The 227,105-nt window shown below is 68.1% G+C and carries 211 protein-coding genes, 1 tRNA gene, 1 other RNA gene, 1 pseudogene and 1 riboswitch (2 of these 215 running past the window's edge); of the genes and pseudogenes, 119 read left to right on the top strand and 95 right to left on the bottom strand.

What is annotated here, in order from left to right:
* From murB to QO015_RS20500, 16 genes are all read right to left on the bottom strand, one after another.
* Positions 1-245 carry the 5' portion of a UDP-N-acetylmuramate dehydrogenase gene (gene murB, locus QO015_RS20575; protein ID WP_266284325.1) on the bottom strand. 694 nt of this gene lie to the left of the window's left edge, so 245 of the gene's 939 nt are visible here — the first part of the coding sequence; the start codon lies at positions 243-245; its stop codon lies beyond the left edge, outside the window.
* A 2-nt stretch (positions 246-247) separates the two neighbouring features.
* Complete coding sequence (murC, locus tag QO015_RS20570) at positions 248-1,657, bottom strand: UDP-N-acetylmuramate--L-alanine ligase (RefSeq protein WP_370877476.1); 1,410 nt, start codon at positions 1,655-1,657, stop codon at positions 248-250.
* A gap of 2 nt (positions 1,658-1,659) precedes the next feature.
* Positions 1,660-2,772 (bottom strand): undecaprenyldiphospho-muramoylpentapeptide beta-N-acetylglucosaminyltransferase, encoded by a 1,113-nt coding sequence (gene murG, locus QO015_RS20565; RefSeq protein ID WP_266284003.1) that lies wholly within the window; start codon positions 2,770-2,772, stop codon positions 1,660-1,662.
* A gap of 4 nt (positions 2,773-2,776) precedes the next feature.
* Positions 2,777-3,943, bottom strand: a complete 1,167-nt coding sequence (gene ftsW / locus QO015_RS20560) for a putative lipid II flippase FtsW (protein WP_266284001.1) — start codon at positions 3,941-3,943, stop codon at positions 2,777-2,779.
* Positions 3,943-5,343 (bottom strand): UDP-N-acetylmuramoyl-L-alanine--D-glutamate ligase, encoded by a 1,401-nt coding sequence (gene murD, locus QO015_RS20555; RefSeq protein ID WP_266283999.1) that lies wholly within the window; start codon positions 5,341-5,343, stop codon positions 3,943-3,945. Before murD ends, ftsW begins: the two co-directional genes overlap by 1 nt.
* Positions 5,344-5,347: 4 nt before the next feature.
* The gene (mraY, locus tag QO015_RS20550) at positions 5,348-6,433 is read right to left on the bottom strand and encodes a phospho-N-acetylmuramoyl-pentapeptide-transferase (RefSeq protein ID WP_266283998.1); all 1,086 of its coding nucleotides are present in this window, start codon (positions 6,431-6,433) and stop codon (positions 5,348-5,350) included.
* A complete protein-coding gene (locus QO015_RS20545) occupies positions 6,433-7,896 on the bottom strand; it encodes a UDP-N-acetylmuramoylalanyl-D-glutamyl-2,6-diaminopimelate--D-alanyl-D-alanine ligase (RefSeq protein WP_266283996.1) in 1,464 nt (487 codons plus the stop codon). Before QO015_RS20545 ends, mraY begins: the two co-directional genes overlap by 1 nt.
* Positions 7,893-9,353, bottom strand: a complete 1,461-nt coding sequence (locus QO015_RS20540; protein ID WP_266284324.1) for a UDP-N-acetylmuramoyl-L-alanyl-D-glutamate--2,6-diaminopimelate ligase — start codon at positions 9,351-9,353, stop codon at positions 7,893-7,895. Before QO015_RS20540 ends, QO015_RS20545 begins: the two co-directional genes overlap by 4 nt.
* 71 nt (positions 9,354-9,424) lie before the next feature.
* Positions 9,425-11,158, bottom strand: coding sequence for a peptidoglycan D,D-transpeptidase FtsI family protein (locus QO015_RS20535; RefSeq protein ID WP_266283994.1), 1,734 nt, complete (start codon positions 11,156-11,158; stop codon positions 9,425-9,427).
* Positions 11,155-11,703, bottom strand: coding sequence for a cell division protein FtsL (ftsL, locus tag QO015_RS20530; protein WP_266283993.1), 549 nt, complete (start codon positions 11,701-11,703; stop codon positions 11,155-11,157). Before ftsL ends, QO015_RS20535 begins: the two co-directional genes overlap by 4 nt.
* On the bottom strand, positions 11,700-12,710 hold the full coding sequence (gene rsmH, locus QO015_RS20525; RefSeq protein WP_266283992.1) for a 16S rRNA (cytosine(1402)-N(4))-methyltransferase RsmH: 1,011 nt from the start codon (positions 12,708-12,710) through the stop codon (positions 11,700-11,702). The genes ftsL and rsmH overlap by 4 nt, the downstream gene beginning before the upstream one ends.
* On the bottom strand, positions 12,707-13,174 hold the full coding sequence (locus tag QO015_RS20520; protein WP_266283991.1) for a division/cell wall cluster transcriptional repressor MraZ: 468 nt from the start codon (positions 13,172-13,174) through the stop codon (positions 12,707-12,709). The genes rsmH and QO015_RS20520 overlap by 4 nt, the downstream gene beginning before the upstream one ends.
* 459 nt (positions 13,175-13,633) lie before the next feature.
* Positions 13,634-14,033, bottom strand: an RNA gene (gene rnpB, locus QO015_RS20515) — RNase P RNA component class A.
* A gap of 99 nt (positions 14,034-14,132) precedes the next feature.
* A complete protein-coding gene (locus QO015_RS20510) occupies positions 14,133-14,645 on the bottom strand; it encodes a lytic transglycosylase domain-containing protein (protein WP_266283990.1) in 513 nt (170 codons plus the stop codon).
* Between the two features lie 108 nt (positions 14,646-14,753).
* Complete coding sequence (locus QO015_RS20505) at positions 14,754-15,551, bottom strand: peptidoglycan recognition protein family protein (protein ID WP_266283989.1); 798 nt, start codon at positions 15,549-15,551, stop codon at positions 14,754-14,756.
* Complete coding sequence (locus QO015_RS20500; protein ID WP_266283987.1) at positions 15,548-16,252, bottom strand: J domain-containing protein; 705 nt, start codon at positions 16,250-16,252, stop codon at positions 15,548-15,550. Before QO015_RS20500 ends, QO015_RS20505 begins: the two co-directional genes overlap by 4 nt.
* A gap of 137 nt (positions 16,253-16,389) precedes the next feature.
* Between QO015_RS20500 and QO015_RS20495 the strand changes: the two genes are divergently transcribed.
* Positions 16,390-20,241, top strand: a complete 3,852-nt coding sequence (locus tag QO015_RS20495) for a hydantoinase B/oxoprolinase family protein (protein WP_266283985.1) — start codon at positions 16,390-16,392, stop codon at positions 20,239-20,241.
* 12 nt (positions 20,242-20,253) lie between these two features.
* On the opposite strand, the gene QO015_RS20490 is transcribed toward QO015_RS20495, so the two are convergent.
* Entirely contained in the window at positions 20,254-21,273 is a 1,020-nt protein-coding gene (locus QO015_RS20490; RefSeq protein WP_266283983.1) for a zinc-binding alcohol dehydrogenase family protein, read from the bottom strand.
* Positions 21,274-21,390: 117 nt separating this feature from the next.
* Here QO015_RS20490 and QO015_RS20485 point away from each other — a divergent pair, with 117 nt between their 5' ends.
* Positions 21,391-21,792 (top strand): winged helix-turn-helix transcriptional regulator, encoded by a 402-nt coding sequence (locus tag QO015_RS20485; protein WP_266283981.1) that lies wholly within the window; start codon positions 21,391-21,393, stop codon positions 21,790-21,792.
* Between the two features lie 4 nt (positions 21,793-21,796).
* Here the strand turns inward: QO015_RS20485 and QO015_RS20480 are convergent, their stop codons facing one another.
* Positions 21,797-22,498, bottom strand: a complete 702-nt coding sequence (locus tag QO015_RS20480) for a hemerythrin domain-containing protein (RefSeq protein WP_266283980.1) — start codon at positions 22,496-22,498, stop codon at positions 21,797-21,799.
* A 111-nt stretch (positions 22,499-22,609) separates the two neighbouring features.
* Positions 22,610-23,515, bottom strand: coding sequence for an extensin-like domain-containing protein (locus QO015_RS20475; RefSeq protein WP_266283978.1), 906 nt, complete (start codon positions 23,513-23,515; stop codon positions 22,610-22,612).
* 296 nt (positions 23,516-23,811) lie between these two features.
* On the opposite strand from QO015_RS20475, the gene QO015_RS20470 reads away from it, so the two are divergent.
* Both QO015_RS20470 and QO015_RS20465 read left to right on the top strand, forming a co-directional pair.
* On the top strand, positions 23,812-24,528 hold the full coding sequence (locus tag QO015_RS20470; protein WP_266283977.1) for a GntR family transcriptional regulator: 717 nt from the start codon (positions 23,812-23,814) through the stop codon (positions 24,526-24,528).
* A gap of 124 nt (positions 24,529-24,652) precedes the next feature.
* Positions 24,653-25,756: a BMP family ABC transporter substrate-binding protein gene (locus QO015_RS20465; protein ID WP_266283976.1), complete on the top strand. Its 1,104-nt coding sequence runs from the start codon at positions 24,653-24,655 to the stop codon at positions 25,754-25,756.
* A 39-nt stretch (positions 25,757-25,795) separates the two neighbouring features.
* Here QO015_RS20465 and QO015_RS20460 read toward each other — a convergent pair whose 3' ends face one another.
* The 3 genes from QO015_RS20460 to QO015_RS20450 all read right to left on the bottom strand — a co-directional run bounded on the left by QO015_RS20460 (position 25,796) and on the right by QO015_RS20450 (position 28,231).
* Entirely contained in the window at positions 25,796-26,770 is a 975-nt protein-coding gene (locus tag QO015_RS20460; RefSeq protein WP_266283974.1) for a DUF2336 domain-containing protein, read from the bottom strand.
* 418 nt (positions 26,771-27,188) lie between these two features.
* The gene (locus tag QO015_RS20455) at positions 27,189-27,509 is read right to left on the bottom strand and encodes an AzlD family protein (protein ID WP_266283972.1); all 321 of its coding nucleotides are present in this window, start codon (positions 27,507-27,509) and stop codon (positions 27,189-27,191) included.
* Complete coding sequence (locus QO015_RS20450; RefSeq protein WP_266283970.1) at positions 27,506-28,231, bottom strand: AzlC family ABC transporter permease; 726 nt, start codon at positions 28,229-28,231, stop codon at positions 27,506-27,508. The genes QO015_RS20455 and QO015_RS20450 overlap by 4 nt, the downstream gene beginning before the upstream one ends.
* A 167-nt stretch (positions 28,232-28,398) precedes the next feature.
* On the opposite strand from QO015_RS20450, the gene QO015_RS20445 reads away from it, so the two are divergent.
* Positions 28,399-29,403, top strand: a complete 1,005-nt coding sequence (locus QO015_RS20445) for a glycosyl transferase family 90 (RefSeq protein WP_266283968.1) — start codon at positions 28,399-28,401, stop codon at positions 29,401-29,403.
* A 3-nt stretch (positions 29,404-29,406) separates the two neighbouring features.
* Here the strand turns inward: QO015_RS20445 and metH are convergent.
* The 5 genes and pseudogenes from metH to QO015_RS20420 form a co-directional block, all read right to left on the bottom strand.
* A pseudogene (gene metH / locus QO015_RS20440) lies at positions 29,407-33,224 on the bottom strand (methionine synthase).
* 16 nt (positions 33,225-33,240) lie between these two features.
* Positions 33,241-34,155, bottom strand: coding sequence for a methylenetetrahydrofolate reductase [NAD(P)H] (metF, locus tag QO015_RS20435; RefSeq protein WP_370877475.1), 915 nt, complete (start codon positions 34,153-34,155; stop codon positions 33,241-33,243).
* Positions 34,155-35,162 carry an ArsR/SmtB family transcription factor gene (locus tag QO015_RS20430; protein WP_266284323.1) on the bottom strand — a complete coding sequence of 336 codons (1,008 nt, stop codon included), beginning with the start codon at positions 35,160-35,162 and terminating at the stop codon, positions 34,155-34,157. The genes metF and QO015_RS20430 overlap by 1 nt, the downstream gene beginning before the upstream one ends.
* 71 nt (positions 35,163-35,233) lie before the next feature.
* Entirely contained in the window at positions 35,234-35,962 is a 729-nt protein-coding gene (locus QO015_RS20425; RefSeq protein ID WP_266283966.1) for a B3/B4 domain-containing protein, read from the bottom strand.
* 119 nt (positions 35,963-36,081) lie between these two features.
* Positions 36,082-37,566, bottom strand: a complete 1,485-nt coding sequence (locus tag QO015_RS20420) for a catalase (protein WP_266283965.1) — start codon at positions 37,564-37,566, stop codon at positions 36,082-36,084.
* A 152-nt stretch (positions 37,567-37,718) separates the two neighbouring features.
* Here QO015_RS20420 and QO015_RS20415 point away from each other — a divergent pair, with 152 nt between their 5' ends.
* Positions 37,719-38,642, top strand: coding sequence for a hydrogen peroxide-inducible genes activator (locus tag QO015_RS20415; RefSeq protein WP_266283963.1), 924 nt, complete (start codon positions 37,719-37,721; stop codon positions 38,640-38,642).
* On the opposite strand, the gene QO015_RS20410 is transcribed toward QO015_RS20415, so the two are convergent.
* The gene (locus tag QO015_RS20410; protein WP_266283962.1) at positions 38,639-39,244 is read right to left on the bottom strand and encodes a TetR/AcrR family transcriptional regulator; all 606 of its coding nucleotides are present in this window, start codon (positions 39,242-39,244) and stop codon (positions 38,639-38,641) included. The two genes, QO015_RS20415 and QO015_RS20410, sit on opposite strands and share 4 nt — an antisense overlap.
* A 67-nt stretch (positions 39,245-39,311) precedes the next feature.
* On the opposite strand from QO015_RS20410, the gene QO015_RS20405 reads away from it, so the two are divergent.
* Positions 39,312-39,740 carry a VOC family protein gene (locus QO015_RS20405; protein ID WP_266283961.1) on the top strand — a complete coding sequence of 143 codons (429 nt, stop codon included), beginning with the start codon at positions 39,312-39,314 and terminating at the stop codon, positions 39,738-39,740.
* Here QO015_RS20405 and tam read toward each other — a convergent pair.
* A complete protein-coding gene (tam, locus tag QO015_RS20400; protein WP_266284322.1) occupies positions 39,737-40,513 on the bottom strand; it encodes a trans-aconitate 2-methyltransferase in 777 nt (258 codons plus the stop codon). The genes QO015_RS20405 and tam overlap by 4 nt on opposite strands.
* Before the next feature lie 131 nt (positions 40,514-40,644).
* Between tam and QO015_RS20395 the strand changes: the two genes are divergently transcribed.
* Positions 40,645-41,358 (top strand): hemerythrin domain-containing protein, encoded by a 714-nt coding sequence (locus tag QO015_RS20395; RefSeq protein WP_266283960.1) that lies wholly within the window; start codon positions 40,645-40,647, stop codon positions 41,356-41,358.
* A 492-nt stretch (positions 41,359-41,850) separates the two neighbouring features.
* Here the strand turns inward: QO015_RS20395 and ettA are convergent, their stop codons facing one another.
* The 3 genes from ettA to QO015_RS20380 all read right to left on the bottom strand — a co-directional run bounded on the left by ettA (position 41,851) and on the right by QO015_RS20380 (position 45,276).
* The gene (gene ettA, locus QO015_RS20390) at positions 41,851-43,503 is read right to left on the bottom strand and encodes an energy-dependent translational throttle protein EttA (RefSeq protein ID WP_266283959.1); all 1,653 of its coding nucleotides are present in this window, start codon (positions 43,501-43,503) and stop codon (positions 41,851-41,853) included.
* A gap of 121 nt (positions 43,504-43,624) precedes the next feature.
* Positions 43,625-44,839: an NAD(P)/FAD-dependent oxidoreductase gene (locus QO015_RS20385; protein ID WP_266283958.1), complete on the bottom strand. Its 1,215-nt coding sequence runs from the start codon at positions 44,837-44,839 to the stop codon at positions 43,625-43,627.
* Between the two features lie 71 nt (positions 44,840-44,910).
* On the bottom strand, positions 44,911-45,276 hold the full coding sequence (locus QO015_RS20380) for a winged helix-turn-helix transcriptional regulator (protein WP_266283957.1): 366 nt from the start codon (positions 45,274-45,276) through the stop codon (positions 44,911-44,913).
* 97 nt (positions 45,277-45,373) lie between these two features.
* Here QO015_RS20380 and QO015_RS20375 point away from each other — a divergent pair, with 97 nt between their 5' ends.
* Both QO015_RS20375 and QO015_RS20370 read left to right on the top strand, forming a co-directional pair.
* Positions 45,374-45,700 carry a nuclear transport factor 2 family protein gene (locus QO015_RS20375; RefSeq protein ID WP_266283956.1) on the top strand — a complete coding sequence of 109 codons (327 nt, stop codon included), beginning with the start codon at positions 45,374-45,376 and terminating at the stop codon, positions 45,698-45,700.
* Positions 45,697-46,479 carry an SDR family oxidoreductase gene (locus QO015_RS20370; RefSeq protein ID WP_266283955.1) on the top strand — a complete coding sequence of 261 codons (783 nt, stop codon included), beginning with the start codon at positions 45,697-45,699 and terminating at the stop codon, positions 46,477-46,479. The genes QO015_RS20375 and QO015_RS20370 overlap by 4 nt, the downstream gene beginning before the upstream one ends.
* Before the next feature lie 66 nt (positions 46,480-46,545).
* On the opposite strand, the gene QO015_RS20365 is transcribed toward QO015_RS20370, so the two are convergent.
* Positions 46,546-47,607, bottom strand: a complete 1,062-nt coding sequence (locus QO015_RS20365; protein ID WP_266284321.1) for a Gfo/Idh/MocA family protein — start codon at positions 47,605-47,607, stop codon at positions 46,546-46,548.
* Between the two features lie 241 nt (positions 47,608-47,848).
* On the opposite strand from QO015_RS20365, the gene QO015_RS20360 reads away from it, so the two are divergent.
* From QO015_RS20360 to QO015_RS20320, 9 genes are all read left to right on the top strand, one after another.
* Positions 47,849-48,697 carry a GntR family transcriptional regulator gene (locus QO015_RS20360; protein WP_266283954.1) on the top strand — a complete coding sequence of 283 codons (849 nt, stop codon included), beginning with the start codon at positions 47,849-47,851 and terminating at the stop codon, positions 48,695-48,697.
* A gap of 4 nt (positions 48,698-48,701) precedes the next feature.
* Positions 48,702-49,727: an SIS domain-containing protein gene (locus tag QO015_RS20355; RefSeq protein WP_266283953.1), complete on the top strand. Its 1,026-nt coding sequence runs from the start codon at positions 48,702-48,704 to the stop codon at positions 49,725-49,727.
* Positions 49,728-49,755: 28 nt separating this feature from the next.
* Positions 49,756-50,928, top strand: a complete 1,173-nt coding sequence (gene nagA / locus QO015_RS20350) for an N-acetylglucosamine-6-phosphate deacetylase (protein ID WP_266283952.1) — start codon at positions 49,756-49,758, stop codon at positions 50,926-50,928.
* Positions 50,925-51,839: an ROK family protein gene (locus tag QO015_RS20345; RefSeq protein WP_266283951.1), complete on the top strand. Its 915-nt coding sequence runs from the start codon at positions 50,925-50,927 to the stop codon at positions 51,837-51,839. Before nagA ends, QO015_RS20345 begins: the two co-directional genes overlap by 4 nt.
* On the top strand, positions 51,836-52,576 hold the full coding sequence (locus QO015_RS20340) for a copper homeostasis protein CutC (protein ID WP_266283950.1): 741 nt from the start codon (positions 51,836-51,838) through the stop codon (positions 52,574-52,576). The genes QO015_RS20345 and QO015_RS20340 overlap by 4 nt, the downstream gene beginning before the upstream one ends.
* Positions 52,577-52,692: 116 nt before the next feature.
* The gene (locus QO015_RS20335) at positions 52,693-53,859 is read left to right on the top strand and encodes an ABC transporter ATP-binding protein (RefSeq protein WP_266283949.1); all 1,167 of its coding nucleotides are present in this window, start codon (positions 52,693-52,695) and stop codon (positions 53,857-53,859) included.
* Positions 53,860-53,867: 8 nt separating this feature from the next.
* The gene (locus QO015_RS20330; RefSeq protein ID WP_266283948.1) at positions 53,868-54,554 is read left to right on the top strand and encodes a cysteine hydrolase family protein; all 687 of its coding nucleotides are present in this window, start codon (positions 53,868-53,870) and stop codon (positions 54,552-54,554) included.
* On the top strand, positions 54,551-55,183 hold the full coding sequence (locus tag QO015_RS20325) for a cysteine hydrolase family protein (protein WP_266283947.1): 633 nt from the start codon (positions 54,551-54,553) through the stop codon (positions 55,181-55,183). The genes QO015_RS20330 and QO015_RS20325 overlap by 4 nt, the downstream gene beginning before the upstream one ends.
* A gap of 108 nt (positions 55,184-55,291) precedes the next feature.
* Positions 55,292-56,704 (top strand): allophanate hydrolase, encoded by a 1,413-nt coding sequence (locus tag QO015_RS20320; protein ID WP_266283946.1) that lies wholly within the window; start codon positions 55,292-55,294, stop codon positions 56,702-56,704.
* Between the two features lie 30 nt (positions 56,705-56,734).
* Here the strand turns inward: QO015_RS20320 and QO015_RS20315 are convergent, their stop codons facing one another.
* The 4 genes from QO015_RS20315 to QO015_RS20300 form a co-directional block, all read right to left on the bottom strand.
* On the bottom strand, positions 56,735-58,198 hold the full coding sequence (locus QO015_RS20315; protein WP_266283945.1) for an EAL domain-containing protein: 1,464 nt from the start codon (positions 58,196-58,198) through the stop codon (positions 56,735-56,737).
* A 594-nt stretch (positions 58,199-58,792) separates the two neighbouring features.
* The gene (locus tag QO015_RS20310; protein ID WP_266284320.1) at positions 58,793-59,545 is read right to left on the bottom strand and encodes a carbohydrate ABC transporter permease; all 753 of its coding nucleotides are present in this window, start codon (positions 59,543-59,545) and stop codon (positions 58,793-58,795) included.
* A gap of 119 nt (positions 59,546-59,664) precedes the next feature.
* Entirely contained in the window at positions 59,665-60,561 is an 897-nt protein-coding gene (locus tag QO015_RS20305) for a carbohydrate ABC transporter permease (RefSeq protein ID WP_266283944.1), read from the bottom strand.
* Between the two features lie 163 nt (positions 60,562-60,724).
* Positions 60,725-62,005 carry an extracellular solute-binding protein gene (locus QO015_RS20300; RefSeq protein WP_266283943.1) on the bottom strand — a complete coding sequence of 427 codons (1,281 nt, stop codon included), beginning with the start codon at positions 62,003-62,005 and terminating at the stop codon, positions 60,725-60,727.
* Positions 62,006-62,434: 429 nt separating this feature from the next.
* Here QO015_RS20300 and QO015_RS20295 point away from each other — a divergent pair, with 429 nt between their 5' ends.
* The 4 genes from QO015_RS20295 to QO015_RS20280 all read left to right on the top strand — a co-directional run bounded on the left by QO015_RS20295 (position 62,435) and on the right by QO015_RS20280 (position 67,501).
* On the top strand, positions 62,435-63,889 hold the full coding sequence (locus QO015_RS20295; protein ID WP_266283942.1) for an NAD(P)-binding domain-containing protein: 1,455 nt from the start codon (positions 62,435-62,437) through the stop codon (positions 63,887-63,889).
* Positions 63,890-63,898: 9 nt separating this feature from the next.
* The gene (locus tag QO015_RS20290) at positions 63,899-64,942 is read left to right on the top strand and encodes a questin oxidase family protein (RefSeq protein ID WP_266283941.1); all 1,044 of its coding nucleotides are present in this window, start codon (positions 63,899-63,901) and stop codon (positions 64,940-64,942) included.
* Between the two features lie 11 nt (positions 64,943-64,953).
* On the top strand, positions 64,954-66,126 hold the full coding sequence (locus QO015_RS20285) for an amidohydrolase family protein (protein ID WP_266283940.1): 1,173 nt from the start codon (positions 64,954-64,956) through the stop codon (positions 66,124-66,126).
* Positions 66,127-66,298: 172 nt separating this feature from the next.
* A complete protein-coding gene (locus QO015_RS20280) occupies positions 66,299-67,501 on the top strand; it encodes an MFS transporter (RefSeq protein WP_266283939.1) in 1,203 nt (400 codons plus the stop codon).
* A 10-nt stretch (positions 67,502-67,511) separates the two neighbouring features.
* Here the strand turns inward: QO015_RS20280 and QO015_RS20275 are convergent, their stop codons facing one another.
* The 3 genes from QO015_RS20275 to QO015_RS20265 all read right to left on the bottom strand — a co-directional run bounded on the left by QO015_RS20275 (position 67,512) and on the right by QO015_RS20265 (position 70,636).
* The gene (locus tag QO015_RS20275) at positions 67,512-68,471 is read right to left on the bottom strand and encodes an NAD-dependent epimerase/dehydratase family protein (protein WP_266283938.1); all 960 of its coding nucleotides are present in this window, start codon (positions 68,469-68,471) and stop codon (positions 67,512-67,514) included.
* 68 nt (positions 68,472-68,539) lie between these two features.
* Complete coding sequence (locus QO015_RS20270; protein ID WP_266283936.1) at positions 68,540-69,799, bottom strand: chloride channel protein; 1,260 nt, start codon at positions 69,797-69,799, stop codon at positions 68,540-68,542.
* Between the two features lie 54 nt (positions 69,800-69,853).
* Positions 69,854-70,636, bottom strand: coding sequence for an SDR family NAD(P)-dependent oxidoreductase (locus QO015_RS20265; RefSeq protein ID WP_266283934.1), 783 nt, complete (start codon positions 70,634-70,636; stop codon positions 69,854-69,856).
* A gap of 149 nt (positions 70,637-70,785) precedes the next feature.
* On the opposite strand from QO015_RS20265, the gene QO015_RS20260 reads away from it, so the two are divergent.
* From QO015_RS20260 to QO015_RS20245, 4 genes are all read left to right on the top strand, one after another.
* Positions 70,786-71,631 carry a DeoR/GlpR family DNA-binding transcription regulator gene (locus QO015_RS20260; protein WP_266283932.1) on the top strand — a complete coding sequence of 282 codons (846 nt, stop codon included), beginning with the start codon at positions 70,786-70,788 and terminating at the stop codon, positions 71,629-71,631.
* 70 nt (positions 71,632-71,701) lie between these two features.
* Complete coding sequence (locus QO015_RS20255) at positions 71,702-72,502, top strand: BtpA/SgcQ family protein (RefSeq protein WP_266283930.1); 801 nt, start codon at positions 71,702-71,704, stop codon at positions 72,500-72,502.
* Positions 72,503-72,506: 4 nt separating this feature from the next.
* Positions 72,507-74,015 (top strand): FGGY-family carbohydrate kinase, encoded by a 1,509-nt coding sequence (locus QO015_RS20250; protein WP_266283928.1) that lies wholly within the window; start codon positions 72,507-72,509, stop codon positions 74,013-74,015.
* A 66-nt stretch (positions 74,016-74,081) separates the two neighbouring features.
* Positions 74,082-74,300: a hypothetical protein gene (locus QO015_RS20245; protein ID WP_266283927.1), complete on the top strand. Its 219-nt coding sequence runs from the start codon at positions 74,082-74,084 to the stop codon at positions 74,298-74,300.
* Between the two features lie 190 nt (positions 74,301-74,490).
* Here QO015_RS20245 and QO015_RS20240 read toward each other — a convergent pair whose 3' ends face one another.
* Entirely contained in the window at positions 74,491-74,709 is a 219-nt protein-coding gene (locus QO015_RS20240; protein WP_266283926.1) for a hypothetical protein, read from the bottom strand.
* Positions 74,710-74,787: 78 nt separating this feature from the next.
* Positions 74,788-75,015 (bottom strand): heavy-metal-associated domain-containing protein, encoded by a 228-nt coding sequence (locus QO015_RS20235; protein ID WP_266283924.1) that lies wholly within the window; start codon positions 75,013-75,015, stop codon positions 74,788-74,790.
* A gap of 141 nt (positions 75,016-75,156) precedes the next feature.
* On the opposite strand from QO015_RS20235, the gene QO015_RS20230 reads away from it, so the two are divergent.
* The 3 genes from QO015_RS20230 (at position 75,157) to QO015_RS20220 (ending at position 78,777) form a co-directional block, all read left to right on the top strand.
* On the top strand, positions 75,157-77,448 hold the full coding sequence (locus QO015_RS20230) for a heavy metal translocating P-type ATPase (RefSeq protein ID WP_266283922.1): 2,292 nt from the start codon (positions 75,157-75,159) through the stop codon (positions 77,446-77,448).
* Positions 77,445-77,891 (top strand): Cu(I)-responsive transcriptional regulator, encoded by a 447-nt coding sequence (gene cueR / locus QO015_RS20225; RefSeq protein ID WP_266283921.1) that lies wholly within the window; start codon positions 77,445-77,447, stop codon positions 77,889-77,891. The genes QO015_RS20230 and cueR overlap by 4 nt, the downstream gene beginning before the upstream one ends.
* Positions 77,892-77,958: 67 nt before the next feature.
* On the top strand, positions 77,959-78,777 hold the full coding sequence (locus QO015_RS20220; protein ID WP_266283919.1) for an inositol monophosphatase family protein: 819 nt from the start codon (positions 77,959-77,961) through the stop codon (positions 78,775-78,777).
* Here the strand turns inward: QO015_RS20220 and QO015_RS20215 are convergent.
* The 3 genes from QO015_RS20215 to QO015_RS20205 all read right to left on the bottom strand — a co-directional run bounded on the left by QO015_RS20215 (position 78,747) and on the right by QO015_RS20205 (position 81,951).
* The gene (locus QO015_RS20215) at positions 78,747-79,619 is read right to left on the bottom strand and encodes a glycerophosphodiester phosphodiesterase (protein ID WP_266283917.1); all 873 of its coding nucleotides are present in this window, start codon (positions 79,617-79,619) and stop codon (positions 78,747-78,749) included. The genes QO015_RS20220 and QO015_RS20215 overlap by 31 nt on opposite strands.
* Positions 79,620-79,808: 189 nt before the next feature.
* Positions 79,809-80,804, bottom strand: coding sequence for an inositol 2-dehydrogenase (gene iolG / locus QO015_RS20210; protein WP_266283916.1), 996 nt, complete (start codon positions 80,802-80,804; stop codon positions 79,809-79,811).
* 34 nt (positions 80,805-80,838) lie between these two features.
* A complete protein-coding gene (locus QO015_RS20205) occupies positions 80,839-81,951 on the bottom strand; it encodes a Gfo/Idh/MocA family protein (RefSeq protein WP_266283915.1) in 1,113 nt (370 codons plus the stop codon).
* 146 nt (positions 81,952-82,097) lie between these two features.
* On the opposite strand from QO015_RS20205, the gene QO015_RS20200 reads away from it, so the two are divergent.
* The 9 genes from QO015_RS20200 (at position 82,098) to QO015_RS20160 (ending at position 95,442) form a co-directional block, all read left to right on the top strand.
* Positions 82,098-82,940 (top strand): MurR/RpiR family transcriptional regulator, encoded by an 843-nt coding sequence (locus QO015_RS20200; protein WP_266284319.1) that lies wholly within the window; start codon positions 82,098-82,100, stop codon positions 82,938-82,940.
* Positions 82,941-83,041: 101 nt separating this feature from the next.
* Positions 83,042-84,994: a bifunctional 5-dehydro-2-deoxygluconokinase/5-dehydro-2-deoxyphosphogluconate aldolase gene (locus QO015_RS20195; RefSeq protein WP_266283913.1), complete on the top strand. Its 1,953-nt coding sequence runs from the start codon at positions 83,042-83,044 to the stop codon at positions 84,992-84,994.
* Positions 84,995-85,065: 71 nt separating this feature from the next.
* Positions 85,066-86,913, top strand: coding sequence for a 3D-(3,5/4)-trihydroxycyclohexane-1,2-dione acylhydrolase (decyclizing) (gene iolD / locus QO015_RS20190; RefSeq protein WP_266283912.1), 1,848 nt, complete (start codon positions 85,066-85,068; stop codon positions 86,911-86,913).
* A gap of 154 nt (positions 86,914-87,067) precedes the next feature.
* A complete protein-coding gene (iolE, locus tag QO015_RS20185; protein WP_266283911.1) occupies positions 87,068-87,955 on the top strand; it encodes a myo-inosose-2 dehydratase in 888 nt (295 codons plus the stop codon).
* A gap of 10 nt (positions 87,956-87,965) precedes the next feature.
* On the top strand, positions 87,966-88,769 hold the full coding sequence (gene iolB / locus QO015_RS20180) for a 5-deoxy-glucuronate isomerase (protein ID WP_266283909.1): 804 nt from the start codon (positions 87,966-87,968) through the stop codon (positions 88,767-88,769).
* 88 nt (positions 88,770-88,857) lie between these two features.
* Positions 88,858-90,438: a glycosyltransferase gene (locus tag QO015_RS20175; RefSeq protein WP_266283907.1), complete on the top strand. Its 1,581-nt coding sequence runs from the start codon at positions 88,858-88,860 to the stop codon at positions 90,436-90,438.
* Positions 90,435-92,651 (top strand): glycosyltransferase, encoded by a 2,217-nt coding sequence (locus tag QO015_RS20170; protein WP_266283906.1) that lies wholly within the window; start codon positions 90,435-90,437, stop codon positions 92,649-92,651. Before QO015_RS20175 ends, QO015_RS20170 begins: the two co-directional genes overlap by 4 nt.
* Before the next feature lie 164 nt (positions 92,652-92,815).
* Complete coding sequence (locus QO015_RS20165; protein ID WP_266283904.1) at positions 92,816-95,158, top strand: glycosyltransferase family protein; 2,343 nt, start codon at positions 92,816-92,818, stop codon at positions 95,156-95,158.
* On the top strand, positions 95,155-95,442 hold the full coding sequence (locus tag QO015_RS20160; protein WP_266283903.1) for a hypothetical protein: 288 nt from the start codon (positions 95,155-95,157) through the stop codon (positions 95,440-95,442). The genes QO015_RS20165 and QO015_RS20160 overlap by 4 nt, the downstream gene beginning before the upstream one ends.
* A gap of 23 nt (positions 95,443-95,465) precedes the next feature.
* Here the strand turns inward: QO015_RS20160 and QO015_RS20155 are convergent, their stop codons facing one another.
* Positions 95,466-96,302 carry a GntR family transcriptional regulator gene (locus QO015_RS20155; RefSeq protein WP_266283902.1) on the bottom strand — a complete coding sequence of 279 codons (837 nt, stop codon included), beginning with the start codon at positions 96,300-96,302 and terminating at the stop codon, positions 95,466-95,468.
* A gap of 176 nt (positions 96,303-96,478) precedes the next feature.
* Between QO015_RS20155 and QO015_RS20150 the strand changes: the two genes are divergently transcribed.
* From QO015_RS20150 to QO015_RS20125, 6 genes are all read left to right on the top strand, one after another.
* Positions 96,479-97,741 (top strand): ABC transporter substrate-binding protein, encoded by a 1,263-nt coding sequence (locus QO015_RS20150; RefSeq protein ID WP_266283901.1) that lies wholly within the window; start codon positions 96,479-96,481, stop codon positions 97,739-97,741.
* A 123-nt stretch (positions 97,742-97,864) separates the two neighbouring features.
* Positions 97,865-98,989: an ABC transporter ATP-binding protein gene (locus QO015_RS20145; RefSeq protein ID WP_266283899.1), complete on the top strand. Its 1,125-nt coding sequence runs from the start codon at positions 97,865-97,867 to the stop codon at positions 98,987-98,989.
* On the top strand, positions 98,986-99,882 hold the full coding sequence (locus QO015_RS20140) for a carbohydrate ABC transporter permease (RefSeq protein ID WP_266283898.1): 897 nt from the start codon (positions 98,986-98,988) through the stop codon (positions 99,880-99,882). The genes QO015_RS20145 and QO015_RS20140 overlap by 4 nt, the downstream gene beginning before the upstream one ends.
* Positions 99,879-100,763, top strand: coding sequence for a carbohydrate ABC transporter permease (locus QO015_RS20135; RefSeq protein ID WP_266283897.1), 885 nt, complete (start codon positions 99,879-99,881; stop codon positions 100,761-100,763). The genes QO015_RS20140 and QO015_RS20135 overlap by 4 nt, the downstream gene beginning before the upstream one ends.
* A gap of 29 nt (positions 100,764-100,792) precedes the next feature.
* Entirely contained in the window at positions 100,793-101,317 is a 525-nt protein-coding gene (locus QO015_RS20130) for a GNAT family N-acetyltransferase (protein ID WP_266283896.1), read from the top strand.
* Between the two features lie 57 nt (positions 101,318-101,374).
* Positions 101,375-101,450, top strand: a tRNA-Ile gene (locus QO015_RS20125).
* 4 nt (positions 101,451-101,454) lie between these two features.
* Here QO015_RS20125 and QO015_RS20120 read toward each other — a convergent pair.
* Positions 101,455-101,967: a cupin domain-containing protein gene (locus tag QO015_RS20120; RefSeq protein WP_266283894.1), complete on the bottom strand. Its 513-nt coding sequence runs from the start codon at positions 101,965-101,967 to the stop codon at positions 101,455-101,457.
* Between the two features lie 223 nt (positions 101,968-102,190).
* Here QO015_RS20120 and QO015_RS20115 point away from each other — a divergent pair, with 223 nt between their 5' ends.
* Positions 102,191-102,925: an SIMPL domain-containing protein gene (locus QO015_RS20115; protein WP_266283893.1), complete on the top strand. Its 735-nt coding sequence runs from the start codon at positions 102,191-102,193 to the stop codon at positions 102,923-102,925.
* A 34-nt stretch (positions 102,926-102,959) separates the two neighbouring features.
* Here QO015_RS20115 and QO015_RS20110 read toward each other — a convergent pair whose 3' ends face one another.
* Both QO015_RS20110 and carA read right to left on the bottom strand, forming a co-directional pair.
* The gene (locus tag QO015_RS20110) at positions 102,960-103,871 is read right to left on the bottom strand and encodes a diacylglycerol/lipid kinase family protein (protein WP_266283892.1); all 912 of its coding nucleotides are present in this window, start codon (positions 103,869-103,871) and stop codon (positions 102,960-102,962) included.
* A gap of 72 nt (positions 103,872-103,943) precedes the next feature.
* Positions 103,944-105,167 carry a glutamine-hydrolyzing carbamoyl-phosphate synthase small subunit gene (gene carA / locus QO015_RS20105; RefSeq protein WP_266283890.1) on the bottom strand — a complete coding sequence of 408 codons (1,224 nt, stop codon included), beginning with the start codon at positions 105,165-105,167 and terminating at the stop codon, positions 103,944-103,946.
* Between the two features lie 236 nt (positions 105,168-105,403).
* Between carA and QO015_RS20100 the strand changes: the two genes are divergently transcribed.
* From QO015_RS20100 to QO015_RS20075, 6 genes are all read left to right on the top strand, one after another.
* Entirely contained in the window at positions 105,404-105,856 is a 453-nt protein-coding gene (locus QO015_RS20100) for a GatB/YqeY domain-containing protein (RefSeq protein ID WP_266283889.1), read from the top strand.
* A 19-nt stretch (positions 105,857-105,875) separates the two neighbouring features.
* Complete coding sequence (locus QO015_RS20095) at positions 105,876-106,868, top strand: small ribosomal subunit Rsm22 family protein (RefSeq protein WP_266283888.1); 993 nt, start codon at positions 105,876-105,878, stop codon at positions 106,866-106,868.
* 69 nt (positions 106,869-106,937) lie between these two features.
* Positions 106,938-108,878 (top strand): DNA primase, encoded by a 1,941-nt coding sequence (gene dnaG, locus QO015_RS20090; RefSeq protein ID WP_266283886.1) that lies wholly within the window; start codon positions 106,938-106,940, stop codon positions 108,876-108,878.
* Positions 108,879-109,047: 169 nt separating this feature from the next.
* The gene (gene rpoD, locus QO015_RS20085) at positions 109,048-111,024 is read left to right on the top strand and encodes an RNA polymerase sigma factor RpoD (protein WP_266283885.1); all 1,977 of its coding nucleotides are present in this window, start codon (positions 109,048-109,050) and stop codon (positions 111,022-111,024) included.
* Between the two features lie 70 nt (positions 111,025-111,094).
* On the top strand, positions 111,095-111,292 hold the full coding sequence (locus QO015_RS20080) for a hypothetical protein (RefSeq protein ID WP_266283884.1): 198 nt from the start codon (positions 111,095-111,097) through the stop codon (positions 111,290-111,292).
* A gap of 67 nt (positions 111,293-111,359) precedes the next feature.
* On the top strand, positions 111,360-111,656 hold the full coding sequence (locus QO015_RS20075) for an HlyU family transcriptional regulator (protein WP_266283883.1): 297 nt from the start codon (positions 111,360-111,362) through the stop codon (positions 111,654-111,656).
* A gap of 64 nt (positions 111,657-111,720) precedes the next feature.
* Here QO015_RS20075 and QO015_RS20070 read toward each other — a convergent pair whose 3' ends face one another.
* Positions 111,721-113,949 carry a DUF6600 domain-containing protein gene (locus tag QO015_RS20070; RefSeq protein WP_307291026.1) on the bottom strand — a complete coding sequence of 743 codons (2,229 nt, stop codon included), beginning with the start codon at positions 113,947-113,949 and terminating at the stop codon, positions 111,721-111,723.
* A gap of 242 nt (positions 113,950-114,191) precedes the next feature.
* Here QO015_RS20070 and QO015_RS20065 point away from each other — a divergent pair, with 242 nt between their 5' ends.
* Positions 114,192-115,118 (top strand): alpha/beta fold hydrolase, encoded by a 927-nt coding sequence (locus tag QO015_RS20065; protein WP_266283859.1) that lies wholly within the window; start codon positions 114,192-114,194, stop codon positions 115,116-115,118.
* A gap of 26 nt (positions 115,119-115,144) precedes the next feature.
* Here QO015_RS20065 and ypfJ read toward each other — a convergent pair whose 3' ends face one another.
* Entirely contained in the window at positions 115,145-116,068 is a 924-nt protein-coding gene (ypfJ, locus tag QO015_RS20060; protein WP_266283858.1) for a KPN_02809 family neutral zinc metallopeptidase, read from the bottom strand.
* 226 nt (positions 116,069-116,294) lie between these two features.
* Between ypfJ and carB the strand changes: the two genes are divergently transcribed.
* The 3 genes from carB to aac(3) all read left to right on the top strand — a co-directional run bounded on the left by carB (position 116,295) and on the right by aac(3) (position 121,217).
* Positions 116,295-119,627 carry a carbamoyl-phosphate synthase large subunit gene (carB, locus tag QO015_RS20055; protein ID WP_266283857.1) on the top strand — a complete coding sequence of 1,111 codons (3,333 nt, stop codon included), beginning with the start codon at positions 116,295-116,297 and terminating at the stop codon, positions 119,625-119,627.
* 271 nt (positions 119,628-119,898) lie between these two features.
* Positions 119,899-120,372 carry a transcription elongation factor GreA gene (gene greA / locus QO015_RS20050; RefSeq protein WP_266283856.1) on the top strand — a complete coding sequence of 158 codons (474 nt, stop codon included), beginning with the start codon at positions 119,899-119,901 and terminating at the stop codon, positions 120,370-120,372.
* Between the two features lie 38 nt (positions 120,373-120,410).
* Positions 120,411-121,217, top strand: coding sequence for an aminoglycoside 3-N-acetyltransferase (gene aac(3) / locus QO015_RS20045; protein WP_266283855.1), 807 nt, complete (start codon positions 120,411-120,413; stop codon positions 121,215-121,217).
* Here aac(3) and QO015_RS20040 read toward each other — a convergent pair whose 3' ends face one another.
* The gene (locus QO015_RS20040; protein WP_266283854.1) at positions 121,218-121,682 is read right to left on the bottom strand and encodes an Lrp/AsnC family transcriptional regulator; all 465 of its coding nucleotides are present in this window, start codon (positions 121,680-121,682) and stop codon (positions 121,218-121,220) included.
* A gap of 204 nt (positions 121,683-121,886) precedes the next feature.
* Between QO015_RS20040 and trxB the strand changes: the two genes are divergently transcribed.
* Both trxB and QO015_RS20030 read left to right on the top strand, forming a co-directional pair.
* Positions 121,887-122,855: a thioredoxin-disulfide reductase gene (gene trxB, locus QO015_RS20035; RefSeq protein WP_266283853.1), complete on the top strand. Its 969-nt coding sequence runs from the start codon at positions 121,887-121,889 to the stop codon at positions 122,853-122,855.
* Between the two features lie 35 nt (positions 122,856-122,890).
* Positions 122,891-123,781: a LysR family transcriptional regulator gene (locus tag QO015_RS20030; RefSeq protein ID WP_266283852.1), complete on the top strand. Its 891-nt coding sequence runs from the start codon at positions 122,891-122,893 to the stop codon at positions 123,779-123,781.
* A 432-nt stretch (positions 123,782-124,213) separates the two neighbouring features.
* Here the strand turns inward: QO015_RS20030 and msrP are convergent, their stop codons facing one another.
* Positions 124,214-125,170: a protein-methionine-sulfoxide reductase catalytic subunit MsrP gene (gene msrP / locus QO015_RS20025; protein ID WP_266283851.1), complete on the bottom strand. Its 957-nt coding sequence runs from the start codon at positions 125,168-125,170 to the stop codon at positions 124,214-124,216.
* A gap of 166 nt (positions 125,171-125,336) precedes the next feature.
* On the opposite strand from msrP, the gene QO015_RS20020 reads away from it, so the two are divergent.
* The 3 genes from QO015_RS20020 (at position 125,337) to QO015_RS20010 (ending at position 128,542) form a co-directional block, all read left to right on the top strand.
* Positions 125,337-126,539, top strand: coding sequence for a pyridoxal phosphate-dependent aminotransferase (locus QO015_RS20020; RefSeq protein WP_266283850.1), 1,203 nt, complete (start codon positions 125,337-125,339; stop codon positions 126,537-126,539).
* Positions 126,540-126,631: 92 nt separating this feature from the next.
* Positions 126,632-127,072: a VOC family protein gene (locus tag QO015_RS20015; RefSeq protein ID WP_266283848.1), complete on the top strand. Its 441-nt coding sequence runs from the start codon at positions 126,632-126,634 to the stop codon at positions 127,070-127,072.
* Between the two features lie 9 nt (positions 127,073-127,081).
* On the top strand, positions 127,082-128,542 hold the full coding sequence (locus QO015_RS20010; RefSeq protein WP_266283846.1) for a phospholipase D-like domain-containing protein: 1,461 nt from the start codon (positions 127,082-127,084) through the stop codon (positions 128,540-128,542).
* A 7-nt stretch (positions 128,543-128,549) separates the two neighbouring features.
* Here QO015_RS20010 and QO015_RS20005 read toward each other — a convergent pair whose 3' ends face one another.
* A complete protein-coding gene (locus QO015_RS20005; protein WP_266283844.1) occupies positions 128,550-129,542 on the bottom strand; it encodes a magnesium transporter CorA family protein in 993 nt (330 codons plus the stop codon).
* A gap of 206 nt (positions 129,543-129,748) precedes the next feature.
* Here QO015_RS20005 and QO015_RS20000 point away from each other — a divergent pair, with 206 nt between their 5' ends.
* Both QO015_RS20000 and QO015_RS19995 read left to right on the top strand, forming a co-directional pair.
* The gene (locus tag QO015_RS20000; RefSeq protein WP_266283881.1) at positions 129,749-130,249 is read left to right on the top strand and encodes a DUF992 domain-containing protein; all 501 of its coding nucleotides are present in this window, start codon (positions 129,749-129,751) and stop codon (positions 130,247-130,249) included.
* A gap of 203 nt (positions 130,250-130,452) precedes the next feature.
* Positions 130,453-132,513, top strand: coding sequence for an elongation factor G (locus tag QO015_RS19995; protein ID WP_266283842.1), 2,061 nt, complete (start codon positions 130,453-130,455; stop codon positions 132,511-132,513).
* A 26-nt stretch (positions 132,514-132,539) separates the two neighbouring features.
* Here QO015_RS19995 and QO015_RS19990 read toward each other — a convergent pair whose 3' ends face one another.
* Positions 132,540-134,015: a DHA2 family efflux MFS transporter permease subunit gene (locus tag QO015_RS19990; protein WP_266283839.1), complete on the bottom strand. Its 1,476-nt coding sequence runs from the start codon at positions 134,013-134,015 to the stop codon at positions 132,540-132,542.
* Positions 134,016-134,140: 125 nt separating this feature from the next.
* Here QO015_RS19990 and QO015_RS19985 point away from each other — a divergent pair, with 125 nt between their 5' ends.
* The 5 genes from QO015_RS19985 (at position 134,141) to QO015_RS19965 (ending at position 139,217) form a co-directional block, all read left to right on the top strand.
* Complete coding sequence (locus QO015_RS19985) at positions 134,141-134,938, top strand: DUF1194 domain-containing protein (RefSeq protein WP_266283837.1); 798 nt, start codon at positions 134,141-134,143, stop codon at positions 134,936-134,938.
* 72 nt (positions 134,939-135,010) lie between these two features.
* Entirely contained in the window at positions 135,011-136,246 is a 1,236-nt protein-coding gene (locus QO015_RS19980) for a lytic murein transglycosylase (protein ID WP_266283835.1), read from the top strand.
* A gap of 264 nt (positions 136,247-136,510) precedes the next feature.
* Complete coding sequence (locus tag QO015_RS19975) at positions 136,511-136,993, top strand: YaiI/YqxD family protein (RefSeq protein WP_266283833.1); 483 nt, start codon at positions 136,511-136,513, stop codon at positions 136,991-136,993.
* 124 nt (positions 136,994-137,117) lie between these two features.
* On the top strand, positions 137,118-137,939 hold the full coding sequence (locus tag QO015_RS19970; RefSeq protein WP_266283831.1) for a lytic murein transglycosylase: 822 nt from the start codon (positions 137,118-137,120) through the stop codon (positions 137,937-137,939).
* Positions 137,940-137,960: 21 nt separating this feature from the next.
* Entirely contained in the window at positions 137,961-139,217 is a 1,257-nt protein-coding gene (locus tag QO015_RS19965; protein WP_266283829.1) for a BaiN/RdsA family NAD(P)/FAD-dependent oxidoreductase, read from the top strand.
* Here QO015_RS19965 and QO015_RS19960 read toward each other — a convergent pair.
* Positions 139,198-139,554 (bottom strand): winged helix-turn-helix domain-containing protein, encoded by a 357-nt coding sequence (locus tag QO015_RS19960; protein WP_266283827.1) that lies wholly within the window; start codon positions 139,552-139,554, stop codon positions 139,198-139,200. The genes QO015_RS19965 and QO015_RS19960 overlap by 20 nt on opposite strands.
* 207 nt (positions 139,555-139,761) lie before the next feature.
* Here QO015_RS19960 and QO015_RS19955 point away from each other — a divergent pair, with 207 nt between their 5' ends.
* Positions 139,762-140,115, top strand: coding sequence for a DMT family protein (locus tag QO015_RS19955; protein ID WP_266283825.1), 354 nt, complete (start codon positions 139,762-139,764; stop codon positions 140,113-140,115).
* A 15-nt stretch (positions 140,116-140,130) separates the two neighbouring features.
* Here QO015_RS19955 and QO015_RS19950 read toward each other — a convergent pair whose 3' ends face one another.
* Complete coding sequence (locus QO015_RS19950; protein ID WP_266283824.1) at positions 140,131-140,373, bottom strand: hypothetical protein; 243 nt, start codon at positions 140,371-140,373, stop codon at positions 140,131-140,133.
* 188 nt (positions 140,374-140,561) lie between these two features.
* Positions 140,562-141,188, bottom strand: coding sequence for a glutathione S-transferase family protein (locus QO015_RS19945; protein ID WP_307291015.1), 627 nt, complete (start codon positions 141,186-141,188; stop codon positions 140,562-140,564).
* Between the two features lie 135 nt (positions 141,189-141,323).
* Between QO015_RS19945 and modA the strand changes: the two genes are divergently transcribed.
* From modA to modC, 3 genes are read left to right on the top strand one after another with little or no spacing between them, the layout of a single operon-like run.
* Positions 141,324-142,118: a molybdate ABC transporter substrate-binding protein gene (gene modA, locus QO015_RS19940; RefSeq protein ID WP_266283822.1), complete on the top strand. Its 795-nt coding sequence runs from the start codon at positions 141,324-141,326 to the stop codon at positions 142,116-142,118.
* 31 nt (positions 142,119-142,149) lie between these two features.
* The gene (gene modB / locus QO015_RS19935) at positions 142,150-142,845 is read left to right on the top strand and encodes a molybdate ABC transporter permease subunit (RefSeq protein ID WP_266283821.1); all 696 of its coding nucleotides are present in this window, start codon (positions 142,150-142,152) and stop codon (positions 142,843-142,845) included.
* Complete coding sequence (gene modC / locus QO015_RS19930; protein ID WP_266283820.1) at positions 142,842-143,897, top strand: molybdenum ABC transporter ATP-binding protein; 1,056 nt, start codon at positions 142,842-142,844, stop codon at positions 143,895-143,897. Before modB ends, modC begins: the two co-directional genes overlap by 4 nt.
* A gap of 2 nt (positions 143,898-143,899) precedes the next feature.
* On the opposite strand, the gene QO015_RS19925 is transcribed toward modC, so the two are convergent.
* Both QO015_RS19925 and QO015_RS19920 read right to left on the bottom strand, forming a co-directional pair.
* Positions 143,900-144,322: a septal ring lytic transglycosylase RlpA family protein gene (locus QO015_RS19925; RefSeq protein WP_266283818.1), complete on the bottom strand. Its 423-nt coding sequence runs from the start codon at positions 144,320-144,322 to the stop codon at positions 143,900-143,902.
* A 179-nt stretch (positions 144,323-144,501) separates the two neighbouring features.
* Entirely contained in the window at positions 144,502-145,293 is a 792-nt protein-coding gene (locus QO015_RS19920) for a DUF72 domain-containing protein (RefSeq protein WP_266283816.1), read from the bottom strand.
* A gap of 172 nt (positions 145,294-145,465) precedes the next feature.
* Here QO015_RS19920 and QO015_RS19915 point away from each other — a divergent pair, with 172 nt between their 5' ends.
* Entirely contained in the window at positions 145,466-145,717 is a 252-nt protein-coding gene (locus QO015_RS19915; protein WP_266283815.1) for a YgaP-like transmembrane domain, read from the top strand.
* A gap of 55 nt (positions 145,718-145,772) precedes the next feature.
* On the opposite strand, the gene QO015_RS19910 is transcribed toward QO015_RS19915, so the two are convergent.
* The 3 genes from QO015_RS19910 to QO015_RS19900 all read right to left on the bottom strand — a co-directional run bounded on the left by QO015_RS19910 (position 145,773) and on the right by QO015_RS19900 (position 146,848).
* A complete protein-coding gene (locus tag QO015_RS19910; protein WP_266283814.1) occupies positions 145,773-146,027 on the bottom strand; it encodes a GlsB/YeaQ/YmgE family stress response membrane protein in 255 nt (84 codons plus the stop codon).
* A 98-nt stretch (positions 146,028-146,125) separates the two neighbouring features.
* A complete protein-coding gene (gene arfB, locus QO015_RS19905; RefSeq protein ID WP_266283812.1) occupies positions 146,126-146,545 on the bottom strand; it encodes an alternative ribosome rescue aminoacyl-tRNA hydrolase ArfB in 420 nt (139 codons plus the stop codon).
* A 42-nt stretch (positions 146,546-146,587) separates the two neighbouring features.
* Positions 146,588-146,848, bottom strand: a complete 261-nt coding sequence (locus QO015_RS19900) for a hypothetical protein (RefSeq protein WP_307291009.1) — start codon at positions 146,846-146,848, stop codon at positions 146,588-146,590.
* A 143-nt stretch (positions 146,849-146,991) separates the two neighbouring features.
* On the opposite strand from QO015_RS19900, the gene QO015_RS19895 reads away from it, so the two are divergent.
* On the top strand, positions 146,992-147,819 hold the full coding sequence (locus tag QO015_RS19895) for an SDR family NAD(P)-dependent oxidoreductase (RefSeq protein WP_266283810.1): 828 nt from the start codon (positions 146,992-146,994) through the stop codon (positions 147,817-147,819).
* Positions 147,820-147,836: 17 nt separating this feature from the next.
* Positions 147,837-148,328: a GNAT family N-acetyltransferase gene (locus QO015_RS19890; protein ID WP_266283809.1), complete on the top strand. Its 492-nt coding sequence runs from the start codon at positions 147,837-147,839 to the stop codon at positions 148,326-148,328.
* A 3-nt stretch (positions 148,329-148,331) separates the two neighbouring features.
* Here QO015_RS19890 and QO015_RS19885 read toward each other — a convergent pair whose 3' ends face one another.
* Positions 148,332-148,895, bottom strand: coding sequence for an AAA family ATPase (locus QO015_RS19885; protein ID WP_266283808.1), 564 nt, complete (start codon positions 148,893-148,895; stop codon positions 148,332-148,334).
* A 190-nt stretch (positions 148,896-149,085) separates the two neighbouring features.
* Here QO015_RS19885 and QO015_RS19880 point away from each other — a divergent pair, with 190 nt between their 5' ends.
* The 3 genes from QO015_RS19880 (at position 149,086) to QO015_RS19870 (ending at position 152,353) form a co-directional block, all read left to right on the top strand.
* The gene (locus QO015_RS19880; protein ID WP_266283806.1) at positions 149,086-149,808 is read left to right on the top strand and encodes a phytochelatin synthase family protein; all 723 of its coding nucleotides are present in this window, start codon (positions 149,086-149,088) and stop codon (positions 149,806-149,808) included.
* Positions 149,809-149,837: 29 nt separating this feature from the next.
* Positions 149,838-150,953: an alpha/beta hydrolase gene (locus tag QO015_RS19875; protein ID WP_266283804.1), complete on the top strand. Its 1,116-nt coding sequence runs from the start codon at positions 149,838-149,840 to the stop codon at positions 150,951-150,953.
* Between the two features lie 188 nt (positions 150,954-151,141).
* Positions 151,142-152,353, top strand: coding sequence for an alpha/beta hydrolase family protein (locus tag QO015_RS19870; RefSeq protein ID WP_266283803.1), 1,212 nt, complete (start codon positions 151,142-151,144; stop codon positions 152,351-152,353).
* A 28-nt stretch (positions 152,354-152,381) separates the two neighbouring features.
* Here QO015_RS19870 and uvrB read toward each other — a convergent pair whose 3' ends face one another.
* Positions 152,382-155,237: an excinuclease ABC subunit UvrB gene (gene uvrB, locus QO015_RS19865; protein WP_266283801.1), complete on the bottom strand. Its 2,856-nt coding sequence runs from the start codon at positions 155,235-155,237 to the stop codon at positions 152,382-152,384.
* A gap of 192 nt (positions 155,238-155,429) precedes the next feature.
* On the opposite strand from uvrB, the gene parA reads away from it, so the two are divergent.
* The 5 genes from parA to QO015_RS19840 all read left to right on the top strand — a co-directional run bounded on the left by parA (position 155,430) and on the right by QO015_RS19840 (position 159,670).
* On the top strand, positions 155,430-156,089 hold the full coding sequence (gene parA / locus QO015_RS19860) for a ParA family partition ATPase (protein ID WP_266283799.1): 660 nt from the start codon (positions 155,430-155,432) through the stop codon (positions 156,087-156,089).
* Positions 156,086-156,304 carry a SlyX family protein gene (locus QO015_RS19855; RefSeq protein ID WP_266283797.1) on the top strand — a complete coding sequence of 73 codons (219 nt, stop codon included), beginning with the start codon at positions 156,086-156,088 and terminating at the stop codon, positions 156,302-156,304. The genes parA and QO015_RS19855 overlap by 4 nt, the downstream gene beginning before the upstream one ends.
* Positions 156,305-156,312: 8 nt before the next feature.
* Positions 156,313-157,977, top strand: a complete 1,665-nt coding sequence (locus QO015_RS19850) for an FAD-dependent oxidoreductase (protein WP_266283796.1) — start codon at positions 156,313-156,315, stop codon at positions 157,975-157,977.
* Positions 157,974-158,279: a UBP-type zinc finger domain-containing protein gene (locus tag QO015_RS19845; protein ID WP_266283794.1), complete on the top strand. Its 306-nt coding sequence runs from the start codon at positions 157,974-157,976 to the stop codon at positions 158,277-158,279. Before QO015_RS19850 ends, QO015_RS19845 begins: the two co-directional genes overlap by 4 nt.
* 173 nt (positions 158,280-158,452) lie before the next feature.
* On the top strand, positions 158,453-159,670 hold the full coding sequence (locus QO015_RS19840; RefSeq protein WP_266283793.1) for a glycosyltransferase family 4 protein: 1,218 nt from the start codon (positions 158,453-158,455) through the stop codon (positions 159,668-159,670).
* 34 nt (positions 159,671-159,704) lie between these two features.
* Here the strand turns inward: QO015_RS19840 and minE are convergent, their stop codons facing one another.
* The 6 genes from minE to QO015_RS19810 all read right to left on the bottom strand — a co-directional run bounded on the left by minE (position 159,705) and on the right by QO015_RS19810 (position 164,299).
* Complete coding sequence (gene minE, locus QO015_RS19835) at positions 159,705-159,968, bottom strand: cell division topological specificity factor MinE (protein WP_266283791.1); 264 nt, start codon at positions 159,966-159,968, stop codon at positions 159,705-159,707.
* Positions 159,965-160,783, bottom strand: coding sequence for a septum site-determining protein MinD (gene minD, locus QO015_RS19830; RefSeq protein WP_266283789.1), 819 nt, complete (start codon positions 160,781-160,783; stop codon positions 159,965-159,967). Before minD ends, minE begins: the two co-directional genes overlap by 4 nt.
* A 24-nt stretch (positions 160,784-160,807) precedes the next feature.
* On the bottom strand, positions 160,808-161,515 hold the full coding sequence (gene minC / locus QO015_RS19825; RefSeq protein ID WP_266283788.1) for a septum site-determining protein MinC: 708 nt from the start codon (positions 161,513-161,515) through the stop codon (positions 160,808-160,810).
* Between the two features lie 242 nt (positions 161,516-161,757).
* Complete coding sequence (locus QO015_RS19820) at positions 161,758-162,288, bottom strand: GNAT family N-acetyltransferase (RefSeq protein WP_307291001.1); 531 nt, start codon at positions 162,286-162,288, stop codon at positions 161,758-161,760.
* A gap of 22 nt (positions 162,289-162,310) precedes the next feature.
* On the bottom strand, positions 162,311-163,348 hold the full coding sequence (locus QO015_RS19815) for an LLM class flavin-dependent oxidoreductase (RefSeq protein WP_266283786.1): 1,038 nt from the start codon (positions 163,346-163,348) through the stop codon (positions 162,311-162,313).
* Positions 163,349-163,447: 99 nt separating this feature from the next.
* Positions 163,448-164,299 carry an SH3 domain-containing protein gene (locus tag QO015_RS19810; RefSeq protein ID WP_266283785.1) on the bottom strand — a complete coding sequence of 284 codons (852 nt, stop codon included), beginning with the start codon at positions 164,297-164,299 and terminating at the stop codon, positions 163,448-163,450.
* A 173-nt stretch (positions 164,300-164,472) separates the two neighbouring features.
* On the opposite strand from QO015_RS19810, the gene lepB reads away from it, so the two are divergent.
* Both lepB and QO015_RS19800 read left to right on the top strand, forming a co-directional pair.
* The gene (gene lepB / locus QO015_RS19805; protein WP_266283784.1) at positions 164,473-165,264 is read left to right on the top strand and encodes a signal peptidase I; all 792 of its coding nucleotides are present in this window, start codon (positions 164,473-164,475) and stop codon (positions 165,262-165,264) included.
* A gap of 115 nt (positions 165,265-165,379) precedes the next feature.
* Positions 165,380-166,549: an MFS transporter gene (locus tag QO015_RS19800; RefSeq protein ID WP_266283783.1), complete on the top strand. Its 1,170-nt coding sequence runs from the start codon at positions 165,380-165,382 to the stop codon at positions 166,547-166,549.
* A gap of 64 nt (positions 166,550-166,613) precedes the next feature.
* On the opposite strand, the gene QO015_RS19795 is transcribed toward QO015_RS19800, so the two are convergent.
* Both QO015_RS19795 and QO015_RS19790 read right to left on the bottom strand, forming a co-directional pair.
* A complete protein-coding gene (locus QO015_RS19795) occupies positions 166,614-166,757 on the bottom strand; it encodes a hypothetical protein (RefSeq protein ID WP_266283782.1) in 144 nt (47 codons plus the stop codon).
* Positions 166,758-166,915: 158 nt separating this feature from the next.
* Entirely contained in the window at positions 166,916-167,830 is a 915-nt protein-coding gene (locus QO015_RS19790) for a dienelactone hydrolase family protein (protein ID WP_266283781.1), read from the bottom strand.
* Positions 167,831-168,405: 575 nt separating this feature from the next.
* Here QO015_RS19790 and QO015_RS19785 point away from each other — a divergent pair.
* The 7 genes from QO015_RS19785 to QO015_RS19755 all read left to right on the top strand — a co-directional run bounded on the left by QO015_RS19785 (position 168,406) and on the right by QO015_RS19755 (position 173,448).
* Positions 168,406-168,618 carry a cold-shock protein gene (locus tag QO015_RS19785; RefSeq protein WP_266283780.1) on the top strand — a complete coding sequence of 71 codons (213 nt, stop codon included), beginning with the start codon at positions 168,406-168,408 and terminating at the stop codon, positions 168,616-168,618.
* A gap of 344 nt (positions 168,619-168,962) precedes the next feature.
* On the top strand, positions 168,963-169,466 hold the full coding sequence (locus tag QO015_RS19780; protein WP_266283778.1) for a type III secretion system chaperone family protein: 504 nt from the start codon (positions 168,963-168,965) through the stop codon (positions 169,464-169,466).
* Between the two features lie 68 nt (positions 169,467-169,534).
* Positions 169,535-170,512, top strand: a complete 978-nt coding sequence (gene pip / locus QO015_RS19775; protein ID WP_266283776.1) for a prolyl aminopeptidase — start codon at positions 169,535-169,537, stop codon at positions 170,510-170,512.
* A 50-nt stretch (positions 170,513-170,562) separates the two neighbouring features.
* Positions 170,563-171,387 (top strand): pyrroline-5-carboxylate reductase, encoded by an 825-nt coding sequence (gene proC / locus QO015_RS19770; protein WP_266283774.1) that lies wholly within the window; start codon positions 170,563-170,565, stop codon positions 171,385-171,387.
* A gap of 60 nt (positions 171,388-171,447) precedes the next feature.
* Positions 171,448-172,128, top strand: coding sequence for a TetR/AcrR family transcriptional regulator (locus QO015_RS19765; RefSeq protein WP_266283773.1), 681 nt, complete (start codon positions 171,448-171,450; stop codon positions 172,126-172,128).
* Positions 172,129-172,180: 52 nt separating this feature from the next.
* Entirely contained in the window at positions 172,181-172,534 is a 354-nt protein-coding gene (locus QO015_RS19760) for a tRNA-binding protein (protein ID WP_266283772.1), read from the top strand.
* 83 nt (positions 172,535-172,617) lie between these two features.
* Positions 172,618-173,448 (top strand): VOC family protein, encoded by an 831-nt coding sequence (locus QO015_RS19755; RefSeq protein ID WP_266283771.1) that lies wholly within the window; start codon positions 172,618-172,620, stop codon positions 173,446-173,448.
* Between the two features lie 60 nt (positions 173,449-173,508).
* Here QO015_RS19755 and QO015_RS19750 read toward each other — a convergent pair whose 3' ends face one another.
* From QO015_RS19750 to QO015_RS19740, 3 genes are all read right to left on the bottom strand, one after another.
* Positions 173,509-174,846: an ATP-binding protein gene (locus tag QO015_RS19750; RefSeq protein WP_370877474.1), complete on the bottom strand. Its 1,338-nt coding sequence runs from the start codon at positions 174,844-174,846 to the stop codon at positions 173,509-173,511.
* A 206-nt stretch (positions 174,847-175,052) separates the two neighbouring features.
* Positions 175,053-175,772, bottom strand: coding sequence for a response regulator (locus QO015_RS19745; RefSeq protein WP_266283770.1), 720 nt, complete (start codon positions 175,770-175,772; stop codon positions 175,053-175,055).
* Between the two features lie 18 nt (positions 175,773-175,790).
* The gene (locus tag QO015_RS19740) at positions 175,791-176,339 is read right to left on the bottom strand and encodes a MarR family winged helix-turn-helix transcriptional regulator (RefSeq protein ID WP_266283768.1); all 549 of its coding nucleotides are present in this window, start codon (positions 176,337-176,339) and stop codon (positions 175,791-175,793) included.
* Between the two features lie 270 nt (positions 176,340-176,609).
* Between QO015_RS19740 and QO015_RS19735 the strand changes: the two genes are divergently transcribed.
* Together QO015_RS19735 and QO015_RS19730 are read left to right on the top strand one after the other, a co-directional pair.
* Positions 176,610-177,509, top strand: a complete 900-nt coding sequence (locus tag QO015_RS19735) for a branched-chain amino acid aminotransferase (protein WP_266283767.1) — start codon at positions 176,610-176,612, stop codon at positions 177,507-177,509.
* Between the two features lie 180 nt (positions 177,510-177,689).
* Entirely contained in the window at positions 177,690-178,898 is a 1,209-nt protein-coding gene (locus tag QO015_RS19730) for a cell wall hydrolase (protein WP_266283765.1), read from the top strand.
* Positions 178,899-178,913: 15 nt separating this feature from the next.
* On the opposite strand, the gene acuI is transcribed toward QO015_RS19730, so the two are convergent.
* Entirely contained in the window at positions 178,914-179,903 is a 990-nt protein-coding gene (gene acuI, locus QO015_RS19725) for an acrylyl-CoA reductase (NADPH) (RefSeq protein WP_266283763.1), read from the bottom strand.
* A gap of 216 nt (positions 179,904-180,119) precedes the next feature.
* Between acuI and QO015_RS19720 the strand changes: the two genes are divergently transcribed.
* On the top strand, positions 180,120-181,040 hold the full coding sequence (locus QO015_RS19720; protein ID WP_266283879.1) for a glycine--tRNA ligase subunit alpha: 921 nt from the start codon (positions 180,120-180,122) through the stop codon (positions 181,038-181,040).
* A 73-nt stretch (positions 181,041-181,113) separates the two neighbouring features.
* Positions 181,114-183,210 (top strand): glycine--tRNA ligase subunit beta, encoded by a 2,097-nt coding sequence (gene glyS, locus QO015_RS19715; protein WP_266283761.1) that lies wholly within the window; start codon positions 181,114-181,116, stop codon positions 183,208-183,210.
* Between the two features lie 245 nt (positions 183,211-183,455).
* Here glyS and QO015_RS19710 read toward each other — a convergent pair whose 3' ends face one another.
* The 4 genes from QO015_RS19710 to QO015_RS19695 form a co-directional block, all read right to left on the bottom strand.
* On the bottom strand, positions 183,456-183,638 hold the full coding sequence (locus QO015_RS19710; protein ID WP_266283759.1) for a hypothetical protein: 183 nt from the start codon (positions 183,636-183,638) through the stop codon (positions 183,456-183,458).
* 92 nt (positions 183,639-183,730) lie between these two features.
* Positions 183,731-184,600 (bottom strand): S49 family peptidase, encoded by an 870-nt coding sequence (locus QO015_RS19705; RefSeq protein ID WP_266283878.1) that lies wholly within the window; start codon positions 184,598-184,600, stop codon positions 183,731-183,733.
* 38 nt (positions 184,601-184,638) lie between these two features.
* Positions 184,639-185,439 (bottom strand): tRNA1(Val) (adenine(37)-N6)-methyltransferase, encoded by an 801-nt coding sequence (locus tag QO015_RS19700; protein ID WP_266283758.1) that lies wholly within the window; start codon positions 185,437-185,439, stop codon positions 184,639-184,641.
* The gene (locus tag QO015_RS19695) at positions 185,436-185,675 is read right to left on the bottom strand and encodes a putative signal transducing protein (protein ID WP_266283757.1); all 240 of its coding nucleotides are present in this window, start codon (positions 185,673-185,675) and stop codon (positions 185,436-185,438) included. The genes QO015_RS19700 and QO015_RS19695 overlap by 4 nt, the downstream gene beginning before the upstream one ends.
* Positions 185,676-185,869: 194 nt before the next feature.
* Here QO015_RS19695 and QO015_RS19690 point away from each other — a divergent pair, with 194 nt between their 5' ends.
* From QO015_RS19690 to moaB, 4 genes are all read left to right on the top strand, one after another.
* Positions 185,870-186,889 (top strand): polyprenyl synthetase family protein, encoded by a 1,020-nt coding sequence (locus QO015_RS19690; RefSeq protein ID WP_266283756.1) that lies wholly within the window; start codon positions 185,870-185,872, stop codon positions 186,887-186,889.
* Between the two features lie 96 nt (positions 186,890-186,985).
* Positions 186,986-188,941, top strand: coding sequence for a tetratricopeptide repeat protein (locus tag QO015_RS19685; protein ID WP_266283755.1), 1,956 nt, complete (start codon positions 186,986-186,988; stop codon positions 188,939-188,941).
* 14 nt (positions 188,942-188,955) lie between these two features.
* Positions 188,956-189,864 carry a 4-(cytidine 5'-diphospho)-2-C-methyl-D-erythritol kinase gene (locus tag QO015_RS19680; RefSeq protein ID WP_266283754.1) on the top strand — a complete coding sequence of 303 codons (909 nt, stop codon included), beginning with the start codon at positions 188,956-188,958 and terminating at the stop codon, positions 189,862-189,864.
* A gap of 111 nt (positions 189,865-189,975) precedes the next feature.
* A complete protein-coding gene (gene moaB, locus QO015_RS19675) occupies positions 189,976-190,530 on the top strand; it encodes a molybdenum cofactor biosynthesis protein B (protein ID WP_266283752.1) in 555 nt (184 codons plus the stop codon).
* A 30-nt stretch (positions 190,531-190,560) separates the two neighbouring features.
* Here moaB and QO015_RS19670 read toward each other — a convergent pair whose 3' ends face one another.
* Complete coding sequence (locus QO015_RS19670) at positions 190,561-191,958, bottom strand: FAD-binding oxidoreductase (protein ID WP_266283750.1); 1,398 nt, start codon at positions 191,956-191,958, stop codon at positions 190,561-190,563.
* Between the two features lie 114 nt (positions 191,959-192,072).
* Positions 192,073-192,753: a glycosyltransferase gene (locus QO015_RS19665; protein ID WP_266283748.1), complete on the bottom strand. Its 681-nt coding sequence runs from the start codon at positions 192,751-192,753 to the stop codon at positions 192,073-192,075.
* 111 nt (positions 192,754-192,864) lie between these two features.
* Here QO015_RS19665 and QO015_RS19660 point away from each other — a divergent pair, with 111 nt between their 5' ends.
* The 3 genes from QO015_RS19660 (at position 192,865) to rnhB (ending at position 195,600) form a co-directional block, all read left to right on the top strand.
* On the top strand, positions 192,865-193,995 hold the full coding sequence (locus QO015_RS19660) for a PA0069 family radical SAM protein (protein WP_266283746.1): 1,131 nt from the start codon (positions 192,865-192,867) through the stop codon (positions 193,993-193,995).
* An 86-nt stretch (positions 193,996-194,081) separates the two neighbouring features.
* Entirely contained in the window at positions 194,082-194,828 is a 747-nt protein-coding gene (locus QO015_RS19655) for an NYN domain-containing protein (protein ID WP_266283744.1), read from the top strand.
* Positions 194,829-194,889: 61 nt separating this feature from the next.
* Positions 194,890-195,600 (top strand): ribonuclease HII, encoded by a 711-nt coding sequence (gene rnhB, locus QO015_RS19650; protein ID WP_266283742.1) that lies wholly within the window; start codon positions 194,890-194,892, stop codon positions 195,598-195,600.
* A 78-nt stretch (positions 195,601-195,678) separates the two neighbouring features.
* On the opposite strand, the gene QO015_RS19645 is transcribed toward rnhB, so the two are convergent.
* From QO015_RS19645 to QO015_RS19625, 5 genes are all read right to left on the bottom strand, one after another.
* Positions 195,679-196,164: a F0F1 ATP synthase subunit B family protein gene (locus QO015_RS19645; protein WP_266283740.1), complete on the bottom strand. Its 486-nt coding sequence runs from the start codon at positions 196,162-196,164 to the stop codon at positions 195,679-195,681.
* Between the two features lie 13 nt (positions 196,165-196,177).
* Positions 196,178-196,837: a F0F1 ATP synthase subunit B gene (locus QO015_RS19640; protein WP_266283738.1), complete on the bottom strand. Its 660-nt coding sequence runs from the start codon at positions 196,835-196,837 to the stop codon at positions 196,178-196,180.
* A gap of 93 nt (positions 196,838-196,930) precedes the next feature.
* A complete protein-coding gene (locus tag QO015_RS19635; protein ID WP_073051441.1) occupies positions 196,931-197,158 on the bottom strand; it encodes a F0F1 ATP synthase subunit C in 228 nt (75 codons plus the stop codon).
* Positions 197,159-197,217: 59 nt separating this feature from the next.
* A complete protein-coding gene (locus tag QO015_RS19630; protein WP_266283735.1) occupies positions 197,218-197,970 on the bottom strand; it encodes a F0F1 ATP synthase subunit A in 753 nt (250 codons plus the stop codon).
* A gap of 57 nt (positions 197,971-198,027) precedes the next feature.
* Positions 198,028-198,426 (bottom strand): AtpZ/AtpI family protein, encoded by a 399-nt coding sequence (locus tag QO015_RS19625; RefSeq protein ID WP_266283734.1) that lies wholly within the window; start codon positions 198,424-198,426, stop codon positions 198,028-198,030.
* Positions 198,427-198,684: 258 nt separating this feature from the next.
* On the opposite strand from QO015_RS19625, the gene QO015_RS19620 reads away from it, so the two are divergent.
* The 4 genes from QO015_RS19620 to QO015_RS19605 all read left to right on the top strand — a co-directional run bounded on the left by QO015_RS19620 (position 198,685) and on the right by QO015_RS19605 (position 205,202).
* Positions 198,685-199,197: a DUF721 domain-containing protein gene (locus QO015_RS19620; protein WP_266283732.1), complete on the top strand. Its 513-nt coding sequence runs from the start codon at positions 198,685-198,687 to the stop codon at positions 199,195-199,197.
* Positions 199,198-199,302: 105 nt separating this feature from the next.
* Positions 199,303-199,941, top strand: a complete 639-nt coding sequence (locus QO015_RS19615) for a DsbA family protein (protein WP_266283731.1) — start codon at positions 199,303-199,305, stop codon at positions 199,939-199,941.
* Between the two features lie 66 nt (positions 199,942-200,007).
* Entirely contained in the window at positions 200,008-203,469 is a 3,462-nt protein-coding gene (smc, locus tag QO015_RS19610) for a chromosome segregation protein SMC (protein WP_266283730.1), read from the top strand.
* A gap of 131 nt (positions 203,470-203,600) precedes the next feature.
* Complete coding sequence (locus QO015_RS19605) at positions 203,601-205,202, top strand: ATP-binding cassette domain-containing protein (protein ID WP_266283729.1); 1,602 nt, start codon at positions 203,601-203,603, stop codon at positions 205,200-205,202.
* A 236-nt stretch (positions 205,203-205,438) separates the two neighbouring features.
* Here the strand turns inward: QO015_RS19605 and QO015_RS19600 are convergent, their stop codons facing one another.
* The gene (locus tag QO015_RS19600) at positions 205,439-206,920 is read right to left on the bottom strand and encodes a pyruvate kinase (protein WP_266283727.1); all 1,482 of its coding nucleotides are present in this window, start codon (positions 206,918-206,920) and stop codon (positions 205,439-205,441) included.
* A gap of 119 nt (positions 206,921-207,039) precedes the next feature.
* On the opposite strand from QO015_RS19600, the gene mutY reads away from it, so the two are divergent.
* The 4 genes from mutY to QO015_RS19580 all read left to right on the top strand — a co-directional run bounded on the left by mutY (position 207,040) and on the right by QO015_RS19580 (position 210,166).
* Entirely contained in the window at positions 207,040-208,125 is a 1,086-nt protein-coding gene (gene mutY, locus QO015_RS19595; protein WP_266283726.1) for an A/G-specific adenine glycosylase, read from the top strand.
* Positions 208,126-208,193: 68 nt separating this feature from the next.
* A complete protein-coding gene (locus QO015_RS19590) occupies positions 208,194-208,811 on the top strand; it encodes an HAD family hydrolase (protein ID WP_266283725.1) in 618 nt (205 codons plus the stop codon).
* A gap of 12 nt (positions 208,812-208,823) precedes the next feature.
* The gene (locus QO015_RS19585) at positions 208,824-209,354 is read left to right on the top strand and encodes a DUF1993 family protein (protein WP_266283724.1); all 531 of its coding nucleotides are present in this window, start codon (positions 208,824-208,826) and stop codon (positions 209,352-209,354) included.
* Positions 209,351-210,166: an endo alpha-1,4 polygalactosaminidase gene (locus tag QO015_RS19580; protein ID WP_266283723.1), complete on the top strand. Its 816-nt coding sequence runs from the start codon at positions 209,351-209,353 to the stop codon at positions 210,164-210,166. Before QO015_RS19585 ends, QO015_RS19580 begins: the two co-directional genes overlap by 4 nt.
* 17 nt (positions 210,167-210,183) lie before the next feature.
* Here the strand turns inward: QO015_RS19580 and QO015_RS19575 are convergent, their stop codons facing one another.
* Entirely contained in the window at positions 210,184-211,308 is a 1,125-nt protein-coding gene (locus QO015_RS19575) for a site-specific DNA-methyltransferase (protein WP_266283722.1), read from the bottom strand.
* Positions 211,309-211,466: 158 nt separating this feature from the next.
* Here QO015_RS19575 and QO015_RS19570 point away from each other — a divergent pair, with 158 nt between their 5' ends.
* The 3 genes from QO015_RS19570 to QO015_RS19560 are packed head-to-tail and all read left to right on the top strand — an operon-like array spanning position 211,467 to position 214,148.
* Positions 211,467-212,963, top strand: coding sequence for a VWA domain-containing protein (locus QO015_RS19570; RefSeq protein ID WP_266283721.1), 1,497 nt, complete (start codon positions 211,467-211,469; stop codon positions 212,961-212,963).
* A gap of 56 nt (positions 212,964-213,019) precedes the next feature.
* On the top strand, positions 213,020-213,700 hold the full coding sequence (locus QO015_RS19565; RefSeq protein WP_266283720.1) for an HAD family hydrolase: 681 nt from the start codon (positions 213,020-213,022) through the stop codon (positions 213,698-213,700).
* 13 nt (positions 213,701-213,713) lie between these two features.
* Positions 213,714-214,148, top strand: a complete 435-nt coding sequence (locus QO015_RS19560; RefSeq protein WP_266283719.1) for a DUF1284 domain-containing protein — start codon at positions 213,714-213,716, stop codon at positions 214,146-214,148.
* Between the two features lie 3 nt (positions 214,149-214,151).
* Here the strand turns inward: QO015_RS19560 and gcvPB are convergent, their stop codons facing one another.
* The 5 genes from gcvPB to QO015_RS19535 all read right to left on the bottom strand — a co-directional run bounded on the left by gcvPB (position 214,152) and on the right by QO015_RS19535 (position 219,942).
* Positions 214,152-215,723 carry an aminomethyl-transferring glycine dehydrogenase subunit GcvPB gene (gene gcvPB, locus QO015_RS19555; RefSeq protein ID WP_266283717.1) on the bottom strand — a complete coding sequence of 524 codons (1,572 nt, stop codon included), beginning with the start codon at positions 215,721-215,723 and terminating at the stop codon, positions 214,152-214,154.
* Positions 215,724-215,778: 55 nt separating this feature from the next.
* Complete coding sequence (gene gcvPA / locus QO015_RS19550) at positions 215,779-217,119, bottom strand: aminomethyl-transferring glycine dehydrogenase subunit GcvPA (protein ID WP_266283716.1); 1,341 nt, start codon at positions 217,117-217,119, stop codon at positions 215,779-215,781.
* A 43-nt stretch (positions 217,120-217,162) separates the two neighbouring features.
* Positions 217,163-217,534 carry a glycine cleavage system protein GcvH gene (gene gcvH, locus QO015_RS19545; RefSeq protein ID WP_266283714.1) on the bottom strand — a complete coding sequence of 124 codons (372 nt, stop codon included), beginning with the start codon at positions 217,532-217,534 and terminating at the stop codon, positions 217,163-217,165.
* Positions 217,535-217,610: 76 nt separating this feature from the next.
* The gene (gene gcvT / locus QO015_RS19540) at positions 217,611-218,786 is read right to left on the bottom strand and encodes a glycine cleavage system aminomethyltransferase GcvT (RefSeq protein WP_266283712.1); all 1,176 of its coding nucleotides are present in this window, start codon (positions 218,784-218,786) and stop codon (positions 217,611-217,613) included.
* Between the two features lie 168 nt (positions 218,787-218,954).
* A riboswitch (glycine riboswitch) is annotated at positions 218,955-219,051 on the bottom strand.
* Between the two features lie 150 nt (positions 219,052-219,201).
* The gene (locus tag QO015_RS19535; RefSeq protein WP_266283710.1) at positions 219,202-219,942 is read right to left on the bottom strand and encodes a hypothetical protein; all 741 of its coding nucleotides are present in this window, start codon (positions 219,940-219,942) and stop codon (positions 219,202-219,204) included.
* 200 nt (positions 219,943-220,142) lie between these two features.
* Here QO015_RS19535 and thrC point away from each other — a divergent pair, with 200 nt between their 5' ends.
* From thrC to ispH, 5 genes are all read left to right on the top strand, one after another.
* Positions 220,143-221,555 carry a threonine synthase gene (gene thrC, locus QO015_RS19530; protein ID WP_266283877.1) on the top strand — a complete coding sequence of 471 codons (1,413 nt, stop codon included), beginning with the start codon at positions 220,143-220,145 and terminating at the stop codon, positions 221,553-221,555.
* 37 nt (positions 221,556-221,592) lie between these two features.
* Complete coding sequence (locus QO015_RS19525; protein ID WP_266283708.1) at positions 221,593-222,867, top strand: M16 family metallopeptidase; 1,275 nt, start codon at positions 221,593-221,595, stop codon at positions 222,865-222,867.
* Between the two features lie 8 nt (positions 222,868-222,875).
* Positions 222,876-223,463, top strand: coding sequence for a GNAT family N-acetyltransferase (locus QO015_RS19520; RefSeq protein ID WP_266283706.1), 588 nt, complete (start codon positions 222,876-222,878; stop codon positions 223,461-223,463).
* Positions 223,464-223,545: 82 nt separating this feature from the next.
* Positions 223,546-226,434 carry an EAL domain-containing protein gene (locus QO015_RS19515; protein WP_266283704.1) on the top strand — a complete coding sequence of 963 codons (2,889 nt, stop codon included), beginning with the start codon at positions 223,546-223,548 and terminating at the stop codon, positions 226,432-226,434.
* A 108-nt stretch (positions 226,435-226,542) separates the two neighbouring features.
* Positions 226,543-227,105, top strand: partial view of a 4-hydroxy-3-methylbut-2-enyl diphosphate reductase gene (ispH, locus tag QO015_RS19510; RefSeq protein WP_266283703.1) — the 5' portion only. Its footprint extends 406 nt past the window's final position; only the first 563 of its 969 coding nucleotides appear in the window; its start codon is at positions 226,543-226,545; the stop codon falls past the right edge of the window.

Below are 227,105 nucleotides of genomic sequence, written 5' to 3'. Positions count from 1 at the left end.
CTGAGGCGGATCACGACGCCGGGAATCCCGCCGTCGCGCACGAGGAGGTTCGATCCGACGCCGACGACCATCACCGGGATCTCGGAGGGCAGACGCTCGAGAAAGAGCGCGAGATCATCTTTGTCGGCCGGCTGGAACAGGACCTGTGCCGGGCCCCCGACGCGAAACCAGGTGATCGGCGCGAGCTCGAACTGCTTCGTAACCCGCCCCCGGATGCCTTCGAGGCTGAGGTCGAGGGATCCCATCGTCACGTCGATCCGCCGATCTTCTCGAGCTCGCCCGGCAGCGCATAGGCCCAGTTGGTGATCGAGCCGGCGCCGAGGCAGACGACATAGTCGCCGCTCTTCGCGAGGCTCGCGACGAGCGGCGCGAGACCTTCCGGCCCGTCGATCGCCCGCACGTCGCGATGGCCGCGCACCTTGAGGCCGTCCACCAGATGATCGCGGTCGGCCCCCTCGATCGGCGCCTCGCCCGCGGCATAGACGGGCGCGACGATGACGGTGTCGGCATCGTTGAAGCAGGTGCAGAAGCCGTCGAAGAGATCGTGCAGGCGGCTGTAGCGATGCGGCTGGACCACGGCGATGACGTGCGAGCGATGCGCCGCCGCGCGCGCCGCCTTGAGGACGGCGGCGATCTCGACCGGATGGTGGCCATAGTCGTCGAAGATCTCGACGCCCTTCCAGCTGCCGGTATGGGTGAAACGCCGCTTCACCCCGCCAAAGCCGGCGAGACCCTTGCGGATCGCCTCGTCGGAGATGCCGAGCTGGTGGGCGATCGCGATGGCTCCGGTCGCGTTCTGGACATTGTGTTCGCCGGGCATCGGCAGTGCGAGCCCGACGATGTCGCTGACGGCTCCGCTCGCGCGGTCGCGGATCGAGACGTTGAATCGCGACATCGAGCCTTCGGTGCGAAGATCGCTGTAGCGGACATCGGCCTGGGTGTTGACGCCATAGGTGATGATGCGGCGATCCTCGATACGCCCGATCAGCTTCTGAACCTCGGGATGATCGAGGCACATCACGGCAAAGCCGTAGAACGGGATGTTCTCGATGAACTGCTTGAAGGCGTCGCGCACCTTCTCGAACGATCCGTAGTGGTCGAGGTGCTCCGGGTCGATATTGGTGACCAGCGCGACATCCGCCGGCAGCTTGACGAAGCTGCCGTCGCTCTCGTCGGCCTCGACCACCACCCAGTCGCTCGCGCCGATGCGCGCATTGGTGCCATAGGCGTTGATGATGCCGCCATTGATCACGGTCGGATCGAAGCCACCGGCGTCGAGCAGCGCCGCGACCATCGAGGTCGTGGTCGTCTTGCCATGGGTGCCGGCTATGGCGATGGCGCTCTTGAGGCGCATCAGCTCGGCCAGCATCTCGGCCCGGCGCACGACCGGCAGCAGCCGCTCGCGGGCGGCCTTCAGCTCGGGATTGGCAGCCTTGATCGCCGAGGAGACGACGACCACGCGCGCATCGCCGAGATTGGCGGCGTCATGGCCGATCGCGATGGTGACGCCCTTGGAGCGGAGGCGCTGCACATTGGCGTTCTCGGCCGCGTCGGAGCCCTGAACCCGGTAGCCGAGATTGACCAGCACCTCGGCGATGCCGCTCATGCCGATGCCGCCGATGCCGACGAAATGAACCGGCCCGATATCCGTGGGCATTCTCACGATGGGGATTTCCCTCTTCTGCGGCCCGCGATCTCCTCGACGAGATCGGCGAGGCGTTCGACGGCGTCGGGGCGGCCGACCGAGCGGGCGGCGCGGGCGGCCTCGACGAGGCGCTCCGGCGCGTCGAGAAAGGCGGCGATATCGCCCGCGAGGCGCTCCGCCGTCAACTCCGCCTGCGGCACGATCCAGCCGCCGCCCGCCTTGGCGAGCACGGAGGCGTTGACGCTCTGGTCCTGGTCGATGGCATGCGGCAGCGGCACCATGATGCCCGGCCGGCCGATGACCGAGAGTTCGCTCACCGTCGAAGCGCCGGAACGGCAGAGCACGAGCTGGCTCGCGGCGATGCGGGCCGGCAGGTCGCGGAAGAAGGGCGCGAGTTCGGCGACGACGCCGAGGCGGGCATAGGATGCCTGCACGCGCTCGAGATCCTCCGGCCGGCACTGCTGAACGATCGAGAGGCGCGCGCGCTTCTCGGCGCCGAGCGCCTCCAGCGCGGGCGGCATGACATCGGAGAAGTAGCGCGCGCCCTGGCTGCCGCCGAACACGACCAGCCTCAGAAGCGCTCCCGGAACTGGCGGGTCATAGGGAACGCGGCTCGCATCGATCACGGCCTGCCGCACGGGATTGCCCGTCTGCACGACCCGCGTCCTGAGGCCCTCGGCATGACCGACGCTGGCAAACGAGGTCGCGAGCGCGGTCACGCGCGGCGCCAGCAGCCGGTTGGCGCGACCCAGCACGGCATTGGCGTCATGCACGATCGTCGGCACGCCGAGATGCGCGGCTGCGAGCATCGGTGGCACGGTCGGATAGCCGCCGAAGCCGACGGCGACATCCGGGCGGATGCGGCGGATGACGCCCTTGGCCTGACGGTAGCCGCCATAGAGGCTCCAGGCGGCGGACAGCATCACCAGCGGCGATTTCACCGAAGGCGTCGCCGAGCGGATGATATGCGTCTCCGCCGCCGGAAAATTCTGGCCATAGGCCTCGACGCGATGGTCGGTGGCGAGGTGGATGGTCCACCCCCGGGCCACCAGGACATGGGCGAGCGCCTCGGCCGGGAAAAGATGGCCGCCGGTTCCGCCGGCCGAGAGGAGAACCGTGCCGGCCACGATCTCAGGCCGTCCCGACCTTGGCCTCGCCGCCATGATAGCGGCCGAAGCCGGCGGTGAGGCGGATCGGCTCGAAGCGGCGGCGCGTGAGCGCCAGGACGAGGCCCATCTGGAAGGCCAGCGCCAGCATCGACGAGCCGCCATAGGAGATGAAGGGCAGCGTCATGCCCTTGGCGGGCATCAGGTTGAGATTGACCGACATGTTGATCACGGACTGCACCCCGAACATCACGAGAAGCCCCGCCGCGCCGAGGCGGATGAAGGGATCCTCGTTCTTCATCGAATGGCTGAGGCCGCGCACGACGATAAAGGCGAAGATGAGCATCAGGCCGATGCAGAAGAGGACGCCGTATTCCTCGGCGGCAACGGCGAAGATGAAGTCGGTATGGCTGTCCGGCAGGATCTTCTTGGCGATGCCCTCGCCCGGACCGCGGCCGAAGAGACCGCCGCCGAGGATCGACTGAAGCGCGGTGTCGACCTGGAACGTATCGCCGGTGGCCGGATCGAGGAAGCGGTTGATGCGGCCGGCGAAGTGCGGAAACACCGTATAGGCGGCCACGACGCCGCCGGCACCGAGGCCGGCGAGCGCGGCGATCCAGTACCAGGAGAGGCCCGCCATGAAGAACAGCGACGACCAGGCGATGACCACGAGCATGGTCTGGCCGAGATCGGGCTGGGCGACGAGCAGCGCCACGACGATGGTGAGCAGCAGGATCGCGAAGATGTTGCCGGGAATGTCGCTGCGACGCTCATGCTCGGTGAAGAGCCAGGCCGAGAGGATCACGAAGGCCGGCTTCATGAATTCCGACGGCTGCAGCGAGAAGCCGAGCACGTTGATCCAGCGCCGTGCGCCCTTGACCTCCTGGCCGATGAACAGCGTCAGGAACATGAGCACGACGGCGAGGATGAAGACGATCAGCGCCGCGCGGCGCGCGTCGCGCGGCGACAGCATCGATGTCAGCACCATGATCGCGATGGTCGGGATCAGGAAGGCGACGTGGCGCTCGGTGAAATGGAAGCTGTCGAGCCCGATGCGCTCGGCCACCGGCGGGCTGCCTGCGAGCGACAGGATCACGCCGATGAACATCAGCGCAAGCAGCGAGAAGAGAAGATACTTGTCGACGGTCCACCACCACTCGGCGATGACGCCGCGATCGGCCCTGCTCACCATCACCTGACCTCCTCGGTGGCGCCCGCGGCAGCGCGGGCGAGGACGAGTTCGCGGAAATGATCGCCGCGCTTCTCGAAGTTGCGATACTGGTCGAAGGAGGCACAGGCGGGCGACAGAAGCACCACCGGCTCCGCCGCATCGTCGCGCGCGGCGTCTTCCGCCGCCGCCGCGACGGCGCGCTCCATCGTGCCGCATTTCACGGCCGAGACCTTGCCTTCCAGCGTCGCAGCGAAGGCATCCGACGCGGCACCGATCAGATAGGCGCGCGCGATCCTGCCGAAATAGGGGGCGAGGCTGTCGATGCCGCCGGTCTTCGGCTTCCCGCCGAGGATCCAGTAGATGTGGTCGAAGCTCGCCAGCGCCTTTTCGGCGGCGTCGGCATTGGTCGCCTTGGAATCGTTCACGAAGAGAACGTGTCCGATCTTCGCCACCTCCTCCATCCGGTGTGCGAGACCGGGGAAGGACTTGAGCCCCTTCTCGATGACATCGTCGGAGAGGCCGAGCAGCCGCGCGCTGGCGATCGCCGCGGCCGCGTTCTGGGCGTTGTGCGTGCCGCGCAGCGAGCCGATGCCGGCGAGATCGGCGACCTGCCGCGTGCTGGCGTCCACCGCCTCGTAGATGTAACTGCCTTCGGCATAGTAGCCGTCGGTCACGGGCCGGCGGACCGAGATCCGTTCGACCTTGCGGCCGTGATGGTCGATCGCCGAAGCGATATCGGCCGACCAGTCGTCATCGACGCCGACGACCGCCGCGTCGGCGCCGGCGACGAGCCGCGCCTTGATGGCCGCGTAGTTCTCCATCGTGCCGTGCCGGTCGAGGTGATCCTCGGTCAGGTTGAGCAGGATGCCGACGGACGGATCGATGCTCGGCGCGAGGTCGATCTGGAAGGACGAGCATTCCACGACATAGACGCGCTCGTCCGTGATCGGCTCCAGGGAGAGGATCGCCGTGCCGATATTGCCGCCGAGCTGCACATCCCAGCCGGCGCTCGCGAAGAGATGCGCGATCAGCGCGGTCGTGGTGGATTTTCCGTTGGTGCCGGTGATGGCGATGAACGGCGCATCCGGCGCCACGGCGCGGCGCTCGCGGCAGAAGAGCTCGATATCGCCGATGATCTCGATGCCCGCCGCCTTGGCCTTCACGGCGGTCCAGTGCGGCTCGGGATGGGTCAGCGGCACGCCGGGCGCCAGCACCAGCGCCGCGAGCGAGGAGAAATCGAGCGCGCGCAGATCCGCGGTCGGCACGCCGCGCGCCGCGGCATTGGCGACGGAATCGGGGTTGTCGTCGAAGGCGAAGACCTCGGCGCCGCCGGCGACCAGCGCCTCCGCGGTCACGAGGCCGCTCCCGCCGAGCCCGAAGACGGCGACCTTGCGTCCGGCGAAGACGGTGACCGGGATCATCGCCTCACCTCAGCTTGAGGCTGGAGAGGCCGACCAGCGCGAGCACGATGGCGATGATCCAGAAGCGGATCACGACCTGCGGCTCGGTCCAGCCAAGCTGCTCGAAATGATGATGGATCGGCGCCATCTTGAAGACGCGCTTGCCGGTCAGCTTGAACGACGCGACCTGGATGATGACCGAGACCGCCTCGAGCACGAAGAGGCCGCCGATGATGGCGAGCACGATCTCGTGCTTGGTGGCGACGGCGATGGCGCCGAGCATGCCGCCCAGCGCCAGCGATCCCGTATCGCCCATGAAGATCGCGGCCGGCGGGGCGTTGAACCACAGGAAGCCGAGCCCCGCGCCGAAGAGCGCGCCGCAGAGCACGGCGAGTTCGCCCGTGCCGGGCACGAAATGGATCTGCAGATATTCCGCGAAGATCGCGTTGCCGGAGAGATAGGCCATCAGCCCGAAGCTCGCGCCGGCGACCATCACCGGGACGATCGCGAGCCCGTCGAGGCCGTCGGTGAGGTTCACGGCATTGCCGGCGCCGACGATGACGAAGGCGCCGAAGGGAATGAAAAACCAGCCGAGATCGATGACGAACGACTTGACGAAGGGGAAGGTCAGCGAGTCGGCGAGCGGCCCGCCGGAGAGACGCGAGATGACGTAGCAGCCGATCGCCGCGATGACGAACTCGACGGCCAGGCGCGAGCGGCCGGAGAAGCCCTTGTGGCTCTGCTTCGTGACCTTCAGATAGTCGTCATAGAAGCCGATGAGGCCGAAGCCGATGGTGACGCCGAGCACGACCCAGACATAGAAGCTGGTGAGATTGGCCCACAGCAGCGTCGACACGATGACCCCGAACAGGATCATCAGGCCGCCCATGGTCGGCGTGCCCTTCTTGGTGAGGAGATGGCTCTGAGGCCCGTCCTCGCGGATCGGCTGGCCCTTGCCCTGCTTGGTGCGCAGCGCGCGGATGATCATCGGCCCGAACAGGAACACGACGATGAGCGCCGTCATCGTCGCGCCGCCGACGCGGAAGGTGATGTAGCGGAAGACGTTGAGGGCCGAGAACTGCGCCGAGAGATCCCCGAGGAAGTAGAGCATCAGGCGGGTCCTTCGATCTCGGATAACGGCGCGTCGGTGCCGGCCGCGGGCGGCGGGAAATGGTTGATCAATCGCTCGACCAGAGGCGTCATGCGGCTCCCCTTCGAGCCCTTGACCATGATCACGTCGCCGTCTGCGAGGGCGGCCTCGAGAATCACGTCGAGCTCTTCCGCCGTTTCCGCATAATGGCCCTTGATGGCGGTCGGCAAGGCCTCCCACAACGCGGCCATGCGCGGCCCGGCGAGGAGCACCGCGTCGATGCCCGCCTCGGCGAGCGGCTCGGCGAGGCCGGCATGCAGCGCCATCTCCTCCGGGCCGAGTTCCAGCATGTCGCCGAGCACCGCGAAACGGCGGCCGGCGGGTCCGGGACGCGCCGCCGCGAGCACGGAGATGGCAGCCCGCATGGAGGTGGGATTGGCGTTGTAGCTCTCGTCGATCAGGAGCGCGCTGCCCTCCGCGAGGCCGAGCACATGCTGCGCACCCCTCCCCTTCGGCGCCGCCATGCTGCCGAGCGCATCGGCGGCGGCGTCGAGATCGCCGCCGAGAAGCTGCACCGCCAGAAGGGTCGCAAGCGCGTTCTGGACGAGATGGCGCCCGGGAGCGCCGAGCGTGAACGATACCTCGCGGCCGAGGATGTCGGCCCGCGCCCTGGAGCCCTCCGGCAGCAGATCGAGCGCCGTCAGCCGCGCCTCGGCATCGGCGTTCTCGCCGAAACCGAGCACGCGATCGACGCCAGCATCGATCGCCATCAACGCCAGCGGCTCGAACTGCGGGTTGTCGCGATTGAGGATGGCGGCGCCGCCCCGTTCGATCCCGTGGAAGATCTCGGCCTTGGCGCGCGTGATGCCGGCGATGCCGTCGGGGAAGAACTCGACATGCACCGGCGCGATGGTGGTGATGATGCCGACATGCGGACGAACCATGCGCACGAGCGGATCGATCTCGCCGGGATGGTTCATGCCGATCTCGAACACCGCGAAGCGGGTATCGGCCGGCATCCGGGCGAGCGTCAGCGGCACGCCCCAGTGATTGTTGAACGAGGCCGGTGAATAGTGGACCGGCCCGGACGCGGCGAGGCAGCGCGCCAGCATCTCCTTGGTGGTGGTCTTGCCGACGCTGCCGGTCACGGCGGCGACGGAGGCGATCGTCCGCTCGCGCGCTGCCTGGCCGAGCAGTTCGAGCGCCTTCAGCACGTCCTCGACCACGACGAGCGGGATCGTGAGCCTGCCGAGCGCGGCCAGCCGCTCCTCGGCGATCACCGCGAGCGCGGCACCCTGCGCGGCAGCCTTGCCGACGAAATCGTGCCCGTCGAACTGCTCGCCGCGGATCGCGAAGAAGGCGTCGCCGGGGATGATCGTGCGGCTATCGATCGAGATGCCGCTGATCGGCGGCGTCGCGATGCCGGTGGGGCGGCCGCGCATCGCGGCCACGAAGTCTTCGAAGGTCCAGAGAAGTCCTGTCATGCAGCGTCCTCCCGGGCGATCGCCGCGGCGACAGCCTCGTGGTCGGAGAAGTGATGGACGACACCCTTCACGATCTGGCCGGTCTCGTGGCCTTTGCCGGCGACGCAGAGCACATCGCCGGGGCCCAGCATGGCGACCGCTTCAGCGATGGCACGCCCGCGGTCGCCGATCTCGATCGCGCCGGGCGCCGCCGCGAGAATGGCGGCGCGGATCGCCGCCGGCTCTTCCGAGCGGGGATTGTCGTCGGTGACGATCACGACATCGGCCCGCCGCGTCGCGACCTCGCCCATGAAGGGACGCTTGCCCGGATCGCGGTCTCCTCCGGCGCCGAAGACGACGACGAGCTTGCCCGATGTCATCGGTCGCAGCGCGGCGAGCGCATTGTCGAGCGCATCCGGCTTGTGGGCATAGTCGACGAACACCGCGCCACCGGAGCGCGTGACGCCGACCTTCTCGAGCCGACCGGGCGCCCCTTCGAGCCCCGCCAGCGCATCGATCGCGACCCGCGCCGGCACGCCGACGGCGATCGCGAGGCCCGCGGCGACGAGCGCGTTGGAGACCTGGAACGCGCCGGCGAGCGGCAGCTCGACCATCATCGGCTCGCCGAACACGTCGAGCTCCAGCACCTGGCGCAGTCCATCGGGAACGGCGGAGAGAAGGCGGATCGACGTCCCGGCCGCACCTGTCGTGAGGATCGCCTGTCCGCGATCGCCGGCGATGGTGGCGACGCGGGCGGCAAAGGGGCCGTCGGCATCGATCACCGCCGTCGCACCCTCGGGCAGGAGCTCCGCGAAGAGCCGCATCTTGGCCGCGAAATAGTCCTCGACCGTCGCGTGATAATCCATGTGATCCCGGCCGAGATTGGTGAAGGCGCCGGCTTGCAGCCGCACGCCGTCGAGACGGTGCTGGTCGAGACCGTGGCTCGACGCCTCCAGCGCGGCATGGGTGACGCCGTCGAGGACGAGGTCGTTCAGCGTCGAGTGCAGCTCGACCGGATCGGGAGTCGTCAGGCTGCCATAGACGGAGCCCTGCGGACCGACGACGCCGATGGTGCCGATCGAGGCGGCGGCATGGCCGGCCGCGGCGAAGATCTGGCGCGCGAAGACGGCGACCGAGGTCTTGCCGGCCGTGCCGGTCACGGCGACCAGCTTTTCCGGCTGCAGGGGATAGAATCGCGCGGCGAGGCGGGCGAGCGCCGAGCGCGGCTCTTCGGCCCTGAGCACCGGCACGCCGGGATCCGCGGCGAGCGATGCATCGGCCGCGCAGAGCACCGCCGCTGCACCGCGCGCGACGGCATCTCCGATGAAACCGAGACCGTCGCTGGAGACGCCGCGCAACGCGGCGAAGAGATAGCCCGGCTTCACGGCGCGGCTGTCGGCGGTCATGCCCCGGACCGTCACGTCCGCGAATTCCGGTCGGATCGGATAATCGGTCCCGGCAAGGAGGCCGAGCGGCATGGTCGGGCTAGGTCGCATGGATGGAGCGTTCCTCGTGGTCGATGGAGCCGGAAGGGCGGCTCCATCTGCGCTCAATACGACACGAGCATGGCATCGGGGTGGCCTTCCTGCTCCGTCCTCGGCTGGACGCCGAGAAAGGCGGCAGAGCGGCGGATCACGTTTCCGGCGACATAGGCTGCGTTCCAGGCAGCCAGCGCCGGCAGTCCCGGCTTCTCCGATTTCGGATCGTCGACCGAGACGAGAAGCACATATTCCGGGTCGTCCATCGGGAATGTCGCGAGGAACGAGTTGAGGTAATGCCCCTCGACATAGCGTCCGTTCGCGATCTTCTCGGCCGTACCCGTCTTGCCGCCCACGACATAGCCCGGAACGTCTGCATGGCGGCCCGAACCGTTGACGGCGTTGTAGCGGAACAGCCAGCGCATCTCGTCACTGGTCTTCTTCGAGACCATCGGCGTGGCCAGCGCCATCGCCTGCTCCTGCGTGCGCGGGAAGAAGGTGGGCGACAGGAAGTTGCCGCCATTGACCAGTGCGACGTCGCCCATGGCGGCCTGCATCGGCGTGATCGCGATGCCGTGTCCGAAGGCGACGGTCATCTGGGCGGCCGTGCTCCAGCGGCGCGGCACCTGAGGCGTGGCCACCTCCGGCAGCTCGGTCTTGAGCTTGGTCGAGAGGCCGAACTTCTTCAGATAGTCCTGCTGCGTCTCCTGGCCGATCGCGAGCGCCATCTTCGCGGTGCCGATATTGGACGAATAGCGGAAGATTTCGGGGACCGAGAGATAGCGCCCCTCGGGATGGGAGTCGCGGATCAGCTGCCGCCCGACGCGGATCGGAGAGCGGGCATCGAAGCTGTCCGTCATCTTCACCTTGCCGCTGTCGAGCGCCATGGCGAAGGTGAAGCTCTTGAAGACGGAGCCCAGCTCGAAGGTGCCTGCCGTGATCCTGTTGAGGCGATCCGGCTTGTTGGCGTCGACAGGGTCGTTGGGATCGAAATCGGGGAGCGACGCGAGGGCGATCACCTCGCCCGTCTTGGCGTTCACCAGAACGCCCATCGCCGCCACCGCCCTATATTTCTGCATGGCGCCGACGAGTTCGTCGCGCAGGACGTGCTGGACGCGGAGGTCGATCGAGAGACGCACCGGCTCCTGCGCATTGGTCTTCATCGCGAAGCCGGCATTGTGCAGGTCGGAGAGGCCGCGTTCGTCGACGGTCCGCTCGATGCCCGCGATGCCCTGGTTGTCGATATTGACGAGGCCGACGATATGCGCCGCGGCTGGACCGCCCGGATAGAAGCGCTTGTTCTCAGTCAGGAAGCCGACGCCCGGGATGCCGAGGTCATGGATCTGCGCCTGCTGGGTCGGCGTGATCTCGCGCTTCACCCAGACGAAACCCGCCTTGGTCGACAGCTTCTTGCGCAGCGCCGTCGCGTCGAGGTCCTGCAACACGCTGGTGATGAGCTCGGTCGCCTCGTCGGGATCGACGATCTTGTTCGGCTCGGCATAGAGCGAGGCGGTGCGGATGTCCGTCGCCAGGATCTCGCCGTTGCGATCGACGATGTCGGGACGGGCTGTGGCGACCGCCGAGGCGGCGCTGCCGCGCGCCGCCGCGTCCGCCGGCTCGCTGGCGCCGAGCTGGACCAGCCGGCCGCCGATGATCCCATAAAGAAGGACGAAGGCGCCGACCGCGAGCACGATGCGGCTGCGCGTCTGTTCCTGCCGCTTGCGGGCTGCGACCGCGGCGCTCTCGTCTCGCGCCAGCGGAGCGCGGTTCAACGTTTCGGGATGATCAGTGAGCGTCATCGTCATTCGAGATATCCCGTCTGCAGCTCGGCGGGCGAGGCGAGCGGCACCGGCTTTCGCACGGCGGGCTCGGTATGCTTGATCGAAGCGGCGGTCTTGGCAGCGTCGGCGGACTTCGCCGCGGCGGTCTTGGACGAAGGCGGCTTGGGCAGCTTGGGCGCCGTTGCGACGCTGCCGGTCCGCACCGGATCGACGCCGCTCGCCGCGCTCGCGGTGAGGAGATCGAGCGGCTTGCCCGGCATCTGGCCGCCGCCGGCGGGAATCGGCCCACGACCGGGAACGTCGCTGAGGCGGGCGAGCTGGCGGACGTCGAGAGGCTTCAGGCCGAGATATTCGCTGTAGCGCTCGACGAGCGCCTGCAGGCGGGACGGCTGGTCGAGAACGCCCCACTCGGCCTTGAGCACGGCGAGCTGCTGTTTCTCGCGGGCGATCTCGGCGCGGAGCTGCATAACATGGTCGGCGGCGCGGCCGGCGCTGTCCTTCATCGCATAGGTCACGACCGCGACGGCGATCATCAGGCTGACCCAGAAGATGTTCCAGCCGCGCTTCATTGCGAACGCTCCGCCTTGAGGGGTGGCAGCGACGGAACGCCCGCCGCCTCTCTGTCGAAGGGACGCGCCGGCGCCTCGGTGCGGATGGCCGCCCGCAGCTTCGCCGAACGGGCCCGCGGATTGCGCGCGATCTCGTCGTCGCCGGCGTTTACGGGGCCCTTGCCGACGAGCGTGAAGGTCGGCGCCGCGACGCTGCGTTCCGGCATGTGGCGCGAGCCCCCTGCCCGCTCCTCGCTGCGATCGGCGAGGAAGCGCTTGACGATGCGATCTTCGAGAGAATGGAAAGAGACGACGACGAGGCGGCCGCCTGGCCTCAGCACGCGCTCGGCGGCGGCCAGGGCGTCGGCCAGTTCGTCGAGTTCCTCGTTCACGAAGATGCGGAGCGCCTGGAAGCTGCGCGTCGCGGGATGGATCGTGTCGGTGGGCTTGCGGCCCACCACGCGCTCGATGAGCCCGGCCAGCGCCGCGGTGGTGGTGAAAGGCGTCGCGCCACGGTCTTCTGCGATCGCGCGTGCCACGGCGCCCGCCCGGCGCTCTTCCCCGAGGACGGAGAGGATGCGGGCGAGGTCGCGCGGCGCCATGGTGTTGACGATGTCGGCGGCGCTCGGCCCCGATCGCGCCATGCGCATGTCGAGCGGGCCGTCGAAGCGGAACGAGAAGCCGCGCTCCGCCTCGTCGATCTGCATGGACGAGACGCCGATATCGAGCACGACGCCGTCGACCGCGGCATGCCCGGCTGCCTCCGCGACGCTGTCCAGGGCGCCGAAGCGGTCCTCGACCAGCGTCAGCCGTCCGGCGGCCTCCGCGACCAGGCCGGCGCCGCCGGCGATCGCGGTCGGATCGCGGTCGATCGCGATCACGTCCGCGCCGGCCGCGAGGATCGCACGCGAATAGCCGCCGAGCCCGAACGTGCCGTCGATGATGGTTTCGCCCGCTCTCGGCGCCAGCGCGGCAAGCACCTCGGCGAGCATGACGGGAATGTGGCGCGGAGCGGTCTCTGCCGTCATGCCGACTCTCCCGGCTCGCGGCGCCCGCCGAGACGACGACGCAGGTCGCGCACCCGGTTCTTCGCCGCCTCGCGATAGGAGAGGAAACGCTCCGGTTCCCAGATCTGGAACTTGTAGCCCTGCCCGACGAAGGTCACGGTATCGCCGATCCCGGCATGGGCCTTGATCGCCTCGGAGAGCGCGACGCGCCCCTCCGGATCGACCTTCAGGATCTCGCTCTCGCCGATCAGCGTCGTCGACAGCAGCTCGTGATCCTCCGAGAAAGGCTCGAACAGGGCCAGCATGGCGCGGATCTGCTCCCGGAGCCGATGGCCCCCGGCATCCACAGCATTCTGATCCAGCGTCGGACAACAATAGAGCCCCTCGAAACCGTCACGCGCCAGCACTGAGCGGAAGGCTGCGGGAATGGAGACCCGCCCCTTCGAATCCAGCCGGTTCGTGAAGGTGGAAACGAACTCGTCCATTGCCCCTCAGGCCGCTCCGGAAGCGACACGCGAAATCCCGTTCCGCCGCCCGCTTCCGAGCACGGATGAGAACCCACGGACGCAGACTGGAAACGCTCGCCCGGGACGCGGAAGGGGCCCAAAGCACGGCTGCGATAGCCGAAGGCGACCCCTTCGTTCCGGGACGATTTGGGATACCATGGGAGGACATGGGCGTCAATGGAATGGCTCTCCGCGGCCGGCCGGCCACCGTGGAAAACCATGGAACCGTTAAGATTAATTTTCCGTTGCAAATCCTTGCTTTGCCGGCGTTTCTGCGACGGCCCGAGGCACGCGAAACGCCCCGCACGACCGGTGGACAACCGGAGGCGCGGCAGTCTGTCTCGGACGGCGATGAAAGGGGTGTCGAGGGGGTGATCGCCCATGCGCGCCCATGCTTCGAAGGACGGCAGCAAAGTGCGCGGATGTTCCGGAAAGGTCAGCGCCAGCTGGCCTGTAAGCCGGGTTCTGTAAGGCGGTGGCGAACCACCGCGTGACGACCATTCATCTTGGGCGGCCGTTGCCGGACGCCTCGCGCGACCTACCCGGGCGGCGGGCCTGGAAACAGGCCTGGGCATGAGCCCATGCCGCCCCTATTCGGTCTTGCTCCCGGTGGGGTTTGCCGTGCCGTCCCCATTGCTGGGTCCGCGGTGGGCTCTTACCCCACCCTTTCACCCTGACCCGACATGCCCCGAAAGGCTTGCCGGGCGGACTGCTCTCTGTGGCACTTTCCCTGGGGTCGCCCCCGCCGGACGTTATCCGGCACCGTGTTTCCGTGGAGCCCGGACTTTCCTCCCCGGCGACCTTTCGGTCCTGCAGGGGCGGTCGTCCGGCCAGCTGGCCCGGCTAGCACCTATGGGGGAAGCCGCCGGGGGTCAAGCCCGCCTGGACGGCGACCTCCGCCGCGCGGACCACGGCTCGCCCGGTCCATGCCGCGGCATCAGTTCATGGCGATGATCTGGCGGACCTTGCCGCAATAGGCGAGCGGTCCCTTGGACATGCGCTTCGCCGCATGCCCCGCATTGTAGCGAAGGATGGTGCCGCAGAGGTCGCCGCCGGCGAGTTTCCGCGCTGCGCCGAGATATTCCATGCCGTAGCGGATGTTGGTCTCCGGCTCGTAGAGCTTCTTGGCCGAGCCGCGATAGCCCATGCCGCGCGCCGTCGACAGCTTCACCTGCATCAGCCCGATCTCGCCGGCCGAGCCACGCAGTTTTGGATTGTAGTTGCTCTCGACGTTGACCACCGCATGCGCAAGCGAAACGGGGACGTCATTTTCCGCTGCGTAGCGCGCGATCAGCTCGTCGTAGCGGCTGTTGCCCCGGTCGGCGGCGGCGATCCGGGTGGCGTTCGAGGAAAGGAGCCGGGCGGAGCCAGCCTCGGCGGGGATGATGGAATTCAGCATGGCCGAGCAGGCGAACAGCGCGGCCAGGCCGGTTACGCGGACGACATTCATACGCGACGGGTACTCGCTTCGTTGACGATGGCCTCGCTTTCGCGGCGGAACTGTCCCGAAATGGGGCGGTGAGGCGCCCATCCCGAGGCGTCGATCACGATGGCGTGATCACCAGCGCCGGATTCGGCCGATCGGAGAGACGGCCGGGGCGAGGTCCGGCGGGGCCAGCGCGCGGGCCAGTTTATGCAGTGTCGCGACCGTCGACGCATCGGCAAGCCCGTCGATGCGCGCCGGCCGGAAATGCCTCTGGAAGGCGCTCACCACGGCCACCGTCGCCTCGTCATAGATGCCGGTCACGTCGAGCCCGTAGCCATAAAGGAAGAGCAGCGCCTGGAAGGCGCCGACCGCATATCCCTCGTCGCCCGGCTGCATCGCGCGACCGCCGCCGAGCGGCTCAGGCGGCACGAAATGGCCGATTCCTGCCGCCGCCAGCGCCGCCCAGGGGAACTTCTCGCCCGGATCGCGCTTGCGGGCAGGCGCCACGTCGGAATGCGCGAGAATGCCTCGGGGCTTGACCGGATGGCGCGACTGGATATCGCGGCAGAGCCCGATGACGGCATCGATCTGCGCGGCCGGAAAATCGGGATAACCGTGGTCGTGGCCCGCATTGGCGATCTCGATACCGATCGATCGCGAATTGATGTCGGTCTCGGTTTCCCAGCAGGACAGGCCGGCATGCCAGGCCCGGTCGGCCTCGTCGACGAGTTGCGTGATGCGCCCGTCCTCCGCGACGACATAATGCGCCGAGACCTGGGAGACGGGGTTGCAGAGCCACTCGATCGCCTCTTCGGCGGTCGGCATGTCGGTATAGTGAAGGATGATGAGATCGGTCGCGACGCCTTCGGCGCGCGTGCCGAAATTCGGCGATGGCCGCAAGTCGGCGGCCAGGCCGTTCCGATCCGTCATGCGAAAGCTCGTTCCCGCCGGATCCTGTCATAGGCGCCGTTGAGCGCGGCGAGCTTGGCGGTGGCGATGGCGATGAACTCGGCCGGAACGCCGCGCGCCATCAGCTTGTCGGGATGGGTGTCCGCGACGATGCGCCGGTAATGCCGCTTCACCTCGTCGTTGGAGGCGTCGCGGTCGATGCCGAGGATGAGATAGGGATCGCCCTCCTCCGGCACGATATGGCGGCTCGAGATGCGGGCAAAGGCCGGCTCCGACAATCCGAACAGCTGCGCGACGCGCCCGAGGAAATCGAGCTCGCGCTCATGCACCATGCCGTCGGCCTTGGCGATGTGGAAAAGCCCGTCGACGATGTCCTCGAAGACCTCCGCGCCCTCGGAGAACAGCCCGGCTATCTTGCGGGCATAGGCCTCGAATCCGGCGACGTCCTGCTTCGCGAGATTGAACAGCCGCGCGACGTTGCGCTTCTCGCTCTCGGGAATCTCGAAGAGCTGCTTGAAGGCGCTGATCTCGTCGCCCGTCACCACGCCGTCCGCCTTCGCCATCTTCGCGGAAAGGGCGATCATGGACACGGAAAAGGCCGCATGCCGCCGTTCCGCCGATGTGCCGAATGTGGCACGCAGGGCGTCGCAGACATGATCGATCAGAACGCAGGATCCTGGGATCCGGTGAATGATATCGCCGAGGCGGCGCCATATACTCATGATGCGCCACAATAAGGCATCCGATCCGGCGATGCGAGACCACGCGTGGTCGCGGCCGGAGGCTAAAGTCGTGACCGGTTGGGTTCGCCGCCGAAAAGTGCTCTGGTCGGCCTCGACGCGAAATCGCAGAGGCAGACATGGCGCACGACACCGGGGGCGAGGGCTGGGATTTCTGGATCGACCGCGGCGGCACGTTTACAGATATCGTCGGTCGGCGGCCGGACGGATCGATCGTCGCGCACAAGCTGCTTTCGGAGAATCCAGGCGCCTATCGCGACGCGGCCGTGCAGGGCATCCGCGATCTGCTGGGGCTCCAGCCCGGAACGACCATCCCTGCCGGTCTCGTGCGCACGGTCAAGATGGGGACGACCGTCGCCACCAATGCGCTGCTCGAGCGAAAGGGCGACCGAACGCTGCTCCTGATCACGCGCGGCTTCCGCGATGCGCTCAGGATCGGATACCAGGCACGGCCAGACATCTTCTCCAAGAAGATCGTCAAGCCCGACCAGCTTTATGAGCGTGTCGTCGAGGTCAACGAGCGCGTCCGCGTCGACGGGACGGTCGAGGCGGCACCCGACGCGGCCGAGATCGAGGCGGCGCTCTCGGCCGCGCTCGCCGACGGCATCCGCGCCGTCGCCATCGTCTTCATGCATGCCTGGCGCCATCCCGAGCACGAACGCGTCGCCGCCGAGATCGCCCGGCGGCTCGGCTTCGCGCAGGTCTCGGTGTCGCATGAGGTCTCGCCGCTGATGAAGCTGGTCGGGCGCGGCGACACCACCGTGGTTGACGCCTATCTCTCGCCGATCCTCCGCCGTTATGTGGAACAGGTGGCGGACGAGCTGGGCGCGTCGCCGGGGTCGGGGCTGACGCCCGCCTCTCAAGCCTCGCGCAAGGCACCCCACTCCCAACCCTCCCTCGCGAGCAGCTTTTCCGCCGGAAGGGCCCAGCTTCCGGCTGCGGGCTCGGAACCTCCCTCTCCCGCCTCTTGGGCAACAGCTGGAGAGGGCGGTTCTCCGGGGGACCAGACTTCTTCGCCCCGCCTCATGTTCATGATGTCCTCGGGCGGGCTGACCGATGCGGGCCTCTTCCAGGGCAAGGATGCGATCCTGTCCGGGCCGGCCGGTGGCGTCGTCGCGGCGGTCGAGACGGCGGCAGAGGCCGGCTTCGGCGAAGTCATCGGCTTCGACATGGGCGGCACCTCGACCGACGTCTCCCACTACGACGGAACGCTGGAGCGATCCTTCGAGACAGAGGTCGCCGGCGTGCGCATGCGCGCGCCGATGATGCGGATCCACACGGTCGCGGCGGGCGGCGGCTCGATCCTGCATTACGAGGCGGGACGCTTCCGCGTCGGACCGGATTCGGCCGGCGCCGATCCCGGCCCGGCCTGCTACCGCCGCGGCGGACCGCTCGCGGTGACCGACGCCAATGTCATGGCCGGCAAGCTGCAACCCGCCTGGTTCCCGAAGATCTTCGGCCCCGGCCGCGACCAGCCGCTCGACGCCGCCATCGTCCGCCAGAAATTCGAAGCGCTGGCTGCCGAGATCGGCGACGGGCGCAGCGCCGAGGCAATCGCCGACGGCTTCCTGCATATCGCCGTCGAGAACATGGCCAACGCCATCAAGAAGATCTCGGTGCAGCGCGGCTACGACGTGACCGGCTATGCGCTCAACTGCTTCGGCGGCGCCGGCGGGCAGCATGCCTGCATGGTCGCCGACAGCCTCGGCATGACGACCGTCCTCATCCACCCCTTCTCCGGCATCCTTTCGGCCTACGGCATGGGGCTCGCCGACATCCGCGCCCACAGGACCCAGGCCGTCGTCAGACCCTTGGACGGCGAAGCGGAATCGGCTCTTCAAGCCCTTGAATCAAAACTCGAAGACGAGGTTGTCGGCGAACTTCAAGGACAGGGCGTAACCGATTCCGACATCACGATCTTCGCCCGCGCGCATCTGCGCTATGACGGCACGGATACAGCCATCCCGATCGAGGTGCTGCGCAAGGGCGTCGATGGAAACGAAGGCCATCGGTCCGGTCCGGCCTGGCTGCCGCGCTCCGCCATGATCGCGGCCTTCGAGGCGGCGCACCGGCAGCAGTTCGGCTTCGTCTTCGAGGGCAAGCCGATCGTCGTCGAGAGCCTCGAGGTGGAAGCCGCAGGCGGCGGCGCGCGGATCGCGGAAGGGGTCGAGGATGCGCCGCCATCGCGTCCCGAGCCCGTCGAGCTGACCTCCTTCTACTCGGCAGGCGCAGCGCATGAGGCCGGAGTCCACCTGCGCGACCGGCTTCCGCGCGGATCTCTGATCGACGGACCGGCGCTCCTCATCGAGCAGCACCAGACCATCGTCGTCGAGCCCGGCTGGCAGGCCCGCGTCACCGAGCGCGGCCATGTCGTCCTGAAACGGATCGCCGAGCGCGCGGCGCGAAAGGCGGTCGGCACCGAAGCCGATCCGGTGATGCTGGAGGTGTTCAACAACCTCTTCATGTCGATCGCCGAGCAGATGGGCGTCACGCTCCAGAACACCGCCTATTCGGTCAACATCAAGGAACGGCTCGATTTTTCCTGCGCTGTCTTCGACCGCGCGGGCCGGCTGGTCGCCAATGCGCCGCATATGCCGGTGCATCTCGGCTCGATGGACCGCTCGGTCGAGACGATCATTGCCCAGAACGAGGATCGCATGCGGCCGGGCGACGTCTATGCGCTGAACGCGCCCTACAATGGCGGGACGCATCTGCCCGACATCACCGTCGTGACTCCCGTCTTCGATGCGCGGGGCGAGGACATTCTCTTCTTCGTCGCGAGCCGCGGCCACCATGCCGATGTCGGCGGAACCGCGCCGGGCTCGATGACACCGAGGGCGACGACGGTCGACGAGGAAGGCGTCCTGATCGACAATTTCAAGCTGGTCGATCGCGGCCGCTTCCGCGAGGCCGAGCTGGTCAAGCTCTTGACCGAACACGCTTATCCCGTCCGAAATGTCGTGCAGAACGTCGCGGACCTGAAGGCGCAGATCGCCGCCAACGAGAAGGGCGTGCACGAACTGGCGAAGATGGTGGAGCATTTCGGGCTCGACACCGTCACCGCCTATATGGGCCACGTCCAGGACAACGCCGCCGAGAGCGTGCGCCGCGTCATCGGCGCGCTGAAAGACTCGGAATTCGCCGTCGAGACCGACCAGGGCGCGACGATCCGCGTCAGGATCACGGTCGACCGCGACAGGCGCGAGGCGGTTGTTGATTTCACCGGCACCAGTCAACAGCAGTCGACAAATTTCAACGCGCCGGAGCCCGTGACGCGCGCCGCCGTGCTCTACGCCTTCCGCGTCATGGTGGAGGGCGACATCCCGATGAACGCCGGTTGCCTCCGGCCGATCCGAATCGTCATTCCGGAGGGCTCGATGCTGGCGCCGCGCTACCCGGCGGCGGTGGTGGCGGGCAATGTCGAGACCAGCCAGCACGTGACCAACGCGCTGTTCGGCGCGCTGGGCGCCCTCTCCTCGGCGCAGGGCTCGATGAACAACCTGACCTTCGGCAATGCGACCTACCAGTATTACGAGACGATCTGCTCCGGTGCGCCAGCCGGCGTCTTCAACGATGGCACCGGCTTCGACGGAACGGACGGCGTCCATACCCATATGACCAATTCGCGGCTCACCGATCCGGAGGTGCTCGAGTTCCGATTCCCGGTCCTGCTCGAGGATTTCCATATCCGTCCCGGCTCCGGCGGGCGGGGCCGCTGGTCGGCCGGCGGCGGTACGGAGCGCACGCTGCGCTTCCTCGAGGAGATGGACCTCGCGATCCTCTCCTCCCATCGCAGCGTCGCCCCGCATGGCCTTCTCGGCGGCGGGGTCGGCGCGCTCGGCCGGACCGAAGTCCGCCGCCTGGACGGCCGGGTCGAGACCCTTTCGGGCTGCGACCAGACCGTCCTGAGGCCCGGCGAGGCGGTGATCGTCACCACGCCGACGGGCGGGGGATATGGCGAGCCGGATTGACCGGGTCGCCGCCTACCAGCCGGCGACGACCAGCTTGCCGATCATCCGTCCACTCTCGACGAGCTTGTGCGCTTCCCTGAGATTGGCGGCGTTGATCGGCGAGAGCGTCTTCGTCAGCGTGGTTCGGATGGTGCCGGCATCGACGAGCGCGGCGACACGGTCGAGAATCTCGTGCTGCCGCTCGATCGCCGGCGTCCCGAAGCGCGAGCGGGCGAACATGGATTCGAACTGGAGGCCGACCGCCTTCTGGTAGAGCTGGCCGAATTCGGCGGGGCCGAAGCCGTCCACGCCCTCGATGATTCCGACATGGCCCTCCGGCGCGACCAGCGCGGCGATCTCGCCGGCATGGCCCGACGTGCCGGCGAAGGCGAGGATGATGTCCACGGCCTTGAGGCCGAGTGCCTCGATCTGCGGCGCGAGCGGGCGACTGTGGTCGACGACGTGATGGGCGCCGAGTTCCTCGACGAAGGCAACCGTCTCGGGTCGCGAGGCACTGGCGATGACCCTCAGCCCGGTCAGGGCGCGGGCGAGCTGGATGGTGATCGAGCCGACACCGCCGGCGCCGCCGAGGACGAGCAGCGAGCGCTGGTCGTCGCCGGCTCCGGGTACGACACCGATCCGGTCGAACAAGAGTTCCCAGGCGGTGAGCGCCGTCAGCGGCAGCGCCGCGGCGCCGGCGAAATCAAGGCTTTCCGGCTTGCGGCCGACGATCCGCTCGTCGACGGCGTGAAACTCGGCGTCGGTGCCGGGGCGGACGATCGACCCGGCATAGAAGACTGGATCGCCTACCTTGAAGAGCCGCGTCTCGCCGCCGGCCTCGACGACCGTTCCGGCGGCATCGAAGCCGAGGAGGCGCGGCGTGCCGGCGGGATCGGCGCTGCGACGGACCTTGAAGTCGACCGGATTCACCGAGACGGCTTCCACCTTGACGATCAGGTCCCGCGGGCCGGGCTTCGGCCGGTCGAGCGTGATGTCGACGAGCGCGTTCTCGTCGTCGATGGGCAGAGGCTTCGTGAAGGCAATGGCGCGCATGGCGATCTCCGTTCCGGTCCTCGCTGGAGGGCGAGGTGACGGGTGAGATTTCGGGCGTATTGCGCATCGGCGCAAGAACGCACATTTTTCGCCTATAGGGCCCGAAAGGATACCGTGATGGCCGGACACAAGACCTATGACCGCCGCTTCGCCGCCTGCCCGGTCGAGGTGACGCTCGACCTCATCGACGGCAAGTGGAAGGGCGTCGTGCTCTACCATCTCGGCAATGGCCCGCTGCGCTTCAACGAGCTGCGCCGCGTGACGCCGAACACCACGCAGCGCATGCTCACCAAGCAGCTTCGCGAGCTGGAGGCCGACGGCCTCGTCATCCGCACGGTCTATCCGGAGATACCGCCCCGCGTGGACTACCGCCTGTCGCCGCGCGGCGAGACGCTCCAGCCGATCATCGCCGCGCTGAAGGCCTGGGGCACGCAGCATCTCGCCGAGATGCTCGGCGGCGCAGAGGGGCAGGAGGCGGCCGCGGAGACCCTGCCCCGCCGCCGCGCTTCCGCTGCCTGATCGCTTACGCGGCGACGCCGAGATCGGCCGCAAGGCGGCGGAATTCGGCCTCGTCGAGCGAGGGCCGCACGACGCCGTTGAAAACGCCCTCGAAGACGGCCGCGGGCATGCCGGCCCGCATGCCGCCGACGAGTTCCAGCCGCTCGCCATGGTTCATGGCCGGCACCATCAGGCGCAGGAAGCCCATCATGGTCTCGGCATCGATCGAGGCGATGATGCGGTTCTCGATGGCGCGCAGCTCGTCGTCGCCGAAGAGCCCATGCAGCAGCGCCAGCGTCTCGGTTTCCTCCTCCACCATGTGCTGGAGGTCGGCGGCGATGAACAGCGAATAGCGGAGATAGAGCGCCCGCAGCAGGCCGGCTCGCTCGCCCGACGGCGCCGCCTCGATCGCATCCAGCATCCGCTCGAGCTCGTCGAAGTCGCGCTCGTGATGCTCGTGATCGTCGGCGAGCTGCTCCGTCGCGCCGGCACGGATCTGCTCGATGACTTCGTGGATATGCAGGTTCTCGTGGTGGAGATGGCCGCGGCCCGCCGCGATCAGGGCGCGCATGTCACCGACGAGCAACCGCACGGCCTCGTCGTTGTCGCCGTCGATCGCGCCGAGGCGGATCGAGAGCTGCATCTGCGCACGGCGCAGCGCCTTGTGCGGCATCGTGTAGAGGTTGTACCGGCTCTCGTCGACATAGATCGGGGTGATGGCGTTCATGGGGGACTCCGTTGTTGCGGGGTCCGTTTAGAAGATGCCCTCTCCGACTGTCTGTGATGCCCATCACTGCACTGCCAAAGCGGTTTGGGGCGCCGATTCAGCGATGCATTCTCAATTCGTGTAGGAAAGGGGCACGCTGGCAGGCGGCAGCCGCACGGCGGTCCCGTCGTCCTCGGGCAGCGCGGGAGGCACCGCCGGTGCGCTGGCCGTTCCCGTCGTGGTTGCGTCGGGCGCGCCCAACTGGTCGTCCCAGCGATAGGTGAAGGCACGCTGCTCCATCGAGACCGGGGCAGGCGCTCCGGGGGTCGTCGGCAGGCTCACCATCGGGACATTCTCGTCCAGCGTCGGCGGCGGCATTTCGAGCTTCGGCCGGCAGTAGCGCGCCGTGCCCGCGGCATTGTGATGCGCGAGATCGATGTGGATGTGGTCTTCGTGCAGGCGGTTCGATCCGGGCCCGAGCACGGTCGTGAAATAGTCGCAGGCGGTGATCAGCGTCTGGCGCAGGAAGGCCTGCGTCGCAGGATCGCCGTTCCACCAGTCGCCCTTCACGCGGATGGTCCGCCCGTCGGCGAGACGGAAGCCGGCGACGTCGAAGGCATTGGCAAAGGCGTGCTCGCTGAGCTTGTCGCCATGGCGGTTGTTGCGCGAGCGGCAGGCATAGGTGCCCATGGTCAGGATCTCGGTGACCGGCATGCCGAAGCGCTGCTGCGCCGCCGGCTGCACCGCCTGTCGGATCCACTTCTCCATCGTGTAGGTCATCATGCAGCCGAGGACGACCTCGGAGCCGCCGACCGAGACGACGCCCTGCTGGAAGGCGTTGACGCGCAGCGGCTTCTCGATGCCGCAGGCGCCGCGGCCGTCGATCTCGCGCGCCGGCTCCTGGAAATAGCTCGGCACCACCAGCTTCTGGCGATAGCAGGCGCGCTCCGTCTGGTCGCGCCACGCTTCGCGTTCATCAAAGAAATTGAGAGCGCAGCCCGCCAGCGAGGCAAAGGCGAGCACCGACCCGATACGCAACACTGGGCCCTTGAACATGCCCGTAGAATGCAGCGGTCCGCCTTAACGAAGGGTCAACCAGGATGGGCCGGCCGTCACAGGTCGCGGACGACGGCAAATCTCGTATACAAGAAGCCTCGACCCTTGAGAGGAAGCGTGATGGGCGGATTCGGAATTGTCTGCCCTTTGGCGGCGCAATCTGATCAGAATCGTGGCATTCCGAGCGAAATCTTTCAGCAGTTCGCATGCTTGGCGGAGGCAATCTTGTATACTAGGCTTTTCAGCGAAATGAAGGATGCGGTCCAGGAGGTCGGATCATGAACCGGTCGGACGCATCGCAGACGGGCGGTCGCGGCGGTCGCATCTATGCCGTGCTGCGTCAGGCCGTCGTCGACCAGGCGCTGCCGCCCGGCACGAAATTGCCGGAGGACGCGCTCGGGGCCGAATTCGGTGTCAGCCGCACGATCGTGCGCGCCGCGCTTCAGCGTCTTGCCGCCGACGGGCTGGTCGAGATGAAGACGAAGCGCACGGCGACCGTCGCGCGGCCGAGCCTCGAGGAAGCGCGTGCCGTGTTCGAGGTGCGCCGCTGCCTGGAGCGCGAAGTGGTGCGGCTCGTCGCGGCGCGGTGGAGCGAGGCTCTGCGCGACACGCTCGCCGCCCATATCGCGGCCGAGGACGACGCGGCGCGGCGGCAGGACGGACCGGCGACGATCCGTCTGGCGGCGGAGTTCCATGTGCGGCTCGCGGCGATGGCCGGCAACCCGCTGCTCGAGCGCTATGTCGGCGAGGTCGTGTCGCGCTGCTCGCTGATCCTGGCGGTGTTCGGCCGGCCGCATCGCTCGGAATGCGCGATCGGCGAGCATCGCAGCGTACTCGAGGCGCTGGCGCGCGGCGATGCGGACGCGGCGGTCGCGGCGATGGAGGACCATGTGAGCCTCGTCGAGCAGCGCGGCGTCGGCGGCGAGAGCGAGGGCGAGGCCGATCTCGGCGTCATCCTCTCGCGCTATCTCGGCCGGCGCGGCGGCGACGCCTGAGGATTCACGAGACCGATTTCCGGCGGAAGCCCCTGGGAAAGGCTCCGCCCCCTGCCGGACGACGCGCCGCAGAAGCGCGCTCCGGACGAGCCAGAGCGAACAGGACGACGAGGAGACTGCGGACATGACACTCTCGAGACGAACCCTTCTGAAAGGCGCGGGCCTCGGGGCGCTCGCCCTTTCGGCATCGGCCCTGCCCTTCCGGGCGCGGGCGGCCGGCAACCTCACCATCGGGCTCATCTATGTCGGCCCGCGCGACGATTTCGGCTGGAACCAGGCCCATGCCGTCGGCGCCGCGGCGCTGAAGTCGATCCCGGGCGTCACGGTGGTCGAGGAAGAGAACGTCCCCGAGACGAGCGCCGTTTCCAAGACGATGGAATCGATGATCGAGCTCGACGGCGCGAGCCTGCTGTTCCCGACCTCGTTCGGCTATTTCGATCCCTTCATGATCGACGCCGCCAAGAAATATCCCGATGTCGAGTTCCGCCACCCGACCTCGCTCTGGGATCCCAAGAAGCATCCCATGAATCTCGGCGGCTATTTCTGCTATCTCGACCAGGCCCATTATGTGAACGGCATCGCCGCCGGCCTTTCGACGAGCACCAACAAGATCGGCTACATCGCCGCCAAGCCGATCGCCCTCGTCCTGCGCAACATCAACGCCTTCACGACCGGCGTGCGCAAGGTCAATCCGAATGCCGAGGTCCGCCTCATCATCACCGGCGAATGGTCGCTGCCGGTGCGCGAGGCCGAGGCGGCGAATGCGCTGGCCGATGCCGGCTGCGACGTCATCGCCTGCCATGTCGACAGCCCGAAGGTGATCGTCGAGACCGCCGAGAAGCGCGGCGTGAAGAGCGTCGGCCACAATGCCGACCAGTCGTCGCTCGCCCCGAAGGGCTTCATCACCGGCGCCGAGCTGAAATGGGGCACGGTCTACACGGCCTATGCCGACCTGCTCACCAAGGGCGAGAAGCTGCCGAACGAGAACTATGGCGGCTATGACCGCGACATGGTCCAGAGCACGGCCTTCGGCGCCGGCGCCAGCGAGGAAGCGAAGAAGGCGGCGCTCGCCGCCATCGAGGAGCTGAAGGCCGGAAAGCCCTATTTCGTCGGCCCGATCAAGTCGAACACCGGCAAGCTGATCAGCGCCGAGACGATCGAGCTCTACGATCCCAGCCTGTGGGGAACCGATTATCTGGTCGAGGGCGTCGTCGGCTCGATCACCTGAGCCCGCGGACATCAACCGGCGGCGGGCACCGGCCCGCCGTCAGGCCTTCTTCTGCATCGCCTTGACGCTGCCGAGCCTCTGGCGGGCTTCCGCTTCCGAAAGCTCGGCATAGGCGGCTTCCACCGCCAGCGTCTGCGCCAGCGGATGGCCGAAACGGCGGCCGCGGATGCGCGCGATCACCGAGAAGGTGCTGTCGGGAACGCCGGCGGCGCGGCAGAGCACGGCGAGCAGCGTCGGATCCGGCCGCGCGATCAGGCGGCTGACGAGATCCGGCGGCAATCCGGCATGCGCCGCCAGCAGCATCGCGACTTCCAGCATGCGGTCATGCGAGGCGATGGCCGCGATGGCCTCGGCCACCGGCGGCGGCGCGGCGGCCGGCTCGGCAGTGCGATCGGCAGGGCGCGGGAACGCGATGACGCGCGTCACGGCATTTTCGGCGCGTCGCGAGGCGCGCTTGCGGCGGGGCGGCGCGGCGAAGGCGATGATCTCGGCGGCGCCGCGCAGCTCGGCCGCGCCCTGCCCGCAGGCGGCGACGATGCGCGCGAGGCAATCGCGCGAGAGACGCGCCGAGCGATTGGCGGCGACGGCCCGGCAGAGTGCAGGCCCGCCCTTGGCCACCAGCGCGTCGGTCACACGTTCGGAAAGGCCGGCCCTCGCCGCGACGGCCGCGAGGCCCCCATCGTCGAGGCGCGCGACGAGACCGACGAGATCGTCGTCCGAGAGCACCGGCGAGGCCTGAAGCAGCGCCGTGGCGATCGGGCCCTGCGCGGCGGCGAGCGCCAGCACCAGCGCATGCGGCGCGGTCGAGAGATCGGCCAGCATGGCGCCGGCCCGCGGCTTTGCCGAATCCGGCAGGGTGCGGACGAGATGCACCACGATGTCGCCGAAGACTTCGCCGAGCGCGACCTCCGCCCGGGCACCGGCCGCGCGATAGAGTTCGACGACGGCCGCGAGGAGCGCCTCCCGGCGGGCCGGGGCACGATCGCGGGCGAGCAGCGTCAGTTCCTCAAGCATCCTCGCCTCGCAAGCCTCGTTCGAATGGCGCGAGTGTGCCAGCCAACTCATAAGGAACGATTGCGCGATCCGGTAAATTTCGGGGTCAAAATGTTTCGATTCGCGCGGCGCAACGAATTGCCCCCTGGAGGGTCGCCACGACGCCGGAAGAGAACTTTGTTCCCCGGCTCAGGCCGCTTTTGGTACGCGTTCACGGCCTTGGCGCCGCCGCGCGCGCGGAAACCGCTTTGCCGGCGGGGCTGGATCGTTTAATCTTTGTGGCGAAATCGGGACACGGCAAGAGAGACCCCGGGAGATGCCCATGAGCCTCGCTCGTCCGATCCAGTTCCTTGCGGTCAGCGCCGCTTTTCTCTTCATTGCGGCGATCGTCGTCGGCGCGCTGTGACGCCGGTCACATCGCGCGGCTGAAGAGACCTTCCTAGAAGCCGAAGCCGGCGCGCAGCAGCGCGACCGTCGCCATGCCGGCGAGAGCGGCGAGAATGTCGTTCCGCTTGAGCAGGAACACGGCGATGGTCGCGGCGAAGCCGGCATATTCGGCCGGGCCGCCATGGGCCGCGATCGGCGCCAGGATCGATCCCATGATCGCGAGCGGCAGCGCCTTGAGCCAGGCCTCGACGCGCGGCGTCACGGCGACGAAGCGCATCAGGAAGAAGCCGGCGACGCGCGTCATATAGGCGGTCACCGTCATCGCGGCGATGACGAGCGCGAGGCCGGCCGGCGTGGAGGGATCGATGGTCATCGCGCGGCCTCCTCCGCCTTCGGCTTCCGCGGCATGAAGGCGGCGAACAGGCTGCCGGCCAATCCGCCGGCGAGCACATGCCAGGAACCGCCGACATAGCGGTCGAAGACCAAGGCCACCGCCGCGCCGATCGCAAACGGCAGGAGATCGCCCCTTCCCTTCCAGAAGCCGCAGGCGAGCGACAGGAAGAAGGCGGGCAGGAAGAAATCGAGGCCGAGCCGGCGCGGATCGCCGAGCAGGCTGCCGAAGCCGGCGCCGGCGATGGTTCCGGCGAGCCACCCGACCATGCAGGCGGCGCCCATGCCGACGAAGACGGCGACATCGTGCCGGCCGGCATCGCGCTCGCGCATCGCCGTCGCCCAATTCGGATCGACGAGCAGGAACAGCGAGGGATAGGCGATCCACGGCGATACGCCACGCATCCAGGGCTGGATCGCCGCTCCGAACAGGACATAGCGCGCATTCATGGCGACGACCGCGACGACCGTCGCGAGCAGCAGATCGGGCGCGCCCCAGGAATGCACCGCGAGCAGTTGCGCCGTGCCGGAAAAGACGAAGGCGCTCATCGCCGTCGCGCCGACGACGGGAAGTCCCGCGCCCTCGGCCAGCACGCCGAACACCGCGCCGAAGGCGATCATGCCCGGCAGCAGGCCGATGCCTTCCATGAAGCCGCGCATGAATCCGTCGCGGGTGAACCGGCTGGGATGGTGTGAGGCGGACATGAGGGGTAGCTCGGTCGATTCGCGCCGGCGGCCGGCTCCGAATGTGAGGGATCGGCTGTGCCTATCCGAAACGCGCCGCGCCTTCCAGCGTTGCCTCGCGGCAATTTGCCTGCCGCAATCGCGCATCGTAAAGAGGCCGCCGGTGCGGATGTGACAAGGACGGGCGAATGGCGAAGGGTGGCCGATCGGCGCCGGATCTCGGGCGGACCTGGCGGCGCGCGAGCTTCTATATCCGCGGCGTCGCCCGCGATGCCCTGCCCTATGCCGTCTACCAGAGCCGGCTCCAGCGCATCTTCGCCCGTCTTTCGGAAGCGCCGCCATCCGACGACATCATCCGTCGCGTCAATTACTGCAACAAGCTGGATACGGCGTCGCAGCTGGCCGAAGGCCGCCGCGTCCGCGACATCCCCGTCCGGCCGTCGACCTATTATTCCTATGACCTCAAGCAATATGCCAAGTATTTCGGCGGCGAGGCCAGGCTCCGCTACTTCTTCGGCGACCTGATCACCGTTCCGCCGGAGCCGACCATCGTCAAGAGCCGGCCGATCCACGGCGACAACCGCAATTCCGTGCTCTTCAAGCTCGACAAGCTCAGGCATTTCACGCTGCATCACGACCCCGTCGCCTTCGCCGACAAGCGCAAGAGCGCGGTCTGGCGTGGCGCGATCGCCGATCATTCGGGCCTGCGCGACACGCTGGTGCGGCGCTTCCATGACCATGCGGTCCACGATATCGGCCATGTCGGCCGCGAGCATGACGGGATCGCGGCGAAACCCTATCTCGGCATCGCCGAGCAGCTCCGCCACCGCTACCTGATCTCGGTCGAGGGCTACGACGTCGCGACCAATCTCAAATGGATCCTCGCCTCGCAGTCGCTGTGCCTGATGCCGCGGCCCGTCTACGAGACATGGTTCATGGAAGGGACGCTGGTGCCGGGGCGGCATTTCGTCGAGGTCAGGCCCGATTTCGCCGATCTCGAGGACGTCGTCGCCTATTACGACCGCAACGAGGACGAGGCGCGGTCGATCATCGCCGAGGCCAATCGCTATGTCGCCGCGTTCCGCGACGAGGAGAACGAGCGGCTCGTCTCGCTGCTCGTGCTCCAGAAATATCTCGAACGAACCGGACAGCGGCCGCCGATGCCGTGGTCGCATCTTTTCGGCAGCGGCTGACCCTTATTCGGCCGCCACGGAGCGCGTCGCGGGATCGTAGTTGAGGATCGGCGCCAGCCAGCGCTCCGCTTCCGAAACCGGCCAGCCCTTGCGCGCGGCGTAGTCCGCCGCCTGATCGGCCTCGATCCGCCCGACACCGAAATAGAAGCTCTCGGGATGGGCGAAATAGAGCCCCGAGACCGACGAGCCCGGCCACATGGCGAAGCTCTCGGTGAGCATGATGCCGGCGCCGTTCTCGGCATCGAGGAGATCGAACAGCGTCCGCTTCTCGGTATGATCGGGTTGCGCCGGATAGCCGGGCGCCGGACGGATGCCGGCATAGCCCTCGCGGATCAGCTCGGCCGGCGTCAGATTCTCGTCCGGGGCATAGCCCCAGAGCTCGCGCCGCACCCGCTCGTGCATCCGTTCGGCGAAGGCTTCGGCGAGACGGTCGGTGAGCGCCTGGCTGAGGATCTTGGAATAATCGTCGTTGGCCCGCGCGAAGCGCTCCGCCACCGCCTCCTCGCCGATGCCGGCCGTCACCGCGAAACCGCCGACATAGTCGGCGACGCCGCTGCCGACCGGCGCGACGAAATCCGACAACGCGACATGGCGGCGGCGATCCGTCGAGCGGGCGATCTGCTGGCGCAGCGTGAACAGCCGCGCCTTTTCCACCTGCCGGCTCTCGTCCTCATAGAGCGCGATGTCGTCGCCGACCGCATTGGCCGGCCAGAAGCCGACGACGCCATTGGCGCTCACCCAGCGCTCCTCGACCATCTTCGCGAGCATCGCCTCGGCATCGGCGAGCAGCGCGCGCGCCGCCGGGCCGAATTTCTCGTCATCGAGGATCTGCGGGAAGGTCCCCTTCATCTCCCAGGTCGCGAAGAAGGGCGTCCAGTCGATATAGGGAACGAGCTCGGCGATCGGATAGTCCTGGAAGAGCCGCGCGCCGAGGAAGCTTGGGCGAACCGGCCGGTAGGTCGTCCAGTCGAGCTTCAGCGCGTCGGCCCGCGCGTCGGCGAGCGTGATGCGCCGCTTCGCCTCCTGCCCGCGCTGATGCGCCTCGGCGATGCGGGCATAATCGGCCTGGATATCCGCGACATAGGCGCCGCGATCACGCCCCAGAAGGCTCGACGCGACACCGACGGCGCGGCTCGCGTCGATCACATGCACGGTCTGGCCGCGGCCATAGTTCGGATGGATCTTCACCGCCGTGTGGACGCGCGAGGTCGTCGCGCCGCCGATGAGCAGCGGCACATCGAAACCCTCGCGCTCCATCTCGGCCGCGACATGGCACATCTCGTCGAGCGAGGGCGTGATGAGCCCGGACAGGCCGACGACATCGACCTTCTCCTCGCGCGCCACCGACAGGATCTTCGCGGCCGGGACCATGACGCCGAGATCGATGACCTCGAAATTGTTGCACTGGAGCACGACGCCGACGATGTTCTTGCCGATGTCGTGCACGTCGCCCTTCACGGTCGCGAGCAGCACCTTGCCGGCGGACGACGAGCCGGAGGCGCCGAGCCGCCGCTTCTCCTCCTCCATGAAGGGCATCAGATAGGCGACGGCCTGCTTCATGACGCGGGCGGATTTCACCACCTGCGGCAGGAACATCTTGCCGGCGCCGAACAGGTCGCCGACGACGTTCATGCCGGCCATCAGCGGCCCCTCGATCACGTCCAGCGGACGCGCCGACCTCGCCCGCGCCTCCTCGGTGTCCGCCTCGATGAAATCGGTGATGCCGGCCACGAGCGCGTGCTCCAGCCGCTTCTCGACCGGCCAGTCGCGCCAGGCGAGGTCGGCCTCCTTCTTCTGCTGACCGCCGCCCTTGAAGCGCTCGGCGATCTCGAGCAGCCGCTCGGTCGAATCCTTGCGCCGGTTGAGGACGACATCCTCGCAGCGCTCGCGCAGTTCGGGATCGATGTCGTCATAGACCGGCAGCGCGCCGGCATTGACGATGCCCATGTCCATGCCGGCGGCGATGGCGTGATAGAGGAACACCGAATGCATCGCGGCGCGCACCGGCTCGTTGCCGCGGAACGAGAAGGACAGGTTAGAGACGCCGCCCGAGACATGCGCATGCGGCAGGTTCTGCCGGATCCAGCGCGCGGCCTCGATGAAATCGACGCCGTAATTGTCATGTTCCTCGATGCCGGTGGCGATCGCGAAGACGTTCGGATCGAAGACGATGTCCTCGGCCGGATAGCCGATATCGTGCACGAGGATGCGATAGGCGCGGGCGGAGATCTCGGTCTTGCGGGCGAAGGTGTCGGCCTGCCCCTTCTCGTCGAAGGCCATGACGACGACCGCGGCGCCGTAGCGGCGCAGCTTCTTCGCCTGCTCGCGGAACGGCCCCTCGCCTTCCTTGAGCGAGATCGAGTTCACGATCGGCTTGCCCTGCACGCATTTGAGCCCGGCCTCGATGACCGACCATTTCGAGCTGTCGATCATGATCGGCACGCGCGCGATATCGGGCTCGGCGGCGAGCAGGTTGAGGAAGGTGACCATCGCCGCTTCGGAATCGAGCAGGCCCTCGTCCATGTTGACGTCGAGGATCTGCGCGCCGTTGGCCACCTGCTCGCGCGCGACGTCGAGCGCCGCCGCATAGTCGCCGGCGGTGATCAGCTTCCTGAACTTCGCCGAGCCCGTGACATTGGTGCGCTCGCCGATATTGATGAAGGAGGCCGTGGCGGTGGTCATGAACGAGCTTTGCTGGTTGCCGCGCCCTGCCTCGGGCGCGATGCGCAAGGGTACAGGTTTTCCGGCAGCCGTCACGCCGCCGCGGTGAAGGGCTCCAGGCCGGACAGGCGGAGCTGCGGCGCCACTTCGGGGATGCGGCGCGGAGCGACGCCCTCGACGGCCTGCGCGATGGCGCCGATGTGATCCGGCGTCGTGCCGCAGCAGCCGCCGACGACATTGACGAGGCCGGAGCGCGCGAACTCGCCGACCAGCTTCGCCATCGCCTCGGGGCTCTCGTCATATTCGCCGAATTCGTTCGGGAGCCCGGCATTCGGATAGGCGCAGACCAGCGTGTCGGCGACGCGTCCGATCTCGTCGATATGGGCGCGCATCTCGCGCGCACCGAGCGCGCAATTGAGCCCGATCGAGAAGGGCCTCGCATGGCGCAGCGAATACCAGAAGGCGGTCGGCGTCTGGCCCGAAAGCGTGCGCCCGGACAGATCCGTGATCGTCCCCGAAATCATGACCGGCAGGCTGACGCCCTTCTCCTCGAAGACGTCCTCGACCGCGGCGACGGCGGCCTTGGCGTTCAGCGTATCGAAGATCGTCTCGATCAGGATGAGATCGGCGCCGCCGTCGACGAGACCGCGGGTGGCCTCGGCATAGGCCGCGCGAAGCTCGTCGAAGGTGACGGCGCGGAAGCCGGGATTGTTGACGTCGGGCGAGATCGAGGCGGTGCGGTTGGTCGGTCCGATCGCACCGGCGACGAAACGCGGCCGGCCTGTCGCGGCGGCGACGGCGTCGGCGGCGCGGCGGGCGATGCGGGCACCCTCGAAGTTCAGCTCGTAGGCGAGCGCCTCCATCCCGTAATCGGCCTGCGCGATCGAGGTGGACGAAAAGGTGTTGGTCTCGACGATATCGGCGCCGGCCTCGAAATACTGCCGGTGGATGGCCTCGACAGCGTCGGGCCGCGTCAGGATCAGGAGGTCGTTGTTGCCCTTGAGGTCGCGCGGCCAGTCCTTGAACCGCTCGCCGCGGAAATCGGCCTCGGTGAGCTTCAGGCGCTGGATCATCGTGCCCATGGCACCGTCGAGCACGAGGATGCGCTTCGCGGCCTCGGCGGCGAGTACTGCGCTTCGGACATGTCCCTTATTGGTCATCGATCCTGCTCCTTGCTCACGCCGCCGCGGCGACCCGGGTAGGCCGCATGCCGAGGAGGTGGCAGATAGCGTAGACGAGATCGGCGCGGTTCATCGTGTAGAAATGAAAGTCGGCCACGCCGCGGTCGACGAGGTCGAAGACCTGTTCGGCGCACACGGCGGCGGCGACCAGCTGGCGCGTCGCGGCGTCGTCCTCGAGGCCCTCGAAGCGCGCGGCGAACCAGGGCGGCACGCTGGCGCCGGCTTTTTCGGCGAACTTCGCGGTCTGGGTGAAATTCAGCACCGGCACGATGCCGGGAACGATCGGAATGTCGAGGCCGGCCGCGGCGACGCGGTCGCGATAGGCGGCATAGAGGTCGTTGTCGAAGAAGAACTGCGTGATGGCGCGGGTGGCGCCCGCGTCGACCTTGCGCTTCAGATTGTCGATCTCGGTCGCCCAGTCGGCGCTTTCGGGATGGCGCTCGGGATAGGCCGAGACCGAGACCTCGATCTCGGGATGGCGGGAGCGGATGGCGGCGACGAGATCGGCCGAGCGGTCATAGCCGCCGGGATGCGGGCGATAGGCGGCGCCGATGCCCTCGGCCGGATCGCCGCGCAGCGCGACGATGTGGCGAACGCCGGCCTCGGCATAGGCATCGACGACCGCGTCGACCTCGGCGCGGGTCGCGCCGACACAGGTGAGATGCGCCGCCGGCTTCAGCGCCGTCTCGGCGAGAATGCGCGAAACGGTCGCATGCGTGCGCTCGCGGGTCGAGCCGCCGGCGCCATAGGTCACCGAGACGAAGCACGGCGCGAGCGGCGCAAGCCGCTCGATTGAGCGCCACAGCGTCTCCTCCATCGCCTCGGTCTTCGGCGGAAAGAACTCGAACGACACGCGGAGCCCGTCGCTCCCGCTCTTCGTCCGGCTTGCCCGCGCGGCGGCCTCGCTCATCATGCGCTCTCCCAGCCCCGTTCGACGCCCGCCATGGTGAAGCGCGGATCGCGCACCAGCCAAAGCGTCACCGTGAGTGAATCGGCCCCGGCGCCCGCGCCGAGATCGAGAACCTTTTCCGTTTCGAGCCCCAGCCCGCGTGTCCAGCCGAGCATCGCGTCATGCGAGAAGCCGAGCCGGCGATGCGCATGCTTCTCGCGCAGGAATTCGAGCCCGTGCGGGGCGAAATCGGCGACGAGCAGACGCCCGCCCGGCCGCAGCACGCGCGCCGCCTCGCCGAGCGCCTCGGCCGGATCGTCGAGATAGTGCAGCACCTGATGGATCGCGACGAGATCGAAGCTGTCGCGCGCGAAGGGCAGCTTCATGATGTCGCCGAGGCGCACCTGTGCCTGCGTCACGCCGGCCTTGTCGAGATTGGCCCGCGCGACGGCGAGCATCGCGGTCGAGGCGTCGATGCCGACGCCGCTGCGATAGATCGGCGCGAAGAGCTCGAGCAGACGGCCCGTGCCGGTCCCGATGTCGAGAAAGCGGTCGATCGGCCGGTCACCGACCAGCTTCGCCATCGCCTGCTCGACCGCTGCATCGGGGACATGCAGCGAGCGGATCGTGTCCCAGTCGGCGGCATTGTCGGCGAAATAGCGCGAGGCCTCGCTCTGGTGCTGCCGCTTGACGGCCGCCAGCCATTCGCGGTCGCGCACCAGCTCCGGATCGGCCGGATCGGCGACCCCGACGAGGCTCTGCGCGATGCGGCGGCCGGGATCGCTTTCGGCGAGGCGATAATAGACCCAGGCGCCTTCCGGATAGCGCGCGATCAGCCCGCAATCGGCCAGCAGCTTCAGATGGCGCGAGATGCGCGGCTGCGACTGGCCGAGGATCGCGGTGAGATCCTTCACCGTCAGCTCGCTGCGGCACAGCAGCGCCAGGATGCGCAGCCGCGTCGGCTCGCCGGCCGCCTTCAGCGTCGCGACCAGCGTCTCCACATCGAGCTTCTCGGCACCGCCGTCCACCAGCCATCCTCCGGATGCCGCGAAGAGCGGCTTCCGCAAGATATAAAGATATCTTTATATGAGTAAAGGGCTCAGACGGCCGGCGGCACGATTTCCACGCGCGGCCGGTCGCGCCCGGCGACGAAGACCGCGGCACGTCCGCCGGACGTCCCGGCGACCAGGCGCAGGAGGTCGTCGGCCGCGGCCTCGACGCTGCCCCAGCCGTTCGACTGGATCGTCACCACCGCGCGCCGCGTCGCCGGCAGGACGAGGGAGCGCATGTCCTGCCGCCAGTTCCAGCGCCGGCAGAGCACCTTCTCGCCATCGGCATAGACCACCTCGCCGGGCTTGGGCGGATCCTCGCCGGCACCGCCTTCGCCGTCCTCGCCGCCCGCCATGTCGAGGAAGCTGTCGCCCGGCCGCGCGAAGCGGAAGGCGATGTCGCCCGCGACATGGTCGAGATCGTCGGCGCCGATCGGTAGGACATGGGCCAGCGACACGGCATTGTAGGCGTCGACGAAACCGTTGATCCCGGGAAGCCGCCGCCCCGCCAGCACGTTCTTCATCAGCCGCTCGACGGACGACCGGTAGCTGGTCTTCTTGATGCCGAAAGCGCGATAGGCCCGCCGCCAGGCCGCGACGCCGTCGATGGCCGACAGCTCCGTCGCGCCGAAGCGCTCCAGCGCCGCCGCCTCCCGCTCCGCGATCGCGCGGTCGAGGGGCTCGGGACGGATGGGCGGGATCGAAAGCCCGTCAAAGAGCACGACCGCGACGCGGAACTCGGGAAAGGCTTCCGCCAGCTCGGAGATATCGATCTGCAACGCGACGCCTCCTCAAATGGACGAGGCGTCGTAGCAAGCCGGGGCGAGGGACGAAAGCCGGCCATGAACGAAAACGGCCCCGCGCGAGGCGGGGCCGTTCCGTGTCGAGACGGGTCGGATCACTCCGCGGCGGCGGCCAGACCGTCGGTCGGGAGGCCGAGCGCAGCGGCGACACCGATGCCGTAATCGGGATCGGCGCGGTAGAAATGCACGAGTTGCCGGTTGACGATCTCGACCGGGACGCCCTGCATCGCCGCGGCGATGTTGCCGTAGAGCTGCTGCTTCTGCTCCGGCGACATCAGGCGGAAGAGATTGCCCGCCTGCGTGTAGTCGTCATTGCCGGAGCGATGGTCGTAGCGGTCCGCGTCGCCGGAAATCTTCAACGGCGGCTCGCGGAAGCGCTCGTCCTGCTTCGGGCCGGAGAAGGAGTTCGGCTCGTAATAGGCGTCGGACGGGGCGCCCGGCGGGAAGAAGCGCATCTGCCCGTCCTTGTGGTAGTTGTGCACCGGCACCTTCGGATGGTTCACCGGCAGCGCCTCGTAATGCGTGCCGAGCCGGTAACGATGCGCGTCGGCATAGGAGAAGATGCGCGCCTGCAGCATCTTGTCCGGCGAGAAGCCGATGCCCGACACGATGTTCGAGGGCGAGAACGCCGCCTGCTCGATCTCGGCGAAGTAATTGTCCGCGTTGCGGTTCAATTCCATGATGCCGACATCGATGAGCGGATAGTCGCCATGCGGCCACACCTTGGTGAGGTCGAAGGGATTGTAGGGCGTCTTGTCCGCATCGGCCTCGGGCATGATCTGGACGGCGAAGCGCCAGCGCGGGAAGTCGCCGCGCTCGATGGCGCCGAAGAGATCCTCCTGCGTCGACTCGCGGGTCTGGCCGACGACGCCGGCCGCCTCGCTGTTCGTCCAGTTCTTGATGCCCTGCAGCGACTTGAAATGGAACTTCACCCAGAAGCGTTCGTTCGCAGCGTTGATGAACGAGAACGTATGCGAACCGAACCCGTGCATGTGCCGGACATTCTGCGGCAGGCCGCGATCCGAGAACAGGATCGTCACCTGATGCAGGCTCTCGGGCGAAAGCGACCAGAAGTCCCACATCGCCGTCGGCGAACGGAGGTTGGTCTTCGGGTGGCGCTTCTGCGTGTGGATGAAGTCGGGGAACTTCAGCGGGTCGCGGACGAAGAAGACGGGCGTGTTGTTGCCGACGAGGTCCCAGTTGCCCTCCTCGGTGTAGAACTTGACCGCGAAGCCGCGCACGTCGCGCTCGGCATCGGCGGCGCCGAGTTCGCCCGCCACCGTCGAGAAACGGGCGATGAGATCGGTCTTCTTGCCGACCTCGGAGAAGATCTTCGCCTTGGTGTATTTCGTGATGTCGTGCGTGACCGTGAGCGTGCCATGCGCGCCCCAGCCCTTGGCGTGGACGACGCGCTCGGGAATGCGCTCGCGGTTCTGATGCGCCAGCTTCTCGATGAGCTGCCAGTCCTGCATCAGGAGCGGGCCGCGCTGGCCGGCCGAAAGCGAGTTCTGGTTGTCAGCGACCGGCGCACCCGCCGTCGTGGTCAAGGTGCTCGGCGTGTCCGTCGGTTTGTCCGTCATGGCGCCCTCCATGGATGATCGCGGGTCATTCGAATGCGGCCCGCTCGAATGGCGCTACCATGCCATGCAGTCTGGATCGGTTCCAATCACATTGAATGGTGCGTGCGATAAGTTTATCTGATCGCACGACGCCGGTTTCCGACGAGGGCGGATTGATCACGCTTCGCCAGCTCCGCTATTTCGACGCCGTCGCGCGCCGGCTGCATTTCGGCCGCGCCGCGGACGAGTGCGGCATCTCGCAGCCGGCGCTCTCGCAGCAGATCCAGGAGCTGGAGGCCGTGCTCGGACTGCCGCTCGTGGAGCGCGGCGCCCGGCGCGTCGCCCTGACGCCGAAGGGCCGCGAGATCGCCGACCGGGCGGCGCGCATTCTCGGCGATGTCCGCGACCTCACCGATTTCGCACGCCATGGCGGCGCCGTCCTCTCCGGAACGCTGAAGCTCGGCGTGATCCCGTCGGTGGCGCCCTACCTGCTGCCGCGCATCCTGCCGCGGGTGAATGCCGCCTATCCGGCGCTCGAATTGCAGCTGCGCGAGACGCGGACCGATCAACTGACGCAGGAACTGGCGCAGGGACGGCTCGATCTTCTGCTGATGGCGCTGCCGCCGGGCGATCCCGCGCTCGGCAGCCGGCCGCTCTTCACCGATCGCTTCCTGCTCGCGCGGCAGGCCAACCCCGAATCGCCGCCGCCGCGCCTCGCCGGCCCCGACGCCATTCCGGCCGACCGGCTTCTGCTGCTCGAGGAAGGCCACTGCCTGCGCGACCAGGCGCTCACCTATTGCCGGATCCAGAAATCGGAGCTGCAAAGCGGTTTCGGTTCGGCCAGTCTCGCCACCATCATGCAGATGGTCGCCAACGGCTATGGCGTGACGCTGCTTCCCGAGATCTGCATCGAGATCGAGGCCCGCGATCCGCGAATCGCGCTCTCGCGCTTCGCCGAACCGGAGCCGAAGCGCGAGATCGGCCTCGTCTGGCGCCGCTCCTCGCCCCGCATCGCCGATTTCGCGGCTTTCGGCGACCTCGTCGTCGAGGCGATGCGCGCAAGCGAGACGACGCGCAGAGACGGCGACCGACTCTAGCCGGCAGGATCGGGTTCGCCTTCGCGGCGCGCGATCATTGCGAGAAGGGTGTCGATGACGGTCTCGTAGACGGCGCGGTCGGCGCCGCAGGCACCGGCGAGCACGGCGCGGTCGAACATCGCCGAGACGAGATCGGCAAGAGCCTCGACCTCGGCCGCGTCGGCGTCCATCCCGAGCACGGCGCGGACGCCCTCGCGCAATTCCCGCCCGCCGGTCTCAAGATCGATCGCGCGCATCCGCTCGGGGCCCAGCACGGCCGGTCCCTCGACGAGGAGCAGGCGCGTTCGCCCTTCCCTCTCCATCGCGCGGAAATAGGCGCGCGACCCGGCCATGAGTGCCGCGAGAGCCGTCCCGGCGCCGACGGATGAATCACTGATTTCGGCCGCCACCTGTTCGGCCTCGTCGCGGACGACGGCATCGAACAGCGCCTGCTTGTCGGCGAAGTGGTGATAGAGCGCGCCCCGCGTGAGCCCGGCCCGCTCGACGACCTCCGGCGTGCCGGCGGCCGCATAGCCGCGCTCGATGAAGACGGCGCGCGCCGCCGCGACGAGGGCCGCGCGCGTCTCCATGCTCCGCGCGAGATTGGTCCGACGCTCTTGCATACATGCAGCCTGTATGTTATTTCACGATACATACAGACTGCATGTTTCTGGACGCGGGAGCAAGACCATGAAGACGACGCAGTACTATCCGGTGCTCATGGTGCAGGGCGTCGGTGCGGTAAGCGCCTTCTACCGGATGCATTTCGGCTTCCGGCCGCTTTTCGAGAGCGACTGGTATGTCCATCTCCAGTCGAGCGAGGACGAGACGGTAAACCTCGCCGTTCTCGATGCCGGCCACGAGACCATCCCCATGCCGGCGCGCGGTCGCCCGGCCGGCGGCATGCTGCTCAATTTCGAAGTCGCCGATGTCGATGCCGTCCATGCCGAACTTGCGGCCAGGGGACTGCCGATCCTGCTGCCGCTGCGCGACGAGCCTTTCGGGCAGCGGCATTTCATCACCGCGGACCCCGCCGGCGTGCTGATCGACGTGATCACGCCGATCGCGCCGAGCGAGGCCTTCCTGGCGCAGTTCGCCGAAGGCGCCGCCGCACCCTAGCCGGACGCCTTCACCGCGACGATGAACAGCCTCGGAAAGGCGAGGAGAACGCCGCCGGCGGCGAGCGTGGGATAGGCTTCCGCGATCCGCGCGGTGTAGGCGTCCACGAAGACGGCGCGGCGCTCCGGCGGCAGGACATCGAGATAGGGACGGAGGCCGGTTCCCTTCACCCATTCGACGATGGCCGCGGCATCGGCGAGACGGTGCTGGTAGATCGTGTGCCAGACCTCGACCCGCGCCGAGAGCGGCGCGAGCCTCTCGACATAGCTGCGCGGGGCCGGCAAGGGCGTCCGCCGGATGATCCGCCCGGCGAAGGCCTCGGCGAAGGCGGCGCTGCGCGCCGTCTCCTCCATCATGAGATGACTCGGTTCGCCGAGATTGTCCGGCATCTGGACGGCGAGCACGCCGCCCGGCGCCAGGGCGCCCATCAGCCGCTCGAGCACGGCGAGATGGTCGGGTACCCACTGGAACACCGCATTGGCGAAGAGAAGATCGGCTGGCTCGTCGGGCTGCCAGGCCGCCACATCGGCCTCGACGAATTCGACGCCCGGCAGCCGCTCGCGCGCGGCGCGCAGCATATCCGGCGCCGTATCGACGCCGACCACGCGCGCGCCAGGATAGCGGGCAGCGATGAGTTCCGTCGAATTGCCGGGACCGCAGCCGAGATCGACGCAAAGGCGCGGCGCCGCGAGCGGCACTTCGGCGAGGAGATTGCGGGCGGGCCTCGTCCGCTCGTCCTCGAATTTCAGATACTGCCCCGCCGACCAGTCCATCATCCGCTCCTTCTCCGTTGCGCCGCATCATCGCGCCGAAACGTGACGGCCGTCACTCCCCGCCGCGCAGGGTACTGCTAATGCCGTGCCCATCGCCGGTCACGCAGGACCGGCCGCGAGGAGCCACACCGATGACCAGCACCGCCATGCCGATTCCGGCTGCCATGCCGATTCCGACCGCCGACGACGCGATGATCCCCGATCTCTACGGCCCGGCCCATGACGCGATGCGCTTCGCGCTCGCGGACGTGCTGGCGGTCGTAGCGCTGCATGACGAGACGCACCGCGGCGCCATCGCCGCCCGCTGGAGCGCTGTCGCCCGGCTCGTCGACAGCCACGCCCGCGCCGAGGCGGCGACGCTGCTGCCGCTCATCGCCATCGCCGCGCCCCGGATCGCCGCCGAGCTCGGCGCCACCCATGCCGCGCTCGCCGAGGCCGCGGAGGCGATCGGCGAGTCGCTCGCCGCGCTCGCGGGAGCGTCCACCCACGACCGCCAGCGGACCTTCCGCGCCACGCTCGTGCTCGTCCGGCATTTCGTCGGCGACTGCCTCATCCATCTCGGCAACGAGCAGGATCGCGCCCGGCCGGCCCTCGTCGACCATTTCCCGCCGGCGACACTGTTCGCGGCCAGGCGCGCCCTGCTCGCCCGGCTGGATGCGACGGAAGCCTGCACAAATCTCGCGGTCATCGCCGCCGGAGTGGACCGCGACGGCGCCTGTGCGCTCCTTCGGCTGGCCGCGCTCAGGGACGGGGACGGCTTCGCGCTCGAAGCGGAACGCATCCTGTCGGCAGCGATCGACGCGGCGGTCCCGATGGAAACGGGCGCGGGACGCCTCGCCGCCTGACCACTTGTGACCGTCGTCACAGACATGCCCCTCGTCGGAGCGCACCTTGCCAATCAAGTTCGGCGCCACCACCCCGGCGCCGAGGAAGCCGTGATCCCCGGGCACCGTGCCCAGCCCCCGTCTGGGGCATCCCGGGCGATCCTGCGGCTCCCGGCCGCCTGTAGCCCGTGCGGCCGATCCGAAACCCTTGGCCTTTAGGCTGAGGAAGGGCGGACGGTTCTGCCCCTGCCCCCTAGACCCAGGCAGGATCGTCCGCCAGCCCTTGTGTCTCGCCCTCCCGCGGGGCTCGTCTCAACCGGCAGGGCCGGTGGGGCTGCGGGCGGTGCGCGGCGTAACCGCCGTCGTGCATCGCCCGTCAGCCGCGAGACGCGAACGACGTCGACCACCCATCCATGACGAGACCGGCAAGAACAGCGCCCCGCGCGAGACGCACGAAGCGGGCGGCGAACGATCGCGCCGCCCGGGCAGGCCCCGGCGCGCCGGCTCGAGGCCTCAGCGGGTCAGCTTCTTGTACTTGATGCGGTGCGGGTTGACGGAATCGGGGCCGAGGCGGCGCTTCTTGTCTTCCTCGTAATCCGCGAAGTTGCCCTCGAACCACTCGACATGGCTGTCGCCCTCGAAGGCGAGGATATGCGTCGCCAGACGGTCGAGGAACATGCGGTCGTGGCTGATGATCACGGCGCAGCCGGCGAAATCCTCCAGCGCCTCTTCGAGCGCGGCGAGCGTCTCGGTGTCGAGGTCGTTGGTCGGCTCGTCGAGCAGGATGACGTTGTTGGCGTCCTTCAGCAGCTTGGCGAGGTGGACGCGGTTGCGCTGGCCGCCCGAGAGCGTACCGACCTTCTGCTGCTGGTCGGTGCCCTTGAAGTTGAAGGCGCCGACATAGGCCCGCGTGTTGACCTCCTTCTTGCCGAGATAGAACACCTCGGCGCCGCCGGAGATTTCCTCCCAGACGGTCTTGTTGGCGGAGAGGTCGTCGCGGCCCTGGTTCACATAGCCGAGCTGCACCGTCTCGCCGAGCGAGATGGTGCCCGAATCCGGCTTCTCCTCGCCGGTGATCAGCTTGAACAGCGTCGACTTGCCGGCGCCGTTCGGGCCGATCACGCCGACGATGCCGCCGGGCGGCAGCTTGAAGCTCAGATTCTCGATGAGGACGCGGTCGCCATAGCTCTTGGTGAGGTTCTCGACCTCGATGACCTTGCCGCCGAGCCGCTCGCCGACCGGGATGACGATCTGCGCCGTCTGCAGCGTCTTGGCCTGCGCCGCCTCGACCAGCTCGTCATAGGCGCGGATACGGGCCTTCGACTTGGACTGGCGGGCCTTCGGCGAAGAGGCGATCCACTGGCGCTCGCGCTCGATCGCCTTCATGTGGGTCATGTCCTCGCGGCCTTCCTGCTCCATCCGCTTGGCCTTCTTCTCCAGATAGACGGAGTAGTTGCCCTCGTAGGGGATGCCGCGGCCGCGATCGAGCTCGAGAATCCAGCCCGTCACATTGTCGAGGAAGTAGCGGTCGTGGGTGACGATCAGGATCGCGCCCGGATAGTTGCGCAGGTGATTCTCGAGCCAGGAGATCGACTCCGCGTCGAGATGGTTGGTAGGCTCGTCGAGGAGCAGCAGATCGGGCTGCTCGAGGAGAAGCCGCGCCAGCGCGACGCGGCGGCGCTCGCCGCCCGAAAGATTGACGACGCTGGATTCGCCCGGCGGGCAGCGCAGCGCGTCCATGGCCATCTCGACCTGGCCTTCGAGATCCCAGAGATTCTGACTGTCGATGATGTCCTGGAGCTTGGCGCCCTCGTCCGCCGTCTCGTCGGAATAGTTCATCATCAGTTCGTTGTAGCGATCGAGAATCGCCTGCTTCTTGGCGACGCCGAGCATGACGTTCTCGAGAACCGTCTTGTCCGGGTCGAGCGGCGGCTCCTGCTGCAGGTAGCCGACCGTGGCGCCCTGCGCGACCCAGGCCTCGCCGGTGAAGTCCTTGTCGAGGCCGGCCATGATCTTCAGGAGCGTCGACTTGCCCGAGCCGTTGGGGCCGAGCACGCCGATCTTGGCGTCCGGATAGAAGGAGAGATGGACGTTCTCGAGGACCTTCTTGCCGCCCTGATAGGCTTTTGTCAGGCCCTGCATGAAATAGATGAACTGGCGCGCCATGAGGTGTGCTCCAAGCGGCTTCCGGGGGAAGCGCGGCATTTGGGGATGGGTCTGGCGCTCTTCTAGTCGAACCCATGCTGCGGAGCAACGCGCGCGGCGGAATCCGGCGCGCAGCGCGGCGTCAGCGCGTCATCAGGCTCTTCAGGTCGAAGCCGAGATCGGCGACCTGTTCGGGGGTCGGCGAGGTGCAGGCGGCGAGCAGGCGGCGGCCGAGCATGTGGTCCGCCGCGCGGTTCACCGAATCAATCGCCACGAGCAGATCGCCGCGATAGTGGAAGACCGAGAAGCTGCCATCCTCCGGCCGGCCGCGCAGCACGCTGCGATCGGCATCGTTGGAGAGGCCGACCATCTGCAGCTTGACGTCGCCCTGATCCGACCAGAACCACGGCACGGCGCGATAGGGCTCGGCCTTGCCCATCAGCGTCGCGCTCGCCGTCCTGGCCTGGTCGACGGCGTTCTGCACGCTTTCGAGCCGGACCGTCCGGCCGAGCTGCCAGTGATGGAATTCGACCGCGTCGCCGGCCGCCGCGATGCGCGGATCGGAGGTCCGCATCGCCTCGTCCACCGTGATGCCGTTAGCGACGGTAAGGTCGGCTTCCGCCGCGAGCTCGATGTTCGGCACGACGCCGACACCGACGATCACCGTGTCGGCGGCGATGCGCTCGCCCGAAAGCGTCTCCACGGCGACCGCGACGCCGTCCTCGCCGAGGATCGCCTTGACCGGCGTCTCCAGCAGAACGGTCGAGCCGAGGCCGCGATGGAGATCGAGGAAGAAGGCCGAGATCTGCGGCGCGACCACGCGGCCCATCAGCCGCGGCGCCGCCTCGAGCACCGTCACCGTCTTGCCGAGCAGGCGCGCCGTCGCCGCGAGTTCGAGGCCGATGAAGCCGCCGCCGACCACGACGACGTCCTTCGCGACGGCGAAGCGTTCGCGCAGGCGCCGCGCATCCCCGGCGGTGCGCAGCATGAAGACATTGCCGAGATCGATGCCCGGAACCGGCGGGATGCGCACCCGCGCACCCGGCGCGAGCACCATCGCGTCGAAGCCGAGCCTGCCGTCTTCGAGGAGAAGCTCTCCGGCGGCGCGATCGATGCCGATCGCCTTGCGGCCGAGCTCGAGATCGATGCCGTTCTTCTCGTAGAAGAGGGCCGGCCGCAATTCCTGCAGCTCTTCGTCGGCCGTCTTGATGAAGGCCTTGGAGAGCGGCGGGCGGTGGTAGGGAAGCTCGGTCTCGGCGGAGACGAGGATCACGCGGCCGTCGAAACCGTCGCTCCTGAGGCTCGCCGCCGCCTGGGCGCCGGCATGGCCGCCGCCGATGATGAGAATGGTCTTCATGGATGGTCGCCCCGGATTGCGGCGGCGAGAGTGGCATTGGGAATACGGCAAAGACAAGGGCGGGCCGGCCCTCAGGCGACCCGCCCGGGCGGGCTCTCGGACGCGGCCGCGGCCCGGTCCCTCTGCGACGCCCAGCCAAGCAGCGCATCGAGCGCCGGGCACAGGGCCTGACCCCAATCCGTCAGGCAGTATTCGACCTTGGGCGGCACCTGATGATGCACGATGCGGCGGACGATTCCGTCCGCCTCCATCTGGCGGAGCTGCTGGATCAGCATCTTCTGCGAGATGCCCTCGATCGAGCGTTCGAGATCCGAGAAGCGCAGGACATGCCCGCCGAAGAGATGGAAGAGGATCACCAGCTTCCATCGTCCCTCGAGCAGCTTGAGCGCGCTCTCGACCCCCTCGGCCGCCGACTCCCGTGTGTAGGTGCTGGACATACTTTTCGGTAAGTACCTTACTTTTTTGTCCGTTCTTGCGCTTTCGTGAGGCTAGGCCGATTTCGGTGGGCGTACAAGGTCACGCCGGAGATCAGCCATGGCTGTTTCACTACCCGCACCCATCGCCCGCTATTTCGCCGCCGACGGCACCAGGGGCGCGGACGTCGCCGACTGCTTCACCAGCGACGCCGTCGTCGTCGACGAGCGCCGCACGCATCGCGGCCGCGAGGCCATCGCGCGCTGGAAGAGTGAGACGTCCACGCAATACCAGTACACCGTCGAGCCCATAGCCATCGACGCCGAAGGCGAGGCGATTGTCGTCACCGCCCATCTTGCCGGGACATTTCCGGGGAGCCCGATCGATCTTCGCTACCGATTCACGCTCGCGGACGATGCGATCGCCCGCCTGGAGATCGCGCCATGACCTTCGATCTCGGTCTCGCCGGCAAGCATGTCCTCGTGACGGGCGGCACCAAGGGCGTCGGCGCAGCGGTGGTGGCGGCGCTGTCCGCCGAGGGTGCGCGCATCGTCGCCACCGCCCGGACCGTTCCCGATGAGGCGCCGGAGAACGTCGTCTTCATCGCCGCCGACCTCATGACGGCCGAGGGCTGCGCGCGCGTCGCCGGTCAGGTGCTCGCCCGGCTCGGCGGCGTCGACGTCATCGTCGATGTGCTCGGCGGATCGGGCGCCCCGGCCGGCGGCTTCGCGGCCCTTTCCGACGCGGAATGGCAGAAGGAGATCGACCACAACCTGATGCCGGCCGTCCGGCTCGACCGCGCGCTGCTGCCTTCGATGATCGCGCAGGGCTCCGGCGTCATCGTGCATGTGACATCGATCCAGCACCGCCTGCCGCTGCCGGAATCGACCACCGCCTATGCCGCGGCCAAGGCGGCGCTCTCGACCTACAGCAAGAGCCTGTCGAAGGAAGTGGCGCCGCATGGGGTGAGGGTCGTGCGCGTCTCGCCCGGCTGGGTCGAAACCGAAGCGTCGGTCGCCCTCGCCGAACGCATCGCCGAGGAGGCCGGCACCGATGTCGAGGGCGGCCGGCGGATCATCATGGATTCGCTCGGCGGCATCCCGCTCGGACGGCCGGCCCGCCCGGCCGAGGTGGCCGACCTGATCCTGTTCCTGGCATCGCCGCGCGCCGCTGCGATCACGGGCACCGAGCATGTCATCGACGGTGGCACCGTGCCGACGGCCTGAGCCTTCGAGATGCAACAAGGGCTCGGCGGCCGATCCCGATCGCGGAGCCTCTCCGGCAGCGCCCGCCTAGAGCTTCACGCTGCGCCCCTCGCGCATCGAGAGGTCGGCGGCTAGGACGATCTCGAGCGAGGTCACGGCGTCGGCCATATGCTGCGACAGGTCGATATCCTCGCGGATCGCCTTCAGAACGTAGGCCTGCTCGCGGTCGCAAAGACCCTGGTGGTCCGGCTCGTCCTCGGTCGAGATCAGCTCGTCCTTGCGCATGAAATGCCCGTCCGGCCCTGTCTCGGCATGGTGGACCCGCAGCCGCGCCGTCTTGGAATGCGTGTCGATATCGTCGGACTTCGCGCCCTCGTCCATGACGATCGAGACGGCGCCACGCGGGCTCATGACATCCTTCACGAAGAAGGCGGTTTCCGAGATCATCGGCCCCCAGCCCGCCTCGTACCAGCCGACCGAGCCATCGGCGAAGATCACCTGCAGATGCCCGTAATTGACCTGGTCCGACGCGATCTCGTCGGAAAGGCGGACGCCCATGCCCCGGACCTCGACCGGGCGCGCGCCGGTGATGAGGCTCATGACGTCGACATAGTGCACGCCGCAGTCGACGATCGGCGAGGTCGTCTTCATGAGCTGCTTGTGAATGTGCCAGGCATGGCCCGATGACTGCTGGTTCAGGTTCATGCGCATGACATAGGGGCCGCCCATGGAGCGGGCCGTCTCGACGAAGAGCTGCCATGACGGGTGGTGGCGCAGGATATAGCCGACCACGAGCTTGCGCCCTTCCCGCTTCGCGACCTCGACGACGCGCCGCGCCTCCTCGACGGTGGGCGCCAGGGGCTTTTCGACGAAGACATGTGCGCCCGCCTCCATCGCCGCGATGGCCAGCGACGCATGGCTGTCCGAATAGGTGTTGATCGAGACGAGGTCGGGCTTCAGCGCGAGGCCGGCCTCGAAGCTCTCGACACGCGGATAGCCCCTCAGCTCTTCCGGCAACTCGACCGGCGAGCGGTTGTAGAGACCGACGATCTCGAAGCCCGGCTCGGCGTGATAGGCGAGCGCATGGCTGCGGCCCATCTGGCCGAGACCGGCGACGAAGACGCGGATCGGCGCATCGGGGCGGGGCATGGCGGTCATGGCATCCTCGTTGTGGCGCGTCGGGGGCGCGGCGTGGAGGACGCAAGACGGGCGGGAGCCGCGAAACGCTGCGGCAAGGCCGGCGCCGTCGTCCTCCCTCCGGCGTCGGGGCGCGAAACTCTGGCAGAATTGACCGCCGCCGTCATCCTCCGCGCCGGAAGGCAACCTTCTCTCTCGACGATTGGATTTATTTTGGTATTGTCGCCGGCGTGGATTTCACGAGGATGCGGCGATGGCTGGGCGAGCGGCGGAGGGCACGATGCGGGGTGGCGCGACCACGCCGCTGTTCCGTCCCGACCGCCTGGGCGGCGAGGAATCCGGCCCGCTCTATCTGCGCCTCCAGTCGCTGATCCGCGCCGGCATCGCCGAAGGAAGGCTCCGGACCAACGACGCGCTTCCGGCCGAGCGCGAACTCGCCACCCAGCTCGGCGTGTCGCGCGTCACCGTGCGCAAGGCGCTGCGCGGTCTCGTCGACGAGGGGGTCCTGCGCCAGCGCCATGGTTCCGGGACCTATGTCGGCCGCCCGGCCGAACGCATCCGGCAGCCGCTGTCGCGCCTCACCTCGTTCACGGAGGACATGACGGCGAGCGGCCATGTGCCCGGCACGCGCTGGCTCGACCGTTCGGCCGGCCCCGCGACCGCCGAGGAAGCTACCCTGCTCGGCATCGCGCCGGGCGATGCCGTGACGCGGCTGACGCGCCTCCGCCTCGTCGACGGCGATCCCGTCGCGATCGAGCGCGCCATCGTTCCCGCCACGGCGATCCCCGATCCGGCGAAGGTCGGTGCCTCGCTCTACGACGCGCTGGCGGGCGCCGGCATGCAGCCCGTCCGCGCCGTGCAGCGGCTCGCCGCCGTCTCGCTCGGCGAGAGCGAGGCGCGGCTGCTCGAGGCGGCACCCGGCTCCGCCGCCGTCGCCATCGAGCGCATCGCCTATCTCCCCGACGGCAGCGTCGTCGAATGCACCCGCTCGCATTATCGCGGCGATGCCTGCGACTTCGTCGCCGAACTCAGCCTTTCGCCCCATGGAGCCGGCACCGACGCCGGCCCGGCAAGCCCGACCACCCAAGCCAGCCAAGGATGACGCCATGACCACCACGCTGATGCGCGCCGAGATCGACGAGGCGCCGACCGCCGTCCGCCGGCTCCTTTCCGAATCGGCCGGCGCCATCGCGGAAGCGGGGGCGCGGCTGAGGGCGCTCGACCCCAAGGTGATCGTGACGGTGGCGCGCGGTTCCTCCGACCATGCCGCCACCTTCTTCAAATATGCCTGCGAGATCACGGCCGGCACGCCGGTCGCCTCGCTCGGCCCCTCGGTCGCCTCCATCTACGGTGCTCCGCTGCGGCTGGCCGGCGCCGCCGCGCTCGGCATCTCGCAATCCGGCAAGAGCCCCGACATCGTCGCGCTGATGGATGCGGTGAAGGCGGCCGGTGCCACCACCTTCTCGCTGGTCAATGTCGAGGACGCGCCGCTCGCCACCCGCGTCGATGGCTTCATTCCGCTCCGCGCGGGGCCGGAGAAGAGCGTCGCGGCGACGAAGTCCTTCGTGACGGCGGTGGTCGGCGCGCTCGCCATCCTCGCCGCCTGGCGCGAGGACGAGGAACTCAAGGCGGCGCTTGCCGCCCTCCCCGACCGGCTCGAGGCGGCGCTCGCCTGCGACTGGAGCCCGGCGCTCGAGACCTTCGTGAACGCGAAGTCGCTCTACACGATCGGCCGCGGCCCCGGTTTCGCCATCGCGCTCGAGGCGGCGCTGAAGTTCAAGGAGACGGCGATCCTGCATGCCGAGGCCTATTCGGGCGCCGAGTTGCAGCATGGCCCGGTCTCGCTGGTCGACGAGTTCTTCCCGCTGCTCGCCTTCATCCCGAACGACGCGGCCGCGCCGAGCCTCGTCGCCACCGTCTCCGCGCTGCACCAGCGCGGCGCGAAGGTCTTCGCGGCGACCGCCGCCGACGTGCCGGGACCGAAGCTGCCGATCGCGCCGACCGGCCACGCCCTCACCGATCCGATCTCGATCGGCCTCTCCTTCTATCGCTTCGTCGAAGCGGTCTCGGTAGCGCGCGGTTACAATCCCGACCAGCCGCGCCACCTGAAGAAGGTGACGGAAACGGTCTGACCCGGCGGCAACAGCGAGGAACAAGAAAATGACCAGCCTCAAGGCCTATATCGGCGCCGAGGTCTTCGACGGTCTGCGGCGCCTCGGCGATGTCGCGGTGATCGTCGATGGCGGGACAATCGCCGGCACGGCCGCGCCGGGATCGCTTCCGGAGAATGCCGAGCAGATCATGCTGGATGGTGGCCTCATCGCCCCCGGCTTCGTCGACCTGCAGGTGAATGGCGGCGGCGGCGCGCTGCTGAACGACGCCACCACCGTCGAGGGCGTCCGCGCCATCTGCGCCGCGCATGCGCGCTTCGGCACGACGGCGCTGCTGCCGACGCTGATAACCGACCGGCCGGCCGTCACGGCGGCGGCCATCACCGCCGTCCGCGACGCCATCGCCGCGGATGTTCCGGGCTGCCTCGGCATCCATATCGAGGGGCCGCATCTCTCTGTCGCGCGCAAGGGCGCCCATGACCCGAACCTCATCCGCCCGATGGAGGAGAGCGACCTCGAGCGGCTGACCTCGACCGGCATCGAGCATGTGCTCACCACCGTCGCCGCCGAGACGGTGCCGCCGGCGCAGATCGCCCGGCTCGCCGCAGCCGGGATCCACGTCGCCATCGGCCACAGTGACGCCTCCTACGAGGTCGCCCGCGCCGCCTTCTCGGCCGGCGCGCGCTTCGCGACGCATCTCTTCAACGCCATGAGCCAGCTCAGACATCGCAGCCCCGGCCTCGTCGGCGCGGTTCTCGATTCCGGCGATGTCTGGTGCGGGCTGATCGCCGACGGCTTCCATGTCCATCCCGGCGCCATCGCCACCGCGCTGCGCGCCAAGGCCGGGCCGGCGCGCATCTATCTCGTCACCGATGCGATGTCGACGGTCGGCTCCGACCTCGCGACGATCACGCTCGGCGGCCGCACCATCACGCGCGGCGGCGGCAAGCTGACGCTTGACGACGGCACGCTGGCCGGCTCCGATCTCGACATGATCACCGCCATCCGCTTCATGATCGACACCGTCGGCATCGCGCGCGACGAGGCGCTCGCCATGGCCTCGATCTATCCCGCCATGGCGCTCGGCATCGACCGCACGCATGGCCGGATCGGGCCAGGCGCGCGCGCCGATTTCGTGCATCTCTCCGATGCGCTCGATATCCGCGACGTCTATATCGGCGGCCAGAGGCAGGACTTCGCGGCAATCGGCGGAACCCCATGAACGAACGGACCGTCGCCTTCGACATCGGCGGCAGCAAGATCGAGATCGCCCGCGTCGGCTCCGACGGGGCGATCAGCGGCCGGGCCACCCGCCCGACGCCGCATGACTCCTTCGCGTCCTTCGCGGGCGCCGTCGCGGACCTGGTCGCGGAAGCCGGCGGCGCGGATCGCGTCGGCATCTCGATCGCCGGCACGGTCGATCCGGCGACCGGCATCGCCAGCGCCGCGAATGTCCCCGCCATCACCGGCCATGTGATCGCGGCCGAACTCGGCGAGCGGCTCGGCGTGCCGGTCCGCGTCGGCAACGACGCCGACTGCTTCGCGCTTGCCGAGGCGACGGTCGGCGCCGGGCGCGGGCTTCCGGTCGTCTTCGGCGCCATCTTCGGCACCGGCGTCGGCGGCGGGCTCGTCGTCCATGGGCGACTGGTGCGCGGGGCGCATGGCGTGACGGGCGAATGGGGCCACGGCCCGGTGCTGGCCGATGCGGTGCGCGTGCGCGGCATTCCGCTGATCGCCTGCGGCTGCGGACAGACGGGCTGCGTCGATACCTATGGCTCGGCGCGCGGGCTGGAACGCATCCATCTCGGCCTTGCCGGGGAAACGACGACCAGCAAGGACATCACCGCCCGCTGGCATGCCGGCGACGCGAAGGCGGCGCGGACCATCGAGGCCTTCGTCGAACTCGTCTCCGGCCCGCTGGCGATGATCGTGAACACGCTCGGCCCTTCGCTGATCCCGATCGGCGGCGGTCTCTCCTCGGAAGAGCGCCTGTTCGCCCTCCTCGACGAAGCGGTCCGCGCCCGCGTCCTCGCCCGCTATCCGGGCCCGCTCGTCGTGCCGGGAACGACGCGCGGCGCCAGCGGGCTCATCGGCGCTGCGATGCTGGCGCTGGAAAGCGACGAAGGCGCATGAGCGCCGTCACGGTCGAGATCTGCATCGACGGCGCCGACGGTCTCGTCGCGGCCGTCGCCGGCGGCGCCGGCCGTATCGAGCTGTGCAGCGCCCTCTCCCTCGGCGGCCTGACGCCCTCGCCCGGCCTGATGACGCTCGCGGCGCGCGCGCCCGTTCCCGTCTATGCGATGATCCGGCCGCGCGCCGGCGACTTCGTCTTCTCGCCGGCCGAGATCGACCAGATGCGGCGCGAGATCGACGCGGTCCGCGAGGCGGGGCTCGCCGGCGTCGTGCTCGGCGCGAGCGAGCCCGGCGGTGCGCTGGACGAAAACCTGCTCGCCCGTCTCGCGCTGCATGCGGAAGGTCTCGGCCGCACGCTGCACCGGGCCTTCGACCTCGTGCCCGACCGGGCGGCCGCGCTGGAGACGGCCGTCGCCCTCGGCTTCGAGCGCATCCTGACCTCGGGCGGCGCGGCGAAGGCCGGGGACGCGCTCCCCGCAATCGCGGCGCTCGTCAAACAGGCGGCTGCACGAATTTCCGTCATGCCGGGCTCCGGTGTTCGACCCGACAACGCCGCCTCGATCATCGCGGCGACCGGTGCGCGCGAAATCCACGCGTCCTGCCGGGCGGCCGACGTCGCCTTCGCGGCCGAGGCGATCGCGCTCGGCTTCACCGCGGAAGCGCGGCGCGTGGAGACCTCCGAAGCGATGGTCGCCGCGCTGGTCGAGGCGTTGCAGATCGAACAAAATCGAACATGATCGTCGCCATTTGGCGATCAACGGGCAGAAATCTGGTAGATAGTTCAGCACGCTAGGTCTTTGACAGCCGATCGGCTCCTGTGGCATTTTGTGAATTGACGGAAGGCAAGGACCCGATGGCCGAGATCGTATTCGACCGCGTCACCAAGCGTTACGACGACGGCCAGATCGCCGTGAACGCGCTCGACCTCACCATCGCCGATGGCGAGTTCCTGGTGCTTGTCGGGCCGTCGGGCTGCGGCAAGTCGACGGCGCTGCGCATGATCGCGGGCCTCGAGGAAATCTCCGACGGCGAGTTGCGGATCGATGGCGAGCTCGCCAACGATCTCGCCCCGCGCGAACGCAACATCGCGATGGTCTTCCAGTCCTATGCGCTCTACCCGCACCTGACCGTCGCCGAGAATATCGGCTTCGGCCTCAAGGTCCGCGGCGCCGACAAGGCCGAGATCGACCGCAAAGTGCGCGAGACGGCGGAACTGCTCGAGCTCGGCGACTATCTCGCCCGCAAGCCGGGCAAGCTCTCGGGCGGCCAGCGCCAGCGCGTCGCCATGGGCCGGGCGCTGGTGCGTTCGCCCAAGGCCTATCTCATGGACGAGCCGCTCTCCAATCTCGATGCGCGGCTGCGCGGCCAGATGCGCGCGGAGATCGCCCGCCTGCAGAAGATGACCGGCGTCACCACGATCTATGTCACGCATGACCAGGTCGAGGCGATGACGATGGGCGACCGCGTCGCCGTGATGAACAAGGGCGTGCTGCAACAGCTCGCCGAGCCCCGCCGCCTCTACGACGCCCCGGCCAATCTGTTCGTCGCCGGCTTCATCGGCTCGCCACCCATGAACCTTCTCGCGGGGACGGTCGGCAGCGCGGATGGCGGCCCCGCGCTCCGCCTCGGCCAGGTCACGGTTCCCCTCGATGCCGCCGCGCTTGCGGAGCGCCCGGCGCTCGCGGCGAGCGACGGCCGTGCCGTTGTCGCCGGCATCCGCCCCGAGGCGCTCCAGATCGCCGAGGACGACCCGTCCGCGCCGGGCCGGCTCTGCGGCCGCGTCGCCTTCGTCGAGGATCTCGGCGCCAGCCTGCTCGTCCATGTCGACCTCGACGCCGGCGCCGTGGTCGCGAGCGACGTCACCTCCGAGGGCGACGAGATGTCGAGCGCGCGGACGCGGCTTCGCGCCGTTCTCGACGGCACGCTGGCGGTGAAGTCGGGCCAGCGCATCGGCCTCACGGTCGAGGCCGCGCGCGTGCATGTCTTCGACGCCAAGACCGAAGCCGCCATCCGTTCCTGAAGGGCCCGATGAACGAAACCGCCGAAACGACGCCGTGGCCGATCGCCGGCCCGCTCGACCTATCCCGCACCGCGCTGGTCGTCATCGACATGCAGACCGATTTCTGCGGACCGGGCGGCTGGATCGATCGCCTCGGCCAGAGCGTCGACAACACCCGCAAGCCGATCGGGCCGATCGCCGAACTGCTCGCCGCCGCGCGCGCCGCCGGCATGACGATCATCCACACCCGCGAGGGCCATCGGCCGGACCTTTCCGACCTCAATCCGGTCAAGCAGTGGCGCAGCCGCGCCCATGGCGTCGGCATTGGTGACGACACCCCGGGAGGACGCGCGCTGACGCGCGGCGATCCGGGCCACGACATCATTCCGGAACTGGCGCCGCGCGAGGGCGAGATCGTCGTCGACAAGCCGGGCAAGAGCTCGTTCCACGCGACCGAATTCGACCAGATCCTGCGCGCCCGCGGTATCGAGGCCCTGATCGTCTCGGGCGTGACGTCGGATTGCTGTGTCCAGTCGACCGTCCGCGACGGCGCCGATCTCGGCTATGACTGCGTGCTCGTCGCGGACGGCACCAATGCCGTCGAAACCTCGAACCATGAGGGAATGCTGGCCGTTCTCGCCGCCCATGGCGGTCGCTGGGGCGCCGTCCGCCCGGCGCGCGCCGTCATCGGCCTGATCGCGGAGGCCGCCCAATGAGCCGCTTCAATCCCGTCGCGTCGCGCCCCTATGCCTGGCCCTATACCGGCGGCTGGTCGATGGCCGAGACCGCGCTGTTCCTGATCGACTTCCAGGGCGAGGCGGTCGCCGAGACCGGCGCCGAAGGCGTCGTCGCCGCGCTCGCCCCGCTGCTCGAACGCTGGCGCGCCGCCAGCGGCTTCGTGCTGCATGGCCGCCGCGGCTTCGATCCGCTGGTCGGTCTCCCGCGTGTCGCCGCCATCCGCAACGCCGCCCGCCCGCTCGACCGCATCCTGCCGCGCGGCAGCGAGGGCTGGGACATCGTCGCGCCGCTCGCTCCCCATCCGGGAGAGCCGGTGATCGACCATGCCGGCGACAACGCCTTCATCGGCACCGATCTCGGCTTCCTCATCGAGCAGCGCGGCATTGCCAATCTCGTGGTGGCCGGCCTCCGCACCGAGGGTGCGGTCCACGCCACCATGCGCGCGGCCAACGATCTCGGCCTCGAATGCATTCTGCTCGAGGACGGGACCGCCACCGACCTTGCCGGCGGGCATGAGACGATCATGAACATCACCCGTTTCGGCAGCGGCCTCTTCGGCACGACCGCGACGATCGCGGCCGTCGAGGCGACGCTCGGTCCGGCTTGAGACGCAGTCTCGCTGCCGCCATGCCCGGGCCCGACCCGGGCAGCCACGCCCCGCGAACTCCGCCCCGAGAGAGCCGTGGATGGCCGTGACAATCACTGGAGAACTGGCATGACCGCAACCTGGTCGCCCGAGACGGGCTCGCTCGACATCACGACGCTCGGCCGCCTCTATCGCGACGGCAGCCTGACCCCGTCGGCCGTCGTCGAGGCCTGCTACCGGCGCATCGCGGCGCGCGGCGACGACCATGTCTGGATCCATCTCGCGCCGCGCGAGACGGTTCTTGCGCAGGCGAAGGCGCTGGAGGCGAAGGGGCCGACCGACGATCCGCTCTGGGGCATCCCCTATTCGGTCAAGGACTGCAACGACGTCCCCGGCATGCCGACCACCAATGCGCTGCCAGAGATGGAGTACTGGCCCGAGACGACCGGTCAGGCGATCAGCCGGCTGATCGAGAGCGGCGCGCTCTGCCTCGGCAAGGTCAATATGGACCAGTTCGGCATCGGCCTCGTCGGCGTGCGCACGCCCTATGGCGCCTGCTCCTCCGTGTTCGGCGAGGCGTTCATTTCAGGCGGCTCGTCGTCGGGCTCGGGCGTCTCGGTCGCCGCAGGGCTCGTCAGCTTTTCCATCGCCAACGACGCGGCCGGGTCGGGGCGCGTGCCGGCCGCCTTCAACAACATCGTCGGGCTGAAGCCGACGCCGGGCTTCATCTCCAACTCCTCCGTCTCCGGCGGCGGCAGCCTCAAATCGGCCGAGACGATGACCGTCTTCGCGCTGACGACCGGGGACGCGGTCACGGTCGGACGGCGGATGGGCGGCTACGATCCGACCTACGAGTTCTCCAAGCCGGAAGCCGACGCGGTCGACCTTGCCATCGCGCCGATCCCGCCGCGCTTCCGCTTCGGCGTTCCGGCCGGCGCCGCGCTCCGTTTCTTCGGCGATGTCGAGGCGGAGAAGCTGTTCGCCGCCGCCGTCGCGCGGCTCGAGGCGATGGGCGGCACGAAGGTCGAGGTCGACTTCACGCCCTTCGAGGAAACGCAGAAGCTGCTTTATGGTGGACCCTTCATCGCCGAACGCGCGATCGCGATGGACAAGGTCGTCGCCGAGCATCGCGACCATATCCACCCGGTCACGCTGTCGATCCTCGAGACGAGCTCGGACCACACGGCAAAGGACGTGTTCGCGGCGATCCACAAGGTCGCGGCGCTGAAGCGCGACACCCGCGCCACCTGGGCCGACATCGACGTCCTCGTCGTGCCGACGACGCCGACGATCTATACCAAGGCCGAGATCCTCGCCGACCCGATCCGCCTCAACGCGCAGCTCGGCATCTACACGAATTTCGTGAACCTGATGGGGCTTTGCGGCATGGCGGTTCCGAACGGTTTCCGGCCGGACGGCATGCCTCAGGGCATCACCTTCCTCGCCCCCTCCTGGCAAGATGCGAAGGTCGCGAGCTACGGCGCCGCCTATCACGCGGCGACCGGCCTGACGCCGGGCGCCGCCGGCCGCCCCTCTGCCTGACGGGTGGCACCGGCGCGTCGCGGCAAGCGTTCAGGACGCGGCGATCCGGCCCGGCTGGCTCGACCAGAAGACGAGGAAGCCATCGGCCGGCAGGGGTTGCGCGAACAGCCAGCCCTGGGCATAGGCGACCCCACGCTGGCGGAGATAGGCCGCCTGCGCTTCCGATTCGACGCCCTCGGCGACGACGTCCAGCTCGAGCTGATGCGCGAGGGCGATGACGAGCCCGGTCACATCGCGCGTCGCCGCATCGGACCCGATGACCTCCACGAAGCATCGGTCGATCTTCAGGATGTCCACCCGCAACTGCTGCAGATAGCTGAGCCCCGAATAGCCCGTTCCGAAATCGTCGATGGCGAGCCGGTGGCCGCGTCGGCGCAGTTCCACGAGCGTCGGCCGCGCCTCCGCCATGTCGATGAGGCTGGTCTCCGTCACCTCCAGCCAGATCTGCCGGCAGTCGATGCCCGAGACGCGGAACGTCTCCTCGAATTCCTGGAGGATGCTCTCCGACCTCAGTTCCGAGGCGCTCAGATTGATGCTGACATGGGCCTCGGCGTTGGCCCGGAGCCAGCGGCCGAGATCCCGGACGACGGCCGCGACGACCTGCTCCCTCACTCTCGCGATCAGGCCTGCGCGCTCCGCCAAGGGGATGAAGACGTCGGGCGATACCTGGCTGCCATCGGCTCTGCGCCAGCGGGCGAGCGCTTCTGCTCCGACGCACCGCCCGGTCGCGAGCTCGACGACCGGCTGGTAGTGGGCCGAAATCTCGCGTCTGCGGACGGCTGCGCGGAACTCGCCGGCCATCGACAATCCGTAGCGCAGCCAGAGGATCGCCAGCAATCCGAACAGAAGCGCCAGCGCCACCGCGAGCGGCACGAGCAGCGCGCGCTGGGACGAGAGATATCCCGCGAAGGTGATGGCAGGCTGACTGACCGTCACCGTCCAGCCGTCGGCGGCGAAACTGGACCGAACCGCGTCGTCATCTGATTTCAGCGGCGGCCTGCTCTCCGCATAGCTGGCGAGGAGCGCCGTGCCGCTGGCGAGCGATACGGATTCGAGCTTCGAGCCGTCGGAGCCGCCCCAATCGCTGTAGAACCCGCGTTGATCCATCAGGACGCTGTATCCGCCGCTCCGCAGGACCAGCATCGCCCGGTCGGTGCCGAAGTTCTTCGGACGCCAGTTGACGGCCACACCCACGCCGTCGGGCATGGTTTCCGCGGCCCTGGCCTTCTCGAGCCGATAGGACAGCGGCCCCCACGAATTGCACTCGACGAGATCTCCCCTGCCGTAGCCGATATTCACGACGACGGGCGAGCCTTCTGCCAGCTGGAGCATTTCGCGGATATGCGCGGGCGAGCATGGCGCGGCCTGCACGGCCGAGATATGGCGGAGCGCGGCCGTCGCCTCGCCATAGACCTCGGTCACATGCGCGAGCGCCTCTTCGGCGTCCGAAGCGACTTCTCTCCTCTGCGTGGCAACCGCGAAGCTCCACGTCATGAGCGCAGCCACCACGAACGCGGCCGCGGTGCCGCCTGCCGCCCCGACTGCCGCAAGAAAGATCAGACGCCATCGCCGCATCATGTCTTCCGCAGTCAAGGCTCGGAAGCGACCCTCGCCTCCAGCCCGACACGTCGTTCTGTCGACGGTCGACGAAACAAGCTTAGGCGAGCCCGCCGACGGCGGCAATAGCGGCGGATGAGCCGGCAAAATCCGGGCTTCCTCTGGCTGGCAGAGCGGGACGGGACGCGTTCCGGCTCATGCGACGGGGATGACGAAACGCTGTGTCGCAAGCCCTGCTAGACCGGGGAACCGACGGCCCGCTTGATCGAGGTCAAGGCACGGAAGCGGCGCGCGGCGATCCTCCTCGACGAGTCACATCGGGGAGACCACGCTAATGGGCCATACCATCGCAATCATCGCCATCGTCGTTGCATTCGGCGCGTTCATGCTCGTCCTGGCGCGTACCGAGCGCCAGAACCGGACGACGTGGAAGGAATTCCAGTAGCCGGCACGGCCGAGCGGCCCCAAGGGGCCCCGGCCCGACCCTCGCGTTGAGGGAGAGGGCCAGGGCGCGGGCTGCGCGGCCCCGTCTCAGTGCACGCCCTTGGTGAGCCCCTGCACGAAATAGCGGTTCAGAAACAGCGCCATCAGCATGATCGGCACTGTGGAGAAATGGGCGAGCGCGCCGAGCGTTCCCCAGGTGATGTCCTTGGTGCCGAAGGCCGCGAGAAGCGCCACCGACAACGGCTTCGAGTCGGAATTGGTGAGGAACATCGCCACCAGGAAGTCATTCCACGAGAACATCACGCAGAACAGCGCCGAGGCGATGATGCCCGGGGTGACCGTCGGCAGCGCGACGCGCCAGAACGCGCCCCAGAGCGTGCAGCCATCGGTGAGCGCCGCCTCCTCCATGTCCTTGGGCAGCGAACGGAAATAGGAGAACATCATCCACGTCACGAAGGCGCAGTTGAGCGTCGTGTTGATGAGGATGACCGCCCACCAGGTTCCGAGCAGCCCGATATCGCGCATCATCAGATAGAAGGGCAGCAGCGTCGCGATGATCGGCACCGTGCGCACGGCGAGGAACAGATAGGCGACGCCGATCGCATAGCGCCAGCGCGAGCGCGCCAGCGCATAACCCGCCGGAACGCCGAGCAGCAGCGACAGCACCGCCGAACCGATGGAAATGACGAGGCTCGATTTCAGAAGCTGCCAGACATCGAACACCTCGAAGACGCGGCGGAAATTGAGCAGCGTCGGTTCGAACAGGAAGGCCGGCGGCGAGGAGAACATGTCCTTCGGCGGCTTGTAGGCGGTCGCGACCAGCCACATCACCGGGATCATGTAGACGAGCAGGATGAGGACGAGCGCGGTCCGCTCGATGCGGATCCGGCGCTGCAGGGCCGTCACGCGGCGGGCCGGCAGGGCGACACGCGGCAGGGCGGCGGTGGTGGTCATGCTGCTCATCGCTCGTTCGCCTTCACGTCTGCGCGGCGGATGAGGAGCGTGAAGCCCGCCGCCATCAGGGCGATGCACAGGATCGAGACATTGGCGATCGCCGAGGCATAGCCGATGTTGAAGAACTGCAGGCCCTGCTTCACGCCATAGACCATCAGCGAATTGGTGGCATCGGCCGGGCCGCCGCCGGTGGTCACGAAGATCGAATCGAAGACTCGGAACGCGTCCATCATCCGAAGCACCAGCGCCAGGAAGACGGTTGGCAGCAGCAACGGCAGGATCACGAGGCGGAAGCGCTGCCAGGCAGTGGCGCCGTCGGCCGCCGCGGCCTCCAGAATGTCGGAGGGCAGCGCCTTCAGGCCGGCGAGCAGGATCAGCGCAACGAGCGGCGTCCACTCCCAGATATCGACGAAGATCAGCGTCGGCAGCGCCGTCGTGGTGCCGGCGAGCAGGCCACGCGGCGAGGTGATGCCCCATTCGGCGAGGTAGTAGCCGAAATAGCCGTAGTCGACGGCGAGCAGCGCGCGGAAAATGAGGCCGACCACGAGCGGCGTGATCGTCACCGGGATCAGCAGGAAGGCGAGGCAGATGCGGTTGAAGCGGCTGTCGCGCCAGAGCAGAAGCGCGAGGCCGAGACCAAGCACGAACTGGAAGACGACCGCGCCGATCGTGAACACGAACGTATTGATGAGCGCCCGCTGGCCGGTCTTGTCGGTGAGGAGGTCAACATAGTTCTGCAGCCCGACGAAGGTCTTCGTCCCGCCGCGGCGCAGAAGATTGTACTCGAAGAAGGAGTAGGCGATGCCCTGTGCCAGCGGCCAAAGCGCGATGACGGCGATATAGACGACGGCCGGCAGCGCGAGGGCGAGAAGGAACAGCTTGCGGCGATCGTCGAAACGCATCCCGCTCCTGCGCTTTGACGCGCGCGGCAGGACGGCGGTGGAGGTTGCACTCGTCACGGACGCTCTCCGGCATGGGAAAAGAGGCTGCGGCTCTCGGGGGAAAGGCCGCAGCCCGACCCCTTCCCGCGGACGGGAAGGAGCTTTTTGCGAGGATCGCCGATCCTCAGAACAGCTTCTCGGCCTGGGCCTGCGCCTCGTCGAGAGCTGCCTTCGGATCGGTATTGCCGACGAGGACGGCGTTGACGGCCGTGCCGAGCAGATCCTGGATCTCCGGATACTGCGGAATGCGCGGACGATAGTCGCCGTCGGCGTTCTCGAAGGACTTCGCGATGACCGGCAGGAACGGATACTTGGCGTTGAGCTCGGGATCCGCCAGCGTCGACTTGCGGATATAGCTGCCGGCGCCGTTCATGTTCATCTCTTTCTGGACTTCAGGGCTGACCAGCCACTTGATGAAGCTCCAGGCGGCTTCCTGCTTTTCCTTGTCGAGATCGGCGTTGATCGCCATGCCCCAGCCGCCGAGGCCGTATTTCAGCGGCAGGCCCTTGCCGACCGGCGTGTAGGTGATGCCGACCGTGTCGACGATCTTCGACATCGAGGGGTCGTAGTAGCCGGGCGCGCCGACCGACCAGGTCTCCATCAGGGCGACGAGGCCCTGCCGGAAGCTCTCCTCGCGGCCACCCCAGTCATAGTCGACCGCCCCGGGCGGGGCCGCCTTGTCGAACAGCTCCTTGTAGATCTTGAGGCTGGCGACGTTGGCGTCCGAGTTGAGGGCCGGCTTGCCGCTCGCATCCAGCACAGAACCGCCGAGCTGGGCGTTGTATTGCAGCCAGTCCTGCGCCACCGCGGCGCCCTTCTGCCCGTTGGCGACGAAGCCGTAGATCTTCTTGGACGGGTCCGTCAGCTTGATCGCCGCCTCGACGAAGTCCTCGGCGGTCTCCGGCACCTTGATGCCGGCGGCGTCGAGCAGATCCTTGCGATAGGCCATCACCGCCGCGTAGCCGGCAAACGGGAAAGCCACCTGCTTGCCGTTGTACTGGCCGATATACTGGATCGTCGCAGGATAGATGTCGTCGATCTGCAGCTCGGCCGCATCGCGCTTCATGAGCTCGGTCAGGTCGACCGTATAGCCGTTCTCGGCATACTGGCCGGCCCAGACGATGTCCATGGTGATGAGATCGTAGGACTTCGTGTGACCGACGAAATCGGCCTGGGTCTTGGTGAGCAGCGAACCGTAGTCGAGGATGTCGACCTTCACGGTGGCGCCGGTCTTCTCCTCGAACTGCGGTGCCAGCTTGGCGATCACCGCCGCGAACTGGTCGTTCTGGGACGCGATCGTCAGCGTCGTTCCGGCCAGCGGCTTGTCGGCCGCCCCCGCAGTCGCCACGGCCGAAGCCAGCGCGAGCGCGGCGACACCGAGCCTCAATGCAGATGTCTTGATCATTCCCGTGACTCTCTTCCGTTGTGACAAGGGAGCGGAAACGGAGTATACATCAAACAAAATCGCGCTCAAGAAACGTCAATTATCTCCGATTCTCACAGAAATGCACATTCTAGCCGAACACGTTACGAACAAGTGCAGCAAGAACACTCGTTCATCGGTCTCGACAATCATGTTGCAACCAGAATATCGACCTTGTTCGATTCACGGTCGCGCATCGGTTGCATCGCGTCGGATCGGCTGTGACGACCCCCATCTTTCTGCTCGTCGCGCCGCTCCCCGCCGCTCGGCAGTATTGCCTCTGCACATTTTCGCATCAAGTGCTGCCTGCGACCAAAGGGCGGGCAGGTTGCGCCTTTACGCGGCGGCGCCGATCGGCAACCATCCGTTTCAATCCTCGCCTATGGGAGCCCGCCGCCGGCGGTTCGACGCATGAGCGCTTCGTCACGACCTGCTTCCTCACGCCTCGCCACCCTTGAAGACGCGATCGCGCGGGACCTCGAGCGCATCGAGGCCTCGCCGCGCGCCTGGCTGCCCCGCCGCTCGGGGCCGGACGGCGCGCCGCTGCACAATGTGGTGATCGTCGGCGCCGGCCTGTCCGGCCTTTCCATCGGCTTCGGGCTCAAGCGGCAGGGCGTCGGCGACGTCGTGCTGATCGACCGCAGCGACGAGGGCCGCGAGGGGCCGTGGATCTCGTGTGCCCGCATGGACACGCTGCGCTCCCCCAAGCACCTGTCGGGCCCCGATCTCGGCGTTCCGAGCCTCACCTATCGCTCCTGGTACGAGGCGGCGCATGGCGAGGCGGCCTGGGAGGCGGTCGGCAAGATCGACCGCGCCGACTGGATGGACTATCTCGTCTGGTACCGCCGGATGGCGGCGCTCGACGTGCGCAACCGCACGACGCTGACGGCGATCCGCCCGCTCGAGGACTATCTGGTGCTCGATATCGAGACGCCCGCCGGAGCGAGCCGTCTCTATGCGCGCAAGCTGGTGCTGGCGACCGGCATCGAAGGCGCCGGCGGCCTCGCCGTGCCTCCCTTCGTCGCCGGCCTGCCGCGCGAGAGCTGGACGCATAGCGGCGAGGCGGTCGCGGCGGAGCGCCTCGCCGGGCTCGATGTCGGAATCGTCGGCGCCGCGTCCTCGGCCTTCGACTGGGCGGTGGCGGCGCTTCGCAACGGCGCGCGGTCGGCGACGCTCTTCGCGCGGGCGAGCGAGCTGCCGAAGACCGAGGTGCTGGCCTGGTCGAACTTCCCCGGCTTTCTCGGCCATTTCGCCGATCTCGACGCGACGCGGCGCTGGCGTTTCATGCGCCGCTTCTTCGAACTGAAGGTGCCGCCGACGCAGGAGATGTACCGCGCCGCGCATGCCTTCCCCAATTTCCGCGCCGAACTCGGCTGTCCGCCGCAATCGGCGCGGATGGTCGACGGCCGCGTCGAGATCGAGACGCCGCGCGGCGTCTTCGCCTTCGATCACCTCCTGCTCGGCACGGGCTACGAGATCGACCTCGCCAAGCGCCCCGAACTCGCGCCCTTCGCGGGCGAGATCGCGCTCTGGCAGGACCGCTTCACGCCGCCCGCCGGCGAGGAGGACGCGGCGCTCGGCCTCTACCCCTATCTCGGCCGCGATTTCGAGTTCACCGAGAAGCATCCCGGCACGGCGCCGTGGATCGGCAATATCCATATTTTCAACAACGGCGCGGTGCCGAGCCTCGGCCCGATCTGCAACGGCATCACCGGCCTCAAATACGGCGTGCCGCGCATGGTGGCGGCGCTGACCCGCGGCCTCTTCCTTGCTGATGCCGACCGGCACTATGCCGACCTGATGGCCTATGACGAACAGCATTTCCACGCCGAGGACACCGGCCGGCCGGCCCCTGTCGAGGTCTAGGAGGATAGAATGAGCCTTGCATCCGCCCTTCCGCGCGGCGGTCTCGACGATCTGCTCGCCGACGCCCGCGCCGACAGCGTCGAATTCCCCTATCTGCTCGCCAATCATGTGCCGATGATCCTCGTCGCCATGGACCGGCTCGGCGCCGACGAGCCGCGCATGGCCGAATGGCTGGCGATGTATCGCCGCGTGAAGGGTCTCGTGCCGATGCCGCCGCGCGTCGCGCCGATCGCGCGGGCCGACTGGCTCGCCCATCTCGGCGACCGCAGCCGCGAGGCCGATTATCGCGACCTGATGACCGACGAGGTCCGCCGCCTCGGCATCGACGGCGCGATCAAGACCTATGTGCCGACCCTCATCCCCGGCGTCGGCGCCAGCGCGCTGCACTGCCTGATGCGCCTCGCCTATGGCTGCCTGCGCATGGACGCGGCCGAGGTCGGCACGGCGATCGGCTATTGGTGCGCGACCTATCTGAAGATGCCGCTGCCGACCGGCGCGGCCCCCGTCACCGACGATCCCGGCGCCGTGCTCGCGGCATCCTCCGCCGTGCCGGACATGCATCGCCTGGAGCCGGAGACGGATCTCCTCTGGCACACCATCCGCGCCGCCGGCGAGGCGCCGGGCTTCGCGCCGATCGTCGACATGCTGGAGATCCGCGGCGACTGCATGAACCGCCTCGCGGCCACGTCGCTCGCTCTCTTCGCCGCGACGATGGACTTCTCGGCGCTGCATGCCGTGACCGGGACGCATTGGGTGCGCCTCGTCTCGCCGCATCTGGAGGCCGAGGACCGGCCGCGCCTGATGCGGCATTTCTGGCAGATCATCGCCTCGCTGGTGCCCAAGATCGGCTTCCCGTCGCTGCCCTCCGCCGAACAGCTCGAAGGCTGGCGGAACCTTCCGGCGCCGTCCTGGGACGAGATCGCCGCGGCGGCGATCGCGTCCGACGACGAACACGACATCTCGCTCGTCTTCTCCGCGCGCGAGGAAGAGAAGGTCTATGGCGACCGGCTCTATCGCGTGGTCGCGGCGCGCCGCGTCGCCCTCATCGACTGACGGAAGAGAACATGCAGGCCGATCTCGTCATTGCCGGCGCCACGACGCCGGATGGTCAACGCGTCGATATCGCCATCACCGGCGCCACCATCACCACCGTCGCCGAGGCGGGAACGGCGCCGTCCGCGGCGCGCCGGATCGATGCGGCGGGCAAGCTCGTCTCGCCCTCCTTCGTCGAGGGGCACATCCATCTCGACAAGACGCTGATCGGCCTGCCGTTCATTCCCCACATCCCCGGCGACACCGTTGCGAAGCGGATCGCCGCCGAGAAGCATCTGCGCCGCACGCTGACCATGCCGGTCGAGGAGCGCGGCGGGCGGCTGATCGAACAGGTGGCCGCCTTCGGCACCGGCGCCATCCGCAGCCATGTCGATATCGACACCGAGGTCGGACTCAAGGGCCTGCATGCGCTGCTCGCGCTTCGCGAGCGCTATCGCCATCTCGTCGACATCGAGATCGTCGCCTTCCCGCAGAGCGGCATCTTCAAGGATCCCGGCACGGCCGACCTTCTCGACGCGGCGATGCGCGAGGGCGCCGATCTCGTCGGCGGGCTCGATCCGGCCGGCATCGACGACGACGTGACCGGCCATCTCGACACGGTCTTCGACCTCGCCGAGAAGCATGGCGCCGGCGTCGACATCCACCTGCATGATCCGGGTCCGCTCGGCGCCTTCGAACTGCGCCAGATCGCCGACAGGACGAAGGCTTCAGGGCTCGAGGGGCGCGTCGTCGTCAGCCACGCCTTCGCGCTCGGCATGATCGATCCGGCGGAGTTCGCCCGAACGGCGAAGGCGCTCGCCGACAGCCGCGTCGCGATCATGACCAACGGCCCCGGCCCGGTCGCCATGCCGCCCGTCAAGCGGCTGAAGGCCGAGGGCGTGACCGTCTTCGCCGGCTCGGACAATATCCGCGACGCCTGGTCGCCCTATGGCGACGGCGACCTGCTGCGCCGGGCGATGATCGTGGGCTACCGGCAGGACTTCAACGCCGACGAGGATGTCGCGCACGCCTTCCAGATGGTGACCGCCCTCCCCGCTTCGGTGCTCGGCCTCGAAGGCTACGGCCTCGCGCCCGGCTGCCGCGCCGACCTCGTGCTCATCCCGGCCGGCTCCGTGCCCGAGGCGGTCGCGGGCGTCCCGGGCGGCCGCACGGTGCTGAAGCGCGGCAAGGTGATCGCCGGCTGACGGGTCGAGGTCCACCGGCCACATCCGAACGCAAGCCCTCCCCAACCCTCCCCCGCTTCGCGGGAGAGGGACCAGGGTCACGGCTCTCCCGGCCTCGCTTGGTTTCACGGACGAAAGCTGGCATGTCTTGGCCCCGCCGGCCGCAGCGGCCGTCCGCCAAGGCATACCCCCCATGACGTCCACCCCCTCCGCGATCCCCGCGCCGCATCCGAAGATCACGCCGGCGCTGACGATCCTGCTCGCCTGCGCCTGCGGCGCGATCGCGGCCAACCTCTATTACGCTCAGCCGCTCATCAAGCTGATCGGCCCCGATGTCGGCCTGTCGCCGCATGTGGCGAGCCTCGTCGTGACGCTGACGCAGATCGGCTATGGCTGCGGGCTCGTGCTTCTAGTGCCGCTCGGCGACATCGTCGAGAACAAGAGGCTGATCACCATCGCGGTGGCGGTGACGTCCGTCGCGCTCGTCCTGACGGCGCTGGCGCCGACCGCCCTGCCCTTCCTCGGCGCGGCGCTCTTCATCGGCTTCTCGTCGAGCGTCATCCAGATGCTGGTGCCGCTCGCGGCCTCGATGACCGACGAGGCGAATCGCGGCCGCACGGTCGGCAACGTCATGAGCGGGCTGATGGTCGGCATCCTGCTGGCGCGGCCGATCTCGGGCTTCCTCTCCGACATCGTCGGCTGGCGCGGCGTCTTCGCGCTCTCCGCCGCCTTCATGATCGTGCTGCTGCTCCTGCTGCTGCGCTTCCTGCCGCGGCGGACGCCGAGCGGGTCGCACAGCTATCCAGAATTGCTGCGCTCGCTCTGGACCATCTGGCGCGCGACACCGCTGCTGCGCCGGCGCGCCTTCTACCAGTTCTTCCTGTTCGCGGATTTCAGCCTGTTCTGGACCGCGGTGCCGCTGGAACTCGCCGGTCCCGACTTCGGCTATTCGCAATCGCAGATCGCGCTCTTCGCGCTGGCGGGCGCCGCGGGCGCGCTGTCGGCGCCGATCGCCGGGCGGATGGCCGATGCCGGGCATACGCGGTTGGGCACCGGCGCGGCGATCGCCGGCGTCTTCGCCTCCTTCGTGCTCGCCTGGCTCGGCGGCCATTTCCTGTCGATCGCGCTGATGACGCTCGCCGCGCTCGCGGTCGATTTCTGCGTGCAGGCCAACACGGTGTTCGGGCAGCGCGCGCTCTACATGCTCGCGCCGCAGATCCGCAACCGGCTGAACGGGCTCTACATCGCCACCTTCTTCCTCGGCGGCGCCGTCGGCTCGGCGGTGGCGAGCCCGCTGCACGAGGCCTTCGGCTGGCCGGCGATCGTCGCCGCCGGCCTCGCCTTTCCCGCGCTCTCGTTCCTCTATTTCCTGACCGAGGAGCGCGAAAAAGCGTGAGGAGACGGCCTCACGCCACCTTGACCTCGCCGTTCTCGATCAGCCACGCGACCGATTCCTGCACCGCCTCGAGCGAGGAATAGCGCGGCGCATAGCCGAGCATGGCGCGGGCCTTGTCGATCGAGCAGTTGGGGCTGTGGGCGATATGGTCGTAGGTCGCCTGCGCCGTGGCCTCGTCGTAATGCATCTTCCATTCGGCAAAAGGCAGGAAGGCGAGATCGGCCTCGCGGCCGAACCAGGCCGCCATGCGCTCGGCATAGCCGCGCAGCGTCACCGCCGCCGGCGATACCGTGTGGAAGGCCTCGCCGATCGCGACGCTCCGCCGGGCGATCGCGCGCATGAACATCTGCGCGACGTCGTCGGCATGAACGTGATGCACCGTCTCGAGCCCGAAATTCGGGATGCGCAGTTGCTGGCCCCGCGCCAGCCGCGAGAAGACGGCGGTGTCGAAATGGCCTTCCGGATTGAGCGGCGCCCAGCCCGGCCCGACGATATGGCCGGGATGCACGATCGTGGCCGGGAAGCCGTTGCGGCGCGCCTCGTGCAGCAGATAGGCCTCGATGGCCGCCTTCTGGATGCCGTAGTCGCCGAAGGGCCGGCGCGGCTCCATCTCCGTCGTCGGCACCGTGACGCTCGGGCCATGCACCCAGATCGTGCCGGTATGCAGGAAATGCTCGACCTCGCCCTTCACCGCCTCGACGATCTGGCGCGCGCTCGCCAGCGTGAAGCAGGTCATGTCGATCAGGATGTCGGGCTTCAGGTCGAAGATCGCGCCGCCGAAGGCATCCGCCTCCTCGGCCCTGTCGCGGTCGATCGCCACCTGCTCGACGGCATCCCAGGCCTTGTGCGGCGTATAGGGCTGCCGCTGGCCGCGGCTGACATTGACGACATGGAATCCGGCTTCGACCAGACGCGGCACGAGATAGGTGCCGACATGGCCGCTGCCGCCGATGATGACGACGCGTGACATGGCTTTCCTCCGCGAGAGGCCCGCATAGGAGCCGCTGACGCCGGCGCGCGCAAGCCCGCAGGCGACTGTCAGGCAGGATCGCGGAAGGCGCGCGAGAGGCCGTGATAGAGCCGCTCGGGCGAGACGAGCGCCGAGACGCCCTCGGCGATGATCGCGGTCGCGAAGAGCGGCAGGATCAGCCTGTGGCCGTCCGTCATCTCCGAGACGATGAGGACCGCCGTCAGCGGCGCGCGCACGACGCCGACGAAATAGGCGATCATGCCGAGCACGACGACGGCGCCCACCGGCTCGCCGGGAAAGAGGCTGGCGATGATCTGGCCGAGGCCGGTGCCGGCGGCGAGCGAGGGCGCGAAGATGCCGCCCGGAATGCCCGAAAGCGCGGTCAGCAGCGTCGTCAGCATCTTGGCGGGGCCGAACCAGAGCGGTTCCGCACCGCCCTCGATGATCCGGCGCGACACGTCATAGCCGGTGCCCCAGGTGAGCCCGGCACCGGCGATGCCGATCACCGCGATAAGGAGACCGGCCGCTGCCGCCCACGCCACGGGTCGAGCGCGGATGGCGCGGATCGGCGCCGCGGCCGAGAAGGTGAACCAGAGCACGATGCGCGAGAAAAGGCCGCCGAGAAGCCCGCCGGCGACGCCCGCGACCGGCGCGATGACGAGCGCCGCCTGAAGCGACAGCGATTCGTGGACCGCGCCGAAATAGACGTAATCGCCGGCGATGCCGAGGCTGACGAGGCCGGCGATCAGCACGGCTGCCATGGTCAGCAGCGCGAGCCGCTGCTCATAGGCCGAGGCGAGTTCCTCGATCGCGAAGGCGACGCCGGCAAGCGGCGTGTTGAAGGCTGCCGAGACGCCGGCCGCGCCGCCGGCGATGGTGACGGCGGCCGTGAGCGGCACGCGGAACAGCCGGTGCGTGGCGTTCATGATCGCGGCGCTGATCTGCACCGTCGGTCCCTCGCGGCCGACGGAACCGCCGGCTCCGAGCGCGAGGACCGTCATCACCAGCTTCACCGCGGCCGTTCTCAGCGAGGTCAGCCGCTCATTGGCCTCCGATTCGGCGTTGTGGGTCGCGGCGATGACCTGCGGGATGCCGGAGCTGCGCGCCTCGGGCGCCAGCATCCGTGTCATCCAGGCGATCAGCGCATAGGCGGCGGGCGTCAGCGCGAGCGGCAGCAGCGGCCAGCGGGCAACGAGCCAGGCAAAGCCCTCCTGCGCGACATCGGCCGCCCCGGCAAAGGCGAGAGCCACCAGTCCGATCAGCACCGCGCCGATGGTCGTCGCGGCGCGCCTTTGCCAGACAGGGGCATATCTACGCCAGGGATTCATCGTTCAGCTCCGCTGCCCGCGTCGATCCCCGGCGCAATACGCCGCTCCGGCCTATCAGTCCATCCTGACACCGCCGGTGATGTTGATGCCCTGGCCGGTCATGAAGCGGGCGGCGTCGGAGGCGAGGAAGACGACCACGTCGGCGACGTCCTCGGGCTCCTCGATGCGGCCGAGCGGGGTCAGCGACACATATTCGGCGCGCACCGCCTCCGGCGTCATGCCGCGCAGCTCCGCCTCCCAGATGATCTCGCGCTCCTGCATCGAGGTCTTCACGAAGCCGGGGCAGACGCAGTTGACGCGGATCCCCTTCGGCGCCATCTCGCGGGCCAGCGCCTGCGTCCAGCCGAACACCGCGAACTTCGACGCCGAGTAGTGGGCCAGCAGCGGCGCGCCGACCTTGGCGGCCAGCGAGGCGGTGTTCACGATCGCCGCCTGCTTCTTCTCGGCGAGGAAGTAGCGCACCGCGATCTGGTTGGTCAGGAAGACACCGCGCGCATTGACGTCGAAGTTGAAGTCCCAGTCCTCGTCGGTGAGGTCGATCGCCGGCCGCATCGTCGAGACGCCGGCATTGGCGCAGACGATATCGATGCCGCCGAGCCCTTCCACCGCCTGGTCGAAGGCATGCTGCACCGAGGCGCGCCTGGTGACGTCGATCTCGACCGCGAAGCCGCCATTGGCGAGTCCGGCGATCACGTTCTGGGCCGCCATCACGTCGAGATCGGCGATGGCGACGGTGGCTCCGGCACGGTCGAGCGCCCGGACGATCGCGGCGCCGATGCCCTTCGCGCCGCCGGTGACGAAGGCCTTCCGGCCCGAGAGGTCGAAAATGCCCGCCATGACTGGTCGCTCCTGCGCATGCTGTCGAATGGCCGTAGGGAAACGCAAATCCGCACACTTTACAACGCCGAACTTCCGGCTCATGTTCGGATATGTGCGAACCTGTTTCAGTCTGAACGCCGCCGCGTCCGGACAGGAGCCCCCGATCGATGCAGCCCGACGACTTCCCCACCTACGATCCCGCCGTCGGCTTCGGCCGCATGCCGGCCGGGGCGCGGCAGTCGCTCATCCTCGACGTGGTCGAGATGGACGGTTTCGTCTCGGTCTCGCAGATCGCTTCCAACCTGAACGTATCGGAGATGACGATCCGTCGCGATCTCGTCGTCCTCGAGGAGCGCGGCCTGCTCGCCCGCACGCATGGCGGCGCCGTTTCGGCCGCCACCAGTCCGCGCGAGGTGTTCGATCTCGAGGAGCCGGCCTTCAAGCGCCGCCGTCATCGCAACGCCCGCGAGAAGGCCGCCATCGCCCACGCCGCCGCGCGCCTGATCGGGCCCAGCGAGACGATCGGCCTCGATGTCGGCACGTCGACGCTGACGCTGGCGGAGGCGATCGTCGATCGCTCCGATCTGCGGGTCTTCACCAACAGCCTGCGCGCCGCGATGGTGCTCTCGGCCTCGAAGAGCCCCGTCTATGTGCTCGGCGGCGAGGTTCGCAATCCCGAGCAGTCGGTCGTCGGATCGCGCGCGGTGGGCGAGCTCGCCAACTACAATCTCGATCGCGTGTTCATCGGCGTTTCCGGACTGATCGAGGCCGGCTTCTTCGATTATTCGGTCGAGGACAGCGAGGTGAAGCGGGCTTTCATCGCTCGCGCCGACCAGGTGGTCATCCTCTGCGATTCCTCGAAATTCGATCATCGCTCGCTCGCCCGCGTCTGCGACGTCGCAGGCGCGGATGTCATCGTCACCGACGCGCCGCCGCCCGGCCATCTCGCCCGGGCGCTGGAGGCAGCTGAGGTGGAGGTGATCGTGGCGGCGGCCGGCGCGGAACGGGCCTGACGGCCCGCAGATTCAAGATTGGCAATGCGGCGCCGGAACGACCGGCGGCCGCCCCCAGAGGACGAAGGGCATGGTGTTTGATTTCTTCGGCGCGCGCCGCAAGGTGGTGGTCGGCATGGTGCATATCGGCGCGCTGCCCGGCACGCCGCTCTACGACGCCGATGGCGGCGTCCAGAAGCTGATCGACGACGCGGGCGCCGATCTGGAGAAGCTGCAGGCCGGCGGCATCCATTCGGTGATGTTCGGCAACGAGAACGACCGGCCCTATGTCTTCAAGGCCTCGCCGGCGACGCTCGCCGCGATGACGGCGGTGATCCAGGCGCTGAAGCCGACGCTCAAGGTGCCGTTCGGCGTCAACTATCTCTGGGACCCGTCCGCCTCGGTCGCCATCGCCTGCGCGACCGGCGCCTCCTTCGCCCGCGAGATCTTCACCGGCCTCTTCGCCTCCGACATGGGCCTGTGGCAGCCCTCCGCCGCCGAGGCGCTGCGCCTTCGCCGCGACCTCGGCCGGCCCGACCTCAAGCTCCTCTTCAACATCAACGCCGAATTCGCCGCGAGCCTCGATCACCGGCCGATCGCGCTGCGCGCCAAGAGCGCCGTCTTCTCCTCGCTCGCCGACGCGATCCTCGTCTCGGGCCCGATCACCGGCCAGCCGGCCGAGACCTCGGACCTCAAGGCCGTCGCCGACGCCGTCAAGACCGTGCCGATCTTCGCCAATACCGGCGTTCGGCTGGAGAATGTCCGCGAGGTTCTCTCGCTGGCGGACGGCGTGATCGTCGGCACCCATTTCAAGGTCGACGGCGACACCTGGAACGCGGTCGACGCCGAGCGGGTCAAGCGCTTCATGGATGTCGTCGAGGAATTCGCCTGACAGCATGAGCGCTCCAGCGGCTTCGCCCGATACCGTCATCGGCCTCGACATCGGCACGACCTCCACCATCGGCATCGCGGTGCGCATGCCGGGCGAGATCGTGCATGTCGCCTCGCGGCCCGTCTCCCTGTCCTCGCCGCATCCCGGCTGGGCCGAGGAGGATCCGGCCGAATGGTGGACGAACAGCGTCGCCGTGCTGAAGGAGATCGTCGCCGCCCTCCCCGGCGGCGGCGCGAGCCTCGCCGGGCTCTGCGTGACCGGCATGCTGCCCGCCGTCGTCCTGCTCGACGCGGCGGGCAATGTCCTGCGTCCCAGCATCCAGCAGAGCGACGGCCGGGTCGGCGCCGAGGTCGAGGCGCTGAAGGCGGAACTCGACGAGGCCGCCTTCCTCGCCCGCGCCGGCAATGGCGTGAACCAGCAGCTCGTCGCCGCCAAGCTGCGCTGGATCGCCCGCCACGAGGCTGACGTGTTCGCCCGCATCGCGACGGTGTTCGGCTCCTACGACTATGTGAATTACCGCCTCACCGGTCGCCGCGCCGTCGAGCAGAACTGGGCGCTCGAGGCCGGCTTCACCGATCTTTCCGACAACCGCATCGCCGCCGATCTCGTCGCCCTCGCCGGCATCGCGCGCGACGCGGTTCCCGACCGGACGGTGACGCATGAGCTGATGGGCCACGTCTCGGCCGAGGCCGCGGCGGCGACCGGATTGCCGGAAGGACTTCCGGTCTTCGGCGGCGCGGCCGACCACATCGCCTCGGCGCTCGCCGCCGGCATCGCGGCGCCGGGCGACGTGCTGCTCAAATTCGGCGGCGCCGGCGACATCGTCGTCGCGACGGCCGAGGCGACGCCCGACCCGCGGCTCTATCTCGACTACCACCTCGTGCCGGGGCTCTATGCGCCGAACGGCTGCATGGCCGCCTCGGGCTCGGCGCTCAACTGGCTGGCAGGCCTGATCGGCGCCGAGGACGGCGACGAGCGCCCGCATGTCGCGCTCGACAGGCTGGCGGCCTCGGTGCCGGCGGGTTCGGACGGCGTGCTCTGCCTTCCCTATTTCCTCGGCGAGAAGACCCCGATCCATGATCCGCTGGCGCGCGGCACCTTCACGGGCCTCAGCCTCGGGCATGGCAAGGGCCATCTCTGGCGCGCGCTGCTGGAAGCCGTCGCCTACGGCTTCCGCCATCATCTCGACGTGCTGGTGGAGATGGGCCATCGGCCGACCCGCGTCTTCGCCTCGGATGGCGGAACGCGCAGCCGCGTGTGGATGCAGATCGTCGCCGATGTGGTCGGGCTGCCGGTGCGCCTGCTCGACAATCCGCACGGCTCCTCGGTCGGCGCCGCCTGGGTCGCGGCGATCGGCAGCGGTCTTTCGTCGGACTGGTCGGGCGTCTCGGTGCTCGCGCGGCATGGCGATCTGATCGAGCCCGATCCGGCCAATCGCGCCGTCTATGACCGCGGCTATGCGCGCTACCGCGCCGCCTATGAGGCGCTGAAGCCCGTCTTCGCGATGGACTGAGCGGAACCCCGCCGCCATCGCCGCATTCACCCTTCGTCGAGCCCACTCGCAAGACGGAGGACGTCCATGACCGAACTCGACCCGAGGCCCTACGCCAACACCGACGAACGGCAGCAGGGCGGCTTTTCCAACGACGACGACAATATCCGCCAGCAGCAGGCGGAGGATGTGGCCGACCCCAACCAGGATGCGCCACTCCCCGATCCCGGCGGCGAGCGTCACGCGGTCATCGAATTCGACGACGAGGATGTCGGCGACGAGAGCCGCGAGATCGACGAGCGCTGAAACGGCCCCTCGGCCGCACGGACACTTCCTATCGTCATGGCCGGGCTCACCCTGGCCATGACCGGATCCGCCTGAACCGGCACGAAAGCGCCGGGGACGAGCCCGGGCGTGACGATGCGCTATGGCTGGCTCTCTGAGGCACGATAAAGCCCGGCGACTGGCCGGGCTTCGTTCGTCATTCCCGAGGGGCTCAGGCCGGACGGCGCTTGGCCGCGATCTGCGACGGCGAGGGATGCAGCGCCTTGACCTCTGCGCCGGTGACGCCGGAGCCGGGTTGCGTCGAGGCGAGCGGATCACTGGTCGGGAACGTTTCCCGCAGCTCCTCGTCGAGCTTCCCCTCCTTGACCTTCTTCTCCTCGCGGGCCGCGCGGCCGGGAACAATGCTATTCAAGACCTTGTCGACGACCATTTCACACCTCCTGAGCGGTGAACGTCATCGACTCAAGACGGCAGCCCGTCTTTCGTTCCCGTGTCGCGCGTGCCTGGCTCAGGCCGAGGCCGGCTCGTAGCCGGCGGCGCGGATGGCGGCCGCCACCGTGGCGGCGTCGGCGGCGCCGTCGATCTCCACCCGCTTCGTCGCGAGATCGACCCGGACCTCCGCGCCGGGCGCCGCCTCGCGCGCCGCCTTGCCGATCGTGGACGCGCAGTGGCCGCAGCTCATGTCGGGGACCGTGAAGGTGAGCATGGGGTCGATCCTTTCGGGTTTGTCGATCATGGTTGATCCATGCCGCAATCTGGGGCTTGCCATCGTGGCAAGGTCAAGAGCGACGAGAACCCCGGATCGGGGGCTTGACCTTCCCATGATGGGAAGCTCTATCTGATCCGTCATCAGAACCGCAACGACCGGGCAGAACCGATGACGCAGCATCCCCATCACGAGAGTTTCGCCGGAGACGGCCCGTCGAGCCGGGTCGACCTTTCCATCGAGGGCATGAGCTGCGCTTCCTGCGTCTCGCGCGTGGAGAAGGCGCTGAAGGCGGTGCCGGGCGTCGATGCCGCGAGCGTCAATCTCGCCACCGAACGGGCGACCGTGCATGCCCATGGCGTGTCGGCCGGCGCGCTCGAGAAGGCCGTCGCCGCCGCCGGCTACCAGGCAGTGCGGCTCGAGGCCGATACGCCGCGGCGCGACCATGCGGCCCATCACGACCACCAGGCGACCGGGCTCGGCCGCGATCTCGCGCTCGCCGCCGCGCTCACGCTGCCGATCGTCGTCGTCGAGATGGGTGGCCATCTCGTTCCGGCCTTCCATCACTGGACGATGATGACCCTCGGCCCGTGGAACGCGCTGCTGCAATGGCTGCTGGCGACGCTGGTCCTCGCCATTCCGGGCCGCCGCTTCTTTACCAGCGGCATTCCCGCTTTGCTGCGCGGCGCGCCGGAGATGAACGCGCTGGTCGCGCTCGGCGCCGGTGCCGCCTGGCTCTATTCGAGCGTCGTCACCTTCGCGCCCGGCCTGATCCCGGCCGGCAACGGTGCGCTCTATTTCGAGGCGGCGGCGGTCATCGTGACGCTGATCCTGCTCGGCCGGCTTCTCGAAGCCCGCGCCAAGGGCCGCACCGGCGCAGCCATCGCCGCGCTGGTCAAGCTGTCGCCGCGCACGGCCCGGGTCAGCCGCGACGGCGCCGGGCCCGTCGAACTGCCGATCGAGCAGGTCCTCGTCGGCGACCTCGTCGTCGTCAGGCCGGGCGAACGCATTCCCGTCGACGGCAGCGTCACCGAGGGCGCCTCGCATGTCGACGAATCGATGATCACCGGCGAGCCGGCACCGGTCGCCAAGCGGCCGGGCAGCGCGGTCACCGGCGGCACGGTCAACGGCACCGGCAGCTTCACCTTTCGCGCCGAGCGGGTCGGTGCCGATACCGCGCTGGCGGGCATCGTGCGCATGGTCGAGGAGGCGCAGGGCGCGAAGCTGCCGATCGCGGCGCTGGTCGACCGCATCACCGGTATCTTCGTTCCGGCGGTGATCGCGGTCGCGGTGGCGACCTTCCTCGGCTGGTACTTCCTCGGGCCGGAGCCGTCGCTCGCCAATGCGCTGGTCAATGCCGTGGCGGTGCTCATCATCGCCTGCCCCTGCGCCATGGGCCTTGCGACGCCGGTCTCCATCATGGTCGGCACCGGGCGGGCGGCATCGCTCGGCGTGCTCTTCCGCCAGGGCGACGCCCTGCAGGCGCTCGCCGGGGCCGAGGTGATCGCGCTCGACAAGACCGGCACGCTGACGGAAGGGAAGCCCCGCCTGACCGAGTTCGTCCCGGCATCCGGTCAGGATCGCGCGGCTCTGCTCGCACTGGTCGCCGCGGCCGAGAGCCGGTCGGAGCATCCGCTCGCCCGCGCACTGGTGGCAGCGGCGGAGGCCGAGCAGCTGACGCTCCCTGCCATCGACGCCTTCGAGGCGGTGGCGGGCCATGGCGTTCGCGCCCGTGTCGAGGGCCGCGCGGTCCTCGTCGGCAGCGAGCGCTTCCTCAGCGCCGAAGGCATCGACATGTCGCCGCTCGCCGCCGATGCGGCGCGGCTCGCCGCGAGCGGCACGACGCCGGTCTTCGTCGCTGTCGAGGGCAAGGCGTCCGGCGTCCTCGCCGTCGCCGATGCGCTGAAGCCGTCGAGCGCCGCGGCCATCGCCGCGCTTCGCAAGCTCGGCCGGCGCGTGGTGATGGTGACCGGCGATGGCGAGGCGACGGCGCGGGCGGTGGCACGCGCGGCCGGCATCGACGATGTGCGGGCCGGCATCCTGCCCGAGGGCAAGGCGGCCGTGGTCGCCGAGCTCAAGGCCGGTGGCGCCCGCGTCGCCTTTGTCGGCGACGGCATCAACGACGCGCCGGCGCTCGCCGCCGCCGATATCGGCGTCGCCATCGGCACCGGCACCGATGTCGCGATCGAAAGCGCCGATGTCGTGCTGATGTCGGGCGACCTCATGGGAGTCGTGCGGGCGATCGGCCTGTCGCGGGCGACGATGCGCAATATCCGCGAGAACCTCTTCTGGGCCTTCGCCTACAACGCGGCGCTGATCCCGGTGGCGGCCGGACTGCTCTATGTCCCGTTCGGCATCCTGCTCTCGCCGATGCTGGGCGCGGCGGCGATGGCGCTCTCCAGCGTGTTCGTGGTCGGCAACGCGCTCCGCCTCTCGCGCTTCGGAAGGGAGGGAACGGCATGAATATCGGCGAAGCGGCCCGCGCCTCGGGCGTCTCGGCCAAGATGATCCGCTACTACGAGCGCATCGGCCTCATCGCCGATGCCGCGCGGACGGAGGCCGGATACCGGACCTATGACCGCAACGACGTCGAGACGCTGCGCTTCATCCGCCGCGCCCGCGACCTCGGCTTCTCGGTCGACGAGATGACGGCGCTGCTGGCGCTCTGGCGCGACAAGGGCCGCGAGAGCGCCGAGGTGAAGCGGATCGCGCTGGGCCATGTCGCCGATATCGAGCGCCGCATCCGCGAATTGCAGGGCATGGCGCGGACCCTCGCGCATCTCGCCGGCCATTGCCATGGCGACCATCGGCCGGACTGTCCGATCCTCGACGACCTCGCCGAGGGCAGCGACGACGACACGGCCGGTGCGGGAGTGACGCAGCGGACCGGCTTCAGGCGGCGATGACCGGCACGAAACGGTCACGCATCCGCGCCAGGATGCTCCGGACCATTGCCACCGGAAAGTCATCCCGATGCTCTCACTCGCCGAACTCGTGACCATCCCCGCCATCGCGCCCTCGCCGCTCACCGCAGCGATGCTGGAGGCGGCGCTGGCCGGTGCCGGGGCGATCGCAGATCTCGGCGGGCGGCACGAGCGCGGGCGGCTCACGCTGAAGGGCGCGCGCGATTTCCAGACCGCGGCCGACATCGCCTCGGAACGGGCGATCACCGCCGTGCTCGCCGCGCGTTTTCCCGATGCGGCGATCCTCGGCGAGGAAGAGACGGCGATCGCCGGGACGGGACGCCGCTTCCTGATCGACCCGATCGACGGCACCACCAATTTCGCCTGGGGACTTCCCTTCTTTGGCATCTGCATCGCGCTCGAAGAAGACGGCGAGACCGTCGCCGGCGTCGTGCTCGATCCCTCCTTCGGCGAGGCCTTCGTCGCCGAGAAAGGCCGCGGCGCCTTTCGCAATGGCGAGCGACTCCACATCGACCGCACCCTCGCGCCCCACGAGGCGCTGATCGGCGCCAGCCTGCCCGTGCCGGGGCAGGTGCGCAGCGTCGAGGTCGAGACCTATCACCGCGCGCTGCGCACCGTCATCGACACGGCGGCGGGCGTCCGCCGCCTGGGCTCGGCGGCGCTCAGCCTGTGCGCGGTGGCGGCCTCGCGGCACGACGCCTTCTTCGAGGACAGCCTCTCGCCGCTCGACTATGCCGCGGCGGCGCTGGTGGTCGCCGAGGCGGGCGGCATCGTCACGGGGTTCTCGGGCGCGCCGGTCGACGAAGGCGGGGCGATCCTCGCCGCCAATCCCGCGCTTCACCCCTGGCTGGTGTCGCTCTTCGCATAGAGCGCGGCGAGGCGGAGCGGCTCGTCGGTGGTGATCTGGTCGGCGCGAAGCGCCACCAGCCGGGCGAGGGAGGCGGCCGCGTCCGGATGGGTCGTGTTCAGCGTCCAGGCATCGACCCGCTTCCCGGCGGCATGGAACGCCCCGATCATGTCGAAGCCGCTCGCATCGGCCTTCAGCACCAGCGGATAAGCGAGATAGATCATCGCCATGGCGCCGGACGCCGCGATCGCATCGTCCGTGAAGCGGGCGAAGTCCTCCGCCGTCTGAAGCGGCGCGATGACGCCCGGGTCGCACGGGTCGTAGCCGGCCGCGAGCCCCGGCACCGCATCGGCGAGCCGGCGGACAGCCGCGAGATCGCCGCCCGAGAGGATGAAGCGATCGGCCACCGGCGCCAGCGTCGCGGCGAAGCGCTCCACGACGCGGTCGGTGATCGCCGCCGCCTCTTCCTTGAGATCGAGCTGGACGAGCGTTCCGTCCGCCGCATCCCGCACGGCGAGAGCCGCGAGATCGTCCAGCAGCAGCAGCGGCTCGCTGGTCGGCTCGCCGTCCGGCGTGCGCATATGGAGCGCGCGGAGCATCGCGTCGCTCGAAGCGGCAACGGCGCCGTGTCCGGTCGTTTCGCGATCGAGCGTCGCGTCGTGGAGGACCGCGAAGCCGTCATCGCCGGTGACGCGCAGATCGATTTCCGACGAGGCTCCGAGAGCGAAGGCTTCGGCGAGGATGCTGGCGGTGAAGGGAACGTCGCCGATGCGGCGCTTCATCCGGTGCCATTTCAGGCAGACGACATGGTCGCCCACGACGAGCGCCAGCCCCGGATCGGAGAAGGGTACCGCATCAGCCATGATTGTCACTCTTCAGCCGGATGACGATCGCGGCGGAAGCCGTTCCCGCCAGTCACGCGCTGGAGCACGGGAATCCGTCCGCCCGGATCGAGACGGGCGGACCCTATGAGCGGGCGGTGACAGAACCGTGAAACAGCCGACGAAGAAGCTTGGCGGCGCAGATACCCCCCGGCGCCGCGTGCAGTCGCGTCAGGCGGCGACCTCGATGGCGCGCTTTTCCTTCGCCGAGCGCAGCGCGGCCTCGGCGAGCAGCAGCGCACGCAGCCCGTCCTCGCCGCTCGGGCTCACCGGCTTGCCGGCGGCGATGGTCGCGATGAAGGCGGCGATCTCGGCGCGGTAGGCCTCGGTGTAGCGCGTCATGAAGAAGTTCAGCAGCGGCTCGCGGCGATAGCCCTCCGCATTCGCGACCTCGACATTGGTGGCACGCAGGTTCTCGGCCGAGACGAGGCCCTTCTCGCCCAGCACTTCGATGCGCTGGTCATAGCCATAGGTGGCGCGGCGGGTGTTGGAGATCTGCGCGATGCGGCCCGACGCGGTGGTGAGCACCACGGAGGCGCTGTCATAATCGCCGAGCTCGCCGATGACCGGATCGACCAGGACCGAGGCACTGGCGAACACGCTGACCGGCTCCTCGCCGAGCAGGAAGCGCGCCATGTCGAAATCGTGGATGGTCATGTCGCGGAAGAGACCGCCCGAGCGCTTGATGTAATCGGCCGGCGGCGGCGCCGGATCGCGCGAGGTGATCGACACCATCTCGACCTTGCCGATCGTCCCGGCGTCGATCTGGCGGCGGACCTCGACGAAGTTCGGGTCGAAGCGGCGGTTGAAGCCGACCATCAGCGGCACGCCGGCCTTCGCGACCACGGCGAGGCAATCGCGCACGCGCTGCACGTCGAGATCGATCGGCTTCTCGCAGAAGATCGCCTTGCCGGCCTTCGCCGCCTGCTCGATCATCGTCGCATGCAGGTCGGTGGGCGTCGTGATCAGCACGGCGTCGATGTCGGACGCGGCCATGATCGCGTCGGCCTCGCGCACTTCGGCGCCGGTCGAGGCGGCGAGCGCCCTCGCCGCGTCCGGGAAGGCGTCGGCCACGGCGACGAGGCTCGCACCCGGCACGGCGGCGATGGCGGCGGCATGCACCTTGCCGATGCGGCCGGCGCCGAGAAGTCCCAGTCTCACGGTCATCTGTCGAAAATCCCAGTCGGAGGGGTGGAGAGGATCAGACACGCACCCAGGCGCGCTCGGCGAAGGAGCGGGCCATGGCGTGGACGGCACGCTCGATGGCGATGCCGGCGGCGAAGTCGATGAGATGGGCGTCCTCGCCGGCGATCTTCTTCAGGATCTCGTGCGCCTCGATCACCTTGAGATCGTTGAAGCCGAGCCCGTGGCCGGGCGCCGGAATGAACTTGTCATAGGGGGGATGGACCGTGCCGGTGAGGATCGTCCGGAAGCCCTGCCCCGCCAGCGGCCCCCGCGCCTCGTAGATCTGGATCTCGTTCATCCGCTCCTGGTCGTAGGCGAGCGTGCCTTCCGACCCGAAGACCTGGACGGCGATGCGGCCCTTGCGGCCCCAGGCCGAGCGATTGAGCAGGATGCTGCCCGAGACGCGGCCGGCATGGATCAGGATGTTGGCGATGTCGTGCGTCTCGACGGCGCGGCCGCCGGTGGCGGGACGCGTGGCATAAGGCATTGCGCAGTCGGCGATCACCTCGGTCAGCGGGCCGACCAGCACATGCAGCAGCGAGAGCGGGTGCACGCCGAAATCGTCGAGCGCGCCGTAGCCCGATTCCTTCTGGCTCTTCCAGCCGAACGGCGCCGTGCCGTCGGCCATGAAGTCCTCGTCCATCTCGAAGCGGACATGGTTGACCTCGCCGATGGCCCCGGCCTCGATCAGCGCCTTCATGTGCCGCGTGGCGGGATTCTGGATGTAGTTGTAGCCGAGCGCCGTCACCGTGCCGGCCCTCTCGGCCGCTGCGAGCATCGCCTCGGCATCGGCCAGCGAAGTCGCCATCGGCTTCTCGCACCAGACATGCTTGCCGGCCTCGAGCGCGGCGATCGCCATCTCGGCATGGAACGCGTTCGGCGTCGTGACCGAAACGATGTCGACCTCGGGGTCCTCGACGAGCCGGCGCCAGTCGCCCGACGCCTTTTCGAAGCCGAGCTCGGCCGCCTTGCGCGCCGCGAGATCGCCACTGGCCTCGGCGAGATGGACGAGCCGCGGCCGCGCCACGTCGCCGAAGGTCGGCGCCACGGCGTTCCAGGCCAGTGCGTGGCATTTGCCCATATAGCCGGTCCCGATGAGGCCGACGCCAATTCCCCGCCCGGTCACCATCAAAGCGCCTCCGCCCCACACTCGCCGGAATGAATTGACCAAACCGCACGATGGTGGAACATCTATTCTGCGTTGCCACAGGCCGTCAAGCCGAGGCGGCGGCCGGCACAGAGGGCCGGCACGAGAAAGGAACAAGCCGCATGCACATGGACGAAGGCCGCGATGCGCCCGCCCATTTCTGGTCGCTGCGCGAGGAGATGGTCCGCCGCCGCGACGACCTCCCGAAACGCCTCGCCCAGGTGGCGGCCTATGCGATCGCCAATCCCGACGATGTCGCCTTCGGCACGGCGGCGAGCATCGCCGACAAGGCTTCGGTGCAGCCCTCGACGCTCGTGCGCTTCGCGCAGGCCTTCGGCTATCACGGCTTCTCCGAGCTTCAGGAAGTGTTCCGCGATCGTCTGCGCGACCGGCCGCAGAGCTACTCCGCCCGCCTCGACGCGCTGCGCGCCCATTCCACCGTCGGCGGCGCCGAAAGCGAGACGGCGGCGCTTTTTGCCGGCTTCTGCGACGCGGCGGAACGCTCGGTGCACACGCTGCGCGAGCGGGTTCTGCCGGCCGACATCGACGCGGCGGCCGCGCTGCTCGCCCGTGCGGAAACCATCTACCTCATCGCCCAGCGCCGGTCCTTTCCGATCACCACCTATATGAGCTACGCCTTCGGCAAGCTCGGCATCCGCTCGGTTCTGGTCGGCTCGGCGCAGGGAACCGACGAGGAGACGCTCGCCTTCGCCGGTCCGCGCGACGCCGCAGTCGCCATTTCCTTCACGCCCTATGCCTCGTCGACGCTCGCTTTCGCGCGCCAGGTCGCCGATCAGAACGTGCCGCTCGTGGTGATCACCGACAGCCCGTTCAGTCCGCTCATTCCGCGCGGCGGCGTCTGGTTCGAGGTCGTGGAGGCCGACTTCGAGGGCTTCCGATCGCTCTCCGCCACCATGGCGCTCGCCATGACGCTGACGGTCGCCGTGGCCGAGGCACGCGGCGACTTATAGACCAGACATTCCATATTGACGCCATAACGGAACCGATGTTTCATGCCGGCCGCATCGTCGGCGACCGGAATTCTCCGGCAGGCGAAGCGAGGGAGACAAGGATGACCGAAGCCGGCCAGAGCGCCGCCACGGCGAAGGAAACGCCTCGCGACATGCTCGACGTCATCACGATCGGCCGCTCGTCGGTCGATCTCTACGGCCAGCAGATCGGCTCGCGCCTCGAGGACATCGCCTCCTTCGCCAAGTCGGTCGGCGGCTGCCCCTCCAACATCGCGATCGGCACGGCGCGGCTGGGGCTGAAATCCGGCGTCATCACCCGCGTCGGCAACGAGCAGATGGGCCGCTTCATCCGGGAGCAGATGGCGCGCGAAGGCGTCGCGATCGACGGCATCGCGACCGATCCGGAGCGCCTGACGGCGCTCGTGCTCCTCGCCGTCGAGGACGAGGGTGTCTCGCCCATGATCTTCTACCGCACCGACTGCGCCGACATGGCGCTCTCGGAAGCGGATATCGACGAGGCCTTCATCGCGAGCGCCCGGGCGATCGTGGTCACCGGCACGCATTTCTCGCGCGAGGCCGCGGCGGCCGCGCAGAAGAAGGCGATCCGCATCGCCCGCGCCAACGGCGCCCGCGTCGTGTTCGACATCGACTATCGCCCCAATCTCTGGGGCCTCGCCGGCCATGCCGAGGGCTTCGAGCGCTATGTGAAGTCCGACCGGGTGTCGGCGGCGCTGAAGGCGATCCTGCCCGATTGCGACCTCATCGTCGGCACCGAGGAGGAAATCCGCATCGCCTCCGGCGCCGACGACGTGCTCGGCGCGCTGAAGGCGATCCGCGCCGTCTCGAGCGCCACCATCGTGCTGAAGCGCGGCGCCATGGGCTGCATCGTCTATGATGGCCCGATCAGCGACGACCTCGAGGCCGGCATCGTCGGCGACGGCTTCCCGATCGAGGTGTTCAACGTGCTCGGCGCGGGCGACGCCTTCATGTCGGGCCTGCTGCGTGGCTGGCTGAAGGGCGAGCCGCTCAAGACCTGCGCGACCTGGGCCAATGCCTGCGGCGCCTTCGCGGTCTCGCGCCTCCTCTGCTCCCCGGAATATCCGACCTGGGCCGAGCTTTCGCATTTCCTCGCCCATGGCAGCCGCGAGCGCGCACTGCGCAAGGATGCCGATCTCGCCCATATCCACTGGGCGACGACGCGGCGCGGCGAGACGGGCGAACTCCTCGCCTTCGCCATCGACCACCGCAGCCAGTTGGAAGCGGTCGCGGACCGGCTCAAGGTTCCGCGCGAGAAGATCGAGGATCTGAAGGTGCTCGCCGTCGAGGCAGCAGCCCGCGTCGCCGATGGGCGGCCCGGCTACGGCATGCTGCTCGATTCGACCTATGGCCGCCGGGCCTTTCCGAAGGCGGCCCAGCAGGGCTTCTGGATCGGACGGCCGGTCGAGAAGCCCGGCTCGCGCCCGCTCGACTTCGACCACCTGCCCGATCTCGGCAGCCACCTCGTCGAATGGCCGGTCGGCCATACGGTGAAGTGCCTCTGCTTCTATCACCCGGACGACAGCGACGAGCTGAAGGCGCGGCAGGAGCGCGAACTGCTGCGGCTCGCCGACGCCGCCCGCACCGTCGGCCGCGAACTGCTCGTCGAGATCATCGCCGGCAAGAACGGCCCGGTCGACGACACGACCGTCGCCCGCGTGATCACGCGGCTCTACGATCTCGGCATCCGGCCCGACTGGTGGAAGCTCGAGCCGCAGAAGAGCGCCGAGGCCTGGCGCGCCATCGCCGACGTGATTATCGCCCGCGACCCATGGTGCCGCGGCATCGTGATGCTCGGGCTCGAGGCGCCGGAAGCCGAGCTCGAGGAGGCCTTCCGCGCCGCCGGCGCGACGCCGCTCGTCCGCGGCTTCGCCGTCGGCCGCACGATCTTCGCGGATGCCGCCGAGCGCTGGCTGGGCGGGACGATCACCGACGAGGAAGCCGTGGCCGACATGGCTGCGCGCTTCGAACGGCTGGTAGCCGCCTGGCGCCGCGTCCGCTGGCCGGCGTCGGCCTAGTTGCCGGAGGCCGGAGGGTGGCGGATCATGCGGCCACGCCGAACAACGACACTGCGAGGGAGAAGACGACCATGACGACGATCCGCCTGACCATGGCGCAGGCCCTGACCCGCTTCCTCGCCGCGCAGATGACGGAGGTCGACGGCGTGAAGGTGCCGATCTTCGCGGGCGTCTTCGCGATCTTCGGCCATGGCAATGTCGCCGGCTTCGGCGAGGCGCTCTATCCCTATCGCGACCGCCTGCCCACCTATCGCGCCCATAACGAGCAGGCGATGGCGCATGCCGCGGTCGCCTTCGCCAAGGCGAGCTTCCGCCGCCGCATGATGGCGGTGACCAGCTCGATCGGGCCGGGCGCGACCAACATGGTCACCGCCGCCGCGCTCGCCCATGTCAACCGCATCCCGGTGCTGCTCCTTCCGGGCGACGTCTTCGCCAATCGCCGCCCCGATCCGGTGCTGCAGCAGGTCGAGGATTTCGGCGACGGCACCGTCTCGGCGAATGATTGCTTCCGTCCTGTCTCGCGCTATTTCGACCGCATCACGCGGCCGGAGCAGATCGTCCCGGCGCTGCACCGCGCCATGGCCGTGCTCACCGACCCGGCCGAATGCGGCCCGGTGACGCTGGCGCTCTGCCAGGACGTTCAGGCCGAAGCCTACGACTATCCCGAGAGCTTCTTCGAGGAGCGACTCTGGGTGCCGCGCCGCATCCGCCCGTCCGAGGACGAACTCTCCGCCGCCGTCGCGGCGCTCCGCGCCGCCAAGCGGCCGCTCATCGTGTCGGGTGGCGGCACGCTCTATTCCGGAGCCACCGAGGCGCTGAAGGCTTTCGCCGAGCGCTTCGGCATCCCCGTTTCGGAAACGCAGGCCGGCAAGTCGTCGCTGCCGGCGGCGCATGAACTCAATATGGGCGCCATCGGCGTCACCGGCACCTCGGCCTCGAACACGCTGGCGGAAGAGGCCGACGTGATCCTCGCCGTCGGCTCGCGGCTGCAGGACTTCACGACCGGCTCCTGGGCGCTGTTCAAGAACGAGACGCAGACCGTTATCGGCCTCAACACGCAGGTCTTCGACGCCGCCAAACACCGGGCGCTGCCGCTCGTCGCCGATGCGCTGGCAGGTCTCAAGGATCTCGCGGCCGATCTCGGCGGCTGGCGCGCCCCGGAAGCCTGGACGGCAAAGGCCAGGGCCGGCCGCGACGCCTGGTTCCGCGATGCCGACAAGGCGACGGCGGCCACCAATGCGCTCCTCCCGTCCGACGGTCAGGTCATCGGCGCCGTGCAGCGCGTGATGGGCAGCGAGGCGACGCTGGTCTGTGCTTCGGGCGGACTTCCCGGCGAGCTGCACAAGCTCTGGCAGGCGGGCAGCCCCGGCACCTACCATCTCGACTACGGCTTCTCGACCATGGGCTACGAGATCGCCGGCGGCCTCGGCACCAAGATGGCGAAGCCGGACAAGGAGGTCGTCGTGATGCTCGGCGACGGCTCCTATCTCATGATGAACTCGGAGATCGCGACCTCGGTGATGCTGGGCCTCAAGCTCACCATCGTCGTGCTCGACAATTCCGGCTTCGGCTGCATCAACCGGCTGCAGATGGCTACCGGCGGCGCCAACTTCAACAATCTCTTCCGCGACACGCTGCACGAGACGCTGCCGGCGATCGACTTCGCCGCCCATGCCGCGAGCCTCGGCGCGATCGCCAAGAAGGTCGCTTCGATCGGCGAACTGGAGACGGCGCTCGCCGAATCGAAGGCGAACGACCGCACCACCGTGCTCGTGATCGACACCGACCCGCTGATCACCACCGAGGCCGGCGGCCACTGGTGGGACGTCGCGGTGCCGGAAGTGAGCGACCGCCCCAGCGTCAACGCCGCCCGGGAGGCCTATGAGAAGGCCCTGAAGGCGCAGCGCATCGTGAATTGACGCTCGCAACCGCAACGGGCGTCATGGCCGGGCTTGACCCGGCCATCCGCGTCCTGCGTATCGAGCGAAGAAAGTCGTGGATGCACGGGTAAGGCCCGGGCATGACGGAACAGTGCGACGCGTGCCCCGAGCGGGCCATTGGAGGACTAGAGGAATGATCCGCATCGGCGCCAATCCGATCTGCTGGTCCAACGACGACATGCCGGAGATCGGCGGCGACATTCCGCTCGAGCGGTGCCTGACGGAAGCCAAGGCGATCGGCATCGAGGGCATGGAGCTCGGCAACAAGTTTCCGCGCAAGGCGGACGAGCTGCGTCCGATCCTCGCCGCGCACCAGCTCGACCTCGTTTCCGGCTGGTACTCGACCTTCCTCATCGAGCGCGACGCCGAGACCGAGTTCCACGCCGCGCGGCCGCATATCGACCTCCTGAAGGCGTTCGGCTGCAAGGTGCTGATCGCCGCCGAATGCACCCGCACGGTGCATGGCACGAAGTCGGCTCCCCTCTCCTCGCGCCCTGAGATGGACGAGGCCGAATGGGCCCGCTTCAACACCGGGCTGACCAAGTTCGCGGATTTCCTCGCCGAGGAGGACGGGATCACCCTCGTCTATCACCACCATATGGGCACGGTGATCCAGACCGAGGACGAGATCGACCGGATGATGGCCTCGACGGGACCGGCGGTGAAGCTGCTGCTCGACACCGGCCACCTCACCTGGGCCGGCGCCGATCCGGCCGAGATCGCGCATCGCTATCGCGATCGCATCGCCCATGTTCACACCAAGGACGTCCGCCTCGACGTCGCCGCCGAGTCCGCGGCCAAGGACTGGTCGTTCCTCGATTCGGTGCTCGCCGGCGTCTACACGGTGCCCGGCGACGGCTCGGTCGATTATGTTTCGGTGTTCAAGGCGCTGCCGAACTATTCCGGCTGGGTGGTGATCGAGGCCGAGCAGGATCCGAAGAAGGCGCCACCCGCGCAGTATGTGAAGATGGGCTACGACAACCTCGTCCGCTTCATGGCCGAGGCGGGCTGGAAGCGATAGGAAACCGCCGATGAAGAAGTCCGATCTCCTCGTGAAGCCGTCCGGCAGCGAAGGCTGGACGATCAATGTGACGCCGGAGCTGGCGGGCTGGACCTATGTCGGCTTCGACCTCCATCAGCTCGCACCCGGCGAGAGCGCGCATCACGACACGGGCGACCGCGAGGTCTGCCTCGTGCTCATCTCCGGCAAGGCGCATGTCGAGGCGGGCGGCCAGGATTTCGGCATCGTCGGCGAGCGGATGTCGCCCTTCGAGGGCAAGCCGGACTCCGTGTATGTGCCGGGCGGTTCGTCCTGGAAGGCGACGGCGGAAACGGCGGTGACGCTGGCGGTCTGCTCGGCGCCCTCGCTCGGCGGCGGGCTGCCCGCGCGCCGCATCGCCCCGGCCGATGTCGGCCAGGAGGTGCGCGGCAAGGGCACCAATACCCGCTACGTGACCAACATCCTTCCCGAGACCGCGGCGGCCGACTCGCTGCTCGTCGTCGAGGTGATCACGCCGGGCGGCCATACATCGAGCTATCCGCCGCACCGGCACGACACGAATGACCTGCCGCGCCAGTCATTCCTCGAGGAAACCTATTACCACCGCATCAACCCGCCGCAGGGCTTCGCCTTCCAGCGCGTCTATACAGACGACCGCTCGCTGGACGAGACGCTGCTGCTCGAGGACGGCGTCGTGACGCTGGTGCCGAAGGGCTATCACCCCTGCGCGACCATCCACGGCTACGATCTCTATTATCTCAATGTGATGGCCGGCCCGACCCGGACGTGGAAGTTCCACAACGCGCCCGAGCACGAGTGGCTTCTCAAGGTCTGATGCGCAACCCGCGCGCGTTGCGCAGCGCAGCGAGGCGATGATATAGCCTCGCTCGCTGCCGGCGCAGGGCCGGCCGGGCCGGAGCCGCATGAGCGCCAGCGACCTCACCACCACCGGAAGCGCCAGCGACCTCTTCACCATCGTCACGCCGACGCTGAACTCCGAGGAGTTCCTCGACGAGACGATCGCGTCCGTCGTCTCGCAGGCGGGCGATTTCGCGATCCGCTACCATGTGCAGGACGGCGGCTCGACGGACGGCACGCTGGCGATCCTCGAAGCCTGGCAGCAGCGCCTCGCCTCCGGCGCGCTGCCGATCCTGTGCCGCGGCATCACCTTCAGCCACACCGTGTCGCGCGACGGCGGCATGTATCAGGGGATCAACCGCGCCTTCGCCGCTGCCCGGACGGGCGCCGAGGCGACGCCCTCCGTCATGGGCTGGATCAATTCCGACGACCGCATCGCGCCGGGCGCCTTCGCAACCATCCGCGCGCTGATCGCCGATCTTCCCGACATCGCCTTCATCACCTCGCGCGTCTCGCTCATCAACGATCGCGGCGTCACGCTCGGCATCGAATCGCCGATCGCCTTCGAGCGCAGCAAGCTGATCGCCGGCGACTATGACGGCCGCGGCGGCCCCTTCGTGATGCAGGAAGGCAGCTACTGGCTGAGCACGATCTGGGACGCCGTGGGCGGCCTCGACGAGCGCTTCCGCCTCGCCGGCGACTGGGATCTGTGGCGCCGCCTCGCCCGCCATGCGCCGCTGACGACCGTCGACACGCTGCTCGGCTTCCACCGCCGCCGGCCGGGACAGCTATCCGCCTCGCTCGACCGCTATTATGCCGAGATCGACGCGCTGCCGCCGGACGTTGCCAAGGGCACGGGAGCTGGCACGGGAGCGGCCGGCCGCGGCAAGCCCAGCGTCGCGCAATGGAGCCCGGAACAGAAGGCCTGGCGCTACGTGCCGGATTTCGGTCGCCCGCTGCTGCCTCCCATGGTGCATCAGGCGGGCATCGCCTATCCGACGATCCCGATCGAGGTGCTGGCCGGCGCCAGCGCGCCGCTCGGCGCCCATCCGCAGCTTCACCTGCCGGCCGGCGTCATCTGGATGAGCCAGCCGCTGATGCTGCTCTCTGCCCGCGTTCCGGCGGCGGGACGCTATGTTCTGGTCGTGGAAGGCCGCAACTGGCAGCAGAACAACCGCATCGCGGTGAAGAGCGGCGGCGAGATGGTGTTCGACGAGGTGATCGAGGTCTCCGGACACCGCCGCAACATCGTGCTCCGCATTCCCGTCACGCTGGCCAAGGGCCAGGCCTTCTTCGAGATCGAGAGCGACCGGCGTCCGCGTGATCCGCGCGAGCATTTCCTGCTGGTCGCCGGAATGCATCTCGAAGTGGCGGAGGAGCCCAAGGCGGGCGCCCTGCCGACGATCGTAGAAGGCCCGACCGGGGCAGCGGCACCCGATCTCGACGCCGCCGCCGTGCAAGGACATCTCGGGCGCGGCGACGCGCCGCCCCGACGCGCCGACAACACGATTTCCGCGGCGATGGCCGCGCTCGAAGCCGAGATCACCGCCGACCGGGCCCGCTCCGCGCGGCTCGAGGCCGACCTCCGCTCGGCGCGCGGCGATCTCAATTTCCTTCGTCTCAAGGATGCGGCAATTCATCGATGAAAATCGCCTTCATCGACCATTCCTATCACCAGAAGACGCGCTCGACGGACTTCTTCGTGAGCGAGGTGCTGGCCGGCCACGAGGTCGACCGCTTCTGGGATTCGTCCTGGGAAACCCGCCGACCCTTCGATGTCGGCCCGCTGCTCGCCAAGGGTTACGATCTCTTCATCGTCTGGCAGCTGCCTGACGCGGCCCAGCGGCTGGTGAAGCAGCCCGGCACCAATGTCCTCTTCGTGCCGATGTGGGACGGGGCCGACACCTACACCGACGCCGACTGGCGAAGCCTCGCCGGCGCCCGCATCCTCTCCTTCTGCCATGTCCTGCACCGGACGGTGAGGCATCTCGGGCTCGAGTCGTCCTATGTCCAGTATTGGCCCGATCCGGCCCCCTTCACGCCGGTCGAGGACTTTTCGAGCCTGCGCGGCTTCTTCTGGCAGCGGCTGCCGACGATCGGCTGGAATGAGATCGGCCGCCTCGTCGAGGGACGCGGCTTCGAGCGATTCCACATCCACAACGCCGCCGATCCGGGCGAGACGACAGCCGGCGTCGCCTTCGAAGGGACGCTGACGCAGTCCGACTGGTTCGAGAACCCGGCCGAAATGCAGGCCGTGCTCGCCAGGCACAATGTCTATTTCGCACCGCGGACGAGGGAGGGAATCGGCTTTTCGTTCATCGAGGCGATGTGCCGGGGCATGGTCGTCGTCGCGGCGGACCAGCCGACGATGAACGAATACATCACCGACGGCGTCGATGGCCTGCTCTGGACGCTGGGCGACCCGAAGCCGCTCGATTTCTCGAATGCCGCCCGCATCGGCCGCGAGGCGCGGAAGACGGCGGTCGCCGGCCGCAAGCGGTGGCTCGCACAGCTCGGCGCCGTGCAGCGCTACGTCCTCGGCGACGCAGCCGCTGCTTCGGAGGAGCCCGCCGGATTGACCTCGCGTCGTCAGGAAGACGCGCCGCCAGGCCGCAAGGTCAGCGTCGCCGTGGTAACCTTCAACGCCGCCGCGAGCATCGAGGCGACTCTCGCCAGCATCCGCGCCCAGACATGGCCGGGCATCGAGATCGTCGTCGTCGACGGCGCCTCGACCGACGGCACGCGCGATATCCTGGAGCGCCACCGCGCCGAGATCGCCACGCTGGTGAGCGAGCCCGACGACGGGCCCTATTTCGCGATGAACAAGGCGGCGCGCCTCGCGACCGGCGACTACGTCATCTTCATCAATGCTGGCGACCTGTTCGCCTCGGAAACCGCGCTCGCCGATGCGATGGAGAGCATTCCCGAAGGCGACCGGCCGGATTTCGTCATCGGGCATCATCTCTATCGCGGCGAACAGGGCGACATCCTGCGCCGCGCCGCCGATTTCGACCTGACCTTCGCGCGCCTCAAGGAAGGCACCATCGACACCCGCTGGCTCGCCGGCGTCCCCTGCCATCAGGCGACGCTGACGCGCCGCGAACTCCTTGCCGCCGAGGGCTACGACACGCGCTGGCGGATCGTCGCCGATCACGCCTTCCTCTACCGCGAGCGGGAAAAGGGCGCGCGCGTCCACCACAGCGGCGCGTTGATCGCCATCTATGCCGCCGGCGGCCTCTCCTGGAGCCGCCGCTCGGAAACCTACGAGGAATGGAAGACGTTGCTTGCCGAGCACGGACCGCCCGAGGCGGCCGAGCGGCTGCATGCCGAGATGCGGGGCTATCTGGAGCGCGAGGCGCTTGGCCGGCCGAGCTTCCAGGGTGTGCGTTCGCGCAACTTCGTGACGAAGTGGCAGCGCTCGCTGCGCATGCGGCGCGACATGATTCTCGTACAGCGGACGGGCCTCTTCTTCCCCAACTGGTATGCCGAGCAAAACCCGGAAGCGCGCACGATCCGCGGCGGGCCGCTGCGCCACTATGTCCGGCACGGGGTGTTCGAATATCGCGATCCCTCTCCCTTCTTCGACACCCGCTACTACCTGCTGACGCATGCCGACGCGCGCAAGTCCGACATGCTGCCACTCCTGTTCTATGCCCGTTACGGAGCGGCGCGCGGCGACGCCCCGACACCCTGGTTCGCGGCGCTCTGGGCCGAGATCGGGGCTTCCGCGCCGGCCGGCGCGACGCCGCTCGCCCGCATGATCGGCTGGTTCGCGAAGACGCCGGCCGAGGAACTCCTCGCGACATGCCGCCGCATCGGCCTCGATCTCGGCGATGCCGAGTGGATCGGGAGCCGGTAACGGATAGCCGGGTACGTTCTTTTGGGCCACTTCTCACCACAAAGGCGTGTCACGTACTCCCTGGAGCGCTTCCAAAAGAGCGCGTACACTGATAGTCTTTTCTGCAACCAGAGCGTTTATGTCCGCATCTTGTGCGGTAGGTGACGAAGAGACTTTTGCGGCTGATGCATATTGCGCTGATCAACGCCTTTCCCAATCTCCTGAGCACCGCCGAAGTCGAATTCATCAGGCGCTTCTCGATCGCTGCGGAACGGCTCGGTCACAAGGCTTACGAAGTCGTTACTTCCGACGATATCCATGATTGTGCTCCGGATTTCGTGATCGCCACGCACGAATTCTCGCCGAAGCTGACCCCGTTCCTCACCTTCGGCGCCATGTGGAGCCCTCCCGCCTTCTATGCGCCGGATCCGGACCGGCGGCGGTCGATCCTCTCCTATGACGGCTATCTGGTGGGATCGCCCAAGGTCGGCCAGTTCCTCGACGATCTCGAATTCGCGACCGGCATCGCCAAGCCGCGGTCCGATTTCCGCTTCCTGCCGACGGCGCCGGCCGCGCCCTTCGAGCCGCGCGCAGCGGGCGATCCCTATGAGCTCGTCTATGTGGGCGTCCACTGGGACGGTGGGCGGCACGGCAACCTGTTCGAGCTTCTGAGCAAGCGAAGCAACATCGCCTTCTATGGCCCGCCGGCGAACTGGCGGGCCTATCCGGACGCCTATCGCGGCGAGGTGCCCTATGACGGCACCTCGATGCATCGCACGCTGGCGCGGCACGGCATCGCGCTCTGCCTTCACAAGACCGAGCATCGCCGGGCCGACACGCCTTCGATGCGCCTGTTTGAGGCGGCAGCCGCGGGTTGCCTGATCGTCACCGACGGCATTCCCTTCGCGAAGGAAACGCTCGGCAACTCGGCGTTCCATCTCGACCTCGAGGGCGTGCCGGCGGAACGCGTCGCGGCACAGATTTCGGGCATTGTCGACTGGGTCAACCGCAATCCCGATATCGCCGCCGACATGGCGCGACGCAGCCACGCCATCCTCAACGGTGACTATTCGCTCGACCGGACCGTAGAGCAGACCTGCGCCTTCGCGGAGAAGGCCCGGGCGACGCTGACGAGCCGCAGCGTGGCCGGTGTCCGCTTCGCGCAAGAAGGAGTCGGAGCGGGCGGCGGTCCGCTGGTCGACGTCATCATCCGGACGGGTGGCCGCCAGATCGATCTCCTGCGCCGCGCCATACGCTCGATCAGCGGCCAGCGCTTCGGCACGTTCCGCATCATCCTCGCCGACTACAAGGGCCGCGCCGATGTCGCCGCTCTGGCCGTGTCGGAGGCGACCGCGACGACCTCGATCGAGTATCTGCGCTGCGAGAACACTGGCCTCCGCAGCTCGACGCTGTGGGCCGGCCTCAGGAGCGTGACCGCACCATATTTCGCCGTGCTCGACGATGACGACCAGCTGATGCCTGACCATTTCGGCCATCTGCTGGCGACGGCCGCGATGCAGCCGGGCCACCCGCTCTATTACAGCGGCGTGGTTCGCGTCGAGGAAGAGAACATCGAGTTCATGATGCAGGGGAATTTCCAGGGTCCCCTCGACCTGACGATCCCCGAGCGGCGCGAGCTTAAGTTCATCGACGGCTTCGACCTCGTCCGGCTGCTGAATTTCGACAATTACATCCAGTCCAATGCGTGGATCGCGCGTTCGGAGTTCCTCGATGACCGCCTGCTGGTCGACCCGAAGCTGATCGTCTGCGAGGACATGTATCTCTATTTCATGCTCGCGCGGCATGGCTCCTTCGTCTTGAGCCCATGGCCGACGGCCTTCTGGAACTGGCGCTCCGTCAGCACCGACAATTCCATGAGCGCCGTCGAGGCCGAGACCTGGCATCGGGAGGGGCAGCGTGTGCTGCTACGGCTGGACCAGGAGGTGATGCATGACGGCTTCCGCTTCGGCTCGGCGCGCACTCTGACCAGCCTCGTTCCGCGGCACACCCCGCCCCACATCATGGACAGGCAGCGGCTGAAGCTCGGCGAGCGCTATCGCTTCACCGACGTCATCCGGAACCCCGGCTCGGGAAGCATCCATTCCCTCGAGACCGACGGCGTCTGGACGTCGGAGACCGCGGCCACGATCAAGCTTCGAGCGGAGCAGAGGCTGTCCGACTTCGGGATCCGCCTGACGCTGATGATCGCCGGCAGCCGCCGCCGACCGCAGCGGCTCGGGATCTGGGTCGGGAACGAGTGCATTTTCGACGGCGCCGTAGCCATCTGGCGCCAGATCGAGATTTCGGGAGCCGTTCATTTCGAGCGCCCCATGGCTGACTTCGCTCTGACGATCCGGTGCAGCTACACCGTCTCTCCAAGAGACGAAGGTGTCGGGCAGGATCCGCGTTCCCTCGGCGTCCTGCTCGACGCGATCGAACTGCTGGAGCAGACGGAGCAGCTAAGCGTTTCAGAGACATCCGGGGTCGACCTCGTCGACCCTCTCGACGCATTGAGGAAGACAGCATGAGCGAGCGGAACGATCCGGCGCGGGACGTGATCGAAATCGGGACCGACAGCCTTCGCGAGTGGACGCGGACGCTCGACCGGCTGGTGGAGCGGATCGAGCGCAGCGAGCAGCTCGGGCGCGAGCTCGTCGAGCAGCGCGCGCTGAACCTCGATCTGCAACGGCAGATCCATCGCCTCGAGGCCCAGCTTCGTGCGCTGCGCGACGAGACGGCGACGACGACCTCAGCGCAGGCGAGCGCCAACAAGTCACTTTTCGGCAAGCTCTTCAGTCAGGGCGACCGCTAGCCGGGCTGTCCTTCCACGCCCCCCTAAAGCTGGGCGATATCGCCGCTCTCCGACTGCGCGAGCGTCAGCGGGTATCGTTCGGGGTGGTGGACGAGGGTGGTGAGGTTGACCGGACGGCCACGCTCGTCGAAGGCGATCTGGTCGACCGTCAGGACAGCGGCCGGCCGGGCGAGACCGATGAGGTCGGCCTCGGCCTCCGAGGCGAGGCGCGCGGCGAGCGTCGTCTGGCCGCGCACGGGCCGGATACGGTAGCGCTCGCGGATCTCGGCATAGAGCGACCGGTTGGGAACCGTCCAGTCGAGTTCGACGAGGCCGGGCACGCGGGCGGCGGAGAGCCAGTCGCGCTGGATCACGACCGGCACGTCGTCGAGCAGCCGCAGCCGCGACAGCACCGCCACCTCGGCGCCCTCCGGCAGGAACAGAGGCCGCGTGATCTCGAGCGGCGCACGGAACACCCGCGCTTCGATCAGTTTCTGGCCGGGACGGCGGCCATTGGCGAGCGCCGTCGCGGTGAAGCTCTTCAGGAGATGCAGCTCGAAGCCCTGCTGCGGCACGGCGACATAGAAGCCCTTGCCGGGCTGGCTCTGCAGGAAGCCCTGCTGCACCAGGTCGCGCATCGCATGGCGAATCGTGATCCGGCTGACGCCGAAAAGATCGACCAGCTCGCGCTCGGACGGCAGCTTGCCGTTGCGCGGCAGCCTCCCCTCCTCGATCGCGGCGAGGATCGCGGCATGGACCTGGCGATGCAGCGGGCGCGGATCGGCCCGGCTGATCCCCGCCGCGGCGCCCAGCGCATCGCCGCTCGTGGCGCCCGCGCCGTCCTCACCGAACTCGCCGATATCCTCCAGCCTCGAGATCATCCAGTACCCCTCCCTGCCCGATGCCCTCTGCGTGGCTGACCGGTCGACTGAGGATATTGACATGCCTGGATATATCCAGTGGTAATAACCGTGCGCGGCAGAAACCGGAAAGAGTTTCGCCGGCGCAGCGGCAGCCGGAGGCGGCGCTGCTCCACGGGAACAGAGGGAATTCATCGATGTCGCTCAGGACGCTCGCGCTCGGCGCCAGCATGCTTCTTGCGCTCGCCGCCGCAGGGTCGGCACAGGCGGATACGGTCTCGGTCTTCTGCGGCGCGACCGACTACGACCTGTGCGTCAAGGCCGCCGACGCCTGGAAGGCGAAGACCGGCAACGAAGCCAAGATCAACAAGATGCCGGCGACGCTGGACGATGCGATCCCGCTCTACCAGCAGCTGCTCGCCGCCAAGTCGCCCGATGTCGACGTCCTGTTCCTCGACGTCATCTGGCTCGGAATGTTCAAGAACAACCTGCTCGACATCAAGGACAAGGTTCCGCAGGCCGAGAAGGACGCGCATTTCGCCTCGACGCTCGGCGCCGGCGACATCGGCGGCGAGCTGATCGCGCTCCCGGCCTATATGGATGTCGGGTTGATGTTCTACCGCAAGGACCTGCTCGAGAAATACGGCATGCAGCCGCCCAAGACCTGGGACGAACTGGCCGCGCAGGCCAAGGAGATCCAGGAAAAGGAGCGCGCGGCCGGCAACAAGGACATGTGGGGCTATACTTGGCAGGCCAAGAGCTATGAGGGCCTGACCTGCGACGCGATCGAGCTGATCGCCTCGAACGGCGGCGGCACGATCATCGCCGACGACGGCAAGGTCACCATCGACAATCCCGACGCGGCCCAGGCGATCGAGCGCGCCAAGGGCTGGATCGGCACCATCTCGCCGGAAGGCGTCCTCAACTATGACGAGGAGGCATCCCGCGCGGTGTTCGAGGCGGGCAACTCGGCCTTCCACCGCAACTGGCCCTATGTCTGGGGCACTTCGCAGGGCGGCGGCGGGCCGCTGGTCGGCAAGGTCGGCATGATGCCGCTCCCCGTCGGCAAGGAAGGCCAGAAGTCGTCCGGCTGCCTCGGCCCGATGTATTTCGGCGTCAACAAGTACAGCGCCAAGCCCGAGCTCGCGACCGAGTTCGTCCGCTTCATCACCGGCCCAGACATGCAGAAGATGCGGGCCGTCGAAGGCGCCTATAACCCGTCGATCTCCGCGCTCTACAGCGACGAGGAAGTGCTGAAGAAGCTGCCCTTCCTCAAGGACACCGAGCCGGCATTCGCCGACAGCGCAACCCGTCCTTCGGGCTATACGGGCACCAGCTACAACCGCGTCTCGCAGGCCTTCTATCGCGCCGTCCACGACATGCTGACCGGCGACGAAGAGGTCGAGGCCGGGCTGAAGAAGCTGGCCGGCCGGCTCGAGAAGCTGAAGGAAAGCCGCTAGCGGCATCGGCGGCAGCCTCGAGGGCTGCCGCCTTTTTCATGGACCCACAGCGGCGGCTTGACCGGCTTTGCCTGGTGTCGCGGGCCGCCGCTCGTCCTTTCTCCCTTCCCTGCCGGAGCGCCCATGGCATCGGTCGAGCTTAAATCCGTCTCGAAAAGCTATGGCGGCAACACCGTCATCCGCGGCGTCGATCTCGCGATCCGCGACGGCGAGTTCGTCGTCTTCGTCGGCCCGTCGGGCTGCGGCAAGTCCACGCTGCTGCGCCTCATCGCCGGCCTGATCCCGGTCTCGGGCGGCGAGATCGCCATCGGCGGCGAGGCAGTGACCGACGTGCCGGCCTCGAAGCGGGGCATCGCCTTCGTCTTCCAGTCCTACGCGCTCTATCCCCATATGACGGTGGCGCGGAACATCGGCTTCGCGCTCGAAACGCTCGGCCTCCGTCGCGACGCCATCCGCGCGAAGGTCTCCGAGGTCGCGAAGCTCCTGAAGGTCGATCATCTCCTCGCCCGGCGTCCGCGCGAGCTTTCCGGCGGCCAGCGCCAGCGGGTCGCGATCGGCCGCGCGCTGGTCAGGAAGCCCGAGGTCTTCCTGTTCGACGAGCCGCTCTCGAACCTCGATTCGGACCTCCGCATGGAGATGCGCATCGAGATCGCGCGGCTGCACGACGATATCGGAACGACCATGATCTATGTGACGCACGACCAGGCGGAGGCGATGACGCTCGCCGACCGCATCGTCGTGCTCAACCATGGCGTCATCGAGCAGGTGGGCACGCCGCAAGAGCTCTACCACACGCCGAAGAGCCGCTTCGTCGCCGGCTTCGTCGGCAGCCCGCGCATGAACTTCGCCCCGGTCACGGCGACGGGCGGCGCGCCGGACTGGTCGCTGGGCGGCCCCGGCGGGCTCTCGCTCGCCGTCGCGGTGGCGGGCAATCGGTCCGCGCCCGTGACCATCGGCGTGCGGCCTGAGGCGCTGTCGCTCGTCGCGCCGGAGGCGGGTCGCCTCGCCGGAACGCTGGAGCGGCTCGAGGATCTCGGCCACGAGCATTTCGCCTATGTCCGCGTCGCGCCGGAAACGGTTTTCGTCGTCCGCGTCCCGGTGCGCCCGACCATGGCGCGCGACACGCGCGTCGGCCTCGCCTTCCGCGACGAGGATCTGTTCCTGTTCGACGAGGGCGGCCTCCGCCTCGACCATGCGGCGAGCCACGAACGCGCCGCCGCCGCCTCGATCGAGGAGCGCGCCGCATGAGCGTCAAGCTCGCCCGCGCCGACCGCCGGGCCGCATGGCTGTTCATGGCGCCCATGATCGCCGCGATGCTGGTCGTGGCCGTCTGGCCGCTGGCGCGGACCTTCTATTTCTCCTTCACCGACGCCTATCTCGACGACCCGACCAACTTCTCGCTGGTCGGCATCGACAATTTCCTCGAAGTGCTCGACGACCACACCTGGTGGATCGCGACCCGCAACACGCTGGTCTTCGCCTCCATCTCCGTCGCGATCGAGACCGTCCTCGGCCTCGCGATCGCGCTTCTCATCAACCAGGCGATCCCCGGCCGCGGCCTCGTGCGCGCCGCGATCCTCGTGCCCTGGGCAATCCCCGTCGTCGTGGCGACCAAGATCTGGGAGTGGATGCTCAACGACCAGTTCGGCGTGCTCAACCAGATGCTGATCGCGCTCGGCCTCGTCGACCACGGCATCGCCTGGACGGCGAGCGGCACGCTGATCATGGGCGTCGTGATCTTCATCGACGTCTGGATGACAACGCCCTTCATGGTGCTCCTCATCCTCGCCGGCCTGCAGATGATCCCGGGCGAGATCATGGAGGCCGCGGAGGTCGACGGCATTCCGGCCTGGAAGCGATTCTGGTCGATCACGCTGCCGCTGCTGAAGCCGGCGATCGGCGTCGCGGTGCTGTTCCGCGTGCTGGACGCGCTCCGGATGTTCGATCTCGCCTATGTGCTGGCAGCCTCGAGCGAGCAGGTGATGACCGTCTCGATCTATGCCCGCAACCGGCTGATCTCGTTCCAGGAACTCGGCATCGGCTCGGCCGCCTCCACCTGGGTGTTCCTGCTCGTCGCCTTCATCGCCATCCTCATCATCGGCGTGCTGAGGCTCGACCGCGCAGCCGGAGAAGCGGCATGACCGACATTCCCCTGACCCTCCCTACGCGCCGGCGGCGCTCTTCGGCCTCCTACCGGCTTGAGCGGCGGCTGAAGAAGGGCGCGCTGATGGTCGCAGTCGGCCTCGTCCTCGTCTACACGCTCTTCCCCTATTACTGGGCGATCGTTTCCTCCACGAAGCAGGGCGCCGCGCTCTATCGCGACACCTTCCTGCCGGCGCTCGACTTCACCTATTACCGCGCTCTGTTCGAGAACACCGTCTTCCTCGGCTCGCTGGTGAACTCGGCCTTCGTCGCCACCTCGACCACGGCGCTGTCGCTGATCCTCGGCATCTCGGCCGCCTATGCACTTGGGCGCATCGATTTCCCGCAGCGACGCGGCGTGCTGCTCGCCATCCTGATGATCTCGATCTTCCCGCAGGTCGTCGTGCTCTCGGGCATGTTCGAGCTCATCAACTGGCTCGGCCTCTACAACCGGCCGAGCGCGCTGGTCGTCACCTATCTGCTCGCGACCGTCCCCTTCACGACATGGATCCTCACCACCTTCATCCGCGAGTTCCCGCGCGAACTGGAGGAGGCGGCGATCATCGACGGCTGCTCGCATTTCCGCATCCTGACGAAGATCCTGCTGCCGCTGATGGGGCCCTCGCTCGCCTCGACGGGCATCCTCGCCTTCATCCTCGCCTGGAACGAGTTCCTCTTCGCGCTCACCTTCATCCTCACCGACGAGAACCGCACGGTGCCGGTGGCGATCGGCCTGATGGGTGGCAACAGCCGCTACGAATATCCCTTCGCGCAGATCATGGCGGCCTCGGTCACGGTCACGCTGCCGCTCATCATCCTCGTTCTCATCTTCCAGCGCCGCATCGTCGCCGGCCTCACCGCCGGCGCGGTGAAGGGCTGACGCGGCACCGCCGACCCCAGGACGTTCCCATGCCCGACATGCTCGTGAAGCTCTACGATCTGAAGCCCGACGCCGAGCTTGCGGCCCGTGTCGCGGCCGGCGGCTACACGATCCGACGCATCCTGCCGCCAGAACTCATGGCGCTCTCGGACTGGATCGGCCCACGCTTCGGCATGGGCTGGGTCAGCGAGGCGACGGTCGCCGTGACGCGCCAGCCGCCCTCCTGCTTCATCGCGGTGCATGAAGGCCGGCTCGCCGGCTTCGCCTGCTACGACGCCACGGCGCGCGGCTTTTTCGGGCCGACCGGCGTCGACGAAGCGCATCGCGGCAAGGGCGTCGGTCATGCCCTCCTGCTCGCGACGCTCATGGACATGCATGCCGTCGGCTACCCCTACGGCGTCATCGGCGGGGCGGGCCCGACCGGCTTCTATGCCCGCTCGGTCGGCGCCATCGCCATTCCCGATTCCGAGCCCGGCATCTATCGCGGCATGCTCGACCTCGCCCATCCGGACGACGTCTCCTCCTCGCGCCCGCTCGATACGCCGGCCGACTGATCCGCGCGGCCGACCTCCCCTTGCCCGTCGCGTCCGATCGGCTAAAAGAGGCGCGAAGGGCCTATAGCTCAATGGTTAGAGCCGACCGCTCATAACGGTCTGGTTCCAGGTTCGAGTCCTGGTGGGCCCACCAAAATTCACGCCAGTAGCGGTTCAAGGACCATCAGTCGCTCGCCGAAGGCGGCGAGTGCGGTGAGTGCGAGCACCCAGGGGCGGCGGGCGAAGCGGATGAGGCGCGAGAGACGCGGGCTCATCGCGCGGCGGCAGACCGCCATCTTCTCGACCGGCTCGACGACGTTCCAGATCGCCGTGGTACCGCCCTGGAAAAGGGCGACCGAGCCGGCGCGCAGGATACCCTCGTTGCCGGCGGCATCCGTCACCTCGACCTCGCCCTTGAGGATGTGGACAGTTTCCTCCCAGCCGAACGTCCAACGGAAGCGTCCCTCGGTGCAGCGCCACAGGGAAACCGACGAGTAGCCGTCATGGCCCGAGGCGAGCGGAATATAGTCCGCGCGAGGGGTGCCATCGAGGACCCAGGACGGGTCGATCGGCGCCGGGCGCCAGTCGGTCCGCGCGTCATGCGCAAGCGTGAAGTTCGCGGCCGGCTGGGTCGCGCTGCGGGCGAAGCCCTGGAATGCGGTATCCGTCATGGTTTCTCCCTCCCGGCGGCGAAATGGTTGTCGCCCTTGCTACAGGAGGGTGCAGAGCCCTTCCAACGAAGCCGCGAGAAGTGTTTAGGACTTTCCTAAAATGCACACGCGAAAAACAGCATGTCGCAAGCCCGGCCCGCGCGAGCCGCACTCCTGTCGCAATGGCCGGCTAGCCGTCATCGCATCGCGGCGTCGCACCGCCGCGCCAATTCGAGGAAACGCCATGCAGCTGATGAAATCCTCCGGCCGGGTCATGCGGACGAGCCTTCTCGCTTCGGCGATGATCGGCGCCCTGCTTGCGCCGGCGCTCGCCGATCCGCCGCCGCCCCCGATGCTGACCGTCACCGGCGAGGGCAGCGCCTCCGCGGCGCCGGACATCGCGATCGTGTCGCTCGGCGTCGTTTCGGAAGCCGCCAGCGCCCAGGACGCCCTCGCCGCCAACGCGAAGGACATGAACGCCGTCGTCGACACGATCACCGGAACCGGCATCGAGAAGAAGGACGTGGCGACCAGCGGCCTCTTCGTGGAGCCGGTCTATTCCGATCCGTCCAAGGATCCGAACGGCCAGTCGAAGATCATCGGCTACCGGGTGAGCAACCAGGTTACCGTCCGCATCCGCGACATCGAGAAGTCCGGCCCGCTGCTCGACAAGGTCATCGCTGCCGGTGCCAACCGCGTCAACGGCATCTCCTTCGAGATCGGCAAGTCGGAAGCGCTGCGCGATGCGGCCATCAAGGCGGCCATCGCCGAAGCGCGCCGCCGCGCGGAGCTGATGGCCGAGGCCGCGGGCGTCAAGCTCGGCCCGATCCAGTCGATCAGCGCCAACGACGGCGGCGGGCCGCCCGTTTTCCGCGCCATGGCGATGAAGGACATGGCGCCCCAGGCCTCCCCGGTCATGGGCGGCACGCAGGAGATCACCGCCAACGCGACGATCGTCTACACGATCGCGCCGCGCTGACGGCTTCCACCAAACGACCGATGCGCGCCGCGGCTCAGCCCGCGGCGTGCTTCTCCGCCGGCAGGAGAACGGAAATCGCGTCGGGCTTCACCTCGAACCGCAGCGGCGTCTCCAGACGGCAGAGTTCGCCATCGACCGACACCCACAGGCGCGGCCGCCGGCTACGGACGGTCACGGTCCGCGTGGTGAAGGACTGGATCGCCGGGTTCTCGCGCCAGCGGCCGGCGAAGAGATCGATCGCCGCCTGCATGCGGTTTCCGAAATCCGCCCCTTCCGCGTAGTGGACCTCGAGCAGCCCCTCGTCGAGCCGCGGCCGGTCGAAGCCGGTGTCCGAGAGGCGGTTGTTGCCGATGAACAGCGCGTAGGTCTCGATCTCGCGCCGGTCGCCCTCGGCGTCGATCGTGAGCTCGAGGATGCCTGGCCGCGTGAAGGCCCGAAGCGAGGCGCGCGCGGCGGCGATGTAGCGGCCGAAGGGAAGGTTCGTATCCTCGCGCACCTGTGCCCGCGCCCGCGCCACCTCCGCGAAATAGCCGAGCCCCGACAGCGTGTGGAAGATGCGGTCGTTGACGGCGCCGAGATCGACGCGCTTCGGCTGGGCCGAGGCGAGGATGTCGAGCGCGGCCGGCAGATCGGCGGGAATGCCGAGGCTGCGGGCGAAGAGGTTCATGGTGCCGAGCGGCAGGACGCCGAGCGTCCGGTCGCTGCCGAGAAGCTTGCGCGCAGCATAGCCGACCGAGCCGTCGCCGCCCCCGACGATGATCGTCTTCGCCTCGGATGACGCAGCAGCATCGATCGCCTTGATGAAGCGATCGCCCTCGACGAGCTCGACGTCGACGCTCTCGGTGTGACCGGCGAAGGCCTCACGCACGTCGGCCTCGACCTGGCTCGGTTGCAGGTCGCGGATCGTGCCCGCGCGCGCATTCAGAATGATGACGGTTTCGGCCAACGATATCCCCTTGCGCGGCGCAGCAACCCAGCATCTAGGCCGAAATGCGCCGAACGCAAGGACCGGAGGACGTCAGCCCTGCTCGGAGAGCGGCTCTTCGCCCTTGCGCTCGCGCATGAGGTTCACGAAGCGGGTAAAGAGATAGTGGCTGTCGCGGGGGCCGGGCGAGGCCTCCGGATGGTACTGGACCGAGAAGATCGGCTTGTCCTTGACCTTGAGGCCGGCATTCGAGCCGTCGAACAGCGAGACATGCGTCTCCTCGACGCTGTCGGGCAGCGTGTCCGAATCGACGGCAAAGCCGTGATTCATCGAGGTGATCTCGACCTTGCCGGTCGTGAGGTCCTTGACCGGATGATTGGCGCCGTGATGGCCCTGATGCATCTTGCGCGTCTCGCCGCCGAGCGCGATGCCGAGCATCTGATGGCCGAGGCAGATGCCGAACAACGGCACGTCGGCCGCGATGACGTCCTTGATCGCGGGAACGGCATATTCGCCGGTCGCCGCCGGATCGCCGGGGCCGTTCGAAAGGAAGACGCCGTCCGGCTTGTGGGCGAGGATCTCCTCGCCGGTCGCCGTCGCCGGCAGCACCGTCACCTCGCAGCCCGCCTCGGCGAGAAGGCGCAGGATGTTGCGCTTGATGCCGTAGTCGACCGCGACGACCTTGTGGCGCGGCGCGTCCTGGCGGCCGAAGCCGGCATTCCAGCGCCACGGCGTCTCGTCCCAGCGGAAGGACTGGCCGGTCGTCACGTCCTTGGCGAGATCCATGCCCTCGAGACCCGGCCAGGCCGCCGCCTCGGCCGAGAGCGCGGCGCGGTCGAAATGACCGTCGGGCGCATGCGCGATCACGGCATTCGGCATGCCCTTCTCGCGGATGAGCGCGGTGAGCGCGCGGGTATCGACACCGGCGATGCCGATGATGCCGCGCGCCTTGAGCCAGGCGTCGAAGCCGCGCAGCGCCCGGTAGTTGGACGGATCGGTGATGTCGGTGCGGATCACGCAGCCGCGCACGCCCGAGGCGCCGGCCATGTTGACCGTCTCGATATCCTCGTCGTTCGCGCCGACATTGCCGATATGGGGGAAGGTGAAGGTGATGATCTGGCCGGCATAGGACGGATCGGTCAGGATCTCCTGGTAGCCGGTCATCGCGGTGTTGAAGCAGACCTCGCCGACCGCATGGCCGGTCGCGCCGATGCCTCGCCCTTCGATCACGGTTCCGTCGGCGAGGATGAGCACCGCCGTCGGCACGGGCTCAGCCCACACCGCGTCTTCGGCCGTCACAGAGGTTCCGTCGGTCATGATCAACACCGTCAAGCTGGTCGCGCGCCGCCTGCATGCCCGCATGCCAAGACACGCCGGACCCGTGCGATCCGGCGCCCTGCGACGCCGGGGCGGAAACTAGGCGATCGACCCTGCCGCGTCAACCACGACCGTGAAATTAATCTCCAGCAATTTCAGATACTTACGAGAATATCGCTTGAATGGCCACAAAGGGCGGCCTAATGTGGCTGCGAATTTGCGAGGGAAGGACCGTCATGCGCGATCGCATCACTCAGGACGTGAAGACGGCGATGCTCGCCAAGGACAAGCAGCGCACGGCCGCGCTGCGCCTCATCGCCGCCGCCATCAAGGACCGCGACATCCAGGCGCGCGGCGAGGGCACGGAAACGGCGAGCGACACGCAGCTGATCGACCTGCTCGCCAAGATGGTGAAGCAGCGGCAGGAATCGGCCCGCATCTACGAGGAGAACGGCCGGCCGGAGCTCGCCGCCACCGAGCGCGCCGAGATCGCCGTGATCGAGGAATATCTGCCGAAGCAGCTCGACGAGGCCGGCGTATCCGCCGCCATCGCCGACGTCATCGCCACGACCGGCGCTTCGGGCATCAAGGACATGGGCAAGGTCATGGCCGAGCTGAAGGCCCGCCATGCCGGGCAGATGGATTTCAGCAAGGCGGGCGCCGCCGTGAAGGCGGCCCTGACCGGCTGAGCGAAGGCAGGCGACCGATATGGACCTGCCGCCGGGCCTGCGCAGCGCGGTCGACGCGGCCCTCGCCGGCGTCTCGACCGACCGCCTCGCCGGCGCCGCCGCGCTCCTCTCCAGCCGTTATCGCGGCGAGGTCCGCGACGGCCGCTTCCATGTCGATGGCGAGGACGCGGTCCTCGCCTATCTCGCCGCCCGCCTCCCCGCCACCTATGCCGCCACGCGGCGCGCCATGGGCTACGTCGCCGGGATGCTTCCTGACTTCGCGCCGGTGACGCTGCTCGATCTCGGAGCCGGTCCCGGCACCGCGAGCTTCGCCGCTGCCGATTGCTGGCCGGGTCTCGTGAGCGCCACGCTCTGCGAGGGCAGCGCCGCCATGCGCCGCGCCGCGGAGCGGCTGGCGGGCAGCGACACCCTCTCCCGCACGATCGCGGTCATGGACCTCGCCGGCCGCCTTCCGGAGCTGGCAGCGCATGATCTGGTCGTGGTCGCCTATGTGCTCGACGAGATGGAAGCCGACCAGCGTCGGCGTCTCGTCGAGGCGGCCTGGGCGGCGGCCACGGGGCTGCTGCTCATCGTCGAGCCGGGGACGCCGGCCGGCTGGCAACGCATCCTCGATGCCCGCGCCAGCCTCATCGCCGCCGGCGCCCATGTCGCGGCGCCCTGCCCGCATGAGGAGCCCTGCCCCCTCCTGCCGCCGGACTGGTGCCACTTCGCCGCCCGCCTGCCGCGCAGCCGGACTCATCTGCGGACCAAGCAGGCCTCGGTGCCTTTCGAGGACGAGAAGTTCATCTATCTGGCGGCAAGCCGCCGCGCGCCCGAATCGCCCGGCGCCCGAGTGCTCTCGCCGCCGCGCGCGGGCAGCGGCCGCGTATCGCTGAAGCTCTGCGAGGGCGATGGGCAGGTGCGCGAGCGCCTCGTGACCCGCCGAGAAGGCGACGATTTTCGAGTCGCGAGGCGCGCAGACTGGGGCGACAGCCTGCCGCTTGCGGTGAATCGCAGGGATAAGTCCGCTTAGCCTTTCCCCGCGGCCCCGCGGAACACTACATGATGGAAGATTGGCGGACGGCGACTGCCCGGGATTGCGATGCGCTTCACCCCCTCCTTCCTCGACGAGATCCGCGCGCGCCTGCCGCTGTCGAGCGTCGTCGGGCCGCGCGTGACATGGGACCGCAAGAAGTCGCAGCCGGCCAAGGGCGACTACTGGGCCTGCTGCCCCTTCCATGGCGAGAAGTCGCCGTCCTTCCACGCCGACGACCGCAAGGGCCGCTACCACTGCTTCGGCTGCGGCGTCTCGGGCGACCATTTCACCTTCCTGACCGAGCATGAGGGCCTCTCCTTTCCCGAAGCCGTCGAGCGGCTGGCGGGGGAGGCCGGGCTCGCCATGCCCGCCCGCGACGAGCGCACCGAGGCGGTCGAGCGCCAGCGCGCCTCGCTGCACGAGGTGATGGAACTCGCCTGCCGCTTCTTCGAGGACGGGTTGCAGGCGCGCGAGGGCGCCCATGCGCGCGGCTATCTGGCGGGCCGCGACCTCGGACCGGACGTGCAGCGGCGCTTCCGCCTCGGCTACGCCCGCTCCAGTCGCAACGCGCTCAAGGAACATCTTGCCGCCAAGGGCGTCAGCCATGACGACATGATCGCGACGGGGCTGCTCGTGACGGGCGACGACATCCCAGTCTCATTCGACCGCTTCCGCGACCGCGTGATGTTCCCGATCACCGATTTCCGCGGCCGCATCGTCGCCTTCGGCGGCCGCGCGCTCTCCGCCGACGCGCAGGCGAAGTATCTGAACTCGCCGGAGACCGTCCTCTTCAAGAAGGGCGACCTGCTCTACAATGGCTTCGAGGCGCGCAAATCGGTCAATGCGGCCGGCACGCTGGTCGTCGTCGAAGGCTATGTCGACGTCATCTCCATGGCGGTCGCCGGCTTCGGCCATACGGTGGCGCCGCTCGGCACCGCGCTCACCGAACGCCAGCTGGACATCCTCTGGCGGCTGACGCCGGAGCCGATCCTCTGCTTCGACGGCGACAAGGCGGGCCTTCGCGCGGCGTTCCGCGCCGTCGACCTCGCCCTGCCCGCGCTGAAGCCCGGACGCTCGGTGCGTTTCGCGCTGCTCCCCGAGGGCCAGGACCCGGACGACCTCATCCGACAGCAGGGCCGCGCGGCCATGGCCGAGATCCTGGCGAAGCCGATGCCGCTCGTCGACATGATCTGGCAACGCGAGATCGATCAGGGGCCGCTCGACACGCCGGAGCGGCGCGCGGCCTTCGAGGCGCGGCTGAAGGACATCGCGCGCATGGTCGGCGACGAGAGCGTCCGCCGCCACTACGAGCAGGCGCTGTCGTCGCGAGCGCGCGAGTATTTCGGCGGCGAGCGCGCGGCGCCCCGGGCCATGGGCCAGCGGCCGCGGGCGATCGCGCGGCGCGGCAAGCCGGAAGGCCCGGCCGATCCGCGCTATGTCCCGACATACCGGATGCAGACGACGCAGGTCTCCCCGGCCCTTTCGCAGATCCGCAGCCGCTCGGTGGCGGGGCTCCGCGAGACGGTCATCGTCCTGACGGTGCTGCGCCATCCCGCGCTGCTCGCCGAGCACTTCGACGCCTTCGCGCATGTCGAGTTGACGAATCGCGAACTTGACTCTCTTCGCTCGCAAATCCTAGAGATTGCGGCCGAAGATCCGCATATCGCCCCGGACGGGCTCAACGAGCGGCTGGACGGCGCGGGCTTTCGCGAACTGGTGGAACGTTTGGATCGTCACTTGAGAGAAGGCGGCATCTGGCAGGCCGGAGCCGGCGCGTCCGAGCAGGACGCGCTCGAGGGATGGCGCCAGGCTCTCGCCTTGCATCACAGGGCGCGCACTTTACATAAGGAACTCAAGGATGCCGAGGCGGCCCTCGCTTCGGAACCCAGCGAGGCGAACCACGCCCATCTCGTCGACATCAAGAACCAGATCGCGAACAGCGAGGGCATCGAAGCCCTGATCGAAGGCTTCGGAACCTCGTCCGGACGCCGTCTGGGCACCATGTAAAGGTGTCGGGAACCGGCATGGTTAGGCGTCACTTAAGACACGGCACCTATTTCTGACGAAGTGATTCGCGGCTCGGGCAGTTTCGTCCGCGGCCGCTGCAATCGATGGACGGCCCGCGGGCGCGACGGATGCAGCATCTGGCGCCCCGCCCGCCAGGACGGAGAAGAGCATGGCGACGAAGGTACAGGAAAACGAAGAGGCCCAGGAGGCGACGTCCGAGCCCCAGGACGGTCCGCTTCTGGACCTCTCCGATGCCGCCGTCAAGCGGATGATCAAGGTCGCCAAGAAGCGCGGCTTCGTCACCTATGACGAGCTCAATTCCGTCCTGCCATCCGAGCAGGTCGGCTCCGAACAGATCGAGGATATCCTCTCGATGCTGTCGGAAATGGGCATCAATGTGATCGAGGCCGACGAGGTCGAGGAGGCCGACGAGTCCGGCGACGCCGAGGAGGAAGCGGGCGAGCTCGCCGAGTCCACCGGTACCGCCGTCGCCAAGACCACGACCGCGCGCGAGCCGACCGACCGCACCGATGATCCGGTGCGCATGTATCTGCGCGAGATGGGCTCGGTCGAGCTGCTCTCCCGCGAGGGCGAGATCGCGATCGCCAAGCGCATCGAGGCCGGCCGCGAGACGATGATCGCGGGCCTCTGCGAGAGCCCCCTCACCTTCCAGGCGATCATCATCTGGAAGGAGGAGCTGGCCGAGGGCAAGATTCTCCTGCGCGACATCATCGACCTCGAGGCCACCTATGCCGGCCCCGACGCGAAGAACGCGCCGATCGCCGGGCCCGGTGGCGAGTTCACCGAGGAGAGCGAGGAAGCCGAGCCGCCGATTCCGACCGAGGGAGAAGGCGACGACGAGGACGACCTCGAGAACAATATGTCGCTCGCCGCCATGGAGGCGGAGCTGAAGCCGAAGGTCGTCGAGACCTTCGAGAATGTCGCCGAGAACTACAAGAAGCTGCGCCGCCTGCAGGACCAGCTCGTCGAAGGCCGCCTCAAGAACGAGACGCTCTCGCCGAGCCAGGAGCGCCGCTACAAGAAGCTCAAGGAAGAGCTGATCCTCGAGGTCAAGTCGCTCTCCCTCAACCAGAACCGCATCGATGCGCTGGTCGAGCAGCTCTACGAGATCAACAAGCGGCTCATCACCGCCGAGGGCAAGCTGCTGCGCCTCGCCGAGAGCTATCGCGTCAGCCGCGAGGAGTTCCTGCGCGAGTATCAGGGCTCGGAACTCGACCCGAACTGGCTGCGCCGCATCGCCAATCTCGGCGGCCGCGGCTGGAAGGATTTCGTCGCGAGCGGCAAGGATCGCATCCGCGAGCTGCGCGGCGAGATACAGCAGCTGGCGACCGAGACCGGTCTCGAGCCGATCGAGTATCGCCGCATCGTCCACATGGTGCAGAAGGGCGAGAAGGAAGCCCGGCAGGCCAAGAAGGAAATGGTCGAGGCCAACCTTCGCCTCGTGATCTCCATCGCGAAGAAATATACCAACCGCGGCCTGCAATTCCTTGATCTCATTCAGGAAGGCAATATCGGCCTGATGAAGGCGGTCGACAAGTTCGAGTACCGCCGCGGTTACAAGTTCTCGACCTATGCCACCTGGTGGATTCGCCAGGCGATCACGCGCTCGATCGCCGACCAGGCCCGCACGATCCGCATTCCGGTGCACATGATCGAGACGATCAACAAGATCGTCCGCACCTCGCGCCAGATGCTGCACGAGATCGGCCGCGAGCCGACGCCGGAAGAGCTGGCCGAGAAGCTGGCCATGCCGCTGGAAAAGGTGCGCAAAGTTCTCAAGATCGCCAAGGAGCCGATCAGCCTCGAGACGCCGATCGGCGACGAGGAGGACAGCCATCTCGGCGATTTCATCGAGGACAAGAACGCGATCCTGCCGATCGACGCGGCGATCCAGTCGAACCTGCGCGAGACGACGACCCGCGTCCTCGCCTCGCTGACGCCGCGCGAGGAGCGCGTGCTGCGCATGCGCTTCGGCATCGGCATGAACACCGACCACACGCTGGAAGAGGTCGGCCAGCAGTTCTCGGTGACGCGCGAACGCATCCGCCAGATCGAGGCCAAGGCGCTCCGCAAGCTCAAGCATCCGAGCCGCTCGCGGAAGCTCAGGAGCTTCCTGGACAACTGATCGGCAGAACCGCTGGCAAGAGATCCAAGGGCCGCTCGCGAGGGCGGCCCTTTCGCATTATATTGCCCTCATGAACATGCGTGCCCTTGCCGGAACGGACGACCTGCCCCGCCGCACCTTCACGGTGAAGGATGACGAGCGCATGGGCGAGGTGGGGCTGATCCGCGACGGCGAGAGGATCGACCTGATCGGCGGAGAGCTCGTTCCGGTGCATTTCGCGCAGAGCGAATTCGCGCTTCGGCTCGCCGATCTGCGCATCGAGGATTAGCCGGCGCGTCGGCGCCGCAGGCAGACAGCCCGACACCCCACAACGATACTCCCCAAAGAGGTGCTGAATGGTCTCGTTCCTGAAGAAGCTTTTCGGAGGCTCGTCGGATGGCGGCGACAAGGGCGCCGACAGCGAGGCGGTCGAGTACAAGGGACATCTCATCCGCCCGACGCCGATGAAGCAGGGCGCGCAGTTCCAGACCGCCGGCACGATCGAGAAGGAGATCGGCGGCGTCCTGAAGAGCTACCGCTTCGTCCGCGTCGACAAGCATTCGAGCCGTGAGGACGCGGTCTCGCTGATCGTCATCAAGGGTCAGCAGATCATCGACGAGCAGGGCGACCGCATTTACGCCGAGCAGCGCTGACGCTTCAGCGACCAAGCAAGAAGGGCGGCCTCTCGGCCGCCCTTTGTCGTTCATGGAGTGCCGTTCAGGGCGCGGCGCAAATGCCCTGCGAGTCCAGCTGCATGCCTTCCGGGCAGGGCGGAGGCTCGGCCGGAGGCGGCTCCGGCTTCGCTTCCGGTTCGCGCGCCGGCTCCGACGCGGGCGGCGGTGCAGGCTCGGCAGGTTGATCGGCCTTTGGCGGCTCCGGTCTGGCCGGCTCGGCGGCGGGCGGCGCAGGCTCCGCCGGCGGTTCCGGCTCGGCCGCGGGGGCCGGTTCGGCTGCCGGAGGCGCGGGCTCGGCCGGCTGCTCCGCCTTGGGCTCATTCTTCGGTGGTTTCGGCTGAGCCGGCTCCTCGGTGGGCGTCGGCGCGGGCTCAGCCGGGGGCGCCGGCTCGACAGCCGGAGGTGCAGGCTCCGCCGGCTGCTCCGCCTTGGGCTCCTTCTTCGGCGGCTTCGGCTTTGCGGGCTCCTCGGCCGGTGCCGGCGCGGGCTCGGCCGGCGGCGCTGGCTCGACAGCCGGAGGTCCAGGCTCCGCCGGCGGTTCCGGCGTGGGCTCCTTCTTCGGCGGCTTAGGCTTCACCGGCTCCGCGGCCGGCGCCGGTGCGGGTTCGGCCGGCGGGGGCGTCGCGGCAGCAGGGGGCGCAGGCTCCACAGCAGGCGGCGCCGGTTCTGCCGGCGGCTGCGGCTTGGGTGTATCCTCGGGCGGCGCTTCCTTGTTAGGCGCGTCCTTGGGCGGCGCCGGCTGGCCGGGCGCGGCAGGCTGCGGTTGCTGCACGGCGCCGTCGGCCGGTCGGGGCTTCTCCGGACGAGGCTTCGCCGGAGGCTCCCCGCCGGGCGCAGGCGGCTGCTGCGGGGGCTGCTGAGGCTGGGCCGGCGGAGCGGCTGGCGGCGGGTTACCGACTTTCTCGAGAACCGCCGGGGCCTTCGCCTCGCGCTCCTTGCGTATACGGTCCTGCTCGGCCTGCCGCTCGGCTTCGGCCTTCTTCACGGCGGCGTCGATCTCGGCCTGACGGCTGGCCGCGGCCTGGCGCTGCTGCTCGACCATCGCCGCCTTCTCGGCCTCGAGCTGCCGGATCTTCGTCTGCAGCGCGTTGCCGTCCTGCTGCTGGCGCGCGTTGACGAGGTCCTGGCGCTCGTTGGGGGCCAGCACCGAGAGAAGCGCCGCCGAAAGACCGTCCATGGGCGATCCGCTCTGCGGCACATATTGCCGGATCAGGCTGCGATCCTCGCGCGGCACATCCTCGACATAGCGGTCGGGCCTGCGATCAAAACGACCATCCTCGATCCGCGGCCGGAACACGCCGATCCGGCCGCCGCGATCGTCCTCGAAGATGTCGTCCTGGCGGTCGACATAGATGATCTCGCGGGGCGGTCCGGCGGGACGGCCGATCGGGGCGTTGTAGAAGCGGCCATCCGCGTAGCGCGGGCGGCTCGCATCGCCGGCGCGGCCGAGATAATCGTCGATCTGGCCGATCGGCGCGGCGCGGCGCCCCACCGGCTGACCGGCGAAGCTGCGCTCGTCGACGAACACCCAGCTTTCGGCGACCGGCGGCTGGTAGCGGCGCGGCATGCCATAGGCATAGCCCGGCCGATCCGGCGCGACCGGGGCCCAGCCGATCACGCCACCACCGGTGCGGAACGTCACCCAGGCCGGCGACCAGACATCGCCGGGAACCCAGAACCAGCCATAGTCGGGATTATAGTCCCAGCGGCCGTAGTGGTAGGTCGCCCAGCCGAACGGCTCGTTGGACTGCCAGTACCAGCCATAGTCGTCGGTCCAGATCCACTGCCCTTCCTGATAGGGACGCCAGCCGGCGCCGCGCCGATAGGGCACGAAGACATAGCCGTAGGACGGATCGGCGACCCACTGGCCATAGGGCGCGAGCGCGTCGAAGAAATAGTCGATATCGCCGGCCGGGTTGTTCTGCGAAGGCTGGCTGACGACGGGAATGGGCTGCGGCGCCGTCGGCTGCGGCCGCGCGATCACCGGCTTCGGGCGCGGCTTCGGCGGCGGCGCGACCGCGACGGGCTGCGGCGCCGGGGCGACGGGCGCTGGCGCCGCGGCGACAGGCTGCGGGGCTTCGGGCTCAGGCTCCGCGGCCGCCGGCGGCTCTGCCTCGGCGGGCTCCTCGCCCGGCGGCAGCTGGACGGCGGCCTGCTGCTTCGGCGTGATCTGCACCGAATAGGGAAGCTCGATCACGCCGGTCATCACGCCCGCGCTCGCCACCACCACGCCGCCGATCACGGCCGCTCCGGTCAATGCCCAGATGTTCATCCGCACCATTTCCTTTCCACCACACGCCACAAGTCGCGCGTGGCCGATTCGCTCCCGTGAATCGCCGGCATCTGAAGCGCCGAAGACGGCAAGCTCGCGACATCGGCGCGGCGCCGGCGGGGCAATACGCTTCCTTCATGGGTCGGCAGCCCTGAACCGCGTCTGAACGAGCGGGCGGGGTTGGCGATCGGCATCGGTGATGCGATCCTCCGCGCCGACGCCACCCTCGGGGATTTGCCGCCATGATGGCCGCCACGAAAGAGACCAAGCGCCGCGGCGCGCGCCTGACTGCGCTGGCCGTCGCCGCCGCGCTTCTGTTTTCGGCGGGCGAGGCCGCGGCGCTCCGCCTGCCGCCGCAGAAGGACAGCCTCTTCGCCTTTCCCGGCATCATCGAGACGCGGGAAGGTGGCGACTTCGTCGTCGTCGACTACGACAAGCAACGCGACATCCACCAGCGCGACACGGTGCCCGAGAAGAAGGTGCAGTGGAAATACGTCTCGACGGGCGTCAACTGGCAGCAGGCCCACTACGACTATTCGGGCGGCAACGGCCGCAAGCTGCGCTTCGTCGGCGTCGGGAACCTCAAGCGGGAGGCGACGATGATCGTCATCTTCCTGCACGGGCAGAACGGCACCCGCTTCCTCGGCGCCGACGACTGGAGCTTCGGCGGCAATTTCAACCGCATCAAGAACATGGTCGTGAACGCCGGCGGCATCTATCTCTCGCCGGACTTCAGCGATTTCGGCGCCAGGGGCGCGGCCGACGTGAAATCCCTGATGCTCGATTTCGCCGGCCGCTCGCCGGGTGCGCCGATTTTCCTCGCCTGCGGCTCCTATGGTGGCAAGCTCTGCTGGCAGCTGGCCGACGATCCGCAGGCTGCCTCTGTGATCTCGGGCATGCTGCTGCTCGGCTCGATGCCCGATGACGGCTTCCTGTCCACCGCCGCGATGACAGGTGGCCGGCCCATTCCGCTCTATTTCGGCCATGGCAGCGCCGACAACGTCTTCGCCTGGCAGGATCAGGCCAGCTTCTTCGAGAGGATCCGCGGCGCCGCCCCCGGCTATCCCTCGAAATTCGTGCTCTTCCAGACCGGGAGCCACGGTACCCCGATCCGCATGACGGACTGGCGGCAGGTCATCAACTGGATGCTCGCCGCGAACGGCTACTGACCACCGCCGGATCGACCCACAGCCGACTAGATCGATCCCGAAAAGGTGTCACAGGCCTCCATCCGGCCCGATTCGTAGCCGCGCTTGAACCAAGCACTGCGCTGCGCGGAGGTGCCGTGGGTGAAGCTGTCCGGCACGACGTGGCCCTGCGTGCGCTTCTGGATCGTGTCGTCGCCGATCTGTGTCGCGGCGTTGAGCGCCTCGTCGATGTCGCCCGCTTCCAGCATGCCCTTCTGGTCGGTCTTGTTGGCCCAGATGCCGGCAAAGCAGTCCGCCTGAAGCTCGACGCGCACCGACATCTCGTTCGCTTCGGCGCGCGAAGCGGTCTGGCGCTGGCGGTTGAACTCCGGAAGCACGCCGATAAGGTCCTGAACATGGTGCCCGACCTCATGGGCGATCACGTAGGCCTGCGCGAAATCGCCGGGCGCCCCGAAGCGGCTGCGCAGCTCGTCATAGAAGGCGAGGTCGATATAGACCTTACCGTCGTTCGGGCAATAGAACGGACCCGACGCCGAACTGGCCTGACCGCAGGCCGAAACCGTGGTGCCGCGGAAGAGGACGAGCGGCGCCGGCTGATACGATTTGTTGGCCGAGGCAAAAATCTCGGACCAGACATCCTCCGTCGAGCCGAGTACCTTCGCGACGAACTGGCGCCCGGGATCGTTCTGGCCGCTCGCGGCGGTGCCGCCGGACGGCTGCGACGGCTGGTAGCTCTGGCTGTCGGTGTAGCCACCGCCGCCGGTCAGGATCGACAGCATGTGCAGCGGATTGATTCCGAACACCAGCCAGCCGATGCCGATCAGGACGGCGATGGTGACGAGCGAGCCGCCGCGCAGCGGGATGCCGCCACCGCCCATGCCGGCGCGGCGGAAACCGCCACCACCAAATCCGCCGCCGCTGGAACGGCGATCCTCGACATTGCTGCTTTCGCGCTGGTTATCGAGCCGCATCGAGCGTCCTCCCCCCGGTCGCGGCCTCGACACGAGAACCGCAGTGACACTGTCGCACGGCGAAGCTAGCGCCGCGCGCCATGCCGCTGCAACACCGGGGGACCGGCAAGGTTCCGGGGGTTCCCCCTCCTCCCCTTTTCCCCTATAAGGCCGCTCCAGCCTTCAACGAAGCCTGCCGCCAGCCTGCGCGCCCTCGCGCGCGGCACGCTGCCACGCGCGAGACGACATGCCGAAACGCACAGATATCCAGTCGATCCTCATCATCGGTGCCGGCCCGATCATCATCGGCCAGGCCTGCGAGTTCGACTATTCCGGAACCCAGGCCTGCAAGGCGCTGAAGGACGAGGGCTATCGGATCGTTCTCGTCAATTCGAATCCGGCGACGATCATGACGGATCCGGATCTGGCGCACGCGACCTATATCGAGCCGATCACGCCCGAGATCGTGGCGAAGATCATCGAGAAGGAGCGGACCGAGCGGCCGGACGACAAGCTGGTTCTCCTCCCGACCATGGGTGGACAGACGGCGCTGAACACCGCGCTGTCACTGAAGAAAATGGGCGTGCTCGAGAAGTTCGGCGTCGAGATGATCGGCGCCACGGCCGAGGCGATCGACAAGGCCGAGGATCGCGAGCTCTTCCGCGACGCGATGAAGAAGATCGGGCTGGAGACGCCGCGCTCGCGCCTCGCCCATTCGCTCACCGAGGCCCTGCCCGCGCTCGACGATATCGGCCTGCCGGCCATCATCCGCCCCTCCTTCACGCTCGGCGGCACCGGCGGCGGCATCGCCTATACCCGCGAGGAGTTCATCGAGATCGTCGAGCGCGGCGTCGACGCCTCGCCGACCAACGAGGTGCTGATCGAGGAATCGGTGCTCGGCTGGAAGGAGTTCGAGATGGAGGTCGTCCGCGACAAGGCGGACAACTGCATCATCGTCTGCTCCATCGAGAACATCGATCCGATGGGCGTACATACCGGCGATTCGATCACCGTCGCCCCGGCGCTGACGCTGACCGACAAGGAATACCAGATCATGCGCGACGCCTCGCTGGCGGTGCTGCGCGAGATCGGCGTCGAGACCGGCGGCTCCAACGTCCAGTTCGCGGTCAATCCGGCCGATGGCCGGCTGATCGTCATCGAGATGAACCCGCGCGTGTCGCGCTCCTCGGCGCTCGCCTCGAAGGCGACCGGCTTCCCGATCGCCAAGGTCGCGGCGAAGCTCGCGGTCGGCTACACGCTGGACGAGCTCGAGAACGACATCACCGGCGGCGCGACCCCGGCTTCCTTCGAGCCGACGATCGACTACGTCGTCACCAAGATCCCGCGCTTCGCGTTCGAGAAGTTCCCCGGCGCCTCGCCCGTGCTGACCACCGCCATGAAGTCGGTCGGCGAGGTGATGGCCATCGGCCGCACCTTCCAGGAATCGCTGCAGAAGGCGCTGCGCGGCCTCGAGACGGGTCTTTCCGGCCTCGACGAGATCGAGATCCCCGGCCTCGGGCAGGGCGACGACAAGAACGCCATCCGCGCTGCGCTTGGCACGCCGACGCCCGACCGCCTGCTCAAGGTGGCTCAGGCGATGCGGCTCGGCGTCTCCGTCGAGGAGATCCACGAGAGCTGCCGCATCGACCGCTGGTTCCTGCGCGAGATCAGCCAGATCATCGCGATGGAAGAGAAGGTTCGCACGCATGGCCTGCCGCCGACCGCGGGCAGCCTGCGCCGGCTGAAGGCAATGGGCTTCTCGGACCAGCGCCTCGCGGCGCTCGTCGGCAAGAACGAGGCCGATGTTTCGGCGCTGCGCGGCAGGCTCGGCGTCCATCCGGTCTACAAGCGCATCGACACCTGCGCGGCCGAGTTCGCCTCGCCGACGCCCTACATGTATTCGACCTACGAATCGCCCTTCGTCGGACCGGCGGCCGACGAGGCCGAGCCGACGGACAGGAAGAAGGTGATCATCCTCGGCGGCGGTCCCAACCGGATCGGCCAGGGCATCGAGTTCGACTATTGTTGCTGCCATGCCGCCTTCGCGCTGCGCGATGCCGGCTTTGAAGCAATCATGGTCAACTGCAACCCCGAGACCGTGTCGACCGACTACGACACCTCGGACCGCCTCTATTTCGAGCCACTGACCGCCGAGGACGTGCTGGAGATCATCCGCACCGAGACCTCGAACGGTACGCTGCATGGCGTCATCGTCCAGTTCGGCGGCCAGACGCCGCTGAAGCTCGCCGGCGCGCTCGAAGCCGCCGGGGTTCCGATCCTCGGTACCTCGCCGGATGCGATCGACCTCGCGGAGGATCGCGACCGCTTCCAGAAGCTCCTGGTGAAGCTCGCCATCCGCCAGCCGAAGAACGGCATCGCCTATTCGGTCGAGCAGGCGCGGCTCGTGGTCGCCGATCTCGGCTATCCGCTGGTCGTGCGCCCCTCCTATGTGCTCGGCGGTCGGGCGATGCAGGTGATCCGCCAGGACGAGGCGCTCAGCGACTACCTGCTCGGCACGCTGCCCGAGCTGGTGCCGGCCGACGTCAAGGCGCGCTATCCGAACGACAAGACCGGCCAGATCAACACGCTGCTCGGCAAGAACCCGCTGCTCTTCGACCGCTACCTCTCCGACGCCATCGAGATCGACGTCGATGCGCTCTCGGACGGCAAGGACGTCTTCGTCGCCGGCATCATGGAGCATATCGAGGAGGCCGGCATCCATTCGGGCGACTCGGCCTGCTCGCTGCCGCCGCATTCGCTCGACGAGGCAACTCTTGCCGAACTCGAAGCGCAGACGAAGAAGCTGGCCCTGGCCCTGAAGGTCGGCGGCCTGATGAACGTCCAGTACGCGATCAAGGACGGTGAGATCTACGTGCTCGAAGTGAACCCGCGCGCCTCGCGCACGGTGCCCTTCGTGGCGAAGACGATCGGCCTTCCCGTTGCGAAGATCGCCTCGCGGATCATGGCCGGCGAAAGCCTCGCGAGCTTCGGCCTCGTTGCGAAGAAGCACGACCACATCGCCGTCAAGGAAGCTGTGTTCCCCTTCGCGCGCTTCCCCGGCGTCGACACCCTGCTCGGGCCGGAGATGCGCTCGACGGGCGAGGTCATGGGCCTCGACCGCGCGTATGAGGTTGCCTTCGCCAAGAGCCAGCTCGGCGCCGGCAGCGCCCTCCCCGTCTCGGGCACGGTGTTCGTTTCAATGCGCGACAGCGACAAGGAGGGCATCGTCGAATCGATGCGCCGCCTCGAAGCGCTCGGCTTCCGCATCATCGCCACGTCGGGCACGCAGCGCTTCCTCGCCGAGAACGGCATCGCCTGCGCCAAGATCAACAAGGTGCTGGAAGGCCGGCCGCATATCGTCGACGCGATCAAGAACGGCGACGTGCAGCTCGTCTTCAACACGACCGAAGGCGCCCGCGCGCTCGGCGACAGCCGCGCGATGCGCAGGGCCGCGCTGCAGCACAAGGTTCCCTACTACACGACGCTGGCAGGCGCCGTGGCGGCGGCACAGGGCGTCGAGGCCTATGCGACCGGCGTGCTGGAAGTCCGGCCGCTGCAATCCTATTTCAGCGCGGCCTGACCGACATCGGGCTGCGAGGGGGTACGCCGCCGGCGCTCTTTGCGCCGGCGGGTCTTGCACTCCGGGCGAACGTGGACAACACTCCCTGTTCCGGGCCAGCCGACGAGGCGCCCGGGGAGGGAGCGTCTGCCGTTTCTAGCGGCGTTCACGCCCCCCATGTTGCAGTCGATGTCAGAGCCAGGGGACCGGCCCTTCTTGGCCGGTGCCGTGCATTATTGTGCGCTCGCGGTATGACCGCGGGAGCCAAGACGAAGAAAAGGCTTGGAACACCATGGAAAAGGTTCCCATGACGGCCAGGGGCCATGCGGCGCTCGAAGTCGAGCTGAAGCGCCTGACCTCTGAGGAGCGCCCGCGCATCATCGCGGCGATCTCGGAGGCGCGCGCCCATGGCGATCTTTCCGAGAATGCGGAATATCACGCCGCCAAGGAGGCGCAGAGCCTGAACGAGGGCCGCATTGCGGAACTCGAGGACAAGCTCTCGCGCGCCGAAATCATCGATGTCTCGAAGCTCTCCGGCAAGACGGTGAAGTTCGGCGCAACGGTGAAGCTCGTGGACGAGGACACCGAGGAAGAGAAGACCTACCAGATCGTCGGCGATCTCGAGGCCGATGTGCGCCTCGGCCGCATCTCGATCTCCTCGCCGATCGCCCGCGCGCTGATCGGCAAGCAGGTCGGCGACACCGTCGCCTTCGTCGCGCCGGGCGGCGATCGGTCGTACGAGATCCTCGACGTCGGCTTCCGCTAGGCGGAGGCCCGCTCCGCCTCGGCTGGAGCGCAGCAATCATGACGCCGGCCCCCTATCGCACGCGATCCGACCTCGCCGCCGATTGCGCGGCGCTGGGCATCGGGGCCGGCGACATCGTCATGGTCCATGCCGCGATGAGCCGCGTCGGGCCGCTCCTGAACGGGCCCGACGCGCTGATCGGCGCGCTTCTCGATACGGTCGGACCACAGGGCACCATCCTCGCCTATGCGGACTGGGATGGCTCCTATGACGATCTCCTCGACGCGGAAGGCCGCGTTCCCGAGCGCTGGCGCCCGCATATCCCGCCCTTTGATCCGGCCAGATCGCGTGCGATCCGCCATAACGGCATCCTGCCGGAGTTCCTGCGCACGACTCCGGGTGCCCGCCGCAGCGGCAATCCCGGCGCCTCGATCGTCGCGCTCGGCGCCCAGGCGGCGGAGATCACTGCCGGCCACCCGCTCGACTACGGCTATGGCGAGCGCACTCCGTTCTCGAAACTGGTCGCCATGGGCGGCAAGGTGCTCAATGTGGGCGCGCCGCTCGATACGATGACACTGCTGCACCATGCCGAGCATCTGGCGCGGCTGCCGGGCAAGCGCATCCGCCGGGTCGAGGTGCCCTTCGCGACCACCGCCGGAACCGTTTGGCGGATGATCGAGGAATTCGACACCGGCGATCCGGTCGTCACAGCCTTCGCGGACGACTATTTCGGCGCCATCGTCAGTGATTTTCTTGCGACCGGCCAAGGGCGGCGCGGCCGCGTCGGCGACGCTAACGCCATCCTGGTCGACGCGGCGCCGATCGTCGCCTTCGCCGTCAGCTGGATGGAAGCGCGCGCCGGCTGATCAGACGATCGCAACCAGCGGCGCGTCCTTGACGCGGCGGATGGTCAGCGAGGTCTTGACGCTGGCGACATTCGGCGCGGCGGTCAGTTCCTCGATGAAGCCCTGGAAGGCGCGGAGGCTTGGCGCCACGCATTTAAGGATGAAGTCGGCCTCGCCCGACAGCATGTAGCACTCTCGGACAATCGCCCACTCGCGCACGCGCGCCGCAAAGCCGGAGAGATCGGCCTCGGCCTGGCTGGACAGTCCGACCATCGCGAACACCGTCACGTCGAAGCCGAGCGCCTTCTCGTCGACCAGCGCCCGATAGCCCGTGATGATCCCGGCCTCTTCCAGCGCGCGCATGCGGCGCAGGCACGGCGGCGCGGAGATGCCGACCCGCCGGGCCAGTTCGACATTGGTGATGCGTCCGTCGTCCTGAAGCTCCTTCAGGATCTTCCAGTCGATCGCGTCGAGCGTGGCCTTCACGAATGCCTCCGGCTGCGGCGAGGCCCCGTGCGGCGCCGCCGTCCGCCCTCTTCCACCGATTCTCGCCGATGCGCCATGATTCGGAAACAATTGTCCGGGAGAACACACACGAATGCATGGCTCGCCGCCTTGCATGCGCTGCGCTCAACCCTCTAAGGTCACGACCTTACAGAAACTGCCGGCCATTCCTATTTCAGGCGCATCATGCAACACGCCAAGCTCATCATCGTCGGTTCCGGCCCCGCAGGATACACCGCCGCGATCTACGCCGCGCGCGCGATGCTGGAACCCGTGCTCATTTCCGGCGTCCAGCCGGGTGGCCAGCTGACCATCACCACCGATGTCGAGAATTATCCCGGCTTCGCCGACGTCATCCAGGGCCCGTGGCTCATGGAGCAGATGCGACTGCAGGCCGAGCATGTCGGCACGCGGATGGTCACCGACCACATCATCGAGGCCGATCTCTCGCAGCGTCCCTTCGTCCTCAAGGGCGATTCCGGCGAGGTCTACACGGCCGACACGCTGATCCTCGCCACGGGCGCGCAGGCGCGGTGGCTGGGGCTCGAGAGCGAGCAGCGCTTCAAGGGCTTCGGCGTCTCGGCCTGCGCCACCTGCGACGGCTTCTTCTATCGCGGCAAGGACATCTATGTCGTCGGCGGCGGCAACACCGCCGTCGAGGAGGCGCTCTATCTCTCGCATATCGCGAAGTCGGTGACGATCGTGCACCGCCGCGATCATTTCCGAGCCGAGCGGATCATGCAGAACCGCCTCCTGGCGCGCGACAACGTCAAGGTCGTCTGGAACAGCGTGATCGAGGAAGTGACCGGCAAGGGCGGCTTCCCGCCTTCGGTCACCGGCCTCAAGCTGCGCAATGTCGAGACCGGCGCCGTGACCGACGTCGAGACGGACGGTGTCTTCATTGCCATCGGCCATGCGCCGGCCACCGAGATCGTTGCCGGGCAGGTCAGGCTGAAGCCGTCGGGCTATATCTGGACGGCGCCGGATTCGACGGCGACCAGCGTCCCCGGCGTCTTCGCGGCCGGCGACGTGACGGACGAGGTCTTCCGCCAGGCCGTGACGGCCGCGGGACAGGGATGCATGGCGGCGCTGGAGGCCGAGCGCTGGCTGGCGGCCAATCCGGTCGCGGACATGACGGCCGTCGCGGCCGAATAGACACGCGACGGACGGGCGTCGGGGGCGCCGCCAAGATGGACTGGGACAAGCTCAGGATCTTTCACGCGGCGGCGCAAGCCGGGTCGTTCACCCATGCCGGCGAGCAGCTCGGCATGAGCCAGTCGGCGGTCTCGCGGCAGGTGAGCGCGCTCGAGCAGGATCTCGGCGTGCCACTCTTCCACCGCCATGCCCGCGGACTGATCCTTTCCGAGCAGGGCGAGCTTCTCTTCCGCGCCTCGCAGGACGTGATGATGAAGCTCGAGGGCGTGAGGATCCGCCTGACGGATTCACGCGAGAAGCCAACAGGCACGCTCCGCATCACCACGACGGTCGCGCTCGGCTCGACCTGGCTCACCGAGCGGCTCAACGAATTCGTCGACCTGCATCCGCAGGTGAACCTGCACCTGATCCTCGACGATCAGGAGCTGGACCTCACCATGCGGCAGGCCGACGTCGCAATCCGCCTCCGACAGCCGGTGCAGCCGGATCTCATCCAGCGCCGCCTGTTCACGACGCATTATCACGTCTACGCCTCGCCCGATTACGTGGCCCGCTTCGGCAAGCCGGAAACGCTGGAAGATCTCGACCATCACCGGATCGTCACCTTCGGCGTGCCGGTTCCGCCCAACATCCGCGACGTGAACTGGCTGGAGATCGCCGGCCGCTCGACCGACAATCCCCGCGAGCCGATCGTCCGCATCAACAACATCTACGCCATCAAGGCGGCGGTGGAGCGGGGCACGGGTATCGCCATCCTTCCCGACTACATGATCGAGGAAGGTTCGCCGCTGGTGAAGCTGATGCCGGAAGCGCAGGTGCCGAGCTTCCCGACCTATTTCTGCTATCCGGCCGAACTCAAGAATTCGGCCCGCGTCACCGCTTTCCGCGACTTCATGCTCGCCAAGGCGCAGAACTGGCAATTCTGAAGGCAGGTCCAAAAACTGCACATTTCGGCGCCAGCATTGCATGCACTACGCTGCACTGCGAAAAGCCCTATGGCCGCCGTAGCGTTTTTTCAGCGAATTGGCGCAAAATCTTTCCGGATCGACCGCCGATCGACGCTCGACATTCCAGAATTCGACCCTTCACGAATTTTTGTTCTGATCCACCGGAAATGCATAGCTGCAATGCATTGATGCCGGTTGTTTGTGCAGAGCGATCGCTCCATATCTCTCATCAGTTGATGCGTTGCCGGCGGCTTCCTCCTCCCTGCCGCCCGTGGACCTCAACTGTTCCCTCTGGAAGGTGTTTGCTGCGTCTTCCCTGCCGCAGCAACAAAGACTTAGCCGGGCCTCGCAAGAGCGCCCGGCCTTTTCTTTTTGCGATGCACTCCGGCTGATGCGCCGCAGCAGGACTGCTCACATATAGAGCGGCTGCCCCTGCAGGTCCTTGTAGAGGTCGGCGACGAACGCGCCGTAGCCGTTGAAGAGCTGCGTCGGGATGCGCTGGTTGGTGCCGAGCACGGTTTCGGTCGCCTGGCTCCAGCGCGGATGCGGCACCTCGGGGTTCACATTCGCCCAGAAGCCGTATTCCGAGGACTGCAACTGCTGCCAGAAATTGAGCGGCTGCTCCTCGACGAATGACACCTTCACGATCGACTTGATGCTCTTGAAACCGTACTTCCACGGAGTATGCAGGCGGATCGGCGCACCCATCTGATTGGGCAGCGGCTTGCCATAGGCCCCGGTCACCATGAAGGCGAGCTCGTTGGTCGCCTCCGCCATGGTCAGCCCCTCGACGTAAGGCCACGGATAGAACGGCTCGTTCTGGCCGGGCGCCATGGCCGGATCCATGAAGGTCTCGAAGCGCACATATTTGGCGCCCGACAGCGGCTTCGCATAGGCGACGAGCGCCGCGAGCGGAAAGCCGGTCCAGGGCACGGTCATCGACCAGGCCTCGACGCAGCGGTGGCGGTAGAGCCGTTCCTCGAACGTCATCGCCTTGAAGAGATCGTCGATGGCGACGGTCTTGGGTGCTTCGACAAGGCCGTCGATCGCAATCGTCCAGGGCCGTGTCTTCAGCGCTTCCGCCGCCGCCGCGAGGTCCTTGTCGGTGCCGTATTCGTAGAAGTTGTTGTAGTGGAGGTTGATGTCCTCCGGCGTGACATCGCGCTCGATGGTGTAGCGCGGATTGCGCTTGGCCGGAAAAAGCGACGCGCCCGGATCGGCGTCCTCAGCCCGGGGCGCGCGCGGGAGCGCCAGCGCGGCGAGGCCGAAGCCGCCGGCTGCGAGGATCGCGCGCCTGTTCAGGAAGACAGACTCCGGCGTCGCTTCCCGCTCGGCGATTTCCCAGCCCCGACGCCGCCTGATCAGCATGATGCGCTCCGTCCCTTCGATGGATTGCCCAACAGCTAGGGCGTGCGCCACCGCCGTCAAATCACGATGGCGTGGCGCGGCGCCATGGCACCAGCTTCGGCTTGCCTTGGCGGGGCGGCGCGACTAGGTTCCGCGCCGCACAATCCCTCCTTCCGGAGCCTTGAAAATGGCCTTCCTCGCCGACAGCCTCGCCCGCATCAAGCCGTCCGCGACCATCGCGGTCACCAACAAGGCGCGCGAGCTGAAAGCGGCCGGCCGCGACGTGATCGGCCTCGGCGCCGGCGAGCCTGATTTCGACACGCCCGAGAACATCAAGGAAGCCGGCATCCGGGCGATCCGCGAGGGCAAGACGAAGTACACCGCCGTCGACGGCATCCCCGAGCTCAAGGCCGCCATCGCCGCCAAGTTCAAGCGCGAGAACAACCTCACCTACGCGCCCAATCAGATCACGGTCGGCACCGGCGGCAAGCAGGTGCTCTACAACGCGCTGATGGCGACGCTGAATCCCGGCGACGAGGTGATCATTCCTGCGCCCTACTGGGTGTCCTATCCCGAGATCGTCGCGCTCGCCGGCGCGACGCCGGTCGAGGTCGTGGGTCCGCAGGAGAGCGGCTACAAGATCGCCCCGTCGGCGCTCGAAGCCGCGATCACGCCGAAGACGAAGTGGCTGATCCTCAACTCGCCGTCGAACCCGACCGGCGCCGGCTACACGCGCGCCGAGTTGCGGGCGATCGCCGACGTGCTGCTCCGTCATCCGCATGTGTGGATCATGACGGACGACATGTACGAACATCTCGTCTTCGACGGCTTCGAATTCTCGACCATCGCCGAAGTCGAGCCGCGGCTCTATGACCGGACGCTGACCGTGAACGGCGTCTCGAAGGCCTATGCCATGACCGGCTGGCGCATCGGCTATGCCGGCGGCCCCGCCCATCTCATCAAGGCGATCGGCACCATCCAGTCGCAGTCGACCTCCAATCCGTCGTCGATCTCGCAATGGGCGGCAGTCGAGGCGCTGAACGGGCCGCAGGATTTCATCGCCACCAATCGCGAGGTGTTCCGCAAGCGGCGCGACCTCGTCGTCTCGATGCTGAACCAGGCGAAGGGCATCGTCTGCCCGAACCCGGAAGGCGCCTTCTACGTGTTCCCGTCCTGCGCCGGCACCATCGGCCTGACCTCGGCCGGCGGCGCCAGCATCACCGACGACGAGAGCTTCGTCACGGCCCTTCTCGAAGAGGAAGGCGTCGCGGTGGTCCAGGGTTCGGCCTTCGGCCTCGCCCCGCATTTCCGCATCTCCTATGCGACCTCGACCGAGGCGCTCGAAGAAGCCTGCACCCGCATCCAGCGCTTCTGCGGCAATCTTCGCTGATCGGCGCGCCGGCGCCGCGATTCCTGACGACAGCCGCGGGGCGGGACCGTATCCTGCCCCGTCGCTTCAATCGGGTTGTCGGGGAGGCAATCATGGCCGGCTTGTCGATCCACCACGTGGCTCTGGTGGTCACGGATCTCGAACGCTCGATCGAGTTCTATCAGCGCGTGTTCGGCCTCGACCGGCTGCAACGTCCGCCCTTCTCGACGGCAGGCGTCTGGCTGGCCTGCGGGGAGCTGCAGCTTCACCTCATCAAATATGACGAGGGCTGCTTTCGCCGGCGCCCCTTTCCGGACGTGAACGACTGGCATTTCGCCTTCCGGACCGACGATTTCGACGGCATGCTCAACCACCTTGTCTCGCTTGGCTTCCGCGAAGACGTGCAGGAAGGCGATCCGCGTCTGGTCGTGGTGCGCCGAACGGGCGTCGCGGGCTTCCCCCAGCTCTATTTCATCGATCCCGACAACAACATCATTGAGGTCAACGGCGCGCCGGCCCATCAGCCGCCGCTCTGGCAGCCTCCGACCAACTGAACGGCAGCGATGATCGGGACTTTCCTCGACAGCAGCAGCTTCGCGCTTTTCCTGTCGCTTCTCCATATCGCGATGGCCGCGGCTGTCACGGTCCATGCCCTTCTGACCCGGCTCGCGCCTCAATCCACGATCGCCTGGATCGGGCTTGCCTGGCTGTCGCCCTATATCGGGCCGGTCCTCTATTTTCTCTTCGGCGTCAACCGCGTGCGCCGCAAGGCGATCAAGCTCTCGGGACCCGGCTCGGACATCGACGCGCCGACCTCGCGCTATGCGCTTGCGCCGGAGGACATCGAGCCTGAGGGTGGCGACGAGCATCTCGAACCGCTGGCCGAGTTCGGCCTGCGGCTCACCGGCCGCCCCCTCCTCGCCGGCAACGCGCTCCACCCGCTCGTCTGCGGCGACGAGGCCTATCCCGAGATGTGCACGGCGATCGACGCCGCTGAGCGCTCGGTCGCGATCTGCAGCTTCATCTTCCACGACGATGCCGGCGGCGGGCCGATCATCGATTCCCTCATCGCCGCCCATCGGCGCGGCGTCGCCGTGCGCGTGCTGGTCGACGGGCTCGGCTCCGGCTATCTGCGCAGCCCCGCCTTTCAGCGCCTGAAGGCAGCCGGCGTGCCCGCTGCGCGCTTCATGCACGAGATCGCGCCCTGGAAGATGTCGTTCATCAACCTGCGCACCCACAAGAAGGTGCTGGTGATCGACGGCCGGCTCGGCTTCACGGGCGGCATGAACATCGCCTCCGACAATCTCTTCCGCGTCATGGACATTCCGCCGAAGCGGGCGGTGCAGGACCTGCACTTCCGCGTCGAGGGCCCGGTGGTCGCCCATCTGATGGAGACCTTCGCCGAGGACTGGGCCTTCACGACCGGAGAGCGCCTGACCGGCGCGCCGTGGTTCGGCGAGATCAGCGCGGCCGGCGACATCCCCGCGCGCGGCATCGCCAGCGGACCGGACGAAGACAACGAGAAGCTGATGTGGACCATGGCTTCGGCCATCGGCCGGGCCGAGAATCGGGTCCGCATCGTGACGCCCTATTTCGTGCCCGACGACCGGCTGGGATCGCAGCTCGCCCTCGCCGCGCTGCGCGGCGTCCATGTCGAACTCGTCCTGCCGGGCCATTCCAACCACGTCTACATGGACTGGGCGATGAATGCGCTGCTCGCGCCGCTGCTGCGCGCCGGCTGCGTCGTCCGCCGCACGGCCGCGCCCTTCGATCATTCCAAGCTGATGACGGTCGACGGCGCCTGGGCAATGTTCGGCAGCGCCAACTGGGACGCGCGCAGCCTCAGGCTCAATTTCGAGTTCAACGTCGAGGCCTATTCGTCGGAATTTGCCGCGACGGTGGACGCGATCATCGACGGCAAGGTCAAGTCCGCCCGCCGCGTCCGCCAGTCGGAACTGAAGCGGCGGCCGCTCCTCGTCCGCCTGCGCGATTCCGCCGCGCGCCTCGCTTCGCCCTATCTCTGACGCGGCGTCAGAGCCAGTCGCGCCACTTGAAGTAAAGGTAGGGCAGCACGGCGGAGAGCACCATCGCGCCGAGCGCCGCCGGATAGCCGACATGCCAGTGCAACTCGGGCATGTACTCGAAGTTCATTCCATAGATGGCGCCGATCAGCGTCGGCGGCAGCAGGACCGTCGAGACGATCGTCAGCACGCTGATCACCTTGTTCTGCTCGGTCGAGATCAGGCCGAGCGTCGCGTCGAGCAGGAAGGTGATCTTGTTCATGACGAAATTGGCGTGGTCCTCCAGCGAGCGGATGTCGCGCAGCATCAGCTTCAGCCGCGCGGCGAACGTGCCCTTGCTCTTCGGCGGATCCGGCACCATCGCCGCCGCATACTGGACGAGCCGCTCGAGCGAGGCGAGGCTCTCGCGCGTCTTGGAGGCGAGATCGCCCTGGACACCAAGGCCGCTGATCGCCCCCGCGAGGCGCCGGTTGCGCTGACGCCTTCTCGCCCGCTGGTCGAAGATCTCCGAGTTCAGGCGATCGACCGACTGCGCGATCCGCTCCAGAACATCCGCCGACCGGTCGATGAACGCCTCCATGAGCGCGGCGAAGACGCCGGTCGCGCTGGTGCAGCCGCTGCTGGCCTTCATCGAGCGCTGCATGAACTGCTTGAAGGCCGTCATGTCGGCATAGCGCAGCGTGACGAGCTTGTCCCTGCCGAGCGCGAAGGAGAAGGGCGTCAGCCCCGGGGTGCCCTGGTCAATGCCGACGATGATGCTAGCGGTCATGATGACGATGTCGTCCTCGACATAGAACCGGCTCGAGAACTCGATCTCGCTCAGTTCCTCCTGCGTCGGGATCAGCCCGCCGAGAAACGCCTCCGCCGCGGCCTCCTCGGTCTTGTCGGGAGTATGGAGATCGACCCAGCCGATGCCCCCCGCCTCGCCACGGCCCAGCGCCTCGATCGGCGGAAGCGCTGCCGGCGACGGCCCGCCCTCGGCGAGAACATAGGCTTTGAGCATGAAGGCACCCGACTTTTGCCGCCGATTCACCAAGACCCGCCGCTAGGGCTTGCGACCTCGAGCCCCGCTTGCGATGACGCAGTGCGAGGCTCCTTTGGATCAAAGCGGCCTGCTCTCCGTTATCATGACCTAAACGGGGCTCCAACAGCGGCCCGTTTCCGGTGCCGCTCGCTAGAAGAAGGAATACGAGCATGAAGTCCGTCTCGATGAAGATCGCTGCCGTGCTGGCCGCGGCGCTCGCCACCGCAGGCGTCGCCCGCGCCGCCGACATGTCCCAGCCGATGCCCTATCAGGACGACGAGCGCAACGGCGTGAAGATCGGCATGCTGGAATGCGATGTCGGCGGCGGCCTCGGCTATGTGATCGGCTCGGCCAAGGAGCTGTCCTGCACGTTCCGCTCGAACAAGGGCCGCGTCGAGACCTACACGGGCAACATCAAGAAGCTCGGTGTCGACATCGGCTGGACCCGTCAGGGCAAGATCATCTGGGCAGTGTTCGCTCCGGTCGCCGGCTATCATCATGGCGCCCTCTCCGGCCTCTATCTCGGCGCGACCGCCGAGGCGAGCGTCGTCGCAGGCGTCGGCGCCAATGTTCTCGTCGGCGGCACGGGCGGTTCGATCGCCCTGCAGATGATCAGCATAACGGGCAATATCGGCCTCAACGCCGCTGCCGGCGGCGCCGCGCTGACGCTCGTTCCGAGCGCCTGATCCAGCCAACCGCCCCGTCTCTGCCGCGGCCCGCGCCGGTTCATCCGCGCGGGCCGTTTGCCGTCCGCTCCCCCCTCGGACCGGCCAAACTTGCGCGACCGCGCGTTCCCTGAGACCATCCCATGGCCGGCCGGGCTCCCGGGCCTGGCCCGCGACCGAAGACGTGAGGATGTCTCTAGAACATTTCATGAACGGAGGAAGCGATGACGGAGGCAAGAGGATCGGACGCCGGCAGAAGAGCCGGCCCCAAGGCGATCGCGCTGGTCGGCCCGTTCGCAAGCGGCAAGACGACGCTGCTCGAGGCGATGCTGGCGCGCACGGGAGCGATCGCGCGACCGGGCAGCGTCCAGGCCGCCACATCGGTCGGGGATGCCTCGCCAGAGGCGAGAGCTCATCAGATGAGCGTCGAGATCAACATCGCCGAGACCGGCTTTCTGGACGACCGCATCACCATCTTCGACTGTCCCGGCTCGGTCGAGTTCGCGCATGAGGCGGAGGCGGTCCTCGCCGCGGTCGATTGCGCCGTGGTGGTCGTCGAGGCGGATCCCCGCAAGATGCCGGCCCTGCAGACCTGGCTGAAGCAGCTGGAGGAGCGCGGCCTCCCGCATTTCATCTTCCTCAACAAGATCGACCGCAGCGAACTCGGCGTCGAGGAGACGTTGGCCATGCTTCAGGCCGCCAGTGGCGTGCCGCTGCTGCTGCGCCATATTCCGATCCGCCAGAACGACATCGTCACGGGATTCGTCGATCTCGCGCTCGAGCGGGCCTTCCTCTACCGCGAACAGGCGCCGAGCGAGGTGATCCCGCTTGCCGGCCAGGAGCGCGACCGCGAGGCTGCTGCCCGATATGCGATGCTGGAAAAGCTCGCCGACTATGACGACACGCTGATGGAGGAACTGCTCTCGGACATCGAGCCCTCGCGTGAGCATGTCTTCGCCGATCTCGTGGCCGACTTCCGCGCCGGCATCCTCTGCCCGGTGCTCATCGGCTCCGCCCTTCATGGCCATGGCATCGGCCGCCTGATGAAGGCGATCCGCCACGAGGCGCCGGATGTCGCAGCGACCGCGGCGCGGCTCGGTCTCGATGCCGGCGGCGATACGGTGGTGCAGGTCGTGAAGACCATCAATGCCGGCCATGCCGGGAAGCTCTCGGTCGGCCGGGTGCTTGCTGGACGCGTCGACGAGGGCGCCGAACTCAACGGCCCGACCGGCTCCGTCGGTCGCGTCTCCGGCGTCGTCCGCCTGCTCGGCCAGCAAATGGCAAAGCGAGAGGCGGCAGCGGCGGGCGAAACGGCCGGTTTCGCCAAGCTCGACGGCGCCCGAACCGGCATGACCCTTTCGACGGGTCGCGCGATGCCGGTCCAGCTTGCGCCGCTCGCGACACCGGAGCCCGTCATCGGGGTCGCGCTCGCGCCGGCGGAACGCAGGGACGAGGCGAAACTCGCGCAGGCGCTGGCGAAGATGATCGAGGAGAGTCCGGCTCTCGTCATCGGCCACGATGCCGAGACGGGGGAACTGCGCCTCGGCGGCCAAGGCGAGATGCATCTCCGCGTCACGCTGGAACGCCTCGCCGCGCGCTATGGTCTCGCGATCGAGCAACAGGCCCCGGCCGTTCCCTATCGCGAGACGATCGGCAAGGCGGCGAGCGTTCGCGGGCGGCATAAGAAGCAGTCCGGCGGCCACGGCCAGTTCGGCGACTGCGTGCTCGAGGTCCGGCCGCAGCCGCGCGGCGCCGGCTTCCTGTTCGAGGATGCGGTCACCGGAGGCGCCATCCCGCGCAACTACATCCCTGCCGTGCAGGCCGGCGTCGAGGACGTGCTGCGCAAGGGGCCGCTCGGCCATCCCGTCGTCGATGTCGCGGTGCGCCTCGTCGACGGCTCCTATCACAGCGTCGACTCCTCCGATCAAGCCTTCCGCACGGCGGCGCAGATCGGCATGCGCGAGGCGCTTGAGGCCTGCCAGCCCGTGCTGCTGGAGCCGGTGCTGCATGTCTCGATCCGCGTTCCCTCCGAGGCGGCGCCGCGCGTCAACATGATGGTCACTCAGCGGCGCGGCCAGTTGCTCGGCTTCGACGCGCGCCGCGGCTGGCCGGGCTGGGACGTCATCGAGGCGGAGATCCCCGAGGCGGAGATGGCGGGGCTGATCGTCGAACTCCGCTCGATCACCGCCGGCGCCGGCAGCTATGTCGCTCGTTTCGACCATCTCGCCGAATGCCACGGCCGCGTGGCGGCGGAAGCGCGACGCGCCGGCCTGCACGCCGCCTGATGAGACGACGGGCGGCCGCTCGGACCTTACGCCTGCGGCCGCACCGTCAGCCAGCCGACGATGCCCGCGAGGATCGCGAGGACGCCGCAGATCACCGTCGCCGCGCCGAAGCCGGCGATGGTGGCGCGCGTGCGAAGGAGCATCGTCGCCAGGTCGGCGCCCGCCGAAGCCGCGCCGAAGCCTGCGGCCCGCACGGCATCGGCGGCCGCGCCGGTCTCGCCGCCGAGTGTCAGCGAAAAGCCGATGCCGACGGCGAGGCCGAGGCTCGCGACCGCGACGAGACCCGCGACACGCGCGACGGCGTTGTTGACACCGGACGCGGCCCCGCCGAGCGACGGCGGCGCGGCATTCATCACCGCCGTCGAAAGCGGCGCCACCGTGATGCCCATTCCGAGCCCCATCAGCAGCATGACGGGCACGATCGCGGTGAGGAAGCCGCCATTCTGCACGGCGGGCGCAAGCAGCACGAAGGCGAGCCCTGTCACGATCGGGCCCACGGTCAGCACGGGCCGTGGGCCGAGGCGGTCGGCGAGCCCGCCGCCATAGCGCGACAGCAGGCCCATCACGAGCACGAAGGGCAGGAACACCGAGCCCGCCAGCGCCGCCGGATAGCGATGCGCCTCGATGAGCGCGGTCGGCAGGAAGAATAGCGCTCCGGACAGCGCGAAATAGAGCAGCAGCGTGAGGAGATTGACGCCGGCGAACTGGCGGTCGGCGAAGAGCGCGAGCGGCATCATCGGATGCGCGGTGCGCCGCTCGAAGAGAATGAACCCGGCCAGTACGGCGAGCCCCGCGACGGTTGCCGCCAGATCGAATCCTGCCCCGCCGCCCGGCTCCGCGAGGCGGGTCAGGCCGAAGGCCAGCAGCCCCAGCCCGACAACCGCCAGCGCGCCGCCGGCCCAATCCATCGGCGCCTCGCGCCGCGCCTCGCCGCCGGGCACCTTCAGCGCCGTCACGGCCAGGACCGCCGCGGCGAGCGGCAGGTTGATGAGGAAGATCGCCCGCCACGAGCCGTGATCGACGAGGAAACCGCCGAGCACCGGCCCGATCGCCGGCGCGATGGCCGAGGCCGCTGCCCAGGTGCCGATCGCCCTCCCGCGCACCGCGGGCGGGTAGTGGGCCGAGATGAGCGCGAGCGATCCCGGCACCATCAGTGCGCCGCCGACGCCCTGCACGGCGCGCGCGGCGATGAGCACCTCAACGGACCAGGCAAAGCCGCAGAAGGCGGAGGCGATTCCGAACAGGGCTGTTCCGAGCATGAAGACACGCCGGAGCCCGAACGCATCGCCGGCGGCACCGCCGAGCAGCGTGAACGCCGCCAGCGTCAGCGTATAGGCGTTGGCAGTCCATTGACCTTCGACGAAGCTGGCGCCGAACCCCTCGCGGATCGCCGGCAACGCCACCGTCACGACAGATCCGTCCATGAAGGCCATGCCGGAGGCGAGGATGGTCGCGAGCAGGACCGCGCCAGCGGCCGTGGACCCGACGGCGCCTTTCGCCATGATGCCCTCACGCAATTGCGATGCCGATCTTCCACCGGGCGCCTTGCGCAGCCGGCCATCGAGCCTATCGTCATTGGACGAGTAGCGCATCCGTCCTGCATGCCAACCCCGACGGCAGGTTCCCGATGGCTTCCTTTCTTTGCCTTCTGGCTATTCTCGCCGCCCTCGCGTCTGCCTCGCCGGCGCGGGCTGCCGACGATGCCGTCGATGTCGAACTGGTGCTCGCCGTGGATGTCTCGCGGTCGATGGATGTCGGCGAACGCGAGTTGCAGCGGCAGGGCTACCGCGCGGCGCTCCGCCATCCCGACGTAATCGGCGCCATTCGCTCTGGCCTCCACGGCCGCATCGCCCTCACCTATGTCGAATGGTCGGGACCCGGGTCGGAGAGCGTGGTGGTGCCTTGGCGTCTGGTCGAGGACGAGGCGAGCGCCGCGGGATTTGCGTCGGCCATCGGCCCGGCCGATCCCTCGGGCCGTTTCGGTACCTCCATCTCCTCGATCCTCATCTTCGCGGCGACGCTGTTCGAGAACAACGGCTTCGCGGGCGAACGGCTCGTCATCGACGTCTCGGGCGACGGGCCCAACAATAGCGGCCTTCCCGTCGAGCCTGCCCGTGATGCGGTGCTTGCACGGGGAATCGTCGTCAACGGCCTGCCGATCGTCCTGCGGCCCGGCGGCGGCTTCAGTCGCTTCGATATCGCCGATCTCGACCTCTATTATCGCGACTGCGTGGTGGGCGGGCCGGGCGCCTTTACGATCACCGTGACCTCCACGGACGAGTTCGAGACGGCGATCCGGCGCAAGCTGATCCAGGAGATCGCCGCCACGAAGCCCCGGCTCATGCTGGCGGCCGCGGACGCGGCGACCGGAGGCTCGGATTGCATGATCGGCGAGCGGCTGCGCCAGAACTGGATGGGTCGGTGAAGACGCATTGCGCCGCCGCCGGCGATTGTTCACTGTCGGCAACCGATTCCGGGTCCCCGACGGAGTGACGTCTTGCGCTTCTTCCTGAGCCTTGCCCTGCTCGTTCTGTTGCCGCTCGCGGCCTTCGGCGCCCAGCCGCGCGCCGAAACCGAGGCGGCCTTCCAGCGGTGGCTGGCGACCACTGTCCGGACCGATGCAGCGGCCAAAGGCGTCTCGCAGACCACAATGGACCGTGCCTTCGCCGGGCTGAAGCTCGACTGGACGCTCCCCGAACTGGCCCCTCCCGGCCAGCCGCGGACCCGCGAGGAACCGCAGCGGCAGGCCGAATTCCGTGGCCCGGCCCCCTATTTCGAGGAGGGCAAGATGCGCGCGCTCGTTCAGGGCGGGCGCACGCGCTTCACGACATGGTCGCGGACGCTCGCCGAGGTCGAGACGCGCTATGGCGTTCCGCCTTCCATCATCGTCGCGATCTGGGGCCGCGAATCCGGTTACGGCGCCGCGCGGCTGCGCTACTCGGCCATCCAGGCGCTGGCGACCGAAGCCTTCATGGGCACGCGCAAGGACCATTTCTATCCGCAGTTCATCGACGCCCTCGTCATCCTCGAGGGCGATCATGTGCCGTTGTCGGAGTTCAAGAGTTCCTGGGCCGGGGCGCTCGGCCAGCCGCAGTTCCTGCCCTCCGTCTATCTCTCGACCGCGGTCGATTTCGACCGGACAGGCCGGCGCGACATCTGGAAGTCGGTCCCCGACGTCCTCGGCTCGATCGCCAACTACCTGAAGCAGAACGGCTGGCAGGCGGGCACCGGCTGGGGCTTCGAGGTGCAGGTCCCAGCCACCGTCTCCTGCACGCTGGAGGGCCCCGACCAGGGCAAGCCGCTTTCCGCCTGGATCGAGATGGGCGTCCGCAATCCGGACGGCACGCCGATCAAGGCGCGCTCGCAGAAGCAGGTTATGCATCTGCTGATGCCGGCTGGCCGTTTTGGCCCGGCCTTCCTCGTCACCGACAATTTCTATGTCCTGAAGACGTACAACGAGAGCGACCTCTACGCGCTCTTCATCGGCCATCTCGCCGACCGGATCCGTGGCAATGCCGCGCCCTTCTCCGGCCGCTGGGCCGATGTCGGCGGCTTCGACCGCGGCGACGTCCGCGCCATGCAGCAGCGCCTGGAGGCGCGCGGCGTCGATGTCGGCAGCGCCGACGGGCTCGTCGGCTACAAGACCCGCATCGCCGTCGGATCATGGCAGGAAGAGAACGGCCGCGCCGCGACCTGCTTCCCCGATACGGCCCTCCTTCGGGCAATCCGCTGACGGCGCAGGATTTTTCCCTTAACGGCGGCGGCAAACTGGTCTATCCTCTCCTCATCGTCAACAAACGAAAGGAGGTGATCCCGTGTCTCATTGTCGTTCGCCGCGAGGCTTCGTCACGATGGTCCGGATCTCTGACTTCGTGGAGATCTGCGCCGCCTGACCGGCCCCCGGTTGGCTTCGCCACGGAGCCTGGTTTCGGCCAGGTCGCGGTCTGACAATGGAAGGGTCGCCTGACGGCGGCCCTTCTTATTTTTGGGAGGAGCCGTGAGCGGCCAGATCGTCATCCTCGTCGACGCCGATGCCTGTCCGGTCAAGGACGAGGTCTACAAGGTCGCCGCGCGGCACGGCCTCAAGACCTATGTCGTCGCCAATGCCCCGATCGCCATCCCTCGCGATCCGTCGATCGAGCGCGTGCTGGTCGGCAGCGGGCTCAATGTCGCCGATGACTGGATCGCCGAGCGCGCCGCGCCGGGAACCATCGTCATCACGGCGGACATCCCCCTCGCAGATCGCGCCATCAAGGCGGGCGCCGACGTCCTCGCGCCGAACGGACGCGCCTTCACGGCGGACTCGATCGGGATGGCGCTCGCGACGCGCAATCTCATGGAGGAGCTGCGCAGCGCCGGCGCCGTCACGGGCGGCCCGCCGCCCTTCTCGCGCAGCGACCGCTCGGCCTTCCTCTCGGCGCTCGATCAGTCCATCCGCCGCCTGAAGCGGCGCGGTTTCGGTGAAGAAACCGGCGGATAGCGGCCGCCTGCCATGTTCAGGCTCGATTTCAACGAGAAAGTAACCTTGAACGCGTCATCCTCCCGGTCCGTGTGACTGCCGCGAGCCAATGTCCCCAGCGACGCGGAGAAGAAGAAGGCTGATCATGATCAAGAACAAGCTCCGTATGCTGGCCGCCGCCACGGTTCTCCTTGCCGGCGCTACCGCGGCGAATGCCGCCACCTGCAGCAACAATCCCGCCGACTTCCCGGCCTGGCTCGACAGCTTCAAGGCGGAAGCGGCGGCGAACGGCATCTCGCCCCGCGTCGTCAACGCGGCGCTTTCCGGCGTCACTTACGATCCCCGCGTCATCAAGCTCGACCGCAACCAGAAGCACTTCAAGCAGCCCTTCTCGGTCTATTCGGCCCGCGTCGTCTCGGCCGGCCGCGTCGCCAAGGGCAAGAAGCTGATGCAGCAATATGCCAATGTGCTGGCGCGCATCGAGAAGACCTACGGCGTGCCCGCGCCGATCCTCATCGCGATCTGGGGCATGGAGACCGATTTCGGCGCCGGCAGCGGCACCATGTCGACCTTCCGTTCGCTGGCGACCCTCGCCTTCGACTGCCGCCGCTCCGCCTTCTTCACCGACCAGTTGATGGCGGCGCTGACCATCGTTCAGCGCGGTGATCTTTCGCCCGGCGACATGAAGGGTGCCTGGGCCGGCGAACTCGGCCAGACGCAGTTCCTGCCGACTTCGTATGTCCGCTTCGCGGTCGATTTCGATGGCAACGGCCATGCAGATCTGCGCCACAGCCCGGCCGACGTCCTCGCCTCGACCGCCAACTATCTGAAGGGCTATGGCTGGCAGCGCGGCGGCAGCTGGGAAGAAGGCTCGGCCAATTTCAACGTGCTGCGCCAGTGGAACAAGGCCGAGGTCTACGCCAAGAGCGCGGCGCTCTTCGCGGACAAGCTCGTCGGCAAGCAGTAAGCCGCCCGCCGGCACAGCCCCATGTCGTCCGATGCATCCGCCCGGCCGAGCGTCGCCATCATCGGCGCCGGCCCGGCGGGCCTGATCGCCGCCGAACGCCTCGCGCAAGCAGGCGCGGCGGTGACGGTGTTCGACCGCATGCCCTCCCCCGGCCGCAAGCTGCTGATGGCCGGGCGCGGCGGACTGAACCTGACGCATGGCGAGCCGCTTCCGGCGTTCCTCGCGCGTTACGGGGCGGCCGAACCCTGGCTCACGCCGATGATCGAAGCCTTCCCGCCCGAGGCCACGCGCGCCTTCGCCGCCGGGCTCGGCGAGGAGACCTTCGTCGGTTCGAGCGGCCGTGTCTTTCCGAAATCGATGAAGGCCTCGCCGCTGCTGCGCGCCTGGCTGCGTCGTCTCGATGCGCTCGGGGTCACCTTGCGGCTGCGCATGGACTGGATCGGCTTCGATGGCCCCTCCGCCAACCGCTTCCGCAGGGCCGATGGGTCCGAGGAGGTGATCGATGGCGATGCGACGCTCCTCGCGGTCGGTGGCGCCAGCTGGCCGCGCCTCGGCTCCGACGGCAGCTTCGCGGCAATACTGACGGCGGCCGGCGTCGCCGTGACGCCGCTGAGGGCCGCCAATTCCGGCTTCGCCGTCGCCTGGTCGGAGAGCTTCCGCGGCCGCTTCGCCGGTGAGCCGCTCAAGAACATCGCGATCAGCTTCGGCAGAAAGAGCGTCCGCGGCGAGGCGATGGTGACGAAGTACGGCCTCGAAGGCGGCGCGATCTACGCCCTCTCGGCGCCGCTGCGGGACGCCGTGGCGCGAGAAGGATCGGCAACGGTGACGCTCGATCTCCTGCCCCAGCGCAGCGCCGAGGCCATCGCGGGGCGGCTGGCACGGCAACGTCCGAGCGAATCGCTCGCGAACCGCCTGCGCAAGGCAACACAGCTGGCACCAGTCGCGATCAACCTGATGCGCGAGGCAGTGCGCGACCTTCCCCGCGATCCCACCGCGCTCGCCGCCCTGATCAAATCCGTGCCGCTGACGATTGGCGAGCCGTCCGGTCTTGCCCGCGCCATCTCGACCGCCGGCGGCGTCAGCCGCGATGCCATCGACGACACGCTGATGCTGACGGCGCGGCCCGGCACCTTCGTTGCCGGCGAGATGCTGGACTGGGAAGCGCCGACCGGTGGCTATCTGCTGCAGGCGGTGATGGCGACCGGCGTAGCCGCTGCGTCCGGCATCGCCGCGCGTCTCGGCCTGTCCCCAAGACCGCCTAGCGAAGCACCGACCTGAGCGCGTCCATTCCCGCTGCGATCGCTTGGGTCGCGTCCCGCTCCATCGCGCGATAGCGGGCCAGCACCTCTTCGCCGAGCGGCGAGAGACGCGCGCCACCACCGCCGCCGCTGCCGCCCTTCTCGGTCTCGATCAGCGGCGCGCGGAAGGCTTCGTTCATTTCGCGGGTGAGCGTCCAGACGCGCTTGGGGCTCATGCCGAGCCGCTCGCCGGCGGATGCCAGCGAGCCGGTGGCCGCGACCGCCTCGAGAAGATCCGCCTTGCCGGGGCCGAGCGCGAAGCCCGGCTTCAGCACGAGGCGGAAGCGCAGTCCTTCGATCTGGTTGGGCTTGTGCACGTTTCTGGTCCGCGGCGGTCGATCCCGCCGCGATCATGCCGCGGCGTTCCCTGCCGCGTCCACGCTGTCGCAGGCCGGAACCGGCGCGTAGTCACGACAATTTGCGGCTGACTGTGACCTCGGCTCCCCTTGGCGTCTGGTCACCGGCCGCTCTATTCAGCGCGTGCCGTCACTCCCCGCACGGTTCCGCCAGCGAAGAAGGTCCGAATGCCCAACTTCCTTTCCCCGGCCATTGCGCCGATCCTGCTTCTGATCGGCTCCAACGTCTTCATGACGACGGCCTGGTACTGGCATCTCAAATTCCCCTCGACCAACCTGGTCAAGGTGATCCTGATCTCCTGGAGCATCGCGCTGGTCGAGTACTGCCTCGCCGTTCCTGCCAACCGCATCGGCCACGGCGTCTATTCGGCGGCCCAGCTGAAGACGATGCAGGAGGTGATCACCCTCGTCGTGTTCGCGCTGTTCTCCTGGCTCTATCTGAAGGAGCCGCTCGGCTGGAACCACCTGGTCGGCTTCGCGCTCATCGCCGGCGGCGCCGCCTTCATCTTTCACAAGTTCTGAGCAGGGGGACGGCGGTCAGCCGTCATCCCCGAGATCGACCAGAACCGTCGCGGGGCGCGGATCGAGCGCGCTCTGCGGCGCCATCATGACGCGCGCCTGTTGCGTCGGCTCTCCATGGTTCTGGCTGACGCCACCGGTGAGCGAGACGATCGCAACGAGCACGAGCGCGGCGGTATAGGCGGCCATCCAGAGCATGAAGGCGCGGCGGGTCCGCGTCTCGCGCCGCGGATCTCGTCCAAATGTGAAGCGCTCGTGCATGGCTCGTCCCCGTCGGTTCGGTCAATCGCAATGCCGGTCATTCAGACGCCCGAGTGCGGCGCCCGTTCGGAGCGAATGTGTCCGGCACCGCAAGAATGCGTGGTCAAATCATGGCAAGGGGCGACAGGCGGAATCGCGTGCCGCCGCCGATCCTTAGGCGGGGAAGCTGAACGAGTCTGTGATCGCGGTCACGCCGCCGGCCGCCACTCCAGCCCGACATGGCGGGGCCGCGCGGCGACGCGTGCCAGCCAGGCCCGGATCGCCGGATAAAGGCCGAGATCATAGTCGGCGTCGCCGGCGACATGGGTATAGGCATAGAGCGCGATATCGGCGACCGAAAAGCCGGATCCGGCCAGGAAGTCGGCCTGTTCGAGCCGCCGCTCCATGACGGTGAGCGCCTTGTGGCCCCGCGTCTGCCACTCCTCGATCCGGTGCGCCATGGCCGCCCGGCCGCCCGGCGTCAGATGCAGCCAGTTGCGGGCGACGGCGATCACCGGCTCGTGGCTGTACTGCTCGAAGAACAGCCATTGCCAGCAGAGCGCCCGGTCATAGGGGTCTTCGGGCACCAGCGCACTGCCCTCGGCCAGATGCAACAGCATGGCGTTCGATTCCGACAGCGGGCGGCCGTCGGGCAGGATCAGCAGCGGCACCTGCGCATTGGGATTGAGGCTGAGGAATTCGGGGGCGGTCGTCTGGCCCGCGCCCTTCACCACTTCGACGATCCGGAACGGAATGCCGAGTTCGTGCATGGCGAGCCGCGGCTTGTAGCAGTTGCCCGAGGCCTGCATCGAATAGAGCGTGTAGGTTCCGGTCATCGCATCCCCCTTGTCCGACAGCATGATCGCCGGCTCCGATTGCGGCGTCCAATTCCGTTTGGCGATCGATGGATCACGGCGATTGATCGAGCGACATTTCCGTGCAGAAATATCGCTCCGATCCGGAGCCCTGCCATGACCTTCCTCACACGACGATTCGCCGCCGCGCTCGCCGGCCTCGCCCTCCTCGCAATGCCGTTGGCCGCGCTGCCGGCCGGGGCCGCCGACACGGTCGTCTTCGCCGCCGCCAGCCTCAAGGACGCCTTGGGCGCGGCCGTGGAGGCCTATGAGGCGAAGTCGGGCGGAAAGGTCGTCGTCAGCTATGCGGGCTCCTCGCAACTCGCGAGGCAGATCGAGGCCGGTGCACCGGCCGATCTCTTCATCTCCGCCGATCTCGACTGGATGGACGAGCTGGACAAGAAGGACCTGATCGATCCGGCATCGCGCGTGACGCTGCTCGGTAACACGCTCGTCCTCGTCGCCCCGAAGGCCTCGACGGCTTCGCTCGTCATCGCGCCCGGCTTTCCTCTTGCCGAGGCGCTCGGCGCCGACGGCAAGCTGGCCATGGCCGCGGTCGCTTCGGTGCCGGCCGGCAAATATGGCAAGGCGGCGCTGGAGAAGCTCGGCGTCTGGGCCGCCGTGGCGCCGCATGTCGCCGAAGCCGACAATGTGCGCGCGGCCCTCGCCTACGTCGCGCGTGGCGAGGCACCGTTCGGCATCGTCTACGGCACGGACGCCAGAGCGGAACCGGACGTCCGCGTGGTGGGAACGTTCCCCGAAGACAGCCACAAGCCGATCGTCTATCCCCTCGCCCGCATCAAGGCCTCGACGAATCCGGGGGCGGAGGCCTTCCTCGCTTTCCTCCGCTCGGCGGAAGCACGCGCGATCTTCGAGGGTGCGGGGTTCACGGTTCCCGACGTGAAGGGTTAGGGTCGGCCCGGACGACACGGGCGCGAGGCCGATGGCAGAGATCTTCACCGCCGAGGAATGGACGGCGATCGCGCTCAGCCTGCGCGTCGCCGGCGTGGCGGTTGCCGCGAGCCTTCCGCTCGGCATCGCCGTCGCCCTGCTCCTGGCGCGCGGGCGCTTTCCGGGGCGCACCCTGCTCTCGGCAGTCGTTCACCTGCCGCTGGTGATGCCGCCGGTCGTGACCGGGTTCCTGCTGCTGCTGGCCTTCGGGCGCCGGGGACCGATCGGCGCTTTCCTCGACCAGCATTTCGGCATCGTGCTTGCCTTCCGCTGGACCGGCGCGGCGCTCGCCTGCGCCGTCATGGGCTTTCCGCTGATGGTGCGGGCGATCGCGCTTTCGATCGAGGCGATCGATCGGCGGCTCGAACAGGCGGCGGCGACGCTCGGTGCGGGGCGCGTCGCGGTTTTCCTGACGGTGACGCTGCCGCTGGCCCTCCCCGGCATCCTCGCCGGCATCGTCCTCTCATTCGCCCGCGCGCTCGGCGAATTCGGCGCAACCATCACCTTCGTCTCCAACATTCCCGGCGAGACCCAGACGATACCCTCGGCGATCTACAGCCTGATCCAGACGCCGGGCGGCGACGGCGCGGCGCTGCGGCTGACGGCGATGTCGGTGCTGATCTCGCTGGGCGCCCTGCTGATCTCCGAGGCGATCGCCAGGCGGGCGCGGCGCGAGGACGGCCCATGAGCCTCGTCGTCGATATCGGCAAGCGGCTCGGCGCGTTCGACCTCGCTATGCGCTTCGAGCAGACCGGGCGCGTCACGGCGCTCTACGGGCCATCAGGCTCGGGCAAGACGACAATCGTCAATTGCGTGGCCGGGCTGGTTCGCCCCGACCGTGGCCGCATCGCGCTCGGCAAGACGATGCTCTTCGACGCGGATGCCGGCATCAACCTCGCACCGCATCGCCGACGCATCGGCTATGTCTTCCAGGACGCGCGGCTGTTCCCGCATCTCTCGGTGCGCTCGAACCTCAACTATGGCGGCTGGTTCGCACGTCGTGCCACGCGCGTTGCCGATTTCGCGGCCATCGTCGATCTCCTCGGCATCGGCCATTTGCTCGACCGGCGACCGCGCGACCTTTCCGGCGGGGAGAAGCAGCGGGTCGCGATCGGCCGGGCACTGCTCGCTCGTCCGCGGCTCCTGCTGATGGACGAACCGCTCGCTGCGCTCGACCGCGGCCGGCGGGCCGAGATCCTGCCCTATCTGGAGCGGCTGGCGGACGGAATGACGCTGCCGATCCTTTATGTCAGCCACGCGATCGAAGAGGTGGCGCGGCTCGCCGATCAGGCGGTGATCATCGAGGGTGGGCGCGTCGTCGCCGACGGTCCGGTCGACAGGGTGTTCGCGCGCGAGGGCCGCGACCACGAGATCGGCGGCATCCTGTCGGCGAAGGTGCTGGGGACGGATGACGACGGCGTCACCGCCCTCGCCCATCCGGGGGGCCGGCTGCATGTGCCGCGCCTCCGCAAGCCGTCCGGAACCACCGTGAGGGTCGTCATCCGCGCACGCGACATCGCGCTCGCGCTCGGCGAACCGGGCATCATCTCGATCAGAAACCGCCTCGAAGCGATAGTCTCAGGCCTCGGCGAGGAAGGCGACGAGATCGCCGTGACGCTCGATGTCGCAGGAACGCCGCTCATCGCCCGCATCACGCGCGGCGCCGCGCGGGACCTCGCCCTCGCACCGGGGGTCGCCGTGACGGCGCTGATCAAGGCCGTCGCGCTGGAGGAGCGCTGAGATCAGCCGCAGGCGCCGCGCAGCGCCTTGCCCTCGACCTCGAGGCGGACCTTGGCGGTGCCGCTCGACACCATGCCGAGCTGCTGCGCCGCGGCGCGGGAAACGTCGATGACGCGGCCGCGGATGAAGGGACCGCGATCATTGATGCGCACGACGACGAACTTGCCGTTGCGCAGGTTCTGCACCTTGACGCGCGTGCCGAAGGGAAGGGAGCGATGGGCGGCCGTCAGGGCCGAGGGATTGTTGCGCTCGCCGCTCGCCGTCTTGCCGGAGAGCTTGTACCAGGAGGCGCCGCCACACTGGGTGCCGGCTTCGGCCGGCGTGATGGAGAGGCTCGTGGAAGCCGCGATGGCCACGACGCCGACCGCGAGGGCGGGCAGACAGGTCCTGGCCGAAAGTGAGAGCTTGGAACTCAACCGGTACATCTCCGAATCCGCGCTCGCCGGCGCGCTGCGACACCTGATCGAAAAGGGGTTCTCGTTCGACGTCGTTCATCAATCGGCGAAAGAAGGCGAGAATGCGGCGTGCATTGTGCACCAAACCGCACATATCGCCTTGGCAAGCGGCGCGCGGACGCCGTTTCAGAGAGGTTGTCAGCCTGCGGTCAGCGCCCGCCGAGGCGCTCGATCAAGGCCATGGCCGCGGCGGGCGCCTTTGGCTTGAAGCCGTTGATCATGTAGATGAAAACGTCGCGCCCGCCCTCGCGCTCACCGGCACCGGCGAGGAGCGGCAAGTCATCCGGGACACCGCCCTTCGCGAAGGTCTTCGCGCGCGCCTGCCAGCCGTCGAGGGCTGCGGCGGAATAACCCACTTGTTCGGCCTCCGAAGCCGACTGGAGACGGGCATAGACGAAGTCGGCGGTCGGATCGGCGATAAGCGGAAAGCTTTGGGAGTCCGCCAGCACGATCGCGACGCCGTATTTCCGGGCGAGCGCGACGAATTCCGGCACCTTGAAGCTGTCGTGCCGCACCTCGACGGCGTGGCGAAGACGACGGCTGCCCTCCTTCGGCGGCAGCAGCGCCAGGAATGCCTCGAAGTCCTCCGGATCGAAGGCCTTCGTCTCCATGAACTGCCAGTTGATCGGCCCGAGCTTGTCGCCGAGCTCGGTGACGCCGCTGTCGATCAGACGGCGGACCGACTCGCCGGCCTCGGCCAGCTTGCGGCGATTGGTCGTGTAGCGGGAGCCCTTCAGTGCGAAGACGAAATCGTCCGGCGTCTCGTCGGCCCATTTGCGGAAGCTCGCCGGCTTCTGCGTGCCGTAATAGGTGCCGTTGATCTCGATCGATGTGACATGGCGGCTGGCATGCTCCAGTTCGCGCTTCTGCGGCAGGCCTTCCGGATAGAAGACGCCGCGCCATGGCTCGAAAACCCAGCCACCTATGCCGACTCTGATCATCGCCCGATCCTCCCTGCGCCGCTCCCCTCGGGAACGCAAAATCCGATGCCGCGTTGAACCTTCGTCCGCAGCGCCGCTTCGCTCGCGGAGCGTATCGACGCGGATGGCCGGAATTAGCGCCGACCGGCGCGAAGAGACACCCGATTGCCGCGATTCCACAAGGAGACACGACATGATGTTCCGCTCGCGCACCGCCGACCCGATCGCCGTGCCGACAATGTCGACCGGGGGCCGCACGCTGTCCGTGCTGGCCGGCCTGGCTCTCGCCGCCGCCGCCGTGCGTCCGCGTCCGAACCGCTTCCTGTCGGTTCTCGCGCTCGCGACGGGCTCCTATCTCGCCTATCGCGGCGCGACCGGCCGCTGCCCGATCACAGAGGCGTTTGAGGAGCATTTCGGCGAGATCGAGCCGCCCCGCCGACGCTGAACGGAAAGGCGGGCCTGAGGGCCCGCCGATCGCTGTCGAGAATGGACTGGCGGGCTCAGGCCCGCCGCCTCACGATCATCCCCCAGATGAAGAGGACGATGATCGCACCGACCACCGAGCCGATAAGCCCGGCCTGGTCGTTGGGTCCGTACCATCCGATCGCCTGACCCAGCCAGGTCGCGACGAAGGCGCCGGCGATGCCGAGCAGGATGGTCAGGATGAATCCCTTGGGCTCATTGTCGCCCGGCATGATGAACTTCGCGATGACGCCCGCGATGAGGCCGATGATGATGGTCCAGATGATAGTCATGGGTCGTTCCCCGTCCCGCTGTTGAGCCCGAGTTTCAATGCCCGGCAAGGCGGGATTGTTGCATGACGGAACGATGAAATCGAACTGAGCCCTGCCGATCAGTCTGAGCCGACGCCGCCGCGCATCGCCTTGACGCCCGAGCGGCGTGCCTTCTCGGAAAGCCGCTTCTCCTTCGAGGCCTTGGTCGGACGCGTCGGGCGACGGATCACGGGCTTCGGTACGGCCGCTCGGATGAGCTCCACCAGCCGCTCGAGCGCATCGGCACGGTTGCGCCCCTGGTCCCGATGACGTTGAGCTGTGATGACGATGACACCGTCCTGCGTCAGCCGCGCACCGGCGAGCCGCATCAGTCGCACAGCGACATCGTCGGGCAGCGAGCGCGAGCGCCGCGCGTCGAAACGGAGCTGTACCGCGCTCGACACCTTGTTGACGTTCTGGCCGCCCGGACCCGAGGCGCGGATGAACGTCTCCTCGATCTCGCTTTCGTCGAGAGAGATCTCGTCGGTGATCTCGATCAAGGAACCGGCTCCGTCCGTCGTGCCCCCGGCGGTCCGACCGCCTTACTGGGCGGCCTTCGCCTCGCCGATCGCCTTGTCATAGGCGGCGCAGATCTCGTCGATATTGGTGCTTCGTTCGGCCAGCCGATCGACATCGACCTGCTTGGCGCGCCAGGTCGGCTGCTGCGCCGGATCCTTGGCGACGATCGCCTTGACGAGATCGGCAAGCTCGATCGACTTCGCCTGCAACTCGTCCTCCGTGCAGGCGAGGGCCGCCGGCGTCGTGGCGGCAATCAGCGCGAGAGCGAGAAGGGTGCGGCGCATCGTCATGAGGTCCCTATCGGAAATCCAGTCCCCGATCCGGATATAGAGGGTTATCATGCGCCGCGCACTCCCTTCGATCGCGCCGGCGCCGTCTCCCCGCTTCGCCGATGCCGCTCGCGGTCTCCCACGACAGGATCCTCGTCATGACCCATCCCGCCATCGAAGCAGGCCATGTCGCCGTCATCACCGGCGGTGCCTCCGGCATCGGCTTCGCCGCGGCCCGGAAGTTCCTTTCGCTCGGCCTCAAGGTCGCGATTGCCGACTGGAACGAGGAGGCGATCGCCCTTGCGCGGCAGGCGCTCGGCCCCGACGTGCTCATCGTCCGGACGGATGTCTCGAGCCGCGCCGATGTCGAGGCTTTGCAGCAGGCTGTCTTCGAACGCTTCGGTGCCGTGCATGTCCTCATGAACAATGCCGGCATCGGCAATGGTGGCCCGGCGCTCGGCGATCTCGACAGCTGGCAGCGCGTGATCGGCACCAATCTGTGGGGCGTCGTCAACGGCGTCCAGGTCTTCGTGCCGAAGATGGTCGCGTCCGGCGCGCCCGGCCTCGTCATCAACACCGGCTCCAAGCAGGGCATCACCACGCCGCCCGGCGACACGGCCTACAACGTCTCGAAGGCGGGCGTGAAGGTACTGACGGAAGCGCTCCAGCATGAGCTCCGCGGCATCGAGGGCGGCAGGATCGAGGCCAAGCTGCTGATCCCCGGCTTCGTCTGGACCGGGCTCACCACCGGCGACCGCGCGGAAAAGCCGGCCGGCGCCTGGACGCCCGGACAGACGATCGACTTCATGCTCGCCTCCATCGAGCGCGGTGACTTCTACATCCTCTGCCCGGACAACGAGGTGGAGCGCCCCACCGACGAAAAGCGCATCCTCTGGGCCGCCGGCGACATCGTCGAGAACCGTCCGCCGCTGTCGCGCTGGCACAAGGACTATGGCGACGCCTTCAAGGATTTCCTCCAGGGCTGAAAGGGCGGCGCGCAGACATGGTCGTCGTCCGGCCGATCCGAGAGGATGACATCGAAGGCTTCCGCGCGGCCGTTGACCGTGTCGCGCGCGAGAAGCGGTTTCTCGCCCGCATCGAGGGGCCGAGCTTCGAGCAGGCCTCGCGCTTCATCCTCGGCAACCTCGCCAGCGGCAACCCGCAATTCGTGGCGGACGCCGACGGCTTCGTCGTCGGCTGGTGCGACGTCATCCGGCAAGACCACCTGCCGATCTATGCCCATAGCGGAACGCTCGGCATGGGCCTCGTTCCGGAATGGCGCGGCAAGGGCGTCGGCCGGCGGCTGATCGAGGCGGCCGTTGCGGCCGCCTTCACAGCGGGCATGACGCGCGTCCAGCTCACGGTGCGCGCCGACAACGAGGCAGCGATCATGCTCTATCGCCGCATCGGATTCGCCGACGAGGGCTATCATCGCGGCACCGACCGGATCGACGGCATCACCTACGACACCCGGTCCATGGCGCTCCTCGCCTGACAGTCAGCCGATGCCGAGCCGTGCGAGGACGATGAGCGCGCGGTCCGCCACGCTCGAGCGGGGCAGCACCACGCAATCGTGGCCCCGCGCCGCATAGGCATCGAGCAGCGCGGCATACTCGGCAACGGCCTCGTCGAATCCGTGCCTCCGCTCGGCGTCGGTCGCGAACAGTTCTTTCCACGGCGGCACCATGAAGACGATGGGATCGTAGCGGCACCGCACCAACGCGCTCGAAAGTGTATCGGGCAGCGGACGGCATGTGCGCCGATACCACGCCTCGGCGTCGATGAGGCTGCGGTCCAGGATGGTCAGGCCACCCCGCGCCACAGCCATGTCGTGATCGGCGATCGCGAGGTCCGTGACCCGCTCGGCAAAGCGGTCCGGCGCCTGCCAGGGGAGCGCATCGCCCCCGTTCGCCAGTGCCTCGCGGACCACGCGGCGGCCCGGCTCCTCGGCGGTCGCGATGCCCCGCTCGGCGAGAGCTGCGAGCAGCGTCGACTTGCCGCCGCCGGAGCAGCCGGAGAGAACGACGAGGCGCGGCGGGGCGATGGTCTGGACTGCGGTCATGGCGAACTCGCTCAGCGTCGGGAGGAAGATGTGGGGCCGGTCACGGGAAACGACCCTCAAGGCGCACCGTGTGGTCGCCCGCGGGCGCGCGCTCGACCGTGAGACGGAGGCGCGATAGGATCGCCACTCCGCGATCATGCGGCCGTCGCGGCGCCGTTCCCCCGAGCATGCGGCCGACCGGAGCATCCCCATGTTGCGCCGAATTGCCGCGAGCCTGATCGTGCTCACCTCGCTGGTCACCGGGTTCGCCAGCGCCGACACGCTGCCTCTTCCGCCCTCCCTCGTCGATGGCGCCAGCGATGCCGGGGCGACGCTGCTCGTCGAATCGGAAGCGCGCGAAGCCTATTTTCCGCTGGCTGCCAATTTTCTGACCCAGAAAAACCAGGCCTTCTGCGGCGTCGCGTCGATGGTGATGATCCTCAACGCGCTCCGCGTCCCCGCTCCGGAAGTACCGGAATATCTACCCTACCGGACCTTCACGCAGGACAACGTCCTGAACGCCTCAACCGAGGCGATCGTGCCGCAGGCGACGATCCTGCAAAAGGGCATGACCCTCGACCAGCTCGGCGCCGTCTTTGCCGTGAAACCGGTCACGGTGACGGTCCGCCACGCTGCCGACTCGAGCCTTGAAGACTTCCGCCGGGAGGCCCGCGATGCGCTCGGCACCAAGGATCGCTTCGTCGTCGTGAATTATCTGCGCAAGGTGATGGGCCAGCAGACCGGCGGCCACTTCTCGCCGCTCGCTGCCTATGACGCGGAGACGGACCGTTTCCTCATCCTCGATGTCGCCCGCTACAAATATCCGCCCGTCTGGGTGACGGCGGCCGACCTCTTCGCCGCCATGGATACGCCCGACAGCGACAACGCCGGGCTGACGCGCGGATATCTCCTGGTCTCGGCGAAGACCATCTGATCACCATGGCCTGACGACAAGGACAAGACATGACGACGATCGGACCGACCCGGCGCGGTATGCTGGCGGGCGTCTTCGGCACGGCTCTCATGCCTGCCCTGCCCTTCGGCCTTGGGGCACTCGTTCCCGCCGGGGCCAGGGCTGACGCTCTTACGTCTGCGGCGACGCTTGCCGGGCGCGAGGTTCCGGCGCGTCTGCTGCCGGTGCCGGATACGGTCAGCGCCGCCCTCCGACCCGTCTTTGCCGCGCCGCCGACGCCCGGCTGGGACCGGTTTCCGGCCGGGACCGATACGGCCGGATGGCGTGCCCTGCAGCGCCAGACGGGCGCCGGTCCGCATCCGATCCTCGCCGAAATCGGCGAAAGGCTCGGTGTCTCGGTCACGCGGGCCGTGTTGGGCGGTGTCCCCGTCTTCGTCTCGAAGCCGGCCAACATGCCGCCACGCAACCGCGACCGTGTCCTGATGCATCTGCACGGCGGCGGCTATGTCCTTTTCCCCGGGGAGATCGGCGCCGGCGAGGGCATGATGATGGCCGGCTATGGCGGCTTCACTGTCGTCTCGGTCGACTACCGCATGGCGCCGGACTTTCCCTTCCCGGCGGCGCTCGACGACGCGGCCTCGGTCTGGAAGGCGCTGCTCGCCGAGCACCACCCGCGCCGCATGGCGGTCTTCGGCACCTCGGCAGGTGGCGGACTGACCCTCGCGCTGATGCTGAAGGCGAAGGCCGAGGGCTTCCTGATGCCGGCCGCGATCGCTCCGGGCAGCCCCTGGGTCGATCTCGCGCCACGCGGCGATACGCTCGCCGCCAACGAGTTCGTCGACAACGTGCTGGTATCGATCGATGGCTGGGTCGGCACCGCCGGCCGCCTCTATGCCGGCACAACCAGCCTCGACAATCCATTCCTGTCGCCGATCAACGGCGATTTCCGCGGCCTGCCACCGGCGATCCTCACCTCGGGTACACGCGACCTCCTGCTTTCCGACACAGTTCGCGCCCATCGGAAGCTCCGCCAGGCCGGCGTCGAGGCGGCATTGCAGGTCTTCGAGGCCCAGAGCCATGCCCAGTTCCTGACACCCTTCGTCCCGGAAACCGAAGAGGCGTTCGGCGAAATCACGGCTTTCTTCGACCGGCATCTGGCGGTGTAGCGGGCGCTGCGACGCCGGCTTCGTAACCTTTTCAACTTGCCGGCAGGCCGCTTGACCGCGCTCCTCCGGCTTGCATGATCTCGATCCAGTCTGGCTGCCCCGATCCATCCAGCCCGTCGACATCGTCGCCGGGAGCGTTCCGTCGCAGCAGTGCCCGCAGCGGCCGGCGTGCCGGTCAGGAGGTTCCCTTGCGCAGATTGCTCCGTTCCCTCGTCACGCTGGCAGCGTTTGCGGCGCCGCCCGCGGCTTGCATCGCCGCGGCGAGCCCGGTCGAGGTCGGCCCGACCATCAGCTACGAGGAGATCGGCAGCTGGGACGTCGCGAAGCTGAACGAGATCCTGACCAGGAGCGCACCCGAGACCTTTGGCGTCTCCGTGACCTATGCCCCGGCGACCAATGGCGTGACGCTCTACCGCGTGACCTATGGCTCCGTCGTTCCCGAGCGCGGCAATCGGCCGATCGTGGCGACGGGTCTCCTTGCCGTGCCGAATGTCGACGGCAAGACGCTCCCGCTCGTCTCGTACCAGCACGGGACGGTCTACGGAAAGGAAGATGTCCCCTCCTTCCCAGACAATTCTTCGGAAACGCAGTTGATGATCGCCGCCTTCGCCGGCCGCGGCTACGCGATGATCGGAGCCGACTATTTCGGCATGGGCGGGAGCGCGAAAGAGCCGGAAGGCTACGGCGTCAAGGCGAGCCACCAGCAGGCCACCTTCGACATGCTCGCCGCCTCCCGGGCGGTCCTCGCCAGCAAGGGCATCGCGACCGACAAGCTCTTCCTCGGCGGTTGGTCGCAGGGCGGCTATGTCACCATGTGCTTTCTCGAGAGGCTGGAGAAGACGGGCGTCGCCGTCACGGCAGCCTCGACGGCCAGCGGGCCGGCCGACCTCTACTCGTTCCTGAGCGGCTTCCTCGATTTCCCGCGCGAGAATGATGCGAGCTGGATCTCCATCCTCTATGTGCTCTCAAGCTTCTCGTTCGAGCAATATTACGGCGAGCCCGGCCTCGCCCGATCGTTGTTCACCGATGAATATTACGAGACCGCGCGCAAGATATATACGCGGGGAGAGGCCGACATTTCTGCCCTCCCCTCAGATCTGACAAAGCTGATCCGCGCCGACTATTTCGATCCGACCTTTTTCGCGGAGAGCGCCTATGGCCGGATCGCGAAGGAGTCGGACGCCTATCGCTGGATCATCAAGACCCCGCTGCGCAGCTACTATGGTGAAGCCGACGAGGTCGTCTCGGTCGGCCTCGCCGAGCTTGCGGCCAACTACCAGCAGGGCATCGGCGGCGGCAACGACAAGGTGGTTGCGATCTCCACCGGCAAGACCGACCACCGCGGCACCTTCGCCAAGGCCGTCGCGGAGTGGCAAACCTGGTTCGACGGGGTGGAGTGATCAGTCGGGCGCCTCGCGCCCGACGCCACTACCGCTTCGGCCCTTTCCGCCCCGCTCGGCTGCCGGCACGGCCGCCGACGGAGCGGCCGCCGGGGCGGTGATTGGACGTCATGGGGTCCGGGCGCTGCGGCCGCTCGCCCTGGTCGGCAGCGATCTGCGTCATGTTGGAGCTCGCGCCCATCTCGTCGAGCGTCGGCTTGCGGGCGCGGCTGCCGAGCGGAACCTCGGTACGCTTCACCGTCATCTCGTCGAGATCGTTCTTGCGCGCCCGTGTCGCCGGCTCCGGCGGCAGGTTGCCGGCGGGACCGTATTTGCGCCCGCCGCGATAGCCGCCGGTGCGCGCCTCGACTTCCGACTGGCTAGCCAGCGGATCGTCGGCGATCGCGAGTTCGGTCTCCTTGAGCCGCTTGATCTCGTCGCGCAGCCGCGCAGCCGTCTCGAACTCGAGATTGATCGCCGCCTCGCGCATCCGCTTCTCGAGATCCTCGAGATGGGCCTTGAGATTGTTGCCGATCAGCGGCGTGTCGGCGAGGCCGGCATCGACCGTGACATGGTCCTGTTCGTAGACCGAGGAGAGGATGTCGCCGATCTGGCGCTTGATCGATTCGGGCGTGATGCCGTTCTCGATGTTGTAGGCGACCTGCTTCTCGCGGCGGCGCTCGGTCTCCGCCATCGCACGCTCCATCGAGCCGGTGATCGTGTCGGCATAGAGGATCACCTTGCCGTCGACATTGCGCGCGGCGCGGCCGATGGTCTGGATCAACGAGGTCTCGGAGCGCAGGAACCCTTCCTTGTCGGCATCGAGGATGGCGACGAGCGCGCATTCCGGGATATCGAGGCCCTCGCGCAGCAGGTTGATGCCGATCAGCACGTCGAAGGCGCCGAGCCGCAGGTCGCGGATGATCTCGATGCGCTCCAGCGTCTCGACATCGGAATGCATGTAGCGCACGCGCACCCCGTTCTCGTGCAGATATTCAGTGAGATCCTCGGCCATGCGCTTGGTCAGCGTTGTCACCAGAGTACGCTGGCCGCGCGCTGCCACTGTCCGCACCTCACCGAGGAGATCGTCGACCTGAGCCTTGGCCGGGCGCACCTCGACGACGGGATCGATGAGGCCGGTCGGGCGGATGACCTGCTCGGTGAACACGCCGCCGGTCTGCTCCAGTTCCCAGCCCGCCGGCGTCGCCGAGACATGCACCGACTGCGGGCGCATCGCGTCCCATTCCTCGAAGCGGAGCGGCCGGTTGTCCATGCAGGACGGCAGGCGGAAGCCATACTCCGCGAGCGTGGCCTTGCGGCGGAAGTCGCCGCGGTACATGGCGCCGATCTGCGGGATCGTGACATGGCTCTCGTCGGTGAAGACGAGCGCGTTGTCGGGGAGATACTCGAACAATGTCGGCGGCGGCTCGCCCGGAAGGCGGCCCGTCAGATAGCGCGAATAGTTTTCGATGCCGGCGCAGGAGCCGGTTGCCTCGATCATCTCGATGTCGAAGCGGCAGCGCTGTTCCAGCCGTTGCGCCTCGAGCAACCGCCCGGCCGCCTCGAGCTCGACGAGGCGGGCGCGCAGCTCCGTCTTGATCGACTGGATCGCCTGGTTGAGCGTCGGCTTCGGCGTCACGTAATGCGAGTTCGCATAGACCTTCACGAATTTGAGGTCGGAGGTCTTCTGCCCGGTCAGCGGATCGAACTCGGTGATGCTCTCGACCTCGTCGCCGAACAGCGACAGCCGCCAGGCGCGGTCTTCGAGGTGAGCCGGGAAGATCTCGACCGTATCGCCGCGGACGCGGAAGCTGCCGCGCACGAAGTTGAGGTCCTGCCGCTTGTATTGCAGCGCCACGAGATCGGCCAGCAGCTGGCGCTGGTTGAGCTTTTCCCCGACCTCGATGCCGAAGGTCATGGCGGTATAGGTCTCGACCGAGCCGATACCGTAAATGCAAGACACCGAGGCGACGATGATCACGTCGTCGCGCTCCAGCAGCGAGCGCGTCGCCGAATGGCGCATCCGGTCAATCTGCTCGTTGACCGAGGATTCCTTCTCGATATAGGTGTCCGTCCGCGGCACATAGGCCTCGGGCTGGTAATAATCGTAATAGGACACAAAGTATTCGACGGCGTTTTCCGGGAAGAAAGACTTGAACTCGCCATAAAGCTGCGCAGCAAGCGTCTTGTTCGGAGCGAGGATCAGCGCCGGCCGCTGCGTCTGCTCGATGACCTTGGCCATGGTGAAGGTCTTGCCCGAGCCCGTAACGCCGAGCAGGACCTGGTCCTTCTCCTGACGCTGGATGCCCTCGACGAGCTCGCGGATGGCGGCCGGCTGGTCGCCGCGCGGCTCGAAGGGCGAAACGATTTCAAGGCGGCGGCCGCCTTCCGATTTCTCCGGGCGCGGCGGGCGGTGCGGCACCCAGGTCTTGTCGCGAACCTCGGGCCGGCCCTTCTCGATCAGCGCCGAAAGTGCCGCCACGGTCGCCGTGACCGAGGACGAGGCGAGGCTCGACGCCGCCTCCGCATCCTCGAGCCCGACATCGAGGCCCGACACCGGATTGAGCCCGCTGGCGGCGCGCTCGCGCGCCGAGCCGGCGATGCCGATCGACGTCCCGCGCCCGGTCTTGTAGGCGCCCTTGTCCTTGCCTGCTTCCTTGGTTGCGACCTTCGCGCTTCCCTTCGCCTTCTTCTCCTGATCGACCGGCAGGTCGACCAGCGCCATACGCTCCGGCCGGGCGCGCGGCGCACGCTTAGGCTTCGGCGCCAGCGGCTCGGAATCCGCGGCGCGCGCGATCTCGTCGATCCAGTCGGCGATGTTGCCGCCGAGTTCGACCGGCTTGTCGGTGTCGAAGGGAGACTGCGGCGCTTCGCCGAAGCCCGATGGTTTGGAGCGTTTGGCCATGCGTACGAAAGTAGAACGGATCGGCCGCTTTTTGAAGAGGGCGGTGCTTGAAAGAACACGGCCGGCGACCGCCGTCGCATCGTTCGGCGGCTTGCCGGATCGCCCGGTGGCGCCCCTCCTTCCTGCACCGCGTCATTGCCCTGACCGGCACATCCTGCGACACTTGCCGCGGCGCAACAGGAGACCCACCAGGTGCCAGGCAGGATCCTTGTGGTCGCGCAGCAGAAGGGCGGCTCCGGCAAGACGACGCTCGCCGCCCATCTCGCCGTCGCCCATGCCGTGACGCGGCGTGTCGCCATTCTCGACGTCGATCCGCAGGGAAGCCTCGGTCAGTGGTTCGAGCGGCGCGAGCGGCGGCTCGGCGAAGGCGCGACCGGACTTGAGATGCGCACGGCCAGCGGCTGGGGCGCCAAGCGCGAAGCTCGGCTGCTCGCGCGCGAGCATGACCTCGTCCTCATCGACATGCCGCCGCGATCCGATCTCGAGGCGCGCAACGTGATCGAAGCCGCCGATCTCGTCGTCGTTCCCGTGCAGCCGACGCCCGTCGATCTCTGGGCGACCGAAGCGACGCTGGAACTTGTCGAGCGCGGCGGGCCGCCGGCCGTGCTGGTGGTGAACCGGGCGCCGGCGCGCCCGATCGGCGAGGCGGTGCTCGCTGCCCTCAACGCCCTGCCGGCGCCGCTGGCCGCAACGCAACTCGTCAACCGCGTTGCCTATGGTCAGACCATGGGCAGCGGCGGCACGGTGATCGAGTCCTTCCCGAGCAGCAAGGCTGCGGCAGAGGTTCGCGCCCTCGCCATCGAGGTTTACGGCATGCTGCCGGAACTGCCGAGGCGGAGTGGCACCCGATGAGCGATCCTTCCGTGCCCGACCGCGTCGACGCGCTGGAAATCCGCGCCGCTCATCACGAGCGGAGCCTCGACGAAATGAACGAGGTGCTGCTGGCGCAGTGGAAAGAGATCGACCGCCTGACGCGTCTGGTGGCGCGGCTCGAAGACCGGCTCGCCGAGGCAGAGGACCGCGCCGGCCGCGGCAACGCCCCCGAGCCGCCACCGCCGCATTATTGAGGCCCGCCATGGAGTCGACGACGGAAAGCCGCCACCACCAGATGTTTCCGGTCCTTTCGGACGACGACCTGACGCGGCTGGAGCGGTTCGCCAGCCCGATCTCCTATGCCGATGGTGATCATCTCGTGCGCGCCGGCTCGCAACTCGGCGGGCTGGTGGTGGTCCGGTCCGGACACGTCGCCGTCACCCGTCGCGACGCGGCCGGCGAGGAAGATCTCGTCGTCGAGCACGGCCCCGGCCAGTTCGTCGGCGAGATCTCGCAGCTCGCGGATCGGCCCGCCTTGATCGACGCCCGGGCCGTCGGCGCCGTCGAGGGGCTGGCCATTCCCGCCGCGCGGCTCCGCGCCCTCATGGTCGCCGAGGCCGATCTCGGCGAGCGCATCATGCGGGCGCTGATCCTGCGCCGCGTCGGCCTGATCGAGGCGAATGCAGGGCCGGTGATCGTCGGCCGCGCCGACGATGGCGACGTGCTGCGGCTGCAGGGCTTCCTTTCGCGCAACGGCATTCCCAACCAGCGTCTCGACCCGGACAGCGACGACGCGGCCCGCGCAATCGTCGCCCGTTTCGCAGTCCCGCCCGAGGCCCTGCCGATCGTCGTCTGCTCGAATGGCGACGTGTTGCGCAATCCGGACGAATCCGCTCTCGGCCGCTGCCTCGGTCTTGTTCGGCCGATCGATCCCGCGACCGTCTATGACGTTGCGGTGGTCGGCGCCGGTCCCGCGGGTCTCGCCACGGCCGTCTACGCGGCGTCGGAAGGGCTTTCGGTCCTCGTTCTCGATTCCCGTGCCTTCGGCGGCCAGGCCGGCGCGTCCGCCCGCATCGAGAACTATCTCGGCTTCCCAACCGGCATCACCGGCATGGCGCTGATGGCGAGGGCCTACAACCAGGCGCAGAAATTCGGCGCCGAGCTTGCGATCCCCGACACGGCGACGGCGATCGCCGCGACCGGGGACGGCTGCTTCCGCCTCGCCCTCGACGCCGGCGAGACCGCCACCGCGCGATCGGTCGTGGTCGCGAGCGGCGCGCGCTACCGCCATCCGCCCATTCCCGGCATCACCGACTTCGAGGGCGCGAGCGTGCATTACTGGGCCTCGCCGCTGGAGCGGAAGCTCTGCGCCGGCCAGGAAGTGGTGCTGGTCGGTGGCGGCAACTCGGCCGGTCAGGCCGCCGTGTTCCTCGCGGCGCAGGTGGCCAAGGTCCACATGCTCGTGCGCGGCGAAGGGTTGGCCGCGAGCATGTCGCGCTATCTGATCGACCGCATCGCCTCGCTTCCGAATGTCGAATTGTCGACGATGAGCGAGATCGTTGCCCTTGAGGGGGCGGGCGGCGAGCTTTCTCATGTCACCTGGCGCCATCGCGGCACCGGTGCCGAAACCCGCCGCCCTGTGCGCCACGTCTTCCTCTTCATCGGCGCCGATCCGAATACCGACTGGCTTTCGGGAAGCGGCGTCGCCCTCGATCCGCACGGCTTCGTCGAGACCGGGCGGGAGCCGGGGCGCCACGCCCTCGAGACAAGCATCGCCGGCATCTTCGCCGCCGGCGACGTCCGCGCGGGCTCGGTCAAACGCGTCGCAGCCGCCGTCGGCGAGGGCGCTCAGGTCTGTGCCGCGATCCACCAGTTCCTGGCCGCCCGCGGCCAGGCCCCCGCCCCTGTCGGAGCCGATGCGCAATGAGCGACGAATGCAGCCACCTGGATAGCATCCACACGGTGAAGCCGAGCGCCAAGGGATGCGAAGAGTGCCTCAAGAGCGGCAGCTGGTGGGTGCATCTGCGCCTCTGCCGCAGTTGCGGCCATGTCGGCTGCTGCGACGATTCCCCCAACAAGCACGCCACCCGACATTTTCACGCGACCGGCCACCCGATCATCGAGGGATATGATCCGCCGGAAGGCTGGGGCTGGTGCTATGTCGACGAGGTCTTCATCGACCTGCCCGACCAGACCCCGCAGGATGGCCCGATCCCGCGCTTCGTCTAGAGAAGGGCTTCCGGAGCGCGTCAGGACAAGATCGGCCGAAAGGATGACGAGGACCGCACCCGACCACCCATTCAGGGGGGCTCGCGCCCAAAGGGGTGGTTTGACAGAAAGAGGCTGAAATCTCCTCCTACCGACTGTCTCTTGTGGACATTGGAACGGAGGAGCGTTCGCGGATGCGCATACTCGCCTCAGCCTATGCCTGCGAACCCGGCGCGGGATCCGAACTCGGCAAGGGCTGGAACCTCGCCGCCGAAATGGCACGGCAAGGGCACGACGTGACGGTGCTCACCTGTGGCAGCCATCATCGCGAGGCCATCGAGCGCTATCGCGCGACGCATGACTGGCCTGATCGGCTCGACTTCGCCTGGCATGATATCCCCGGCTGGCCGGGACCGGGATATGCCAACGCGAAGGGCATTCGGCAGCACTACTATGTCTGGCAGATGAAGGCCCGCCGGGTGGTCGCGGAGCTGCATGCGCGGAACCGCTACGACGTCATCCATCACCTGACCTGGACGGTCCTTCGGTGGCCGTCGTTTCTGGGCGGGCTGGGGCCGCGTTTCGTGTTCGGCCCGGTCGGCGGTGGACAGAGTTCGCCATGGCGGCTGCGCAACGGATTTCCTGACCGGGGCCGGAAATTCGAGGCCAAGCGCGACGTGCTCAACATGGCGAGCCGGTTCGACCCGATGGTCCTGCGCTGCCTCGGTCAAGCCGATGCGATCCTGGTCACCGACGAAGCGACCAGGCGAATTGTCCCGCCATGGTGGCGCGACAAGGCTTTTGTAGTCACCGACATCTACGCACCCTCACTGGCCGCCGGCGCGCTCCGCCCGGCGGGTACCAATCGGGGCCTCGCCGTCCTTTTTGCTGGACGTCTCGAATACTGGAAAGGCGCTCAGTTGGCGCTAGGCGCACTGGCCCGCCTCCGCGATCGTATAGGCGGCCTGTCCTTCACGATTGCCGGTTCCGGCCCCGAGGAAGCTTATCTTCGCGGGATCGCCGCTGATCTCGGCATCGAGGACATCGTCCGCTTCGTGGGCAGCTTGCCACATGCCGAAATGAGCAGGCTCTATGCCGCTCACGACGTCTTCGTCTTTCCGAGCCTGCACGATTCGGCCGGACAGGCGATCGGCGAGGCGATGGCGCATGGCCTGCCCGTCGTCTGCCTCGATCTTGGTGGACCGGGCGTTGTCGTCGACGAGACATGCGGCGTGGTGGTCCCGACAAGGGGTCGCAGCCGGACCGCCGTCGAGAGCGCTCTCGCCGATGCACTGGCGGAGATTGGCAGCGACACGGGTCGTCTCGCGTCGCTGCAAACTGGGGCACGCGCTCGCGCCACCCGTCTCAGCTATGAGCAGCGCGTTCAGGATCTCGTCCGAAGCTACTACTGAACCGGCCTTGCGGCCGGCTCCTCCGGAGAAGCCGCTAGGCGGCGCGGCGACGGATCGGGTTGGGCAGCTCGATCTCGACTTCGAGTGTCGAGACGGCCTCGTCGCGCTGCATCTTGACCTGCACCTTGTCGGACGGGATGTCGACGTGGCGCGAGATCACCGCGAGGATCTCCTCGCGCAGGATCGCCACGAGGTCGCTGGCGCCGGCCGAGACCCGCTCGTGCTGCAGCAGGATCTGCAGGCGGTCGCGCGCCACCGGGGCCGAACGGGTCGGCCGGAAGAAATCGAAGATCGTCATGCAGCCCTCCGCCCGAACAGCTTGCCCATCAGGCCGACGCGCTTGTCGGCCGGGATGATCATCGGAACCACATCGCCCTCGAGGCGCCGCGCGGCGTCGAGATAGGCGCGGGCCGGGGCGCTCTCCGCGGCGGCCAGCGTCACCGGCGAGCCCACATTGGAAGCGTTCAGCACCGCATCGCTCTCCGGGATGATGCCGAGCAGCGGGATCGACAGGATCTCGAGAACGTCGTCGACCTTCAGCATCTGCCCGCGCTCGGCGCGCGTCGCGTCGTAGCGGGTGAGCAGCAGGTGCTTCTCCATGTACTCGCCGCGCTCGGCCTTCTCGGTCTTGGCGTCGAGCATGCCGATGATGCGATCGCTGTCGCGCACCGAGGAGACCTCGGGATTGGTCACGACGACGGCGACGTCGGCATGGCGCATGGCGAGCAGCGCGCCGCGCTCGATGCCGGCCGGCGAATCGCAGACGATCCAGTCGAAGCTGTCGCGCAGCTCCTCCATGACGCGGGCGACGCCCTCGGAGGTCAGCGCGTCCTTGTCGCGGGTCTGCGAGGCGGGCAGCAGGTAGAGCGTCTCGAGCCGCTTGTCGCGGATAAGCGCCTGCTGGAGCTTCGCCTCGCCCTGCACGACATTGATGAGGTCGTAGACCACGCGGCGCTCGGCGCCCATCACGAGGTCGAGATTGCGCAGGCCGACGTCAAAGTCGACGACGGCGACGCGATTGCCGCCGAGCGCGAGCGCCGCGCCGAGCGCTGCCGTGGACGTCGTCTTGCCGACGCCGCCCTTGCCCGATGTGACCACCAGAACCTGCGACATACCCCTTGCTCCTCAAATCTCAGGTCAGGCCAGAGCGGCCATGTTCATCTTGTCGTCCGCGAGCCAGGCCTGGACGGCCTTGCCGCGGAACTTGGCGTCGATCTCGTCGGCCGTCTGGTAGAGCCCGTCGATGGCGATGAGCTCGGCCTCGAATTTCTGGCAGAAGATGCGGGCGGCGGCGTTGCCCGTCGTTCCCGCGATGGCGCGTCCACGCAGCGAGCCGTAGATGTGGACCGAGTTGCCGGCGATGATCTCGGCCCCGGAGGCGACCGAGCCGACGACGGTCACGTCACCCTGCGGGAAGATGATCGACTGGCCGGAGCGAACCGGCGTCTCGATCAGGAGCGAGGGGATCGGCCGATCGGCAAATCCCTGCTGCGGCTTGGGTGGCTCGGCGGACGGCCGGTGCACGATTTCCGCGTGCTTGCCACCGCTCACGGACGGCGGCAGGCCATAGCCGAGCCAGCTCGGATCGGCGCCCTCGACCCCCATCACCTTGATCTCGCGCTCGTAGAGCGTCGCGAGCAGGTCGGTGAAGTCACGCTTGGTGATGGGCAGGTTGGAGACGTCGAGAATGACGGGACGCGAGGCGAAATAGCCCTGCGAGCGGCCGGCCAGCTTGTCGAGCTCGGCCAGCCATTCGCCGAGCGGCAGCTCGGGCGCGAGAACGGTGGCGAGGAAGGAACGGCCCCGGAATCGGATCGTCTGGCGCTGTTTTGCTGCTGTGCTCACGGCGTGCTCTTTGCGTTCTGTTAAGCATTTTCTCGGCCCGTTCCGGTTAACGGCCGGTTAACGCCAAAACGCCTTCGGTTGCCCGAAATGGCGGATTTCCGAGCTTTCCGAGGTAAAAACACAGTTAAAATTTCGTCACCCGCCGCCCCTGGACGCGCCCGTGCGTTAACGCTGCCAGGCGCGACCTTCATGATTCGGCAGGGATTTCGGCGCGAGCCGCGATGCGGCCGCCGGGCCGATGCCTAAAGGCAGGGTGCCGTTTCGAACTCGTAGACCCGCCAGTGCTCGCCGTCGAATTGTTGGGAAAAGGCCTCGGGCGCATAGGCCGTCGTCACGCTTCGCCAGAATGCGCTTGCCGCGAGGTTTCTTTCCATGACGCCGATCTGCCAGCGGCCGGGATTGGCGCGGAGGACTTCGCGAAACGCCTGCGCGCCGACGCCTCTTCCGCGATAGGCCCTGAGGACGAAGAACTCCGCCACGAACTGCCGGTCGGTGGCTCCCGTGATCGGGCTCTCGTCGATCACGAGAACGAAGCCCGCCAGTTCGCCTCGCCACGCGATCAGATAGGGACGGCGCCAGAAACGGTCGAGAAAATCGTATTCGAAACGCCCGTCGGGCCCGATCGGAAAGTGAAAAATGTCCGTCATATCATAGAGATATAACTGGATCAGACACTCGACGACCGGTCGGTCCTCCTGCCCGGCGAGCCGGATCGATACGTCGCCCATGAATCGCGCCTCCCGGCGGGCAACTCTATCACGGCCGGCCCGCAAGACGGACGTATGCCGAGGCGATCTATGCCGGCCCCAGCGCCTTTCGCACCGCCGGCGCCACCTTGGTGCCGTAGAGCTCGATCGATTTCATGAGATCGGCATGCGGCAGCGTGCCGACGCTGAACTGGATCATGAAGCGGTCGTGCCTGAAGAACTCGTGCTGATAGAGGATCTTCTCCACCAGCTCGTCCGGGCTGCCGACGAAGAGAGCGCCGCGGAGCTTGCGCTGCGCCTCGAACTGCCCGCGCGTTGTCGGCGGCCAGCCGCGCTCGCGGCCGATGCGGCTCATCGTGTCGGCAAAGGGCGGGAAGGCAATGTCGGCCGCCTTCTGCGAGGTCTCGGCGATGAAGCCGTGCGAGTTGATGCCGACCGGCAGCCGCGATGCGTCATGGCCGGCACGGGTCGCCGCGTCGCGATAGAGCTGCACCAGCGGCGCAAAACGTTCCGGCTCGCCGCCGATGATCGCAACCGCCAGCGGCAGAGCCAGGGCGCCGGCCCGCACAACCGATTGCGGCGTGCCGCCGACGGCGATCCAGATCGGGATCCGATCCTGCTGGGGGCGCGGATAGACGCCGCGGTCCTGGATCGACGGCCTTGTCGTGCCTCGCCAGGTCACGCGCTCCGACTCGCGCAGCGCCAGAAGTAGCTCGAGCTTCTCGGAGAAGAGCGCGTCGTAATCGTCGAGATCGTAGCCGAACAGGGGGAACGATTCGATGAATGATCCCCGCCCCGCCATGATCTCGGCCCGTCCCTTGGACACGAGATCGAGCGTCGCGAAACGCTGGAACACGCGCACCGGATCGTCTGAAGAGAGCACGGTCACCGCGCTGGTGAGGCGGATATTGCGCGTGCGGGCTGCTGCCGCGGCGAGCAGGACCTCGGGTGCCGAGATGAGATAGTCGGGTCGATGATGCTCGCCGAGACCGAACACGTCGAGGCCGAGCTGGTCGGCGAGTTCGATTTCCTCGATCAGGTTGGCGATGCGCTGCGTCGGGCTGATCCGCGATTCGTCACGCGGATCGGCCATCCAGTCGCCGAAGGTGTAGATGCCGAGTTCCATAGGGGTCCTTGGGAACGATCCTCGCGGAAGGGTCGGACATCATAGCGAAGCGCGGCGGCATCCCGACAGGGCGCCGCCGCACGACAGAGCGTTCACCGATCAGCGCGGCGGACAGAACAGCGAGCCGGGCGTGCAGTTGAGACCGGGCATCGGCGGCTGATCCGGCGAGCGGGGTTTGGCCTGCGGCGGCTGATAAGGCGCGGGCCCGGGAGGCGGCGGGCGCTGTCCGGCATTCGGAGGCGGCGGGGGCGGCTTCTGCTGACCCTGATTGCCTCCCTGGCCCGCGTTCGGCGGCGGAGGACGCTGCCCGCCCTGCCCCGGAGGCGGACGGTTGCCGGGCGGCGGGCGATAGCCGGGCTCGTCGTCCCAGCCAGGCTGAGGCCGATTGCCGGGCGGCCGCCGGTATCCCGGACGGTCCCAGTCCGGCCGGTAGCCGGGTGGCGGCGGCCGATAGCCGGGCGCGCCCCAATCGGGCGGAGGCGGCGGCGGACGGTATCCGGGCGGCGGCGGCGGATAGCCGGGACCATAATAGGGCGGGCGCGGTCCCGGTCCGTAGTAGGGCGGGCGCGGACCATAATAGGGCGGCGGCGGCTCGAAATAGACCGGCGGCGGCGTGATGATCACAGGCGGCGGCGGTGGCGGAGGACCGCGATAGACGGGCGGCGGGCCAACGAAGCCGGCGAGATAGTTGTCGGACACCCAGCCGGGCGGACCGCCGGCGGAAACCTGGCACCAGTTCGGCACGCAGCCGAGAATGTCGACGCCCGTGCCCTGGGGCAGCGTGCCGATTTTTGCGTATCCGGTGCCGGGTCCGGTGCGCATGTTGACCGCTCCGGTCGTGAAGGCGTCGTCCGCCAGCGCGGCGCCCGCAAAGGCGACGACGAGGCCGGCGGCCAGCAGGCCGGCGCGAATATGGATCGCGCGTAGATGGATCGAGTGACCTGTCGTCAATCGCAACTCCTTCAAGGCGCCCGCGGGCGCGACTCACATTTTCGCCTCAGAGGCGGACCATAGAGCGCCGTCGCCTCGCGCGGCGTGCTGCCGATACGACATCGGACGGAACGGTTGCCCGCCCCTCCCGCATCGCCTACACACGGCTGCCTCCAATGTCGGAATTGCCATCCATGTCCGAAACCGAGAAGACCGCATCCGGCAATGCCGGCGGCAAGCCCGCGAAGAAGCCCGCCGATGACGGCATTCTGGGCACGCTTCGTGTCTTTGCCGAGGCACTCGTCATCGCATTCCTCGTTCGGACCTTTCTCTTTCAACCCTTCGTGATCCCCTCGGGTTCCCTGATACCGACGCTGGAGATCGGCGATTATCTGTTCGCCTCCAAGTATAGCTACGGCTATTCTCGCTATTCGTTTCCGTTTGGCTTCCCGCCCTTCTCGGGACGCATCTTCGGCTCCATGCCGAAGCAGGGCGACATCATCGTCTTCAAGGGCCCGCGCGACGGTTCGACCGACTATATCAAGCGCGTGATCGGACTCCCCGGCGATACGGTGCAGGTCACGGGCGGCAGGCTCTACATCAACGACAAGCTGGTGGAGCGGCGCCAGATCGAGAACTACACGACAACCAACCTGTTCGGACAGCAGGCCGAGGTGCCGCAATATATCGAGACGCTGCCCGACGGCGTCGAACACCGGATCATCGAGATCTCGGGCGACGAGGGGCAGTTCGACGATACGCCGCGTTACGAAGTGCCACCCGGCCATGTCTTCATGATGGGCGACAATCGCGACAATTCCGCCGACAGCCGCGACATGAACTCGATGGGCTACGTGCCGATCGACAATCTCGAGGGCAAGGCGCAGGTCATCTTCTTCTCGATCAACGACCAGACGCCGATCTGGAAGGTTTGGGACTGGCCCTGGGCGGTGCGGTGGGACCGCATCTTCAGCGGCATCCACTAAGTCCCGACCTCAATCGAGCGGCGGTCTGCGGCATTTTTGCTGCATCGCGGCAGCGCGCGCGGAGTCATAAGGGAGCGATAGTTCCCCTCGACGTTCCGCTCCAGGATCCGCCGCCATGCCTCTGGCGATCTTCGCCCTGGCCGTCGCCTCGTTCGGCGTCGGCACGACCGAATTCGTGATCATGGGGCTCCTGCCCGAACTTGCGCAGGACCTCGGCGTCTCGATCCCGCGCGCGGGCCTCCTCATTACCGGTTACGCGCTGGGCGTCGTGGTCGGCGGGCCGATCATCGCCATCGCCACGGCAGGCCTGCCGCGCAAGTCGACCCTGATCGGGCTCACCACTCTCTTCGCCCTCGGTAATCTGCTTTGCGCGCTGGCGCCGACCTACGGCTTGCTGATGGCCGCGCGCGTGGTTACCGCCTTCGGCCATGGCGCCTTCTTCGGTATCGGCTCGATCGTCGCCGCTTCACTCGTTCCGCAGAACCAGCGCGCCCGCGCCATGGCGATGATGTTCGCGGGGCTGACGCTCGCCAACATTCTGGGCGTGCCTGCGGGAACGGCGCTCGGCCAGGCTTTCGGCTGGCGGTCGACCTTCTTCGTCGTGGTAGCGATCGCGCTGGTCTCGGTGGCGGCCATCGTTGCATTCGTGCCCGCCGGGCGTGACGGCGAAAAGCCGGCCGGCCTCGCGAGCGAATTGCGCGTCTTCCGCGACGGACAGGTCTGGCTTGCGATGCTGATGAGCGTCGTGACCTCGGCGAGCCTTTTTGCCGTATTCACCTACATCGCGCCGATCCTGCAGACGGTCGCCGGCATCTCGCCGCGCGGCACCACGATCGTGCTGCTCCTCTTCGGCGTCGGCATCACGATCGGTAATCTCGTCGGTGGCCGCCTTGCCGACTGGCGGCTCATGGAGACGATCATGGGCGCGCTCGGCCTGCTGGCGCTGGTGCTGCTTCAGTTCGCAGTGAGCAGCCATTTCGCGCCGGCCGCCGCGGCGACGGTGTTCGTCTGGGGCGTCGTGTTCTTCGTGCTGATCCCGCCACTCCAGATGCGCGTCATCGAATGCGCATCGGCGGCGCCCAATCTCGCATCGACGCTCAACCAGGGCGCCTTCAATCTCGGCAACGCGCTCGGCGCCTGGATCGGCGGCGCCACGCTGACGCTCGGCTTCGCCTATGACGTGCTGCCGCTCGTCGGTGCGCTGCTTGCACTCATGGCGCTCGGCGTCGCGCTGACGACCTGGCGGATCGGTTGCCGGCGCAATGCGGTTGCGCTGGCCGAGTGATCCAGCACGGAGTCATCCGGCGCCGATGCGCAGGCCACATCGGTCCTGCGATCTAGGGCGAGCGTCAGTGCGCGTGGATCAGCGTACGCGACAATCCGGACGGCACCGCATCCGGGCCAGCGTCACAGCCGAAGGCCGCACTCGGCAACATGATGCTCAGCCAGATGGCCGCCGCGGCCAGCCAGGCCTCCGCGCCCAGACGTGTCATGACGCAACTCCCGACAGATCGGTTGTTCAATCGCTGTGGATTTTTGGAAGGTCCGCTCCCCCGGGTTGCGAGGGAGCGGTTTGACCGTCAAAATCTATGCAGCGATCGTGCCAAATTCATGACAAGCAGGCGAAGAAGCCGCTTTCAGTCGCGCCCTTTCAGGCGAGCGCGCCCTTCAGGAAATCGATCGTCCGGCCCCATGCGAGCGCCGCGGCCTTGGCGTCGTAACGGGCCGAAGAGGTGTCGTTGTTGAAGGCGTGGTTGACGCCATCATAGACAAAGAGCTGATAGTCGGTGCCCGCTGCCTTCAGCGCCGCCTCATAATCGGGGATGCCGGCATTGATGCGCTCGTCGAGGCCCGCATAATGAAGCATCAGCTTCGCCTTGATCTCCGGCACATCCGCCGCTTTCGCCTGCATTCCGTAATAGGCCACGCCGGCGACGAGGTTGGGATCGTTGACGGCAAGCTGGTTGACCATGCCACCGCCCCAGCAGAAGCCGACCGCGCCGACCTTGCCGTTGGAAGCGGGATTGTCCTTCAGCCACGCGACGGCCGCGATGGCCTCGGCGAGGGCTTCGGCAGGCTTCAGCTCGCCGATCATAGCGCGGGCCTTGTCCTCGTCGGCAGGCGTCCCGCCCGAGGTCGACAGGAGATCCACTCCGAGTGTCAGGAAGCCGTCCACCGCGAAGCGCCGCGTCACGTCCTCGATATGCGGGTTGAGACCGCGGTTCTCGTGGATGACGAGCACTGCCGGAAGCTTGCCGGACGCGTCCTTCGGCTTCGCGAGCAGCCCGGAGATCGGCTTGCCGGACGGGCCGGGGAAGCTGACGCGCTCGGTCACGATCCGGGCATCATCCTCGGCGACGACCGCAGCGCGCGCCTTGTCGGCGGCCAGCATCGGCACAACGGCGGCGGCTGCGGCCGAACTGCCGACGAGCTTCGTGAGCTTGTCCATAAAGCCACGTCGATCGAGCGTCAGATGCGTGTATTCGTCGTAGAGCTTGATCATTTCCTGCGTGACGGCAGGCTTGGCTTCGGAACCGGGTGTGCCGGGCTGTTCGGTGGCGGCCATGATCGCGTCGTCTCCCTCGTGATCGTCGGCGTCACTGCGGACGATGGTCTGATGTCGGATGGTGCGGAAGCTTCTCAGGCTGGAACGTCCAGTCCGACAAAGTCTTGGAGCGGCGGCGCCCCCATTCAAGGCGCCATGGCGCCGGGGCGATCACGATCCGTTCAGATCGCGTGATCGGCAGTGGAGCGGAGCGGCCTTGTCAAGCCTCGACCAAGCCTCGGGAGGGCGCCAATCCGAACTTGGCCAAGCAAAGCGGTCCGCTGCGACGATCTTCCGCCTGCACTCATCCTGTCATGTTACCGCCCGCTTCTTGGGCAGCGCTGTCCATCGCAGAGGCCGCGGGCCGAAAACGTTGATTTCCGTAGATTTCTACTGCATTCTTTAGGCGCGAGGTCAGACGAAGGACGGACGGAGACTGGGGTCGCGCGGTTCAAGGGAGGGGGCTTCTTGGCGAAGGAGGCGTTCCGCATCGCACCGGCCATCGGACGATACCGGCATTTTCCACCGACATCTGAGGACCCGAAGACGACGGCGGCCATACGGGCCGCTGCCACAGGAAAGTGAGAGGATCGGCCATGCGCCAGACCGGCACCGTCAAATTTTTCAATGCTTCCAAAGGCTTCGGATTCATTACTCCCGACCAGGGCGGATCCGACGTGTTCGTTCACGTCACCGCGGTCGAGCGCTCCGGCCTCAGCGGCCTCAACGATGGCATGCGCATTTCCTTCGAGACCGAGCCCGACAAGCGTGGCAAGGGCCCCAAGGCCGTTGATCTGCGCCCGATCTGACCGATCGCGAAGACTGTCCCCATCGCGCGCCCCGGATCATTTCCGGGGCGTTTTTCTTTCTCCGATCAGGCAGCGCACAACGATTGCTGCGGCGCCGCCAAAAGCGCGATCAACAGCCTTTCGCACTCGCGAGCAAATGTGATCTCGCCATTCGGACCGACCGCTATATATTCATAGACAACAGATTCGCGCTGCCTGGCTTCGTGCCAATACGGGTTTCGGGTGATCGTGTCGCCGCTTCGGCTGGCCGCCTTTCGCTCGGAAACGGAGGGAGGACTTCGGTTCTCCGACCGGAATTGCTTGTTGTGCGTGCTTTCCCTTCCGATCAAGCGCGAGGATCGGCCATGAGCCTCATCGAATTCGAGACCGAAGACCGTCGATCGAACCCCGTCGACACGATCGAGCATATCGCTGCGATCAACGACTGGAGTTTCGAGCGTTCGGCCGACGACGAGATCACGATCGCGATCGGCGGCGGGTGGTGCGACTACCATGTCTCCTTCTCCTGGATGGAGGACATGGAGGCGATGCACCTGGCCTGCGCGTTCGATCTCAAGGTGACCGAGCCGCGCAAGACCGAGGTGATGCGCCTTCTTTCGCTGGTCAACGAGCAGCTCTGGATCGGCCATTTCGATCTCTGGGGCAAGGAAGGCGTCGTGATGTATCGCCAGACCATGCTCCTCGCCGGCGGCGCCGAGCCGAATGCCGCGCAGGTCGAGGGCCTGCTCGAGAACGCGATCGAGAGCTGCGAGCGCTACTACCAGGCGTTCCAGTTCGTCGTCTGGGCCGGCAAGCCCGCCCAGGAAGCGCTTGATACCGTTATGTTCGAGACCGTCGGCGAGGCCTGACGGCAGCCTGAGATTCCAACGAGAGGTCGCCGCCCGCGCGGCGACCTTTTTCATATGCGCCTCCGCCCGTGATCGACGGCCTCTACCTGCCCGCGCCCCCGTTCCGCTCCGGCCATCTCACGATGCCGGACGGCGACGACATCTATTTCGAGCTTTCGGGCAATCCCGCGGGCCGGCCGGCGCTGTATCTCCATGGCGGGCCGGGCAGCGGCCTCAGGGGCGATCGCTACCGCCGCCCCTTCGATCCTGAGCGCTACTGCATCCTCGGCATCGACCAGCGCGGCTGTGGGCGGAGCACGCCGCTCGCGAGCGAGCGGCCCGACAGGCTTGGCAACAACACCACCGACCGCCTGATCGCCGATATCGAGACGATCCGCGCCCATCTCGGATTCGGCGACGTCGTCGTCACCGGCGGCTCCTGGGGCGCCACGCTCGCCATCGCCTATGCCGAGGCACATCCGGACCGTGTCGCGGCGCTAGTGCTGATGGCGGTGACGACCACCAGCCGCGCGGAGGTCGACTGGATGACAGAGGCGATGGGCCGAGTCTTCCCAGAGGCCTGGCAACGCTTCGAGGAGGCGTCGGAACGCAGGCCGGGCGAACGGATCGTCGAGGCCTATGCGAGACGGCTCGCGTCCGGTCCGCGCGACGACCGGCTCGCCGCCGCCGCTGCCTGGAATGCATGGGAAGACACCCATGTCGCGCTCGATCCGAACTTCGCGCCGCTGGCCGGACGGTTCGACGAGACAGCCGGCCTCGTCTTCGCGACGCTCGCCACGCATTATTTCGCCCATGACGGCTTCCGGCCCGGCAACGAGTCCCTCCTTGAGGGCATCGGCCGCATAGCGCATGTCCCGGCCGTGCTCATTCACGGGCGGCGCGACATCAGCAGCCCGCTCGTCACGCCGTGCGAACTCTATCGCCGCTGGCCGGCGAGCCGGCTGGTGGTCATCGAAAGCGAAGGCCATGGCGGGCCGCTTTCGTTGCTGGCAATGCGCGAGGCCCTCGACGCCCTGGCGGGCGGAGGAGCGGCGGCTTCCCAATAGAAGGCTTCCCGGTCTATGACCGCTCTCTCTCGAAACCGACCGGTGGCACCATGGCTTTCCCAGAACTAACGCCCGAATCCCCGCTCGTCCTGATCGGCGCCGGCAAGATGGGCGGCGCGCTGCTCGCCGGCTGGCTGAAGGTCGGACTCGATCCCAAGGCTGTGGTGGTGGTCGATCCGGGTCCGCCGCCGGAGACAATCGAGATGTTGGCGAAGGCCGGCATCGCGCACCAAAGCGTCCCGCCTTCGGGGATCGTGGCGCGCGTGCTGCTGATTGCGGTGAAGCCGCAGATGATGGGCGCGGCGCTTCCGGCGGTGCGTGCGCTGGTGGGGCCAAGGACCGTCAGCGTCTCCATTGCGGCCGGAACGACGGTCGCGACGCTCGAAGCAGCGCTCGGCGGCGCGATCGTCCGCGCCATGCCGAACACGCCCGCGCAGGTCGGACGCGGCGCCACCGGCCTCTATGCCAACGCAGCCGTGTCAAAGGCCGACCGCGCGCTGGTTGGCGCACTAATCGAGGCGGTCGGCATCGTCGGCTGGGTCGACGAAGAAAGCCTCATCGATGCGGTGACCGCGATGTCCGGTTCCGGCCCGGCCTATGTGTTCCTTCTCGCCGAGGCGCTCGCCGCGGCAGGCATCGCGGCCGGCCTGCCGCCGGAACTGGCCGAGCGCTTTGCGCGCGCGACGGTGTCGGGGTCGGGAGAACTGCTCGAACATTCGCCGCTGCCGCCCGGCGAACTGCGCCGCAACGTCACCTCGCCGAACGGCACCACGGCGGCGGCGCTCGCGGTCCTGATGGCGGAGGACGGGCTCGGGCCGCTGATGCATCAGGCCGTGGCGGCCGCAAAACGGCGCGCCGAAGAACTAGCGGGCTGAAAGAGGGCGCATTCGCGCCCTATCTTCTCTCAAGGCCGATCAGCTTCAGGGAGCAGAGTCATGCATCAGGCAGTACCGGATCCGATCATCGACGCCTTCATGTCGCTGCTCGCCGAGAAGCGCTTCGAAGCGATCACCCTCCCCGAGATCGCGACCCGGGCGAACCTCTCGCTGGGCGAATTGCGCGAAGGCGCCGACGGCAAACTGGCCATTCTCGGTGCCTTCATGCGCCGCATCGACCGCGCGGTGCTCGACGAGATCGAGCCCGGCGATGCCGGCGGCGATTCGCATCGCGACCGTCTCTTCGACGTCCTGATGCGCCGCTTCGACCGCCTCGCCGCCTATCGCCGGTCCATCGCGCATCTCGGCGAAAGTTGCCGCCGTGATCCGGCCCTGGCGCTCGCAGTCAACGCCGCCGCGCTGCCGTCCGCACGCTACATGCTGGCGACGGCCGGCATCGGATCGGACGGAATGCGCGGCATCGCGCGTACCGAAGGACTGGCGCTGCTCATGGCCAAGGTTTCCGCCGTCTGGGTCGACGACACCGATCCCGATCAGTCGCGAACCATGTCGGCTCTCGACCGGGCGCTGTCGCGAGCCGAAGGCTGGGACCAGCGGCTCGGCCGCGTCGAACGGACGCTCTGCGGGATCGCCCGCCGCTTCTCGTCCCGCCGTTCGTCCCCTCGCCCGTCGACTGTTCGCGAGGCGCCGCCCGCTGGCGCCGGCGACGTTCCGGCTTGACGCGGCGGCTGGCGATGCTACGTCGCGCTGACCCTCACAAGGAGCAGCGGCGATGGACGACACGGCGAGCGCGACGATTGGTTTCGACGATTTCCTGAAGGTCGACATCAGGGCCGGAACCATCGTCGAAGCGGCGCCCTTCCCGGAAGCGCGCAAGCCGGCCTACAAGCTCGTCATCGATTTCGGGCCGGTGATCGGCCGCAAGAAATCCTCCGCGCAGATCACCCGGCATTACGGCGCCGACGAACTCGTCGGCCGCCAGGTGCTCGCCGTGGTCAATTTCCCGCCGCGCCAGATCGGCCCCTTCATGTCGGAAGTGCTGACGCTCGGCCTGCCGGATACCGAGGGCGCGGTCGTGCTGACGGCGATAGAGCGCGCCGTTCCCGATGGCGCGCGGCTCTTCTGAGCACGGTGTGTTCACTTCGGCCCGGCTTTGCCTGCCCCGAGGATAGGCATAGCTAGGATGGGACATCCGGATTGGAACCGATCATGGCCGACGCCGCACCCTCCCCGACGCTTCCCTTCGCGCTCACCCGGCCGTTGCATGTCGCGGCCGTCGGGCTGAAGGCGAAGAGCGTCCCGACGCTCGCTTCCTATTATCGAGCCCTGCTCGGCCTCGAGACGATCGCGGAAAAGGACGGCCACGCGCTTCTCGGCGCGGGCGGCATCCCCTTCCTCGAACTCTCGGCGCTGCCGCCCGGCGCGGCGCTCGATGACCCGCGCAGCGCCGGCCTCTTCCACACCGCCTTCCTGATGCCGACCCGCGCCGATCTCGGCCGCTGGGTGAGGCATGCGATCGACAGGAGGATTCCGGTCGACGGCATGTCCGACCATGTGGTCAGCGAGGCCTTCTACCTCACCGATCCCGAGGGCAACGGCATCGAGGTCTATGCCGACCGGCCCGAGCAGGGCTGGCGCTGGAGCGACGGCAAGCTCGTCGACATGCGCACGGACCCGCTCGACGTGGACGCGATCCTCGAGTCGGTGCCGGCGGGCGCGGCGCCCTATGCGTCGGCGCCCGAGGCGCTCAGGATCGGCCATGTCCATCTGCGCGTCGGGAACGACAAGCTTGCCGAGGACTGGTGGACCTCCGAGATCGGTCTCGACGTCGTGGCCCGCTATCCCGGCGCGAGCTTCCTGTCGTCGGGCGGCTATCACCACCACATCGCCGGCAACATCTGGAGGAGTCGCGGCGCCGGCCCGCGCGATCCGGCCCGCGGCGGGCTCGCCTATGTCGCGCTCTCGGGCAGCGGTGTCACGGCCGAGCGCGAGGTCCTCGATCCGTGGGGCACGGTTGTCCAGCTCCGCAAGGGATCGTAGGGCGCAGGCTCGGGAGGACGCTGGGAGAATACCGGCGTCAGGGCACAGACCAATGCGCCATTAGGCCGGAATCCGGATCGTCGCCCTGAGACCGCCGAGCGGCGCCGTGCCGAGTTCCACGTCGCCGCCATGGGCGCGCGCAATGTCTCGGGCGATGGACAGGCCGAGGCCGGTGCCGCTCTCGTCGAGATTGCGCGCCTCGTCGAGCCGATAGAACGGCCGGAAGACCATCTCGCGCTCAGCTGGCGGAATGCCGGGTCCGTCATCGTCGACCGCGACGGAAAGCCAGCCATCGGCATGGACGGCCGTCACTTCGACTGTGGAGCCGTGCCGGCAGGCATTGGCGATGAGATTGCCGAGGCATCGCTTGAACTCGCTCGGCCGGAGATCGACGATCGGATCGCCCTCGAAGCGACCGGAAATCACATGGCCGACCCTGCGCGACCCGCTGACGACGTCCTCGATCAGCGCCGCGACATCGGTCGGAAGCGTCGGCTCGTCGACATCGCCGCGTGCGAACGCAAGATAGCCCTCCAGCATGCGCTGCATGTCGTCGACGTCGCGGCGCATGGCGCGCACGTCCTCGTTCTGCCGCAGCAGGGCCAGTTGCAGGCGGAAGCGCGTCAGCACGGTGCGGAGGTCATGGCTGACGCCGGCGAGCATGGTCGTGCGCTGCTCGATCTGGCGGTTGATGCGGTCCTTCATCTCGATGAAGGCGGCACCGGCGCGCCGCACCTCGCGGGCGCCCCGCGGCTTGAACTCCTCGATCGTTCTGCCCTTGCCGAAGCTCTCGGCGGCGTCGGCCAGCTGCTGGATCGGGCGGATCTGGTTGCGCAGGAAGACGATGGCGATGATGAGCAGCACCGCCGAGGTGCCGACCATCCAGAAGATGAAGATCTCGGAATTGGACGCATAGGTCTGGCTGCGGCGGGCGAGCACGCGCAGCACCTTGTCGCCGAGCTGGATGCGCACCTCGACGAGGTTGGACTTGCCGACCGTGTCGATCCAGAACGGCTTGCCGATCTGCTGGCTGATCTCGTCGGAAAGCGCGCTGTCGAGCAGCGAGAAGAAGGGTTTTGGCGCCGCGGGCGGCAGCGGCTCGCCCGGCACCACCGAGATGATGAGGCCGAGCCGATCCTGCGCGATGCGGATGATCTCGCCATAGGTCGGATCGGCGGGATAGGTCTCGATCAGGTCCACGATCGCCGCGATATCGCGCACCGTCGCCGCCGAGAGACGCCGCGTGACTGTCTGCCAGTGCCGCTCCATGAAGACGAAGGCGACGACCGACTGCAGGATGACGATCGGCGCGATGATGATGATGAGCGCCCGGGCATAGAGGCCCTTCGGCATCGCTGCGCCGAGGCGCTGGCCGAGAAAGCGATAGGGCGCCAGCAGTACCGACAGAACCGGCTCGGCGCGCCGAAGCCAGCGGCGCATCGCATTCATCACCGGCGCGCGGGTCAGCCGCCGCGCGCTCGCCACCATCGGCCAGTCGAGCCAGCTGCCGATGCGGCCGACGCGATGAAAGGGATGCGGCGGCCGCTCCGTCACGCGGCCGGTCCTTCAGCCATGAAGCCGCCCGTGATCGGCGCCGTCACGCCTCAGGCCTCCGTCACGAGGCGGTAGCCGATGCCGCGCACCGTCTGCAGATACAGCGGATTGGCCGGGTCGACCTCGATCTTGCGCCTGAGGCGGTTGATCTGGACGTCGATGGTGCGCTCGCCCGCCGGCTCGTCCTCGGAGAGCAGCGAGAGGCGCGGGACAGTCTCGTTCGGCGTCGCCGCGAAGACCGCCATGATCTGCCGCTCGCGATCGGTGAGACGGATGACCTCCTGCCCGCGCCGGAGCTCGCGCCGTCCGATATGGAAGGCGAACGGACCGAAGCGCAATTGCTCGATCAGCGGCGCCGCCGGCGCCGCGCCGCGCTTCAGGATGGCGTTGATCCGCAGCACCAGTTCGCGAGGCTCGAACGGCTTCCCGAGATAGTCGTCGGCACCGCCTTCGAAGCCACGGATGCGATGGTCGATCTCCGTCCGAGCGGTCAGCATCAGGATCGGCACCTGCATCGTCGCGCGGAGACCCTTGAGGAGGTCCAGTCCGTTTTCCCCCGGCATCATCACATCGAGGATGATGAGATCGAAGGCCAGCGAGGCGAGCAACAACCGCGCTTCGGCGGCATTCGCCGCGGTATCGACGCGAAACCCGTTGTCGGTCAGGTAGCGCGACAAGAGCGAGCGGATGCGCTGGTCGTCGTCGATGACGAGAAGATGCGGCGCATCGTCGGGAATGGCCGGGAACTCCGGACCGTCGGGATCGGTCATGGCACTCTCCAGCACGCGTTACCGACTGATCAGCCGCGACACCTTATCCCGTTCGTCGGCGTCGATCATCAGCTTGAGGAATCGCTCGGCGGCGGCGCGGCCCGCCGGGTCGAGCGCCGCGAGCGCGGCATTGATGCGCCGGGCCTGCGGTTCGGTCAGCCGGGCCGACAGCGCCCTGCCCTTCTCCGTCGGGTAGAGCAGGCGCTGGCGGCGGTCGACGGGGCCGGGCACCTGCTCGATGAAGCCGGTGTCGATCAGTTCCTTCAGCACGCGGCCGAGGCTCTGCTTGGTGATCTTCAGGATGTCCAGGAGGTCGGCGACCCGCATGCCGGGATGGCGGTCGACGAAGTGCAGCACGCGGTGATGGGCGCGGCCGAAATTGAAGTTCACGAGGACGGCGTCGGGGTCGGAGACGAAGTCCCGATAGGCATAGAACAGCAGTTCGATCAGCACGATCTCCGGCCTGTCGGCCACCGAGACCGGGGCCGTCACCAGCGGTCCGCCGCGCTCGGCGCGATCCGGCACTTCGGGATCCTCCGCCTCATCGGCGAAATTTACGTCAGTCATATTGACATATTTCGGTTCGATTGTTACGAGAATAGCCGCCGCGACGAAATCTTCGACCGCGCCCGCCGTCCCGCGCTTCGGCCCGATGCCGAGGCAGCGCTTCGACCGGCACATTACCGATCATTTCCGCGCTGCGCAAAATCGGCCATCTTTGCATGGCCCCTGTTGCCGCGGGGCCTCGCGGCTTTTCTCACCTGCCGGAGCGGCGCGGAAACGCCGCCCGGATTCGCCAAAGGGCCGCGAGCGCGGTCCGGACCGGGAGCAACGACAATGAGCGCGCCTGCCTTCGACCAGAAAGACGGATGGATCTGGATGAATGGCTCCTTCGTGGCCTGGAAGGATGCCAAGGTCCACGTCCTCACGCACGGCCTGCACTATGCGAGCGCCGTATTCGAGGGCGAGCGCGCCTATGGCGGCACGATCTTCAAGCTGCGCGAGCACACCGAGCGGCTGTTTCACTCGGCCGAGATCCTCGATTTCACGATTCCCTACACGGTCGAGGAAATCGACGCCGCCTGCGAGGCGACGCTGGTCAAGAACGGGCTCGTCGACGGCTATCTGAGGCCGATCGCCTGGCGCGGCAGCGAGATGATGGGCGTCTCGGCGCAGCACAACAAGATCAACGTCGCGATCGCCGCCTGGGAGTGGCCGTCCTATTTCAGCCCCGCCGAGCGGCTGAAGGGCATCCGCCTTGATTTCGCGAAGTATCGCCGCCCCGATCCCGCCACGGCGCCCTCGCTCGCCAAGGCCTCGGGCCTCTACATGATCTGCACTATCTCCAAGCATGAGGCGGAGCGCCGCGGCTATGCCGATGCGCTGATGCTCGACTGGGAAGGCAATGTTGCCGAGGCGACCGGCGCCAATATCTTCTTCGTGAAGGATGGCGTGATCCACACGCCGCTCGCCGACCGCTTCCTGAATGGCATCACCCGCCAGACCGTGATCGCACTTGCCAAGGCGCGCGGTATCGAGGTCGTGGAGCGTCGCATCTCGCCTGACGAGCTGCCGAGCTTCAGCGAGTGCTGGCTGTGCGGCACCGCCGCCGAGGTGACGCCGGTTTCCGAGATCGGCCCCTATCGCTTCACGCCCGGAAAGATGAGCGAGACGCTGATGGCAGACTACACCGCCGCCGTCCAGCCGGCCGAGCAGAAGCTCGCCGCCAACGCCTGACCGGCGCTCCATTAACGACCAAATGGCCGGGCCCTCGCCCGGCCGTTTCTTTTTCGGCGGCCGTCTGCGGAAACCGCCGGCTGTTAATCTCGTCTCAAGGTTAATCCGGCAGATTTTAAGGACGTTGCCGGCAAGCCACACCGGCCTTTGTTGGTTCGTGCGCGTGGAGTTGCGTGCCCGATGGTCAGCCCGCTGCCGTCCCCGTCCTCGCTGACGGTCTATCACCCGCCCGGGCCGCCGCTCGTCATCCACGTCGCCCGTCGCAAGCGGCCTCGGCCTCGCCGCGCCCGATTGGCGAGCCTGACCGCCATCTTCGGTGCCGCCTTCCTCGCGTTGTCGTCGACCACCGTCGCGCTGCAGGATGTGGCGAGCCTGTTCGGCAAGGACCTGCCAGTTTCGCAGCGCTGGCTCGCGCGGCTCGAGGCGGTGCCGGACGGCGCCCGCTATGAACCGACGCTTGCCGATAGCGACTCGGCCACCATCTTCACCGCCGGCCTCGACATCGACACACGGCCGCGGCTCTCCGTCGTGGCATCCGGCTTCGTTTCGGCGCCGCCCTTCGTGCCGCCGACCGTCAACCGCGCCGGCAAGGCGGATGCCGCAATGTCGCGGCCCCGCCCGGTGATGCCGACCCGCTTCTCCGCCGGCGTGCTGCAGCGCGACGCCTCGGCCTTCGTCTTCGGCGCCGCCGACGCCAAGCTCGCCAGCGCGATCGTGATGCCGTCCGTCGCCGTCGCGGCAGCCGTGCCGCCGAAGCCCGTGGCCGCGCCGTCGACTGTCCTCGCCTCGGTGACGGGCACCCTGCCTCGGCCCGGCAAGGAGGCCGACGATCTCTTCGTCTCCGCCTATGCCAACCCCGACAACGCGGCGGTGCGGGCGCCCTTCGATGCGCTGCTCGCCGGCCCGAAGCGGATCGGCAAGGACGGAAAGCCTGACCACTGGTGGGTGATGAACCCGATCCCCAAGAGCGCCAGCTCGAAGTCCGAGCTGAAGTGCCTCGCCACGGCGATCTATTTCGAGGCGCGCGGCGAACCGATGAAGGGCGAACTGGCGGTCGCGCAGGTCGTCATCAACCGCCTCAAGAACCCAGCCTATCCGAAGACGATCTGCGGCGTCGTCTACCAGAACAAGGACATGCGCGACGCGTGCCAGTTCTCCTTCGCCTGCGACGGCATCAAGGACCGCATCACCGACATGACCTCCTGGCGCCGCGCGCAGGAACTGGCGAAGCGCGTCGTCTCGCGCGAAGACTGGTGGAACCCCGACGTCGGCTCTGCGACCCACTATCACGCCAACTACGTGAAGCCGCGCTGGGCGCGCACCATGAAGAAGATGGACAAGATCGGGCACCACATCTTCTACAAGACCTTCGGCGGCGGCTGGATCTAGGGCGGCGGGAGCCCCCTACCCGATCTCCACCACGAGCCGGCCCCGCACCTTGCCGTCCACGATGTCGCGCGCAGCGTCGATGACGCCTTCGAACGGGATGCGGCGCATGGCGCTGGCGAGCCTTGCGCGGTCGAGGTCGCGGTCGAGCCGCTCCCATGCGGCGAGGCGCACGGATTTCGGCGCATAGACGGAATCGATGCCGTAGAGCGCAACCCCGCGCAGGATGAAGGGCGCGACGGAGCCGGGAAGATCGAGCCCGCCGGCCATGCCGCAGGCGGCGACCGCGCCGCCATAGCGGATCATCGACAGGACATTGGCGAGCGTCGTTCCACCGACCGCGTCGATGGCGCCGATGAAGCGCTCCTTCGCCAGCGGCTTCGGCGGACCGGAAAGGCTGCCGCGATCGATCACCTCGGCGGCGCCGAGTTCCTTGAGATAGCCGGCCTCCTCGGCGCGGCCCGTCGACGCGACGACATGGTAGCCGAGCACCCCAAGCAGCGCGACGGCGATGGAGCCGACGCCGCCCGCCGCGCCCGTCACCAGCACCGGACCCGAGCCGGCATGGATATCGTGTCGTTCCAGCGCCATCACGGCTAGCATGGCCGTATAGCCGGCGGTGCCGATCGCCATGGCTTCGTCGGCGGAGAAGCCGGCCGGCAGAGGCAGCAGCCAGTCGCTCTTCCAGCGCGCGCGCTCGGCGTAGGCGCCGAGATGCGTCTCGCCGACGCCCCAGCCATTCAGGAGCACCCTGTCGCCCGCCTTGAAGAGGGAGCTCGCCGACCGCTCGACGATTCCGGCCGCGTCGACGCCCGGCACCATGGGAAACCGGCGCACGACCGGCGCCCTTCCGGTGATGGCGAGGCCGTCCTTGTAGTTGACCGTCGAGCGCTCGACCTGGACCGTGACGTCGCCCTCCATGAGATCGGCATCGTCGAGGCTCGAGAAGGCGACCTCCTGAGGTCCGTCGCCGGCCTTGCTGATCACCACCGCCCTGAACCGTGCCATCGCTCCGCTCCCTCGATCGCTTGCACCTTGCCGAACATAATGGCTGGCGCCCGGCATGGAAGCCGCCGGCGGCAGCGGTCGGGTCGCTTCCTTGACCGCGCGCGCGTCGCGCGATTAGGGTGCCGCGCCCTTTTGAGCGGCATCCCGCCGCGCCCATCCGATATCCGCGAAGGTACGCCCGTGTCCGAAGCGCACTCCCAGGAACTGCCCCCGCATATGCGCCCCGAGAGGTCCTTCCAGGGCCTCATCCTGGCGCTGCAGCGCTTCTGGGCGGACAAGGGTTGCGTCATCCTTCAGCCTTACGACATGGAGGTCGGCGCGGGCACCTTCCACCCGGCCACGACGATGCGCGCGCTGGGACCGAAGCCGTGGAACGCGGCCTATGTCCAGCCATCGCGGCGGCCGAAGGACGGGCGCTATGGCGAGAACCCGAACCGCTTCCAGCATTATTACCAGTTCCAGGTCATCCTGAAGCCGAACCCGCCGAACCTGCAGGAGCTCTATCTGGAGTCGCTCGCCGCGATCGGGATCGACATGAACCTGCACGACATCCGCTTCGTCGAGGACGACTGGGAGAGCCCGACGCTCGGCGCCTGGGGCCTCGGCTGGGAATGCTGGTGCGACGGCATGGAAGTGTCGCAGTTCACCTATTTCCAGCAGGTGGCCGGCATCGAGTGCCACCCCGTCTCGGGCGAGTTGACCTACGGCTTGGAGCGCCTCGCAATGTATCTGCAGGGCGTCGACAACGGCTATGAGCTCAATTTCAACGGCCGCGAGGGCGCCGAGAAGGTGACCTATGGCGACGTGTTCAAGCAGGCCGAGGAAGAGTATTCCCGGCATAATTTCGAATATGCCGACACCGAGATGCTGAAGCGGCATTTCGAGGATGCCGAGCGCGAATGCCGCATGCTGCTGGAAGCCGGCAAGCCCGAGCCTGGCGCCAACGACCAGCGGCAGAAGATGGTGCTGCCGGCCTATGACCAGTGCATCAAGGCGAGCCACCGCTTCAACCTGCTCGACGCGCGCGGCGTTATCTCGGTCCCCGAGCGGCAGAGCTACATCCTGCGCGTCCGCGAACTCGCCAAGGCCTGCGGCGCCGCCTGGCTCCAGACGGAAGCCGGAGGCAAGGAGGCCTAGGCTTCCTCGCTCGATCCGCTGAACAATTCCCTCGCTGTCCCTCGTGCGACGGCGACAAGACCGGTAGCACCCGATGCCCGAACTTCTGCTTGAGCTTTTCTCCGAGGAAATTCCGGCGCGCATGCAGCGCAAGGCGGCGGAGGATCTGCAGCGCCTCGTGACCGGCGCGCTGGTCGACGCCGGTCTTCACTATGAAGGCGCCAAGGCCTTCGCGACGCCGCGCCGGCTGGCCCTGACCGTGACCGGAATTCCCGCGCGCTCGGCCGCGACGCGCGAGGAGCGCAAGGGGCCGAAGGTCGGCGCGCCCGATCAGGCGATCCAGGGCTTCCTGCGCTCGGCCGGCCTTGCGTCGATCGAACAGGCGCATGTCCATGCCGACCCGAAGAAGGGCGAGTTCTATGTCGCCGTTATCGAGAAGGCCGGGCGCGAGACGACCGAAATCCTGGCCGAGGCGATCCCCGCCATCATCCGTTCCTTCCCCTGGCCGAAATCCATGCATTGGGGCACCGGGCGCCTGCAATGGGTGCGGCCGCTGCAGTCGATCCTCTGCACCTTCGGTCCGGAGACCGAGGATCCGGAGATCGTCCGCTTCGAGGTCGACGGCATCCGCTCGGGCAATGTGACGCGCGGCCACCGCTTCATGGCGCCGGCTCCCTTCGAGGTGCGCCGCTTCGACGACTATGTCGAGAAGCTGGAGAAGGCGAAGGTCGTGCTCGACGCCGACCGCCGCAAGGACATCATCCTGCACGACGCCCGCGAACGTGCTTTCGCGCTCGGGCTCGAGTTGGTCGAGGATGCAGGGCTGCTCGACGAGGTTGCCGGGCTGGTCGAGTGGCCGGTGGTGCTGACGGGGACCTTCGAGGAAGAGTTCCTCGCCATCCCGCCGGAGGTGATCCGCGCCACCATCCGTGCCAACCAGAAATGCTTCGTGCTGCGCCAGCCGGGCAGCGCCACGCTCGCCAACCGCTTCATCCTCGTCTCGAACATCGAGGCCCGCGACGGCGGCGTCGCGATCGCGGCCGGCAATGGCCGCGTCATCCGCGCCCGCCTCTCGGATGCGAAGTTCTTCTACGACACCGATCGCAAGGCGACGCTGGAAAGTCGGCTGCCCAAGTTCGACGCGATCGTCTTCCATGAGAAGCTCGGCACGCAGAAGGAGCGCATTGACCGCATCGTCGCGCTCGCTTCCGAGATCGCGCCGCTGGTCGGCGCGGACCTCGGCAAGGCGCGCGAAGCGGCCCTTCTCGCCAAGCTCGACCTCGTCACCGAGATGGTCGGCGAGTTCCCCGAGCTTCAGGGCCTGATGGGCCGCTACTACGCGACGGCCGAGGGCAAGGACCCGTCCGTCGCGGCGGCTATCGAGGATCACTACAAGCCGCAGGGGCCGTCCGACCGCGTGCCGACCGATCCGGTCTCCATCGCAGTGGCGCTCGCCGATAAGCTCGACACCCTCGCAGGCTTCTGGGCGATCGACGAGAAGCCGACCGGCTCCAAGGATCCCTACGCGCTGCGCCGCGCTGCGCTCGGCGTGATCCGGGTCGTGCTGGAGAGCGAACTGCGGCTGCGCCTGCGAGCACTGATCGCCAGTGGCGCGCGCGTGCTCGGAAGGAACGAAGGCGCCTCCGGCGACATCGCGGCCGATCTGGTCTCCTTCTTCCACGAACGCCTCAAGGTGCAGCTCCGCGACTCGGGCGCGCGGCACGATCTGGTGGACGCTGTCCTCGCCGCCGGTTCGGCAGACGCGGTGCAAGACGATCTCGTCGACATCGTTCGCCGTGTCGAGGCGCTCGGGGCCTTCCTCGCGACCGAGGACGGCGCCAACCTGCTCGCCGGCTATCGCCGCGCGGCGAATATCCTGAAGGCGGAGGAAAAGGGCGGCGAACGCTTCGATGGCGCCATCGATCCGACCATCTTTGCGGCGCCTGAGGAGAGCGCGCTGGCGGCGGCACTCGAACGCGCGCTGGCCCAAGCCGAGGGCGCCGTGGCGCGCGAAGACTATGCGGCGGCCATGACGGCGCTGGCCGCGCTGCGCGCGCCGGTCGATGCCTTCTTCGACAAGGTGCTGGTCAATGCCGACGATCCCGCGGTGCGCGTCAACCGCCTGCGCATGCTCGCCGCCTTCCGTCTGGCGACTCAGGCGGTCGCAGACTTCTCGAAGGTCGGCGGCTGACTGACCCTCTCAGGCCGTCATGCCCGGACTTGTTCCGGGCATCCACGGCTCACTTGTTGGCTGAGCAGACAGAAAGACGTGGATGGCCGGGACGAGCCCGGCCATGACGACGCTGGAATGTGAGGGTGGTCAGTCTGTAAAACCAACTCGCGACGAGCCCAACCGGCCAGTCGCTTGAGAACTAAAGCGTGCGAGAGCCGGCGTCGATTGTCGGAACGATCGCCGCACAAGGATCGAAGGGTCGATCAGTCGCGACGAGCGGGGTGGTAGATGCCCGTCACGGGATCCTGCACCAGCGTCGGGATCGCACGGCCGGAACGGTCGGTCCGCCGAACGCGAATCGGGGCCTCGGCGCGCTGGCGAGCGAGCGCGCGTGCCGCAACGACGCCGAGGGCGCCGATCAGAGCGATGAAAACGAGTTGCGGCATGTGACCTTTCCTTCACGGACCGGCTCAGGCGGTGGAGCACCGCGAAAGCTCAGCATGACTCTTTCCGCAGCGCACCGCAACCGGCGCGCCGATCAAAGCCCGAAGCGGTTCCAGAGCGCGCGCTCCTCGACAGCCGCAAGCGTTTCCCCCGCAAGTTCTGCGACGAATGCGCCCGAAACGGGGCGCGCCGCGCCGACGCCGCGGCTACCGCCGAAGCGGCCGAGCAATCCGCGCTTGCCCTCGATCGGCTGCAGGCGGACATCCTCGCCGAAGCGGCCGCGAAGATAGGATCTCAGTTCCCCAACCTCGTCGACGAGGCCGAGTTCCACGCCGCGCGCGCCCGACCAGAACGCTCCCGAATAGAGGGTCGGGTCATCGGCGAGCCTTGCACCGCGACGGCCCTGAACCAGCGCGATGAACATGTCGTGCACGTCGCGCTGCAACGATTTCAAATGCTGCACGTCGCTCTCGCGCTCCGGCTGGAACGGGTCGAGCATCGCCTTGTTCTCGCCGGCCGTGTGCACGCGCCGCTCGATGCCGAGCTTCTCGATCAGGCCAGTGAAACCGAAGCCGGCGGAAACGACACCGATCGACCCGACCACGGAACTGGGATCAACGAGAATGTGATCGCCGGCGAGTGCGATCATGTAGCCGCCCGAAGCCGCGACATCCTCGACCGCGACGACGACCTCCTGGCCGTTCTCCTCCGCGAGAGCGCGGATGCGCTTGTAGACGAGATGCGACTGCACCGGCGAGCCGCCCGGCGAGTTCACGACGACAGCCACCATCGGCGCCTTCTTGATCGCGAAGGCCCGCTTCAGCTGCGGCGCGACGGAAGCAAGCGAGATGCCCTGACGAAGCGGCGAGACCTGGCCGATGACGCCGGAGAGGCGCACGACAGGCACGACGACCTCATCCTTGCGGAATCGAGCGGGAAGCAGGCGGCGTATCGAATCGGGCAACGACGGCAAGGCAGGACCTTTCGGGGCTTGAACGGCGCTCAGGGATCGAAGCCGAGCCTTCGCCATGACATATGGACATCGGCGAGCGAAGCGCCATCCCCGAGCATCGCGCGCGCCGCCTTCGACGCCGCGTTGCCCTCCCCTTCGTGCAGCGCGAGGCCGGGCAGCAGCGTGATCGGCGCTCGGCTGCCCTTGACGCCCCGCGCCAGCACGCGGATCGCCGGCTCGTCCGCCCTCGGATGGATCGGCAGGACGGTGACGCCGCCGAAGCGCCGCGCCATGGATGCGAGAAGATCGCCGAGCCGGGCGGCGGGCAGGATCACCGCCAGCGAGCCACCGCCCTTCAGGAGCGCCGCCGCCGCGCGGAACCATCCGTCGAGACCGCCGGGATCCAGGACATGCGCCCGTGCCCGCGCGCCATCCGGCGAGGCGCGCACGCTGCCCTCGTCGTGAAAGGGCGGGTTCATCAGCACGCCGTCGAAGCGGTCCGCGACGAGCCCGGCGGCCCCGCGCGCGCCCGCATCGAGGATGTCCGCTTCGGCGAAAGTGAGCCGGGCGGCGAAGGCGGCGTTCTCGGGAAGCGCAGCCGCCGCGCGCCCGAGCGCAACGAGTCCCGCCTCCCGTTCGGCCAGCGTCACGCGGGTGGCTTCGGCCCGCGCGGCAAGGCAGAAGCCGGCGACGCCCGCGCCCGCGCCGAGATCGACGATGCTCCCTTTCGCCTTATCGCTGAAGGCTGCCGCCAGCAGAACGGCATCGAGACCCGATCGATGATGCCCGGCGCGCGGCTGCATCGCGGTGACCCGCCCGGCGAGAAAGGCGTCGCGGCTCGCCTCGGTCATCCGCGATCGCGGGCCTTCGGCCTCAGCTCGTCGCCGATGCCGGCATCGGTCATGAGCTTGCGTGCCTCGTCGAGCGCGTCGGCATCGACGAGAATCCGCCGCGGCAGCACGCCGAGCGACCCCTCGATGACGCTCATGTTCTGATCGGCCAGAAGATAGGCGATGCCGGCCTCCTTCAGCAGGGATTCCGCGAAGGAAATGAGGACCATGTCATTGGTCCGGATCAGTTCTTCCATGATGCTCCGGCGCCGTAGCGACGCGTCCGGCAGCCTTCCTCGGCCCGGTTCCGTCCATGGGCCGAACCTAGGGTCGCGCCGGTACGCTGGCAACCTCGCAATCCCCAACGCCAGGCCTGAGCCATCCTGTCACTTGTTCGGCGCGACCCTCGACCCTATTGTCCCCGCAAGATCGCAATTCCGGGAGCGAGCCTGTGGGTCTGGTCATTCCGCTCGAGGACAACAAGAAGAAGGCGTCGGCCAGCATCGAGCCCCTGCTCGACCTCGTCGCCGCCGACATGCAGCGCGTCAACGAGCTCATCCTGTCCAAGGCCGGCTCCGACGTCGCGATGATTCCCGAAGTCGCCAACCACCTGATCTCGTCGGGCGGCAAGCGGCTGCGCCCGATGCTGACCCTCGCGGCGGCGCGGCTGTGCGGCTATCGCGGCGACGGTCATGTGAAGCTCGCGGCGAGCGTCGAGTTCATGCACACGGCGACGCTGCTGCATGACGATGTCGTCGACGAAAGCGACATGCGGCGCGGCAAGCTTGCGGCGCGCATGCTCTGGGGCAACCAGGCGAGCGTGCTGGTCGGCGATTTCCTGCTCGGCCAGGCCTTCCGCATGATGGTCGATGTCGGCTCGCTCGATGCGCTCGACGTCCTCTCGACCGCGGCGACCGTGATCGCCGAGGGCGAGGTGATGCAGCTTTCGGTCGCCAAGAACATGTCGACCACCGAGGACGAATATCTCGCGGTGATCCGGGCCAAGACGGCGGCGCTGTTCTCGGCGGCGGCCGAGGTCGGGCCGATCATCGCCGGCGGCGACCGCGGCGGCCGGGCCGCTTTCCGCTCCTACGGCACCAATCTCGGCCTCGCCTTCCAGCTCATCGACGATGCGCTCGATTACGGCGGCTCCTCGGCCGATCTCGGCAAGCAGGTCGGCGACGATTTCCGCGAGGGCAAGATCACGCTCCCCGTGGTGCTCGCCTTCCGCCGCGGTTCCGAGGCGGAGCGCGGCTTCTGGCGCCGTGTCCTGGAAAAGGGCGAGATCGCGGATGGCGATCTCGAGCGCGCGATCGGCCTGCTGCGCAGTCATCATGCGATCGACGATACGGTTGAGCGTGCCCGCCATTACGGTGCTGTCGCGCGCGATGCGCTCGGCGCCTTCCCGGACAGCCCGCATCGCAGCGCCCTCGTGGAGGTCATCGACTTCTGTATCGAGCGCGCTCATTGACGTCGGTCGGGGTTGCTTGCCGCATGGCCGCAAAACAGCCATGCTTGCGGCAGAAGCTCGACCGCATCGGTCTCGTCTGAACCCACGGTGTCCTGCATGACGACCCTGAGCGCCCGCCGCCTTCGCCAAGCGGCGGCCTGCCTCGCCCTTCTGACGCTCGCCGCTTCCCCGGCGAGGGCTGAGAAGACGATCGCCGACTATCTTCCCGAGGATGCCGCCACGACGCTTGCCGGCAGTTATCTCTCGGCGCTGAGCGCCGTCCGCACCTCGGATATCGACGCCGCGACGGTCTTCTTCGAGGACGCGCTGGCACAGGATCCCGACAACGCCGTCCTTCTCGACCGCACCTTCAGCATGCTGCTGGTCGCCGGAAAGGTCGCAGACGCGCTGCCGATCGCCGAGCGGCTCACGGTCGCGAAGGACAGCAACCGCATGGCGCAGATCGTCCTCGGCATCGAGGCGCTGAAGCGCAAGGATTACAAGGGAAGCGCCGAGCGCTTCGACAAGGGCGACCGCGGCACGCTCGCCAATGTCACCGCGAGCCTGCTGGCCGCCTGGGCTGCGCAGGGACAGGGCCAGACCGACGCAGCCCTCAAGATCGTCGACACCATGCAGGGGCCGGAATGGTACGGCACCTTCAAGAATTTCAACATGGCGCTGATCGCCGACATGGCCGGCCGCCATGACGAGGCGCTCGCCACGATCGCCAAGGCCTACAAGGACGACAGCGGCTCGATGCGCATCGTCGAGGCTTATGCCCGCATGCTCGCCCGCGCCGGCAAGAAGGACGAGGCGCTGAAGGCGCTGGAGGGCTTCCTGAAGAGCGGTCCGACGCAGCCGCTCGCAGTCCGCCTTGCCGACGAGATCAAGTCCGGCAAGAAGCCGGCGCCGCTCGTCACCACCGTTCAGCAGGGCGCGGCCGAAGTGCTTTACGGCATCGGCTCGGCGCTCAGCACCGAGAAGGGCGGCGACGAGCTCGGAATCGTCTATCTGCAGCTTGCGCGCTATCTCGATCCGAAGTCCGACCTCATGATCATGGCGCTCGGCGACGTTCTGCAGGGCTCGCAGCAGTTCGAGCGCTCGATCGCCATCTTCCAGCAGGTGCCGAAGACTTCGCCGCTCTATCGCGCGGCCGAGATGCAGATCGCCGTCAATCTCGACGCGATGCAGCGCACCGACGACGCCATCCGGCATCTGAAGCGCCTCGTCGCGGCCAATCCGAAGGATTTCGAGGCGCTGACCAGCCTCGGCACAATCTATCGCGGCAACAAGCGCTATCTCGAATCCGCAGACATGTACACGAAGGCGCTGGCCGCCATCGAGCCGTCGGATCCGCGCAACTGGCTGCTCTATTACTATCGCGGCATCGCCTTCGAGCGCGCCGGCGACTGGCCGAAGGCCGAGGCCGATCTCGAGGAGGCGCTCAAGCTCTCGCCCAACGAGGCGCAGGTGCTGAACTATCTCGGCTACAGTTGGATCGACAAGTCGGTCAATCTCGATCGCGGCATGGCCATGATCAAGAAGGCGGTCGAGCTGAAGCCGGACGACGGCTACATCGTCGACAGCCTCGGCTGGGCCTATTATCGCACCGGCCGCTACGACGAGGCGGTCGCGCAGCTCGAGCGCGCCATCGCCCTCAAGCCGGACGATGCCACGATCAACGATCACCTCGGCGACGCCTACTGGAAGGTAGGCCGCAAGCTGGAGGCGACCTTCCAGTGGTCGCATGCCCGCGACATGGATCCCGAGCCCGAGGCCAAGGAGCGCATCCTCGCCAAGCTGGCGCATGGTCTCGACAAGGTCGAGGAAAGCCGCGTCGCCTCGACCACGGGGAACACGGTGACCGACGCCACCATGTCAGGCGATGCACCGGCGACGCCGGATTCGGTGACCGTCGTCGAGGGCGACAGCCTCTGGAAGATCGCCGAGCGCGTCTATGGCAATGGCGAGCTCTACATGAAGCTCATCGAGGCCAATCGCGGCAAGCTGCGCAATCCCAACCGGCTCATCCCCGGCTTCGTGATCGAGGTTCCGAAGGTCACGACGCCGTAGCGCGCAGTTCTTCCGTGGCATCGGCTCCGCTCGCGCGCGCTCTGGCGCCGGCAAAGATCAATCTGGCGCTGCATGTCGTCGGCCGCCGGCCGGACGGCTATCACAGCCTCGACAGCCTCGTCGTGTTCGCCGCGTTCGGCGACATGATCGAGGCGGTACCGGCGGCGCCCGTCGCGACGCCGCTTGCGATCGAGGGGCCGTTCGCAGCCGGCCTCGCCGCCGGTTCGGACAATCTCGTCCTGCGCGCCGCGATGATCTTCGCGGCCCACTATCCGGGCGCCGCGATCCCTCCACTCCGCCTCGAAAAGAACCTGCCGCTCGCCTCCGGCATCGGTGGCGGTTCAGCGGATGGGGCGGCGACGCTGCGGCTGCTCGCGGCGCTGAACGGCATCCGGGATGAAAGCGGCCTTGCCGCCTGTGCGATGAAGCTCGGCGCCGACGGGCCGATGTGCCTTGCCAGCCGGCCGCTGCGGGCCCGCGGCATCGGCGAGGCGCTGACCGCCTGGGAGGGGCTGCCGCCCTTCCACATGGTTCTCGCCAATCCGGGGATCGGCGTCTCGACGCCGGCCGTCTTCCGGCGGCTCGAACGGCCCGACAATCCGCCCTTGCCGGACGCGCTCCCCGTCTTCCGTGATGCGGCGGCGCTCGCCGCCTTCCTGGAGGCCGCGACGCGCAACGATCTCGCCGGCCCGGCCCGGCTGGAGGCGCCTGTGATCGCGGCGGTCGAGGATCGGCTGGCCGCCAGCCCGGGATGCCTCTTCGCCCGCATGTCAGGGTCGGGCGCCACCGTCTTCGGGCTCTTTCCCGACAGCGAGTCGGCGCGTCGGGCGGCGGCGACGCTCGAAGAGCAACACGCCTCATGGTGGCTACGCCCGGTCGCCCTTGCCGCCCCCTCGGTCGGCGCCGTGTCGCGGACGGGCTGAAACCGTGGCAGACTGCGAAAGCTGCTCGCCTGCGCCAGATCAAGGCCAGCCGATGCCCGATGCGCCAGGCTGGCGCTGCCGACAGCCGAACCCTCATCCTCAGGAAGTGCCATGAGCCGGATCGACGAGACGCTGCCCTTCATTCCCGTCCGCTTCGCCGTCCTGGCCGTGTCCGACACGCGCTCGCTGGACACCGACAAGTCCGGCCAGACGCTCGCCGACCGGATCACGTCGGCCGGCCATGTCCTTGCCGAGCGGGCGATCGTGCCCGATGACGTCGAGGAAATCCGTGCCATCGTTTCCTGCTGGATCGCCGAGCCGTCGATCGATGTCGTGATCACAACCGGCGGCACCGGATTCACCGGCCGCGACGTGACGCCGGAAGCGGTGGAGCCGTTGTTCGAGAAGCGGATGGACGGCTTTTCTGCCGTCTTTCACCGTATCAGCTACGACAAGATCGGAACCTCGACGGTGCAGTCGCGCGCAACGGCCGGCCTCGCCAACTCGACCTTCGTCTTCGTCGTCCCGGGCTCGACCGGCGCCTGCAAGGATGCATGGGACGGCATCATCGCCCCGCAATTCGACTATCGCCACCAGCCCTGCAATTTCGTCGAGATCATGCCTCGTCTCGACGAACATCTGAAGCGCGGCAAGCTCCGCGTCTAGGGCGCCACCGAGGCACGAGACCGATGGCGTCTAGCCTCTGGCCGCAAACCCGTCGAAATAGTCGAAGAAGAGGCGGTCGGGGTCGTATTTGTCCCTGAGTTCGCAAAGCCTCTGCCACTTCTCCGGCGAGAACGCCTCGACAGCCGTGGCCGGGCGCTCGACGGTGTTGGCCTCGCCGACATAGTAGCCGAGGTTGAAGGGACGCAGTGCCGCGGTCATCGCGCGGTGCCAGTCGGCGTTCGCGTCGTCGTCTTTCGCATCCCACCACATGGTCCAGGGTCCGCCATAGACCTTCGAATGCATCGAGAGCGCCATGTTCTTCTGCGGCGCCGGAACATTCGGCCCGCAGAAGATCGTGAAGAGGAACACGGACATCGGCGAGGGCGCCTTCTGCACGAGCGGCAGCACCGCCTTCATCATCTCGCCCGGGCTGTGGTCGGAGAAGGTTGCCTCCACGCGCGAGCGAAGACCCTCCGGCCAAAGCGCGCCGGAGGCGTCGAAGAGCTGCTCGAAGGTCATCGGCGTCGCGAATGTGGAGGCGATCGGCGCGATCGGCCCATCCTCCAGCGGCCGCAGCGCGGCGCGGGCCGCCTCCGGCGTATCCTCGAAGGCCGAGCCGGTCACCATGCAGAGCCAGCCATTGTCGGCGCTCGCCGCTGCCTTCAGCTCGGCCGGCGCCTGCACGATGAACTGGCTCAGCTCGACGCTCGGCGCGATGCGGGGCGCGGCGTCGCCAAGCCAGGTGCCGATCGCCGGCGCATCCTCGAGACGATAGAAATAGACGCTGCCATGGATCGCCTTCGGCAGCGGATAGAGCTTCAGATAATACTTCGTGACGATGCCGAAGAAGCCGGGTCCCGCGCCGCGAGCGGCCCAGAAATAGTCCGCGTTCTCCGTCTCGCTCGCCTTGATGAGTTCGCCCGCGGCCGTCACGAGTTCGATCGCCTCGAGGCTCTCGGCCCTGGAGCCCCAGACGGTCGGGTTCCAGGCCATTCCGCCGCTGAGAAAATAGCCGCTCGCCTTCACCTCGGGACAATGGCCGGTAGGGAAGGCGAGCCCCAGCGGGTTCAACGCCTTCTGGATGTCGCGATTGCTGATGATGGGCTGGATCACCGCGCGGCGCGCTTCGACATCGATCGAGATGACGCGGGTGAGCTTTTGGAGGTCGATCAGCATGCCGCCGTGGCGCAAGGTCGGCTGGGCCCAGTTGTGCCCGCCCCCGCGCACGGCGACCTTCAGCCCGGCCTCGCGGGCGAAGTTCACGGCGGCGATGATGTCGTCCTCGTCGACGACCTTCACGACGATGTCGGGCAGGCGGTCGGGAACGAGCCTGTTCCAGAGGCCGCCACGGGCCGCGTCGAGGAAATCCGCGTCGCCGGCTGCGACGACCGTGCCCTTGCAGGCCGCCTTCAGGACGTCGATCTTCATGGTTCCGCGAGCCCCCCACTGCAACCGACCGGCGCGGCCACGGATATCGGACCGTCCGGATCGGACCGCTCCTCCGATAAGGCACTCAGCCTATCAGACGTGTCGCGAGACCGGCTAGCCCACCCGGCGCGCGATCAGCGAGGGCGGGACGCGCAGCACGATGAGCGCCAGCCGCGCCGCGCTCGGCAGGGCGCCGCCGGGCCGCGACGGTGCATCGCCCCGCAACACGGCGCGGGATCGGAGGAAGCTCAGCCGCCGCCCGCCGATACGGCGCGCGAGATCAACATCCGCGATGCCCGGCAATGGCCTGTGGCCGCCGACCTCGCGGTAGAGCCGCGCCGAGACCAGAAGTCCCTCGTCCAGATAGGGGGCCGCGAAGAGCCGCATCCTGAGAGAAGCGACAGCTTCGGCGAGTCGCGCCCCTGCCCCGAAGCCGGCGCGGGCATGGCGGAACGCCGCGGCGCGCAGCGTATCGCCCGATGCCTGCACGCGGTCGATGAAATCCTGTGCTTCGCGCTGCCAGCCGGGCTCGAGCGCCACATGCGGCGAGAGGAACAGCAGCCAGTCAGACCGTGCGTTCAACGCGGCGCGCGAGAGATCCTCGCCCTCGGCGGTAGTGGCGCGGACGAAGCGGCAGCCCGCGGCATCGGCGACCAGCGCTGTACCGTCGGACGAGCCGCGATCCACGACGATGACCTCGCGGACCAGGCCGTCCGCGGCGGCCGGCACCAGCGCCGCCAGCGCATGGGCCAGCGCCGTCTCGTCGTTACGGGTCGGGAGGATGACGCTGATCATGACCGATATTCTTAACTGCAATTTTCATCAATCGCGACGCGAATGAAGGGATCGCCGTGCCTGTGGGTTAATGTTCTTGCTTTGTTCCAATTGCGATCCTATCCTTCGGCGATGTCGCTCGCTCGTCCCCTCGATCCTGGCCTTGACCCTCTGGTGCTCGCGGCCGCCGCCCCGCTGATCGATCCCGACCGCCGCCGCGGCCGGGGCGCCGAGACCAACGCATCGGGCCGCTTCGAGAAGCTTCAGAGCATCCCCTTCGACGACGGGTGGCAGACGCTCGACGAACTGCCGCCCTTCAAGACCGAGGTGCAGGCCGAGAAGGCCAAGGTGATCATCACCCGCAACGATTCGCCGGATATCGCCTTCGATCGCTCGATCAATCCCTATCGCGGCTGCGAGCATGGCTGCATCTACTGCTTCGCCCGGCCGAGCCACGCCTATATGGGCCTGTCGCCGGGGCTAGATTTCGAATCGAAGCTCTTCTTCAAGCCGGACGCCGCCGCGCTGCTGGAAAAGGAACTGTCCGCGCCCGGCTACAAGCCGCGCACGATCGCGATCGGGACCAATACCGATCCCTACCAGCCGATCGAGCGCCAGCATCGCATGATGCGCGACATCCTCGAGGTGCTCGACCGCTTCAACCATCCCGTCGGGATCGTCACCAAGTCGGCGCTCGTGATGCGCGACATCGACATTCTCTCACGCATGGCCGAGCGCGGACTCGCCAAGGTCGCGATCTCGGTCACGACGCTCGACCGCCATCTCGCGCGCGTCATGGAGCCCCGCGCCGCGACGCCGCCACGTCGGCTGGAGACGATCCGGACCCTCGCCGCCGCCGGCATTCCGGTCGGCGTCCTGACGGCGCCGGTCATCCCGGCGCTCAACGACAGCGAGATCGAGCGCATTCTCGACGCTGCGGCCGAGGCAGGCGCGGGCGAGGCGGGCTATGTCATCCTGCGCCTGCCGCTCGAGGTGGCGGACCTCTTTCGTGAATGGCTGCTGCGCCATTATCCCGACCGCTACCGGCATGTCCTCTCGGTCATGCGCTCGATGCGCGGCGGCAAGGACTACGACGCGACCTTCGGCAAGCGGCAGAAGGGCGAAGGCCCCTATGCCTGGCAGATCGGCCGCCGCTTCGAGATCGCGACACGCCGGCTCGGCATGAACCGCCGCAACCTTCGCCTCCGGACCGATCTCTTTTCCCCGCCTGTGAAGGCACCGGCGCAGCTCAGCCTGTTCTGAGGTGTGGCGGGGCGTCGTCCGTGCGACAATGGCGGATCGTCATCTGTCGCCCGAACGCTCCGCTCGTGCGGCGCCCGGAGTCATCCATGACCGACCTGCCGCCCGATTCGACTGCCAAGCTCGCCCTTCTGATCGACGCCGACAATGTCCGCGCCGACTTCCTGCCGATCATCATCCGCGAGGCCTCGACGCTCGGCCGGATCGTCATCCGCCGCGTCTATGGCCATTTCGCCTCCAGCAGCATGAATGCCTGGCAGCCTTTGCTGCACAGTCATGCGCTGACGCCGGTGCATGTGCCGCCGGCCGCCGTCGGAAAGAACGCGACAGACATGAAGCTCGCCATCGAGGCGATGGACATGCTGCACGAGAAGGGGCTGGACGGCTTCTGCATCGCGTCCAGCGACAGCGACTTCACGACCCTGGCGAGCCGCATCCGCGAGGACGGCCTGCTCGTCTATGGTTTCGGCGAGCAGAAGTCGACCAAGCCCTATGTCGCCGCCTGCGACCGCTTCTTCTATTGCGACCTGCTGCTCGCCGAGGAAACGCCCAAGAAGGAGCGGACCAAGACGGCCGCGGCGACGCGTGCCAAGGCAGGGCCGAAGCTGCCGAAGGACGAGATCCATTCCGCGATCGACGACGTTTCGGGCGACGACGGCTGGGCGCATCTCGGCGCCGTGGGCACCATCCTCTTCAAGCGCATGCCGGATTTCGACCCGCGCAACTTCGGCTATCGCAAGCTGGTCGATCTCATGGAGACCGTCCCGGGGGTCGAGGTACGCCGCGCCGACATGGAGTCCGGCGGCAAGGCGGTGATGATCCGGCGCCTTCGCTGAGAGAGCGCGTCCCGGACGCCGACGCCTTGCCAGCGCCGCTCTTCGGCGCATTGTTGCGGCCATGGCCAGACGACCCGCCGATTCGCCCGCCCTGTTCGACCTGCCGGACGCCCCCAACGATGCGCTGGAGCGGCGGCTGCGCCGCGCCGGCCTCAAGCGGATCGCCGGGGTCGACGAAGCAGGCCGCGGCCCCCTTGCGGGTCCGGTCGTGGCTGCGGCGGTGATCCTCGATCCGAAGCGGGTTCCACCCGGTCTCGACGACTCGAAGAAGCTCGACCGGCCCGCCCGCGAGAAGCTGTTCGAGGCAATCATGGCGACCTCGGTGGTCGCGGTCGCAGCCGGCTCGGTGACCCGCATCGACCAGACCGATATTCGCCAGGCGACCCTCTGGGCCATGCGCCAGGCCGTCGCCTCGCTCGCCCACGACGCCGACCATGCCCTCATCGACGGTATCGACGTGCCGCCGGGCCTCTGCTGCCGCGGCGAGGCCGTCGTGAAAGGCGATGCGCGATCGGTGTCGATCGCCGCCGCCTCTATCGTCGCCAAGGTCACGCGCGACCGCATGATGATCCGCGCCGCCGGCCGCTTCCCCGCCTACGGCTTCGACCGGCACATGGGATACGGCACGCCGTTCCACATGGAAGCGCTCGCCAGCCACGGCGCCACGCCGCTGCATCGTTCGAGCTTCGCCCCCATCCGCGCGCTTCTTTCGAGCGTCGCCCCGGCGGCGATCGAGGTGGAGCTCGATCTTCTAGCCGCCGTACCCGCCTGACGCTGCGGACCGATCTCAAAACGAAACGGCCGGGCGCGAGGGCCCGGCCGTCCGAAATCGATGATCAGATTCGGCGTCTCAGTTGAGCCGCGAACGAACCTCGCCGATCGCCTTCTCGACAAGACCTGCGCCGGCCTCGCCCTTGAGCTTCGCCGAGAGAATCTTCTCCGCAGCGGCGATCGCGACATCAGCGGAGAGCGAACGCACTTCCTGAAGCGCGATGTTCTCGGCCTGGGTGATCTTGTCTTCCGCCATCTTGGTGCGGCGGGCAACATAGTCCTCCATACGGGCCTTGGCTTCCTCGGCCAGGGCGGCGGCCTCGCGGCTCGCCTGGTCGACGATGCCGCGCGCCTCGACCTCGGCGTCGCGGGCCTTCTTCTGATACTCGGCCAACAGCTGGGCGGCTTCCTCGCGAAGCCGCTTCGCCTCGTCCAGCTCCTTGGAGATGGACGCCGCCCGATTGTCGAGCGCCTTGGCGAGGGTCTTGTGCACGCCGAGATAGATCAGCAGCAGCAGGAAGAGGACGAGACCGACAAGCGCGAAGAATGTGGCGTCGAAACCCATGATCGCGATCCCCTTACTGCGCCCGAGCGGCCGAAACCGCTGCCGAAACCTCGTCCCGCGTCGGCTGCTGGCCCGTCAGCGCCTCGACGACGGCGCCGGCAGCGTCCTCGGCGATGGTGCCGACATCGGCGAGCGCCCGCGACTTGATGTCGGAGATGCGCGTCTCCGCCTCGGCGAGCTTGGCGGCGACATCGGCTTCGATCGCGTGGCGGCGGGCTTCGGCATCGGCCTTGGCCTGGTCGGTCGCCGTCTGCGCGATCTTGTGCGCCGAGCCACGGGCATCGGCGAGCGCCTTCTCATAACCGGCGAGCGCCGTGTCGGACTGCAGCTTCAGGCGCTGCGCCTCCTCGATATCGGCGGCGATGCGCTGGGCGCGGCCATCGATGATCGAGGCCATCCGCGGCACGATCACCCGCTTCATCAGCAGATAGAGCGCGCCGAAGCAGATGATGAACCACAGAATCTGCGACGGGAACGTATTGGTGTCGAAGGGCGGGAACGGACCCTTGTGCCCCTCGGCGGCACCGACCTCGCCATGGGTGGCTTCCGGCGGATGCGGCGGCGGAACCGCGGCTTCGCCCGGAGGCGGAGGAGGCGGAGGCGCATGCGCGTCAGCGGGCGGCGCCGGAGGCGCGGCTTCCTGAGCCGATGCGGACGTGACGAGCCAAGTCATCGAGGACCCCGGATCGAGGAAAGACGTCATGCGGCAGTGTCAAGCCTGCCGCATGACGGACCACAGAACCGCCGGATGGCGGCCGATCGGCGCTTAGACGACGAACAGCAGCAGCAGCGCGACGAGCAGCGAAAAGATGCCGAGCGCTTCCGTCACGGCGAAGCCGAGGATGAGGCGGCCGAACTGGCCATCGGCAGCCGACGGGTTGCGCAGCGCGCCCGAAAGGAAGCTGCCGAAGATATTGCCGAGGCCGAGGGCAGCGCCAGCCATGCCAAAGCAGGCGAGACCAGCACCGATGAACTTCGCGGCTTCCGCTTCCATTTCAATTCTCCTTTGAGAGGTAATTCTGTTGAGAGCAGTGATCGGTCGGCCCGCCCGGCTCAGTGGCCGGGATGCAGGGCGTCGTTCAGGTACATGCAGGTCAGGATCGTGAAGACATAGGCCTGCAGGAAGGCGACGAGGAACTCGAGCGCCGTGAGCGCGACGGTCATCAGCAGCGGCACGATCGCGCCACCGACGCCGACGACGCCAAGGCTCGCCAGCGACACGACGAAGCCGGCGAACACCTTCAGCGTGATGTGTCCGGCCAGCATGTTGGCGAAGAGACGGACGGAGAGGCTGATCGGCCGCGAGAGGAACGAGATGACCTCGATCGCGGAGACGAGCGGGATGACCGCCCCCGGCACGCCATGCGGCACGAAGAGGCCGAGGAAATGCGTGCCGTGGCGATAGAAGCCGTAGCCGACCACGACGAGCATCACAGACATCGCCAGCGCGAAGGTGATGATGATCTGGCTCGTCGCCGTCAGGAAATACGGGAACATGCCGAACAGGTTCGCCGTCAGGATGAACATGAACAGCGAGAAGACGAAGGGGAAGAATCGCATCCCCTCGGTGCCGGCGGAGGATTTGAGCGTCGAGGCCACGAACTCGTAGGAGAGCTCGGCGATCGACTGGGCGCGGCCCGGAATGAGCGACTTCTTGGCCGTCGCGACATAGAGGAAGCCCGTCACGACGGCGACATTCGCGACCATCGCGAGCGCCGAATTCGTGAAATGGAAGTCCATGCCGGCGAAATTGCCGAGCGGGAAATACTCATGGATCTGAAACTGATGGATCGGATCGTTCGCCACCGAGCCCGCCTCTTCGCCTTCGTGTCCCGCCGCGGATCGCCGCGGCCCCAAAACGGCCTATTTGCCGGACTTCACTCCCGGACGCGGCTTCACCCGCTCTTCCGGCTGCGCCACCTTGCCGACCGCGCGCAGGACGTTCAAGACGCCAGCGGCGAAGCCGAGCAGGAGCAGCACGATCATGCCCCAGGGGGTCGTTCCAAGAAAGTGATCGATCAGCCAGCCGAGGCCGGCGCCGACCAGAACGCCCGATGCGAACTCGCTCGCCACGCGGAGCGCAAGGCCCATGCCCTGCATCCCGCCCGACGGCGCGCCGTCCGCCTTCGCGTTCTGCTCCGTTCCGGCCCGCGCCTGCTCGAGCTTGTGGCCGAGCGAACGCAACCGTTCCGAAAGCGCGGCCTCGTCGCCGGCATGGCCCTTCTTGCCCGTCCCGTCTCCCGCCGAACCGTTGTCGCTCATCGCGCCGTCCTCGTCGGGTGTCGGGAAAAGCCGCCTGAAACCGCTGCCGTTCCCCTTTGAAGCCGCGCGCACAATAGTGACGGGCCTACGGAGTGTCAAGGCGACGGAAACAATGGTCAAGCCATTGTTTCAAAAAGAAATTCGCCGCCCGCTCCACAGCCGCCCGGCCCCGTGGCCGCGAATCCGCGCCGTGGTCGGCCGGCGCTTCGCGGCGGGAAGACCTTCCAAGGCGGTGCCGGCCATGCGAGAAGCACGACCATGAGCGACGAGCGCAGAACGACGAAAAGGCGCGATGCGGCGGCCGTCGGCAGCTTTGTCGGCGGCGTCATCGAACCGCTCTGCGCCAAGCGCGGATTCGCGACTGCCGACCTCATCGCCGCCTGGGCCGACGTTGTCGGGCCGCGCTATGCCCGCTCGACTCAGCCGGACAAGCTGATCTGGCCGCGGGCGGCGGGAGCCGAGGGGGCCAACAGGCCACGCGGGGCGACGCTCGTCATCCGCGTCGATGCCGGCATGGCCATCTATCTCCAGCACGAGACTGCGGTACTCATCGAGCGCATCAACGGCTTTCTCGGTTTCGGCGCGGTGACGACGCTGAAGATCGTTCAGGCGCCGGTCGCTCCGCCGGTGCCCGATAGAAAGAAGAGTGCGCCGTCGCCGGCCGCGGTCGTCAAGGCATCGGCCGCCGTCGCCGATATCGAAAGCGATGGACTGCGCGACGCGCTGGAACGGCTTGGCCGCGGCGTCTTCGGCGAGGTCGAGCGATCGTGAACGCACGATGCCGGTAAAGCGCCGCATTTGCGCTGGCATTGTTCCTTGAAGGCGTGGCAATCGTGGCGCCATCGATGGACGCCATTCCCTGAGGAGACTGAGACCGTGGACCTTGATCGCAGGCAGTTTCTCGTCCGGCTCGGCGCGGGCACGCTGGCGGCGGGCGCGTTCGCCATGCTGCCGGCCGCGGCCTTCGCCGCCGACGAAAAGGTTGATCTTCAGAAGCTGCTGGAGCCGGGCCCGCTCGGCGACATGGCCCTCGGCGACCCGAAGGCGCCGCACACCGTCGTCGAATATGCTTCGCTGACCTGCTCGCACTGCAAGCATTTCCACGACACGACCTTCAAGCCGTTCAAGGAGAAATATGTCGACACCGGCAAGGTGCGCTTCATTCTCCGCGATTTCCCGCTCGATCCGCTCGCGACTGCCGGCTTCATGCTGGCGCATGCGGCGCCGAACAACAATTTCTTCCCGATGGTCGACCTTCTGTTCACGCAGCAGGAGAAGTGGGCCTTTGTCGACGATCCGGTTTCGGCCCTGCTCGATCTTTCCAAGCAGGTCGGTTTTACACAGGAGACTTTCGAGCTGGCCTTGAAAAATCAGGCGCTGCTCGATGGAGTCAACGCCGTGAAGGACCGCGGCGCGAAGGAGTTCGGCGTCGACGCGACGCCCACCTTCTTCATTGACGGGGTGAAAAAGCCGGGTGCGCTCTCGCTTGAGGATCTGGACGCGCTTCTGTCGTGATGTGGCGCGCATCGCGCGGCCGGCCGGCCGTCATGGCCGGCTGACCGGCGACCGGGGGATGGCGCGATGAAGTTCACGCGCCTTCGCCTCGTCGGCTTCAAGTCCTTCGTCGAAGCGTCCGACTTCGTCATCGAGCCGGGCCTGACGGGCGTCGTCGGGCCGAATGGCTGCGGCAAGTCCAATCTCGTCGAGGCGCTGCGCTGGGTGATGGGCGAAAGCTCATACAAGAACATGCGCGCGTCCGGCATGGACGACGTCATCTTCTCCGGCTCGGGCAATCGCCCGGCGCGCAACACCGCCGAAGTCACCCTCGCGATCGACAATGCCGCCCGCAAGGCGCCGGCGGCCTTCAACGATGCCGACATGCTGGAGGTCACCCGCCGCATCGAGCGCGAGGCCGGTTCCGTCTATCGCATCAACGGCCGCGAGGTGCGGGCCCGCGATGTGCAACTCCTCTTCGCCGATGCCTCGACGGGCGCGCGCTCGCCTTCCATGGTCGGCCAGGGCCGCATCGGCGAGCTGATCGCCGCCAAGCCGCAGGCGCGCCGCGCGATCCTCGAGGAGGCGGCCGGCATTTCCGGTCTCTATTCCCGCCGCAACGAGGCCGAGACGCGGCTGAAGGCGGCCGAGCAGAACCTCGAACGGCTCGACGACGTCATCGGCGAGATCGACGGCCAGATCGAGGCGCTGAAACGGCAGGCGCGCCAGGCCAACCGCTATCGCAACCTCTCCACCGATATCCGCAAGGCGGAGGCGACGGCGCTCTATCTGCGCCTCAACGCGGCGTCGGCGCAGGTCCGCGACGGCGAGGCAGCGCTTGCGACGGCGACCGAAGGGGTCGCTGCGCGCTCCGAGGCACAGGCGAGCGCAGCGCGCGACCAGGCGGTCGCGGCGAGCGCCCTCCCCGCCGCCCGTGACGAGGAAGCCCGCGCCGCAGCTGTGCTGCAGAGGCTCACGCAGGCGCGCGACGGCATCAATGCCGAGCAGCGGCGCATGCAGGAGCGCGCCGCCGATCTCGAGCGGAGGCTGAAGGACCTCGAGGGCGACATCGCGCGGGCCGCCGCGCTCGAACGCGAAAACGCCGAGATGACCGCCCGGCTCGATGCCGAGGAAGCGTCGCTGCGCGAGGCGGAGGCCGAGGCCGGCCCGCTGGCTGCCGAAGCGGCATCGCGCCGGACCGCGGCCGAAGCGGGCGAGCGCGAGGCCGATCGTCGCCTCGCCGAGGCGACGGCGCATCATGCGGCCCTCGCGGCGCGCAGGAGCGAACTGGAGCGGGCGCTCAAGAACGCCGAGGACCGCCTCGCCAGGGTGCGCGGCGAGGCTTCGACCGTGGAGCGCGACGCCGCCGCGCTCACCGCGGAGCTCTCCCGGCTACCCGACCTTGCGGCGGCAGAGGCGGCGGTCGCCGCTGCCGAGTCCGGACGCGCGGAGGCCGAGGCGCGGGTCGTCGCCGCCGAATCGGCCGCTGCCGCTGCCCGCGAGGCCGAGACCGCGGCGCGCGCCCCTCTCGCCGAGGCAGAACGCGCCTTCGCAGGAATCGAAAGCGAGGCGCGGGCGCTGGAAAAGATTCTCGCCGCCGGACGGCAGTCGGGGCTCCGACCGCCCATCCTCGATTCGCTCGCCGTCGAGCGCGGCTTCGAGGCTGCCCTCGCCGCCGCGTTCGGCGACGATCTCGACGTTTCCGACGATGCCGGCGCGTCGAGCTACTGGGGCGAGGTCGAGCCGCTCGCCGAGGACCCGCTGCTTCCCTATGGCGCCGAACCGCTCGCCCGTCATGTCAATGCGCCGCCGCTGCTCGCCCGCGCGCTCGAACAGACCGGGATCGTCGCGCGAGAGCATGGCGCCGCTCTCCAACCGTTGCTGAAGACCGGCCAGCGCCTCGTCTCGCGCGACGGCGATCTCTGGCGCTGGGACGGTTTCGTCGCAACCGCCGAGGCGCCGACCGCCGCCGCGATCCGGCTCGCCAACCGGAATCGCCTGGCCGAACTCCGCGCCGAACTCGCGCCCGCCCGCGCGACCGTCGTCGAGCGCCGCGCAGCCCTCGATGCTGCGACGGCGGCCGTCAGGACGGCGGCCGATGCCGAGCGGATGGCGCGCGACGCGGTGCGTGGGGCCCAGAAGTCCGTCGATGCCGCCAAGGCGGGCCTCGCCGCGGCCGAGCGCGAACAGGGACGCCTTGCGGCCCGCAAGGCCGCCCTCCAGGAAGCCGGCAAGCGGGTCGAGGCAGCGCTGCGCGAGGCGGTGGCGGGACGCGCGAGCGCCGAGGCGGCGCTCGCCGCGGCCGACGATCCGGCGGTCGCCTTCGCCGAGACGACGATGCTGCGCGCCGGTCTCGCCGAGCGGCGCGCAGCGCATGTCGAGGCGCGCGCCGCCGCCGACGCGCTCGCCCGCGAGGGAGAACTCAGGCGCAAGCGCCTTTCCGCCATAGCCGGCGAGAGGCAGAGCTGGAAGGCGCGCAGCGCCGGCGCCGCCGAACAGAGCGCGAGCCTCGCGGCCCGCCGCGCCGAGATCGAGCGCGAGAAGGCGAAGCTCGCCGAGGCCCCCGCCGATTTCGACGTGCGCCGCCGCGCGGTGACGGCCGAGATCGCCAAGGCGGAGGAGGCGCGCCGCGAGGCCGCTACCCGGCTGAAGACGGCTGAAGCGGCCCAGGCCACGGCCGACGCCGCGGCGCGCGATGCCCTTACGACCCTCTCAGAAGCGCGCGAGCGCCGCGGCCGGGCCGAGGAGCGTCTCGCCGCCAGCATGGAGCGCCGCGCCGAGATCGAGGGCCGCATCACCGAACTGCTCGATTGCGCGCCGCATGAAGTGGCAACCGTCGCCGGGCTCGATCCGAACGCGCCGCTGCCCGATGTCGAACAGGTCGACAAGCGGCTGGAGCGGCTTCGGCAGGAGCGCGAGAAGCTCGGCGGCGTCAATCTCCGGGCCGAGGAGGAAGTGAGCGAAGGCGAAGCGCGCAGGGAACGCCTCGCCACCGACCGCGATGATCTGATCGAGGCCATCCGCCGCCTGCGCCTCGGCATCGCCAGCCTCAACCGCGAGGGGCGCGAACGGCTGCTTGCCGCGTTCACCGTCGTGAACGCCGAGTTCCAGCGCCTCTTCACCCATCTCTTCGGTGGCGGCACGGCTGAGTTGCAGCTGACCGAATCGGACGATCCGCTCGAGGCCGGCCTCGAGATCATGGCCCGCCCGCCCGGAAAGAAGCCGCAGACCATGACGCTTCTTTCCGGCGGCGAGCAGGCGCTGACGGCGATGGCGCTGATCTTCGCCGTCTTCCTCACCAATCCGGCGCCGATCTGCGTGCTCGACGAGGTGGACGCGCCGCTCGACGACCACAATGTCGAGCGCTTCTGCAACCTGCTCGACGAGATGGCGCGCACGACCGAGACGCGCTTCATCACCATCACCCACAACCCTATCACCATGGCGCGTATGAACCGCCTGTTCGGCGTCACAATGGCCGAGCGCGGCGTCAGCCAGCTCGTCTCGGTCGACCTCGAAGCCGCCGAGCGGTTCCTGGAGGCGAGCTAGCAGGGTTGCATGGGCGGCCGGCCGCGCCTAAATCTGCGTCCGATACGGCCGGATAGAGGAGACCAACGCAATGGATCGGACCGCGACGACGACTTTCGCCCGCGTCCTTTCTCCTGCTCTGGTCTCCCATCATGTCCGTTCCCTTCCGGGCCTCGCTCGTCGCCCTGCACGACGTCACGCTCGCCGCGCCTGACGGGCGCATTCTCCTCGACCATCTCGATCTTGCCTTCGGCGCCGAGCGCACCGGTCTCGTCGGTCGCAACGGTGCAGGCAAGTCCACGCTTCTGCGACTGATCGCAGGGGGCGAGGCGCCGCGCGCCGGCACCATCGAGCGCGTCGGCCGCATCGCGCTGCTGAAACAGGGTATCCGCGCTGATGGCCTGCGCGTCGTTGACATGGCCGGTGTCGGCGAAGCCTTCGACCGGCTGGCGCGGCTATCGGCTGGCGAAGGCAGCCTGGACGATGCCGCCCTCGCCGACTGGACGCTCGAAACGCGCTATGCGGCGGCGCTCGCTGCGACCGGACTGTCCCCGCTCGATCCGGAACGGCCGGCCTCGGCGCTTTCCGGCGGCCAGCGGACGCGGCTGGCGCTCGCCGCCCTGCTCCTCGCCGAACCGGACATGATCCTGCTCGACGAGCCGACGGACAGTCTCGACCGCGACGGCCGCGCCGCCGTCGCCGAGTTGATCGCGAACTGGAAGGGCGGCGCGCTGGTCGCCAGCCATGATCGCGGCCTGCTGCGCGCCATGGACCAGATCGTCGAATTGTCGGGCCTCGGTGCGCGATCCTATGGCGGCGGCTACGATTTCTATGCCGCGAAGCGCGCTGAGGAGCGCTCGGCGGCCGCCGAGAGGCTCGACGTCGCGGAACGCTCCCTGAAACAGACCCGCGAGCGCATCCAGACGGCCGCCGAGCGCAAGGCCCACAAGGACGGGCGCGGCCGGCGCGAACGAGCGAAGGGCGACACGCCGAAGATCATGCTCGATGCGGCACGCGAGCGGTCCGAGAAGAGCGCTGGCGCGGCTGGGCGGCTTGCCGAGCGGCAGATGGAGACGGCCGGCGAGTTGCTCGCCGAAGCGCAGGCGGCGGTGGAGCGCGTGGCGCAACTCGCCTTCGCCCTGCCCTCGTCCGGGCTCGCCGAGCGGCGTCTGGTGCTGGAGATGCGCGATCTCCGCTATTCCCATCCCGGCGGTCCGCTGCTCTTCGACGGTCTCGACCTCATCGTCAGCGGGCCCGAGCGCATCGGCATCACGGGCGGAAACGGCACCGGCAAATCGACGCTGCTTCGGCTCGCCGCCGGCGAACTGGCGCCGCTCTCGGGCACGGTCAGAAGGCCGGTCCCCTCGGTGCTGCTCGATCAGGAACTGGCCCTGTTCGAGCGTGGCGAGACCATTCTGGACGCTTTCCGCCGGCTCAATCCCGCGGCCACCATCAACGAGGCCCACGCGGCGCTGGCGCGTTTCCTGTTCCGCAACGAGGAAGCGCGCCGGCCTGTCGCCTCGCTCTCGGGCGGCGAGGCGCTGCGCGCGGCTCTGGCGGCCGTGCTTTGCGGGTCGAGCCCGCCGCAGCTGCTGATCCTCGACGAGCCGACCAATCATCTCGACCTCGACTCGGTCCAGGCGGTCGAGCAGGCACTGCATGGCTTCGACGGCGCCCTGATGGTGGCGAGCCACGACGCGGATTTCCTCGCCGCGCTCGGACTGACGCGGCGAATGGTGCTGCCGATGGGGTGATCGGGGATCAGATCTCCTCACGAGCCCCGAGAAGCCCCCTCCCTAACCCTCCCCCGATTCGCGGGAGAGGGAACGCCGCTCCGGACGTCATCGACGGCGCAGCCTGTCCAACCCAGAAGGCGGAGCAGCCCAAACGGCCGCGACCGGCCCTCTCTCCCGCGAAGCGGGGGAGAGATGGAGATGGGGCCTCGTGACGTTCCCTGACCTCCGCAGCTACTGACCCCGGTCCTAGCCTTCTACCAGCTCGCCAGCCGGCGCAGCGTCGGGGTCTTTTTGTACTGATGGCCGCCCATGCGCGCGAGGAGCACGACCAGCTCGTCGATCGCCTTCATCACATGCGGACCCTTGTTGAGCATCACGCATTCGGCCCGTGCCGCCATGGCGGCGTCGGTCATCTCGCCGCGCGAGGGGAAGCCCTTCTTGATGAGATGCTCCAGAACCTGCGTCGCCCAGATCACCGGCACCTGCGCGGCCTCGCCGATCCAGAGAATCTCCTCCTGCATCTCGGCGAGCCGATTGAATCCGATCTCCACCGCGAGATCGCCGCGCGCGATCATCACCGCCGTCGGCTGCCTACCCGCCGCGCGCACGATCATCTCGGGCAGGTTGGCGAGCGCCCGTGTCGTCTCGATCTTGAGGACGAGCGAAAGGGTCTGCCAGTCGTCGGGGCGGATGCGCGAAAGCGCGGCATGGAGATCGTCGATATCGGCGGCGGTCTGGACGAAGGAAAACTCGATGCCGTCGGCGTTGCGGGCGACGAAGTCGAGATCCTCGATGTCCTTCTCCGTCAGCGCCGGAATCGAGAATTCGGTGTCGGGGAAATTGACGCCCTTCTCTTCCTTCAGCTTGTAGCCGTCCTCGTCCGGCGCGCCGCTCGCCTCCACCACCACGCCCCAGGGAGCGACCTCGACGACGCTGGTCGGCAGCTTGCCGTCGTCGATGAAGATGCGCTCGCCGAGCTGGCAGGCGGCCAGCGCCTGCGGCAGCGTGCACTCGACGGCCATGAGGTCGGCCGGCGCCTCGCCCAGCCGGCCCGGCGCGGCGATGGCGAGGCGATCGCCCTCGCCGATGCGCTTGTTGCCGTCGAGCTTGCGGATCGTACCCGTTCGGATCTTCGGCCCGGCGAGATCCATCAGCACCTTCATGCGCCGTCCGCTCGACGCCTCGGCCGCCCTGGCATGGGCGATCATCCGCGCCCAGGCATCGCGGTCGTCATGGGCGCAATTGATGCGGATCGCCTCGACGCCGCGCGCCGCGAGATCGGACATGAAGGCGGGATCGTCGGCCGCCTCGCTCGGGCAGGTCACGAGCAGATGAACCGCACGGCCCTCGGCCGGCGTGCCGAGGATCTCGGCCGTGGCCGCGGCGAGCCGCCGCTCGCCGGCGAAGAATGCCTCCTCGCCGGGAAAATCGCGCCGCGGCTCGCTCGCCGTGATGGCGTCGAGCGCGGCGAGCACTGCTGCGAGCGTCGCCTCGACGCGGCTTTCGAGCCGGCCGATCGAGGAAAGGCCATGGGCCATCAGCCGGCGCTGCAATGGACGGTTGTCGCGTCGCCGAAGCGCCAGATAGTCGGCGAGATTGCGCGCGCCGGCGACGAAGTCCTGCCGCTCGATGCCCGTGGACCATGTGGCGAAGATCGCCTCGCCCTCCTCCGCCACCGCCTGGGCCAATTCTTCGACATCGGCACGAAGGGCGAGGCTTTCGTTGCGGTCCATCATCGGCTCTCCACGAGGCACGGGGATCGAAGTCCACCGCCTATCGCAGCGCGACGAAAGGCGCATGACACAGATCAACAGCCGCGCTGGCGCATCGGTTGCCGGCGGGCGAACATGCGGCGATGACCGCGCTGCCTCCCCCTTCCCCCGCCACGCTCCTCGCCTGGTACGACCGCCATGCCCGCCGCCTGCCCTGGCGCATCGGCCCGGCCGATCGCCGGCGCGGCGTGACGCCGGATCCCTACCGCGTCTGGCTGTCGGAGATCATGCTCCAGCAGACGACCGTCGCGGCGGTGAAGCCCTATTTCGAAGGATTCCTCGCCCGCTGGCCGGATGTCGCGGCGCTCGCCGCCGCGCCGTCCGAGGAGGTCATGAAGGCCTGGGCCGGGCTCGGCTATTATTCGCGGGCGCGCAATCTGAAGGCCGCGGCCGAAACCGTCGCGCGCGAGCATGGAGGCCGGTTTCCGGCGACCGAGGCCGGGCTCACTTCGCTCCCCGGCATCGGCAGCTATACCGCCGCCGCAATCGCCGCGATCGCCTTCGACCAGCCGGCCGCGGTCGTCGACGGCAATGTCGAGCGCGTGCTCTCGCGCGTCTTCGCCGTTGAGACCCCGCTGCCGGCGGCGAAGACCGAGATCCGCCGCCTGCAGGCGGGGCTGACGCAGAAGGAACGCCCCGGCGACTATGCACAGGCGATGATGGACCTCGGCGCGACGATCTGCACGCCACGCCGCCCGGCTTGTTCGCTCTGCCCATGGTCGGAAAACTGCGCCGCCCATGCCGCGGGCATCGAGGAGTCCTTCCCGGTGAAGCCGAACAAGGCGGCCCGGCCGGAGCGGACCGGCACCGCCTTCGTCGCGCGGCGCCGCGACGGCGCCGTATTGCTGCGCCGCCGCGCCGAGAAAGGGCTTCTCGGCGGCATGACCGAAGTTCCGGGAAGCGACTGGCTGCCATCTGCCGGCCCCGCATCGACTGCGGCGACAGCGCCAATCGCCGCGAGCTGGCAGGCGAAGGGCGTCGTCGTGCACGTCTTCACCCATTTCCGCCTGACGCTTTCGATCCTCGCGGCGGAGCCGGCCGACAACCCGGCTGCGCCTGAGGGCCATTGGTGGTCGAGCGCGGAGGAGCTGCCAGGCGAGGCGCTGCCGAGCGTCATGAAGAAGGCCATCGAGACCGCATTTCCCGGCGCGACCAAGCGCCGGCGTTGAGCGCGGCCGGCATGGCCAGTCGTCCGGAGAGCCGCTATGAAGTCGGTCCGCCTCAAGGGGAGCCCACCATGACCGAGATCCGCCATATCGTCTTCGACATCGGCAATGTTCTGATCAGCTGGGAGCCGGAGCGGCTCTATCGCCGGCTCATTCCCGACGAAGCGGCGCGGCGCGTGTTCCTCGCCGAGGTGCTGACGCATGAATGGAATCTTGAGCAGGACCGCGGCCGCAGCTGGGCCGAGGCGGAGGCCGAAGTGCTCGCCCGCTACCCGCAGCATGGCGACCTGATCCGCGCCTGGCGGCTCCATTGGCACGAGATGGTTCCGGGATCGATCGAGGAAACGGTCGACATCCTCCGCGCCCTGATTGCCGCCGGCTACGACGTGACCGCGCTCACCAATTTCGCCGAGGACACATTCGCCGAGGCGCAGGCGCGCTTCCCCTATCTGACGACGTTCCGGGGCATCACCGTTTCCGGCAAGGTGCGCCTCGTGAAGCCGGACCTCGCGATCTATCGCCATCATGTCCATGCCCATGATCTCGACCCGGCGGCGACGCTGTTCTTCGACGACATGCCGGCCAATATCGAGGCGGCGCGCGCCGCCGGCTGGAACGCCGAGCGCTTCGTCGATCCCGCCACGATGCGGGCCGATCTCGCGAAGTGGGGCGTCCGCCTTTCCGCCTGACGGAGTCTTGCCATGGCCGGCCTTCACGCCGTCACCGTCCCGGTGCTGCTGCGCTACCTGCGGCAGCTCGACGGGCTCATGCTGCGGCTGGACGCGTTCGCGCGTGACGGCGGGCACGACGAGCGCGCCCTGCTCGCCACCGCGCTCGCCGAGGACATGTTCGACCTTCGCCGCCAGGTCCTGATCGCTGCCAATTTCTCGGTGCGCGCCCTGAAGCCGGTCGCGCCCGAGCTCGCGGCGCTGGGTCAGGCCGAGGGCGAGCGGATCGCCGATCTCCGCCTTCGCATCGCCGAGCGGATCACGGCCCTGTCGGCGCTCGATCCGGAGGCCATCGACGCCGCCGAGAGGCTTCCAGCCTCCGAGCGCGCAGGCGAGGCCATGGTCGAGGCCGATGCCCTCTCCTTCGCTACGCTTTATGCGCTGCCGAACTTCTTCTTCCACCTGACGAGCGCCTACGCGATCCTCCGGCATCTCGGCGTGCCCGTCGGCAAGCCCGATTTCGACGGCTTCCACGCCTATCCGCCCGGCTTCCGCTTCGTATGAATGCCGCGGGGATCGTCGCCCTGCTGGCACTCCTCGGAGCGGTTTTGGGCGTTGCCGATGGTCGGGCGGAGAGCGGCCGGCCAGCCTGGACGCCGCGGCCCGATCAGACCTGGCATCTGCAACTGCAGGGGACGGTAGAAACGCGCTACGACGCGGACGTCTACGACATCGATCTCGTCGACACACCGCAGGCGACGATCGACGCGCTCCATCGCCGCGGCCGGTTCGTCGTGTGCTATTTCTCCGCCGGATCGTCAGAGGATTTCCGGAGCGATTTCGGATTGCTCGATCCATCCGTCATGGGGCGGCCGCTCGATGGCTGGCCCGGCGAGCGCTGGCTCGACATCCGTTCGCCAGCCGTCCGACGGTTCATGACCGAGCAGCGGCTCGACCTGGCGGTCGCCAAGGATTGCGACGGCGTCGACCCCGACAATGTCGATGGCCATGCGAACGGCAGCGGATTTCCACTGACCGCCGAGGACCAGTTGGCATTCAACCGCTTTCTCGCGTCAGAAGCACATCGCCGCCATCTGAAGGTGGGCCTCAAGAACGACCTCGATCAGGTGGCGGCCCTCGCCGGTCACTTCGACTTCGCGGTCAACGAACAGTGCCACGCCTATGGCGAATGCGCGATGCTGCGTCCCTTCGCCGCCGCCGGGAAGCCGATCTTCAACGTCGAATATCGAAGCGATTACCGGACCGACCGGCAAGGCGCGCGAAAGGCCATGTGCGCATCGGCAAGGGCGATGTCCATGCGCAGCCTGGTGCTGCCGCTCGCCCTCGACGACAGCTTCCGCTTCGCCTGCGACTGACGTTCCGAGGGGCCCGGTCAGCCGCCCGCGACCGCCATCTCGTCGCGGACCTGCTGGCGCAGCGTGTCGATGAGCGCGAGGCGGCCGTCGACATGGGTGTGCCAGAAAGTCCAGCCATTGCAGGCGTCGAGTCCCTGCACCAGCGCGCCAACCTTGTGGATCGAGCCGGAATGACTGCCGGATTCGACCGAGCCGTCGGCGCGCACGCGCGCCTGGTGGCGGCCGTTCGCGGCGGAGAGGATGGCGCCGGCCTGGACCAGCCCGCGCTCGAGGAGAGCGCCGAACGGAACGCGAGGCTCCGCCTTCTTGCCCTTGAGGAGTTGCAGGGCTGCCGCGGGCGCTGTCTCGATGGCCGCGATGCGGGCGGTCGCGGCCTCGATATAGGCTTCCTCGCGCTCGACGCCGACATAGTGGCGGCCGAGCCGCTTGGCGACCGCCCCCGTAGTGCCCGAGCCGAAGAAGGGATCGAGCACGATGTCGCCGGGCTCAGTCGATGCGAGCAGCACGCGGGCGAGCAGCGCCTCGGGCTTCTGCGTCGGGTGGAGCTTGTCGCCGGCCTCGTCCTTCAGCCGCTCCGAGCCGGTGCAGATCGGGATCAGCCAGTCCGAGCGCATCTGGACGTCGTCGTTGAAGGCCTTCATGGCCTCGTAATTGAAGGTGTAGCGCGACTTCGGACCGCGCGAGGCCCAGATCATCGTCTCATGCGCGTTGGTGAAGCGCTTGCCGCGGAAATTCGGCATCGGGTTGGTCTTGCGCCACACGACGTCGTTGAGGATCCAGAAGCCGAGATCCTGCAGCATCGTGCCCACGCGGAAGATGTTGTGATAGGAGCCGATCACCCAGATCGTGCCGTCCGGCTTCAGCACGCGCCGCACCGCAAGCAACCAGGCCCGGGTGAAGGCGTCATAGGCCTCGAAGCTCGCGAACTGGTCCCACGCGTCGTCGACCCCGTCCACGACCGACTGGTCCGGTCGCGTCAGCCCGCCTTCGAGCTGGAGGTTGTAGGGTGGATCGGCGAACACGACATCGATCGAATGGGCGGGAAGCTGTTCCAGCGCGGCGACGCAGTCGCCCCTGATGATCGTATCGGCAAAGGCCGGACGCGCACCCGTCGCGACCGTCTTCAGCTGAACTCCCCGCATACCCGCAACTCCCAACGCAACACCCACAGATTCCGGCGACCATGGTTAGCGAGCAGGGTGAAAACGGGGTTAGGAAGCGTGGTTAATAAGACCTTTCGCGGCGCCTGCGGCGCGGCGGACATCGTTTCGCCGGAGAAGATCGGCTAGAATCGCCCCACATGGCTGCGCATCATGCGCCGCACCCGCACGACCGGCCCGATGACGGCCGCAAGACCGAGGCCCCGATGACGTTTCGCCTGCCCCTCGTCGCCGCGATGCTCGCGCTCCTCGCCGCGCCGGCCCTTGCCGACAGCGCGATGCTGGTGATCGATTCCTCGGCCTCGATGGCCGGCAAGCTGGGGCGCGACCGCAAGGCGGACCTCGTCGCCGACGCGGTCGCCTCGGCCATGACCGACTTCCCCACCGAGGCGAAGGTCGGGCTGCTCGCCTTCGGCAGCGAGAGCAAGTCGAGCTGCGGCGACGCGACGGTCGTGGTGAAGCCGCAGACGGACGGCAACGACGCGGTATCCCAGGCAGCGGCCAAGCTCACGCCGCGCGGCAAGGCGCCGCTCGCCGTCGCCATCGAGCGCGCAGCCAACGCCATCGACTATCGCAGGGAGCATGCGACCATCGTCGTCATCGTCGACAAGATCGAGACCTGCGATGCCGACCCCTGCGTGCTCGCCGAGTCGCTGAAGGCCCGCTCGAAGGATCTGGCGATCGAGGTGATCGGGCTCGGCCTCGACGAGGCCGACAGCGCGCGCGCCGCCTGCATCGCGGAAAAGGGCGGCGGCAAGTTCCTGAATGCCAAGGACGGCACCGATCTCGGCGGTGGTCTCGCGGCGGCGCTCGCCAATGCCAAGGCTCCGCCGGCCACGCTGCCCTCCGCCTCGATCGAGGCGCCCGGACGGGTCATCCAGTCGGACCGCTTCTCGGTCGGCTATGACGGGCCGAAGACGAAGGGCGACCGTATCCAGATCACCTGGCCCGGGCTTCCGGCGGGATCGGAAATCCGCAGCGTGCTCGTCGCCGCCGACGGCAAGACGCGCGAGATGCAGGCCCCGGCGGAAGCCGGAACCTACGAGATCCGCTACTATCACCCCGAGCTCAACGCCGTGCTGGCGACGCGCACGCTCGATGTCGCGATGCGTCCGGTCACCGTCTCCGCGCCGGCCCGCGTTCCGGCCGGAGCGCCGATGTCGATCGCCTGGACCGGGCCGGCCGAGCGCTTCGACGAGATATGGATCACGAAGGCCGGCGACCCGACCCGCCTCGATGGCGTCGGCCTTCGCCACAACGGCAAGTCGGTGACGCTCGATGCGCCGCTGGAGCCCGGCAGCTACGAGGTGCAGTATCACTCGGCGGCCGACAACACCGTTCCCGCCAAGGTCGCCATCATCGTCGATCCGCCGTCAGCGACGCTGACCGCGCCAGCCTCGGCAACGGCCGGAACGCGCATCGACGTCGCGTGGACAGGCCCCGGCGCGCGCTATGACGACGTGACCATCGCCCGCAGCGACATGGCTTCGTCCGAGCATCTCACCATGGCCCGCGTGCGCCCGGACATGCCGACTGTGCGCATCACCGTTCCCTCCGAGCCCGGCTCCTATGAGCTGCGCTATGTCGCCGGCGACGGCAAGGCCGTGTTCGCGACCGTCCCGATCAGCGTGCAATAGGCAGCGCCGCTCCGATCTGTTAGGACGCGGCCGCAACAATCAGGAACTTTCTTCCCATGCTCGTCATCTTCGACTGCGACGGCGTCCTCGTCGATTCCGAGATCCTTGCCTCGCGCGTCGACAGCGAGCGGCTCAAGGAGATCGGCTATGAGATCTCGGTCGACGAGATGTCGCATCGCTTCGCGGGCCTGACCTGGGACCGGATCGCCAAGATCATCGAATCCGAGCTCGGCCGCCCGCTCCCCGAGGGCTTCCACAAGCAGACCGATGCGGAGCTCGACCGTCGCCTCGCCGACGAACTCGACATCATCCCCGGCGTCCACGACATGCTGGACCGCCTCGACTACCAGCGCTGCATCTGCTCGAACTCCTCGCCGGAGCGCCTCAAGATCTCGCTGACCCGCACCAAGCTCTATGACCGCTTCCGGCCTTACGTCTTCTCAGCGGTGGCGATCGGCAACAAGCGGCCGAAACCGGCGCCCGACGTGTTCCTGCACGCCGCGAACGAGTTCGACGCCGATCCGCGCGACTGCGTGGTGATCGAGGATTCGACCCATGGCGTGCATGGCGCCAAGGCGGCGGGGATGCGCGTCATCGGCTTCATCGGCGGCTCGCATTCGTGGCCCGGCCATGCCGACCAGCTCACCGCTGCCGGCGCCGAGACCGTGATTCGCCGCATGGCCGACCTGCCGGCCACCGTCGCCGCCTTCGCGGCCTGGTCAGGCCTCGACGAGTGAGGCGGCGCGCCAGGTGACGGTGGAACTCCGGCCGCATCACCTGCTCTGCATGTTGACCTATGTCGGCAAGGGCTACAGCGCGGCGTTTTGCGACAATTACGAAGCCGTGCTGGCACGCCTCGCCGCCGGCGAGGAAATTCTCCTCGTCGACGGGCCTGACACTGTCTGCGCGCCCGCCCTTCTGCTTCCCGATTCCCACTGCCGCAACGAAAGCGTCACCACGCGCGATGCCGCCGCCGCGGCGGCCGTGTCGGCGCTTCTCGGCATCGATCTCGGGACCGGAAGCCGCTTCTCGCTGCACGATGACCGGGTTTCGGCGATGCGCGCGGCCTTCGCGGCCGGAACCAGCCGCGCCGCCTGCGCCGACTGCCAGTGGCAGGCGCTGTGCGACACGGTCGCCGGCAGCGGCTTCAGGGGCGCGCGGCTCAGGACGGGCCGCGCGGTCTGAGACTCACTCGGCCGCCTGCTCGAAGGGAGCCGGCCGCTCATAGGTGAGCTTCGGCTGGCGCGCGGCGCGCGTCTCGTCGAGCCTCCGCCTCGGCGCGAAGCGCGGCGCCTCGCGGAAGCGGGCAACATCGCCCGCCTTCGCCTTCATGACGAGATCGCGCAGCGTGGCGACGAAGAGATCGAGCGAAGCCTTCGATTCCGATTCCGTCGGCTCGATCAGCATCGCGCCATGCACCACGAGCGGAAAATACATCGTCATCGGATGATAGCCCTCGTCGATCATCGCCTTGGCGAAATCGAGCGTCGTGACCCCGGTGCCATCGAGGAAGCCGTCGTCGAACAGCACCTCGTGCATGCAGGTGCGGTCGCCCGATGGTTGGGTCATCACGTCGCGTAGGCCGGCGCGCACGTAGTTGGCGTTGAGCACCGCATCCTCGGATGCCTGGCGAAGGCCGTTGCCGCCATGCGAGAGCATGTAGGCGAGTGCGCGGACGAACATGCCCATCTGCCCGTGGAAGGCGACCATGCGGCCGAACGGCGTCTCGCCCGCCTGAAGCTCCGCCTTGTCCTCGACCAGCACCGGCCCCTCGGCTTCGATCCGCACGAAGGGCAGCGGCGCGAAGGCGGCGAGGCGGCTCGAGAACACCACCGGCCCTGCCCCCGGCCCGCCGCCGCCATGCGGCGTCGAGAAGGTCTTGTGCAGGTTGATATGCATGGCGTCGACGCCAAGCTCGCCGACCTTGGCCTTGCCGACGATGGCGTTGAAGTTGGCGCCGTCGCAGTAGAAATAGGCGCCCGCCGCATGCACCGCCGCGGCGATCGCCACCACGTCGCGCTCGAAGAGGCCACAGGTGTTCGGGTTGGTCAGCATGATCGCCGCCACCTGGGGCGAAAGCAGTGCCTTCACCGCCTCGGGATCGACGGTGCCGTCGGCGCGCGCGGGGACCGTGACGACCTTGAAGCCGAGCAGCGCCGCCGTTGCCGGATTGGTGCCATGCGCCGATTCCGGCACCAGAACGATGTCGCGCGGCTCGCCGCGGGCCTCGATCGCGGCCTTGATCGCCATCATGCCGCAGAGTTCGCCATGCGCGCCGGCCTTCGGCGACAGCGCGACGCTGGTCATGCCGGTCATCTCGATCAGCCAGCGGCCGAGCTCGGCCATCAGCTCCACCGCGCCGGGCACGGTCGAGAGCGGCTGCAGCGGATGGATGTCGGCGAAGCCCGGAAGCCGCGCGGCCTTCTCGTTGAGGCGCGGGTTGTGCTTCATCGTGCAGGAACCGAGCGGATAGAGCCCGCTGTCGATGGCATAGTTCTTCTGCGAAAGCCGCACATAGTGGCGCACGGCCTCGGGTTCCGAGAGCCCCGGCAGGTCGAGCGGCAGCCTGCGCTGAAGCTTGCCGAGCCGCGGCGTGAAGGCCTCCGGCTCGTCGAGATCGACGCCCGTCGTCCCATGCCGCCCGATCTCGAAGATGAGCGCCTCTTCCTGCTGCAGCGCGCGATTGCCGGTAAACGTGTCGATCGCGCTCACGGAGGCCTCGCCGGCGGCAGTGGGCCGGCCCTCTCTGTTCATGGTCATTGGCAGGTTCCGCCGGTGAGAATTTCAGGCGTCGGTGACGTGCGTGTCATGGCCATCACAGCACCTTCTGCAGCGCCGCCGCGAAGGCGATGCGGTCGTCGACCGTGTTCACCTCGGTGGAGGCGACGATGAGGAGATCGGCGAGGTCGGGGCGCCCCGGTTCGAGTCGCGATACTGGAACGCCGCCGAGGATGCCCTTTGCCGCCAGCGCCTCGACCACACCCGCAGCGTCACGCGGCAGGCGGATCGTGAACTCGTTGAAGAAGCTCTCGTTGAGCAGCGAGACGCCCGGCACCTCGACGAGCATTTCGGCGAGTTCGACCGCGTTGGCGTGATTGATGCGTGCGAGCCGCGCGAGGCCCGTTTCGCCGAGCAGCGTCATGTGGATGGTGAAGGCGAGCGCGCAGAGGCCTGAATTGGTGCAGATATTCGAGGTCGCCTTGTCGCGGCGGATATGCTGCTCGCGCGTCGAGAGCGTCAGCACGAAGCCGCGCCGCCCCTCCGCATCCACCGTCTCGCCGCAGAGCCGGCCGGGCATCTGGCGGACATGCTTCATCCGCGCCGCGAAAAGCCCGACATAAGGACCGCCGAAGGTCAGCGGATTGCCGATCGACTGGCCCTCGCCGACCACGATGTCGGCGCCCTGCGCGCCCGGCGGCTCGACGAGCCCGAGCGAGACCGCCTCGGTGAAGACGGCGACGAGCAGCGCACCGACCTGATGCGCCTTCTCGGCAATCGGTGCGAGGTCGATCAGGTGGCCATAGACGGACGGGGACTGCACGACGACGCAGGACGTCTCGGCGTCGATCCGCGACAGGATGTCCTCGGTGCCGAGCGGATCGGCGTCGAGCGCATCGACGGTATCGGACGCCATGGCCGAGGTCGTCGCGACCACGGCACGGTAATGCGGATGCAGCCCGCCGGAGAGCACGGCCTTCTGCCGCCGCGTCACGCGATGGGCCATCAGCACCGCCTCGGCCGTCGCGGTCGAGCCGTCATACATGGAGGCATTGGCGACCTCCATGCCGGTCAGATGCGCGACCTGGGTCTGGAATTCGAAGAGATATTGCAGCGTGCCCTGCGTGATCTCGGGCTGGTAGGGCGTGTAGGAGGTGAGGAACTCGGAACGCTGGATGAGGTGATCGACGCTCGCCGGCACATGGTGCCGATAGGCCCCGGCGCCGACAAAGAACGGCACCGAACCGGCCGGCACGTTACGGGCAGCCATCCGTCCGAGCGTGCGCTCGACGGACAATTCGCCAGCGGCCTTGGGGAGATCGAGGCCATGCACCCTGAGATTGGCCGGGATGTCGAGGAAGAGATCGTCGATCGAGCCGACGCCGATGGCGGCGAGCATGGCCTGCCGGTCCGCCTCGGAATGGGGAAGATAGCGCATCGCGCACCCTTTGATTGACGGCGAACCGAACTCGCCCGTGCGGTCAGAGCGTCTCGAGGTAGTTCCGGTAGGTGCTCTCGTCCATGAGGCCGGAGAGCTCGCCCTTGTCGGCGACGACGAGGCGCAGGAACCAGCCGGCGCCCTCGGCCGCCTCGTTGATCGCGGCGGGCTGGTCGACCAGCCCGGCGTTGATGCCCTCGACGGTGCCGGAAATCGGCGCGAACACCTCGCTCGCCGCCTTGACCGATTCGACCACCGCCGCCTCGTCGCCCTTCTTCAGTTCCTTGCCGATCTCGGGAAGCTCGACATAGACCACGTCGCCGAGTTGCGACTGCGCGTAGTCGGTGATGCCGACGGTCGCGATGTCGCCGTCGATGCGGACCCATTCGTGGTCCTTGGTGAAATAGGTCGCCATGGCGGCTGGTCCTCTGGTTCTTGTCGGTCGGAAGGCGTGTTCGGAACGAAGTCTTGGTTCAGGACGAAGTCTTGGTTCAGGACGAAGTCTTGCGGAAATAGCGATGCGGCACGAAGGGCAGCGGCACGACCCGCGCAGCAAGATCCTTGCCGCGGACCGAGAGGGTCAGCGGCGTGCCCGCCTCCGAGGCGTCGGCAGCCACATAGCCCATCGCGACCGGCCCGCCGGCGGTCGGTCCGAACCCGCCCGAGGTGACGAGGCCGACCAGCGTTCCCGACGCGTCGCGGATCTCGGTGCCCTCGCGCGCCGGAGCCCGGCCGTCCGGCTGGATGCCGACCCGAAGTCGCGCCGGCCCGTCCGCGAATTCGGCAAGGATGCGGCCGGCACCGGGGAATCCGCCCTCGGCGCGCCGCCGCTTCGGGACCGCGAAGCCGAGATCGGCCTCCGCCGGCGAGGTCGCCTCGTCGATATCGTGGCCATAGAGGCAGAGGCCGGCCTCGAGGCGCAGCGAATCGCGCGCGCCGAGCCCGATCGGCTTGACCTCCTCCTCGTCGAGCAGTGCCCGCGCGACGGCCTCGGCCTCGGCGGCCGCGACGGAAATCTCGTAGCCGTCCTCGCCGGTGTAGCCGGAGCGGCTGATCGCAACCGGAATGCCGTCGAAGGCCGTGTCGGCCGCCGTCATGAAGCCCATCGTCTCCGCACCGGGCACATGACGCGCGAGCACGGCCGCCGCCAGCGGCCCCTGCAGTGCGAGAAGAGCCCGGTCCTCGACAGGGCGAAGGGTCACGCCGTCGGGAAGGTTCGCCGCGATGTGGGCGTAGTCGATCGCCTTGCGCGCGGCGTTGACGACGAGGAACAGCGTCCCGTCCGCGTCCGCCCCGGCCGGGCGCGTGACCATGAGATCGTCGATGATGCCGCCCTCGGCGGTCGTCAGCAGCGTGTAGCGGATGCGGCCGGGCGCGAGATTGAGGAAATCGCCCGGCGTCAGTGCCTCCAGCGCCCGCGCCGTCGTCGCATGGTCGGGCCCCTCCAGGAAGGCCTGCCCCATATGGGAAACGTCGAAGAGGCCGGCACTCTCGCGCGTCCAGTTGTGCTCGGCGAGGATGCCGGCCGGATACTGGACCGGCATCGCATAGCCTGCGAAAGGCACCATGCGGGCGCCGAGCGCGCGATGCAGCGTCGCCAGCGGCGTTTCGAGGAGGGAATCGGCAGCAGCGGAGTTTTGGGCTTCAGACTCTCGGGCGTCGGCCATGAAGGCTCCTCGGACGGGGTTCCAATGCGCGGCCTGTCCGAAAGACGGACTGTCCGCGCCCCCTCTGTCCGAGAACCTGAGAGATTTCCCTTCCCTGCCTTGCGGCCGGGAAGGCTGCTCCTTCGGTGAGCCCCGCCTTTGCGAAGACGGGTCTGCTTTCCAGAGCGTCGCCGACCGTCCGGTCCTTGAGCCTGAGAGTTTCCGGGGCGGTTGCTCCTTCGGCGCCGGCGGGGCGAACCCCACCAGTCTCTCCCGGCGGTCGTGGGAACGATGCCTTTCGGCCTCATTCCGGCCGGATCGCGACGACAACCCGGCCGAGACGGAAGTGTAGAGAGCGCCGCGCCCTAGTCAAGGAAGACCGGCGTGGCCGCCATGGGCGAAGCGCCGCAGCGGCGGCGCAAGCAGCTGCCCTGCCTCAGCCGGTCGGCGCGCCGCGCCGCGCGGCCTTCGGCGCCGGGCCTTCGTCGAAGCCGACATAGATCTTGTAGTCGGAATTGCCGGGCGCGATCGGCAGCGTGATCGTCTGGTCGATCTTGGTGAAATCGCCCGCGAGATTGGGCGCGGCCAGCGTCACCTGGATCTTGTAGAGCTGCGAGGAGATCATCTTGTCGGTGCCCTGCACCGCGGCAATGCGCAGCGGCACGGTCACCGGGCCCGCCTTGCCGGCCGGCCCCGCGACGACGCGGCCGATGACGCCCACCTTGACGGCGACCTCACCATTGGCGGCCCTGGTGCATTCGCGGGCGGTCTTGACGATGGAGGCGATGAAGGTGACGGGCGGCCCGGCGCCAGTCACCGGATCGGGCTTGGCGCCAGCCTGATAGGCGGTCATCTGCTCGGTGCCGGGCCGGATCGCCACCGGCGGGCAGAGCTTGAAGGTCGCCTGATAATCGTTGGGATCGAGCACCACCGCCCCGGCCATGCCGGCGCTCGGACCGCCGAACAGTGCATTGGCAACCGGATTGGTGCCGCCCGTGGCGGTGGTCGGGACCGCGGCCGATCCATCGGCCGCTGTGCCGACCGGCACCGGCGCGGATGCGCTTTGCGAGCCGCCGCCGAAGCTGTTGCACCCGGCGAGCGTGGCGGCCAGGAGGATCGCCGTGGCGGGCAGCGCGGAGCGGACGGGGCGCGAAGCGCGGACAGACGATGACTGCATTGCCAGATATTCCTCGACGCTGAAGCGCGACCTCTATAACAGTCGCTTCCGTCTTTGGCGACTTAGTGACCGAAACGATCCGCGCCGCCCTTCGCGGCGCTCCGCTCCGGCCCGACGAGCTTGCCGCCTTCGCCGGCCGGCGATAGGGTGCGGCTTCGGCCGCCGGGACGGAAGGCGGTCCGGTGGAGGTATCGAGTTCCGTGAAATATGTGAGCACGCGCGGCACCGCGCCCCAGCTCGGATTCTGCGACGTCCTGCTCGCCGGCCTCGCACGCGACGGTGGCCTTTATGTCCCCGAGACGTGGCCCGCCTTCTCGCCCGAGACGCTGGCCCGGCTTGCCGGCCGCCCTTATGACGAAGTCGCCTTCGCGGTCATCCGCCCCTTTGTCGGCGGCGAGATCGGCGATGCCCTCCTCGCCCGGCTCTGCCGCGAGGCCTACGCGACCTTCCGCCATCCCGCCGTGACGCCGCTGGTGCAGACGGGACCGAATGCCTTCCTGCTGGAGCTCTTCCACGGTCCGACGCTCGCCTTCAAGGACGTCGCGATGCAGCTGCTCGCGCGGCTGATGGACCATGTCCTCGCCTCGCGCGGCCTGCGCGCCACCATCGTCGGCGCCACGTCGGGCGATACGGGTGGTGCCGCGATCGAGGCCTTCCGCGGCCGCACCGCGACCGACATCTTCATCCTGTTCCCCAAGGGCCGCGTCTCTCCCGTCCAGCAGCGCCAGATGACGACGGCGCGCGAGGCGAACGTTCATGCCGTGGCGATCGAGGGCTCGTTCGACGACTGCCAGGCGATCGTCAAGCAGCTGTTCAACGATCTGAAATTCCGCGACCGCGTCGCGCTTTCCGGTGTCAACTCGATCAACTGGGGCCGCATCGTCGCGCAGGTCGTCTATTACGTGACCTCCGCGCTGGCGCTGGGCGCGCCCTGGCGTCCCGTCTCCTTCACCGTCCCGACCGGCAATTTCGGGGATGTCTTCGCGGGCTATGTCGCGAAGCGCATCGGCGTGCCGATCGAACGGCTGGTGATCGCCACCAACGCGAATGACATTCTCGCCCGCACGCTCGAAAGCGGACGCTACGAGAAGAGCGGCGTCGTGCCGACCCAGTCGCCCTCGATGGATATCGAGGTGTCGTCCAATTTCGAGCGGCTCCTCTACGAGGCTGCCGGGCGCGACGACGCGGTGGTGCGCCAGCTGATGGGCGGGCTCGCCCAGTCCGGCGCCTTCACGGTGCCGGGCCCGGCTCTCGAGGCGATCCGCTCGGAATTCGCCGCCGGCCGCGCCGGTGAGGACGATACCGCCGCCACGATGCGCTCCACGCTCGCCGCCACCGGCTATCTGGCCGATCCGCACACCGCCGTGGCGCTTTCGGTCGCGGCGCGCATGGATGTCTCGGCGGCGCCGATGGTGACGCTTGCGACGGCCCATCCGGCCAAGTTCCCGGCCGCGGTCGAGGCCGCGACCGGCGTCAGGCCCGCCCTGCCCTCCTGGCTCGGCGATCTCATGGAGCGGGAGGAACGCTTCGCCGTCCTCCCCAATGACAGCGCCGCCGTCGCCCGTTTCGTCGAGGAACGGGCGCGGGCGGTCGCGGAAAGGGCAGCAACATGATCGATCCGAGCCGGGCGATCCGTCCAAAGGGGCGCCCATGAGCGTCGAGGTGACGAGACTGCCCTCCGGCCTCACGATCGCGAGCCACGGCATGGACCATCTCGAGAGCGCCGCGCTCGGCGTCTGGGTCGGCGCCGGCTCCCGCCTCGAAAGCCCTTCCGAACACGGCATCTCCCATCTCCTGGAGCATATGGCCTTCAAGGGCACGGCCCGCCGCTCCGCGACCGACATCGCCGAGGAGATCGAGGCGGTCGGCGGCGAGGTGAACGCCGCGACCAGCGTCGAGACGACCTCCTACTACGCCCGCATCCTCAAGCCCGATGCCGAGCTTGCGGTCGACATCCTCTCCGACATCCTGTGCAATTCGGCCTTCGACGCAAACGAGCTCGAACGCGAGCAGCATGTCATCGTGCAGGAGATCGGTGCCTCGCTCGACACCCCCGAGGATCGGGTGTTCGATTTCCTGATCGAAGGCGCTTTTCCCGGCCAGCCGCTCGGCCGCACCATTCTGGGGACTGAGGAAACGGTGCGCCGCACGCGCCCGCATCACCTTTCGTCCTATCTCGAGCGCAACTATCACGGCCCCTCGATGGTGCTTTCCGCGGCCGGCGCGGTGGATCACGACCGCCTGGTGCGCCTCGCCGAGGACCGCTTCGCCGCCCTGCCGACCACGCCGCTCGCCGAGCCGGAAACGGCGCGCTATGTCGGCGGCGACATGCGCGAGCGGCGCAAGCTCATGGAAGCGCAGATCCTGCTCGGCTTCGAGGGCCTGCCCTACGCCTCCGAGGACTTCCATGCCGTGCAGATCCTCGCCTCGCTGCTCGGCGGCGGGATGTCCTCGCGGCTCTTCCAGGAGGTCCGGGAGAAGCGCGGCCTCTGCTATTCGATCTACTCGTTCCACTGGAGCTTCGCCGATACCGGCCTTTTCGGCATCCATGCGGCGACGGGTGCAGAGGATATCGACGAGCTGATGCCGGTGCTGACGGGCGAGCTCGAGCGGGCCAGCCTCGACATTTCCGAGGCCGAGGTCGCCCGCGCCAAGGCGCAGATGCGCGCCAGCCTGCTGATGAGCCTCGAAAGCCCGGCGGCCCGCGCCGGTCAGCTCGCCCGCCAGGTGCTCCTCTTCGGCCGCACGATCCCGGTGGACGAGCTGGTGGCCCGGATCGACGCCGTCGACGTCATGCGGCTGCGCGAACTTGCCGGCCGCATCTTCACCGGGTCCACGCCGACGCTCGCCGCCATCGGGCCGATCGAGCGTCTGGCGCATCGCGACCGGATTGCCGAACGCCTGGGGTCGCCTGTCGCGGCATAGGAGCCGGAATGGAATTTCTGCGCTCGGTCGTTCCGTTCCAGCCGACCCCGGTGATCTCGACCGAGACGGTCACGCTCCGAAGCCCCTCCATGGGCGACTATCAGCCATGGAGCGAGCTGCGCGGCGCGAGCCGCGGTTTCCTGACGCCCTGGGAGCCGGTCTGGCCGGTCGACGATCTGACGCGGCCCGCCTTCCGGCGGCGGCTGCGCCGCTACCAGCGCGAGATCCAGGAAGCGACCGGCTATCCCTTTCTGGTCTTCCGCACGGCCGACATGGCGCTCGTCGGCGGGTTGACGCTGTCCCATGTCGTGCGCGGCGTCACGCAGTCCTGCTCGCTCGGATACTGGATGGGAGAGCGCTTCGCCGGACGCGGCTTCATGACGGCGGCGGTCAGGGCCGTCATTCCCTTCGTCTTCGACACCCTGAGGCTGCACCGGCTGGAAGCGGCATGCCTGCCGCACAACGCCGCCTCGATCCGCCTTCTCGAAAAAGCCGGATTCACGCGCGAGGGCTACGCCCGTCGCTATCTCAATATCGACGGCCGCTGGCAGGACCATCTGCTGTTCGCCATCGTCAGCGACGATCCGCGCCCTTGAGGACAGCGCCGGCGCTCGGCCAAAAACCCTTGGACGGACCAGCCTCGGGATAGTACTTCTCGACGGCCTGCAGGAGGTGTGTTTGTCGGTTAACCGTATCGTCGCAGCGATCGGGCTGGTGGTGTTCTTGATCGCCGGGGCGGTTCTGCCCGCCCATGCGCTCGACGCCCTCACCGTGCCGCTCGACGGGAAGACCCTCGATCTCACCACGGCCATCGACTATGCCTCGCGCGAGCCTTCGGACCGCGTGCAGGTATCGACGGCGCCCGGCGCCGACGGCATCGTGCGCCGTATCGAGGTCCGCTCCAACGAAAACGGCGGCAACTCCTTCTGGGCCTATTTCGCGCTGGCCAACAATGGCGACGAGCAGATCGACCGTCTGCTGGTGGCGCCGCATTTCCGTCTCGTGAATTCCGGCCTGCTGATCCCCGACCTCGGCGCCTCGCGCATCGCGCAGGTGACGCCGAGCCAGGGTTTCCCGCCGGAGCGCCAGCCGAGCCAGGAAGCGGACATCTTCCGCATCACGCTCGATCCGGGCGCGGTGGTGACCTTCGTCGCCGAGCTTCGCACGCCGAACCTGCCGCAGCTCTATCTGTGGGATCCCGACGCCTACAAGGATTCCATCAATTCCTTCACCCTCTATCACGGCATCGTTCTGGGGATTTCGGGCCTGCTGGCCCTCTTCCTCACCATCGTGTTCGTGGTGAAGGGCACGGCGATGTTCCCGGCGACGGCGGCGCTCGCCTGGTCCGTGCTCATCTATCTCTGCATCGATTTCGGCTTCTGGAACAAGGTGATCCAGATCGCGCCGGGCGACGACAAGATGTGGCGCGCCGGCGCCGAGGTGTTGCTCTCGGCAACGCTGCTGATCTTCACCTTCGCCTATCTCAACCTCAACCGATGGCATGTGCGCTACAGCCACGCCGTGATCGCCTGGCTTGTCGGCCTCATGTTCCTGCTCGGCGTCGCCGTCTTCGAGCCGGGCATCGCCTCGGGCGTTGCGCGCATCTCGCTCGGCGCGACCGTCGCGGTCGGCTTCATCGTCATCGTCTATCTGTCGCTGCACCACTACGACCGCGCCATCATGCTGATCCCCACCTGGGTGCTGCTGATGGTCTGGGTGTTCGGCGCCTATCTCACCATCACCGGCGCGCTCGCCAACGACGTGATCCAGCCGGCGCTGAATGGCGGGCTGGTACTCATCGTTCTGCTGATCGGCGTCACGGTCATGCAGCACGCCTTCGCCGGCGGCACTGTCGTGCAAGGCGCCATCGGCGAGACCGAGCGCCGCGCCCTTGCCCTGGTCGGAGCCGGCGACATCGTCTGGGACTGGGACGTCGCGCGCGACCGCATCCTGACCGGCGTCGACGCCGAAGACCTGCTCGGCCTCAAGCACGGCACGCTCGAGGGCCCGGCGCGCGACTGGCTCGACGTCCTGCATCCCGCCGATCGCGACCGCTTCAAGGCGACGCTCGACGCGGTGATCGAACAGCGGCGGGGCCGCATCGCGCAGGATTTCCGCCTCCGCGCCGAAGACGGCCATTATCGCTGGTTCCATCTGCGGGCGCGTCCGGTCATCGGCTCCGATGGCGAGGTCACGCGCTGCGTCGGCACCATGAGCGACGTCACCGAGGAGCGCACCGCCGAGGAGCGGCTGCTGCACGATTCCGTCTTCGACAACCTGACCGGTCTCGCCAACCGCGCTCTGTTCATGGACCGGCTCGCCGCCGCGCTCGTCCGTGCCGAGGTCGAGGAAGCGGCGGAGCCGTCCGTCTTCGTGCTCGATATCGACCGCTTCAAGCATGTGAACGACAGCTTCGGCATCTCGGTCGGCGACTCGATCCTGCTCACCGTCGCGCGCCGGCTGTCGCGCCTCCTGAAACCGCAGGATACGCTGGCTCGCCTCTCGGGCGATCAGTTCGGCTTCCTGCTGCTTTCGGAGGGTGAGCCCGAGCGCATCGCCGGCTTCGCCGATTCCGTCCGCCGCGCGCTGCGCGCGCCGATCTCCTTCGGCGACAAGGAGATCTTCCTCACCGCCTCGCTCGGCATCGCAATGCACGACGCCGAGCGGCGCGATCCCCTCGAAATGTTCCGCGACGCCGAGATCGCCATGTATGCGGCCAAGCGGCTGGGCGGCGATCGCATCGAGGCCTTCCGTCCCGCGCTGCGCCAGAACGGCGGTGATGCGCTGACGCTGGAGGCGGATCTGCGCCGCGCCATCGGCCGCGAGGAGATCAAGATCCTCTACAAGCCGATCGTGCGCCTGGAGGACCGGACCGTCGGCGGCTTCGAAGCCGAGATGCGCTGGGACCATCCCAAGCTCGGCCGCGTGCCGGCGAGCGAGTTCCTTTCCCTGGCCGAGCGCAACGGGCTGATGATGCCGCTCGGCCTCTTCCTGCTCGACAAGGCGGCACGCCAGCTTTCCGAGTGGCAGGAACAGCTTGGCCCGCATGTCCCGCTCTTCGTGGCGGTCAACATGTCGAGCCGCCATTTGCTGCGCCACGATCTCATCAACGACGTGAAGTCGGTGCTCTCGCGCGCGGCCGTTCAGCGCGGCACGCTGAAGCTCGAATTCGCCGAGAGCCTCGTGATGGAGAACCCGGAATATGCGGTGCAGGTTCTCGCCCGCGTCCGCGATCTCGGCGCGGGCCTGACGCTGGACGATTTCGGCACAGGCCATTCCTCGCTGTCCTATCTCCAGCGCCTGCCCTTCGACACGCTGAAGATCGACCAGGGCTTCGTACACGGCCCGACGGCGCGGCAGCGGCGCGTCATCCTGCGCGCCATGGTCGGCCTCGCGCATGACCTGCACATGGACGTGATGGCGGAAGGCGCCGAGAGCGAGGACGACGCGCTCGACCTCTACGATATCGGCTGCGAGTTCGCCGCCGGCCAGCTCTTCGGCCCGGCCATGACCGCGGCCGAAGCCGGCACGCTGCTCTTCCGCGAGGAAGAAGCGATGATCGCGTAGGGGGCCGTCAGCCCACTATGCAGGAGCGGGAATGCGGCGACGGGCCGATGCGGCTTGACAGTCGCGCCCCGCCTCCCTCTATTCCGGGCATCGCCGGACGAGATCCCCATGGCCGAAACCAGCAAGCCTCCGCTCGAAATCCTGCTCTCCGCGCCGCGCGGCTTCTGTGCCGGCGTCGATCGGGCGATCCAGATCGTCGAGCTCGCACTGGAGAAGTTCGGCGCGCCCGTCTATGTGCGCCACGAGATCGTCCATAACCGCTATGTGGTCGACAGCCTCAGGCGGAAAGGCGCCGTCTTCGTCGAGGAACTGGACGAGATCCCCGACGACGGCCAGCCGGTCGTGTTCTCGGCCCATGGCGTGCCGAAGAGCGTTCCCGAGGCGGCGCGCTCGCGGCAGATGTTCTTCCTCGACGCGACCTGCCCGCTGGTTTCCAAGGTGCACAAGGAAGCGCAGATCCATTTCAAGCGCGCCCGCGAGATCGTGCTGATCGGCCATGCCGGCCATCCCGAGGTGATCGGCACCATGGGCCAGCTGCCGCCCGGCGCCGTCTCGCTCATCGAGACCGTCGCCGATGCCGAGGCGTTCCAGCCGCGCGATCCGGAACAGCTCGCCTATATCACGCAGACCACTTTGTCGGTCGACGACACCGCGGCCATCGTCAAGGTGCT

Source organism: Kaistia geumhonensis (genome assembly GCF_030815145.1).
In the GTDB taxonomy this organism is placed as follows: domain Bacteria; phylum Pseudomonadota; class Alphaproteobacteria; order Rhizobiales; family Kaistiaceae; genus Kaistia; species Kaistia geumhonensis.
The sequence above is the reverse complement of the archived record's forward strand: the minus strand, read 5'-3'. Positions and strand labels throughout refer to the sequence as shown.

Coding starts and splice junctions, on each gene's coding strand:
- murC (WP_370877476.1), bottom strand. CDS start 1,657: ATGCCCACGGATATCGGGCCGGTTCATTTCGTCGGCATCGGCGGCATC.
- ftsW (WP_266284001.1), bottom strand. CDS start 3,943: ATGGTGAGCAGGGCCGATCGCGGCGTCATCGCCGAGTGGTGGTGGACC.
- murD (WP_266283999.1), bottom strand. CDS start 5,343: ATGATCCCGGTCACCGTCTTCGCCGGACGCAAGGTCGCCGTCTTCGGG.
- mraY (WP_266283998.1), bottom strand. CDS start 6,433: ATGCTCTACTTCCTCGGGGATCTCTCGGCGCAGTTCTCGGCCCTCAAC.
- QO015_RS20545 (WP_266283996.1), bottom strand. CDS start 7,896: ATGACAGGACTTCTCTGGACCTTCGAAGACTTCGTGGCCGCGATGCGC.
- QO015_RS20540 (WP_266284324.1), bottom strand. CDS start 9,353: ATGCCGCTCGGCCTCCTTGCCGGGACCGATTATCCGATCCGACCGGAA.
- QO015_RS20535 (WP_266283994.1), bottom strand. CDS start 11,158: ATGACGATGACGCTCACTGATCATCCCGAAACGTTGAACCGCGCTCCG.
- ftsL (WP_266283993.1), bottom strand. CDS start 11,703: ATGAAGCGCGGCTGGAACATCTTCTGGGTCAGCCTGATGATCGCCGTC.
- rsmH (WP_266283992.1), bottom strand. CDS start 12,710: ATGACGGCAGAGACCGCTCCGCGCCACATTCCCGTCATGCTCGCCGAG.
- QO015_RS20520 (WP_266283991.1), bottom strand. CDS start 13,174: ATGGACGAGTTCGTTTCCACCTTCACGAACCGGCTGGATTCGAAGGGG.
- QO015_RS20510 (WP_266283990.1), bottom strand. CDS start 14,645: ATGAATGTCGTCCGCGTAACCGGCCTGGCCGCGCTGTTCGCCTGCTCG.
- QO015_RS20505 (WP_266283989.1), bottom strand. CDS start 15,551: ATGACGGATCGGAACGGCCTGGCCGCCGACTTGCGGCCATCGCCGAAT.
- QO015_RS20500 (WP_266283987.1), bottom strand. CDS start 16,252: ATGAGTATATGGCGCCGCCTCGGCGATATCATTCACCGGATCCCAGGA.
- QO015_RS20495 (WP_266283985.1), top strand. CDS start 16,390: ATGGCGCACGACACCGGGGGCGAGGGCTGGGATTTCTGGATCGACCGC.
- QO015_RS20490 (WP_266283983.1), bottom strand. CDS start 21,273: ATGCGCGCCATTGCCTTCACGAAGCCTCTGCCCATCGACGACGAGAAC.
- QO015_RS20485 (WP_266283981.1), top strand. CDS start 21,391: ATGGCCGGACACAAGACCTATGACCGCCGCTTCGCCGCCTGCCCGGTC.
- QO015_RS20480 (WP_266283980.1), bottom strand. CDS start 22,498: ATGAACGCCATCACCCCGATCTATGTCGACGAGAGCCGGTACAACCTC.
- QO015_RS20470 (WP_266283977.1), top strand. CDS start 23,812: ATGAACCGGTCGGACGCATCGCAGACGGGCGGTCGCGGCGGTCGCATC.
- QO015_RS20465 (WP_266283976.1), top strand. CDS start 24,653: ATGACACTCTCGAGACGAACCCTTCTGAAAGGCGCGGGCCTCGGGGCG.
- QO015_RS20460 (WP_266283974.1), bottom strand. CDS start 26,770: ATGCTTGAGGAACTGACGCTGCTCGCCCGCGATCGTGCCCCGGCCCGC.
- QO015_RS20455 (WP_266283972.1), bottom strand. CDS start 27,509: ATGACCATCGATCCCTCCACGCCGGCCGGCCTCGCGCTCGTCATCGCC.
- QO015_RS20450 (WP_266283970.1), bottom strand. CDS start 28,231: ATGTCCGCCTCACACCATCCCAGCCGGTTCACCCGCGACGGATTCATG.
- QO015_RS20445 (WP_266283968.1), top strand. CDS start 28,399: ATGGCGAAGGGTGGCCGATCGGCGCCGGATCTCGGGCGGACCTGGCGG.
- metF (WP_370877475.1), bottom strand. CDS start 34,155: ATGAGCGAGGCCGCCGCGCGGGCAAGCCGGACGAAGAGCGGGAGCGAC.
- QO015_RS20420 (WP_266283965.1), bottom strand. CDS start 37,566: ATGACGGACAAACCGACGGACACGCCGAGCACCTTGACCACGACGGCG.
- QO015_RS20410 (WP_266283962.1), bottom strand. CDS start 39,244: ATGCAAGAGCGTCGGACCAATCTCGCGCGGAGCATGGAGACGCGCGCG.
- QO015_RS20405 (WP_266283961.1), top strand. CDS start 39,312: ATGAAGACGACGCAGTACTATCCGGTGCTCATGGTGCAGGGCGTCGGT.
- tam (WP_266284322.1), bottom strand. CDS start 40,513: ATGGACTGGTCGGCGGGGCAGTATCTGAAATTCGAGGACGAGCGGACG.
- QO015_RS20395 (WP_266283960.1), top strand. CDS start 40,645: ATGACCAGCACCGCCATGCCGATTCCGGCTGCCATGCCGATTCCGACC.
- ettA (WP_266283959.1), bottom strand. CDS start 43,503: ATGGCGCGCCAGTTCATCTATTTCATGCAGGGCCTGACAAAAGCCTAT.
- QO015_RS20385 (WP_266283958.1), bottom strand. CDS start 44,839: ATGAAGACCATTCTCATCATCGGCGGCGGCCATGCCGGCGCCCAGGCG.
- QO015_RS20380 (WP_266283957.1), bottom strand. CDS start 45,276: ATGTCCAGCACCTACACACGGGAGTCGGCGGCCGAGGGGGTCGAGAGC.
- QO015_RS20375 (WP_266283956.1), top strand. CDS start 45,374: ATGGCTGTTTCACTACCCGCACCCATCGCCCGCTATTTCGCCGCCGAC.
- QO015_RS20370 (WP_266283955.1), top strand. CDS start 45,697: ATGACCTTCGATCTCGGTCTCGCCGGCAAGCATGTCCTCGTGACGGGC.
- QO015_RS20365 (WP_266284321.1), bottom strand. CDS start 47,607: ATGCCCCGCCCCGATGCGCCGATCCGCGTCTTCGTCGCCGGTCTCGGC.
- QO015_RS20360 (WP_266283954.1), top strand. CDS start 47,849: ATGGCTGGGCGAGCGGCGGAGGGCACGATGCGGGGTGGCGCGACCACG.
- QO015_RS20355 (WP_266283953.1), top strand. CDS start 48,702: ATGACCACCACGCTGATGCGCGCCGAGATCGACGAGGCGCCGACCGCC.
- nagA (WP_266283952.1), top strand. CDS start 49,756: ATGACCAGCCTCAAGGCCTATATCGGCGCCGAGGTCTTCGACGGTCTG.
- QO015_RS20345 (WP_266283951.1), top strand. CDS start 50,925: ATGAACGAACGGACCGTCGCCTTCGACATCGGCGGCAGCAAGATCGAG.
- QO015_RS20340 (WP_266283950.1), top strand. CDS start 51,836: ATGAGCGCCGTCACGGTCGAGATCTGCATCGACGGCGCCGACGGTCTC.
- QO015_RS20335 (WP_266283949.1), top strand. CDS start 52,693: ATGGCCGAGATCGTATTCGACCGCGTCACCAAGCGTTACGACGACGGC.
- QO015_RS20330 (WP_266283948.1), top strand. CDS start 53,868: ATGAACGAAACCGCCGAAACGACGCCGTGGCCGATCGCCGGCCCGCTC.
- QO015_RS20325 (WP_266283947.1), top strand. CDS start 54,551: ATGAGCCGCTTCAATCCCGTCGCGTCGCGCCCCTATGCCTGGCCCTAT.
- QO015_RS20320 (WP_266283946.1), top strand. CDS start 55,292: ATGACCGCAACCTGGTCGCCCGAGACGGGCTCGCTCGACATCACGACG.
- QO015_RS20315 (WP_266283945.1), bottom strand. CDS start 58,198: ATGACGTGGAGCTTCGCGGTTGCCACGCAGAGGAGAGAAGTCGCTTCG.
- QO015_RS20310 (WP_266284320.1), bottom strand. CDS start 59,545: ATGATCCCGGTGATGTGGCTGGTCGCGACCGCCTACAAGCCGCCGAAG.
- QO015_RS20305 (WP_266283944.1), bottom strand. CDS start 60,561: ATGCGTTTCGACGATCGCCGCAAGCTGTTCCTTCTCGCCCTCGCGCTG.
- QO015_RS20300 (WP_266283943.1), bottom strand. CDS start 62,005: ATGATCAAGACATCTGCATTGAGGCTCGGTGTCGCCGCGCTCGCGCTG.
- QO015_RS20295 (WP_266283942.1), top strand. CDS start 62,435: ATGAGCGCTTCGTCACGACCTGCTTCCTCACGCCTCGCCACCCTTGAA.
- QO015_RS20290 (WP_266283941.1), top strand. CDS start 63,899: ATGAGCCTTGCATCCGCCCTTCCGCGCGGCGGTCTCGACGATCTGCTC.
- QO015_RS20285 (WP_266283940.1), top strand. CDS start 64,954: ATGCAGGCCGATCTCGTCATTGCCGGCGCCACGACGCCGGATGGTCAA.
- QO015_RS20280 (WP_266283939.1), top strand. CDS start 66,299: ATGACGTCCACCCCCTCCGCGATCCCCGCGCCGCATCCGAAGATCACG.
- QO015_RS20275 (WP_266283938.1), bottom strand. CDS start 68,471: ATGTCACGCGTCGTCATCATCGGCGGCAGCGGCCATGTCGGCACCTAT.
- QO015_RS20270 (WP_266283936.1), bottom strand. CDS start 69,799: ATGAATCCCTGGCGTAGATATGCCCCTGTCTGGCAAAGGCGCGCCGCG.
- QO015_RS20265 (WP_266283934.1), bottom strand. CDS start 70,636: ATGGCGGGCATTTTCGACCTCTCGGGCCGGAAGGCCTTCGTCACCGGC.
- QO015_RS20260 (WP_266283932.1), top strand. CDS start 70,786: ATGCAGCCCGACGACTTCCCCACCTACGATCCCGCCGTCGGCTTCGGC.
- QO015_RS20255 (WP_266283930.1), top strand. CDS start 71,702: ATGGTGTTTGATTTCTTCGGCGCGCGCCGCAAGGTGGTGGTCGGCATG.
- QO015_RS20250 (WP_266283928.1), top strand. CDS start 72,507: ATGAGCGCTCCAGCGGCTTCGCCCGATACCGTCATCGGCCTCGACATC.
- QO015_RS20245 (WP_266283927.1), top strand. CDS start 74,082: ATGACCGAACTCGACCCGAGGCCCTACGCCAACACCGACGAACGGCAG.
- QO015_RS20240 (WP_266283926.1), bottom strand. CDS start 74,709: ATGGTCGTCGACAAGGTCTTGAATAGCATTGTTCCCGGCCGCGCGGCC.
- QO015_RS20235 (WP_266283924.1), bottom strand. CDS start 75,015: ATGATCGACAAACCCGAAAGGATCGACCCCATGCTCACCTTCACGGTC.
- QO015_RS20230 (WP_266283922.1), top strand. CDS start 75,157: ATGACGCAGCATCCCCATCACGAGAGTTTCGCCGGAGACGGCCCGTCG.
- cueR (WP_266283921.1), top strand. CDS start 77,445: ATGAATATCGGCGAAGCGGCCCGCGCCTCGGGCGTCTCGGCCAAGATG.
- QO015_RS20220 (WP_266283919.1), top strand. CDS start 77,959: ATGCTCTCACTCGCCGAACTCGTGACCATCCCCGCCATCGCGCCCTCG.
- QO015_RS20215 (WP_266283917.1), bottom strand. CDS start 79,619: ATGGCTGATGCGGTACCCTTCTCCGATCCGGGGCTGGCGCTCGTCGTG.
- iolG (WP_266283916.1), bottom strand. CDS start 80,804: ATGACCGTGAGACTGGGACTTCTCGGCGCCGGCCGCATCGGCAAGGTG.
- QO015_RS20205 (WP_266283915.1), bottom strand. CDS start 81,951: ATGGTGACCGGGCGGGGAATTGGCGTCGGCCTCATCGGGACCGGCTAT.
- QO015_RS20200 (WP_266284319.1), top strand. CDS start 82,098: ATGGACGAAGGCCGCGATGCGCCCGCCCATTTCTGGTCGCTGCGCGAG.
- QO015_RS20195 (WP_266283913.1), top strand. CDS start 83,042: ATGACCGAAGCCGGCCAGAGCGCCGCCACGGCGAAGGAAACGCCTCGC.
- iolD (WP_266283912.1), top strand. CDS start 85,066: ATGACGACGATCCGCCTGACCATGGCGCAGGCCCTGACCCGCTTCCTC.
- iolE (WP_266283911.1), top strand. CDS start 87,068: ATGATCCGCATCGGCGCCAATCCGATCTGCTGGTCCAACGACGACATG.
- iolB (WP_266283909.1), top strand. CDS start 87,966: ATGAAGAAGTCCGATCTCCTCGTGAAGCCGTCCGGCAGCGAAGGCTGG.
- QO015_RS20175 (WP_266283907.1), top strand. CDS start 88,858: ATGAGCGCCAGCGACCTCACCACCACCGGAAGCGCCAGCGACCTCTTC.
- QO015_RS20170 (WP_266283906.1), top strand. CDS start 90,435: ATGAAAATCGCCTTCATCGACCATTCCTATCACCAGAAGACGCGCTCG.
- QO015_RS20165 (WP_266283904.1), top strand. CDS start 92,816: ATGCATATTGCGCTGATCAACGCCTTTCCCAATCTCCTGAGCACCGCC.
- QO015_RS20160 (WP_266283903.1), top strand. CDS start 95,155: ATGAGCGAGCGGAACGATCCGGCGCGGGACGTGATCGAAATCGGGACC.
- QO015_RS20155 (WP_266283902.1), bottom strand. CDS start 96,302: ATGATCTCGAGGCTGGAGGATATCGGCGAGTTCGGTGAGGACGGCGCG.
- QO015_RS20150 (WP_266283901.1), top strand. CDS start 96,479: ATGTCGCTCAGGACGCTCGCGCTCGGCGCCAGCATGCTTCTTGCGCTC.
- QO015_RS20145 (WP_266283899.1), top strand. CDS start 97,865: ATGGCATCGGTCGAGCTTAAATCCGTCTCGAAAAGCTATGGCGGCAAC.
- QO015_RS20140 (WP_266283898.1), top strand. CDS start 98,986: ATGAGCGTCAAGCTCGCCCGCGCCGACCGCCGGGCCGCATGGCTGTTC.
- QO015_RS20135 (WP_266283897.1), top strand. CDS start 99,879: ATGACCGACATTCCCCTGACCCTCCCTACGCGCCGGCGGCGCTCTTCG.
- QO015_RS20130 (WP_266283896.1), top strand. CDS start 100,793: ATGCCCGACATGCTCGTGAAGCTCTACGATCTGAAGCCCGACGCCGAG.
- QO015_RS20120 (WP_266283894.1), bottom strand. CDS start 101,967: ATGACGGATACCGCATTCCAGGGCTTCGCCCGCAGCGCGACCCAGCCG.
- QO015_RS20115 (WP_266283893.1), top strand. CDS start 102,191: ATGCAGCTGATGAAATCCTCCGGCCGGGTCATGCGGACGAGCCTTCTC.
- carA (WP_266283890.1), bottom strand. CDS start 105,167: ATGACCGACGGAACCTCTGTGACGGCCGAAGACGCGGTGTGGGCTGAG.
- QO015_RS20100 (WP_266283889.1), top strand. CDS start 105,404: ATGCGCGATCGCATCACTCAGGACGTGAAGACGGCGATGCTCGCCAAG.
- QO015_RS20095 (WP_266283888.1), top strand. CDS start 105,876: ATGGACCTGCCGCCGGGCCTGCGCAGCGCGGTCGACGCGGCCCTCGCC.
- dnaG (WP_266283886.1), top strand. CDS start 106,938: ATGCGCTTCACCCCCTCCTTCCTCGACGAGATCCGCGCGCGCCTGCCG.
- rpoD (WP_266283885.1), top strand. CDS start 109,048: ATGGCGACGAAGGTACAGGAAAACGAAGAGGCCCAGGAGGCGACGTCC.
- QO015_RS20080 (WP_266283884.1), top strand. CDS start 111,095: ATGAACATGCGTGCCCTTGCCGGAACGGACGACCTGCCCCGCCGCACC.
- QO015_RS20075 (WP_266283883.1), top strand. CDS start 111,360: ATGGTCTCGTTCCTGAAGAAGCTTTTCGGAGGCTCGTCGGATGGCGGC.
- QO015_RS20070 (WP_307291026.1), bottom strand. CDS start 113,949: ATGAACATCTGGGCATTGACCGGAGCGGCCGTGATCGGCGGCGTGGTG.
- QO015_RS20065 (WP_266283859.1), top strand. CDS start 114,192: ATGATGGCCGCCACGAAAGAGACCAAGCGCCGCGGCGCGCGCCTGACT.
- ypfJ (WP_266283858.1), bottom strand. CDS start 116,068: ATGCGGCTCGATAACCAGCGCGAAAGCAGCAATGTCGAGGATCGCCGT.
- carB (WP_266283857.1), top strand. CDS start 116,295: ATGCCGAAACGCACAGATATCCAGTCGATCCTCATCATCGGTGCCGGC.
- greA (WP_266283856.1), top strand. CDS start 119,899: ATGGAAAAGGTTCCCATGACGGCCAGGGGCCATGCGGCGCTCGAAGTC.
- trxB (WP_266283853.1), top strand. CDS start 121,887: ATGCAACACGCCAAGCTCATCATCGTCGGTTCCGGCCCCGCAGGATAC.
- QO015_RS20030 (WP_266283852.1), top strand. CDS start 122,891: ATGGACTGGGACAAGCTCAGGATCTTTCACGCGGCGGCGCAAGCCGGG.
- msrP (WP_266283851.1), bottom strand. CDS start 125,170: ATGCTGATCAGGCGGCGTCGGGGCTGGGAAATCGCCGAGCGGGAAGCG.
- QO015_RS20020 (WP_266283850.1), top strand. CDS start 125,337: ATGGCCTTCCTCGCCGACAGCCTCGCCCGCATCAAGCCGTCCGCGACC.
- QO015_RS20015 (WP_266283848.1), top strand. CDS start 126,632: ATGGCCGGCTTGTCGATCCACCACGTGGCTCTGGTGGTCACGGATCTC.
- QO015_RS20010 (WP_266283846.1), top strand. CDS start 127,082: ATGATCGGGACTTTCCTCGACAGCAGCAGCTTCGCGCTTTTCCTGTCG.
- QO015_RS20005 (WP_266283844.1), bottom strand. CDS start 129,542: ATGCTCAAAGCCTATGTTCTCGCCGAGGGCGGGCCGTCGCCGGCAGCG.
- QO015_RS20000 (WP_266283881.1), top strand. CDS start 129,749: ATGAAGATCGCTGCCGTGCTGGCCGCGGCGCTCGCCACCGCAGGCGTC.
- QO015_RS19995 (WP_266283842.1), top strand. CDS start 130,453: ATGACGGAGGCAAGAGGATCGGACGCCGGCAGAAGAGCCGGCCCCAAG.
- QO015_RS19990 (WP_266283839.1), bottom strand. CDS start 134,015: ATGGCGAAAGGCGCCGTCGGGTCCACGGCCGCTGGCGCGGTCCTGCTC.
- QO015_RS19985 (WP_266283837.1), top strand. CDS start 134,141: ATGGCTTCCTTTCTTTGCCTTCTGGCTATTCTCGCCGCCCTCGCGTCT.
- QO015_RS19970 (WP_266283831.1), top strand. CDS start 137,118: ATGATCAAGAACAAGCTCCGTATGCTGGCCGCCGCCACGGTTCTCCTT.
- QO015_RS19965 (WP_266283829.1), top strand. CDS start 137,961: ATGTCGTCCGATGCATCCGCCCGGCCGAGCGTCGCCATCATCGGCGCC.
- QO015_RS19955 (WP_266283825.1), top strand. CDS start 139,762: ATGCCCAACTTCCTTTCCCCGGCCATTGCGCCGATCCTGCTTCTGATC.
- QO015_RS19950 (WP_266283824.1), bottom strand. CDS start 140,373: ATGCACGAGCGCTTCACATTTGGACGAGATCCGCGGCGCGAGACGCGG.
- QO015_RS19945 (WP_307291015.1), bottom strand. CDS start 141,188: ATGACCGGAACCTACACGCTCTATTCGATGCAGGCCTCGGGCAACTGC.
- modA (WP_266283822.1), top strand. CDS start 141,324: ATGACCTTCCTCACACGACGATTCGCCGCCGCGCTCGCCGGCCTCGCC.
- modB (WP_266283821.1), top strand. CDS start 142,150: ATGGCAGAGATCTTCACCGCCGAGGAATGGACGGCGATCGCGCTCAGC.
- modC (WP_266283820.1), top strand. CDS start 142,842: ATGAGCCTCGTCGTCGATATCGGCAAGCGGCTCGGCGCGTTCGACCTC.
- QO015_RS19925 (WP_266283818.1), bottom strand. CDS start 144,322: ATGTACCGGTTGAGTTCCAAGCTCTCACTTTCGGCCAGGACCTGTCTG.
- QO015_RS19920 (WP_266283816.1), bottom strand. CDS start 145,293: ATGATCAGAGTCGGCATAGGTGGCTGGGTTTTCGAGCCATGGCGCGGC.
- QO015_RS19915 (WP_266283815.1), top strand. CDS start 145,466: ATGATGTTCCGCTCGCGCACCGCCGACCCGATCGCCGTGCCGACAATG.
- QO015_RS19910 (WP_266283814.1), bottom strand. CDS start 146,027: ATGACTATCATCTGGACCATCATCATCGGCCTCATCGCGGGCGTCATC.
- QO015_RS19900 (WP_307291009.1), bottom strand. CDS start 146,848: ATGCGCCGCACCCTTCTCGCTCTCGCGCTGATTGCCGCCACGACGCCG.
- QO015_RS19895 (WP_266283810.1), top strand. CDS start 146,992: ATGACCCATCCCGCCATCGAAGCAGGCCATGTCGCCGTCATCACCGGC.
- QO015_RS19890 (WP_266283809.1), top strand. CDS start 147,837: ATGGTCGTCGTCCGGCCGATCCGAGAGGATGACATCGAAGGCTTCCGC.
- QO015_RS19885 (WP_266283808.1), bottom strand. CDS start 148,895: ATGACCGCAGTCCAGACCATCGCCCCGCCGCGCCTCGTCGTTCTCTCC.
- QO015_RS19880 (WP_266283806.1), top strand. CDS start 149,086: ATGTTGCGCCGAATTGCCGCGAGCCTGATCGTGCTCACCTCGCTGGTC.
- QO015_RS19875 (WP_266283804.1), top strand. CDS start 149,838: ATGACGACGATCGGACCGACCCGGCGCGGTATGCTGGCGGGCGTCTTC.
- uvrB (WP_266283801.1), bottom strand. CDS start 155,237: ATGGCCAAACGCTCCAAACCATCGGGCTTCGGCGAAGCGCCGCAGTCT.
- QO015_RS19855 (WP_266283797.1), top strand. CDS start 156,086: ATGAGCGATCCTTCCGTGCCCGACCGCGTCGACGCGCTGGAAATCCGC.
- QO015_RS19850 (WP_266283796.1), top strand. CDS start 156,313: ATGGAGTCGACGACGGAAAGCCGCCACCACCAGATGTTTCCGGTCCTT.
- QO015_RS19845 (WP_266283794.1), top strand. CDS start 157,974: ATGAGCGACGAATGCAGCCACCTGGATAGCATCCACACGGTGAAGCCG.
- QO015_RS19840 (WP_266283793.1), top strand. CDS start 158,453: ATGCGCATACTCGCCTCAGCCTATGCCTGCGAACCCGGCGCGGGATCC.
- minE (WP_266283791.1), bottom strand. CDS start 159,968: ATGACGATCTTCGATTTCTTCCGGCCGACCCGTTCGGCCCCGGTGGCG.
- minD (WP_266283789.1), bottom strand. CDS start 160,783: ATGTCGCAGGTTCTGGTGGTCACATCGGGCAAGGGCGGCGTCGGCAAG.
- QO015_RS19815 (WP_266283786.1), bottom strand. CDS start 163,348: ATGGAACTCGGCATCTACACCTTCGGCGACTGGATGGCCGATCCGCGT.
- lepB (WP_266283784.1), top strand. CDS start 164,473: ATGTCCGAAACCGAGAAGACCGCATCCGGCAATGCCGGCGGCAAGCCC.
- QO015_RS19800 (WP_266283783.1), top strand. CDS start 165,380: ATGCCTCTGGCGATCTTCGCCCTGGCCGTCGCCTCGTTCGGCGTCGGC.
- QO015_RS19795 (WP_266283782.1), bottom strand. CDS start 166,757: ATGACACGTCTGGGCGCGGAGGCCTGGCTGGCCGCGGCGGCCATCTGG.
- QO015_RS19790 (WP_266283781.1), bottom strand. CDS start 167,830: ATGGCCGCCACCGAACAGCCCGGCACACCCGGTTCCGAAGCCAAGCCT.
- QO015_RS19785 (WP_266283780.1), top strand. CDS start 168,406: ATGCGCCAGACCGGCACCGTCAAATTTTTCAATGCTTCCAAAGGCTTC.
- QO015_RS19780 (WP_266283778.1), top strand. CDS start 168,963: ATGAGCCTCATCGAATTCGAGACCGAAGACCGTCGATCGAACCCCGTC.
- proC (WP_266283774.1), top strand. CDS start 170,563: ATGGCTTTCCCAGAACTAACGCCCGAATCCCCGCTCGTCCTGATCGGC.
- QO015_RS19765 (WP_266283773.1), top strand. CDS start 171,448: ATGCATCAGGCAGTACCGGATCCGATCATCGACGCCTTCATGTCGCTG.
- QO015_RS19760 (WP_266283772.1), top strand. CDS start 172,181: ATGGACGACACGGCGAGCGCGACGATTGGTTTCGACGATTTCCTGAAG.
- QO015_RS19755 (WP_266283771.1), top strand. CDS start 172,618: ATGGCCGACGCCGCACCCTCCCCGACGCTTCCCTTCGCGCTCACCCGG.
- QO015_RS19745 (WP_266283770.1), bottom strand. CDS start 175,772: ATGACCGATCCCGACGGTCCGGAGTTCCCGGCCATTCCCGACGATGCG.
- QO015_RS19740 (WP_266283768.1), bottom strand. CDS start 176,339: ATGACTGACGTAAATTTCGCCGATGAGGCGGAGGATCCCGAAGTGCCG.
- QO015_RS19735 (WP_266283767.1), top strand. CDS start 176,610: ATGAGCGCGCCTGCCTTCGACCAGAAAGACGGATGGATCTGGATGAAT.
- QO015_RS19730 (WP_266283765.1), top strand. CDS start 177,690: ATGGTCAGCCCGCTGCCGTCCCCGTCCTCGCTGACGGTCTATCACCCG.
- acuI (WP_266283763.1), bottom strand. CDS start 179,903: ATGGCACGGTTCAGGGCGGTGGTGATCAGCAAGGCCGGCGACGGACCT.
- QO015_RS19720 (WP_266283879.1), top strand. CDS start 180,120: ATGCGCCCCGAGAGGTCCTTCCAGGGCCTCATCCTGGCGCTGCAGCGC.
- glyS (WP_266283761.1), top strand. CDS start 181,114: ATGCCCGAACTTCTGCTTGAGCTTTTCTCCGAGGAAATTCCGGCGCGC.
- QO015_RS19710 (WP_266283759.1), bottom strand. CDS start 183,638: ATGCCGCAACTCGTTTTCATCGCTCTGATCGGCGCCCTCGGCGTCGTT.
- QO015_RS19700 (WP_266283758.1), bottom strand. CDS start 185,439: ATGACCGAGGCGAGCCGCGACGCCTTTCTCGCCGGGCGGGTCACCGCG.
- QO015_RS19695 (WP_266283757.1), bottom strand. CDS start 185,675: ATGGAAGAACTGATCCGGACCAATGACATGGTCCTCATTTCCTTCGCG.
- QO015_RS19685 (WP_266283755.1), top strand. CDS start 186,986: ATGACGACCCTGAGCGCCCGCCGCCTTCGCCAAGCGGCGGCCTGCCTC.
- moaB (WP_266283752.1), top strand. CDS start 189,976: ATGAGCCGGATCGACGAGACGCTGCCCTTCATTCCCGTCCGCTTCGCC.
- QO015_RS19670 (WP_266283750.1), bottom strand. CDS start 191,958: ATGAAGATCGACGTCCTGAAGGCGGCCTGCAAGGGCACGGTCGTCGCA.
- QO015_RS19665 (WP_266283748.1), bottom strand. CDS start 192,753: ATGATCAGCGTCATCCTCCCGACCCGTAACGACGAGACGGCGCTGGCC.
- QO015_RS19660 (WP_266283746.1), top strand. CDS start 192,865: ATGTCGCTCGCTCGTCCCCTCGATCCTGGCCTTGACCCTCTGGTGCTC.
- QO015_RS19655 (WP_266283744.1), top strand. CDS start 194,082: ATGACCGACCTGCCGCCCGATTCGACTGCCAAGCTCGCCCTTCTGATC.
- rnhB (WP_266283742.1), top strand. CDS start 194,890: ATGGCCAGACGACCCGCCGATTCGCCCGCCCTGTTCGACCTGCCGGAC.
- QO015_RS19645 (WP_266283740.1), bottom strand. CDS start 196,164: ATGGGTTTCGACGCCACATTCTTCGCGCTTGTCGGTCTCGTCCTCTTC.
- QO015_RS19640 (WP_266283738.1), bottom strand. CDS start 196,837: ATGACTTGGCTCGTCACGTCCGCATCGGCTCAGGAAGCCGCGCCTCCG.
- QO015_RS19635 (WP_073051441.1), bottom strand. CDS start 197,158: ATGGAAGCGGAAGCCGCGAAGTTCATCGGTGCTGGTCTCGCCTGCTTT.
- QO015_RS19625 (WP_266283734.1), bottom strand. CDS start 198,426: ATGAGCGACAACGGTTCGGCGGGAGACGGGACGGGCAAGAAGGGCCAT.
- QO015_RS19620 (WP_266283732.1), top strand. CDS start 198,685: ATGAGCGACGAGCGCAGAACGACGAAAAGGCGCGATGCGGCGGCCGTC.
- smc (WP_266283730.1), top strand. CDS start 200,008: ATGAAGTTCACGCGCCTTCGCCTCGTCGGCTTCAAGTCCTTCGTCGAA.
- QO015_RS19605 (WP_266283729.1), top strand. CDS start 203,601: ATGTCCGTTCCCTTCCGGGCCTCGCTCGTCGCCCTGCACGACGTCACG.
- QO015_RS19600 (WP_266283727.1), bottom strand. CDS start 206,920: ATGATGGACCGCAACGAAAGCCTCGCCCTTCGTGCCGATGTCGAAGAA.
- mutY (WP_266283726.1), top strand. CDS start 207,040: ATGACCGCGCTGCCTCCCCCTTCCCCCGCCACGCTCCTCGCCTGGTAC.
- QO015_RS19590 (WP_266283725.1), top strand. CDS start 208,194: ATGACCGAGATCCGCCATATCGTCTTCGACATCGGCAATGTTCTGATC.
- QO015_RS19585 (WP_266283724.1), top strand. CDS start 208,824: ATGGCCGGCCTTCACGCCGTCACCGTCCCGGTGCTGCTGCGCTACCTG.
- QO015_RS19580 (WP_266283723.1), top strand. CDS start 209,351: ATGAATGCCGCGGGGATCGTCGCCCTGCTGGCACTCCTCGGAGCGGTT.
- QO015_RS19575 (WP_266283722.1), bottom strand. CDS start 211,308: ATGCGGGGAGTTCAGCTGAAGACGGTCGCGACGGGTGCGCGTCCGGCC.
- QO015_RS19570 (WP_266283721.1), top strand. CDS start 211,467: ATGGCTGCGCATCATGCGCCGCACCCGCACGACCGGCCCGATGACGGC.
- QO015_RS19565 (WP_266283720.1), top strand. CDS start 213,020: ATGCTCGTCATCTTCGACTGCGACGGCGTCCTCGTCGATTCCGAGATC.
- gcvPB (WP_266283717.1), bottom strand. CDS start 215,723: ATGACCATGAACAGAGAGGGCCGGCCCACTGCCGCCGGCGAGGCCTCC.
- gcvPA (WP_266283716.1), bottom strand. CDS start 217,119: ATGCGCTATCTTCCCCATTCCGAGGCGGACCGGCAGGCCATGCTCGCC.
- gcvH (WP_266283714.1), bottom strand. CDS start 217,534: ATGGCGACCTATTTCACCAAGGACCACGAATGGGTCCGCATCGACGGC.
- gcvT (WP_266283712.1), bottom strand. CDS start 218,786: ATGGCCGACGCCCGAGAGTCTGAAGCCCAAAACTCCGCTGCTGCCGAT.
- QO015_RS19535 (WP_266283710.1), bottom strand. CDS start 219,942: ATGCAGTCATCGTCTGTCCGCGCTTCGCGCCCCGTCCGCTCCGCGCTG.
- QO015_RS19525 (WP_266283708.1), top strand. CDS start 221,593: ATGAGCGTCGAGGTGACGAGACTGCCCTCCGGCCTCACGATCGCGAGC.
- QO015_RS19520 (WP_266283706.1), top strand. CDS start 222,876: ATGGAATTTCTGCGCTCGGTCGTTCCGTTCCAGCCGACCCCGGTGATC.